Annotated in this window: 188 protein-coding genes, 1 tRNA gene, 3 other RNA genes, 4 pseudogenes and 1 riboswitch (1 of these 197 cut by a window edge); of the genes and pseudogenes, 86 read left to right on the top strand and 110 right to left on the bottom strand. The window is 66.4% G+C overall.

The window, feature by feature from the left end:
- From XcodCFBP4690_RS03525 to XcodCFBP4690_RS03505, 4 genes are all read right to left on the bottom strand, one after another.
- Positions 1–310, bottom strand: the 5' portion of a protein-coding gene (locus tag XcodCFBP4690_RS03525; protein ID WP_104539657.1) for an HD domain-containing protein. 296 nt of this gene lie to the left of the window's left edge; the window shows 310 of its 606 coding nt (coding positions 1–310); its start codon is at positions 308–310; the stop codon falls past the left edge of the window.
- 47 nt (positions 311–357) lie between these two features.
- Positions 358–960 carry an RNA 2',3'-cyclic phosphodiesterase gene (gene thpR, locus XcodCFBP4690_RS03520; protein ID WP_104539656.1) on the bottom strand — a complete coding sequence of 201 codons (603 nt, stop codon included), beginning with the start codon at positions 958–960 and terminating at the stop codon, positions 358–360.
- A 264-nt stretch (positions 961–1,224) separates the two neighbouring features.
- Positions 1,225–1,680: a PA2169 family four-helix-bundle protein gene (locus XcodCFBP4690_RS03515; protein ID WP_064509153.1), complete on the bottom strand. Its 456-nt coding sequence runs from the start codon at positions 1,678–1,680 to the stop codon at positions 1,225–1,227.
- Between the two features lie 733 nt (positions 1,681–2,413).
- On the bottom strand, positions 2,414–3,622 hold the full coding sequence (locus XcodCFBP4690_RS03505; protein WP_146091829.1) for an MFS transporter: 1,209 nt from the start codon (positions 3,620–3,622) through the stop codon (positions 2,414–2,416).
- A gap of 220 nt (positions 3,623–3,842) precedes the next feature.
- On the opposite strand from XcodCFBP4690_RS03505, the gene XcodCFBP4690_RS03500 reads away from it, so the two are divergent.
- Positions 3,843–4,958 (top strand): alkene reductase, encoded by a 1,116-nt coding sequence (locus tag XcodCFBP4690_RS03500; RefSeq protein ID WP_146091833.1) that lies wholly within the window; start codon positions 3,843–3,845, stop codon positions 4,956–4,958.
- A gap of 254 nt (positions 4,959–5,212) precedes the next feature.
- Positions 5,213–6,004 (top strand): hypothetical protein, encoded by a 792-nt coding sequence (locus tag XcodCFBP4690_RS23010; RefSeq protein ID WP_244183569.1) that lies wholly within the window; start codon positions 5,213–5,215, stop codon positions 6,002–6,004.
- Between the two features lie 4 nt (positions 6,005–6,008).
- Here XcodCFBP4690_RS23010 and XcodCFBP4690_RS03490 read toward each other — a convergent pair.
- Together XcodCFBP4690_RS03490 and XcodCFBP4690_RS03485 are read right to left on the bottom strand one after the other, a co-directional pair.
- A non-coding RNA gene (locus XcodCFBP4690_RS03490) (sX9 sRNA) lies at positions 6,009–6,084 on the bottom strand.
- 294 nt (positions 6,085–6,378) lie between these two features.
- Positions 6,379–6,714 carry a zinc ribbon domain-containing protein YjdM gene (locus XcodCFBP4690_RS03485; protein WP_104539653.1) on the bottom strand — a complete coding sequence of 112 codons (336 nt, stop codon included), beginning with the start codon at positions 6,712–6,714 and terminating at the stop codon, positions 6,379–6,381.
- Positions 6,715–6,876: 162 nt separating this feature from the next.
- On the opposite strand from XcodCFBP4690_RS03485, the gene XcodCFBP4690_RS03480 reads away from it, so the two are divergent.
- The 4 genes from XcodCFBP4690_RS03480 to XcodCFBP4690_RS03465 all read left to right on the top strand — a co-directional run bounded on the left by XcodCFBP4690_RS03480 (position 6,877) and on the right by XcodCFBP4690_RS03465 (position 10,631).
- Entirely contained in the window at positions 6,877–7,878 is a 1,002-nt protein-coding gene (locus XcodCFBP4690_RS03480; protein ID WP_104539710.1) for a cation diffusion facilitator family transporter, read from the top strand.
- Positions 7,879–8,254: 376 nt separating this feature from the next.
- Positions 8,255–8,728, top strand: a complete 474-nt coding sequence (locus tag XcodCFBP4690_RS03475) for an FKBP-type peptidyl-prolyl cis-trans isomerase (protein WP_104539652.1) — start codon at positions 8,255–8,257, stop codon at positions 8,726–8,728.
- A 151-nt stretch (positions 8,729–8,879) separates the two neighbouring features.
- On the top strand, positions 8,880–10,256 hold the full coding sequence (locus XcodCFBP4690_RS03470) for an Hsp70 family protein (protein WP_104539651.1): 1,377 nt from the start codon (positions 8,880–8,882) through the stop codon (positions 10,254–10,256).
- Positions 10,257–10,445: 189 nt separating this feature from the next.
- A complete protein-coding gene (locus XcodCFBP4690_RS03465; RefSeq protein ID WP_029221706.1) occupies positions 10,446–10,631 on the top strand; it encodes a hypothetical protein in 186 nt (61 codons plus the stop codon).
- A 134-nt stretch (positions 10,632–10,765) separates the two neighbouring features.
- Here XcodCFBP4690_RS03465 and XcodCFBP4690_RS03460 read toward each other — a convergent pair whose 3' ends face one another.
- From XcodCFBP4690_RS03460 to XcodCFBP4690_RS03450, 3 genes are read right to left on the bottom strand one after another with little or no spacing between them, the layout of a single operon-like run.
- The gene (locus XcodCFBP4690_RS03460) at positions 10,766–11,650 is read right to left on the bottom strand and encodes a DUF4097 family beta strand repeat-containing protein (protein ID WP_104539650.1); all 885 of its coding nucleotides are present in this window, start codon (positions 11,648–11,650) and stop codon (positions 10,766–10,768) included.
- Positions 11,651–11,661: 11 nt separating this feature from the next.
- Positions 11,662–12,183, bottom strand: a complete 522-nt coding sequence (locus tag XcodCFBP4690_RS03455) for a hypothetical protein (RefSeq protein ID WP_104539649.1) — start codon at positions 12,181–12,183, stop codon at positions 11,662–11,664.
- Positions 12,180–12,770, bottom strand: coding sequence for an RNA polymerase sigma factor (locus XcodCFBP4690_RS03450; RefSeq protein ID WP_104539648.1), 591 nt, complete (start codon positions 12,768–12,770; stop codon positions 12,180–12,182). The genes XcodCFBP4690_RS03455 and XcodCFBP4690_RS03450 overlap by 4 nt, the downstream gene beginning before the upstream one ends.
- Before the next feature lie 879 nt (positions 12,771–13,649).
- Here XcodCFBP4690_RS03450 and XcodCFBP4690_RS03440 point away from each other — a divergent pair.
- Positions 13,650–14,243 carry a mechanosensitive ion channel family protein gene (locus XcodCFBP4690_RS03440; RefSeq protein WP_146091832.1) on the top strand — a complete coding sequence of 198 codons (594 nt, stop codon included), beginning with the start codon at positions 13,650–13,652 and terminating at the stop codon, positions 14,241–14,243.
- Between the two features lie 146 nt (positions 14,244–14,389).
- Here the strand turns inward: XcodCFBP4690_RS03440 and XcodCFBP4690_RS03435 are convergent, their stop codons facing one another.
- On the bottom strand, positions 14,390–14,656 hold the full coding sequence (locus tag XcodCFBP4690_RS03435; protein ID WP_104539707.1) for a DksA/TraR family C4-type zinc finger protein: 267 nt from the start codon (positions 14,654–14,656) through the stop codon (positions 14,390–14,392).
- Between the two features lie 130 nt (positions 14,657–14,786).
- Between XcodCFBP4690_RS03435 and XcodCFBP4690_RS03430 the strand changes: the two genes are divergently transcribed.
- Positions 14,787–15,041 carry a DUF2789 domain-containing protein gene (locus XcodCFBP4690_RS03430; protein ID WP_104539647.1) on the top strand — a complete coding sequence of 85 codons (255 nt, stop codon included), beginning with the start codon at positions 14,787–14,789 and terminating at the stop codon, positions 15,039–15,041.
- Positions 15,042–15,199: 158 nt separating this feature from the next.
- Here the strand turns inward: XcodCFBP4690_RS03430 and XcodCFBP4690_RS03425 are convergent, their stop codons facing one another.
- Positions 15,200–15,373 (bottom strand): DUF1328 domain-containing protein, encoded by a 174-nt coding sequence (locus XcodCFBP4690_RS03425; RefSeq protein WP_104539646.1) that lies wholly within the window; start codon positions 15,371–15,373, stop codon positions 15,200–15,202.
- A 408-nt stretch (positions 15,374–15,781) separates the two neighbouring features.
- Between XcodCFBP4690_RS03425 and XcodCFBP4690_RS03420 the strand changes: the two genes are divergently transcribed.
- The 3 genes from XcodCFBP4690_RS03420 to XcodCFBP4690_RS03410 all read left to right on the top strand — a co-directional run bounded on the left by XcodCFBP4690_RS03420 (position 15,782) and on the right by XcodCFBP4690_RS03410 (position 18,858).
- Positions 15,782–16,309, top strand: a complete 528-nt coding sequence (locus tag XcodCFBP4690_RS03420; protein ID WP_146091827.1) for a M48 metallopeptidase family protein — start codon at positions 15,782–15,784, stop codon at positions 16,307–16,309.
- A 35-nt stretch (positions 16,310–16,344) separates the two neighbouring features.
- Positions 16,345–17,601 carry a 2OG-Fe(II) oxygenase gene (locus XcodCFBP4690_RS22335; RefSeq protein WP_146091826.1) on the top strand — a complete coding sequence of 419 codons (1,257 nt, stop codon included), beginning with the start codon at positions 16,345–16,347 and terminating at the stop codon, positions 17,599–17,601.
- A gap of 156 nt (positions 17,602–17,757) precedes the next feature.
- Complete coding sequence (locus XcodCFBP4690_RS03410) at positions 17,758–18,858, top strand: Glu/Leu/Phe/Val dehydrogenase dimerization domain-containing protein (RefSeq protein WP_104539645.1); 1,101 nt, start codon at positions 17,758–17,760, stop codon at positions 18,856–18,858.
- Positions 18,859–18,956: 98 nt separating this feature from the next.
- On the opposite strand, the gene XcodCFBP4690_RS03405 is transcribed toward XcodCFBP4690_RS03410, so the two are convergent.
- Positions 18,957–21,797 (bottom strand): autotransporter serine protease, encoded by a 2,841-nt coding sequence (locus tag XcodCFBP4690_RS03405; RefSeq protein ID WP_104539644.1) that lies wholly within the window; start codon positions 21,795–21,797, stop codon positions 18,957–18,959.
- 157 nt (positions 21,798–21,954) lie between these two features.
- Here XcodCFBP4690_RS03405 and XcodCFBP4690_RS03400 point away from each other — a divergent pair, with 157 nt between their 5' ends.
- From XcodCFBP4690_RS03400 to pdeM, 11 genes are all read left to right on the top strand, one after another.
- On the top strand, positions 21,955–23,130 hold the full coding sequence (locus tag XcodCFBP4690_RS03400) for a thiolase family protein (protein WP_104539643.1): 1,176 nt from the start codon (positions 21,955–21,957) through the stop codon (positions 23,128–23,130).
- Between the two features lie 122 nt (positions 23,131–23,252).
- A complete protein-coding gene (locus tag XcodCFBP4690_RS03395) occupies positions 23,253–23,594 on the top strand; it encodes a hypothetical protein (protein ID WP_029221720.1) in 342 nt (113 codons plus the stop codon).
- Positions 23,595–23,821: 227 nt separating this feature from the next.
- Entirely contained in the window at positions 23,822–24,148 is a 327-nt protein-coding gene (locus tag XcodCFBP4690_RS03390) for an XAC1346 family secretion chaperone (protein WP_104539642.1), read from the top strand.
- A gap of 248 nt (positions 24,149–24,396) precedes the next feature.
- Entirely contained in the window at positions 24,397–26,106 is a 1,710-nt protein-coding gene (locus XcodCFBP4690_RS03385; protein ID WP_104539641.1) for a diguanylate cyclase, read from the top strand.
- 97 nt (positions 26,107–26,203) lie between these two features.
- Complete coding sequence (locus XcodCFBP4690_RS03380) at positions 26,204–26,800, top strand: bactofilin family protein (protein WP_104539640.1); 597 nt, start codon at positions 26,204–26,206, stop codon at positions 26,798–26,800.
- Positions 26,797–27,162, top strand: a complete 366-nt coding sequence (locus tag XcodCFBP4690_RS03375; RefSeq protein WP_104539639.1) for a hypothetical protein — start codon at positions 26,797–26,799, stop codon at positions 27,160–27,162. The genes XcodCFBP4690_RS03380 and XcodCFBP4690_RS03375 overlap by 4 nt, the downstream gene beginning before the upstream one ends.
- 608 nt (positions 27,163–27,770) lie before the next feature.
- Positions 27,771–28,781: a ligase-associated DNA damage response exonuclease gene (locus XcodCFBP4690_RS03370; RefSeq protein ID WP_104539638.1), complete on the top strand. Its 1,011-nt coding sequence runs from the start codon at positions 27,771–27,773 to the stop codon at positions 28,779–28,781.
- The gene (locus XcodCFBP4690_RS03365) at positions 28,778–29,011 is read left to right on the top strand and encodes a hypothetical protein (protein WP_104539637.1); all 234 of its coding nucleotides are present in this window, start codon (positions 28,778–28,780) and stop codon (positions 29,009–29,011) included. Before XcodCFBP4690_RS03370 ends, XcodCFBP4690_RS03365 begins: the two co-directional genes overlap by 4 nt.
- Entirely contained in the window at positions 29,008–30,612 is a 1,605-nt protein-coding gene (locus XcodCFBP4690_RS03360) for an ATP-dependent DNA ligase (protein WP_104539636.1), read from the top strand. The genes XcodCFBP4690_RS03365 and XcodCFBP4690_RS03360 overlap by 4 nt, the downstream gene beginning before the upstream one ends.
- Positions 30,609–33,110: a ligase-associated DNA damage response DEXH box helicase gene (locus tag XcodCFBP4690_RS03355; RefSeq protein WP_104539635.1), complete on the top strand. Its 2,502-nt coding sequence runs from the start codon at positions 30,609–30,611 to the stop codon at positions 33,108–33,110. Before XcodCFBP4690_RS03360 ends, XcodCFBP4690_RS03355 begins: the two co-directional genes overlap by 4 nt.
- Positions 33,100–33,750 (top strand): ligase-associated DNA damage response endonuclease PdeM, encoded by a 651-nt coding sequence (pdeM, locus tag XcodCFBP4690_RS03350; protein ID WP_104539634.1) that lies wholly within the window; start codon positions 33,100–33,102, stop codon positions 33,748–33,750. The genes XcodCFBP4690_RS03355 and pdeM overlap by 11 nt, the downstream gene beginning before the upstream one ends.
- Positions 33,751–33,881: 131 nt before the next feature.
- Here the strand turns inward: pdeM and XcodCFBP4690_RS23005 are convergent, their stop codons facing one another.
- The 14 genes and pseudogenes from XcodCFBP4690_RS23005 to rlmD all read right to left on the bottom strand — a co-directional run bounded on the left by XcodCFBP4690_RS23005 (position 33,882) and on the right by rlmD (position 46,697).
- Complete coding sequence (locus tag XcodCFBP4690_RS23005) at positions 33,882–34,037, bottom strand: hypothetical protein (protein ID WP_244183568.1); 156 nt, start codon at positions 34,035–34,037, stop codon at positions 33,882–33,884.
- Positions 34,038–34,040: 3 nt separating this feature from the next.
- A pseudogene (locus XcodCFBP4690_RS23320) lies at positions 34,041–34,190 on the bottom strand (XVIPCD domain-containing protein); the annotation flags it as partial.
- A 1,177-nt stretch (positions 34,191–35,367) separates the two neighbouring features.
- Positions 35,368–35,997 (bottom strand): hypothetical protein, encoded by a 630-nt coding sequence (locus XcodCFBP4690_RS22995; protein ID WP_104539704.1) that lies wholly within the window; start codon positions 35,995–35,997, stop codon positions 35,368–35,370.
- Between the two features lie 86 nt (positions 35,998–36,083).
- A pseudogene (locus tag XcodCFBP4690_RS03335) lies at positions 36,084–36,323 on the bottom strand (SymE family type I addiction module toxin); the annotation flags it as partial.
- Positions 36,324–36,377: 54 nt separating this feature from the next.
- The gene (locus XcodCFBP4690_RS03330; RefSeq protein WP_104539632.1) at positions 36,378–37,646 is read right to left on the bottom strand and encodes an FAD-dependent oxidoreductase; all 1,269 of its coding nucleotides are present in this window, start codon (positions 37,644–37,646) and stop codon (positions 36,378–36,380) included.
- Positions 37,647–37,740: 94 nt separating this feature from the next.
- Positions 37,741–37,947, bottom strand: coding sequence for a transcription antiterminator/RNA stability regulator CspE (gene cspE / locus XcodCFBP4690_RS03325; protein ID WP_104539631.1), 207 nt, complete (start codon positions 37,945–37,947; stop codon positions 37,741–37,743).
- An 87-nt stretch (positions 37,948–38,034) separates the two neighbouring features.
- Entirely contained in the window at positions 38,035–38,787 is a 753-nt protein-coding gene (locus XcodCFBP4690_RS03320; RefSeq protein ID WP_104539630.1) for an S-methyl-5'-thioinosine phosphorylase, read from the bottom strand.
- A gap of 357 nt (positions 38,788–39,144) precedes the next feature.
- Complete coding sequence (locus XcodCFBP4690_RS03315) at positions 39,145–39,699, bottom strand: hypoxanthine-guanine phosphoribosyltransferase (RefSeq protein ID WP_104539629.1); 555 nt, start codon at positions 39,697–39,699, stop codon at positions 39,145–39,147.
- On the bottom strand, positions 39,699–40,700 hold the full coding sequence (gene nagZ, locus XcodCFBP4690_RS03310) for a beta-N-acetylhexosaminidase (RefSeq protein WP_104539628.1): 1,002 nt from the start codon (positions 40,698–40,700) through the stop codon (positions 39,699–39,701). The genes XcodCFBP4690_RS03315 and nagZ overlap by 1 nt, the downstream gene beginning before the upstream one ends.
- Positions 40,701–41,101: 401 nt before the next feature.
- Complete coding sequence (locus XcodCFBP4690_RS03305) at positions 41,102–42,679, bottom strand: cryptochrome/photolyase family protein (protein ID WP_104539627.1); 1,578 nt, start codon at positions 42,677–42,679, stop codon at positions 41,102–41,104.
- A gap of 145 nt (positions 42,680–42,824) precedes the next feature.
- Positions 42,825–43,865, bottom strand: a complete 1,041-nt coding sequence (locus tag XcodCFBP4690_RS03300; protein ID WP_410049680.1) for an NAD(P)/FAD-dependent oxidoreductase — start codon at positions 43,863–43,865, stop codon at positions 42,825–42,827.
- Between the two features lie 15 nt (positions 43,866–43,880).
- Positions 43,881–44,564: a DsbA family oxidoreductase gene (locus XcodCFBP4690_RS03295; protein ID WP_104539625.1), complete on the bottom strand. Its 684-nt coding sequence runs from the start codon at positions 44,562–44,564 to the stop codon at positions 43,881–43,883.
- A 108-nt stretch (positions 44,565–44,672) separates the two neighbouring features.
- Positions 44,673–45,188 carry a CYTH domain-containing protein gene (locus XcodCFBP4690_RS03290; protein ID WP_104539624.1) on the bottom strand — a complete coding sequence of 172 codons (516 nt, stop codon included), beginning with the start codon at positions 45,186–45,188 and terminating at the stop codon, positions 44,673–44,675.
- A 174-nt stretch (positions 45,189–45,362) separates the two neighbouring features.
- Positions 45,363–46,697, bottom strand: coding sequence for a 23S rRNA (uracil(1939)-C(5))-methyltransferase RlmD (gene rlmD / locus XcodCFBP4690_RS03285; RefSeq protein ID WP_104539623.1), 1,335 nt, complete (start codon positions 46,695–46,697; stop codon positions 45,363–45,365).
- A gap of 158 nt (positions 46,698–46,855) precedes the next feature.
- Between rlmD and XcodCFBP4690_RS03280 the strand changes: the two genes are divergently transcribed.
- Entirely contained in the window at positions 46,856–47,578 is a 723-nt protein-coding gene (locus tag XcodCFBP4690_RS03280) for a response regulator (RefSeq protein ID WP_104539622.1), read from the top strand.
- Positions 47,579–47,685: 107 nt separating this feature from the next.
- Here the strand turns inward: XcodCFBP4690_RS03280 and recO are convergent, their stop codons facing one another.
- The 9 genes from recO to rpoE form a co-directional block, all read right to left on the bottom strand.
- Positions 47,686–48,408, bottom strand: coding sequence for a DNA repair protein RecO (gene recO / locus XcodCFBP4690_RS03275; protein WP_104539621.1), 723 nt, complete (start codon positions 48,406–48,408; stop codon positions 47,686–47,688).
- Between the two features lie 232 nt (positions 48,409–48,640).
- Positions 48,641–49,537 (bottom strand): GTPase Era, encoded by an 897-nt coding sequence (gene era, locus XcodCFBP4690_RS03270; protein WP_104539620.1) that lies wholly within the window; start codon positions 49,535–49,537, stop codon positions 48,641–48,643.
- Positions 49,534–50,214, bottom strand: a complete 681-nt coding sequence (rnc, locus tag XcodCFBP4690_RS03265; RefSeq protein ID WP_104539619.1) for a ribonuclease III — start codon at positions 50,212–50,214, stop codon at positions 49,534–49,536. Before rnc ends, era begins: the two co-directional genes overlap by 4 nt.
- Positions 50,204–50,611: a DUF4845 domain-containing protein gene (locus XcodCFBP4690_RS03260; RefSeq protein ID WP_104539618.1), complete on the bottom strand. Its 408-nt coding sequence runs from the start codon at positions 50,609–50,611 to the stop codon at positions 50,204–50,206. The genes rnc and XcodCFBP4690_RS03260 overlap by 11 nt, the downstream gene beginning before the upstream one ends.
- Complete coding sequence (lepB, locus tag XcodCFBP4690_RS03255; RefSeq protein WP_104539617.1) at positions 50,612–51,412, bottom strand: signal peptidase I; 801 nt, start codon at positions 51,410–51,412, stop codon at positions 50,612–50,614. It lies immediately after the preceding gene.
- Between the two features lie 104 nt (positions 51,413–51,516).
- Positions 51,517–53,307, bottom strand: a complete 1,791-nt coding sequence (gene lepA / locus XcodCFBP4690_RS03250; RefSeq protein ID WP_167394459.1) for a translation elongation factor 4 — start codon at positions 53,305–53,307, stop codon at positions 51,517–51,519.
- Positions 53,308–53,497: 190 nt separating this feature from the next.
- Complete coding sequence (locus XcodCFBP4690_RS03245) at positions 53,498–55,075, bottom strand: DegQ family serine endoprotease (protein WP_104539615.1); 1,578 nt, start codon at positions 55,073–55,075, stop codon at positions 53,498–53,500.
- Positions 55,076–55,184: 109 nt separating this feature from the next.
- A complete protein-coding gene (locus XcodCFBP4690_RS03240; RefSeq protein ID WP_104539614.1) occupies positions 55,185–56,054 on the bottom strand; it encodes a sigma-E factor negative regulatory protein in 870 nt (289 codons plus the stop codon).
- A complete protein-coding gene (rpoE, locus tag XcodCFBP4690_RS03235) occupies positions 56,051–56,671 on the bottom strand; it encodes an RNA polymerase sigma factor RpoE (RefSeq protein ID WP_104539613.1) in 621 nt (206 codons plus the stop codon). Before rpoE ends, XcodCFBP4690_RS03240 begins: the two co-directional genes overlap by 4 nt.
- Positions 56,672–56,906: 235 nt before the next feature.
- Between rpoE and XcodCFBP4690_RS03230 the strand changes: the two genes are divergently transcribed.
- Entirely contained in the window at positions 56,907–58,988 is a 2,082-nt protein-coding gene (locus XcodCFBP4690_RS03230; RefSeq protein WP_104539612.1) for a 3-hydroxyacyl-CoA dehydrogenase NAD-binding domain-containing protein, read from the top strand.
- Between the two features lie 190 nt (positions 58,989–59,178).
- Here XcodCFBP4690_RS03230 and XcodCFBP4690_RS03225 read toward each other — a convergent pair whose 3' ends face one another.
- From XcodCFBP4690_RS03225 to XcodCFBP4690_RS03200, 6 genes are all read right to left on the bottom strand, one after another.
- The gene (locus XcodCFBP4690_RS03225; RefSeq protein WP_104539611.1) at positions 59,179–60,159 is read right to left on the bottom strand and encodes a cation diffusion facilitator family transporter; all 981 of its coding nucleotides are present in this window, start codon (positions 60,157–60,159) and stop codon (positions 59,179–59,181) included.
- Between the two features lie 558 nt (positions 60,160–60,717).
- A complete protein-coding gene (gene mmsB, locus XcodCFBP4690_RS03220) occupies positions 60,718–61,620 on the bottom strand; it encodes a 3-hydroxyisobutyrate dehydrogenase (protein WP_208622682.1) in 903 nt (300 codons plus the stop codon).
- A gap of 126 nt (positions 61,621–61,746) precedes the next feature.
- The gene (locus XcodCFBP4690_RS03215; protein ID WP_146091823.1) at positions 61,747–62,919 is read right to left on the bottom strand and encodes an enoyl-CoA hydratase/isomerase family protein; all 1,173 of its coding nucleotides are present in this window, start codon (positions 62,917–62,919) and stop codon (positions 61,747–61,749) included.
- A complete protein-coding gene (locus XcodCFBP4690_RS03210) occupies positions 62,919–63,716 on the bottom strand; it encodes an enoyl-CoA hydratase (RefSeq protein WP_104539609.1) in 798 nt (265 codons plus the stop codon). Before XcodCFBP4690_RS03210 ends, XcodCFBP4690_RS03215 begins: the two co-directional genes overlap by 1 nt.
- The gene (locus tag XcodCFBP4690_RS03205; RefSeq protein ID WP_104539608.1) at positions 63,713–64,894 is read right to left on the bottom strand and encodes an acyl-CoA dehydrogenase family protein; all 1,182 of its coding nucleotides are present in this window, start codon (positions 64,892–64,894) and stop codon (positions 63,713–63,715) included. The genes XcodCFBP4690_RS03210 and XcodCFBP4690_RS03205 overlap by 4 nt, the downstream gene beginning before the upstream one ends.
- Positions 64,895–64,904: 10 nt before the next feature.
- The gene (locus XcodCFBP4690_RS03200; protein WP_104539607.1) at positions 64,905–66,410 is read right to left on the bottom strand and encodes a CoA-acylating methylmalonate-semialdehyde dehydrogenase; all 1,506 of its coding nucleotides are present in this window, start codon (positions 66,408–66,410) and stop codon (positions 64,905–64,907) included.
- Between the two features lie 135 nt (positions 66,411–66,545).
- Here XcodCFBP4690_RS03200 and XcodCFBP4690_RS03195 point away from each other — a divergent pair, with 135 nt between their 5' ends.
- The 4 genes from XcodCFBP4690_RS03195 (at position 66,546) to galA (ending at position 75,049) form a co-directional block, all read left to right on the top strand.
- Positions 66,546–67,934: a helix-turn-helix domain-containing protein gene (locus tag XcodCFBP4690_RS03195; RefSeq protein ID WP_104539606.1), complete on the top strand. Its 1,389-nt coding sequence runs from the start codon at positions 66,546–66,548 to the stop codon at positions 67,932–67,934.
- A 357-nt stretch (positions 67,935–68,291) separates the two neighbouring features.
- Complete coding sequence (locus XcodCFBP4690_RS03190) at positions 68,292–70,985, top strand: TonB-dependent receptor (RefSeq protein ID WP_104539605.1); 2,694 nt, start codon at positions 68,292–68,294, stop codon at positions 70,983–70,985.
- Between the two features lie 297 nt (positions 70,986–71,282).
- The gene (locus tag XcodCFBP4690_RS03185; protein WP_104539702.1) at positions 71,283–72,485 is read left to right on the top strand and encodes a glycoside hydrolase family 53 protein; all 1,203 of its coding nucleotides are present in this window, start codon (positions 71,283–71,285) and stop codon (positions 72,483–72,485) included.
- Entirely contained in the window at positions 72,482–75,049 is a 2,568-nt protein-coding gene (gene galA / locus XcodCFBP4690_RS03180) for a beta-galactosidase GalA (protein WP_104539604.1), read from the top strand. The genes XcodCFBP4690_RS03185 and galA overlap by 4 nt, the downstream gene beginning before the upstream one ends.
- Positions 75,050–75,286: 237 nt before the next feature.
- Here galA and XcodCFBP4690_RS03175 read toward each other — a convergent pair whose 3' ends face one another.
- Positions 75,287–77,215, bottom strand: coding sequence for an alpha-L-fucosidase (locus XcodCFBP4690_RS03175; RefSeq protein WP_104539603.1), 1,929 nt, complete (start codon positions 77,213–77,215; stop codon positions 75,287–75,289).
- 735 nt (positions 77,216–77,950) lie between these two features.
- Complete coding sequence (locus XcodCFBP4690_RS03170) at positions 77,951–78,262, bottom strand: hypothetical protein (RefSeq protein WP_104539602.1); 312 nt, start codon at positions 78,260–78,262, stop codon at positions 77,951–77,953.
- Between the two features lie 308 nt (positions 78,263–78,570).
- Here XcodCFBP4690_RS03170 and XcodCFBP4690_RS03165 point away from each other — a divergent pair, with 308 nt between their 5' ends.
- The gene (locus XcodCFBP4690_RS03165) at positions 78,571–80,832 is read left to right on the top strand and encodes a methyl-accepting chemotaxis protein (RefSeq protein WP_104539601.1); all 2,262 of its coding nucleotides are present in this window, start codon (positions 78,571–78,573) and stop codon (positions 80,830–80,832) included.
- A gap of 649 nt (positions 80,833–81,481) precedes the next feature.
- Positions 81,482–82,219 (top strand): annotated as a pseudogene (locus XcodCFBP4690_RS23380) (energy transducer TonB); the annotation flags it as partial.
- Positions 82,220–82,250: 31 nt separating this feature from the next.
- Here the strand turns inward: XcodCFBP4690_RS23380 and XcodCFBP4690_RS03155 are convergent.
- The 4 genes from XcodCFBP4690_RS03155 to XcodCFBP4690_RS03140 all read right to left on the bottom strand — a co-directional run bounded on the left by XcodCFBP4690_RS03155 (position 82,251) and on the right by XcodCFBP4690_RS03140 (position 87,441).
- Positions 82,251–83,393, bottom strand: coding sequence for a cytochrome-c peroxidase (locus XcodCFBP4690_RS03155; RefSeq protein WP_244183566.1), 1,143 nt, complete (start codon positions 83,391–83,393; stop codon positions 82,251–82,253).
- A 36-nt stretch (positions 83,394–83,429) separates the two neighbouring features.
- On the bottom strand, positions 83,430–85,910 hold the full coding sequence (locus tag XcodCFBP4690_RS03150; protein WP_146091821.1) for a TonB-dependent receptor: 2,481 nt from the start codon (positions 85,908–85,910) through the stop codon (positions 83,430–83,432).
- Between the two features lie 69 nt (positions 85,911–85,979).
- A complete protein-coding gene (locus XcodCFBP4690_RS03145) occupies positions 85,980–86,957 on the bottom strand; it encodes a FecR domain-containing protein (protein WP_104539598.1) in 978 nt (325 codons plus the stop codon).
- Positions 86,947–87,441 carry a sigma-70 family RNA polymerase sigma factor gene (locus XcodCFBP4690_RS03140; protein WP_104539597.1) on the bottom strand — a complete coding sequence of 165 codons (495 nt, stop codon included), beginning with the start codon at positions 87,439–87,441 and terminating at the stop codon, positions 86,947–86,949. The genes XcodCFBP4690_RS03145 and XcodCFBP4690_RS03140 overlap by 11 nt, the downstream gene beginning before the upstream one ends.
- Before the next feature lie 479 nt (positions 87,442–87,920).
- Between XcodCFBP4690_RS03140 and mutS the strand changes: the two genes are divergently transcribed.
- The 4 genes from mutS to XcodCFBP4690_RS03120 all read left to right on the top strand — a co-directional run bounded on the left by mutS (position 87,921) and on the right by XcodCFBP4690_RS03120 (position 94,134).
- Positions 87,921–90,476: a DNA mismatch repair protein MutS gene (gene mutS / locus XcodCFBP4690_RS03135; RefSeq protein WP_410049642.1), complete on the top strand. Its 2,556-nt coding sequence runs from the start codon at positions 87,921–87,923 to the stop codon at positions 90,474–90,476.
- 330 nt (positions 90,477–90,806) lie between these two features.
- Complete coding sequence (locus XcodCFBP4690_RS03130) at positions 90,807–91,418, top strand: DUF937 domain-containing protein (protein WP_104539595.1); 612 nt, start codon at positions 90,807–90,809, stop codon at positions 91,416–91,418.
- 336 nt (positions 91,419–91,754) lie between these two features.
- Complete coding sequence (katG, locus tag XcodCFBP4690_RS03125) at positions 91,755–94,001, top strand: catalase/peroxidase HPI (RefSeq protein WP_104539594.1); 2,247 nt, start codon at positions 91,755–91,757, stop codon at positions 93,999–94,001.
- 61 nt (positions 94,002–94,062) lie between these two features.
- A non-coding RNA gene (locus tag XcodCFBP4690_RS03120) (sX9 sRNA) lies at positions 94,063–94,134 on the top strand.
- A 106-nt stretch (positions 94,135–94,240) separates the two neighbouring features.
- Here XcodCFBP4690_RS03120 and XcodCFBP4690_RS03115 read toward each other — a convergent pair.
- Positions 94,241–94,648: an RNA-binding S4 domain-containing protein gene (locus tag XcodCFBP4690_RS03115; protein WP_104539593.1), complete on the bottom strand. Its 408-nt coding sequence runs from the start codon at positions 94,646–94,648 to the stop codon at positions 94,241–94,243.
- 543 nt (positions 94,649–95,191) lie between these two features.
- Between XcodCFBP4690_RS03115 and XcodCFBP4690_RS03110 the strand changes: the two genes are divergently transcribed.
- A complete protein-coding gene (locus tag XcodCFBP4690_RS03110; RefSeq protein WP_104539592.1) occupies positions 95,192–96,664 on the top strand; it encodes an MATE family efflux transporter in 1,473 nt (490 codons plus the stop codon).
- A 182-nt stretch (positions 96,665–96,846) separates the two neighbouring features.
- On the opposite strand, the gene rplS is transcribed toward XcodCFBP4690_RS03110, so the two are convergent.
- The 7 genes from rplS to ffh all read right to left on the bottom strand — a co-directional run bounded on the left by rplS (position 96,847) and on the right by ffh (position 102,692).
- A complete protein-coding gene (gene rplS, locus XcodCFBP4690_RS03105) occupies positions 96,847–97,254 on the bottom strand; it encodes a 50S ribosomal protein L19 (RefSeq protein WP_005989873.1) in 408 nt (135 codons plus the stop codon).
- A 144-nt stretch (positions 97,255–97,398) separates the two neighbouring features.
- On the bottom strand, positions 97,399–98,172 hold the full coding sequence (gene trmD, locus XcodCFBP4690_RS03100) for a tRNA (guanosine(37)-N1)-methyltransferase TrmD (RefSeq protein WP_104539591.1): 774 nt from the start codon (positions 98,170–98,172) through the stop codon (positions 97,399–97,401).
- A gap of 56 nt (positions 98,173–98,228) precedes the next feature.
- A complete protein-coding gene (gene rimM / locus XcodCFBP4690_RS03095) occupies positions 98,229–98,741 on the bottom strand; it encodes a ribosome maturation factor RimM (protein ID WP_104539590.1) in 513 nt (170 codons plus the stop codon).
- 43 nt (positions 98,742–98,784) lie between these two features.
- Positions 98,785–99,045: a 30S ribosomal protein S16 gene (rpsP, locus tag XcodCFBP4690_RS03090; protein ID WP_029220601.1), complete on the bottom strand. Its 261-nt coding sequence runs from the start codon at positions 99,043–99,045 to the stop codon at positions 98,785–98,787.
- Positions 99,046–99,154: 109 nt separating this feature from the next.
- Complete coding sequence (locus XcodCFBP4690_RS03085) at positions 99,155–99,952, bottom strand: aminotransferase class IV family protein (RefSeq protein WP_104539589.1); 798 nt, start codon at positions 99,950–99,952, stop codon at positions 99,155–99,157.
- Positions 99,943–101,013 carry an NAD(P)H-dependent flavin oxidoreductase gene (locus XcodCFBP4690_RS03080; protein WP_104539588.1) on the bottom strand — a complete coding sequence of 357 codons (1,071 nt, stop codon included), beginning with the start codon at positions 101,011–101,013 and terminating at the stop codon, positions 99,943–99,945. The genes XcodCFBP4690_RS03085 and XcodCFBP4690_RS03080 overlap by 10 nt, the downstream gene beginning before the upstream one ends.
- Positions 101,014–101,315: 302 nt before the next feature.
- Entirely contained in the window at positions 101,316–102,692 is a 1,377-nt protein-coding gene (gene ffh / locus XcodCFBP4690_RS03075; RefSeq protein ID WP_104539587.1) for a signal recognition particle protein, read from the bottom strand.
- A 443-nt stretch (positions 102,693–103,135) separates the two neighbouring features.
- Between ffh and XcodCFBP4690_RS03065 the strand changes: the two genes are divergently transcribed.
- The gene (locus XcodCFBP4690_RS03065) at positions 103,136–103,927 is read left to right on the top strand and encodes a cytochrome C assembly family protein (RefSeq protein WP_104539585.1); all 792 of its coding nucleotides are present in this window, start codon (positions 103,136–103,138) and stop codon (positions 103,925–103,927) included.
- A 47-nt stretch (positions 103,928–103,974) separates the two neighbouring features.
- Here XcodCFBP4690_RS03065 and XcodCFBP4690_RS03060 read toward each other — a convergent pair whose 3' ends face one another.
- Positions 103,975–105,024 (bottom strand): aldose epimerase family protein, encoded by a 1,050-nt coding sequence (locus XcodCFBP4690_RS03060; RefSeq protein ID WP_104539584.1) that lies wholly within the window; start codon positions 105,022–105,024, stop codon positions 103,975–103,977.
- A gap of 242 nt (positions 105,025–105,266) precedes the next feature.
- Here XcodCFBP4690_RS03060 and XcodCFBP4690_RS03055 point away from each other — a divergent pair, with 242 nt between their 5' ends.
- Both XcodCFBP4690_RS03055 and XcodCFBP4690_RS03045 read left to right on the top strand, forming a co-directional pair.
- A complete protein-coding gene (locus tag XcodCFBP4690_RS03055) occupies positions 105,267–106,850 on the top strand; it encodes an alpha-N-arabinofuranosidase (protein ID WP_167394453.1) in 1,584 nt (527 codons plus the stop codon).
- A gap of 388 nt (positions 106,851–107,238) precedes the next feature.
- Positions 107,239–108,588 (top strand): glycoside hydrolase family 16 protein, encoded by a 1,350-nt coding sequence (locus tag XcodCFBP4690_RS03045; RefSeq protein WP_104539582.1) that lies wholly within the window; start codon positions 107,239–107,241, stop codon positions 108,586–108,588.
- A 116-nt stretch (positions 108,589–108,704) separates the two neighbouring features.
- On the opposite strand, the gene XcodCFBP4690_RS03040 is transcribed toward XcodCFBP4690_RS03045, so the two are convergent.
- Both XcodCFBP4690_RS03040 and XcodCFBP4690_RS03035 read right to left on the bottom strand, forming a co-directional pair.
- Positions 108,705–109,073 (bottom strand): response regulator, encoded by a 369-nt coding sequence (locus XcodCFBP4690_RS03040; RefSeq protein ID WP_104539581.1) that lies wholly within the window; start codon positions 109,071–109,073, stop codon positions 108,705–108,707.
- A complete protein-coding gene (locus XcodCFBP4690_RS03035; protein WP_104539580.1) occupies positions 109,066–110,229 on the bottom strand; it encodes a PAS domain S-box protein in 1,164 nt (387 codons plus the stop codon). The genes XcodCFBP4690_RS03040 and XcodCFBP4690_RS03035 overlap by 8 nt, the downstream gene beginning before the upstream one ends.
- 157 nt (positions 110,230–110,386) lie before the next feature.
- On the opposite strand from XcodCFBP4690_RS03035, the gene XcodCFBP4690_RS03030 reads away from it, so the two are divergent.
- The 6 genes from XcodCFBP4690_RS03030 to trxC all read left to right on the top strand — a co-directional run bounded on the left by XcodCFBP4690_RS03030 (position 110,387) and on the right by trxC (position 117,388).
- The gene (locus XcodCFBP4690_RS03030) at positions 110,387–113,554 is read left to right on the top strand and encodes a response regulator (protein WP_104539579.1); all 3,168 of its coding nucleotides are present in this window, start codon (positions 110,387–110,389) and stop codon (positions 113,552–113,554) included.
- Positions 113,527–114,375 carry a CheR family methyltransferase gene (locus tag XcodCFBP4690_RS03025; protein ID WP_208622679.1) on the top strand — a complete coding sequence of 283 codons (849 nt, stop codon included), beginning with the start codon at positions 113,527–113,529 and terminating at the stop codon, positions 114,373–114,375. The genes XcodCFBP4690_RS03030 and XcodCFBP4690_RS03025 overlap by 28 nt, the downstream gene beginning before the upstream one ends.
- The gene (locus XcodCFBP4690_RS03020) at positions 114,372–114,956 is read left to right on the top strand and encodes a chemotaxis protein CheB (RefSeq protein WP_104539578.1); all 585 of its coding nucleotides are present in this window, start codon (positions 114,372–114,374) and stop codon (positions 114,954–114,956) included. The genes XcodCFBP4690_RS03025 and XcodCFBP4690_RS03020 overlap by 4 nt, the downstream gene beginning before the upstream one ends.
- Positions 114,953–116,077, top strand: coding sequence for a hybrid sensor histidine kinase/response regulator (locus XcodCFBP4690_RS03015; RefSeq protein WP_104539577.1), 1,125 nt, complete (start codon positions 114,953–114,955; stop codon positions 116,075–116,077). Before XcodCFBP4690_RS03020 ends, XcodCFBP4690_RS03015 begins: the two co-directional genes overlap by 4 nt.
- A gap of 359 nt (positions 116,078–116,436) precedes the next feature.
- Positions 116,437–116,802, top strand: a complete 366-nt coding sequence (locus XcodCFBP4690_RS03010; protein WP_104539576.1) for a DUF1428 domain-containing protein — start codon at positions 116,437–116,439, stop codon at positions 116,800–116,802.
- Between the two features lie 139 nt (positions 116,803–116,941).
- On the top strand, positions 116,942–117,388 hold the full coding sequence (gene trxC, locus XcodCFBP4690_RS03005; protein ID WP_104539575.1) for a thioredoxin TrxC: 447 nt from the start codon (positions 116,942–116,944) through the stop codon (positions 117,386–117,388).
- Between the two features lie 94 nt (positions 117,389–117,482).
- Here the strand turns inward: trxC and XcodCFBP4690_RS03000 are convergent, their stop codons facing one another.
- Positions 117,483–119,849, bottom strand: a complete 2,367-nt coding sequence (locus XcodCFBP4690_RS03000) for a TonB-dependent receptor (protein ID WP_104539574.1) — start codon at positions 119,847–119,849, stop codon at positions 117,483–117,485.
- Between the two features lie 280 nt (positions 119,850–120,129).
- Here XcodCFBP4690_RS03000 and XcodCFBP4690_RS02995 point away from each other — a divergent pair, with 280 nt between their 5' ends.
- Positions 120,130–121,779, top strand: a complete 1,650-nt coding sequence (locus XcodCFBP4690_RS02995; protein ID WP_104539698.1) for a glycoside hydrolase family 43 protein — start codon at positions 120,130–120,132, stop codon at positions 121,777–121,779.
- A gap of 502 nt (positions 121,780–122,281) precedes the next feature.
- Here the strand turns inward: XcodCFBP4690_RS02995 and XcodCFBP4690_RS02985 are convergent.
- The 6 genes from XcodCFBP4690_RS02985 to XcodCFBP4690_RS02960 are packed head-to-tail and all read right to left on the bottom strand — an operon-like array spanning position 122,282 to position 127,698.
- Positions 122,282–124,237: a response regulator gene (locus tag XcodCFBP4690_RS02985; protein WP_104539572.1), complete on the bottom strand. Its 1,956-nt coding sequence runs from the start codon at positions 124,235–124,237 to the stop codon at positions 122,282–122,284.
- The gene (locus tag XcodCFBP4690_RS02980; RefSeq protein ID WP_104539571.1) at positions 124,227–125,102 is read right to left on the bottom strand and encodes a sensor histidine kinase; all 876 of its coding nucleotides are present in this window, start codon (positions 125,100–125,102) and stop codon (positions 124,227–124,229) included. Before XcodCFBP4690_RS02980 ends, XcodCFBP4690_RS02985 begins: the two co-directional genes overlap by 11 nt.
- A complete protein-coding gene (locus XcodCFBP4690_RS02975; RefSeq protein ID WP_104539570.1) occupies positions 125,099–126,109 on the bottom strand; it encodes an ATP-binding protein in 1,011 nt (336 codons plus the stop codon). Before XcodCFBP4690_RS02975 ends, XcodCFBP4690_RS02980 begins: the two co-directional genes overlap by 4 nt.
- A complete protein-coding gene (locus XcodCFBP4690_RS02970; protein ID WP_064509612.1) occupies positions 126,100–126,495 on the bottom strand; it encodes an ATP-binding protein in 396 nt (131 codons plus the stop codon). The genes XcodCFBP4690_RS02975 and XcodCFBP4690_RS02970 overlap by 10 nt, the downstream gene beginning before the upstream one ends.
- A complete protein-coding gene (locus XcodCFBP4690_RS02965; RefSeq protein WP_064509613.1) occupies positions 126,492–126,854 on the bottom strand; it encodes an STAS domain-containing protein in 363 nt (120 codons plus the stop codon). The genes XcodCFBP4690_RS02970 and XcodCFBP4690_RS02965 overlap by 4 nt, the downstream gene beginning before the upstream one ends.
- 1 nt (position 126,855) lies before the next feature.
- Positions 126,856–127,698, bottom strand: a complete 843-nt coding sequence (locus XcodCFBP4690_RS02960; RefSeq protein ID WP_104539569.1) for an STAS domain-containing protein — start codon at positions 127,696–127,698, stop codon at positions 126,856–126,858.
- A gap of 686 nt (positions 127,699–128,384) precedes the next feature.
- Here XcodCFBP4690_RS02960 and XcodCFBP4690_RS02955 point away from each other — a divergent pair.
- Positions 128,385–129,485: an NADH:flavin oxidoreductase/NADH oxidase gene (locus XcodCFBP4690_RS02955; RefSeq protein WP_104539568.1), complete on the top strand. Its 1,101-nt coding sequence runs from the start codon at positions 128,385–128,387 to the stop codon at positions 129,483–129,485.
- Positions 129,486–129,701: 216 nt separating this feature from the next.
- Here the strand turns inward: XcodCFBP4690_RS02955 and XcodCFBP4690_RS02950 are convergent, their stop codons facing one another.
- From XcodCFBP4690_RS02950 to XcodCFBP4690_RS22315, 4 genes are all read right to left on the bottom strand, one after another.
- On the bottom strand, positions 129,702–132,026 hold the full coding sequence (locus XcodCFBP4690_RS02950) for a tetratricopeptide repeat protein (RefSeq protein ID WP_104539567.1): 2,325 nt from the start codon (positions 132,024–132,026) through the stop codon (positions 129,702–129,704).
- A gap of 21 nt (positions 132,027–132,047) precedes the next feature.
- Positions 132,048–133,916 carry an ATP-binding protein gene (locus XcodCFBP4690_RS02945; protein WP_104539566.1) on the bottom strand — a complete coding sequence of 623 codons (1,869 nt, stop codon included), beginning with the start codon at positions 133,914–133,916 and terminating at the stop codon, positions 132,048–132,050.
- A 210-nt stretch (positions 133,917–134,126) separates the two neighbouring features.
- Positions 134,127–135,482 (bottom strand): helix-turn-helix transcriptional regulator, encoded by a 1,356-nt coding sequence (locus XcodCFBP4690_RS02940; RefSeq protein ID WP_208622681.1) that lies wholly within the window; start codon positions 135,480–135,482, stop codon positions 134,127–134,129.
- A 281-nt stretch (positions 135,483–135,763) separates the two neighbouring features.
- Positions 135,764–135,967 (bottom strand): hypothetical protein, encoded by a 204-nt coding sequence (locus XcodCFBP4690_RS22315; protein ID WP_146091819.1) that lies wholly within the window; start codon positions 135,965–135,967, stop codon positions 135,764–135,766.
- 437 nt (positions 135,968–136,404) lie between these two features.
- Here XcodCFBP4690_RS22315 and XcodCFBP4690_RS02935 point away from each other — a divergent pair, with 437 nt between their 5' ends.
- The 3 genes from XcodCFBP4690_RS02935 (at position 136,405) to XcodCFBP4690_RS02925 (ending at position 138,434) form a co-directional block, all read left to right on the top strand.
- On the top strand, positions 136,405–137,193 hold the full coding sequence (locus XcodCFBP4690_RS02935; RefSeq protein WP_104539697.1) for a winged helix-turn-helix transcriptional regulator: 789 nt from the start codon (positions 136,405–136,407) through the stop codon (positions 137,191–137,193).
- Between the two features lie 108 nt (positions 137,194–137,301).
- Positions 137,302–137,616 (top strand): DUF1153 domain-containing protein, encoded by a 315-nt coding sequence (locus XcodCFBP4690_RS02930; protein WP_063571424.1) that lies wholly within the window; start codon positions 137,302–137,304, stop codon positions 137,614–137,616.
- A complete protein-coding gene (locus XcodCFBP4690_RS02925) occupies positions 137,616–138,434 on the top strand; it encodes an IS3 family transposase (protein WP_167394452.1) in 819 nt (272 codons plus the stop codon). Before XcodCFBP4690_RS02930 ends, XcodCFBP4690_RS02925 begins: the two co-directional genes overlap by 1 nt.
- Positions 138,435–138,858: 424 nt before the next feature.
- Here XcodCFBP4690_RS02925 and XcodCFBP4690_RS02920 read toward each other — a convergent pair whose 3' ends face one another.
- Both XcodCFBP4690_RS02920 and radA read right to left on the bottom strand, forming a co-directional pair.
- Positions 138,859–139,242: a DUF805 domain-containing protein gene (locus tag XcodCFBP4690_RS02920; RefSeq protein WP_104539563.1), complete on the bottom strand. Its 384-nt coding sequence runs from the start codon at positions 139,240–139,242 to the stop codon at positions 138,859–138,861.
- Positions 139,243–139,472: 230 nt separating this feature from the next.
- Positions 139,473–140,864 carry a DNA repair protein RadA gene (radA, locus tag XcodCFBP4690_RS02915; RefSeq protein ID WP_104539562.1) on the bottom strand — a complete coding sequence of 464 codons (1,392 nt, stop codon included), beginning with the start codon at positions 140,862–140,864 and terminating at the stop codon, positions 139,473–139,475.
- A gap of 348 nt (positions 140,865–141,212) precedes the next feature.
- Between radA and XcodCFBP4690_RS02910 the strand changes: the two genes are divergently transcribed.
- A complete protein-coding gene (locus tag XcodCFBP4690_RS02910) occupies positions 141,213–141,797 on the top strand; it encodes a hypothetical protein (RefSeq protein ID WP_146091818.1) in 585 nt (194 codons plus the stop codon).
- Between the two features lie 196 nt (positions 141,798–141,993).
- Here the strand turns inward: XcodCFBP4690_RS02910 and XcodCFBP4690_RS02905 are convergent, their stop codons facing one another.
- The 11 genes and pseudogenes from XcodCFBP4690_RS02905 to murJ all read right to left on the bottom strand — a co-directional run bounded on the left by XcodCFBP4690_RS02905 (position 141,994) and on the right by murJ (position 155,979).
- Entirely contained in the window at positions 141,994–143,874 is a 1,881-nt protein-coding gene (locus XcodCFBP4690_RS02905) for a M61 family metallopeptidase (RefSeq protein WP_167394451.1), read from the bottom strand.
- Between the two features lie 154 nt (positions 143,875–144,028).
- Entirely contained in the window at positions 144,029–144,364 is a 336-nt protein-coding gene (gene cyoD, locus XcodCFBP4690_RS02900) for a cytochrome o ubiquinol oxidase subunit IV (protein WP_104539560.1), read from the bottom strand.
- Positions 144,364–144,996, bottom strand: a complete 633-nt coding sequence (cyoC, locus tag XcodCFBP4690_RS02895; protein WP_208622678.1) for a cytochrome o ubiquinol oxidase subunit III — start codon at positions 144,994–144,996, stop codon at positions 144,364–144,366. Before cyoC ends, cyoD begins: the two co-directional genes overlap by 1 nt.
- Positions 144,993–146,993 carry a cytochrome o ubiquinol oxidase subunit I gene (cyoB, locus tag XcodCFBP4690_RS02890; RefSeq protein ID WP_104539559.1) on the bottom strand — a complete coding sequence of 667 codons (2,001 nt, stop codon included), beginning with the start codon at positions 146,991–146,993 and terminating at the stop codon, positions 144,993–144,995. Before cyoB ends, cyoC begins: the two co-directional genes overlap by 4 nt.
- A complete protein-coding gene (gene cyoA, locus XcodCFBP4690_RS02885) occupies positions 146,993–147,928 on the bottom strand; it encodes a ubiquinol oxidase subunit II (RefSeq protein WP_104539558.1) in 936 nt (311 codons plus the stop codon). Before cyoA ends, cyoB begins: the two co-directional genes overlap by 1 nt.
- A gap of 356 nt (positions 147,929–148,284) precedes the next feature.
- A tRNA-Thr gene (locus XcodCFBP4690_RS02880) sits at positions 148,285–148,360 on the bottom strand.
- A gap of 85 nt (positions 148,361–148,445) precedes the next feature.
- Complete coding sequence (ispH, locus tag XcodCFBP4690_RS02875; protein WP_104539694.1) at positions 148,446–149,396, bottom strand: 4-hydroxy-3-methylbut-2-enyl diphosphate reductase; 951 nt, start codon at positions 149,394–149,396, stop codon at positions 148,446–148,448.
- Between the two features lie 137 nt (positions 149,397–149,533).
- A complete protein-coding gene (gene lspA, locus XcodCFBP4690_RS02870; RefSeq protein ID WP_104539557.1) occupies positions 149,534–150,037 on the bottom strand; it encodes a signal peptidase II in 504 nt (167 codons plus the stop codon).
- A 145-nt stretch (positions 150,038–150,182) separates the two neighbouring features.
- The gene (gene ileS / locus XcodCFBP4690_RS02865) at positions 150,183–153,014 is read right to left on the bottom strand and encodes an isoleucine--tRNA ligase (RefSeq protein WP_104539556.1); all 2,832 of its coding nucleotides are present in this window, start codon (positions 153,012–153,014) and stop codon (positions 150,183–150,185) included.
- Between the two features lie 234 nt (positions 153,015–153,248).
- Positions 153,249–154,166 (bottom strand): annotated as a pseudogene (locus XcodCFBP4690_RS02860) (bifunctional riboflavin kinase/FAD synthetase); the annotation flags it as partial.
- 208 nt (positions 154,167–154,374) lie between these two features.
- A complete protein-coding gene (gene murJ, locus XcodCFBP4690_RS02855; RefSeq protein ID WP_104539554.1) occupies positions 154,375–155,979 on the bottom strand; it encodes a murein biosynthesis integral membrane protein MurJ in 1,605 nt (534 codons plus the stop codon).
- Between the two features lie 116 nt (positions 155,980–156,095).
- Between murJ and rpsT the strand changes: the two genes are divergently transcribed.
- Positions 156,096–156,365 (top strand): 30S ribosomal protein S20, encoded by a 270-nt coding sequence (gene rpsT / locus XcodCFBP4690_RS02850; RefSeq protein WP_003484323.1) that lies wholly within the window; start codon positions 156,096–156,098, stop codon positions 156,363–156,365.
- A 91-nt stretch (positions 156,366–156,456) separates the two neighbouring features.
- Here rpsT and obgE read toward each other — a convergent pair whose 3' ends face one another.
- The 3 genes from obgE to rplU form a co-directional block, all read right to left on the bottom strand.
- A complete protein-coding gene (obgE, locus tag XcodCFBP4690_RS02845; RefSeq protein ID WP_104539553.1) occupies positions 156,457–157,509 on the bottom strand; it encodes a GTPase ObgE in 1,053 nt (350 codons plus the stop codon).
- A gap of 232 nt (positions 157,510–157,741) precedes the next feature.
- The gene (gene rpmA / locus XcodCFBP4690_RS02840) at positions 157,742–158,002 is read right to left on the bottom strand and encodes a 50S ribosomal protein L27 (RefSeq protein WP_003484326.1); all 261 of its coding nucleotides are present in this window, start codon (positions 158,000–158,002) and stop codon (positions 157,742–157,744) included.
- A 12-nt stretch (positions 158,003–158,014) separates the two neighbouring features.
- Positions 158,015–158,335: a 50S ribosomal protein L21 gene (gene rplU, locus XcodCFBP4690_RS02835; RefSeq protein WP_104539552.1), complete on the bottom strand. Its 321-nt coding sequence runs from the start codon at positions 158,333–158,335 to the stop codon at positions 158,015–158,017.
- 291 nt (positions 158,336–158,626) lie between these two features.
- Here rplU and uvrA point away from each other — a divergent pair, with 291 nt between their 5' ends.
- On the top strand, positions 158,627–161,593 hold the full coding sequence (uvrA, locus tag XcodCFBP4690_RS02830) for an excinuclease ABC subunit UvrA (RefSeq protein ID WP_104539551.1): 2,967 nt from the start codon (positions 158,627–158,629) through the stop codon (positions 161,591–161,593).
- Complete coding sequence (locus tag XcodCFBP4690_RS02825) at positions 161,593–161,997, top strand: acyl-CoA thioesterase (protein WP_064509628.1); 405 nt, start codon at positions 161,593–161,595, stop codon at positions 161,995–161,997. The genes uvrA and XcodCFBP4690_RS02825 overlap by 1 nt, the downstream gene beginning before the upstream one ends.
- Before the next feature lie 225 nt (positions 161,998–162,222).
- On the opposite strand, the gene XcodCFBP4690_RS02820 is transcribed toward XcodCFBP4690_RS02825, so the two are convergent.
- Positions 162,223–162,630, bottom strand: coding sequence for a copper chaperone PCu(A)C (locus tag XcodCFBP4690_RS02820; RefSeq protein WP_410049641.1), 408 nt, complete (start codon positions 162,628–162,630; stop codon positions 162,223–162,225).
- 86 nt (positions 162,631–162,716) lie between these two features.
- On the opposite strand from XcodCFBP4690_RS02820, the gene XcodCFBP4690_RS02815 reads away from it, so the two are divergent.
- The 4 genes from XcodCFBP4690_RS02815 (at position 162,717) to XcodCFBP4690_RS02800 (ending at position 166,513) form a co-directional block, all read left to right on the top strand.
- Positions 162,717–163,487 carry an enoyl-CoA hydratase/isomerase family protein gene (locus XcodCFBP4690_RS02815; RefSeq protein ID WP_104539549.1) on the top strand — a complete coding sequence of 257 codons (771 nt, stop codon included), beginning with the start codon at positions 162,717–162,719 and terminating at the stop codon, positions 163,485–163,487.
- Positions 163,488–163,558: 71 nt separating this feature from the next.
- The gene (tesB, locus tag XcodCFBP4690_RS02810; RefSeq protein WP_104539548.1) at positions 163,559–164,464 is read left to right on the top strand and encodes an acyl-CoA thioesterase II; all 906 of its coding nucleotides are present in this window, start codon (positions 163,559–163,561) and stop codon (positions 164,462–164,464) included.
- 223 nt (positions 164,465–164,687) lie between these two features.
- Positions 164,688–165,200: a putative signal transducing protein gene (locus tag XcodCFBP4690_RS02805; RefSeq protein ID WP_104539547.1), complete on the top strand. Its 513-nt coding sequence runs from the start codon at positions 164,688–164,690 to the stop codon at positions 165,198–165,200.
- Positions 165,201–165,319: 119 nt separating this feature from the next.
- Positions 165,320–166,513 carry an RNA polymerase sigma factor gene (locus XcodCFBP4690_RS02800; protein WP_104539546.1) on the top strand — a complete coding sequence of 398 codons (1,194 nt, stop codon included), beginning with the start codon at positions 165,320–165,322 and terminating at the stop codon, positions 166,511–166,513.
- 235 nt (positions 166,514–166,748) lie between these two features.
- Here XcodCFBP4690_RS02800 and XcodCFBP4690_RS02795 read toward each other — a convergent pair whose 3' ends face one another.
- Positions 166,749–167,339, bottom strand: a complete 591-nt coding sequence (locus XcodCFBP4690_RS02795) for an EF-hand domain-containing protein (protein WP_104539693.1) — start codon at positions 167,337–167,339, stop codon at positions 166,749–166,751.
- 40 nt (positions 167,340–167,379) lie between these two features.
- Between XcodCFBP4690_RS02795 and XcodCFBP4690_RS02790 the strand changes: the two genes are divergently transcribed.
- From XcodCFBP4690_RS02790 to XcodCFBP4690_RS22990, 4 genes are all read left to right on the top strand, one after another.
- On the top strand, positions 167,380–168,294 hold the full coding sequence (locus XcodCFBP4690_RS02790) for an arginyltransferase (RefSeq protein WP_146091817.1): 915 nt from the start codon (positions 167,380–167,382) through the stop codon (positions 168,292–168,294).
- Entirely contained in the window at positions 168,248–169,576 is a 1,329-nt protein-coding gene (locus tag XcodCFBP4690_RS02785; protein WP_104539545.1) for an endonuclease/exonuclease/phosphatase family protein, read from the top strand. Before XcodCFBP4690_RS02790 ends, XcodCFBP4690_RS02785 begins: the two co-directional genes overlap by 47 nt.
- A 262-nt stretch (positions 169,577–169,838) precedes the next feature.
- A complete protein-coding gene (locus XcodCFBP4690_RS02780; RefSeq protein WP_208622677.1) occupies positions 169,839–170,453 on the top strand; it encodes a hypothetical protein in 615 nt (204 codons plus the stop codon).
- A gap of 140 nt (positions 170,454–170,593) precedes the next feature.
- The gene (locus XcodCFBP4690_RS22990; RefSeq protein ID WP_244183565.1) at positions 170,594–171,529 is read left to right on the top strand and encodes an XVIPCD domain-containing protein; all 936 of its coding nucleotides are present in this window, start codon (positions 170,594–170,596) and stop codon (positions 171,527–171,529) included.
- A gap of 127 nt (positions 171,530–171,656) precedes the next feature.
- On the opposite strand, the gene purT is transcribed toward XcodCFBP4690_RS22990, so the two are convergent.
- The gene (gene purT / locus XcodCFBP4690_RS02770; protein WP_104539544.1) at positions 171,657–172,859 is read right to left on the bottom strand and encodes a formate-dependent phosphoribosylglycinamide formyltransferase; all 1,203 of its coding nucleotides are present in this window, start codon (positions 172,857–172,859) and stop codon (positions 171,657–171,659) included.
- A gap of 126 nt (positions 172,860–172,985) precedes the next feature.
- Between purT and XcodCFBP4690_RS02765 the strand changes: the two genes are divergently transcribed.
- From XcodCFBP4690_RS02765 to XcodCFBP4690_RS02750, 4 genes are all read left to right on the top strand, one after another.
- Positions 172,986–173,852: an SPFH domain-containing protein gene (locus XcodCFBP4690_RS02765; protein ID WP_104539543.1), complete on the top strand. Its 867-nt coding sequence runs from the start codon at positions 172,986–172,988 to the stop codon at positions 173,850–173,852.
- A 9-nt stretch (positions 173,853–173,861) separates the two neighbouring features.
- The gene (locus XcodCFBP4690_RS02760; protein ID WP_104539542.1) at positions 173,862–174,146 is read left to right on the top strand and encodes a hypothetical protein; all 285 of its coding nucleotides are present in this window, start codon (positions 173,862–173,864) and stop codon (positions 174,144–174,146) included.
- The gene (locus XcodCFBP4690_RS02755; protein ID WP_029219408.1) at positions 174,143–174,322 is read left to right on the top strand and encodes a type II toxin-antitoxin system antitoxin; all 180 of its coding nucleotides are present in this window, start codon (positions 174,143–174,145) and stop codon (positions 174,320–174,322) included. The genes XcodCFBP4690_RS02760 and XcodCFBP4690_RS02755 overlap by 4 nt, the downstream gene beginning before the upstream one ends.
- Before the next feature lie 302 nt (positions 174,323–174,624).
- Positions 174,625–175,422, top strand: coding sequence for a M15 family metallopeptidase (locus XcodCFBP4690_RS02750; RefSeq protein ID WP_104539541.1), 798 nt, complete (start codon positions 174,625–174,627; stop codon positions 175,420–175,422).
- Positions 175,423–175,456: 34 nt separating this feature from the next.
- Here XcodCFBP4690_RS02750 and XcodCFBP4690_RS02745 read toward each other — a convergent pair whose 3' ends face one another.
- From XcodCFBP4690_RS02745 to XcodCFBP4690_RS02725, 5 genes are all read right to left on the bottom strand, one after another.
- Entirely contained in the window at positions 175,457–176,131 is a 675-nt protein-coding gene (locus XcodCFBP4690_RS02745) for a DNA-3-methyladenine glycosylase family protein (RefSeq protein ID WP_104539540.1), read from the bottom strand.
- Between the two features lies 1 nt (position 176,132).
- On the bottom strand, positions 176,133–176,504 hold the full coding sequence (locus XcodCFBP4690_RS02740; protein WP_104539539.1) for a DUF423 domain-containing protein: 372 nt from the start codon (positions 176,502–176,504) through the stop codon (positions 176,133–176,135).
- Between the two features lie 98 nt (positions 176,505–176,602).
- Positions 176,603–177,772 carry a polyketide cyclase gene (locus tag XcodCFBP4690_RS02735; protein ID WP_104539538.1) on the bottom strand — a complete coding sequence of 390 codons (1,170 nt, stop codon included), beginning with the start codon at positions 177,770–177,772 and terminating at the stop codon, positions 176,603–176,605.
- A 411-nt stretch (positions 177,773–178,183) separates the two neighbouring features.
- Complete coding sequence (locus XcodCFBP4690_RS02730; protein WP_104539537.1) at positions 178,184–178,825, bottom strand: response regulator; 642 nt, start codon at positions 178,823–178,825, stop codon at positions 178,184–178,186.
- A complete protein-coding gene (locus XcodCFBP4690_RS02725) occupies positions 178,825–180,018 on the bottom strand; it encodes a sensor histidine kinase (RefSeq protein WP_104539536.1) in 1,194 nt (397 codons plus the stop codon). The genes XcodCFBP4690_RS02730 and XcodCFBP4690_RS02725 overlap by 1 nt, the downstream gene beginning before the upstream one ends.
- Before the next feature lie 264 nt (positions 180,019–180,282).
- Between XcodCFBP4690_RS02725 and XcodCFBP4690_RS02715 the strand changes: the two genes are divergently transcribed.
- The 5 genes from XcodCFBP4690_RS02715 (at position 180,283) to XcodCFBP4690_RS02695 (ending at position 183,380) form a co-directional block, all read left to right on the top strand.
- Positions 180,283–180,879, top strand: a complete 597-nt coding sequence (locus XcodCFBP4690_RS02715) for a GNAT family N-acetyltransferase (protein ID WP_104539535.1) — start codon at positions 180,283–180,285, stop codon at positions 180,877–180,879.
- A gap of 3 nt (positions 180,880–180,882) precedes the next feature.
- Entirely contained in the window at positions 180,883–181,626 is a 744-nt protein-coding gene (gene minC / locus XcodCFBP4690_RS02710) for a septum site-determining protein MinC (protein ID WP_104539534.1), read from the top strand.
- Positions 181,627–181,661: 35 nt separating this feature from the next.
- Positions 181,662–182,471: a septum site-determining protein MinD gene (gene minD / locus XcodCFBP4690_RS02705; RefSeq protein ID WP_104539533.1), complete on the top strand. Its 810-nt coding sequence runs from the start codon at positions 181,662–181,664 to the stop codon at positions 182,469–182,471.
- Between the two features lie 2 nt (positions 182,472–182,473).
- Positions 182,474–182,731, top strand: coding sequence for a cell division topological specificity factor MinE (gene minE / locus XcodCFBP4690_RS02700; protein WP_104539532.1), 258 nt, complete (start codon positions 182,474–182,476; stop codon positions 182,729–182,731).
- A gap of 157 nt (positions 182,732–182,888) precedes the next feature.
- Positions 182,889–183,380 (top strand): hypothetical protein, encoded by a 492-nt coding sequence (locus XcodCFBP4690_RS02695; protein WP_104539531.1) that lies wholly within the window; start codon positions 182,889–182,891, stop codon positions 183,378–183,380.
- 55 nt (positions 183,381–183,435) lie between these two features.
- On the opposite strand, the gene XcodCFBP4690_RS02690 is transcribed toward XcodCFBP4690_RS02695, so the two are convergent.
- Positions 183,436–184,737 (bottom strand): sensor histidine kinase, encoded by a 1,302-nt coding sequence (locus tag XcodCFBP4690_RS02690; RefSeq protein WP_104539530.1) that lies wholly within the window; start codon positions 184,735–184,737, stop codon positions 183,436–183,438.
- On the bottom strand, positions 184,730–185,446 hold the full coding sequence (locus XcodCFBP4690_RS02685) for a response regulator transcription factor (protein WP_104539529.1): 717 nt from the start codon (positions 185,444–185,446) through the stop codon (positions 184,730–184,732). The genes XcodCFBP4690_RS02690 and XcodCFBP4690_RS02685 overlap by 8 nt, the downstream gene beginning before the upstream one ends.
- A gap of 158 nt (positions 185,447–185,604) precedes the next feature.
- On the opposite strand from XcodCFBP4690_RS02685, the gene XcodCFBP4690_RS02680 reads away from it, so the two are divergent.
- The 5 genes from XcodCFBP4690_RS02680 to XcodCFBP4690_RS02655 all read left to right on the top strand — a co-directional run bounded on the left by XcodCFBP4690_RS02680 (position 185,605) and on the right by XcodCFBP4690_RS02655 (position 194,193).
- Positions 185,605–187,338, top strand: a complete 1,734-nt coding sequence (locus XcodCFBP4690_RS02680) for an ArnT family glycosyltransferase (RefSeq protein WP_146091816.1) — start codon at positions 185,605–185,607, stop codon at positions 187,336–187,338.
- Positions 187,339–187,437: 99 nt separating this feature from the next.
- A complete protein-coding gene (locus XcodCFBP4690_RS02675) occupies positions 187,438–188,202 on the top strand; it encodes a phosphatase PAP2 family protein (protein ID WP_104539528.1) in 765 nt (254 codons plus the stop codon).
- Positions 188,199–189,863: a phosphoethanolamine transferase gene (locus tag XcodCFBP4690_RS02670; RefSeq protein ID WP_104539527.1), complete on the top strand. Its 1,665-nt coding sequence runs from the start codon at positions 188,199–188,201 to the stop codon at positions 189,861–189,863. Before XcodCFBP4690_RS02675 ends, XcodCFBP4690_RS02670 begins: the two co-directional genes overlap by 4 nt.
- Positions 189,864–190,104: 241 nt before the next feature.
- Positions 190,105–192,126, top strand: coding sequence for a M2 family metallopeptidase (locus XcodCFBP4690_RS02660; protein ID WP_104539525.1), 2,022 nt, complete (start codon positions 190,105–190,107; stop codon positions 192,124–192,126).
- A gap of 132 nt (positions 192,127–192,258) precedes the next feature.
- Positions 192,259–194,193, top strand: a complete 1,935-nt coding sequence (locus tag XcodCFBP4690_RS02655; protein ID WP_104539524.1) for an XVIPCD domain-containing protein — start codon at positions 192,259–192,261, stop codon at positions 194,191–194,193.
- A 269-nt stretch (positions 194,194–194,462) separates the two neighbouring features.
- On the opposite strand, the gene XcodCFBP4690_RS02650 is transcribed toward XcodCFBP4690_RS02655, so the two are convergent.
- Both XcodCFBP4690_RS02650 and XcodCFBP4690_RS02645 read right to left on the bottom strand, forming a co-directional pair.
- Entirely contained in the window at positions 194,463–194,867 is a 405-nt protein-coding gene (locus XcodCFBP4690_RS02650; RefSeq protein WP_104539523.1) for a hypothetical protein, read from the bottom strand.
- A 16-nt stretch (positions 194,868–194,883) separates the two neighbouring features.
- Positions 194,884–196,137 (bottom strand): multidrug effflux MFS transporter, encoded by a 1,254-nt coding sequence (locus XcodCFBP4690_RS02645; RefSeq protein ID WP_104539522.1) that lies wholly within the window; start codon positions 196,135–196,137, stop codon positions 194,884–194,886.
- A 264-nt stretch (positions 196,138–196,401) separates the two neighbouring features.
- A riboswitch (glycine riboswitch) is annotated at positions 196,402–196,516 on the top strand.
- 90 nt (positions 196,517–196,606) lie between these two features.
- Here XcodCFBP4690_RS02645 and gcvP point away from each other — a divergent pair.
- The 4 genes from gcvP (at position 196,607) to XcodCFBP4690_RS02620 (ending at position 205,030) form a co-directional block, all read left to right on the top strand.
- On the top strand, positions 196,607–199,543 hold the full coding sequence (gcvP, locus tag XcodCFBP4690_RS02640) for an aminomethyl-transferring glycine dehydrogenase (protein WP_208622676.1): 2,937 nt from the start codon (positions 196,607–196,609) through the stop codon (positions 199,541–199,543).
- Positions 199,544–200,143: 600 nt separating this feature from the next.
- Positions 200,144–201,730: a carboxylesterase/lipase family protein gene (locus XcodCFBP4690_RS02630; protein ID WP_104539687.1), complete on the top strand. Its 1,587-nt coding sequence runs from the start codon at positions 200,144–200,146 to the stop codon at positions 201,728–201,730.
- Positions 201,731–201,866: 136 nt separating this feature from the next.
- A complete protein-coding gene (locus XcodCFBP4690_RS02625) occupies positions 201,867–202,721 on the top strand; it encodes an aldo/keto reductase (RefSeq protein ID WP_104539520.1) in 855 nt (284 codons plus the stop codon).
- A 206-nt stretch (positions 202,722–202,927) separates the two neighbouring features.
- Complete coding sequence (locus XcodCFBP4690_RS02620; protein WP_104539519.1) at positions 202,928–205,030, top strand: catalase; 2,103 nt, start codon at positions 202,928–202,930, stop codon at positions 205,028–205,030.
- A gap of 650 nt (positions 205,031–205,680) precedes the next feature.
- Here XcodCFBP4690_RS02620 and XcodCFBP4690_RS02610 read toward each other — a convergent pair.
- The 5 genes from XcodCFBP4690_RS02610 to XcodCFBP4690_RS02590 form a co-directional block, all read right to left on the bottom strand.
- On the bottom strand, positions 205,681–206,406 hold the full coding sequence (locus XcodCFBP4690_RS02610; protein WP_104539517.1) for an AraC family transcriptional regulator: 726 nt from the start codon (positions 206,404–206,406) through the stop codon (positions 205,681–205,683).
- Positions 206,407–206,537: 131 nt separating this feature from the next.
- The gene (locus XcodCFBP4690_RS02605) at positions 206,538–207,023 is read right to left on the bottom strand and encodes a hypothetical protein (protein ID WP_104539516.1); all 486 of its coding nucleotides are present in this window, start codon (positions 207,021–207,023) and stop codon (positions 206,538–206,540) included.
- Positions 207,024–207,408: 385 nt separating this feature from the next.
- Positions 207,409–209,550 (bottom strand): prolyl oligopeptidase family serine peptidase, encoded by a 2,142-nt coding sequence (locus XcodCFBP4690_RS02600; RefSeq protein ID WP_341871607.1) that lies wholly within the window; start codon positions 209,548–209,550, stop codon positions 207,409–207,411.
- Between the two features lie 109 nt (positions 209,551–209,659).
- A complete protein-coding gene (locus XcodCFBP4690_RS02595; RefSeq protein ID WP_104539515.1) occupies positions 209,660–210,502 on the bottom strand; it encodes a transporter in 843 nt (280 codons plus the stop codon).
- Between the two features lie 520 nt (positions 210,503–211,022).
- Positions 211,023–212,993 carry an OPT family oligopeptide transporter gene (locus XcodCFBP4690_RS02590; RefSeq protein WP_104539514.1) on the bottom strand — a complete coding sequence of 657 codons (1,971 nt, stop codon included), beginning with the start codon at positions 212,991–212,993 and terminating at the stop codon, positions 211,023–211,025.
- 165 nt (positions 212,994–213,158) lie between these two features.
- Here XcodCFBP4690_RS02590 and XcodCFBP4690_RS02585 point away from each other — a divergent pair, with 165 nt between their 5' ends.
- Entirely contained in the window at positions 213,159–213,875 is a 717-nt protein-coding gene (locus XcodCFBP4690_RS02585; protein WP_244183564.1) for a DUF3757 domain-containing protein, read from the top strand.
- Positions 213,876–213,893: 18 nt separating this feature from the next.
- On the opposite strand, the gene XcodCFBP4690_RS02580 is transcribed toward XcodCFBP4690_RS02585, so the two are convergent.
- On the bottom strand, positions 213,894–214,712 hold the full coding sequence (locus tag XcodCFBP4690_RS02580) for an HDOD domain-containing protein (RefSeq protein ID WP_104539512.1): 819 nt from the start codon (positions 214,710–214,712) through the stop codon (positions 213,894–213,896).
- Positions 214,713–215,499: 787 nt separating this feature from the next.
- On the opposite strand from XcodCFBP4690_RS02580, the gene XcodCFBP4690_RS02575 reads away from it, so the two are divergent.
- Positions 215,500–215,575, top strand: a non-coding RNA gene (locus XcodCFBP4690_RS02575) — sX9 sRNA.
- Positions 215,576–215,579: 4 nt separating this feature from the next.
- On the opposite strand, the gene XcodCFBP4690_RS02570 is transcribed toward XcodCFBP4690_RS02575, so the two are convergent.
- The 4 genes from XcodCFBP4690_RS02570 to lexA form a co-directional block, all read right to left on the bottom strand.
- On the bottom strand, positions 215,580–218,828 hold the full coding sequence (locus XcodCFBP4690_RS02570) for an error-prone DNA polymerase (protein ID WP_167394449.1): 3,249 nt from the start codon (positions 218,826–218,828) through the stop codon (positions 215,580–215,582).
- Positions 218,829–219,000: 172 nt separating this feature from the next.
- Positions 219,001–220,419: a Y-family DNA polymerase gene (locus XcodCFBP4690_RS02565; RefSeq protein WP_104539511.1), complete on the bottom strand. Its 1,419-nt coding sequence runs from the start codon at positions 220,417–220,419 to the stop codon at positions 219,001–219,003.
- 7 nt (positions 220,420–220,426) lie between these two features.
- Positions 220,427–221,077: a translesion DNA synthesis-associated protein ImuA gene (gene imuA / locus XcodCFBP4690_RS02560; protein WP_167394448.1), complete on the bottom strand. Its 651-nt coding sequence runs from the start codon at positions 221,075–221,077 to the stop codon at positions 220,427–220,429.
- A 1-nt stretch (position 221,078) separates the two neighbouring features.
- A complete protein-coding gene (lexA, locus tag XcodCFBP4690_RS02555; protein WP_104539510.1) occupies positions 221,079–221,684 on the bottom strand; it encodes a transcriptional repressor LexA in 606 nt (201 codons plus the stop codon).
- Between the two features lie 149 nt (positions 221,685–221,833).
- Here lexA and XcodCFBP4690_RS02550 point away from each other — a divergent pair, with 149 nt between their 5' ends.
- Both XcodCFBP4690_RS02550 and XcodCFBP4690_RS02545 read left to right on the top strand, forming a co-directional pair.
- Positions 221,834–222,055 (top strand): AbrB/MazE/SpoVT family DNA-binding domain-containing protein, encoded by a 222-nt coding sequence (locus tag XcodCFBP4690_RS02550; RefSeq protein WP_104539509.1) that lies wholly within the window; start codon positions 221,834–221,836, stop codon positions 222,053–222,055.
- A gap of 9 nt (positions 222,056–222,064) precedes the next feature.
- Positions 222,065–222,490 carry a type II toxin-antitoxin system death-on-curing family toxin gene (locus tag XcodCFBP4690_RS02545; RefSeq protein ID WP_104539508.1) on the top strand — a complete coding sequence of 142 codons (426 nt, stop codon included), beginning with the start codon at positions 222,065–222,067 and terminating at the stop codon, positions 222,488–222,490.
- An 83-nt stretch (positions 222,491–222,573) separates the two neighbouring features.
- Here the strand turns inward: XcodCFBP4690_RS02545 and XcodCFBP4690_RS02540 are convergent, their stop codons facing one another.
- The 3 genes from XcodCFBP4690_RS02540 to XcodCFBP4690_RS02530 all read right to left on the bottom strand — a co-directional run bounded on the left by XcodCFBP4690_RS02540 (position 222,574) and on the right by XcodCFBP4690_RS02530 (position 225,299).
- The gene (locus XcodCFBP4690_RS02540; RefSeq protein WP_104539507.1) at positions 222,574–223,092 is read right to left on the bottom strand and encodes a DUF6496 domain-containing protein; all 519 of its coding nucleotides are present in this window, start codon (positions 223,090–223,092) and stop codon (positions 222,574–222,576) included.
- Between the two features lie 285 nt (positions 223,093–223,377).
- Positions 223,378–223,971, bottom strand: coding sequence for a GIY-YIG nuclease family protein (locus tag XcodCFBP4690_RS02535; RefSeq protein ID WP_104539506.1), 594 nt, complete (start codon positions 223,969–223,971; stop codon positions 223,378–223,380).
- Positions 223,968–225,299: a DUF763 domain-containing protein gene (locus XcodCFBP4690_RS02530; protein ID WP_104539505.1), complete on the bottom strand. Its 1,332-nt coding sequence runs from the start codon at positions 225,297–225,299 to the stop codon at positions 223,968–223,970. The genes XcodCFBP4690_RS02535 and XcodCFBP4690_RS02530 overlap by 4 nt, the downstream gene beginning before the upstream one ends.
- Before the next feature lie 284 nt (positions 225,300–225,583).
- On the opposite strand from XcodCFBP4690_RS02530, the gene XcodCFBP4690_RS02525 reads away from it, so the two are divergent.
- Genes XcodCFBP4690_RS02525 through XcodCFBP4690_RS02515 form a run of 3 tightly spaced genes read left to right on the top strand, consistent with a single transcriptional unit; the run spans position 225,584 to position 229,514 of the window.
- Positions 225,584–226,159: a (2Fe-2S)-binding protein gene (locus XcodCFBP4690_RS02525; protein ID WP_104539504.1), complete on the top strand. Its 576-nt coding sequence runs from the start codon at positions 225,584–225,586 to the stop codon at positions 226,157–226,159.
- Positions 226,132–227,220: an FAD binding domain-containing protein gene (locus XcodCFBP4690_RS02520; RefSeq protein ID WP_167394458.1), complete on the top strand. Its 1,089-nt coding sequence runs from the start codon at positions 226,132–226,134 to the stop codon at positions 227,218–227,220. The genes XcodCFBP4690_RS02525 and XcodCFBP4690_RS02520 overlap by 28 nt, the downstream gene beginning before the upstream one ends.
- A complete protein-coding gene (locus XcodCFBP4690_RS02515) occupies positions 227,217–229,514 on the top strand; it encodes a xanthine dehydrogenase family protein molybdopterin-binding subunit (RefSeq protein WP_104539502.1) in 2,298 nt (765 codons plus the stop codon). Before XcodCFBP4690_RS02520 ends, XcodCFBP4690_RS02515 begins: the two co-directional genes overlap by 4 nt.
- Positions 229,515–229,927: the final 413 nt, after the last annotated feature.

Here is a 229,927-nt window from a genome sequence, read left to right as displayed (position 1 = left end):
TCAGTGCCTGCACGCGCGCGAGGTCCACTTCGGCCTGTGGCCACCAGCGCGGGATGCACTCCAGTGCCCAGGCCGCCGATTGCGCTTCGTTGTCGCTGCGCCCGGGGTGGTACACCGCATCGTGGAACAGCACCGCCAGCCAGACTTCGACCGGCCGCTGCCAGCCCGGCCCGGTAGCGACCTCGGCATAGTGCTGCAGCAGTGCGCGCACGTGGCCGAAGTGATGATAGGCGCGCGCAGGCGTGGCATAGGCCTGCTCCAGTGCGGCCAGGTGGTCTGCATGCAACGGCAGCGGTGTGGTGATGTCCATGCACGCAGGCTAGCGCGTACGCGCCGGTCTGCCCATGGCGCGACGGTTCAGTGCAGCGACCAGCGCCCTTCGATCTGGTAGCGCGACTGTCCCAGGAAACTGCGCACCAATGCGAATTCGCGCACTGTCCAGGCCAGTGCCTGGCAACGTCGCTGCGGCAGTGCCTGATTGCAATACAGCAGGGTCATGTGCGGCGTGTACTGCCCATCGCCGGCAATGCCCACATGCGCCAGCTGCCGCCCCAGTGCTCCCTGCAACTCGTACAGCCCGCGCACCCGCTCTTCGCCGCGCAACACGCAGGGCAATTGCGAACGTCGCCCACCGAAGGTGCCAACGCGGTCGAACTCCACATCGAAGGCCGGCAGCGCGATGCGTTCGGCGGCCTGGCTGGCCCGGCTGACCAGCGACGGCGGCAATCCGCCCGCGTAATCGCCCAGGTGATGCAAGGTCACGTGCAGCCGCTCGCGCCCCAGCAGCTTTCCATCCACCAGCCCTGCCTGCAGCAACCCATTGGCGATGTCGGTTGCGCGGTCTGCGGTGTGCGCATCTGCCATCACCGCAAAGAACAGCCGCTCGGTGGTCTTCTCCTCGCCCAGGCCCAGCGACAACTGCGCCTCGGCCGATGACAGATAGAGAAACTGCTGTTTCATGAGGGTGTCCACGACCGCCTGCGCGGGCCTGGCTGAAGAAGGGCGGCGGATACTAGCAGACCCGGTGCCTGCCGAATACGCCGCATCCGCATGCATCTGTGTGGAACACGCCACACTCGTGGAACAGCACATGGTGAAGAACGCAGCGCGACCACGTTACACACCGCACAAAAAGAAACGGGCAGCTTGCGCCACCCGTCTCCCGCCTGTATCGATTCATCCCGGAACTGCATCGAGGTGATGCACTACGGGTCTGCAGCCACGTCAGGCCGCGTTCTTCATCGCGTGCTTGCGGTTGCGCATCACGTCATGGCAGGCACGCACTTCCGGCAGCAAACGCAGTGCGGCGTCGCGTGCGGCAGCCGGGGTGTCCTGGTCGGCGATGGTTTCATCGAATGCCTTCAGCAGACGATCTTCGGACTCTTCCAGTTCGGCCACGTAGCCGTACTTGGTATCGCCCAGCGTTGCACGGACCTTGCCGTAGAACTGCTGCATGCTGCCGACCATGGTGCCATGCTTCTCCGGCGTACCACCCACCGATGCCACTACGCTGCTCAGATTGCTGACGATGTCGCTCTTGACGCCGGCAATACGGCGGAACAGCGTCGCAAGTTCGGCATCGCCCACCTTGGCAGCGGCTTCTTCGTAGAAGTCCTTGCCGTCGCGGGAAATGGCGATGAGGTCGTTGAGGCTGTGCTCGGTCTTGCTCTGGATGCTCATGTGTCGCTCCTGGTTGCATGGGCCGCGCGGCGCGGTGATGCGTTGCGCTGGCTTTCGGGATGGCGCAATCGATGCGTTGATTGCGGTGCCTTGGCGTTGTGTACGGCTCCATGCTGGCGATGCCCGCATAATCGGCATGTGAGCGAGACGACCTGCGTCCTCACACCGTCGTGCGGCCGATGAATCGCGATTCATCGATGCCAATACCGCATCAACGCGCCTTCGGTTGTCGGCTGGCCCACATGTTGTCGATCAGATTCGGGTATGGGCGCCCAGCCTCCTCTGCTCGCCGCCTGGCCGCGGCCTTCTGCGCTTCGGTCAACGGCGTGGACGCCTTGCGCCCGGGGCTTGGACGCTTCCATGGCGGTGGAGTGAAGTCGGTCATGACGGTTCGGTCCGCTTGCTGGCAAGCACGCAGTCTCGATGGCGTGTCGTGAGGTGACCGTGGATGAGACATGGCCGCGCACGACAGCGGCATCGGTGTTGGCAGGATCTGGACAACCGGCACCGGCACGACCTGCACCGGTGCAGTCGGCACGGCGCTGTGCGCGCGTCTGAACTCAGCGGGCGCATGGCCGCCCTGGCCGGTGACTGGCACCGCTGCAGTAACAACGCAGGCAACAGCAAATCACCGCGCCCGGCAGACATCGCCTGCACGCACGCGCGATGTTCGAACACAGCGATATCAGAGACGTCGTGTTACCCGCCAGGGGTGAACCGACACCGGTTCACCTCAATAGCTGGCCAGCGCGCTGCGCTGACGCTGCTCCTGCCACACCGCTGCCGCATAGATCAGCAGGCCACCCAGCGCTGTGGCAGCGCCCACATAACCGGTGGACGTCCAGCCCCAGCCCGCGGTGATGGCCATGCCGCCCAGCCACGGCCCCAGCGCATTGGCGGTATTGAACGCCGCGTGGTTGGACGCCGCCGCCAGGGTCTGCGCTTCGGCGGCCACATCCATCAGGCGGGTCTGCAATGCAGGCGCCAGGGCGCCCATGGTGCCCACCGCGACGATGGAGACGAATACCCACAGCCCCGAATGCGCGGCCAACGGAAACGTCAGCATCACCACGATCGACCACCCCAGCAGCACCGGCACCGCGCGAAACTGCAGGCGATCGAACAGCCAACCGCCCAGGATGCTGCCAAGCACGCCGCCCACGCCGAAGGCCGCCATCGCCAGGGGGATGCGCGCCGGCTCCACGCCGGTCACTGCCGTCAGCGTTGGCGCCAGATAACTGAAGACGCAGAACATGCCGGAAAACCCCACCGCACCGATCCCCAGCGCCAACCACACCTGCGGCCGGTTGAACGCACGCAGTTCGCGCAGCGGCTGCTGGCGGGGCTCGTCCGGCGCGGGCGGCAACAAGGCAGCCACCGCCGCGACCGTGCCCAATGCGATCACCGACACCGACGCGTACGCCCAGCGCCAGCTGACGATCTGCCCCAGCCAGGTCGCCAGCGGATTGCCCACCAGCAACGCCACGCTCAAGCCCAGCAGCACGCGTCCCACCGCCGTTGCGCGCTGATTGGGCGGGCTGATCGATGCGGCCACCAACGAGGCGACGCCGAAATACGCGCCATGCGGCAGTCCAGCGATGAAGCGGCATAGCAACATCGTGTGATAGCTCGGCGCCAACGCGCTGGCGAGGTTGCCGAGCGCGTAGAACACCATCAGCAGCAGCAACAAGGTGCGCCGTGGCCAACGCGCGCCCAGGATCGCCAGCAATGGCGCACCGACCACCACGCCGAGCGCGTAGGCACTAATGACATGGCCTACCTGCGGCTCGCTGATCTGCAGGCCCCGCGCAATCTGCGTCATCAGGCCCATCGTGGAAAATTCGCTGATGCCGATCGCAAAGCCGCCCATCGCCAGCGCCAGCAGGATCAGCACGTAATCGCGCCGAGGCACGCGCGGGGCGGAAGGATCGATATCGGACATGCCCGACTCCAGATTGACGGGGCGGCTTATTATTGTGCAATGCAGCAACACAGGAAAGGCCGGTGTTCCGGGCGATTCAGCCCACGCTCCTTGTCCGTCAAGGTTTCGCTCGCCTCAGTGCGCCAGGAGACGCTGTGTCCCATCGGCGTCGCTCGAATCCGCTTGGGTCCGCCACCATCGCTGTGGAGCACCGCGATCGGCGCGGTGCCGCGCCTTGCGTGTGGTCCAACTCGACTGGTTGCTGATGTCCACATCCACTGATTCCCCACTGTTTTCCCCGGTGCGCCTGGGCGCGCTGGATCTTGCCAACCGCGTAATCATGGCGCCGCTGACGCGTAACCGCGCCGGCGCCGGGCAGGTGCCGTCGCCACTGGCCGCCGAATACTACGGCCAGCGCGCCACCGCCGGCCTGATCGTCGCCGAGGGCACCCAGATCAGCCCGCTCGGCCAGGGCTACCTGGACACGCCGGGCATCCACAGCACCGAACAGGTTGCTGGCTGGCGCGCTGTCACCGATGAAGTGCATCGCCGTGGCGGCAAGATCGTGTTGCAGCTCTGGCATGTCGGCCGCGTCTCGCACACCAGCGTGCTGCCGCCGGGCGAAGTGCCGGTCGCGCCCAGCGCGATCCGTGCAGAGGGCAAGACCTACACCAAGAACGGCTTCGAGGATGTTTCCGAGCCGCGCGCACTGGCGCTGGACGAAATCCCCGCGCTGATCGAGGACTACCGCATCGCCGCGCGCAATGCGATCGAGGCCGGTTTCGATGGCGTGGAAGTGCATGCGGCCAACGGCTACCTGCTCGACCAGTTCCTGCGCGATGGCTCCAACCAGCGCACCGATGCCTACGGCGGCGATATCGAAAACCGCACCCGCCTGCTCGCCGAAGTGGTGCAGGCCATTGCCGACGAGATCGGTGCCGAGCGCACCGGCGTGCGCCTGTCGCCGGTCACCCCGGTGTACGGCGCACACGACTCCGACCCGCAGCCGCTGTTCGAACGTGCAGTGGAGCGGCTGAACCTGATCGGCGGCTTGGCATTCGTGCACGTGATCGAGGGGGCAACCGGCGGCGCACGCGACAACATCGCCTTCGACTACGCTGCACTGCGCGCAAAGTTCGATGGCGCCTGGATTGCCAACAACGGCTACGACCGTGCGATGTCCGAGCGTGCCCTCAGCAGCGGCTATGCCGATGCCATCGCCTATGGCCGTCCGTTCATTGCCAACCCGGATCTGGTGCGTCGCCTGCGCGAACACGCCCCGCTGGCCGAGGTGGATCAATCCACCCTCTATGGCGGCGGCGCCAAGGGCTATACCGACTACCCGGCGCTACCGTAAGCAAGCATCACGCCGGCATGCCCGCTCGTCGTTGCCCTGCGGCGGCGATCGGGCTGCGCCTGTGACCGCCCACGCGCACTGCCGGAATTCCTGCAAGCCGCACGCTGCATGTCGGGCGTCGCCTCCGGGACACGGCGGCGACGCCTCGGGGGCAGCGGCGACGGCGTGACGATCTGCCGCCGCTGCGCTGGCGTTTGCAAGCGCAACGCAGCCGGCACATGATGCAGCTATCTCATTGGCCAAGGATGTGCATGATGCGTACGCCCACCGCGACTGTGCTTGGCATCGCGTTGTCCTGCTGTTGCGCGCTCGCTGCATCCGCAGAGCCCGCGCGCCCCGCCGCGCCCGATGCCAGTTGCCTGGATGCGCGCCAGGTCTCGGAGTTCCATCAAGCCGATGCGCGCACGCTGGCGGTGGCCGAACGCGATGGTCGCCTGTTCCGCCTGCAGCTGGCGCAGGACTGCCCGCAGCTCGGCGCACAGGCCGATGCGAACCTGCTCGCACCACACGGTTGGGCCTGCAACGGGGCGCCGGCATACGCCAGCGCCGGACAGCAGCGCTGCGCCGTTGCCCAGGTTGCTGCGATCGATGCACGCGACTTCGCCGACCTGGCGCGTCGCCGCAATCATGGCGAGGTGCCGACCCTGGAAGGCGTGAGCGTGCGCGAGGCACGGCGGCGCAACTTCGCCGGCTCATCCAGCTACTGCTTTCATCCCAGCCTGCTGCGTGCCTGGTCGGAGGATGCGCAGGGGCTGGTGGTGGAAGTCTCCCCGCGCCATCCCGGCACGCATCGCCACTACCGGGTGGAGCTGATGGACAGTTGCAACGAACTGAGCGGCGCCCCGCCGATCCGCTTCGTGTCCGGCATGGGCTTGAACGCGATCTGCGGCAATCCCGGCGACAAGGTCGACGTGCTGGACGAGATCGGCATTGCCGGCGCAAGCGCCGGTGCCGGCCACGAGGGAGACCTGGGCACGACGCGTGGCGGCCGGCTCTCACGCATGCGCCAGAGCTGCCTGGTGGCAGCGGTGTACCCGCGCGACTGAGCGCGGCTACCACACCGCGGCGAGCGATCGTCAGGTGGATGCGGATGGCGCGAAGGAGCCGGAGTGTACGCGTGCTACATGCCGTACCGGGCACCGGCCGCGCCCGCCTGGCGGTGAGCACGGTAGTTTCGTAGCTGCTCCAAGTATCGGCATACGTTCTTGGCTGGGCGGGCCTGGCGCGTTGCGCATGGCATCTGATCTTGCGGCACGTCCTGTGTGCAGTTCGCCGCGCCAGTGCGGCGCCCCGCGGCGCGGATCACTGCGCGCCGCGATCAACGCGATCGACTGGGTGCACGGAAGCCGCAGCGCGCATGCCAGTCCCGACCAAGCACCTCACATGCGCGACTGGACGCCGTCATGCCACCAGCAAGCGGTCAAGCCTTGCGCAGGAAGCAGGTCTTCAGTACCAGTCCCTTGATCTTTTCCGAGTTGCCCTCGATATGCTCGGCATCGTCTTCGACCAGGCGGATATTGCGGATCACCGTGCCCTGCTTGAGCGGAATCGACGAGCCCTTGACCTTGAGATCCTTGATCACCGTCACCGTGTCGCCGGCCTGCAGCGCATTGCCGTTGCTGTCGCGTACCACGGTGGCGCTTGCGGCAGGCTCCCCCTCACTCCACTCGAAACCGCAGTCCGCGCAGACCGACAGCGCACCGTCGGCATAGGTGTTGTCCTGGCCGCATTGCGGGCAGGCGGAAACGGTAGACATGCGAGTCCTTGATCGAAGCGGGCGTGGATTGTAGCTGCCAGCGCTGCGATCACGTAGCGGGCACGGCTGCAGCGCGATAGTGCGGCGCTTGCCGAAGACTGCAGGCCGCCTGTGTCCCACCCCTCAGACCCCTCCGCACAAGCCGCATCCTCGCGCGCCGGCCTGCCCGATGCCGCGGCAACGGCCGCAGGGACGAGCGTTAGGCCGGAAAACACCAAGGGCTCGCATCTGGTGGTCTACGTCGCACTGGCCGGCAACCTGGCCATTGCGGTGGCCAAGTTCATCGCTGCCGGCATCTCCGGCAGCTCGGCCATGCTCAGCGAGGGCGTGCATTCGCTGGTGGACACCGTCAACGAAGTGCTGCTGCTTCATGGCCTGCGTCGTGCGGCGCGCGCGCCCACACCTACCCATCCGTTCGGCTACGGGCGCGAGCTGTACTTCTGGAGCTTCATCGTGGCGCTGCTGGTGTTTGCGATGGGCGCCGGCGTATCGCTGTACGAAGGCATCGTGCATCTACGCCATCCCGAGCCAGCCAAGAATCACCTGATCGCCTACGGCGTGCTCGGCGTGTCCATCGTGTTCGAAGGCATCTCCTGGGTGGTGGCATTGCGCGAGTTCCGCGCCAAGAAGGGCCGCATGGGTTACTTCGAGGCGTTTCGCAAGAGCAAGGACCCCAGCACCTTCACCGTGCTGCTGGAAGACAGCGCCGCACTGATCGGCTTGTTCATGGCCCTGCTCGGCCTTGCCGGCGCACACCTATTGGACATGCCGCAGCTCGACGGCATTGCCTCGATCGGCATCGCAGGCGTGCTCGCCTTCACCGCCTTCCTGCTGGCACGCGAAACCAAGGGCTTGCTGATCGGCGAACCTGCGCATGCGCATGTCAGCGCGTCACTGTTGCGCATTGCTGCCAGCGACCCGGACGTACGCGCCGCCAATGGCGTGCTGACCATGCAGATGGGTCCCAACCAGGTGGTGGCCGCGCTGAGTGCCGAATTCGAGGATACCCGCAGCACGCCGGAAATCGAAGCCTGCGTCGCACGTATCGAAGCGGCGGCCAAGCGCCAGCATCCGGAGATCACCGCCTTGTTCGTCAAGCCGCAGACGCCGGAAACCTGGCGCGCGCGACGCACCCAGATCGAACGTGGCGCGCAGGCAGACTGAGCGCCATCCACACGCATGCAATGTAAAACTGGCAGGCGCGCTTGCGCGTTTCTGCAGAATCTGCAGGATCCACGTTGCCTGTTGTGGGCGTGGCATCGAGTCGCACCAGCGCGCCGGATCGCAGCCGGCACGCGACGCCATGCGTGATGACCACTCACGCCGGTACACCTGTCTGTCTTGCGCGCACGGCGCATGTGCAGCGCCGTTCGGCAGTGCCGCCGACAGGCGCGTTTCCACCAACCTGATCCTCGGCCCAATAGCCCCTCCGGCAGCGGTTGCATGATGCAGCCCGATTGCCTACGGTGTGCCTGCGGCATCTCTTCGCATCGTGAATCCGCCGATGCACTCCCCTTGATCCCCCTCATGGAGGTTTCCAATGGAAATCAGCCAGGGTCGCGTTGCGACCATCCATTACACCCTTTCCGACGACAGCGGCCAGGTACTGGACCGTTCCACCCCGGACACGCCGCTGAGCTACCTGCATGGTGCCGGCAATATCGTCCCTGGCCTGGAGCAGGCCCTGGACGGCAGGCAGGTCGGCGATACCCTCACTGCCGATGTCGCCCCGGAACAAGGCTATGGCCCACGCCACGAGCAGCTGGTCCAGCACGTGCCGCGCGATGCCTTCCCGACCGATGTGGACGTGGTGCCGGGCGTCCAGTTCGAGGCACGCACCCAACAGGGGCCGGTGCTGGTCACCGTGACCGAGGTCGGTCCCAAGCAGGTCACCGTGGACGGCAACCACCCGCTCGCCGGGCAGACCCTGCATTTCGCAGTGGAAGTGGTGCAAGTGCGCGAAGCCACCACCGAGGAGTTGAACCAGGGCCACGTCGACGACATCGCCGCCTGAGGCCAGCTTCCGCCTGCCTTGAGGCACATGGCAGTGTCGCCCCGTGTATCGTCCAGGCACGTTGTCCAGGCACGTCGTCCAGGCACACCGGCCTGGACGGCAGCTGCAGCCGCCGTAGTAAAGTGCGCGGCCCGTTCCCAGGCAGCTGCACATGAAACTCGGCATCGACTTCGGTACCAGCAACTCCGCCGCCGCGGCAATCGTCGATGGCAAGGTGGAGCCGGTGCGCTTCGGCGAGGCCTTGCAGTTCCGCACCACGGTGTACTTTCCCGAGACCATGCGCGACCCGGAGGATTTCAGCCTGACGCCGGCGCTGGAGTACGAGATGGAGCGCCTGATCGATTCCGCGCGTCGCGACGCCACCGCCGCCGGGCGCTCCTCCAATGCCGACAGCCTTCGCCGCGACGCGTTGCGTATCGTGCGTCGCCAATGGATGGAGCAGCAGGTGCGCGAGCCGCGGAGTTCGGCCGCATTGCTGCAGAACGCGGTCTACGGCGACGAGGCGCTGGACGCCTACTTTCTCGAAGGCGAAGGCAATCTGGTGCAGAGCCCCAAATCGATGCTGGGCTATAACCTGCACCCGCGTGCGCGCCAGACCATTACCGGCATCGCCACGCACGTGCTGGAACATATCCGCCTCACCGCCTCGCGTCAGTTCGACATCAATATCCGCGAAGCCGTGCTCGGTCGTCCGGTGCAGTTTCGCAGTTCGATCGGCGATGCCGGCAACGCGCAGGCGCTGGAGATCCTGCAGACCGCCGCCATTGCCGCCGGTTTCGACAGCGTGGAGTTTCTCGAAGAACCCGCTGCGGCGGCAATGCATTACCACGTCAGCCACAACAGCCGCCACGACACCGTGGTGGTGGATATCGGCGGCGGCACCACCGATATCGCGCATGCCAGCGTCGGCGGCAGCGCCGCACCGCAGGTGCATCGCGCCTGGGGCATCGCGCGCGGCGGCACCGATATCGATCTGGCGCTCAGCCTTGCAAGCTACATGCCGCTGTTCGGCCGCGGCAGCACCCGCGTGCCGGCGCACCATTACGTGGAAGCGGCGATGGTGCAGGACATGACGCGCCAGCGCGAATTCCGCCTGCACGACTACCGGGACGCCCCGGCCCCGTTCGATACGCGCCTGAAAGCGCTGCAGGACACCGGCAATACCGCGCGCCTGTACCGCAACGTGGAGGCCTGCAAGATCGCGCTCAGCGAAACCGACCAGCACCACACGGCGCTGGATTTCATCGAACGCGGACTACAGGTGGACGTCCAGGCCGATGCGCTCGTTGCGTCCGCTTCCAGCTACCTACGCGAGCTGGAAGCGCTGCTGGCACAGGTCCGTGCCGACATGGCCGCGCCGCCGGCCACCGTGTTCCTAACCGGCGGCATGTCGCGCGCCGGCTATCTGCGCGACGCGGTGGCGGCCGCTTTCCCGGAGTCGCGCATGGTGCAGGGCGATCCATCGTTCGGAGTCGTGCAAGGCCTGGCCTGGGCTGCGGCAGGCGGCGCCCGTCCATCGGACGGTTAACACAAGTCGCAGGTCAGCTCGTATAATGCACGGTTGCTGCCTGACGCCCCGCCGTCATGCCTGCAAGGCACGCCCGCCGTGCCGCCGCGATTGCGCACCGAACGCGATCGCACTTCTCGACACCGCTTCACGCGCGCGCCACCCTTGCCGCACGCGGTGTCATTGCACTTCCCCGCTACAGGAGGCCACATGGCACGTCCCGCGACCAAGCAGAAATCCCAGCCCAGCATCGCTCGCAGCGAAGGCAAGTCGCAGCCGCTCAGTCGTGAGCGTATCGCTGCCGACATCGCCGCGTTCCGCAAGACCGGCGGCCGGATCGAAGTGCTCACCACCAACTTCGGCCCCGCGCGCAACGATGGCGACAAGATCGGCTGAGCGGCAAACCACTGCCGTCAGCGCCCGCCTTGCGGCGAGCAGACCGGCAGTTGCCTGCAAGGGTTGCCTTGAAGTGTTTCACCGACGTGCCACCGCAAGGTGGCACGTTTGTTTTCAGGCCAGGGTGCCGTCGCTCAATTGCCGTAGTCGATGCGCACCGAGCCCGAGTGCGACTCCAGCTTGATGTCGCCATTGCCGCCCCCCAGCGTGGTGCGCAGGCGCTTGCCGGGGCCATACTCGGGGCGCTCGACCTTGCCGACCACCGAGCGGATATCGCCGCTGAACACGTCCACGTCCAGCGCTGCCGACACATTGCGCGGCACGCCCAGCGTGATCGTGCCGCTGACGCTTTCTGCAGAAATGCTGCCGCCCGGCGCCAGCCCGGCCACTGTCAATGCGGTCGCGCCCGACACGCTTTCGGCGCGCAATTGCGACACCTGGCCGGCGCCGATGCGGATCTGCCCGGACACCGATTCGACCGACACCACGCCGCTTGCGCCGGCCTGTGCGTCGATCCCTCCGCTGACCGTCCCCAGGGTCACCCGCGCACTGTTCACCGTGCTGCGCAGCTGCCCGCTGACCGTTTCCAGTTGCGTTTCCCTGGCGCGCCCGCTGGCGACCACATCGCCACTGACCGACTTGAGCTGCAGGGTCGCCAGGTCGACCTGATCCACGTCGACCGACGCACTGACCGCATCCACCTGCAACAAGGCGCCGCGCGGCACGCGCAACTCCAGCTGCGCTCCCTGGCCGTTGCGGCCGTGGCGCGGGTAGATCACCTCGAACTGCAGCCGGTTCGAGCTTGCATCCACATCCAGCCGCTGGCCCTCTCCCAAGGTCCCGGTCAGCGTCACTTCGTCGCGGTCCCAGCCGCGCACGCGGATCTTGCCGGCAATGTTTTCCAGTTCCACGCGCCCTCCGCGTGCCAACGGATGACTCTGATTCACGGCGGTCTGCGCCGCCGCCGGCGCAGCGCAGAACGCGGCCAACAGCAGCAGGGAAACGGTGGCGTAGCGCATGGGCATGCTCCTCAGCTCGGGAAGGACGCCTCGCCCTGCGAGGCGAGACGGGTCAACTGCAGCCGCTTGGCGTAGGTACGCTGCAACTGCGACAACAAAAACGCCGACCGCGGGCTCTGCGCGATGGCGGCATGAATACTGCGGGCGCTGCGATCCAGCTCGTCCAGTGCCGGCCGCAGCGCTGCCGGCGCCTGCTGCAGCGGAAATTCCGCCATGGCCTGCTGGTATTGCCCAGCCATCGCCTGCGCCTGCAGCACCAGCGCCGGCTGTGCGGGCGGCGGCGCCGGCCGGTGGATGCCGGGCACGACTGCGATCAAGGCCACCGCCGCGGCCAGGGCGACGCCCAGCGCAGGCATTGCCCAGCCCCGCCTGCGCTGCGGCCGCAGCGCTGCGGCGCCGGGCTGCGGCCCCAACGCGGGGGCGATGCGCTCCCACACCTGCGCAGGTGGCAGGCGCTGCTGCGGCAAAGCCTGCAGGCGCGCGCGCAATGCAGCGTCCGCGGCCTGGTTGTGGTCATGCGGATCAGGGGTCATGCGGGTTCTCCCAACCGCGCGCGCAGCAGGCCGCGCGCACGATGCAGTTGTGCCTTGGAACTGCCGACCGCCATCTGCAGCTGGTCGGCAATCTCCTGGTGTTTCCAGCCTTCGATATCGTGCAGCACCAGCACTGCACGGGCGCGCGGCGGCAGGGTTTCCAGCGCCCGTTCCAGATCCATGCGGGTCGACTGGCACCGCGCAGCGTCGGGCACCGCCGCCAGGATGTCGCCATCGGCATCGTCGACGACGGGGTTGCCGGAGGCCGCGTGCGCACGCAGCTCCATCAGCGCGGTATTGACGGCCAAACGGTGCAGCCAGGTGCCCAGCGCACTCTGGAAACGGAACTGCGGCAGGGCCTTCCACGCGGCGATGAAGGTCTCCTGCAACACGTCGTCGGCGCGCGCGGCGTTGCCGCCACACAGCCGCCAGACCAGCGCATACAACCGCGGCGAATGCCGGCGATAGATCGCCTCGTAAGCCGCGCGCTCTCCTGCCGCCGCCGCACGCGCCAAGGCTGCGTCGTCGCGGTCGACAGGGGTGGCGCCAGGCGGTGGTCGGTCGATGGGCACGGAGGTGTCGAGCATAGCCAGTTGGATGTGCCTGACGGCGCAAAGGTTTAAACCTCGGCAGATTTTTTTGCACCCGCGCCTCAGGTGCACAGTGCCGCTGCAGGATTGGAGTGGTGTTGCATCGATCCCGTGCCCGCCCCGCCGCACCCGCTGGAGCGCCATGCAGATTGCGCTCTAAACCTTTTCGGCGGTCGGCGCATCCAAGTCTGCAACGGCGCTACTGCGCCGCGTGCTGACTGCCGCTTTCCCTGCTGGCAGCGCCTGGTCCACGCTGGAGATCGTCATGTCGCACCTGCTCGGTCTGGTTCTGGCCTTGTGCTCCCCCAGCCACTGCACATCTGCCCTGCTCCTGGATGCGGTACAGCTCACGCTGACATCCACCCGGGTTGAACTGTGCCTGCGGCGCACAGCATTGCCGCAGCCCTCCTGCATTGGCGCGGAGGGTCCAGCTGCATGGATGCCGGTCCGTTCCGTCGAGCAGACCTGGCAGCGCTTGGTCAGGCTGGCCGACCCAGGCCGGCGCCGTCAGCGATGACCCGCAAGGCCGATCGTCGCGCTTCCCTGTCGCCAGCGCACATCGCGGCGTGATCGCCGACATGGCCGCGGTGCAGGCGAGATCCCCACATCGACGCTGCATGCGGCGACCGCGCCGGGGTTGAAGAACCAGGCACACGGACTGTTGGCCCATACGTACCGTGCGCACATGGACAAACCGGCGAACAACGCTACGTTGCAAGCTCACCTGGGCATATTGGTCACGCACGTTGCAACGCCACGAGTCCGCCGATATCGGCAGACATCTCGCCAAGCCGGGCGAGCGCGCATCACCCCGTGCTCCTGGCGATCGAATCTCGCGCGTTACAATGGGCGCCTGTTCCGCTTTGCCATGCAGTGATGTCCGCGTCCGATGCCTTGCCCGCCATGATCCGCAGCCTGCTGCCACACTGGAACCCGCAATGGCTGGCGGTCGCGGTGCCAACGATCAAGATCGTCCTGATCCTCGCGGTCGCCGCATTGACCCGGTTGCTGTTGCGCCAGCTGCTGCGGCGCATCTGCACCCATTACAACGTCCCGGCGGAGATCACGATCGGTATCCGCCGTGTCGGCAGCTTCGTCATTTCGTTCAGCGCGGTCCTGATTGCGCTGCACGTGCTCGGCGTCTCGACCGCCGTGCTGTGGACGGCCTTCACCAGCTTCGCAGCCGTTGGCGCGGTCGCGTTCTTCGCCGCGTGGAGCGTGCTGTCCAACATCTTCTGCACGTTCCTGATCATCACCACCCGCCCATTCCGGCTGCACGACCATATCGAATTGCTCGAAGGGGGCGACAAGCCGGGCCTGAAGGGACGCGTGATCGATATCAACGTGATCTACACGACGCTGGAAGAAACCGGCGACCATGCCGGCAGCGTGCTGCAGGTGCCCAACAGCCTATTCTTCCAGCGCACCACGCGTCGCTGGCGCGAGAGCAGCGGCCTCAACGCGGGCTGACACCTGGGCGACTAGCGCGGCGGGCACGCCACGCGGCCAAGCGTGCCCGCCGCATGCCTTGGTCGCAGGCACTCGCCCTGCTTGGCCTGCTCAACACATGCGACAGGACATGCAGTCTGCAAGCCGACGGACAGGCACCAGCCTGGTCAGCGCAGCTGACTGTCCTTGCTGCCACGGCGGTTGAAGCCGCTCTGCGCACCGTGCTCCCGGTCGTGGACTTCCTGGCAGCTCACGCACAGATGCACGCCCGGCACGGCCTTGCGGCGCGCCTCGGGGATCGGTGCGTCGCAGTCCTCGCAGTGGCTCAGGCTCGGCCCCTGGTGCAACTGGCTCCGCGCGCGCTTGATTGCATCCTCGACGGTGGCATCGATCTGGTCCTGCACCGCCCCATCACCCGCCCATCCGGTCGCCATGGTGGTTTCACCCTTGCTGGTCAGGCTATCGATATGGTCATTGGCGCAGGCAAATCCAAGCCGCGTGTGCACAGTGCCCTCAAACTAGGTGCTCTAACATCCGGTCATCCGCACCTACGAGGGATCTGCAATGGAACAACCCGTCCACCCGTTCTCGGAACTGTTCGCCCAGCTTGGCCTGCCGTCGGACGAGGCGAGTATTCGCCATTTCATCGCCGAGCACTCGCCGCTGCCGGGCGAGATGCGCCTGGAGGAGGCGCCGTTCTGGACACCGGCACAGGCGCAGTTGTTGCGTGAAGAGCGTCTCGACGATGCCGACTGGATCGTGACCATCGACCAGCTCAACATCGCGCTGCATACCACGGCCGACAACACCGGCGTCTGACGGCAGGTCGGAGCACAGCCTGTGGCTACCGACTACGGTTGCGGCCGCCTGCGGCACCGCGGCCGGACAGGCAGGTGTAAAAAAAAGAGCGGCCCTTGGCCGCTCTCTGGCTGCATGGGACTCGTCGAGAGAGGCCTTGGCAACAAATGCGAGCCGCCTCAGGTCACCTTCCTGGCGATCGTCATCCCCAGCACGAACAGCACGATGGCGATGATGATGCCGGCCCAGAACAGGAACTTGGCAATCCCCATCGCGGCGCCCGCCATTCCACCAAATCCGAGCGCACCGGCGATCAGTCCGATGATGGCGAAGATAATGGCCCACTTGATCATGTTGTTGTCTCCTGGTTCGACACAGTGCAATCGTGTGTCTGCGGCACAGCGCCGCAAAACATGCGCTGCACGCTACCCATCCGGATGTGCCGCGTTCGTGAATCCGCATGACACACGCTGGCACACGTCCGTCACCCCGGTCTGACGCAGCAGTACGAGCCCGCCTGCGCGTCGCCACATCACTGCAACCGTGCTGCCGTTCCACACTGATCCGATAGCGCCCGCTTTTGACCCTGCGCTGCGCTGACGAATGACGCTCCACGCACAAGCCGACCGCCTGCCACCTCACGAGGTCTTTTGCAGCCGTCATGGCCGCCTCCACAGCCCATATTCCCGGCGTCGCTTTGGGGGTCCACTGCTGGCGCGGCGCCAGCGCAACAGTCGCCAGCCCTGCCCGCATCGGCGATCATGCGGTTCTCGCCGCACCCGATCGCCATGGACACTCTTCGCTATCTCGCCGGTTACCCACCCGCTGTCCTGGATCAGGTGCGCGAACTGATCGCGCAGGACAAGCTTGCCGCAGTACTGGCACGGCGCTACCCCGAGCGGCACACCATCCGCACCGATCGCCACCTGTACGACTACGTCAAGGCCATGAAGGAGCGCTACATGCGCTCCTCGCCGACCTTGCACAAGGCCGTCTACGACAATCACCTGCAGGTAGTGAAGCACGCATTGGGCACGCACACCGCAATCTCGCGCGTCCACGGCAGCCGGCTCAAGGCCAGCCGCGAGATCCGTATCGCCGCGGTGTTTCGCGACGCGCCCGAACCCTTCCTGCACATGATCGTGGCCCACGAGCTGGCGCACCTGAAAGAGGCCGATCACAACAAGGCCTTCTACCAACTGTGCAACCACATGCGTCCGGATTACCACCAGCTGGAATTCGACCTGCGCCTGTACCTGACCCACCTGGCACTTCAGGCAGGCAACTGATCGCGCAGCACGGAGCCAGGGCTTAGGATGCACTCATGCATGCCCCCTCACTCGACAGCCTTCTGCTTGCCGCACAAAGCCGACAACCTGCGGCCATGAATGCCCTGGCACAGGCACTGATACGCAGCGGCCAGGCAGAGGAGTCCCTTGCCTGGTATCTGCGCAGTGCAGCCACTGGCGATGCCACCGCGCAGATCGAGGCAGGCCGCCTGCTGGCGTACGGCATCGGCTGCACGGTGGATGTCGCGCAGGCGCGGACGCATTGGCAAACTGCCGAACGCGGCGGCGCCGTGGCAGCGGGGTATCTGCTGGCGACGCTGGCGGTAGGCACTAGCCCGGTGGAGCTGGAAGCACGGGAACTGGCGCGCCTGCACGCGGCAGCGGCGGCTGGCTATCCACCGGCCCTGCGTGCGCTGGCGATCCAGCATGGCCGGATCGATGATCCACAGCAGCAACAGCGCTGCGTCGGCCTGCTGGAACACGCCGCATCGCTCGGGGACGTGCCTGCGGCGGTCCTGCTTGCCGAGCGCCTGGCGCGCGGCGAAGGCGTGCCTCGGCAGCCGGATGCCGCAGCCCACCTGCTGCTGCAGCTGCAGCCGCTGGGCATTGCGGCGCTTCCCGATCTGGACATCGCGCCTCCCGAAACCGCCGATGGCAGCGAAGCCAGCAGGTTACGTTTCACCCCGCACCGCTTGCCGACATCGCGCCACCAGCGGCCGATGATCGAGGAACACTCGGCCGTGCTGTCGGCCGACGAGTGCCGGTTGTTGATCCTGCTGGCACGCCCGCATCTACGCGCCTCCCAGGTGCTGGACCCCAATGATGCGAGCGCGCACCACACACCGGTTCGCACCAGCCGCGGCGCCACGCTCGATCCGGTTCTGGAAGATTTTGCCGCGCGTGCGGCGCAGGCACGGCTGGCCGCGTGCGCCCGGCTGCCACTGACCCACGCCGAACCGCTGTCGGTGCTGTGCTATGCACCCGGCGAGCACTATCGCGCACATCGCGACTACCTGCCGGCAGGCAAGGTGGCGGCCGATCGCCCCGCTGCCGGCAATCGTCTGCGCACTGCCTGCGTCTATCTCAATGCGGTCGAAGCGGGCGGCCAGACCGATTTTCCGATCGCAGGGATCCGCGTACAGCCGCGTGCCGGCTCGGTGGTGTGCTTCGACAATCTCCACCCCGACGGCCGCCCCGATCCGGATTCGCTCCACGCCGGCCTGCCAGTTGCGGCCGGGAGCAAGTGGTTGGGGACGCTGTGGTTTCGGCAGCAGCGCTATCGGGATTGGTGAACAGATTCATATACAACCCCCTGTCGACGTGGTTTAAAATGTTGCAGCGCGACGTGACCGGACTGGATCTGCAAACGTTGCGTTTTTTGTTTCCCATTGCACGGGTGCAGACCCGGCCTCAGGGAAGGCACATCACGCAGCCCCGCGGAGCCTTCGATGCTTTTCGAAACCCTCGACACCACCGGCCACGAGCAGGTGATCTTCTGTCACAACCGCGACGCCGGCCTGAAAGCGATCATCGCGCTGCACAGCACGCGGCTCGGGCCCGCGCTGGGCGGCGTGCGCATGCGCCCCTACCCCGACAGCGAGGCGGCGCTTGACGACGCGCTGCGGCTGAGCCGCACCATGACCTACAAGAACGCGCTGGCCGGCCTGAATGTCGGCGGCGGCAAGGCGGTGATCATCGGCGAACCCAAGACCGACAAGAGCGAGGCGCTGTTCCGCGCATTCGGCCGGTTCGTGGACACCCTTGGCGGGCGCTACATCACCTCAGAAGACGTCGGCACCGACGTCAACGACATGGAGCAGATCTACCTGGAGAGCGAGTACGTCACCGGCGTGCACCAGGTGCACCGCGGCTCCGGCGACCCTGCTCCCTTCACCGCCTATGGCGCGCTGCAGGCGCTGATGGCCTCGCTCAACCGCAAGCTCGGCCATGAGGAAGTGGGCAAGGCCAGCATCGCGATCCAGGGCCTGGGCCACATCGGCATGGAATTGGTGAAACTGCTCAAGGAACGTGGCGCGAAACTGTATGTGGCCGACCTGAACCAGGCACTGGTCGACCGCGCCGTCGCCGAATACGGCGCCGAGGCCGTGCGCCCGGACGAGATCCATCAGGTGGCGGCCGACGTGTTCGCTCCCTGCGCACTGGAGGGGGCCATCAACGAACAGACCCTGCCGCAACTCAAGGCCAGGATCATCTGCGGCACCGCCAATAATCAGCTTGCCAGCGCCGTCATCGGCGAGGAACTGCACCGGCGCGGCATCCTGTACGCGCCCGATTACGTGGTCAATGCCGGCGGGGTGATGAATGTCTCGCTGGAGATCGACGGCTACAACCGCGAACGCGCCATGCGCCTGATCCGCAGCATCTACCACAACCTGGAAAAGGTCTTCGACCTGTCGGCGCAGCAGGACATCTCGCCGCAGGTGGCGGCCGATCGGATCGCCGAAACCCGCATCGAGGCGATCAGCAAACTCAAGCTGCCGCTGGGTCGTACCGCGCCGCGCTTCCTGCACAAACTACGCGGCGAGTAACTGGAAACAGACGGATCGGGCGCAACGAGCAGCGCAGTCTGTGATTGCCGCTGAAAACGCCGCGCCCGGGCATCGCGCCCGGGCGTCATGGGCGCCGATCAGAAATCGGCGCTGTACTTCAGGCTCAGCGCGCGATCGTCGCCGCGCTCGCCCACCCGCTGGTCGTAACCGAAACGCAGCTGGCTCTGCTGCCCCAGCGGCGTGGACGCGGCAATCCCGAACAGCCCGCCCGAACGCGCCGGCTGCATGTCACGCAACGGCGCCCAAGCATCCACACCGATGAAGCTGGCATCCAGCATCAGGCCCTGGCTGCTCAACGCCTGCTGCCATTCGGCATAACCACCGAGTTGCAGGCCACGCCAGCGGTAGGCCGATCGCACGCCTGTCAGCACCTGGGTGCGCGATGAGGTACTTGCATCGGCACGCAGACCGAAGCCGTCGCCACCGCTTTCGCGGAAGCCTTCGCTGCGCAGGCGCACATGGTCCAGCCCGATGTATGGCGTCAGCGAGGCGGCTGCATATCCCCAGCGGTAGCCGGCTTCCAGGTTGCTGCTGAGATAACTGCCGCTGTAATCGCTGAAGGCGCTGCTGCGGTCTTCGCCCAATTGCAGATTCCGTTCGATCTGCCTGTTGACGTTGCCAAACCCCAGCTGCCCGAGCGTATAGGCCGACCCCAGCGTGGTGCCCCAATACAGCTGTGCCTGCACCTGCCGATCGCGGCCACGTGCACCGTCCAGGTCGCCCAGGCTATTGGAGCGCGTTTCGCCGAACGCAAAACCGGTGACTGCGCCCGATGCCAGACGCAGGTCATTGCCCATCATCCAGCCGGAGGTGGCGAATCCGGTAGTGGTCACTCCGCCCTCGCCCGGGCCGCCCAGCGCGCGCTGCCAGGTGCCGAGCAGGCGCGGCTGCTGCGACAGGCCATCGAAATGCGAGGCCAGCGCACGCCGCCCCAGATCGATGGTGTCGAAGGTCATTGCCGCCGATGCCGCATGCGCACGCCCCGACAGGCTGCGCAGCGAGTCCGCTGCGGTCTTGGCATCGGGTGATTGCTGCAACGCCGCCGCTGCACGAATGAAGCTGCCGCTGATCACGCCACTGCCTTGCAGCTGTTGCGCATCCACCTGCTGAAACGCCTGCTCCACCCGAACGGCAGACTCCATCGCTGCCGTCCCCACTGCACCGAGCGAGGTGGCGACCGCAGTGACATCCATGCGCTGCAGCGACACGAACGCGGTGTTGGCGTCGTAGCTCAGCGTGGCGTTGAGGAAGGTCACGGCCGGGCCGCTGCTGGTCGTCGCAAACGTGCCCTGCAAACCGTTGGTCGCCTGCAACACCGGATAGGTGGTGTTGTTGACGACATAGCTGCGCCGGCCAAGCAGTTGCAGATCACCGGCGATGCTCGCGGTGCCGCTCACGCTCAGGCGATCGCCGACAGTCAGTGCCAGGCGCCCATTGCCGTCCTGGGTGTAGTTGCCGTTGACCGAGAGCACTGCGCTGTCGACCTGCAGCGTGCCGGCATTGTCCACCCGTCCGCCGATCCTGCCAGCGCCGATCAGGCTCGCTCCATTGGCGATACCCACCCGTGCACTCTGCAGGCTGGCGGTCTGCAAGGTGCCGCCAAGTACCTGCGTGTCGCCGGTGAAGGTATTGGCCGCGCTGCCCAATACCAGCGTGCCGCTCCCACGCTTGATCAGGCCACCGGTGCCACTGATGTCGTTGGCCCAAGTCGAACGCAAGGTGTTCACGTTGACGTCCACCGTGCCCCAGTCGAACCGTGCCGGCCCCAGGACCGCCTTGCCCACATTGAGCAGGCCGTTGCCGAACACCGGATCGACACCTGCTGCGCCCAGATCGGTGGCCGTTCCCAGCAGCGTCTGGCGCACCAGATCGTTGTTGAAATACGGAAATGCCTGCCATACCAGCGCCGCTGCGCCGGAGACCAGCGGTGCGGCAAACGAGGTACCGCTGCCATAGAAATAACGGATGTTGCTGGCGGTGGCATCGGGGTCGATGAACATCGATGTCCCCGGCGCCACCAGGCAATAGCGCATCGCCACGCCGCAGGCGTTGGAGTAGGAGGCCAGCTGGGTGGGATTGGCGGTATCCAGCGCGCCGACGACCAGCCAGCCGCGCTCCAGGTCCGCTGCCGGCAAGGTGCCGTTGGGGCCCGGCTGACTCGGCAGCGCCGCAGTGTCGGAAGGCTGGGCACGCGCCTCGTTGCCCGCGGCAAATACCACCAGACCGTCGTTACCGGTGACGAAGGACCGATATTCCTGCGCGATCTGATTGGTGACCGATGCGTCGTTCCAGTACAGACCGCCCCAGGAATTATTCATGATGCGCACGCCGGCACCGATCAGGTCCGCATGCACCGGCCCCAACCCGAGCGGGCCATCCACCTCATTGCCTTGGCCGCTGCCATCATCCACCGGCGCCCGGTCATTGATGATGCGCGCAGACACCAGACCCGCTCCGGGCGCGATGCCGCCCGGCCATTGGGCCACCGCGCGTCCGGCAGCGAGCTCGGCGACGATGGTGCCATGCCCGACCACGTCGCCCACGGCAACGTTGTTGGTTCGCGGATCGACATAGATGAAGCTGTTGCTCACGCGCCCCTGCAACGCCGGATGAGTGGTGTTGATGCCGCTGTCGATGACCCCGATGCGATAGCCCGCACCGGTGAAGCCCAAGGCCTGCGCCGCACGTGCATTGGTCAGTGCCAGATGCGCATCGATCGCAGGCTCCGGCGCCGGCGCAGTGGCCGGCGGTGGCGGAGACGTAGGTGGCGGCGGCGGTGGAGGCGATGTCGGCGGCGGTGCGACCGGCGGCGTCGGACGGATGCCGCCCCCGCCACCACCCCCACCGCCGCCGCACGCGGTCAACGCCACGGCCAACGCCGAAGCCAGGACAGTCCTGGCGACATCCCCTTTTTTCATGCTCGCTCTCCCCCAATCCCATTCCATGGAACGGGCCCAACCCGGGCCCGACTATCCATTTTTATACTGTATGCCATGCACGTGCTCCAGCGCGGCGTGCGCTGGCGCGATCCGGCCATGAGGCAGATAATCGTTTCACTTTAAACGGTATCCACTCATGTCCGACATCGTCATCGTTGCTGCAAAACGCACCGCCATCGGCTCGTTCCTCGGCCAATTCAACGGAGTGCCGGCACCTGCCCTCGCCGCCGCCGCGATCGAAGGCGCGCTGGCGCAGTCCGGGGTCGCGCCGGCCGATGTCTCCGAGGTCATCGTCGGCTGCGTGCTGCCGGCCAATCTCGGCCAGGCGCCGGCGCGGCAGGCCGCCATCGCTGCCGGCATTCCGACCTCGACCGGCGCCACCACCATCAACAAGGTGTGCGGCTCGGGCATGAAGGCGATCATGTTCGGCCACGACCTGATCAAGGCCGGCTCGGCCAGCATCGTGGTCGCCGGCGGCATGGAGTCGATGAGCAACGCACCGCATCTGCTACCCAATTCGCGCACCGGCAATCGCTACGGCAATTTCCAGGCCGTGGACCACATGGCCTGGGATGGCCTGACCAACCCGTATGACGGCCAGGCCATGGGCGTGTTCGGCGAAGCCACTGCCGAAAAGTTCGGTTTCAGCCGCGCCGATCAGGATGCGTTCGCGATCGCCTCGGTCGAACGTGCACAGGCCGCGCAGCACAGCGGCGCATTCGCCGAAGAAATCGTTCCGTTCACGGTGACCACGCGCAAGGGCGAGACCATCGTCGATCGCGATGAGCAGCCCGGCAAATCCGATGTCGCCAAGATCCCGACCTTGAAGCCGGCCTTCAAGAAGGACGGGACCGTGACCGCGGCCAGTTCGTCGAGCATCTCCGACGGCGCCGCGATCACCGTGCTGATGAGTGCCGAGGACGCACAACGCCGTGGCGTGACCCCGCTGGCGCGCATCGTCGGCCATGTCACCCACTCGCAGGCGCCCGAATGGTTCACTACCGCGCCGGTGGCGGCCATCCAGTCGCTACTCGGCAAGATCGGCTGGCAACTGGACCAGGTGGACCTGTTCGAAATCAACGAAGCCTTCGCCGTGGTGGCGATGGCGCCGATCAAGGAACTGGGGATTTCGCACGACAAGGTCAACGTGCATGGCGGTGCCTGCGCGCTGGGCCACCCGATCGGTGCATCCGGTGCGCGATTGGTGGTGACATTGGTGAATGCGTTGCGCACGCGCGCAGGCAAGCGCGGGATCGCGACGCTGTGCATCGGTGGCGGCGAAGCGACCGCCATCGCTATCGAATTGATTTAACAGCCTTTAACGGCGATTTTGCAAAACTGAATGCGCGTGCGCTTGACACCCGTCTTGTGGCCGTCATCATGTCGGGGGCGCGCAATAGCGCGTTGCCTAATCTAACGACGAGGATTGAAACAATGACCATCAACAAGCTGCTGATCGCAATGGCTCTGGGCCTGGCCCTGACCGCTTGCTCGAAGCCGGAACAGGCTCAGGACGCTGCTGCTTCGGCTAACGAAGCTGCTGCCGACGCTCAGACCGCTGCCGACCAGGCTGCTGCCTCGGGCTCGCAGTCGGCTGACGCCGCTCAGGCTGCTGCCACCACCGCCGCTGCTTCGGCCGACACCGCTGCCGACGCTGCCCAGGCTGCTTCCGGCGCCGCGACCGACGCTGCTGCCGAGCAGGCTGCCGACGCTGCCAAGACGGCTGAAAACACCGCCGAAGCTGCTAAGGACACCGCTGAAGAAGCCAAGAAGTAATCACTTCTTCGCTTTAAGCGCGTTCGGAGAAAGCCGCTGGTTTCCAGCGGCTTTTTCTTTGCCTGTCATCCGGCTGGTCCTTTGCTGATCGATGGGGATGCGGCCTTGCGTCGCCACCGATTCTCCTGTGTGTCCTGCATTGGGGAGCAGGCTGCACCTTGACGCAGGCTGCATCGGCCCCTGCATAAGCTCGGCTCTCCACTACCGGAACAGGAACAGGACCACCTATGAAGACGATCCGCATGCTGTCGTTGAGCGCCATCGCTGCCCTCACGCTCGCCGCCTGCCAGGGACCTGACGCCGAGCAGGCGCGCCGCGACGCTGCCTCTGCCGCCAAGCACGCCGCAGCGGCCACCGAGCAGGCCGCCGACCGCGCGGCGATCCAGGCCAAGGAGGCCACTGCCGATGCCCGCGTTGCCGCCAACGAGCTGGCGGCCGATGCCAGCCGCGCCACCGCCAATGCCGCCGACGCTACCGCCGACAAGACCCGCGAGCTGGCCAACAAGGCCGAGCAGAATGCCGACAAGCACGACGCCGAGCATTCCCAGCACTGAGAGCAACCGACGCGGCTTGCACTCAGGCGCAAGGGTGCAGCCAGTGCCCGAAGGCGGGTGTGGGTATCGCCCGGGCACAGCCGTCAACCAGCCACCCACGCCTGACGAAGGACGGCTCGCCACGAGGCGCCAGCCACGTCCATCACCCTGCATCACTTCGTTTGCGCGCCGGCAATTTCGTGCCGGCGCGCACGTCTCCAGCCGGCATCGCGCTCGTGTTGTCGAGGCTGGCACGCTAGCATTCGGACATGCCCTCTTCCTTTACCTCGCGCCGCCGCAACCAGCTGGCGCTGGCCTTCTCTGCGCTGATCTTCATCGCCATCGGCGTTGGCATCTTCGTCGGCGCACGCCGCTCGCTGGCCGATGCCGCCCTGGTGTCGCATACGCATGAAGTGATCGGCCGGGTCGACGAAATCCAGGCGCGCTTGCTCGATGCCGAATCGGCGCAGCGCGGCTTCCTGCTCACCGGCAACGACGCCTACCTGCTGGATTACCAGACCAGCGTCGAGCGCCTGCCGATCCTGCTCGCCAACCTGCGCCGGCTGATCGCCGACAACCCGGCGCAGGAGCAGCATCTGGACCAGTTGCAAGCGCTGGTGCAGGCGCGTCTGCAGCAGATCCAGCAGGTGCTGGATGTCTACGCGCAGAGCGGCCTGGAACCGGCACGTGCGAGCATCCGGCAGACCGCGTTCCGCACCACCAGCGCCATCCGCGAACAGGCACTGACCATGGTGCAGCGCGAACAGGAACTGCTGGCGCAACGCGCCGAAAGCAGCCGACAGAGCGCCACCTTGCTGCTGGTGCTGGCATTGGCCGGCATCCCGTTCGGGCTGTTGGTGGTCGGCGCGGTGTATGCCTTGCTGATGCGCGAATTGCGCCATCGGGCGCAGGCCGAACGTCTGGCTGCGCAGGCCAATCGCGAGCTTGGCGACAGCGTGGGCGCGCTGCAGCGCAGTACCGCCGATCTCAACCTGCTCAGCCGCTATACCGGGCTGCTGCAGAGCTGCATCAGTGCCGAAGAAGCATTGGTGGTCACCAGCCGCACCCTTGCCAGCCTGCTGCCCGGCGTTGCCGGAAGCGTGTATCTGCTGCGCGCCTCGCAGGATCGCGCCGAGGCGATCAGCCATTGGGGCGAACCGCTGGTGCAAAGCGCTCCGCATCTGTTGCCGGAAGAGTGCTGGGCCTTGCGCCGCGGCCAGCCGCACATCGTCGAGGACCTGCGCCGGGATGCGGTGTGCGCGCACATCGAGTCGCCTGACCCCGACGTGTCCATCAGTACCGCGTGCCTGCCGATGTCGGCGCAGGGCACCCAACTCGGTTTCCTGTTTCTGTCCTCGCCTGGCCCGGGTCCGATGCCGCGACTGGAAATCGCCGAGGCGGCCGCCGAGCAGCTGTCGCTGGCGTTGAGCAATCTGCGCCTGCGCGAGTCGCTGCGCCGGCAGTCGATCCGCGATGCGCTGACCGGGCTGTACAACCGTCGCTACCTGGAAGAATCGCTCAGCCATGAACTTGCGCGCTGCGCACGCCGCGGCCTGCCGCTGTCGGTGCTGATGCTGGATGTCGATCACTTCAAGCAGTTCAACGACAGCCAGGGACATGCCGGCGGCGACCTGCTGCTGGCCGCAGTGGGCGAGCTGCTGCTGACCCGCCTGCGCGCCGAGGACGTGGCCTGCCGCTACGGCGGCGAGGAATTCACCGTGATCCTGCCCGAGGCCGATGGCGACGAAGCCATGCGCGTGGCCGAGCAGATCCGCGGCCATATCGCAGCGCTGGCGGTCAGCGACGGCCAACGTGCGCTGCCGCGGGTGACCGCCTCCATCGGGGTGGCCAGCTTCCCGGCCGATGGCGAACTGGGCGCCAGCCTGATCCAGAAGGCCGATGCGGCGCTGTACGCGGCCAAGCACCGGGGACGCAACCGGGTCGAGCGCCATGGCGCGGGAATGCCTGCGCTGGACTGAGCAGGCACCGCGTCGATCCTAGATTGCGCGCGTCGTCACAAAAAAGATCGATTGACGCGGCGATAGTCGGCCCAGACCCCCGAAGCGAGGCAATCCGATGTCGATGTGGCGCGATCAAGGTCCCAACAAGAAAGACGGCGTTCCCCCTGCCCCCGAGGTTGCGGCCGCCGATGGACGGCTGTTCACCGCAGACGCCAGCCCTGCCCCGCCCGTGCCCACCGCCGCTACACCCGGCGTGACGCCCGCCGCCACACCGTCGCCGCGACAAAGCGAGGCCAAGGAATCGCTGATCGCCGCCGACATCAGCATCGAGGGCAAGATCGAAGGCGCCGGCCATGTGCGTCTGGCTGGCCGCTTCAAGGGCGATGTCAACGTCAAGGGCGACCTCACTATCGAACGCGGCGCCAAGCTCAACGGCGGGGTACGCGCCAACAAAGTCATCATCGCCGGCGAGTTGGAAGGCAATATCGAATCGGCCGCGCAGGTGGAGTTGCAGACCTCCGGCGTGCTGGTCGGCGACGTCAAGGCCGGCAGCCTCACCGTGGCGTCGGGCGCGCGGATGCGCGGCCAGGCGGATTTCGGCTGGGGCGAGGATGCGGCCAAGCCGGGCGCTGGCGGCAAGGCCAACGGCAGTGGCGGCAGTGCCGCTGTCGACACCAGCGGCGGCGGCGACAGCGACAGCGACGCCACATGAGTGCAGCCCGCCCGGGCACGCCCGGCGCTACCCGCAGCTGCCCGCATTGCAAGGCCACGATCCTGGAAAGCGCCAGCGTCTGCCCGGCCTGCAAGCACCACCTGCGCTTCGACTCGGCGGCTGCGCAGCACGCGCAGCCGGCGCCGATCGTGCCGCTCAAGGTCGACGGCACCATTCGCCATCCTGCCGATGGCGATCCGTGGGAATACACGGTGGTGGTGATCGTGCGCAATGGAAAGGGCGAGGAGATCCGCCGCCAGGTCGTGGATGTGGGCGCGATGCTGGGCGGCGAAGAACGCGGCTTCACCCTGGCGGTGGAAGCGACAGCGGTGCGTTCGCCTGGGCGGCGTACGCGGCATTGACGCGAACCGGTGCGGAAGCTGCTACCGGCTCAATCGCTCGGCAGCGCGGATGCGCTGGAAACAGCCGGGAGCTGCCTCGTCAGCGGCGCAGTGACCGGGTTTCGATTCCCTGGCGTGCGAGCTGATCGTCCCGCTGCCAGATGCAGGCAACGCCCGTCGGTCGGCCACGCTCTGCTGTTTGCTTGTCGCTTCCTGCTTGCCTGCTGCCTGTCATCGCCGTTGCCATTGCAGCGGTTGTCCGCTGCCTGGTGGTCGCTGCGTGTGGCGTCATTCGGTGCCAGCGCAAGGCTTGCCAGTCCGTGCAATCGGTCATGACGCCGCTCGATGTGACAACGCGACCGATGCTCAGCCCACCCAGGACCTCGACCAACGTGGTCTAGCGGCTCGTGTACCGATTGCCTGATCGCATCATCCCTCTGCGCGGCGCGCTACAGGTAACGAGGTGTACGGCCTGGCTGGCATCGCGCGCTCTGGGCCGCGGCAAAGAGAGCAAGGATAACGTCTGATGGCAATGCGCTCGGCGCGGGCGGCGATGCCTGGCACGTTGCATCCACCTGCATCCATTCCCATTCTCAGGATCTGCACATCGGCTTGGCCAGAGTTGGGCCATGCATAACGGCAACGACAAACGCGGCGATCTGGTGGTGCTGGGGCCCGAAGGGCTGTATTGCCCGCAGGGCGACTTCCACATCGACCCGTGGCGGCCGGTGCCGCGCGCGGTGATCACCCATGGGCATGGCGACCACGCGCGCAGCGGCATGGGCGAGTACCACTGCACGCGCGAAAGCCTGCCGATCCTGCAGTGGCGGCTTGGCGAACAGGCCTATCACACGCACGCCGATGGGGAAGCGTTTACGTTGGGACGTGCCCGCGTGTCGCTGCATCCGGCCGGGCACGTGCTGGGCTCGGCGCAGGTCCGCATCGAAGTGGATGGCAAGGTCTGGGTGGCCTCCGGCGACTACAAGCGCCAGCACGATCCCACCTGCAAGCCGTTCGAGGTGGTGCCATGCGACACCTTCATCACCGAAGCGACCTTCGGCCTGCCGGTGTATCGCTGGCCGGACACCGCGGCCGTTGCCGCCGACATCGTCGCCTGGCGCCACGAATGCGCCGGGCGCGGCGAGGCCGCCATCCTGTACTGCTACGCGCTGGGCAAGGCGCAGCGCGTGCTGGCCGAACTGCGCGCCTGGGACACGCAACCGGCGTTGCTGCATGGCGCGATCGCCACTGGCGTGGAGGTGTATCGCCAGGCCGGCATTGCGATGCTGGACACTCAACCAGTCAGCGAGCATGCGCGCGGTGCCGACTATGCCGGCCAGCTGGTGCTGGCACCGCCCTCGGCCGCGGGCAGCACCTGGATCCGCCGTTTCCGGCATGCACAGCAGGGATTCGCCTCGGGCTGGATGCGCATCCGCGGCAATCGTCGTCGCCGCAATTACGACCGCGGCTTCGTGGTGTCCGACCACGCCGACTGGCCGGACCTGTTGCGCAGCATCGAAGACACCGGCGCTCGTCGCGTGATCGCCACCCATGGCAATACCGATGCGCTGATCCAGCACCTGCGCGAGCGCGGCGTGGCCGCCGAGGCCTTCCGCACCGATTTTGGAGCCGAGGAATGAACCCGCTCCCCGCACGCCGGTATACGCGCGCACGTCCGCGCATCCGCCTGAGCGGCGCGCTGGCGTTCCGCCGGCATGCGCTGGCATTTCGCGTGCATCGCAGCGCGCCGGCCGCCGTCATCGGTCCACCCCGGCCGCAGCGTCGCCCACGCACGCTGGCTGCATTCACACGCCGCGCACTGGAGCTGCGCGCGGCCAACCGACACGCAATGGCACAGGCGCTGCCGTGAAGCGGTTTGCTGCGCTGTACCGCACCCTGGACCGCAGTACCGGCACGCTCGACAAGCGTGCCGCGCTGGTCGCCTATTTTCGCGACGCCGCCCCGCTGGATGCGGCCTGGGCGTTGTACCTGCTGGCCGGCGGCAAGGTCGCCAGCAGCCGCATGCGCATTGCCAGCAGCGGCGAGCTGCGCGAATGGATCACCGACACCGCCGGGATCGCCGACTGGCTGGTGGCCGACAGCTACGACCACGTGGGCGATCTGGCCGAAACGCTGGCATTGCTGCTCGACGACCCGGCCACCGAAGCGGCCGATCTGCCGCTGGCCGACTGGATCGAACAGCGGCTGTTGCCGATCGCCAACCAGGATGTGGACGTGCGCAAGGCGTGCATCGTGCAGGCCTGGCGCAGCCTGGCCTTCGACGAGCGCCTGGTGTTCAACAAGCTGCTGACTGGCGCCCTGCGCGTGGGCGTCTCGCAGCGCCTGGTGCAACAGGCGCTGGCTGAGTTGTCGGGCGTGGACATCGCCCGCATCGCCCAACGCATGCTGGGCAGCTGGCGCCCGCATCCCACCTACCTGGCCGAGCTGTTGACCAGCGAAGAGCTGCCCGGCGACCGCCAGCAGCCCTACCCGTTCTTCCTCGCCTCGCCGCTGGAGGCGGATGTGGACACGCTGGGCGCCATCGACGACTGGCTGCTGGAATGGAAATGGGATGGCATCCGCCTGCAGCTGATCCGGCGCGCTGGCGAAGCCGCCTTGTGGTCGCGCGGCGAAGAACGCCTGGATGGCCGTTTCCCGGAGATCGAGCAGGCGGCGTTGCAGTTGCCCGACGGCACCGTCATCGATGGCGAGCTGCTGGCCTGGCAGCCCGAGCAGCCGTTGCCGATGGCGTTCACTGCCTTGCAGACGCGCATCCAGCGGCTCAAGCCTGGGCCCAAGACCCTGGCGGCCGCGCCTGCGCGTGTGGTTGCCTACGACTTGCTGGAACTGGATGGCACGGATCTGCGCGAACGCCCCCTGCAGGAGCGGCGCGCGCTGCTGGACACGCTGCTTGCCACGCTTGGCGACCCACGCATCGTGGCCTCACCGCTGGTCCAGGCCGGCGATTGGCAGGCCGCCGCGCAGCTGCGCGTGCAGGCGCGCGAACGCGGCGTGGAAGGCCTGATGCTCAAGCGCGCCACCTCGGTCTACCAGGCCGGGCGACGCCGCGGCGACTGGTGGAAGTGGAAGATCGACCCGCTCACCATCGATGCAGTGCTGCTGTACGCGCAGGCCGGCCATGGCCGGCGCAGCACGCTGTATACCGACTACACCTTCGGGCTGTGGCATGCCGGCCAGCTGGTGCCGATCGCCAAGGCCTATTCGGGCCTGGACGATGCCGAGATCCTGCAACTGGACCGCTGGATCCGCGCCAATACCACCGAACGTTTCGGGCCGGTGCGTGCGGTGAGCCCGCATCACGTGTTCGAGCTGGGCTTTGAGGCGGTGAACCGTAGCGCACGCCACAAGTCGGGTATTGCGGTGCGCTTCCCGCGCATTCTGCGTTGGCGGCACGACAAGCCGTATGCCGAGGCAGACCACCTGAGCAGTCTGCAGGCACTGGCGCGGTGACGGCACCGCAGCACGCACGCGGCACCCCATTGCAGCAATGGCGCGCCTGGTTCGCGCAGCGCGGCTGGGCACCATTGGCGTTCCAGCGCGATGTCTGGAAGCGCTATCTCGACGGCGAGTCCGGCTTGCTGCATACGCCTACTGGCAGCGGCAAGACGTTGGCGGCCTTCGGCGGTCCACTGCTGGAAGCGCTGGCCGCGCGCGGACGCAAACCGGTGGCACCATCCGCCAGACCCGCAGCCAGTGCGCGCCGGCAGCAACAACGCACGCTACAGGTGCTCTGGATCACGCCACTGCGTGCACTGGCCGCCGACACCGCGCGTGCGCTGCGCGAACCGGTAGATGCCTTGGGGTTGGACTGGCAGGTAGGCCTGCGTACCGGCGATGCCAGCGCGCGCGACAAGCGCCTGGCGCGCAGCGGCAAGCTCGATGTGCTGGTCACCACACCCGAGTCGCTCGCCCTGCTGCTGTCGTACCCGGACACCGCGCCGCAGCTGTCGGCGTTGCGTTGCGTGATCGTGGACGAGTGGCACGAGCTGCTGGGCAACAAGCGCGGCGTGCTGCTGCAGTTGTGCCTGGCGCGCCTGCGCGGCTGGGCGCCGACCCTGCGCATCTGGGGTCTGTCGGCCACCTTGGGCAACCTGGCGCAGGCGCGCGACGTGCTGCTGCCGCATCTGCCCGGTGCCGCACTGGTATCCGGCGTCAGGCCACGCGCCATGACGCTGGAAACGCTGTTGCCCGACAGCGGCGAGCGCTTTCCATGGGCAGGGCATCTGGGTCTGGCGCAACTGGCGCGCGTCTTGCAGAAGATCATGGAGCACGGGACCAGCCTGGTGTTCACCAATACCCGTGCGCAGGCGGAGCTCTGGCATCAGGCCTTGAGCGCCGTGTGGCCGGACGATCTGGCCACGCTGGCGCTGCACCACGGCTCGCTGGACCCGAGCCTGCGCGCAGCGGCCGAGCAAGGGCTGCGCGATGGCAGCTTGCGCTGCGTGGTGGCCACCTCCAGCCTGGATCTGGGTGTGGATTTTCCGGCGGTGGATCAGGTGCTGCAGGTCGGCAGCCCCAAGGGCATTGCGCGCTTGCTGCAACGCGCCGGCCGCGCGCGCCATCGCCCCGGCGAATCCGGCCACGTGGTGTGTGTGCCCTCGCACGCGCTGGAACTGGTGGAGTACGCCGCCGCACGCCGCGCGATTGCCCACGGCCACATCGAAGCGCGGCCGCCGCCGCGATTGTCGCTGGACGTGCTGGCGCAACATTGCGTCACCCTCGCACTCGGCGGAGGTTTCGATGCCGATGCCTTGTTCGCGCAGGTGCGCGGCACCGATGCGTTTGCCGCACTGGACCCAGCCACCTGGACTGCAGTGCTGGACTTCATCGTGCAGGGCGGTAGCGCGTTGGCGCACTACCCGGATTTCCACAAGGTGGTCCGCGACGACGAGGGAATCTACCGCGTCACCGACCGGCGCGTTGCGCTGCGCCATCGGCTGTCCATCGGCACGATCACCAGCGATGGCAGCGTGCGCGTGCAGTTCCTGCGCGGTGGTCGGCTGGGCGCGGTGGAAGAACAGTTCGTCGGCCGCCTGCGTCGCGGCGACCGCTTCCAGTTCGCCGGCCGGTTGCTGGAACTGGTGCGCCTGGAAGACATGACCGCCTACGTGCGCGTGGCAAAAGGCGGCAGCGGCGTGGTGCCCAAGTGGATGGGCGGGCGCATGCCGTTGTCCTCTGCATTGGGGCGCGAAGTGGAAGCGCTGTTCGCCGCCCCCGGCGACGCGCCGGAGATGCAGGTGCTGGCGCCGCTGTTGCAGCTGCAGGCGTCGCTCTCGTCGCTGCCCGGCCCCGATCACCTGCTGGTGGAAAGCATCAAGGCGCGCGATGGCCGGCACGTGTTCGTGTATCCGTTCGCCGGCCGCCAGGTCAACGAAGGCCTGGCGGCCCTGCTGGCTGCACGCTGGGGCCGTCGCCAGCGCAATACCTTCAGCTTCGCCGCCAACGATTACGGCTTCGTGCTCTCGCCAGCGCAGGATGTGGACATCGATCCAGGCCTGTTGCAGGCACTGCTATCGCCGCTTGGCCTGTTCGACGATCTGCGCGACAGCCTCAACCTGGGCGAGCTGGCACGCCGCCAGTTCCGCGAGATCGCACGCGTGGCCGGCCTGTTGTCGCCATCGTTGCCCGGCCGCGCACCGCGCAGCCTGCGCCAGTTGCAGGCCTCCAGCGGATTGCTCTACGACGTGCTGCAGCGCTTCGACCCCGACCATCTGCTGCTGGCGCAAGCCGAGCGCGAAGTGTTCGAAGGACAACTGGAACTGGCGCGCCTGGCGCATGCGCTGGAGGACTGCGCCCGGCGCGAACTGCGCCTGTGCACGCCACGCAGCCTCACCCCGTTGTCGTTTCCGCTGTGGGCTGAGCGCGTGCGTGGCCAGCTGAGTACCGAAGACTGGAAGGCGCGCGTATTGCGCGCCGCCGAACAACTGGGGCGTAAGCATGGGCGATAGCGTGCAGCTGCAGCTGCAGCTGGGCGGCGAAACCGTGGAATTGCTCGGCGAACGTGCGCTGTACCGGCCGGCGCGGCGCGCCTTGCTGATTGCCGACCTGCACCTGGGCAAGGCCGATGTGTTCCGGCGTGCCGGCATCGGGCTGCCGGCAGGCGGCACCGCGCACGATCTGGACCGGCTGGATGCCTTGCTTGGGCAACGCGAGGTGGACGCGCTGTGGATTCTGGGCGACCTGCTGCATGGACCGGCACCGCGTGCGGCCTGGCATCGGCGCTGGAGCGCCTGGCGCGAACGGCACTGCAGCCTGCGCGTGATCGCGATCCGCGGCAATCACGATCGCGCCCTGGCGGGTGCGGACCTGCATATCGAAGCGGCCGGCGAACAGGTCGAGGACGGCCCGTTCGTGCTGCGCCACGATCCGTTGCCGCACCCCACCGGTCATGTGCTGTGCGGGCATCTGCATCCGCTGGCGGCACTGCCCGGGCTGTCGCGGCGCTGGCCGGCGTTCTGGTTGCGCCAGAACGTCACCATCCTGCCGGCGTTTTCGCAGTTCACCGCCGGCGTGGTACCGACCCTGGTCCAGGGCGAGCGTCTGGTCGCCTGCGTGGAAGGCGATGCAGTGGCCTTGCCGGTGCGGTGAACCGGCGCTGCGGCGGCTACGCCGTTGCACGGTCGACGGATCGCCGACTGTGCCTGTCACGCGTGCCGCCGGCCCATCGGCGTCGGCAGTCTCGCTTAGGAAGGCCAGGCCTTGCCGTGCTGCGTTGAACCTCAGCGCGTCATCGACGCAGCCGCCTGGGTAACGGCTTGCTGCGACTGCTCCAGCGCCTGCTGCTGTTCGCGCGCCTGGGCCTGGGTCTGGCTGATCATCTGCAAACGATCGAACGACTGCGTCTCTGGCGTCTGCACCGCTTCCACGGTTGGCATATAGGCGCGTTGGTGCGCCGGATCATTGAGGGCGCCCTGCACGACGAAGGCCCTCTCGCCACCGGCAAGATCGGCTGTTGGGCTGTTGAGCACAACGTGATCCACCCGCGACAATCCTTCTTCTTTTGCAAGCGCAAGCAGGCTGGCGGTCATCCGCTGGCTCGATGCATCCCACTGCCTGCCGTGCTGGGCATCGAGATTTTGCCCCCCCCTCCTTGATCTGTTGGTAGAGTGAGTGATCCGCATGACCGGGGTCTGACGGAAGACGCTGGGCTGGTGGCCCTGGCGATTGCGGATCGCGCTGCCGCAGCTCCTGTTCCAGTTCGCGTGCGGTGATGGGCGAGACGTGCAAGTGCGTATTCTTGCTGTGCTGGAACAGGCCGGGCGTCGGTGGCTGCGTGCTGCTGTCCAGGTAAGGCATAGGGCGGGTATCGCTACCCAGGTCGATGCCGTTGCGCTCCAGTATCTCTTCCTTCAGCCCAAGGCGCTGCATGTCCAGAATCATCGGCTGTTCTGGCTCGCCGGGCTTTGTTTTGTTGTAGTGTCGTTCGTATATCGAGGCGGTGCTGACCACCCAAGGACCATAATGGTTTGTGTAGTCGGACTGCCCCGCATGACCGATACGGGTGTCCTTGACCGATTTGTCGAAGTAATTCACTCCCATTGCCTCGACATTACTTGCCGTGGGCGACAACGTCAGGTCGCTATTGAACGTCAGGTTTGCCTTGGGCGTATAGACGCTTGAATAGCCGCTGCGCGTGACGAAATCTCTGGCCCGACCATCCGCAAATAGGTACACATCTTCAAGCGTAGGATTAGGATTACGACTCTTGACCGCGCTCACGATAGCGTTCCATCCGGCTATTTCGGCCGTTGCTTCATCCGTACGGTTACTGGCCAGCACTTTCCCGCCAGCAGTAGTGTAATCGTGCGTGCTACGGGCAATTTTTATTGCCTCTGTTGTGAACTTTTCCCGCGCAAGCGCGGCAGTTGAACTATAAAGGCTATGCTGAATTTCATGCCCCAGGACGAAGGTCAAATCGCCTGCTGCTGCATGCCTACCGTTGGCATCGTTTACCAGCGCCGCAAGCGGCAGGTGAATTTTCTGATCGCGTGGATCATAGATGCCTCCCGCATGCGGGTCGTTCAACGGCGCGAAGCCTTTCAGCACTTTTTTTCTGCACCGCCTCGTTGATCTGGCGGGTCAACTCGGGCGAATCGTTCAGGACCCGGTTGAAGTTGTCCAGATGCTCGCGTGTGACACCTGGTTGCTGACCAAATGACGCCACCACTGCACTTGCTTCTTGGCTCAACGTGTCCGCTCCTTGGACTAGCGAATTTGAACCCACTCGACGCACTGATGCGTGGTGCGCGCTAAAGGTTCGTCAGCTTCGCCACGCGGGAAGAGCTCCACGTGCATGCCTGGGCGTTGAAAAATATCGCTCATCCATCGTCCTTCCTCGACACGATTGCGCCGTCGCGAAAACCCCATTTTCTCGAGATGCGCCGCAAATGCCTCGAAGTCGATCTGGCAGATATCCGACATAGACGGAGACGCTTCTGGCGGATTAGGCAGGAACAGGAACTCGAACCATGCGCCCTTTACTTCGGTTTTGTTGACACCAAACCCGTAGTTCCAGCCTCGGGTCAGCACTCCGCTGGCACCGAATCGCCCGGAACCATCATCGCGATGCTGTACCGACTGGCCCATTGCTCGAGACACATGGTCGACAGTGAACGATTCAATGCTGGCACTTGTGCGAATCAGCTCCAGTACCCGCTCCAATGCTTCCTGCGCGGTACGTGGTCCACCTTTGGAAGGATCTGCAGGTATGTGATCGGATGAGGAACTCATGGCAGATGTCTCCGTGACGGTTGCCGGGGCTGGGGTGGCCGCCGTGTGGGCGCAAGCGCCCAGGGCTAGGGTGACGAGCAATGCGTAGAGGGCGCGCGCGATCATGTAGCGTCCGTGGTGCGCTGGTGTGGCTGCGACGCTAGTGGCATCCCGTGCGCAGGTCAATCGCAAGGGGTCTCGCAGACGCAGCATCATCGCCGCACGCTGCGCGGCTTGGCCGGCAGCTCCATCGGCGGCAACACATCCATCAACAACTGACCTTCACTGGCGGCGATGCGTAGCCTGGTGCCGATGGCAAAGCCCAGTTGTTCCAGCCATGGGCCGCTGAGGCGAACGTGGCGCACATGCTGGTCGCCGTCGTGGTCGTGCGCGCCGGGGTAATGGGTGTAGCTGACGGTGCATTGGCGCGCGCGGCGGGCGCGGCGGGGCGCGCACGCGCGCGAGTGGGCCGTGCGCTGGCAGATACCGTGGGCGGGTCTACACAGCTAGCGCGCCGCTGCCTCGACGCCTTGGCCGATCGGCCGCGCGCAGGGCTGCGACAACGCCTCCACGAATTCCGGCGCCAACGCCAGCTTGCCGAACCAGCCATGCTGGGTGCCGCTCAGCACGCGCAACATATGCCCGCGCCCGCCCGGCACGCGGCCCATCGGTTGCAGCAACAGATCGCGCCCGTAGGCCCACACATCGCGCTCGGATTGAAACAGCGGCGTCAGCCAGCGGCTCCAGCGGTGATAGATCGCCACATGCGCCTGGCGTTGCCGCTGGTAGCGCAGCAAGGCCTCGTCCAGATCGGTGCCCGCGCGCAGCGCGTCGCGCAGCGCCAGCGCATCCAGCAGCGCCATGTTCACTCCCTGCCCCAGCTGCGGACTCATCGCATGTGCGGCATCGCCTGCCAATACGAAACGACCACGGTGCCAGCGCGTCATCACCGCATCGCGGTAGCTGGCGCGTGCCAGCGCGGTGTGGACCTGCACCGTCTGCAGGCGCGCAATCGCATCGGGCCACATCTGCGCCACTTCCTCGCGCCAGGCATCGATGCCGCGTTGTTCCCATGCGGCGAAATCGCTGCACGGCAGGCTCCAGAAAAAGCTCAGGCGCGGGGTATCGTCGCCCGGCCGCGTGCCGACCGGCAGCAACCCGATCATCTTGCGTGCACCGATGTAGCGCTGACGCAGCTCGTCGACGAACGGCCAGTCCTCGCGCGGAAGCAGGCACCACAACGCCCCCCACGGATACACCCGGTCCAGCCGCGTGCCTTGCACCTGCGCACGCAATGTCGATGCCGAACCATCGGCGGCAATGATCAGATCGTAGGGACCATGCCACTGCCCACGCTGGCCCTGCACGCGCGTGCCGTCATGGTCGATGGCGGTGATCTGCGTATCGGTGTGCAGCTGCGCGTACTCGGGCCAGGCATCGCGCAACAGCGAGAACAACGCTCCGCGCTGCATGCCCAGCCCCATCAACCGCGGGTCCAGATCGCGGTACTGCATGTCCATCACTGCGCGACCGCAGGGCGTTTCGCCGTAGAGCCGCCGCACCGGCGCCCCATGCGCCAAGGCTTGCGACAACAGGCCCATCTTCCACAGCACCTGCAGGCCGCTGGGCTGCAACAGGAAGCCGGCGCCAACCGGCCCGGGTGCCGCAGCGCGTTCGAAGACATCCAATTGGTGGCCGTCGGCGCCCAGCAGCACCGCCAAGGCCTGACCGGCCGTTCCATAGCCCACTACCGCAATCCGCAATGTCCGTTGCATCGTTCCCGACTCTGCTCTTCTCTTGCCGCCCCGCAGGCCGGCGCAAAAAAAACCCCGCCGTGGCGGGGTTCTTCAACCGCACAATCGAGTCAGCTTACTCGATCGGCGTGATGTTCGAAGCCTGGGCACCCTTGGGGCCCTGGGTCACGTCATAGCTGACGCGCTGGCCTTCCTGCAGGCTGCGGAAGCCCTTGGAGTTGATCGCGGAGAAGTGCGCGAAGACATCGGCGCTGCCGTCCTCCGGTGAGATGAAGCCAAATCCCTTGGCGTCGTTGAACCACTTGACGGTACCGTTCGGCATGGTGATGCGAGACCTTTGCAATAATTAATGGGTGGTGTACGGCAGTGCGTACGCGCCGAGTATGCAAAGCTTATGCCCCGATGACAATCACCCGCGTGCAAGTTCGCCGATCAGTTCCGGCAGCCCCGACGAGGCCGCATCCACGTTGGCCAGCACCTCCGCCATGGTGATTTCCTGGGCGTCGCCACAGCCGGCCGCCCAGTTGGCCACGATCGCCAGACACGCATATTCCAGGCCTTTTTCGTGCGCCAGCCCGGCTTCCGGCATGCCGGTCATGCCGACCAGGTCGCAGCCGTCGCGGCGCATGCGGGCGATCTCTGCAATCGTTTCCAAACGCGGTCCCTGCGTTGCGCCGTAGCAACCGTCGGCAACCAGCGTGACGCCGGTCACCTTGGCGGCGGCGATGACCTTGCTGCGGAACATCGGCGAATACGGGTGGCCGAAATCCACGTGCTGTACCTCGCTGCCCGGCTCTTCGCAGAAGGTGGAAATGCGGCCCCAGGTGTAGTCGATCAGTTGGTCGGGGCACGCCAGCACGCGCGGACCGAACTGCTCGGTGATGCCGCCCACCGTGTTGAGCGCGAGCACGCGCGAGGCACCGATTTGCTGCAGCGCAGCGATGTTTGCGCGGTAGTTGACCTTGTGCGGCGGCAGCGAATGCCCCTCGCCGTGCCGGGCCAGGAACGCCACGCGATGGCCAAGCAACATGCCAACCCGGATCGGCCCGGACGGTGCGCCGTACGGGGTGTCGAGCTCATGCGTCTGCACGTCGTCGAGCTGCGCAAGCTTGTAGACACCGGTGCCGCCGATGACGGCCAGGGCGATGGAATTGGGGGACATGGGCGACCTCTGCTACGGGTTGACGTGGATGCGCGCGGCGCGCGCCGGATTGCCCGCGCGGTGGCGGGCCAGGACGAACGACGCCGACCAGGCCGTCGGTGTCGCTATTGAACATGCGGGACTGCGATCTGCGCGCTCCCAGCCTCGGCGTGCGCGGCGTTGGACATCGTCCGCGCGGCTTGGTGCCTCGCGCGCAGCCGGCACGCTCGGCCGCGCCGCATGGACCTGGGGCGGATCACAGGACATAGCCGGCAGCCGGCGACTGCGGACGGCGCGCTTGGAACCAGAGCCTACGAGCGGTACATGCCGTACCGAGCACCGGCCACGCCGCCTGGCGGCTGCGCAGCCTGTCAGCCGCTACTGCTTCATCGCATAGATGGCAGGAATGCCGCGCAGTTGCTCGTTGACGTCCATGCCGAAGCCGAACACATAGCGGTCGGGCACTTCCACGCCGACGTAGTCGGCGGTCACGCCAGCCACGCAGCGGTCGTGACGCTTGACGGTCAGCACCGCAACGCGCACATCGGTGGCGCCCTGCTCCAGGCACCACTGGCGCACGCCCTGCAGCGTATAGCCCTCGTCGAGGATGTCGTCGACCAGGATCACCCGGCGACCGAACAATGCGGTGGCCGGGCGGTGCTTCCACACCAGCTCGCCGCCGACGGTTTCGCCGCGGTAGCGGGTGGCGTGCAGGTAATCGAACTGCAGGTCCTGGCCGCGCGCGCCCAGCTCCAGCGCAAGCTGTCCGGAGAACGGCAGCGCACCGTGCATGATGGTGAGGTACACCGGCACTTCGCCGGCATAGTCGCGCGCGATGGCGTCGGCGATGGTAGAGACGGCCGCGTCGATGGCGGGGCGATCGACCAACAGATCGGCTTGGGCCAGGGCCTGGGAAATGGTGAGCGTGGACATCAGGCGAGTGTTCCGAAAGGGGCAGAAGGAGTGTTGAAGGAAGCGTCGGTGCCAGCCAGCAGGCCGTCCCAGCCGAGCGCGCCGCGCCCGATCAGGCCGATCAGCGCGGCGGTATTGAGGTGGCGGCCCTGCACGGCCTGCAGCGACTCGGGCACCAGTTCCGGATGGCAGACCAGCACCACATCGCAGCCGGCATCCAGATGCGCATGCACGCGCCCTTCCACGCCGCCGGCGCTGAACGAGGCGGCCATGCCGATGTCGTCGGAGAACACCACGCCGCGAAAGCCCAGTTGCCCGCGCAGGATCTGCTCGATCCAGCGCGACGAATAGCCGGCCGGTTCCGGTGCCACCTGCGGATAGACCACGTGCGCCATCATCACCGCGTCGGCGCCGGCCTCGATGCCGGCCACGAACGGCAGCAGGTCTTCGGCCTGCAGCACCTCCAGCGGACGCGGGTCGCTGGCGTGATCCACATGGGTATCCTCAAGCACCGTGCCATGGCCGGGGAAGTGCTTGAGCGTGGCCGCCATGCCGGCACCATGCAGGGCCTGCACATAGGCACGGGTGAAGGTGGCCACCACCTGCGGATCGTCGCTGAAGGCGCGATCGCCGACGGCGCGATTGCCGCGGCCCAGATCCACCACCGGCGCAAAACTCAGGTCCACGCCGCTGGCGCGAACTTCGCTGGCCATCAGCTGCGCATGCGCGCGGGCCGCGGCCAACGCGCCGTCCGGGTCCTGCGCGTACTGCACGCCGAAACTCTGCAACGGCGCCAACGCACTGAAGCCTTCGCGAAACCGCTGTACACGGCCGCCTTCCTGGTCCACGCAGATCAGCACCGGGCGCGGCGCGGCGGCACGGATGGAGGCAGACAATTCGGCCACTTGCGTGCGCGAGGCGAAATTGCGCTTGAACAGCACCACGCCGGCGACCGCATCGTGCTGCAGCCAGTCGCGTTCCTGTGCGCTGAGTTCGGTACCGGCAACGCCGATCAAAAGCATGTTGGGGGACTCCCGGGCCAGGCGCCACAGGGGCGCAGCGCGGCATTGTCGCAGATGCGCGTGGCAGCGTCAGATTGCGCATTCAGGCAAGGGCTGGCGTACCCACGCCAGGGCGTCCCTGCGCCACGGCACCCATCGCCGGTGCGCTGTCCCCGAACGCGGGAGGAATCCTGGCCGACCCGCGTTTGCAGCAATAATGCCGGCCTGCGTCTTCCAGCATGGGAAGGCATGGGTGATTCACGATGCCCGCGCTGTCTGGCGCGTCCCTCCCGTTGCCACGGCGGATCCGTGGCGTGGTGCCGGGGCGTGCATCACCGCTGCGCGGCCCAGGCTGCCGGTGGGTAGGGCTGTCTGCAACAGCGACGCATGCGGCACGCATGCGCGCCGCCGCCCTGGTCGGTTCAGAGGTGCTCCAGGTTCTCCCGCCAATGCGCGGCTTGGGCCTGGATGCCTTCCAGCGCCTCGGGAGCCATAGTGTCGAGCTGTCGATACGGCATCGCCAGCCGCTCGTTGGCGCCCAGCAACGGGCGCTGCCGCGCCAGGAAATCCCAGTACAGCGCGTTATAGGGGCAGGCCCGTGCGCCGACCCGCGCCTTGCGCTGGTAGCGGCAGCCGCCGCAGTAATCGCTCATGCGGTCGATATAGGCCGCGCCGCTGATATAGGGCTTGCTGCCGAGCAGGCCGCCATCGGCGAACTGGCTCATGCCCACCGTGTTGGGCAGCTCCACCCACTCGAAGGCATCGATATACACGCCCAGATACCAGCGATGCAGCGCCTGCGGGTCCAGCCCCGCCAGCAGCGCGAAATTGCCGATCACCATCAGCCGCTGGATATGGTGCGCATGCGCATTGGTCAGCGAATTGCCCACCGCATCGGCCAGGCAGCGCATGCCGATCTGCCCATCCCAGAACCAGTGCGGCAACGGCAGGTGCTGATCCAGGTAATTGGTCTGCGCGTACCCAGGCATCTGCGACCAGTAGACGCCACGCACGTATTCGCGCCAGCCCAGAACCTGCCGGATGAAGCCTTCCACCGAGGCCAGCGGTGCCCGCCCCTGGCGCCAGGCGGCTTCGGCGCGCGCGATCACTTCGGCCGGGTGCAGCATCTTGACGTTGAGCGCGAACGACAGCAGCGAATGGAACAGCCGCGGGCTATGCGTGCTCATCGCATCTTCGTAGCGACCAAAATCCGGCAAAGCGCGTTCGATGAAGGCATCCAGGTGCTGCAACGCTTCGGCGCGATCCAGTGGCCACGGCAGCGCCTGGGCGTTGGGCGTGCCGAAACTGCGTACGCCAACCGCTTCGATGCTGCGCCACAGCTGGCTGTGATCGTGTGCGCTGCGCCAGTCCTGCGGCGCAGGCGGATCGCCTGGCCACGGCTCACGATTAGCGTGATCGAAGTTCCAGCGCCCGCCTTCCGGTTGCCCGGCGGCATCGAGCAGGATGCGATGGCGTCGGCGCATCTGCCGATAGAACACTTCCATGCGCCACGGACTACCCGCGCGGAAGCACGCAGCCACCTCGTCACGCGTGGTCAGAAAATGCTCGCTATCGACCCTGCGCGTGACGAACGCCTGCGCGGCACTCCACTGCTGCAAGGCCTGATCCAGCCGCCATTCGTCCGGTGCCTGATACTCCAGTTGCTGCGCGCGGTAATGCGCCATCAGCGCGTCCAGGTTGGCCGGAATCGATTGCCGGTTGCTGGCGGTGTCGATTGCCACGTAGCGCACCCGGTGGCCGGCCTGTCGCAGCGCGGCGGCGAACGCGCGCATCGCGGCGAAGATCGCCAGGATCTTCTGCGCATGGTGCAGCACGTAGTCGGTTTCGGCGCGCACCTCCATCAACACATAGACCACGCCAGGGTCGTGCGTGGCGAACCAGCTGTGCTGCGGGTTGAGCTGATCGCCCAGGATCAGGCGCAACGTGTGGGCAGGCGTTTGCGCCGTGTTACCGATCGAAGGGATTTCGGGCGGCGTCATCAACGTCGGTTCAACGCAGCCGAGGCGAGCACTGCCGATTGCGCAGCGCGCAGCAGCGTTGCCGAGAGCATGCCGGGCGATGCTGCCACGCGCGTGGCTTGCAGGCAGTGCTGCATCGATACCAACGCTGCGGCACGCCAACGCATCACTGCGCCGTGCAATCTGTTGCCGCGATGCCGGCCACCTCGCGTGCCAGGGCGGTTCCACTGAGCCAGGCGCCTTCGACCTTGCCGCCTGCCAGCCAGTCGCCACACAGGCCGAGCCCGAGGCTGGCATCCCAGGCACAGCCGGTCTGCAATGGCGGATCGGTACTGGCCGCCACCCAGCGATATGCCTCGCAGGCCAGCGGTGGCGGCAGGCCCAGCGCCGCCAGTTTGGGCAACAGGCTGGCGATCACCTGCGCGGGCGTGGCATCGCCATGCACCTGACTCCACATCGCCGTGGCATGCAGCAGCCAGGTCTCGGCACCTGCACGCGCGGGTTTGCTGGAATCGCGCGCCACCCAGCGCAACGGGCCGGCGTTGACGAACAAGCCGTCGTAGCCCGGATCGATGGGCGCAGCGAACCGCAGCATGACGGCCCAGGCCGGCAACATCTGCGCGCTGCGGGCAACGCGCAGCAGCGCGGGTGCGCGATCGGCCAGCAACCTGGCCGCATCGGCAGCCGGCACTGCCAGCAGCAGCGCATCGACCGCCTGCGTTGCGACCGCGGTCGCAGCGCCGAGGTCGACCACCCATCCCGCACTGCTGCGCTCGAGCGCATGCACGCTCGCCCGCGTGCGCACCTGCAGGCCGGCTGCCAGCGCGCGTGCGGGTGCGGCCATGTCGGGAGTTCCGACAAACCGCGCCAATGCACTTTGCGAGTGGCGCATCACCGCGCCATCCCAGCTGGCGACCCGTGCCGGCCAGCGTGCGGCCACGCCGTCGGCGATCCATCGCTCGACCACGGCCGCGAAGCCCGGATCGCGCGCGGTGAAGTATTGCGCGCCGTCGTCGCACTGCCAGCCCTGTCCGGTGCGGGTATGCATGCGTCCGCCAACCACATCGGCGCCTTCGTACACCGTTACGTCAATGCCTGTTTTCTGCAGTGCATCGGCGCAAGCCAGCCCGGCCAGGCCGGCACCAATGATCGCCACGCGCGTTGGGCGGCGTGGCGGCATCATCGGATCAACGCCTTGCGCAGACATGCTGCCATCGGCAGGTCACACCGCGCAGCCATCCGGCCCGCAGGCATCGGCGCCACCGACCGGCACCGATTCGGCGGCCAGCTGCAACAGCGCCTGGGCAAAACTCTCCGGCGGCTGCGCGCCTTGGATCAGGCTGCGCCCGTCGATCACGAAACTGGGCACCGCACGGATGCCCAGCGCGCCGGCCTGCGCCAACTGCGCCTGCACTTCCACCATGCCTTCATCGGAGTCCAGCATCGCCTGCACGCGCGCGGCCGCCAGACCGCCGGCCTCGCCGGCACGTACCAGGGTTTCGGTCGCCGCAACGTTGCGGCCTTCGGCAAAATGCGCATGGAACAGCGCTTCCATCACCGCGCCGACATCGCCTTCGTGGGTGGCCAGCCACAGCAGCCGATGCGCACGCAGGGTGCTGACCTGCACCTGGCCCCGTCCGAAGTCGAATGGCAGGCCTTCGGCGCGCGCCGTGGCCTGGGTTTGCGCAAGCATCTGATCCACGCGTGCGGTGCCGCCGAACTTGCGTGCCAGGGCATCGCGCAACGGCACCGGTGCTGCGCCGGCCTCCGGGTCCAGTTCGAACGCGTGGTAATGGATGTCCAGCGCCGGCGCCTTGTCGCCAAGCGCGGCAATCGCCTGCTCAAAGCGGCGCTTGCCGATCCAGCACCAGGGGCAGACCACGTCGGACCAGATATCGATGCGCATGAGCGGGGATTGGGCAGTGGGGATTGGCAGAGCATAAGCCCCAACACGCGGATTGGGGATTGGAGATTAGCAACGCATGGCCCAGGGCCGACGCATCACCCTTGCTCTTTACGAATCCCCAATCCCCAATCCCGACTCCCGCCACTGCTTGAACGGATGCGATGCCAGCGCCAGATTGTAGTAACGCGTGTCGTCGGTCACTTCCGTGCCGATCCACTCGGGCCTGGCAAAGGCTTCGTCGGCGCTGGCGAGCTCGATCTCGGCCACCACCAGCCCGGCGTTGTCGCCGAGAAATTCATCCACTTCCCATACATGGCCCTGGTATTCGACCAGATGCCGGCGCTTGTCGATCAGCCCGCCGACGCACAGCTCCAGCAACGCGCGCGCATCGGCGACGGGAATCGGGTACTCGAACTCCTGGCGCGTATGCCCCACCTCACGCGACTTCAGATTCAAGAACGCGCCCTCGCCCTGCACCCGTACACGCACCGACGCATGTTGCCCCCCGCTACGCAACGCTGCCTGGTCGTTGATGTAGCCCTGCGCCATCGGGATCACCGCATGCGCGGCAGCGCGCCAGCCATCGCCGGTGACGAGAAACTTGCGTTCGATTTCTAGGGGCATGGGATTGGGGATTCGGAATTGGGGATTGGTTAAAGCAACGCACTGCATGCCTGTGGGGTTCTTGCCAAGACCCCGCAGTACCAGGGGCAATGCTTCGATCTGACGCTTGGGTAGAGCGTTTAGCGAAAGGACATCACGACTCGCCGTTGCGAATCCCCAATTCCCAATCCCCAATCACCGCTTCTCAAACACCGCGATACTTTCCACATGTGCGGTATGCGGGAACATGTCCATCGCCCCTGCCGACACCAGGGTGAATCCTTGTTCGTTGACCAGGTAGCCGGCGTCGCGCGCCAGCGAGCCCGGGTGGCAGCTGACGTAGACGATGCGCTGGAAGCGCTTCAATGGCAGCTGTTGCAGCACTTCCAGTGCGCCCGAGCGCGGCGGATCGAGCAGCAGCTTGTCGAAGCCCTGCTTCATCCAGGGCGCATTGCGTTGGTCCTGGGTGAGATCGGCGGCGTGGAACTGCGCGTTGACCAGGCCATTGCGCTGCGCATTTTCCCTGGCGCGCGCCACCAGCCCGGCATCGCCTTCCACGCCCACCACCTCGCGCACCGTGCGCGCCAGCGGCAGGGTGAAGTTGCCCAGGCCGCAGAACAGGTCCAGCACCCGGTCTTCGGCGGTGGCATCCAGCAGCGCCAGTGCGTGCGCGATCATCTTTTGGTTGAGCGAGGCATTGACCTGGATGAAGTCCAGCGGCCGGAACGCCAGCTCGACATCCCATTGCGGCAGGCGGAACGCCAACGGCACCTCACGCGGCCACAGCGGGTGCACACTGTCCACACCACCGGGCTGCAGGAAGATCGCAAAACCGTGCGCCTGTGCAAACTCCACCCAGGCCTGCTGATCGCGCTCGCTGAGCGGCTGCATGTGGCGGATGGTCAGCGCCACTGCCTGGTCACCGGCGATGAACTCGATCTGCGGGATGTCGCGCTTGCCGTCCATGCTTTCGATCAGCGCCGCCAGCAACGGGATCTTCTCGCCGATCTGCGGAATCACCGTGTAGCACACCGACAGGTCGGCCACGAAACGCGGGTCCAGCTCGCGGAAGCCGACCAGGGTCTTGTCCTTCTTCTCCACCCGCCGGACCGAAAACCGCCCCTTGCGCCGGTACCCCCAGCTGTCGCCCACCAGGGCAGGCAATACGGTCTGCGGGGTGACATGCCCGATCCGTTCGAGGTTGTCGGTGAGCACCCGCTGCTTGGCGACGATCTGCTGCGATTCTTCCAGGTGCTGCAGCACGCAACCGGCGCAGATGCCGAAGTGCGGGCAACGCGGAGCCACCCGCTGCGGCGAGGCTTCCAGGACCTCGATCGTCCTGGCTTCGTCGAAATGGCGGCTGCGCGCAGTGGGTTCGGCACGTACCAGCTCGCCCGGCAAGGCGCCGCTGATGAAGGTGACCTTGCCACCCTCGCCATCGCGACGGGCCACTCCGCGGCCGTCGTGGCTGAGGTCGGTGATGGCGGTCTGGAAAGGAGTACGGTCGAGGCGATTGCGGGTTCTGGCCACGTGGCGACAGGCTGCGGGCAAAAAGGGTGCGTATTGTCGCAGATGCGATCGACGGAGGCCGCTCCACGCGGCACGGCAATTGTCGTGCCACCCAAACACAGGCAAACTTCACCTGCGCGCGGCAGCTCAGGCCGCGGCACCGCTGACAAGGAGGCAGCATGAATATGGCGACACGTCAGGAACCCCATCCACGCCTGCTGTTGGTGGAGGACGACTCGATCAGCCGTGGCTTCCTGCAGGCCGCACTGGAAGGCCTGCCGGCCCAGGTGGATTGGGCCGATTCGCTGTCTTCGGCGCTGGACCGCGCGCGCGAACGTCGCCACGATCTTTGGCTGATCGACGTCAATCTGCCCGATGGCACCGGCAGCGGCCTGCTGCGGGCGCTACGCCTGCTGCACCCGGACGTCCCCGCACTGGCGCACACCGCCGACGGCACCGTGGCGATGCAGCAAGGCCTGCAGTCCGATGGCTTCCTGGAAATGCTGGTCAAACCGCTGACCACCGAACGCCTGCTGCAGGCCGTGCGTCGTGGCTTGGCGCGCGGCCGCTACAGCGTGGCACCGGTCGGGGTGGTGGACATTGCCGCCAGCGACTGGGACGAGGCCGCGGCACTGAGCGCACTCAATGGCCAACAGCATCACCTCAATGCCTTGCGCGAGTTGTTCCTGGCGGAATTGCCGGGCACCCGCGACGCAGTGACCTCGGCGCTGAACGTCAGCGACGAGCAGGCCCTGCGCAATCACCTGCACCGGCTGCAGGCCAGTTGCGGATTCGTCGGCGCCGCGCGGCTCGCTGGAGCGGTGCGCCTGCTGCGTGGCGATCCGCAGTCGCGCACTGCGCAGACCCAGTTCCATGCGGCGGTAGCCGCGTTGCTGCACTGATCCACACCCATCGCTTCGCCGCGCCCTAAGGTTCGGCGCCGGGTGAAGGGCATCCACGATCTGCTTGAATGGCACGCGCCGCACTGCACTCGCAGCTGCGCTGCCGGTCAGCGACGCCGCGCCAGATCCTCGAGCATTTCCCAGGATTTCAGGCCGCGTCCGTTCAGATGATGCAGCAGCACGCTGCGCATGCTGCGGCGCAGGCCGGGCATGTCCTCGCTGGCCGGCATGCGGTCTTCACCCAGGGCAAGCAACCCCGCACCGGTGACGGTCTCGCGCCGATCCTGTGCCAGACGTTCGCTCAATACCCGCATCGCGCCCTCCTGCGGGTCGAGTCGATAGCGCGCCGCCGGGTCGATCGGTTGTCCGTCGCTGTCGTGTTGCAGATCGAAGGCAAACCCCAGCCCCTCCAGCACATCGCGCTCGAACCGGCGCAGCCCCCACGCCAGCGACAACTCCGATGCCAGATGCGCCCGTGCCTGCGCATAGCACGCATACAACTCCGGAACCGCGTCGTTGCGCGGCGCCAGGCGCAGCAGCAGTTCGCAGATATAGAACCCGGCCAGCATGCGTTCGCCGACCAATCGCGGGGCAGTATCCAGCGCTTCGGCCTGGCGCAGCTGCGCGAGCTCACCGCGCTGCACGGCACTGAACTGGATCAGTTGCAGCGGCTGCAGCGCCGCACGCAGCGCTTGTTTGCGCGCCCCCTGAACACCGCGCGCCAGCAATCCCACCCGCCCGTGCTGCTCGGTCAGCACCTCGACCAGCAAGCTGGTCTCGCGCCAGGCCCGCACATGCAGGACGAAGCCGTGTTCGTGCTCGATCAGCATGGGAGGGAAAGCCGGGACTGGGGACCCGGGACCCGGGACCCGGGAAAAGCGCGGGATCGGCCGTCGACATGCGACGCGGCTCGGCGATCAGGGGCCGAGCCAATGCCGTCAGCACAGCACGCGAATCTGAAAAATGCGAAAAAACGTCTTCCCGGCAGCATGCCGACCAACTGCCTGCCCCAGCTTTTCCCGGGTCCCCGGTCCCGGGTTCCGGGTCCCGGCCCTCCCGGCCTCATTCGTATCCGAACGCCTTCAACGCAGCTTCATCGTCCGACCAGCCTTCGCGCACGCGGACCCAGGTTTCCAGGAACACCTTCGCACCGAACAGCCGCTCCATCTGCAGACGCGCCTTGCCGCCGATTTCCTTCAGGCGGGTACCGCCCTTGCCGATCACGATTGCCTTCTGGCCTTCGCGCTCGACCCAGATCACCGCACCAATGCGCAGCAGCGCGCCGTCCTCGGCGAAACGTTCGATCTCCACCGTGGTGGCATACGGCAGCTCTTCGCCGAGCTGGCGCATCAGCTGCTCGCGGACCAATTCGCCGGCCAGGAAACGCTGGCTGCGGTCGGTGATTTCGTCCTCGCCGAACATCGGCTCGGCCTCGGGCACCAGCTTGAGCAGGTCGCCCACCAGCGCTTCCAGGCCCTTGCGCTTGAGCGCGGAAACCGGATGCACCGCCGCGAAGGTGCGCCCCTCGCTGACCTGGGCCAGGAACGGGAACAATGCGGTCTTGTCCTTGAGCCGGTCCACCTTGTTGACGACCAGCACCACGGGCACATTGGCATCGCTGAGCACGCGGAATGCCAGGGTGTCCTCTTCGTCCCAGCGGCCGGCTTCGATCACCAGCACCGCGGCATCCACGCCTTCGAGCGAGCCACGTGCGGCACGGTTCATCACCCGGTTCATCGCGCGCTTCTGCTCGCGGTGCAGCCCGGGCGTGTCGACCAGCATCAGCTGCCCTTCGGGGAAGGTGGCTATGCCCAGCAAGCGATGCCGGGTGGTCTGCGGCCGGTTGGAGACGATGCTGACCTTGGCGCCCACCAGGGCGTTGGTCAGGGTGGACTTGCCGACATTCGGCCGGCCGATCACGGCAACGCTGCCGCTACGGTGGGGAGTGGTTTCGCTCACGTGTTGACATCCAGTTGTGCGATGACGGTAGCCGCCGCCTGCTGCTCGGCAAGACGACGCGACGTGCCCTGGCCTTCGGCGCGGGCGACGGGATGCTCCAGGATGCAGGCGACGTGGAACTGCTTGGCATGCTCGTCGCCGCTTTCGCTGATCAGCGCGTAGGTGGGCAACGGCAACTGCCGCGCCTGCAACCATTCCTGCAGCCGGGTCTTGGGATCTTTTTCCGCCTTGCCGACCGGCAGCGCCGCCAGCGAGGGCTCGAACCACGGCAGCACCACCGCGCGGCAGCGCTCGAACCCGCAGTCCAGATAGATGGCCGCGACGATCGCCTCGACTGCATCGGCCAGGATCGAATCGCGGCGATGACCACCGGACTTGAGTTCGCCCGGCCCCAGTGTCAGCCGTTCGCCCAGGCTGAGCGTGCGCCCGATCACCGCCAGCGCACCTTCGCGCACCAGCTCGGCGCGCGCGCGCGTCAGTGCACCTTCGTCGGCCTTGGGCCAGCGCTGGTACAGCGCCTCGGCGATCAACAGATTGACGATGCCATCGCCAAGGAACTCCAACCGCTCGTTGTGCGGCGTCCCGGCGCTGCGATGGCGCAGCGCCTGGGCGAGCAGATCCGGATCGGCGAACGCATGCCCGATCGGATCACCGCGCTGGAAGGTTCTATTCGACACTGCGCCCTTTCATGTCCTGGGACGTGTCGAACTTGCCCACGATATCCAGATTGCCGATCAATTCACGGCGCACTTCGTAGTTGACCTTCATGCGCCAGCCGCCATCCACGCGCTCGAACTTCACGTCTTCCTTTTTGACGTTTTCCGAGTAGTTGATGTACAGGCGGCGAAAGAACAGGTCCTGCAACTTGGACGGATCCATATTGGCACTGCCCGGCTCATTGGCCAGACCCTTCATCGCCGTCCGCACGGAGTAGTACTCCTGGTACATCGGAAACAGCTTCATCCCGATGTACAGGCCGAACCCCACCACCGCCAGCACCACCACGAACGACGTCAACGTCATACCGCTTTGCTTACGCTTCATTGTGCTTCCCCTGGCACGCCGTGCGTGCATTTACTGGATTCCAGTCCCGATCCGCGATGGATCGAAACTCCCCTTGCAGAACCACCCTTCGCAATTGAGCCAGATCAGGAACGCCTTGCCGCGCAGATTGGCCTCCGGCAGAAAGTGCGTCTGGGTCCAGAACCGGCTGTCCTCGCTATTGTCGCGATTGTCCCCCATCACGAAATAGCTGTCTGCCGGCACCGTCCAGTCGCCCTGGCCGGCCGGCATGTTGCGGTCCACCCATTCCAGCACGGTATGGGTGCGGCCTGGCAGGTCTTCCACCAGCAACGTGGTGCCGGTCATCTCCGCGCCCTTGCCCTTGCCGATGTACTCGCCCTTGACCGTGTAACGCATGGGCTTGTCGTTGATGTACAGGGTGTCGCCATGGAAGCCGATCTTGTCGCCCGGCAGGCCCACCACGCGCTTGATCCAGTTCTGGTCCGGCGCATGCGGCGGCTTGAACACCACCACGTCGCCGCGCTTGGGCTCGCCGGTGGGAATGAACTTGGTATTGGTGATCGGCAGACGGAAACCGTAGGCGAACTTGTTGACCAGGATGAAATCGCCGATCAGCAGGTTGGGCATCATCGAACTGGACGGAATCTTGTACGGCTCGGCCACGAAGCTGCGCAGGATCAGCACCACCGCCAGCACCGGGAAGAAGGCGCGCGAGTAGTCGACGATCGCCGGCTCGCTGTCCAGCAACCCGGCGCGTGCAGCGCGGCGCTTGGCCAGGAACAGCTTGTCCAGCAACCAGATGAAGCCGCTGCCCAGGGTCAGCACAACCAGGACGATTTCAAACCATTTCATTGGTGTTCCTTCGGAACGGGATTCGGGATTGGAGATTGGGGATTCGCAAAAACTCAGGGCTGGTGCGTCGCTGCCAATCCCCAATTACGAATCCCGAATCCCTGCTACTTATCCATCTGCAGCACGGCCAGGAAGGCTTCCTGCGGAATCTCCACGCGGCCGACCTGCTTCATGCGCTTCTTGCCTTCCTTCTGCTTTTCCAGCAGCTTTTTCTTGCGCGAGACGTCGCCACCATAGCACTTGGCCAACACGTTCTTGCGCATCGCCTTGACCGTGGAGCGCGAGATGATCTGCGAGCCGATCGCGGCCTGGATCGCCACGTCGAACATCTGCCGCGGGATCAGGTCCTTCATCTTTTCGCACAGCTCGCGGCCGCGCCGGTCGGCGTGGCTGCGGTGCACGATCAACGACAACGCATCGACCTTGTCGCCGTTGATCAGCACGTCCACGCGCACGAACGGGCCGGCATCGAAGCGCACGAAGTGGTAATCCAGCGAGGCATAGCCACGGCTGACGGACTTGAGCTTGTCGAAGAAATCCAGCACCACCTCGGCCATCGGCAGCTCGTAGCTGATCTGCACCTGGCTGCCCAGGTAATTGATGCCGATCTGGGTGCCGCGCTTTTCTTCGCACAGCTTGATGATGTTGCCGATGTACTCCTCGGGCGTGAGCACGTTGGCGCGGATGATCGGCTCGCGGATCTCGTCCACCAGGTTCAACTGCGGCAGCTTGGCCGGGTTGTCCATGTTGATGACCGAGCCATCGGTCTTGAGCACCTCGTACACCACCGTCGGCGCCGTGCTGATCAGGTCCAGGTTGTATTCGCGCTCCAGCCGCTCCTGCACGATTTCCATGTGCAGCATGCCCAAAAAGCCGCAGCGGAAGCCGAAGCCCATCGCCTCGGAGCTTTCCGGCTCGAAGCGCAGCGCCGCGTCGTTCAGGCGCAGCTTGTCCAGCGCTTCGCGCAGGTCCGGATAGTCCTCGGCATCGACCGGGAACAGGCCGGCGAACACGCGCGGCTGCATTTCCTGGAAACCGGGCAAGGCATGCGGGGCGGGATCGCCGGCCAGGGTCAGGGTGTCGCCGACCGGCGCACCGTGCACGTCCTTGATCGAGGCATTGATCCAGCCCACTTCGCCGGCGCCCAGTGCGGCCAGCTCCTTGCGCTTGGGCGTGAACACGCCGACCTTGTCCACCAGATGGGTGCGACCGGTGGACATCACCAGGATCTTGCTGCCCGGTTTGATCTCGCCCTGCATCACGCGCACCAGCGACACCACGCCCAGGTAGTTATCGAACCAGGAATCGATGATCAGCGCCTGCAGCTTGTCGGTGTCGCGCGGCTTGGGCGGCGGAATGCGATGCACGATTGCTTCCAGCACCAGATCGATGTTCAGGCCGGTCTTGGCGCTGACCGCCACCGCATCTTCGGCATCGATGCCGATCACCGCTTCGATCTCGGCCTTGGCGCGGTCGACATCGGCGGTGGGCAGGTCGATCTTGTTGAGCACCGGCACCACTTCCAGGCCCTGCTCCACTGCCGTGTAGCAGTTGGCCACCGACTGCGCCTCCACGCCCTGCGCCGCATCCACCACCAGCAGCGCGCCCTCGCAGGCGGCCAGCGAGCGGCTGACTTCATAGGAGAAGTCCACATGCCCGGGGGTGTCGATGAAGTTCAGGTGGTAGGTCTGCCCGTCCTTGGCCGTGTACGGCAAAGACACCGACTGCGCCTTGATGGTGATGCCGCGTTCGCGCTCGATCGGATTGGAGTCCAGCACCTGGGCCTCCATCTCGCGCGCCTGCAGGCCGCCACACAGCTGGATGATCCGGTCGGCCAGGGTGGATTTACCGTGGTCGACATGAGCAATGATGGAGAAATTGCGGATGTTCCGCATTGAATCAGAGGACATTGAGGTGGGCGCCGGCGCAGCCGTCGTCAGGGTAACGCAGCATTATCGCATGCTTTGGAGCCGGGATTAGGGAGTCGGGATTGGGGATTGGAAACGGCAGAGCAGGAGCAGGCATCCCCGAGCGGGGGCCTGCTCCTGCCAATCCCGAATCACCAATAACGCATCCTGGCCGCCCTCATCCGCCGGCCTTCAGGGCCACATAGCTCGTCGCCTTGCCATCGGTGACCAGCAACATGACCACATCGCCCTTCTTGTAGCTGGACAGGGCGCGGTTGAGTTCGGCGACACTGCCGACCTTGGTGCGGCCGACGCGGGCGATGACCAGGCCCGGCGACAGCGGTGGCTGGGTGCTGCGCGCGGCCGCGCCGGTGACTGCGGCAATCCGCACGCCCTCGCCCGCGTCCAGGCCCAGGCGGCCACGTTCGGCGGCAGTCAGGTCGGCCACCTGCAGGCCCAGCAAGGCCACGCTGGCCGGGGCCTCCGGCTTGGCGTCCTCGGCGGCGGTACGCGGCGCGGCGCTGTCGCTGCCGTCCTGCAACGGCGCCAGGGTCACGCTGACCTGGCGCGGCTTGCCGTCGCGCAGCACGTCCAGGGCGACCTTGGTGCCGGGAGCCATCAGGCCGATCATCGGCGGCAGATCGCTGGCCACCTCGATCGGCTTGCCGTTGACCGCACGGATCACGTCGCCCACCTCGATGCCCGCCTTCGCAGCCGGGCTGCCGGCGGGAATGTCGTTGACCAGCGCGCCGCGGGTATCCGGCAGGCCCAGGCCCTGCGCCTTGAGCGAATCGATCGGGCCCACCGCCACGCCCAGCATGCCGCGGCTGACCCGTCCGGTGGCCTTGATCTGCTCGGCGGCACTGAAGGCCAGGTCGATCGGGATCGCAAAACTGATCCCCATGTAGCCGCCCGACGCGGAGAAGATCTGCGAATTGATGCCGACCACCTCGCCACGGGTGTTGAGCAACGGGCCGCCCGAATTGCCCTGGTTGATCGCCACGTCGGTCTGGATGAAGGGCACGTAGCGCTGATCGGCATACGGATTACTGCGGCCGGTGGCACTGACGATGCCGGCGGTGACCGAGTGGTCCAGGCCGAACGGCGAGCCGATCGCCACCACCCACTGGCCCGGCTTGAGCGTATTGGAATCGCCCAGGCGCACGCTCGGCAGGCCCTTGGCCTCGATCTTCAACAGCGCCACGTCGAACTGCTCGTCGCTGCCCACCACCTTGGCCTTGAACTCGCGGCGGTCGGTCAGCTTGACGGTGACTTCGCTGGCGCCGTCGACCACGTGGTGATTGGTCAGCACATAGCCGTCGGCGGAAATGATGAAGCCCGAGCCCATCGACTTGCCGGCGATGCCGCCATCGTCATCGCCACCACCCGGCCCCTGCCGCGGTGCGCCGGGCATCTGGAAATCCGGCCCGAAAAAGCGCTTGAAGAACTCCGGCATCTGCTCGTCGTCGGGCATGCCGCCCTGACCACCGCGCCCGCCACGCGCCGAACGCGCCATCGCATCCTTGCGGGTGATGGTGGTTTCGATATTGACCACGCCCGGGCCGACCTGCTCGACCAGATTGGTGAAATCCGGCAGACCCGCCACCAGCTGCGGCGCCGGGGTGGTGCTGCGGTTGGCGGCGATCGGTGCACTGGCCTTGGCTGCGGGCGCCGGTGCGGTTTGCTGGGCACAGGCGGCCAGCGGCAGGGTCATGGCGAGCAGGCCGAACATCTGGGTACGGATGCGGTGATTCATCGAGTTGCCTCCGATGGCAGGGCGACAGGAACCGGAACCCGTGCAGCGACACGGGTCCGACAAGGTAACGGGAGGGAGGGCGCCGAGTGGATGAAGATCGGCCGCCGGATCAGTGTTGCGGGCCCTGCGCCGACGACGGCGGGCTCGGTGCCGGAGCCCGGGCCGCCTGCGGCGCTGGTTCGAACGGGTAGAACGCCGGGCCCTGGCGGCTCTGGCTGAAACTGGCATTGAGCGGGCTGTCGCCAACGCCAGACAGCGCCGCGCGCGGCCAGGGACGCGCCTGCAAGGTGGTATCCGGATGTGTGAACGGGTTGGACGACACCGCCGGGCTCGCCGCGGCCGGAGTGGCGGCCGCGACCATCTGCGCCGGCGCCTGCTGCTGGCGAGCCGCCGCGCTGCGTGCGACCTGCTGATTGCGGGTAGCGGCACCACGACGCGTGGAAGCCAGCGCAGCGGCCGGCACTGCCGCAACCAGCGCGCCGCCGTCGCCGGGGTTGGCCGGATCGGGAGCTGCAGGCGCCTTCGGCGCGATGGGCGGCCGGGCTGCGGCAGGCAGCTCGGCAACCGTGGCATACACCGGCACCTCGGTCACCGGCGGGGCCGGATCCGGCAAGCGCTCGCGCGCCATGAACATGGCGATCGCCGCGACCGAGGCGGCAATCGCCGCGCCGCCGCCCCAGCGCCAGCGTGCGGCCGCGCGCGGCGCCTGCTGTGGCACAGGTGCAGGCTCATCGGCGAGCGCGCTGCGGACCCGCGCCGCGAAATCCAGCGGGGCCGGCGCACTGGCCGCGCCGCGCAGCACGTCGCCGCACAGCTGCCAACGCTCGTGGCAACCGGCCAGCTCTTCGTCGTGGGCCAGCCGGCGCAACAGGAAACGCGATTCGTCGGCACTCAGCTCGCCGTCGACCAGCGCGGACAACTGCTGCCGGTAGTGGCGTTCGAACTTGTCGGTGGTGGAGATGTCGGGGTTATGGCTCATACACGGTGTCGCTCACGGGTAGCGCTTTCGGTCTCCAGCAGAGGCCGCAGCTCGATGTCGATGGCCTCGCGCGCCCGGAAGATGCGCGAGCGCACCGTTCCGATCGGGCAATCCATCTTTCGCGCGATTTCCTCGTAGCTCAGCCCTTCCACCTCGCGCAGGGTGATGGCCGACCGAAGTTCTTCCGGCAGGGCTTGGACCGCGCGCATCACCGTTTGTTCCAACTCCTGTCGCATCAGTTCACGCTCCGGGGTATCGGTGTCGCGCAACCGGGTGGCCCCATCGAACTGCTCGGCATCGCTGATCTCGATGTCGTCGGTGGGCGGCCGGCGGTTGTGCGCAACCAGATGGTTCTTGGCAGTGTTGACGGCAATGCGGTGCAGCCACGTATAGAACTGGGCGTCGCCGCGGAAACTGTTGATAGCGCGATACGCGCGCACGAACGTGTCCTGGGCCACATCCTGGCATTCGCTCCAGTCGGCGATGTAGCGCCCGATCAGGGCGACGATCCTGTGCTGGTATTTGCGCACCAGCACATCGAACGCCGCACTCTCGCCGCGCTGCACACGCCGGACCAGTTCCAGGTCCAGCTCCTGAGGTGTATCGACTTCGGCCATGCTGGGCCGCACTCCTGTCAGCCCACCGAAGTCGGGCAATGAGACCGCCGTTGAAGAGGAAAGTTCATACCGATCCCTACGATCGTCACGCATCCGGGAGGCGGTGCCGATGCGCTGCCAGCGACGCCGCGCCCAAGCGCGCGCCGTCCCTGTCGTCAGGTATGGGTATTTGACGTGAAGGAAACAACCTCTGGATGATAACGGCCTTTCCTTATATCGCCGGACGGCCAACCGCATGCTTCCAGGTTTCGACGGGCTCCGATTCAGCCACTGGCAGGCCGACCTGCGCGAGGACGGCGTGCTCGTGCTCAGCCTCGATCGCCAGGGCGCAGCGGTCAACGCATTTTCGCAGGAGGTGCTGCTCGAGCTGGGCGCACTGGTGGAACGGCTGGCGCTGGACCCGCCCAAGGGCGTGGTGCTGCGCTCGGCCAAGGCCAACGGCTTCATTGCCGGTGCCGACCTCAAGGAATTCCAGGACTTCGACCGCAAGGGCACGGTCAACGACGCGATCCATCGCGGCCAGCAGGTGTTCCAGAAGCTGGCCGAACTGCCCTGCCCCACGGTGGCGGCCATCCATGGCTTCTGCATGGGCGGCGGTACCGAAATCGCGCTGGCCTGCCGTTACCGGGCGGCCTCCGACGACGGCAGCACCCGCATCGGCCTGCCGGAAACCAAGCTCGGCATCTTTCCCGGCTGGGGCGGCAGCGCCCGCTTGCCGCGACTGATCGGCGCGCCTGCGGCGATGGACCTGATGCTGACCGGCCGCACCGTCTCGGCCAAGGCCGCGCGCGCGATGGGCCTGGTGGACAAGGTCGCGGCACCGGCCGTGCTGGTCGACGTGGCCGCTGCGCTGGCGCTGGCCGGCACCACGCGTCCGCTCAAGCAACGCGCCACCGCCTGGGCCACCAACACCCTGCTTGCGCGCAAGCTGCTGGCGCCACAGATGCGCAAGCAGGTCGCGCGCAAGGCGCGCAAGGAGCATTACCCGGCGCCTTACGCGTTGATCGATGTCTGGGAACGTGCCGGTGGCAGCGGCATCCAGGCGCGCCTGGCTGCCGAGCGCAAGGCGGTGGTCAAGCTCGCCAGCACCCCGGCCGCACGCAACCTGATCCGTATCTTCTTCCTCACCGAGCGGCTGAAGGCGCTGGGCAGCAAGGATGCCAGCGGCACGGCAGCGGCTCCGATCCGCCACGTGCATGTGATCGGCGCCGGCGTGATGGGCGGCGATATCGCAGCGTGGGCCGCCTACAAGGGCTTCGAGGTCACGCTGCAGGATCGCGAGCAGCGCTTCATCGACACCGCGCTGGGCCGTGGCGGCGAGCTGTTCGCCAAGCGGGTCAAGGACGAGGCCAAGCGCCCGGCGGTGGCTGCACGCCTGCGTGGCGATCTGGCCGGTGCAGGCGTGGCGCAGGCAGACCTGGTGATCGAAGCGATCATCGAGAACCCGCAGGCCAAGCGCGAGCTGTATCAGTCGATCGAACCGCAGCTCAAGCCCGATGCGGTGCTGACCACCAACACCTCGTCGATCCCGTTGAGCGAGTTGCGCGGCCACCTGTTGCGCCCGGCCCAGTTCGCCGGCCTGCATTACTTCAACCCGGTGGCGATGATGCCGCTGGTGGAGATCGTGCAGCATGACGGGCTGGATCCAGCCAACGTGGCGCGCCTGGCGGCGTTCTGCAAGGCGCTGGACAAGTTTCCGGTGCCGGTGGCCGGCACACCCGGGTTCCTGGTCAACCGCGTGCTGTTTCCGTACCTGCTGGAAGCGGCCACCGCGTATGCCGAAGGCATTCCCGGCCCGGTGCTGGACAAGGCCGCAGTCAAGTTCGGGATGCCGATGGGGCCGATCGAACTGATCGACACCGTGGGCCTGGACGTGGCTGCCGGCGTCGGTGCGGAACTGGCGCCATTCCTGCACCTGCCGATTCCAGCCGCCCTGGCGACCGTGGAAGCCGGCAAGCGCGGCAAGAAGGATGGACAGGGGTTGTACAAATGGGAGAACGGACGTGCGATCAAACCTGAGGTGGCCAGCGGCTACGCCGTGCCGGCCGACCTGGAAGACCGCCTGATCCTGCCACTGCTCAACGAAGCGGTGGCCTGCCTGCACGACGGCGTGGTGGCCGATGCCGACCTGCTCGATGCCGGCGTGATCTTCGGTACCGGCTTCGCCCCGTTCCGCGGCGGCCCGATCCAGCACATCCGCAGTGCCGGCGCCGACGCGTTGCTGGCGCGCCTGCAGGCGCTGCATGCCCGCTACGGCGAACGTTTCGCTCCGCGCCCGGGCTGGGACTCGCCGGTGTTGCGCGAGCCGGTGGCGTGAGGCCGAGCTGACCTGAGTAGCAGGCCCTGATACGCAAGAAGCCGCCCATGGCGGCTTCTTGCGTTTGCGCTCATCAATCGGCGGACACGCTGCTGCGCCATGCCGCGATACGAGTTCGATGCAGATGTCCGGGGACGCTTCAAGCGTTGCGGCAGAGTCCACGCACCGCCCTCTCGAGCATCGCAACGCCTCAGTGGTGGTGATGATCTCCATGCGCATGCGAGTGCCCATGCCGGTGTCCAGCATGCCCAGCGTGCCCGTGCTGCTGGCCGCTGGCTGGGGTACCGCAGGGGTCGGTACCGCAATCGCCGCTTTCCACCTGCAGGGTTACGTGATCGATATCGAAGCGTTCGTGCAGGAGCGCGGCGAGTGCGTCGCGCAGCTGGTCGCGGTCGACGGACTCGCCCACCACCACGTGTGCGGTGAGTGCGGGCGTGCTGGAGGCCAGTGCCCAGACATGCAGGTCGTGCACATCGTCCACGCCCGGATAGCCGGCCAGGGCCTGTCGTACCTGCGCCAGGTCGATGCCCTTGGGCACACCTTCCAGCAAGACGTTGATTGCTTCGCGCAGCAGCACCCAGGTGCGCGGCAGCACCCACAGGCCGATCAGCACCGCAAGCACCGGGTCGATCCAGTGCCAGCCGGTCCAGCGGATCAGCAAGGCACCGATGATCACCGCCACCGAGCCGAGCATGTCGCTCCAGACTTCCAGGTAGGCGCCCTTGACGTTGAGGCTTTCGCCGCTGCCGGCATGCAGCAGCTTCATCGCGATCAGGTTGATCACCAGGCCCAGCCCGGCGATCAGCAGCATGCCGTTGGAGGAAATGTCCTGCGGGGCGCGAAAGCGTTGCACGGCTTCCCACAGGATGTAGGCGCCCACGACGAACAGCAGTGCACCATTGACCAGCGCTCCCAGCGCCTCCAGGCGCACATAGCCGTAGGTACGGCGTGCGTCGGCCGGGCGCCGGCTCAGCCGCACGGCAAGCAAGGCGATCATCAGGCCGAGCGTGTCGGTGGCCATGTGCGCGGCATCGGACAGCAAGGCCAGACTGTTGGACACAAACGCGCCGATGACTTCGGCCACCAGGAAGGTGGCCGTCAGGCCGAGCGCCCACCATAGCGGTGCTTCGTGGCGGATTTCGCTGGGGGCGTGGTTGTGGTCGTGTCCCATGCTGTGCGGCCTCGTGCAGTGCGCGCACACAGTAGGCGCGTGGGCATGCGGAGACTATTACACCTGTGCGTGATGAAATCACATCACATGAGCACGGCGCTGCGCCGTATTGCCCGAGCCGGGCAGCCAATTGAAGCGGCTGACACAAGCGCTCGAACACCGTCGCAATGGTGGCACGCACTGACCCCACTGCCTTCATTGGCGAGTGGAAGGATGTCGTTGAGGCAGTCCGATTGCTTGGGTGGAAGAGGCTGACCAGACCGCGCTTCGTCAGACACCGCGCTACACGCACTGCTTACAAGCATGCATACCGACCATCCCGACAGGCCCTTGCCCGCCTACCGTCGCGGGACCTTAGGCGGCATGGATGCCGCATAAGAGCCTACAGGGACGTACTTGCGGCGCGTCCCGCGATGGTGGGCGGGCAAGGGCCTTGCAGCCAGGCCGCAGATCATCGCTCTGCCCGCTACGCCCTCCTGTTCAATCACACGACGCAGGCAAGTTACAACGCCGGCGAGGTCCACTTGCCGGTGGACGCAGTGGTCTTGTAAGCCGCTCTCACACCTTGGCGACCAGCTTGACCACGCTGGAGAAATCCAACGCGCCGTTGCCGGCCTGGCTGTTCATCGCATACAGATTGCGCGCCAGCTCGCCCAGCGGGATCGAGACACCTGCCTGCACTGCCGATTCGGCCACCAGCCCCAGGTCCTTGAGCATCAGATCGTTGCCGAAGCCGCCGCTGTAGCCGCGCGAAGCCGGTGCGTTGGGCAGCGCGCCCGGCCAGGGATTGCAGACCTCGGTGGCCCAGCTGCGGCCGGTGCTGACCGCCATCATCTGCGACAGCACCGCCGGGTCCAGGCCCTGCGCCACGCCCAGCGCCAGCGCCTCGCCGGTGGCGGCCATGATCACGCCCAACGCCATGTTGTTGCACAGCTTGGCGACCTGGCCGGCGCCGTTGTCGCCGACGTGGAAGATGTTCTTGCCCATCGCCTGCAGCACGGGGCGCGCACGCTCCAGCGCCCCGGCGGCTCCACCGACGATGAAGGTCAGCGTGCCGGCCGCCGCACCGGCAGTGCCGCCGGAGACCGGGGCGTCCAGCATCGCCAACCCGCGTGCGTGGGCGGCGTCGGCCACCTTGCGCGTGGACACCGGTGCAATGGTGCTGCAGTCGATGACCAGCGCGCCGTCTGGAATCTGCGCCAGGATGCCGTCGTCGCCCAAGTACAGGCCCTCCACATGGCGGCTGGCAGGCAGCATCGAAATGACGATCTCGGCGTCGGCCAGGGTGTCGTGCGCCGAGCCAGCCGGGTGCGCGCCGGCGGCTGCAGCAGTGTCCAGCGCGGCAGGCACCAGGTCGAACACACGCAACTGGTGCCCGGCCTTGATCAGGTTGGCGGCCATCGGACCACCCATGTTGCCCAGGCCGATAAAGGCGATCTTGCTCATCGTGTCGATCTCCAGGGTGGAGCGTTCATCAGAAGAAGAAACATAGTGCATCCTGGCCGGCAGCGACCTTGCGACTGCACGGCCGCGGGGCGCGGCGGCGCGCAAGCGCGCCCGCCTGCACGGCGCCGCATATCGCCATGCCTAGCGCGTGCCCAGGTCGGCCAGCGGATGCTGCGCCGCCGGCCATGGGGCATCGAAGAAGGTTGCTGCCCACGCCGCATCGGCTTCGCCCAGCGATGCCGGTTGCCAGCGCGGCTGGCGATCCTTGTCGATCAGCAGCGCGCGGATGCCTTCGGCGAAATCGCCATGCGCGGCAGCATGCAACGCCACCACATACTCGGTACGGAACGTGTCGGCCAGCGTGGTGGTGCCAGGATGACGTTGCAGTTCCCAGGCCAGACGTGCCGACCCCGGCGCACCGGCGGCCAAAGTGCTGCGCGCAGCCTGCAGCCAGGCGTCTTCGCTCTGCAGGGCGTCGATGGCCGCGACGACCTGTTCCAGCGTGTCGCCGGACACCAGTTGCGCGATCAACCCCGCATGCAGTTGCAGCGGGCCCGGCTCCAGCGGCTGTGCAATGCCCTGCAGGAAGGCGCCCAGTTGCGCGCGGTCCTCCTGCGCATCGCCGCTCCACGCATGCGCGCTGAGCGCTTCCAGCACTGCCGGATACTGCGCATGCTCCAGCCGCACGTCGGCCAGCCCGGCATGGATGGCATCGCTGGCAGTGAGTGGGGCCCCGGTCAACGCCAGGAACAGGCCGGCGCCGTCCGGCACGCGCCGCAGCAGCCAGCTGCCGCCCACATCCGGGAACAGGCCAACGGTGATTTCAGGCATGGCCAGGCGCGAGCGCTCGGTGACCACGCGATGGCTGGCGCCGGACATCAGCCCTATCCCGCCGCCCATCACGATGCCATGACCCCAGCACAGTAGCGGCTTGGGATAGGTGTGGATGCGGTGATCCAGCCGATATTCTTCTTCGAAGAAGGCGACGGCGTGCGCATTGTCCTGCGGCCTGGCGCGTCGCTGGGCAGCGTCGGGCACCGCCTCGCGATGCGCGCGCATGCTCTGGTGGAGCCCATGCAGATCGCCACCGGCACACAAGGCCTTGTCGCCGGCGCCACGCAACACCACGCAGGCGATCTGCGCATCGTCGGCCCAGGCCCGCAGCTGCGCATCCAGCAGCCGTGTCATCTCCAGCGACAGCCCGTTGAGGGTCTTGGGCGCGTTCAAGGTGGCGATGCCGATGCGGTGCCCGTCGGCGCAGTTGCGCTGTTCGAACAGCACCGGCGCATCGTCGCGTGCGCTGCTGTCCGGCATCAGGAGGCGCTCCAGCGCGGCGCGCGCTTTTCCAGGAACGCGGCAACGCCTTCGGCCTGGTCGGCCTGCTCGAACAGATCCACGAAGGCCTCGCGTTCGGCCACCAGGGCTGCGGCGTGGGTGCCGGTGCGGGTGGCCTGCACCAAGCGCTTGCAGGCCGCAACGCTGACCGGGCTCTGCTTGCCGACGCGCTGCGCCCAGGCGATCGCCAACGCGCGCGACTCGCCCTGGCCGACGACCTCTTCCACCAATCCGATGCGCTGCGCGGTGGCGGCATCGATGCGTTCGCCGAGCAGGATCATGCGCTTGGCCCAACCCTCGCCGACCAAGCGCGGCAGGTTCTGCGTACCGCCTGCGCATGGCAGCAGGCCGACGCTGGCTTCCGGGAGGGCCAGCTGTGCGTGCTGCTCGGCAATGCGCAGATCGCAGGCCAGTGCGCATTCCAGCCCGCCGCCCATCGCATAGCCGTTGATGGCGGCAATCGACACGCCGCGGAACGCGCTCAAGGCCTCGAAGGCTTCGCCGAAGCGCCGTGCCGCTTCGCGTGCCACGGCATGATCGCCGCTGGCAAACTGCTTGAGGTCGGCACCGGCGCTGAAGAACTTCTCGCCTTCGCCGGTGATCACCAGCGCGTACACGCTGCGGTCGGTATCCAGGGCATGCACCAGCTCGCGCAAGGCCGGTAGGCTCTGTACGGTCCAGGTATTGGCCGGCGGGTTGCTCAGCGTGACGATGGCCACATGGCCATCGCGTTCGACCTGCAGGCCGGTGTGCACGCGCCCTTCCCACTCGCTCATCGCAGTTCCTCCTCGCCGTTGAGCAGATGACGCGCCACGATCATGCGCATCACTTCGTTGGTGCCTTCCAGGATGCGATGCACGCGGCTGTCGCGCAGCAATCGCTCGATCGGGTACTCGCGGATATAGCCATACCCGCCGTGAATCTGCAGTGCCTCATCGCAGATGGCAAAGCCGGCGTCGGTGGCGAAGCGCTTGGCCATCGCGCACCACACCGTTGCGTCATGGCTGCCGGCATCGAGCTTGCGCGCAGCGGTGTGCACCATCTGCCGCGCGGCCACCAGCTGGGTGGCCATGTCGGCGAGCTTGAACTGCAAGGCCTGGAAATCGGCCAGTTTCTTGCCGAACTGGCGGCGCTCGCCCATGTAGCGGCGCGCGGCATCCAGCGCGCCCTGCGCGGCGCCCAGCGAGCAGGCGGCGATATTGATGCGGCCGCCATCCAGTGCCTTCATCGCCATCTTGAAGCCTTCGCCTTCCTTGCCGAGCAGGTTGGTGGCGGGAATGCGCACATCGGCGAAGGTCACCCCGCGCGTGGGCTGGCTGTTCCAGCCCATCTTCTCTTCCTTGCGGCCGTAGCTGATGCCGGGCGCATCGGCAGGCACCACGAAGGCGCTGATGCCACGCGCGCCGTCCTCGCCGGTGCGCGCCATCACCACCAGCACATCGGTGGCGCCGGCGCCGGAAATGAAGGCCTTGCTGCCGTTGAGCACGTAGCTGTCGCCATCGCGCTGCGCACGCGTCTTCAGCGAGGCCGCATCCGAACCGCTGCCCGGTTCGGTCAGGCAGTACGAGCCCAGCTTGGCACCGCTGGTCATCGCCTCGCCCCACTGTGCGCGCACCGCGTCGCTGCCGTAGCTGGCGATCAACCAGGTGGCCATGTTGTGGATGCTGATGAAGGCCGAGGTGGAGGGATCGACCGTCGCCAGTTCCTCGAACACCACTGCCGCATCGAGCCGACGCATGCCCAGGCCGCCCACGCCCTCGTCGGTGTACAGGCCGCAGAAGCCCAGTTCGGCGGCCTTGGCGATGGCCTCGCGCGGGAAGTGCCCTTCCGCGTCCCACTGCGCGGCGTGCGGGGCGAGTTCCTTGTCGGCGAAGTCGCGCGCGGCGGCACGGAAGGCTTCCTGCTCGTCGTTCAGATCGGTCGCGTTGGGGTGGAGCTGGATGGCTGCATTCATGGCGATCGGCTCACTTGAGGGAGATAGTGGTGTTGACGCCATGGCTCAGCGTCTGGTCGTCGAACCAACGCGCGGTCACCGTCTTGGTCTGGGTGTAGAACATCACCACCTGCTTGCCGTACGGGCCGAGGTCGCCGAGCTTGGAGGCGCGCGAGCCGGTGAAGGAAAACAGCGGCACCGGCACCGGGATCGGCACGTTGATGCCGACCTGGCCCACGTCGATGTCTTCCTGGAAACGCCGCGCGGCCGCGCCGGACTGGGTGAACAGCGCGGTGCCATTGCCGTTGGGATTGGCGTTGACCAGCGCAATGGCCTCGTCCAGCGTCTCGGCGCCCAGGATCACCAGCACCGGCCCGAAGATTTCTTCGTCGTAGATGCGCATACCCGGCCTGACCCCGGAAAAGATCGTCGGGCCGACGAAGTTGCCCTGCTCGAACCCCGGCACCTGCGGCGCGCGCCCGTCCAGTTCCAGCGTGGCACCCTGCTCCACGCCCGAGGCGATCAACGCCTCCACGCGCTCGCGCGCGGCGCAGGAAATCAGCGGGCCGACATCGGTGCCAGCGGCGTTGCCCGCGCCGAGCTTCAGCTGCCTGGCCTTGTCCACCAGCTGCGGAATCCACTGCCGCGCCTCGCCGACCAGCACCAGAGTGGAGGCGGCCATGCAGCGCTGGCCGGCCGCACCGAAAGCGGCACCAACCATCGCATTGAGCGTCTGCTCCTGGTTGGCGTCCGGCAGCACCACGGCATGGTTCTTGGCGCCCATCATGCATTGCACGCGCTTGCCGGCCAGCGAGGCGCGGCGGTACACATGCGTGCCCACCTTAGTGGAGCCGACGAACGACAAGGCCTTGATATCGGGGTGATCGCACAGCGCATTGACCACCGCTTCGCCGCCGTGCACCACGTTGAGCACGCCCTTGGGAATGCCCGCCTCCAGCGCCAGTTCCACCAGCCGCATGGTCACCATCGGGTCCTGCTCGGAGGGCTTGAGCACGAAGGTGTTGCCAGTGGCAATCGCCATCGGGAACATCCACAGCGGAATCATCGCCGGGAAGTTGAACGGGGTGATGCCGGCGCACACGCCCAGCGGCTGCAGCAAGGTGTAGGTGTCCACGCCGGTGGCGACGTTGTTGGCCAGCTCGCCCAGTTGCAGGTTGCCGATCGCCGCGGCGTGCTCCACCACCTCCAGTCCGCGGAACACATCGCCCTCGGCATCGGCCAGGGTCTTGCCCTGCTCTGCGCTGAGCAGCGCGGCCAGCTCGGGCATGTGCTCGCGGATCAGCTGCTGGTACTTCAGAAAGATGCGCGCGCGGGTGCCGATCGGCGTCTTGCGCCAGCCGACGAAGGCCCGGCTGGCTGCGGCAACGGCGGCATCGACCTCGGCGACGGTGGCGAACGGCACCTGCGCCAGCACCGACTGGTCGGCCGGGTTGACCACGTCCTGCCACTGGTCGCTGGCCGAGACCACCATTTCACCATCGATCAACAGGGATACGCGGGGGACGGATTCGCTCATCACGGGGCTCGCTCATAGGGGGCATCGGGCCACGCCGGCCCAGTACTTCGCATTGTTCGCACCCGGCCCGGGCATTCCCAGCCATGGATTGCTTAATCGCGCTAAGCTTCCTACAAACTTTTGCGAAGTTTGCGAATGCCCCAATCCCTCACCTCCTTGCGGCATCAGCTCGGCCTGCGCCTGCAGCGGCTGCGCCAGCGCCACGGCCTGACCCAGGCCGAGCTGGCGCGCCGGCTGGGCCTGTCGCCCAGCTATCTGAACCAGATCGAGCGCAACCAGCGGCCGCTGACCCTGGCGATCCAGCAGCGCCTCAAGGCCACGCTGGGCGAGCTGGACGGCCTGCACGACCTGGACGACCCGGCTGCCCTGGTCGAGCCGCTGGACGATGCGCTGCGCAGCCTGGGCCACACCTTGTCGCCGCCCGAGCTGCGTGCGCTTACCGGCAACCTGCCTCAGGTAGCGCAGGCCTTGCTGGACCTGCAGCGCGCCCACCAGCATCTGCTGGAGCGCAATGCCGCGCTGGAAGTACAGGTTGGCGTGGGGCATGCGGCAATGCCGTCGCTGTCGCCCGGCGAGCAGGTGCGCGATTACTTCAACCGCGCGCACAACTACCTGCCCGAACTGGACGAGCGCGCCGAAGCCCTGCACGCCGAGCTCGGCGCGACCACCGACAGCCTGCCGCTGCGGCTGCGTCAACGCCTGGCCGACCGCCATGGCCTGCTGGTGCAGGAATCGCCCGATCTGCACCACGACAAGCGGCATGTGGATGCGCAGGCGCGCGTGCTGTGGCTGCCGGCGCACCTGCGCCCCGGCCAGCAGGCGTTCCAACTGGCCGCGCAACTGGCCTTGCTGGAATGCGCCCCGCTACTGGAGGCGCGCATCGCCGATGCCGGCTTCGCCGATGCCGAGCGCATCGCGCTATCGCGGATCGGGTTGTCCAACTATTTCGCCGGCGCGCTGGTGATGCCGTACAGCGATTTCCTGCACAGTGCGCAAGCCTCGCGCTACGACATCGAATGGCTGGCGGATCGTTTCGGCGTGGGTTTCGAAGCGGTCTGCCATCGCTTGAGCACCCTGCAGCGGCGCGGCGCGGTGGGCTTGCCGATCTTCTTCATGCGGGTGGACCGCGCCGGCAACGTCTCCAAGCGCCACTCGGCCACCGACTTCCATTTTTCCCACGTCGGCGGCGCCTGCCCGCTGTGGATCGTGTACGAAGCCTTCAACCAGCCCGACCGCATCCTCACCCAGATCGCGCGCATGCCCGACGGGCGGCGCTATTTCTGGCTGGCACGCCAGGTCAGCAGCGGGCCGCCAGGCTACGGCCGCCCGCGCAAGACCTTTGCGCTGGCGATGGGCTGCGACCTGCGGCATGCCGACCAACTGGTCTATGCGCGCGGCTGGGACCTGGGCGCGGTGGACGATGCGGTGCCGATCGGGCCGGGCTGCCTGACCTGCGAGCGCAGCGATTGCGTGCAGCGTGCATTTCCGGCGCTGCCCCGGCTTCCGGCCAGTGCGCGCCGATAAGGAGACCAGGGCACACTGCCGCGACCTGGGGCAACCATTGATCGTCGCTGGCCTCACCGACGCGGGAGTGTGACGAAGAATACACTAACGCTGCAATGCAGCATTCCAAGCCGAGATAGCTCTCGCAAAATGCTTCATTGGAATGGAATGACTCACGCTTCTACCCTGAAGCGGACACATGCAGGACAGGGGGATGCCAGTGCGCTCATCCAGCGTACCGGCGTTACACGAACACACCGCAACACGCATTACCGCCTCACGCCACGCCCGCCCATTCGCGCCAGGCCCACCCCGGCGCCGGCAGGCCGCCGCAGCCAACACCTTATTCGGTCACTTTGTCCTGGGAGGGATCAACCGATGCCTGTTCACCATACCGCTCGCTCGGCCAGCCGGCCTGCGCGCCGCACCCCGGTCCGCGACGTGCTCTGCACCACCATCGCCTGCGTGCTGGCCACCGCCTTCAGCGCGCACGCGCAGGACACCGCACCGGCGGCACCGCCGGCCAGCGACACCAGCAGCGCCGCCAGCAATGGCCAGGCGCCGGTGACGCTGGACAACATCACCGTCATCGGCCAGCGCGCCAGCCTGAATCAGGCCGTGCAGGCCAAGCAGATGTCCGATCACGTCATGGAAGTGATCTCTGCGGACAACATGGGACAGATGCCCAACGTCACCGTGGCCGAGGCGCTGGTGCGCCTGCCCGGCGTCAACGGCACCCGCGACCGCGGCAACGAGAGCCTGGCCACCGTGCGTGGCCTGGGCCCGCGCATGACCATGGGCACCGTCAACGGACGCGAGATCGCCTCCTCCGAGCCCAACCGGGCGGTGCGCTGGGAAGTGTTTCCCACCGAGATCGTCTCCACCGTCAAGGTCTACAAGACCCAGTCGGCCGACCTGGTGGCCGGCGGCCTTGCCGCCACCGTGGACATCTCCACCATCAGCCCGCTGAACTACACCGGCCCGGGCTTCGTCGGCACCGCCGGCCCGGTGTTCTACGACCACGCCAAGGACGTGGATGGCTACACGCCGTGGGGCAGCCGCTTCGGTGCCAGCTGGGTGCACAAGCTCAACGACAACCTGGCGGTGGCCTTCGGCGCCACCTACCAGAAGCAGAAGAACGCCAGCTCCTCGATCGGCAGCTGGGGCTACACCGATGCGACCACCTCGCGCGACGTCAACGGCGATGGCACTCCGGATCCCACGCCGTGGGGCGCGGCCGACCAGCTCAAACTGATCGACCAGACCCGCACCGGCGCGATGGGCACGGTGCAGTGGCGCTCGGGCAATTTCGAATTGAAGTTCGACGGCTTGTACTCGCGCATCGAGATCGACGAAGACCAGCTGCAGAACTGGTTCAACGGCCTGGCCTTCAGCACCTTCTCCGGCGCGACCAACCCGTACACCACGCCGGGCTCGTCCTACACCATTGTCGATGGCGACGTGGTGGCCGGCACCCTGGCCAACTCCAACCTGCAGGTCGACCACGTGGTCAGCCACTACAACGAGGTCAAGACGCTCACCGCCGGCGGCTTGAACGCCAAGTGGAGCGGCGATGTGTGGACCCTGGGCAGCGACCTGTCGTTCTCGCAGGCCAAGCGCGACAACACCTGGCAGGCGGTGCGCTTTGGCAGCAACCCGGACACGGTGTCGTTCGATTTCCGCCGCAGCGTGACACCGACCATCAGCACCAGCTCGGACACGCCCGAGTGGGGCATCAACGGCCAGACCGAACCGCAGGCGCTGCGCGACAAGATCGCCGCGCTGGCGCTCAACGCCAGCCGCCCGGTCGATGCAGGCCCGTTCACCTCGCTGGAATTCGGCGCACGCGCGGCGCGGCGCGAAAAGCAGAACCGCCACTTCATCGGCAACCAATCCGGCTTCGACCAGCCGATTTCGGCGTACCAGGACCTGATCTACCCGGTCACCATGCCGGACTTGAACGTGCCCACGCTGACCGGCGGCAACATGGCCGAAATCGCGCGGATCGGGTTCGGCGGCTTCGACCCGGCCGCGCTCAACGAGCAGATGCTGGACCACTGGAACGTCAAGGAAGACGTGCGCGAGGCCTTCGCCAAGGCGGTCTTCAGCTCGCAGCTGTTCGGCACCGATGTCACCGGCAATGTGGGCGTGCGCCTGGTCAACACCAGGACCGATAGCCAGGGCTTCGATTCGGTCGGCGGCAATGTGCAGCCCAGCAGCGCCAGCAAGGAATACACCGACGTGCTGCCCAGCGCCACGCTCAACTTCCTGATCGACGATCAACGCATCCTGCGCTTGTCCGCGGCCAAGGTCATCGCGCGTCCGCCGCTGGACGAACTGCGCACCGGCCGTCGCCTGGACGACCCCACCGTCACCGTCGGCCAGCTCACCGGCAGCGGCGGCAACCCCCAGCTGGATCCGTTCGAGGCCACCCAGCTCGACGTGTCCTACGAGTGGTATTTCCACAAGGAAGCGCTGGCGGCATTGGCGGTGTACCGCAAGGAAGTGGATTCGAGCATCGGCTACCGTACCGACCGCGAAGTGATCAACGGCCTGGACTACCTGGTCAGCGCACCGTTCAATGGCGGCGGCGGCCATATCAACGGCGTGGAGCTCACCTTCCAGACCCCGTTCTTCTTCATCCCGCACCTGGAGAACTTCGGCGTCTACTCCAACTTCTCGCTGGTCGACTCCAACCTCAAGGAGTTCTCGCCGGAAGACAACCCGCTGCCGCTGAGCGGACTGGCACGCAAGACCGGCACCTTCGACCTGTGGTACAGCAACGGCACCTTCGAAGCGCGCGTGGGCTACAAGTACCACAGCCCCTACACGGTGGTGTACGGCTGGAATGCCGCGCGGCTGGCACGCCTGCAGAGCGAAGGCACGGTGGATCTGAGCCTGAACTGGCAGTACAGCAAGCAGCTGGGCTTCCGCTTCCAGGCCGGCAACCTCACCAACGAGCCGCTGCGCGCCTACACCGACAACAAGCCCAACCGTCTGGCCAACCAGGACGACGGCGGCTATCAACTGTTCGGGCGCCGCTACCAGCTGGAAGCGACCTACCGGTTCTAGGACTACGGGGCAACGCGCGGCGGGCTATCGCAGCCACGCAGGAACCGCACGCACGCGTGTGCATGCCTGGATCGTGCAGGCCGGTTCCGTGCAGCGGCTGGCGACCTAGCGCCTGCACCGCGGTGCGTCCGCTCCGACTACATCGCCGGCGCATATCGCGCCGGCAGCAGGCGGACGCAGCCGGCACGCAGACGCGAACTGCAACCCAGGTTTCGATTCCGCGTACCGCCTGCGCTGCACGGCGGCCACATGCAGCATGCTGTCGGCCGCTCCATGTTCGATCTGTCGAGGAATTGCATGCGCTCTACACGCCGTCTCTGGATGCCAACGCTGCTGGCGTTGGCGCTGTCTGTCTCCGCACACGCCGCCCAGCCCCCCGCCACGCTGTATCTCGGCGCGGACTTGTCCTACGTCAACGAGATGGAGGAATGCGGCGTGCAATACCGCGAGAACGGCGTGGTGAAGGATCCGTTCGAACTGTTCCATGCGCACGGCGCCAATCTGGTGCGGGTGCGGCTGTGGAACGATGCGCGCTGGACCAAGTACAGCGACCTGTCCGACGTCAAGAAGACCATTGCCCGCGCGCGCGCGCAGGGCATGCAGGTGCTGCTGGACCTGCACTATTCCGACGATTGGGCCGATGGCGAAAAACAGCTGATTCCCAAGGCCTGGGCCAGCATCACCGATACCGACGAGCTGGCGCGCACCCTCTACGGGTTCACCTACGACACCCTCAGCGCGCTCGACCGCGCCGGGCTGATGCCCGAGCTGGTGCAGGTGGGCAACGAAAGCAATTCCGACCTGATGGCCAGCCAGCCATGGGACAAGAAACGTCCGATCGACTGGCAGCGCAACGCCAAACTGTTCAACGCCGGCATCAAGGCGGTACGCGACATGAGTGCACGCTCGGCGATAAAACCGCGGGTGATGCTGCATATCGCCCAGCCGGAAAACGTGGAGCCATGGTTCGCTGCCGCTGCCAAGGCCGGCGTCACCGACTTCGACCTGATCGGCATCAGCTACTACCGCAAGTGGTCCACCCAATCGATGGCGCAGCTGGGCAAGACCATCAAGCGCCTGCGCAGCCGCTACGATGCCGACGTGGTGGTGGTGGAAACCGCCTACCCGTGGACGCTGGCATCCGGCGACACTTCGCACAACCTGCTGGGTGAAGACTCTCTGATTGCCGGCTATCCGGCCACGCCGCAGGGCCAGTCCAGGTACATGATCGATCTCACCCAGCTGGTGATCGATACCGGCGGTGCCGGCGTCGTGTATTGGGAGCCGGCCTGGACCAGCAGCAGCTGCAAAACGCGCTGGGGCACCGGTTCGTCATGGGAGAACGCCAGCTTCTTCGACTTCCAGCACGGCAACGAGGTGTTGCCGGCCATCGACTTCATGCAGCATCCCTACACCGGCGCGCCAGCGTCATACCGCCCCGCCACCGCGGCGCCTGCGCCTGCGCCCGCCGCCGAAGCCGGCAACAGGAGCCAACCATGACCGGCATCAACCGACGCGAACTGCTGCGCGGCATGCTGGCCAGCGGCGTGAGCGCGGCGCTGCCATTGGGCGCCGCGGGCGCTCTGGTTCCGGGTGGTGCCTTCGCTACGCCCGCTGCCGCGAAGGACACGGCATCGGTCGGCCCATTGGGCGATACCGCGCTGGCGCCACGCGAGTGCCTGCTATTGGATTTCGGCTGGCGCTTCCATCTGGGCCACGCCAGCGATGCGTCACGCGATTTCGACTTCGGCACGTTCCAGCGCAGCTTCGCCAAGGCCGGCAAGGACACCGCCACCGCTGCGCAGGCGGTCTTCGACGACAGCGGCTGGCAACAGGTGGACCTGCCGCACGATTGGGCCGTGACCCTGCCGTTCCGGCCGGAGCCGATCTCGGCCACGATGACCGAAGAAGACCCGGCAGCGGCGCATGGCTACAAGGCTCTGGGGACGAGCTTTCCGGAAAACAGCGTGGGCTGGTACCGGCGCACGCTGCAGATTCCGGCCAGTGATCTGGGCAAACGCATCTGCCTGGTATTCGACGGTGTGTTCCGCGATTGCATCGTGTTCTGCAATGGCCACATTGTCGGCCGCAATGCCAGCGGGTATTGCGGCTTCGAGGTCGACCTCAGCGAGGTGCTCGACTACGGCAAGCCCAATGTCATCGCCGTGCGCGTGGATGCCACCCTGGGCGAAGGCTGGTTCTACGAGGGCGCCGGCATCTACCGCCATCTGTGGCTGCAAAAGACCGATCCGCTGCACGTGCCGCAGCACGGCGTGTTCGTGCGTAGCGGCATCGAGGGCGGCAACGCCACCGCGCAGGTCTCCACTGAAGTACGCAACGACGGCACAACGCCACGCCAGTGCGTTGTGCAGGCGCGCATCACCGCACCGGATGGACGCACCGTTGCCCAGGCGGCCAGCGCAACCATCACGGTTGCGCCGGGCCAGGTGCAGGTAGTCGAACAGACCCTGCCGCTCGGCCAGGCCGCGCTGTGGTCGATCGACACCCCGCAGCTCTACAGCCTGACCACCAGCGTGCACAGCAACGGCAAGGCAACCGATGCGCTGGTCACGCCGTTTGGCGTGCGCAGCATCGCCTTCGACGCACAGCGCGGCTTTCTGCTGAACGGCGCCCCGCTCAAGCTGCACGGCACCAACAATCACCAGGATCATGCCGGCGTCGGCACCGCCATTCCGGATGCGCTGCACGAATGGCGCCTTCGCCAACTCAAGTCGATGGGCTGCAACGCCTACCGCAGCTCGCACAACCCGGCCACCCCCGAACTACTCGCGCTATGCGACCGCTTGGGCATGTTCGTCATCGAAGAAACCCGACGCATGTCCACCGACCCGGAGGCGATGGGCGAGCTGGAAACCATGGTGCGGCGCGGCCGCAATCATCCCAGCGTGATCCTGTGGTCGCTCGGCAACGAAGAGCCGCAGCAGGTCACCGAGCGCGGCGCGCGCATCGTGTCGCGCATGCAGCAGCGCGTGCGCCAGCTCGACCCCACCCGCCCGACCACCTTCGCCATGGACAAGGGCTTTGGCGACGGCGTTGGCCAGGTGGTGGACGTGGTCGGCTTCAACTACCGCACCAGCCAGATGGACGGCTTCCACGCGCAATATCCAAACATTCCGATCTACGGCAGCGAAACCGGCAGCACCGTGTCGGTCCGCGGCAACTATCGGCGCGACGACAAACGCGGCTACACGCGCGCCTACGACCTGGATCACCCCTGGTGGGCCAGCACCGCCGAAGCGTGGTGGAGCTATGTCGCCCAACGCCCCTATATCGCCGGCGGCTTCATCTGGACCGGCTTCGACTACCGCGGCGAACCCACCCCGTACAACCGCTGGCCCAATGTAGCCTCGCAATTCGGCGTGCTCGACAGCTGCGGCTTTCCCAAGGACAACTACTGGTACTACCGGGCGCAGTGGACCAGCGAACCAGTGCTGCACCTGTTCCCGCACTGGAACTGGGAGGGTCTGCTGCAGCCGGACGACAATAGCCATGTCGCGGTCTGGTGCCATAGCAATCTCGAAGCGGTGGAACTGCTGGTCAACGGCGTCAGCCAGGGCCTGCAGCAGGTGCCGGCCTATGGGCATGTCGAGTGGCGCGTGGCCTATGCGCCCGGCGCGATCGAAGCGCGCGGCTATCGCGGCGGCAAGCTGGTGCTGAGCGAGCGCCGCGAAACCGCCGGCGCCGCAGCCGCCATTCGCCTGAGCTGCGATCGCAATGGGCTGCACGCCGATGCCGAAGATGTGGCCGTGGTAAAGGTGGAAATCGTCGATGCGCAAGGGCACATGGTGCCGACCGCCGACAATCAGGTGCAGTTCGCCGTGCGCGGCCCCGCACGCCTGATCGGCGTGGGCAACGGCGACCCCAGCAGCCACGAAGACGACAAGGCGCCGCAACGCAAGGCGTTCAATGGGCTGTGCGCGGCGCTGCTGCAGACCACGCGCACGGCCGGCACGCTGGTCGTGGAAGCAAGCGCGCCGGGGCTGACCACTGCGCGGCTGGCGTTGCGCAGTAGCCAGGCAAAAGCGCGGCCGTCGGTGACCTGATCGGCAGGACAGCGCGGCAGATGCCGCGCGTGTCGCCGGCCCGAGGTGTCTCGGGCCGGCACCTGGCCGGGTGCACTTCGTCGCGCGCATCCGCCAAGGCCACTCTTCAAGACCCCCCTGGATGCCCGGGCGGATGAAGCAGTTCTTCGAGGCGCTCAGGTATTGCCGGGTTCGTGATGCCGCACCGCCCAGCCATGCACGGCCACCGCCGTACATGCCGAGGAGCACCAGCTGCTGTCAGCGCAAGCGCGAGAACGCACCGATCCCGGCAATCGCCAGCCGCTCGGCGGGCACCGCCGTTTCGGCGAACGACAGCCGCAGGTAACGGATCTGGCGGATCTCGGGGAAATTCAGGCGCTGGGTCGAAAGCGCATAGGCGATGTTGGCCAGCTCGCCGGCGCCGGCCGGCTGCCAGCGTTGACCATCTTCGCTGGTTTCGGCGCGATAGCCCTTCGGTGGCGCGGCACCGTTCATCACCGTGCGCGAGGGCGTGAGGCTGAAGCCAGCGACCTGACGCAGCACACCCACGTCGATGGTCACCTGCGCAGGGCGGCCCGGGGTGGGAGCGGGCACGATCCAGATCGTGCTGGCATCGTCGTCGAGCAACGTCTCCGCCCCCGGCGCGCTGGCCCCGACGATGCGCCAGCCGGCGCTGGACAGCACGTCCGGCGCGTTCGCCGTCGGCCGCGCGACCGGCACCGGCGCCACCGCGCGGAACAGCGCGAACTCGCTGATCGCCGGGCACACCGGCGCCTCCAGCACGACCAGGCGCACCCGGCGCGCGGTCAGCGGGCGATCCAGGCGCACGATCCGCTGCGCGCCGATGCATTGCGCTTCGGCCAGCCGCCGCCATTGCCCATCGACCTCGGCCTCGACCGCGAAACGGGTGACGCGCACGCCCAGCGGCAGATATTCGCGCAGCCGGATCAAGTCGAAGGCGTGTGCCGCCGACAATTCCAGCGTCAGCGTCGGCGTGGTGACCTCATCCGGCGTGGACCAGTAGCTGTCCGGCTGGCGATCGAGCACGCGCGCCGGCTCGAACCCCGCACCGCGCGACGCAGTGGCGCTGGCCTTGGCGCCCTTGGCCAGGTCGACGGCGAAGCTGCCGCGGATCGCATCGCCGAAACTCTGCAGCACTGCCACGTCGTGGTCGGGAATACGACCGCGTCGGTCCGGCGGAAGATTGAGGTTCATGTTGGTGCCGCGCGCCACGGATGTGTCGAAATAGCGCACCAGGTTTTCCGGGCTGCGTACCTTGCCGTCTTCGTCGGCGTGGTAGAACCAGCCCGGGCGGATCGAGGTATTGGTTTCTGCCGGCCACCACAGTGGCGCCCCGCGCACGCCGGAGTTGCCGTTTTCCTGGGTGTACGGAGCATTGGGCATGGTCGGCCAGCTCGGATCGCCAGCGATGCCGTCCTCGTTGCCGCCCCAGCGGATATCGGCACCGAGCGGGTCGAACGTGCAGGCCATCGGCTGGTGCTGGTGAACCAGCGCGATCATCCGTGGCCAGTCGTAGTAGGCAGGCGCATCGATCTTGCGCGACTCGCGCGCACCACCGTAGTAGCCGTCGCCTCCATTGGCACCGTCGAACCAGAACTCGAACAGCTCGCCATAACCGGTGCAGAGCTCGACGATCTGCTTGCGGAAGTAGTCGAGATAGCCGGGGCGGCCATATTCGGCGTGGTTGCGATCCCAGGGGGAGAGGTAGATGCCGAACGCCAGGCCGGCGCGGCGGCACGCCGCCGCCATTTCGCCGACGATGTCGCCCTTGCCGTTCTTGTAGGGCGAATTGCGAATGCAATGTTCGGTCAAGCGTGTCGGCCAGAGGCAGAATCCATCGTGATGCTTGGCGGTGAAGATCAACCCTTTCAGATTGCCGGCCTTGGCAGCGGCGACGATCTGGTCGGCAGAGAAATCGCTGGGATCGAACCTGCGCGGGTCTTCGTCCCCGTAGCCCCATTCCTTGTCGGTGAAGGTGTTCATCGCAAAATGCACGAAAGCGTATTGCTCCCACCGATGCCACCGCAGCTGTCGTGCGCTGGGCACGGCGCCCCACGGCGCCGGCCCGTTCGCACGCGGCGCAGCCATCACCCGGGTGGGGTAGGCGCCAACACTTGCGGCAACGGCCACGACACCGGTGGCAAGGAAAGTACGACGATCGATCATTGGCGCCTCCAACTCTGCACGAGCTCGGATCTTAGCTTTTCCAACGGCGTGAGGGGTTTTCGCCGACGCCACCCACGATGCGGATTTCCTGCAAATGCTGGCTTGAACGAGTCAGCCAGCATCTGCAGTCCGCTGATGGACAGGAAGGTGACGTGCGGATGCTGCCGATCGGTCTTGGCAATGGCAACGACGCCAGTGGTGAACGCCATAGGCCAGCATCGCCACGTCATCGACGGTCAGCAAATGGCGTGCCGCCCCGTTGGCAGCGGCAACGCGGTGTCGCTGTCAGCGTCCGTGTCCGCCTGGCTGCTACGCAGCTGGCGTCGACGAGCATGCGAAGCCGCCGCGATCGTTCGCGGGGCGACGCTTGGTTGCGCTACGTAGACCTCGCTTCGCCAAATCCGGTGCACGCTTCTGCCCCGAACAAGCAACCGGCTCGCATCGGAGACATCGGCTCTTGCACGCAGATCGACGCGTGCGGCGCAGCTATCCAGCGCTGCGTCGCCTTCTTCATCACAGCACCAATCGCCAAGCCGCAACGCTCGCCATGACAGCAACGCCATCGGCAAGCAGGGCAGGATCCGCGGGACGTCTCTCATAGGACATCGGGTATCAGACAGGGCTAGCAGATGCTCCCGCCTTCGAACAAACCGGATGGAAAGTCATCCCGGCAACTGGCGGCCAACGCCTGCTCCGTGTCGCGCAAGGCGATGCCGCCTGCCAGTACGCTCGTGATCACCCTGACGTATCGTCAGGCGATGGATTCAGATCGCGCGGGAAATAACGGCGAAACTTCTCTTCCCACGCCTGGAATTGCTCCAACGTATAGCCATCCATCGGCCGTTCCACCTGGGCGGCCGCCTTGTTCTGCGCCACGTAGGCGATGCGCTGGGACGACAGTTCATCCCACGCCTTTCTGAGCGCGGCAGGATCGGGATGCGAGACCAGCATCGCCTCCAGCAAGGTGGCCTGCGCAACGCGCGCAGCCAGCAGGTCGCTGAGCGCATCGGTGACGGCCTGCATCCATTCGTGGTTGTGGGTCTCCATGCGCGCATGCCGGACGTCGGTGGGGGCAACGACTCTAACGCGGCCGCCGACACGATCATGTGCACTGACGGCTGAGTTCGCTGCCATCGCAGGCTGTCGCCTCTGCAGTCTGCAGGCCCGCCCAGAACGTCCGCCAGTCGGGTATTTCCCGACCTTTTGACAACGGCGACGCGGACTTAAATCTGTTCGGATCGAAAGATCAAGTTTCCAAAATGCCCGTCGTTATCCACGGTGCCGACCCGATCCTCATGCGATCTTCACACGACTGGTCTGACCGGCGCCTTCCAACCTGGACTCGGGACTGCCGCATGACCGCCTTACTGCAACGCTACTCCGTCGGCCGCCGTCTTGGCGCCGCATTCGCCTTGTTGATCCTGCTGTCGGGCCTGCTGGTTGCCATCGGCCTGAGTTCGATGGCCAGTGCCAAGAAGCAGCTGGACTTCATCGTGCTGGACCGCATGGCCAAAATCCAGATGGGCAACGGGATGCTGGATGCCAACTCGTCGATCATGATCGCGCTGGGCACCTACGCCATGGCAACCAGTGCCGAGCTCGACAGCCAGGCCCTGGAGACGATCAAGACCCAGCGCCAGCGCTACAAGGAGTTGCGCGCAAAGCTCGATACGCTTCCAAGCTCCGAGGAAGGCCGCAAGATTCGCGCCGAGCTGGACGCGCTGCGTGCGGTCTCCGGCAAGATCAATGACGACGTGATGGCGCTGGCCGCAGCCGACGACAATACGCCCGCGCAGATCTTGCTTGGCGAAAAGGCCCGCCCTGCCAATGTTGCCTGGCAGGACAAGATCCGCGAGCTGGTGAGCCGGCAGGAGCAGCAGAGCCAGCAGGCCTATGCTGAAACCGTGCAATCGATGCACCGTGCCAAATTGTTGTTGCTGATCGGCGGGATTGCCGTGGTCACGATCAGCGGCCTGCTGGCCTGGCTGATCACCCGCAGCCTCACTCATCCATTGGCCCGCGCCACCAAAGCCGCCGAAGCGATCGCCAACGGCCAGCTGGACAACCAGGTGCAGACCGACGCACAGGACGAAACCGGTCGCCTGTTGCGCGCCATGAGCGGAATGCAGGCCCAGTTGCAGTCCCTGTTGCGCGCGCAAGGCGAAATGGCCAAGCGTCACGACGAAGGGCAGATCAGTTTCCGTATCGATGCCAATGCGTTTCCCGGCGATTACGGTCGCATGGCGCAGGACACCAATACGCTGGTGGCCTCGCACCTGGCGGTGCAGACCACGCTTGCGCGCATCATGGGCCGCTACGCGATTGGCGACCTGAGCGAAAGCATGGCGGCCTTGCCCGGCGAAAAGGCCGTGCTCACCCAGACCATGGACGAGGTCAAGGCCAACCTGTCGGCGATGAACGCAGAAATCAAGCAGCTGGCCGTGTCTGCAGCCAACGGCGACTTCAGTGCGCGTGGCGATGCCGATCGCTTCCAGTACGACTTCCACGTCATGGTCGATAGCCTCAACCAGCTGATGGCCACCGCCGATGGCAATCTGCAATCGCTGTCCGCGCTGTTGCAGTCCATCGCCGCCGGCGACCTCACCGCACGCATGAGTGGCGATTTCCGCGGTGTGTTCGCGCAGATGCGCGACGACGCCAATGCCACTGCCACGCAACTGGCCGAGATCGTCGGGCGCATCCAGCAGTCGGCGGTGTCGATCAATTCGGCCGCCAGCGAAATCGCCGCCGGAAACCAGGACCTGTCGCAGCGCACCGAACAGCAGGCCGCCAACCTGGAAGAAACCGCGGCGTCGATGGAAGAGCTCACCTCCACCGTCAGGCAGAACGCAGAACACGCGCGCCAGGCCAACCAGCTGGCGATCGGTGCGGCCAGTGTCGCCTCGCAAGGCGGCGAGATCGTGGGCAAGGTCGTGGGCACCATGACCGGTATCGAAGCCTCGTCCAGGAAGATCGCCGACATCATCAGCGTCATCGACGGCATCTCGTTCCAGACCAACATCCTGGCGCTGAATGCCGCGGTGGAAGCCGCGCGCGCCGGCGAACAAGGCCGCGGTTTTGCCGTGGTTGCCAGCGAGGTGCGCACCCTCGCCCAGCGTTCCACCGCCGCGGCCAAGGAAATCAAGAGCCTCATCGACGACTCGGTCCAGCGCGTGGCCGAGGGCTCCACGCTGGTGCACACTGCCGGCACCACCATGGCCGAGATCGTGGCCAGCGTGCAGCGGGTCACCGACATCATGGGCGAGATTTCCGCCGCCTCGCAGGAGCAGTCGGCCGGCATCGAGCAGGTCAACCTCACCGTCACCCAGATGGACGAGACCACCCAGCAGAATGCCGCACTGGTGGAAGAGGCCACCGCCGCCGCCCGCTCGATGGAAGAACAGGCCGTGCAGCTCAGGCAGGCGGTATCGATCTTCAAGATCGAAGCCGAACGTCCATCGGTCCTGCATGCAGTCGCGCCCACCGTGGTGCCTGCCAAGAGCAAGCCGGCCAGCCCGCCCAAGCGCGAAACCGCCGCGGCACCGGCCAAGCGCCCGGCCAGGCAGGCAGCGGTCGCCAGCGTATCGAGCGGCAGCCCCGATTGGCAGGAGTTCTAGACCTGGGACCATCCGACCGCAAGGCCGGCTGCGCAGGCAGCCGGCCTTGCGCCGTCATGGCATCAGGCGCGCGCGAGGCGATCGCGCAGGAGCGCCTGCCTTCGAGCCTCCGTCGAACGAGGAAACAGCGATCGGCGGCTGGCGTGGCAGCAGCCAGTAGCCGGCATCACCGCCGACAGCATCGACCATGGCTCTTGGTGCACTCGCATTCGATGCAGTGGCATGGTGTCTCCCGATCCAGTGCGGTGTGTCGACGGTGGTCTTTGCATTGCAGGTGCCTGCCAGCGCTCGCCACTGCTGCGCGCCTGCCACAGGCTCGAATGTCGTCCGTCGCCTGTCGAATGCCGTGTCGCATTTCCGCGCGAGCGGGCGTTGGCATTGCACGCTGGGCAGTCCGCCCTCCCGGAAAGGATCGATCGCTGCGCGGGCGCAGGCGAGGTAGAGCGCAAAACGGCATGCATCCGGGACGAGCGTGCGATCGCCACGCGCCAGGCGCCGCCGTGCGCTTGCGCGACCATCGGTGGCCGCAGCGCTGTGCTGTTGGGAATCGTCCCGCGTGCGCTGCCCGTGACCTCGTTTGGTCGACCGCGCTGGCAGCACCGACCCGGCCAAGGTGTAAAATATAACGACTCTCATTTACATCCACGTCATGCCCTGCGTCACCCGTCACTCCATCCGCGCCATGGCTCGGTCGGACCCTCATCTCTGGACACGTGTTGCCGCAGCGACTGCCACGGTCGTGATCCATGCACTGGTCGCCTGGCTTGTGTTCGATGTGCGCCGCTTCGAGGCCGACCTTGCGCCGCCGCAGGACGTCCGACTACGCCTCACCCTGCTGCCCGCGGCGGCTCCGCCGACACCCGTCGCACCGCGACTCGCTCCAGAACAGGTGATGCCGCTACAGGCGCACCGTGCGCCCGCCGTCCGGTCTCGCCCGCAGCTACCTCCGGTCGAGCATCCAACACGCGATCCGCTGCCCGCTGCGTTCCCCAGCGTTGACCTCCCACCGCCATCAACCGCAATCACCCAGCAGGTCCCCGCATCCGACGGCCAGGACAATGCCACCTCGGCAACGGCCGCCCCGGCCCCGCCCCCTGCACCACCGGCACCTGCCGCTGGAATGAGCGACCCTGGTTGGGAAGGGCGCGTCCTGGAGCGCCTGCAGCGTTTCCGTCGCTACCCCAGCGCCGCCAGAGCGCATCGTCAGGAGGGGGTGGTCTTTGTGCGTGCCATGGTCGACCGTCAGGGCCGGGTCGTCGCCGCACGCGTGCAGCTGGGGAGCGGCTACCTGGCGCTGGACGACGAAGCGCTTGGCACGTTTGCAAGGGCGCAGCCGCTTCCTCGGCCGCCCCACACCTTGCCCGACCCGTGGAGCTCGAGGTGCCGGTGGAATTTTTCCTGCAGTAGCCCGCCGCCGGTCAAAGCGTTTCCAGGAACGCCACGATGGCATCGCGCTCTTCCTTCTGCAGGCCAAGAGGAACCAGCAGGGGATCGGGTCGAGGAAAGAGCGGATCGCCGCGCTGCTGCTCCCTGGGCCTCGGCCTTGGCATGCCCGCGTTGTAGGCGGTAACGACACTGCGCAGATCGGTGAATCCGCCGGTGTGCATATAAGGGCCGGTCTTGCCCACCTGGCGCAACGACGGGGTGCGGAACGTTCCGCTGTCACGAGGATCCCCGCTGACCTCGTAGCGGCCCAGATCCTGGCGCGCGCGCCCGTAGAAATGCAGCCCGAGATTGTGGAAGCGATCGTCGGCGAGCGTCGGGCCGCTATGGCAGTTCATGCAGCGGGCCCGCGTTCTGAAAAGATGCAGCCCCCACAGCTGCTGATCCGTCAACAGCTCGCGCCGCCCCTGCAGAAAGCGATCGTAGCGACTGGCACGCGGCACCAGGCTGCGTTCGAATGCCGCCAGTGCCCGGGCGATGTCCTGCCCGGTGATGCGTGATGTGCCAAACACGCGTCGGAATCGGCCGGGGTAGTCCACGCTGCGGTTGAGCCGCTCCACCAGGCCGGCGGACGAGAACGCCATTTCCCTGCCATCTTCGATGGGGTGGAGCGCCTGCTCCTCCAGCGACGGCGCACGTCCATCCCAGAACAACGACGCTGCAAATCCCGCCATGGCCACACTCGGTGCGTTGCGTCGTCCCTGCTGGCGATCGTGGCCGAACGATACGCGACGCCCATCACCCCACCCGAATTGCGGATCGTGGCAACTCGCGCACGCGATCTGCCCCGAGCGCGACAAGCGCGGGTCTTCGAACAGCTGTCGGCCAAGCTCGATCTTCTGCGCGGTTGCCGGATTGTCGAAGGGCTCCGGGGCTTTCGTGGGCAGGGGCGCCAGCTCTCGCCAGGTTGCGCCTTCGGAAATGTAAGGCCTCGGCCACGATGCCTGCGGGCCGGCATAGGCCTGGCGCAGGCAAGCCATGTCAATGCCGGGCGATGACAACGCCAGCATCGCCTCGCAGTGCCGGACTGCGGGCGTGGACGCTGTCTCGGGCACCGCGTCGCCTGCGATACACCATGCCACCAGCACCAGCCAGTAGCGTCTGGCAGCGCCTGCCACCTCAAAGGCCCCAACGCATCGGTCAATTCCTCACCATCAAAACCGATAGCCCGCTTCGAGCCAGTAGCTGCGCCCCTGCTCGAAGTAGGACGACGACGACGTCGTTCCAGCGATCTTGTTGATGCGATTGAGCACGTTCATGGCTTCCACGCGCACATACAGGTGCTGTTGGGCAGGCAGGCGCAGGCTGTATTCCAGTGTCGTGTCCACGGTGAAGGCGCGCGGGTAGCGCACGTCGCGATAGACCGGATAGACCTCGCCGCCCACCTCCTCGCTTCCTTGCTGCACGATGTCGCGAAACCCATCGCGGTAGCGCAGGAAATTGCTCCAGACCAGTGCGCCGGGCCCGAGGTCCAGGTGCGATTGCGTTGACAGGCGGACGGTCCATTTCCGCGCGAAGTCGGTCGCCGGAAGGTCGTAGAGCCAGACGCGGCTTCCCTTGTACAGCACCAGCTGATCGCTCTGCTCGCTCCAGCTGGTCTGGTACGTACTGTAGTTGCGCCGAATATCTGTGTAGTCGAAGGCGAACTGCAGCTGAGTCCGACTCGGTCCCCAGTTCACGCTGTTTTCGGGGGTTACGCTCAGGGTGTAGACGTCGCTTCGGCTACGTCCGTTGTTCACGTATTCGTAGACATTGCTGGTGAATGCACCGGATGCGTCGTCGCTTCGTACCGATTGCCGCAGCACCTCGTCGCGGTTGTCGCGATTGACGTACTTCAGGCTCAGGTCCAGTCCACCCCAACGCTGGTCCAGCCCCACCGTCCATTCGTTGGTATAGGGAATGTCGACATCGCTCAGACGATTGGTCGAAGCGGCGGACGTGCCCTGCAGGCTTTCCCATGCGGTGCGTGCACTGGTGCGGGTCTTGACCAGGGTCAGGCGTTCGCGGCCCTCCCGCAACAGATACGTAAAGAAATTGCGCCCGTAGTAGCGGTTGAGCCCAGCGGTCAGCAGGGTGCGCTTGTTGTCGAACACATCCCACGAGGCAGCCAGGCGTGGGGAGAACGTCGTCCTGTCCCAGATGCTGTCCTGATCCAGACGTATCCCGCTGCGTATGCTCACCGGACCCAGGCGCGCGTCGTCCTGCAACCACGCCCCATAGGCCTGGCCACTGACCTTGAACTCCCCTGCCTGGTAGGTCGTCTGCCGCCGGAAGTATTGCCCGCGCCCGGCGACGACGGTCCCGGATACGGAGGTCAGCACCGGCGACAGCGAACAGCTTTCCGTATCCACCGTGCCGTTGCTGCTGGTGCAGCTGGTAGTGGCGTACGGCTGCAGGTAGCTGTAATGGTCGTTGAGGCGCTCGTAATTCGCCTCCCGGTGCTGCAACGACATGCCCAGCTGCAGCGTGTGCTCGCTGGCGCCCCAGGCCAGCGGCTCGCGGTCGAACTGCGCCTGGTAGCCCACCTTGCGGTCATGCTGGTCGATATTCCCCCAGCTGCCCTCTCGACTGCTGTTGTTCACTCCCCAATCGAATTCCCGCGACCGATTGGCATCGCTGGCGCTCTCCTCTCCTGCGGCATAGCCACGGAGGGGGATGTCCGAACGTGTCTGCGTGACGGTACCAATCAGCCCGATGCCGCCCGCGGTTCGCCCTTCCAGCCGCACGCCCAGCTTGAACTTGTCGAACTCCGGCTGGAAGTCGCTGCTCGCCGACTGCTCGAAGTCCTGTTCCTGTCCCTCGGGGACGATGATGTCGTTCCACACCGAGCGCGCCATGCGGAACCACACCTTGCCGTGCAGCTGCTCGCCTGCCCTGCGGGTCTGGGCATCCACTACCCCGCCGGTGAAATTGCCGTAGGCGGCGGGTACATTGCTGTCGTAGACGGTCACGCCTTCGAGCAGATCGGTGTCGACCGCGATGCCCTGCGACTGGCTGGGCACATCGGCATAGTGGTCAGGATTGTTGAAGACCGGATCGATGTCGTTGTTGAAACTGATGCCATCGATCAGGAACAGGTTCTGGTAGAACGGCGCACCATTGATGCTGAAATCTGCCGGACGAATCTCGCCGGCATTGCGCGAACTCCTGGCGGTATCGCTGAACTGCACCGAGGGATTGATCCGCAACAGCGTGGCCAGATCGCTCTCGCCGCGCGGGGCCGCATCGAGATAGGCCTGGTCCAGCGCCATTCCTTCCGAGTAGGGGAAGGTGCGCTGCGCTCCGATGCGCAGAGGCGCCAGCGGGACGACACCGCTGCCTGCGGCAGGCGCCCGCAGCAGCGTGTAGCTTCCATTGGAGCGCGCAAGCAGACGCAGCCCCGAGCCCGCCAGCAGGCGCTCCAGGCCTTCGCGATCGGTCACGCGGCCCTGTAGCGCGGGCGCGGTGAGTCCATCGGTCAAGGCAGGATCGAAGGCCAAGGCGATCCCTCGTTCAGCGGCAAACGCGGTGAGCGTCGCTCCCAGCGGACCGGCCGGCAATCGTGCCGGCGTTGCCTGGGCGAAGGCTGGACTTGAGGTGGCCGCCAGGGCCAGGGCCAGAAGACGGATGCGCACAGGGCGGCAAAGACGACGCATGAAGACGCTCAACGGTGGGGGTTCTTCCACTTGCCCCGCGAAACCGGAAAAAGTGTCACCCCGATGGGCTCAGGACGGGACGATCGTCGTCCACCAGCCGTGGGCGCGGCGCTCGATGGCCAGGCCATGGGCCTGGGCGATCATGTCGAGCGCCTGGTCGGTCCGCGCCAGCGGGAAGACACCCGAGACCTGCAACGCTGCCACCCGCAGGTCGCAGCGCAGCACGCCACGGCGATACCGGCCAAGCTCCTGGATCACCTCCCCGAGTGGCTGGGCATCGATCGCCAGCACGCCGCGTGTCCATCCGGCCAACCGCTCCGTTGGTGCGGGGGCACGGTCACAGCGATTGCGGTCGAACCACACCGCGGCTCCCGCATCGACCCGGTGGAACGAAGGCACCCGCCCTCCCAGCTCGACGCGCACCGCGCCGTCGAAGACGGCCAGATGCGTGCGGTGGTCTTCGACACGGACCGTGAAGCGCGTGCCCAGCGCCTGCATGCATCCATGCGCAGTGGCAACCTGGAACGGCCGCGATGCAGGCAGGCTGTCAGGCGCGGTGGCGATCAGCACCTGACCGCGCTGCAGACGCAGCAGCCGGTGGGTTGTCCCGTACGCGACCTCCAGCGCGGTCTGGGTATCGAGGTCGACCCGGGTTCCATCGGCGAGCTGCCGGTGCAGGCGCTCCCCCGTGCCTGTCCGCAGATGGAGATTCCCGTTCGATCGCTCCCACAGCTGCCAGGCAAGCCACCCGCCGGGCACGGCGATTGCGCAGGCACCGAGGTGCTTCAGGGCCAGGCGCCGCCCCGGATAACGCGGACGTTCCAGGACAGGACGGGCCACACGCGGCGGGATCGTCTTCAGCGTCCCCAGAAGTTCCTCGACCCGTTGCCAGGCCCGGGCATGATCGGGGTGCTGTCGCTGCCAGCGCTCGCACGCTGCCCGGTCTTCCGCTCCGCCATGCTCGCTCAGGCGCATGGCCCAGTCGGCGGCCTGTTCGAGCACGCGGGGATCGAGCGGAACGGTGCGCCCGGCGGGATCAGGGCGCATGGGTCAGGCACGCAAGCCAGGCGCGCTTCATGTGGCGCTTGACGGTACTCAGCGACAGCTCGAGCGCGTGGCCGATCTCCGCATAACCGAGCCCTTCGCACTGTGCCAGCAGGAAGACCTGGCGCACCGGCACCGGCAATCCAGCGAGCATCGCGTCGATCAGGCACAGCGCCTCGCAGACCAGCGCGCGCTCCTCTTCGGAGGGCACGCTTGTCTCGGGGAGCGCGGCCAGGCTGTCCAGGTAGGCCCGCTCCAGCGACTGCCGGCGATACCAGTTGGCCATGAGTCCCTTGGCCACGGTGGTCAGGAAGGCACGCGGCTCGTTGAGTGCTCCGAGGTCTCGCCGGCCGACCAGGCGGGCGAAGGCGTCCTGGGTCAGATCTTGCGCAACCTCTTTGCATCCGACCCGGCCGCCAACCCAGCGCTGCAACCACGGCTGATGATTGCGGTAGAGCAAGGCGAGCTCGGAGTGGTCGACGGCCATGAGAAACCCCTGGAAGCGAGGGCGGCTTCGAACGACATGGCTGACCCAAAGATGAGAGTGATTCTCAATTTTGACATGCCGTGCAGGGCCTGGCTACCGTCGATGGGCGGCGGGCAGGCGCGGATACGGTGTCGAAATGGCCTTGCCGATGTGCATGCCGTCGGGGCCAACGGGCGACGGCACGACGGCAGCGCACGGATTCGCCGGTGAGTGCGCTTAAACTTGCGTGCGCGCCGACCCGGGGCAGCGGCCGATCCCGTTGCAGACACCTGTGCCATCCCGGCCCCGTACGTGTCGTCGCAGCATCGACCTCACCCCTGTTCAGAGGGTCGTCGCGACAGGCTCGCGCCGAACATCGCGCCACCTGGCCGCATCCGACCCTGATCGACCGCCACATCCCGGAAGAAGATTTCTTGCAAAACACCGACACAAAAGAAAAAACCAGGAACACCGGTGGGGCTGTAGAGCACACCCCGCTGATGAAGCAGTTCTTCGCCGCCAAGTCGGACTACCCCGACCTACTGCTGTTCTTCCGCATGGGCGATTTCTACGAGCTGTTCTACGACGACGCGCGCAAGGCCGCGCGCCTGTTGGATATCACGCTGACCCAGCGAGGCAGCTCCGGCGGTGCACCGATCCCGATGGCCGGCGTGCCGGTGCACGCCTACGAAGGCTATCTGGCGCGGCTGGTGGCCTTGGGCGAGTCGGTGGCGATCTGCGAGCAGATCGGCGATCCGGCGCTGGCCAAGGGCCTGGTCGAGCGCAAGGTCGTACGCATCGTCACCCCCGGCACGGTCACCGACGAAGCGCTGCTGGACGAGCGCCGCGACACCCTGCTGATGGCGATCGCGCGCAGCAAACAGGGCTATGGCCTGGCCTGGGCGGATCTGGCCGGTGGCCGCTTCCTGGTCAACGAAGTAGACAGCGTCGATGCGCTGGAGGCGGAAATCGCCCGCCTGGAGCCGGCCGAGCTGCTGGTACCGGACGAAGACAACTGGCCGGAGTTCCTGCGCAGCCGCACCGGCGCGCGGCGCCGGCCGCCGTGGTTGTTCGATGCCGACAGCGGCCGGCGTCAGCTGCTGGCGTTCTTCAAGCTGCACGACCTGTCCGGCTTCGGCATCGACGACAAGCCCTGCGCCACCGCCGCTGCCGGCGCGCTGCTCGGCTATGTGGAGGAAACCCAGAAACAACGCCTGCCGCACCTGACCTCGATCGCGATGGAAGTGGCTGGCGAAGCGATCGCGATGAATGCCGCCACGCGTCGGCATCTGGAGCTGGACACGCGCGTGGATGGCGACACCCGCAATACCTTGCTCGGGGTGCTGGACAGCACGGTCACGCCGATGGGTGGGCGCCTGCTACGGCGTTGGCTGCATCGCCCGCTGCGCCTGCGCAATGTGCTGGTGCAGCGCCATCACGCAGTGGCAAGCCTGATCGATTCCGGCGCCGATGCGGATGTGCGCGAGGCCTTCCGCGCGCTCGGCGATCTGGAACGCATCCTCACCCGCGTGGCGCTGCGCTCGGCGCGACCGCGCGATTTCTCCACCCTGCGCGATGGCCTGGCATTGCTGCCGAAGGTGCGCGCCCTCCTGGCGCCGCTGGATTCGCCGCGCCTGCAGGCCCTGTTCGTCGAACTCGGCGAGCACGATGCCACTGCGCATCTGCTGGTCAGCGCAGTGGCCGAACAGCCACCGCTCAAGCTCAGCGATGGCGGCGTCATCGCACCCGGTTACGACGCCGAGCTGGACGAACTGCGCCGGCTGTCCACCAACGCCGACCAGTTCCTGATCGACCTGGAGCAACGCGAGCGTGCCAGCAGCGGCATCGCCACGCTCAAGGTCGGCTACAACCGCGTGCACGGCTATTACATCGAGATCAGCAAGGGCCAGGCCGACAAGGCGCCACTGCATTACAGCCGCCGCCAGACCCTGACCAATGCCGAGCGCTACATCACCGAAGAGTTGAAGAGTTTCGAAGACAAGGTGCTCTCGGCGCGCGAGCGCTCGCTGTCGCGCGAAAAACTGCTCTACGAAGGCCTGCTCGATGCGCTGGGCAGCGAACTGGAAGGCCTCAAGCGCTGCGCCGGCGCCCTGAGCGAACTGGATGTACTGGCCGCCTTCGCCGAGCGCGCGCAGGCACTGGACTGGTCGCAGCCGGAACTGGACGACGCGCCCTGCCTGCGCATCGAACGCGGCCGCCACCCGGTGGTGGAAGCGGTGCGCGAGCAACCCTTCGAACCCAACGATCTGGAGTTGCACAGCGAGCGCCGCATGCTGGTGATCACCGGCCCGAACATGGGCGGTAAATCGACCTATATGCGGCAGAACGCGTTGATCGTGCTGCTGGCGCATATCGGCAGCTTCGTGCCGGCCAGCCGCGCGGTGATCGGGCCGATCGACCGCATCCTCACCCGCATCGGTGCCGGCGACGACCTGGCGCGCGGGCAATCCACCTTCATGGTGGAGATGGCCGAGACCAGCTACATCCTGCACCACGCCACGCCGCAGTCGCTGGTGCTGATGGACGAGATCGGCCGCGGCACCTCCACCTACGACGGGCTGGCACTGGCAGACGCGGTCGCGCGCCATCTGGCGCACAGCAATCGCTGCTACACCTTGTTCGCCACGCATTATTTCGAGCTCACCGCGTTGGCCGACGAATCCCACGCCGGCGGCGCCAGCGGCATCGCCAACGTGCACCTGGACGCCGTCGAACACGGCGAGCGGCTGGTGTTCATGCATGCGGTCAAGGATGGCCCGGCCAATCGCAGCTTCGGTCTGCAGGTCGCCGCGCTGGCCGGCCTGCCCAAGGCGGCGGTGACCCAGGCGCGCCGCCGGCTGGCCGAACTGGAGCAGCGCGGGGGCGAAAGCCATAGCGCGCAGATGGCACCGGCGGCACTGGATGCACCGCAGCAGTTCGGGCTGTTCACCGCGCCGTCCTCCGCGGCCCAGGAAGCGCTGCAGGCGCTGGACCCGGACGAGCTCACGCCCAAGCAGGCGCTGGAAGCGCTGTATCGGTTGAAGGCGCTGCTCTGACAGCGGTGCCAGGACCGCACGGCGATCCTGGTAGCGTCGCGCCGTCGGGAACGTGGGAAGTTAGCTCCGGCACGTAGCCACGGCATCGTGCCGCTTCGCACTTAGGCAGGACGTATCCGCCACCGGACACTCCTCGCACGCGGCCGGCGCTGCCCAGCCTGCGGCCAAGCGCGCCGCTCCACCCCGGGGCCCGTGCCCCGGCGCGGTACCACGATGCGATCGACCCGGGCAGCGGTGTCGCCAAGCGACACCAGGCAGCGCTCCGCCAATTGCCCTGGACGCCGGACGGGAGCACCCTGCCGTAACGCTCGCTCACAGGAAACGATGCCGATGACCACGTCCGACTCGCTCACCGCGCAACTGCTCGCGCAGCTACAGGGCCCGCACCTGCAACAACTGGCTGGGCGCCTGGGCATCGCGCCCGACCAGGCGCAATCGGCGGTGCGGACCGCGCTGCCGCTGTTGATGGGCGCCCTGGGCCGCAACAGCCAGCAGGCCGGTGGCAGCGATGCCTTGCTGGGTGCACTGCAGCGCGACCATGCCGGCAGCCCCGACATCGGCAGCCTGGTCGGCTCGCTGCTGGGCGGTACCGCCAGCGGCGCGCAGGCCAACGGCGCCGGCATCGTCGGCCATGTGTTCGGAGCCAAGGCAGCGCAGGCGGCCGCCGGCCTGAGCCAGGCCACCGGCCTGGAATCCGGCAAAGCCAGTCAATTGCTGCAACTGCTCGCCCCCATCGTGATGGCGTACCTGGCCAAGCGCTTCGTCGGCGGCGGTGCGGCGGCCGGCAGCCAGCTGGGGCCCGCGCTGGCGCAGGAACAGCAGTACGTCAACAGCGGCGGCGCGGGCGGCCTGCTGAGCCGCGTGCTGGATCAGGACGGCGACGGGCAGCTCGGTCTGGGCGATGTCATGCAGCTGGGCGGACGTCTGTTCGGCAAACGTTGAGCGCTCTGCCGCTCCGGCACCGGCGTGCTATCCATAGCAACGCGCTATCGATACGTTTGAATCATTCGAATTCAATAAGCGATCAGCGCTCTTTATGGTGTCTCCACGCTTCCAGAAGATGTGTCCGCTCGATGCAGCCCCTCAGCCCATTTCGACCTCCCCACTGTTCCGGCGGCTGCAGCCACCCGCTAGCATCGGCAGGACCCGTGGAGCTCCCCGCGCTCGCTGTTTCATCGATGACCATGCACTGAGCCTTGCCCGCCACTTCGATCCCCCAGCACGTGCCGGCCGTTCGGCACGCCGCTCCCCAAGTGCCCACGCACACAGGTAACCGCCATGACAACCGAAGCAAAGTGCCCGTTCAACCACGCCGTCGTCGGGACCGGAACCACCAACCGCGACTGGTGGCCGAACCAGCTGCGCGTGGATCTGCTGAGCCAGCATTCGAGCAAGTCCAATCCGCTGGGCGAGACCTTCAACTACGCCGAGGCGTTCAAGCGCATAGATCTGCAGGCGCTCAAGCAGGACCTGCGCGCATTGATGACCGATTCGCAGGACTGGTGGCCGGCCGACTTCGGCCATTACGGCCCGTTGTTCGTGCGCATGGCCTGGCATAGCGCAGGCACCTACCGCATCGGCGACGGGCGCGGCGGCGGCGGCCGTGGGCAGCAGCGTTTCGCGCCGCTCAACAGCTGGCCGGACAACGTCAGCCTGGACAAGGCGCGCCGGCTGCTGTGGCCGATCAAGCAGAAGTATGGCCAGGCCATCTCCTGGGCCGACCTGATGATCCTCACCGGCAACGTCGCGCTGGAATCGATGGGCTTCAAGACCTTCGGCTTCGCCGGCGGCCGCGAAGACACCTGGGAACCGGACCAGGATCTGTACTGGGGCCGGGAGACCAAATGGCTGGGCGGCGACGACCGCTATTCGCGCGGCTCGCCCGGCGTGGACGAAGCGCACGGCGTGCTGGTGAAGGACGACGACAGCGAAGTACCGCACACCCGCGATCTGGAGAACCCGCTGGCCGCCGTGCAGATGGGCCTGATCTACGTCAACCCGGAAGGCCCGGACGGCAAGCCGGACCCGGTGGCCGCCGCGCGCGACATCCGCGACACCTTCGCGCGCATGGCCATGAACGACGAAGAGACCGTGGCGCTGATCGCCGGTGGCCACACCTTCGGCAAGACCCACGGCGCCGGCCCGGCCGACAACGTCGGTGCCGAGCCCGAAGCCGGCGAGCTGGAAAGCCAGGGCCTGGGCTGGCACAACCGCTACGGCAGCGGCAAGGGCGCCGACACCATCACCAGCGGCCTGGAAGTGACCTGGACCACCACGCCCGCGCAGTGGAGCAACGACTTCTTCGACCACCTGTTCACCTTCGAGTGGGAACTGAGCAAGAGCCCGGCCGGCGCACATCAGTGGGTGGCCAAGAACGCAGACGCCATCATTCCCGATGCGCACGATGCCTCCCGGAAGCATCGCCCGACCATGCTGACCACCGATCTGGCGCTGCGCTTCGACCCGGCATACGAGGCGATCTCGCGCCGCTTCCATCAGCACCCGGAGCAGTTCGCCGATGCCTTCGCGCGCGCCTGGTTCAAGCTCACCCACCGCGACATGGGCCCGCGCTCGCGTTATCTTGGCCCAGACGTGCCGTCAGAGGAGTTGCTGTGGCAGGACCCGGTGCCGGCGGTCGACCACCCATTGGTCGATGCACAGGACGCTGCGGCCCTCAAGCAGACCATCCTGGCCTCGGGCCTGAGCGTGGCGCAGCTGGTCTCGACCGCCTGGGCCTCGGCGTCCACCTTCCGCGGCTCGGACAAGCGTGGCGGCGCCAACGGTGCACGCATCCGCCTGGCGCCTCAAAAAGACTGGCAGGCCAACCAGCCCGAGCAGCTGGCCACCGTGCTGGCCACGCTCGAGCGCATCCAGGCCGACTTCAATACCGCGCAGTCGGATGGAAAGAAGATTTCGCTGGCCGACCTGATCGTGCTGGCCGGTAACGCGGCGGTGGAGCAGGCTGCGCAGGCAGCGGGCCAGCAGGTGACCGTGCCGTTCGCCCCCGGCCGCACCGACGCCTCGCAGGAACAGACCGATGTCGAATCGTTCGCCGTGCTGGAACCGGTGGCCGATGGCTTCCGCAACTTCGCCAAGCGCCGTTACGCGGTGCCGGCCGAAGCGCTGCTCATCGACAAGGCACAGCTGCTGACCCTGACCGCGCCGGAGCTGACTGTACTGGTCGGCGGCCTGCGCGTATTGGGGGCGAACGCCGATGGCTCCCCGCATGGCGTGTTCACCAGCCGGCCCGGCGTGCTGAGCAACGACTTCTTCGCCAACCTGCTGGACATGCGGACCGAGTGGAAAGCCACCTCCGACACCAAGGAGCTGTACGAAGGCCGCGACCGCAGCACCGGCGAACAGCGCTGGACCGGCACGCGGGTGGACCTGGTGTTCGGCTCCAACTCCATCCTGCGCGCAGTCGCCGAGGTCTATGCCAGCGCCGATGCGCAGGAAAAGTTCGTGCAGGACTTCGTCGCCGCCTGGACCAAGGTGATGCAGCTGGACCGTTTCGATCTGGCCTAAGAGCAGCTAGCAAAACGACTGCGCGGCCGCCAGGCGGGCGCGGTCGGTGCTCGGAATCGGCATGTACCACTCGTACACTGCGGTTCCTCCGCGCCGTCCGCACCCACCTGACGACCGCTAAGTTTTGTTAGCCGCTGTAAGTCGCTGGATCGTTCGTCGATCCGGGCCGCACGGCTGCTGCGATACACACGCCCCGGGCCACCGGGGCGTCTTGCTTGCATTCGATTCGGCCGCCAGGACTACAAGGCGTCGATATCGCCCAAGGCATTGATCAACCGGCGTGCGCGCTTGTCGGGCTTGCTCTCCGGCGCCCGGTAGCCGGTGCGCTCGGCGGCGCGCTGCAACCGCCACTGCGCCCGCGCCTCACGCGATGGCTCGCCCTCCACGTACAAGGCCTGCGCCACCGGCGCCGGCCCGCGGACATCGCTGAGCCCGGCCACCGTGATCTCGAAGATTTCGCCACCACGGTCGATGCGCAGTCGCTCGCCGCGGCGCAGGCTGCGCGAGGGCTTGGGGCGCTGGCCGCCCACGTCCACCTTGCCGGTGTCCACCGCGTTCTTGGCCAGGCTGCGTGTCTTGAAAAAGCGTGCGGCCCACAGCCACACATCCAGCCTGACCGTCGTGCCCTGTTCCAGCTCCGGATTCATGCGCCGTGTTGTCTCGCTCTGTCAGGTAACCGATGTTTGGGCAGCCATCGGGAACTCAAGCTGGGCGGTCGATGCGGTCGTGGTGGTCGGGGACCCAGGGCGATGGTCGGCACTGCCCCCATCCGCCCTGCGGGCACCTTCCCCCGCAAGCGGGGGAAGAAAGCGCGAAGCGCCGGATGAGGGAACGCCCGGCCATGCCCATCGCCGACCGAACAAGTACCCGCCAACGCGCCCTTCTCCCGCCCGCGGGAGAAGGTGGCGCGCAGCGCCGGATGAGGGAACGCCCACCCATGCCCATCGCCGACCGAACAAGCACCCGCCAACGCTCCCTTCTCCCGCCCGCAGGAGAAGGTGGCGCGAAGCGCCGAATGAGGGACACGGCCCTCGACCGAAAGAGTCAGCGCACCGTCTCCGAAGGCTGCATCGCTACTGTCGAATATGGAACCTGCCTCGAAACAAGATACGCAGCGCAAAGCGGATGACTGCATTGGCTCTCATCCAGCAATGCTAGTGTGCGCAACTTCTGCGCGACGATGCCAAGCGATGCCCAACTCCGCTGTCCTGACCGAAGGCCCGATCGGCAAGAACCTACTGTTGTTCGCGTTGCCGATCATGGCCGGCAATATCGCCCAGTCGCTCAACGGCTCGGTCAACGCGATCTGGATCGGCCGCTATCTTGGCGAGGAAGCGCTGACCGCCGCTGCCAACGCCAACAGCATCATGTTCTTCCTGATCGGTTCGGTGTTCGGCATCGGCATGGCATCCACCATCCTGATCGGCCAGGCCATGGGCGCGCGCGACATCGCCCAGGCGCGCAAGGTGATGGGCACCAGCGCGAGTTTCTTCGGCGGGCTGTCGGCCGTGATCGCCATCCTCGGCTGGTTCCTGGCACCGCATCTGCTCACCGCGATGGGCACGCCGGCCGCTTCGCAACAACTGGCCGAAGCGTATCTGCGGGTGATCTTTCTGGCGATGCCCACGCTGTATCTGTTCGCGTTTCTGTCCGCAGCCCTGCGCGGCACCGGCGATGCGCGCACGCCGTTCCGTTTCCTGCTGCTGTCGGTGCTGCTGGATATCGTGTTCAACCCGCTGCTGCTGTTCGGCATCGGGCCGTTTCCGGCGCTGGGCATCGCCGGTGCGGCCTGGGCCACGCTGATCGCGCAGGTGGGGGCGCTGGTCGGGCTGCTGGTGTATCTGCGCCGGAAGCGCCACATCCTGTGGCTGGGGCGGCGTGACCTGCACCTGTTCCGCATCGACCCCGCCATCCTGCGTGCGCTCATCGTCAAGGGCGTGCCGATGGGGCTGCAGATGGTGATGATCTCGCTGGCGATGATCGCGATGCTGTCGTTGGTCAACGGCTTCGGCACCGACACCGCTGCCGCCTATGGCGCGGCGCTGCAGCTGTGGAATTACGTGCAGATGCCGGCGATGGCGGTCGGCGCAGCCTGCTCGTCGATGGCCGCGCAGAACGTGGGCGCCGGCCTGTGGGCGCGCGTGGACGCCACCGCCCGCACCGGGATCGCCGCCAACTTCCTGATGACCGGCCTGCTGATCGCACCACTGATCCTGTTCGACCGCTGGACCCTGGCGCTGTTCCTGCCCGAGGGCAGCGCCACCCTGGAGATCGCGCGCCATCTCAACCACATCGCCATCTGGTCGTTCCTGCTGTTCGGAGTGAGCTTTGTGGTATCGGGCGTGGTACGCGCCACCGGTGCGGTGATCCCACCGCTGTTGATCCTGGCGTTTTCGCTATGGGGCGTGCGGGTACCGCTGGCCAATGCGCTGTTGCCGCACCTGGGCGCCGATGCGGTGTGGTGGAGCTTCCCCATCAGTTCCACCTGCTCGATGCTGCTGTCGCTGGCGTATTACCGCTGGGGCGGCTGGCGAACGGCACGCATGCTGGCGACGCCGGCCAATCCTTCCGAGCTGGCCGCCGCAGCGGAAGTGCCCGCTCATCCGGCCTCGCCGGTGGCGGATACGGCGCCGATGCAGGCGCCGCCGCAACCGCCGCGTTGATCATGCCTGCGACCGCAGGCATGCCCCCCGCTACACGGTGCCGGGCAGCTTCCCAGTACAACGCTGCATCGACACGCCCGGTGCGAATTGGGTACGACGTTCGCTGAGCCACAAACGCAAACGGCCGCCCCCAGGGCGGCCGTCTGGCAGCTGCAGGCACGAGGACCTGGCAGCGATATGGCTTACTCGGCCTTGGCAGCCGCTTGGCGAGCGGCCTTGGCCTGCGCAGCGGCAGCCAGATCTTCCTTGATGCGGGCAGCCTTGCCTTCCAGGCCACGCAGGTAGTACAGCTTGCCGGCGCGGACCTTACCGCGGCGCTTCACTTCGACCGAGTCAATGATGGCGCTGTGGGTCTGGAACACACGCTCGACGCCGAAACCGTGCGAGATCTTGCGCACGGTGAAAGCGGAGTTCAGGCCGGCATTCTTGGTACCGATCACCACGCCCTCATAGGCCTGCACGCGCTCGCGGTTGCCTTCCTTCACCTTGACGTTCACCACAACGGTGTCGCCCTGGTTGAATTCCGGCAGCTTGCGCTGGATCTGGGCGGCTTCGAAGTCAGCCAGGATGGTTTTGTTGAGTTTGCTCATGGTGGGCACCGCGTGTCTGGTGATATTGGACCGGCAGTCGCCGCACGGCGATTGCTCGAGGTTCGTAGGAGGGCCAGACGCAAGGCTGGCCAGCAAGCCGCATATTGTACCCCAATCGAATCTTCAAGGGCTAGGGGTGCGCCCTTATTTCTTGTCGCCGGGCTTGTCGTCGCCCGGGTCGAGTTCGCGGCGAAACTCTTCCAGCAACCGACGATCGTGCTTGTCCAGTCCGGCCTCGTCCAGCAGGTCCGGGCGACGCAGCCAGGTCCGGCCCAGCGACTGCTGCCGCCGCCAGCGCGCGATGGCGCCGTGGTTGCCCGAGCGCAGCACCTCGGGAACGTCACCCCAGGCGTGGGTCGCCGGATGGCTGTAGTGGGGGCAGTCCAGCAGGCCCTGCGGCCCTTCGAAACTGTCCTGGGCGGCGGATTCGGCGTCGTTCAACACGCCGTCCTGCAACCGCGTCACCACGTCCACCAGCACCGCCGCGCCCAGCTCGCCACCGGACAGCACGTAGTCGCCGATGGAGATTTCCATGTCCACCGCCTGATCGAGGAAGCGCTCGTCCACGCCCTCGTAGCGGCCGCACAACAGCACCATGCGCGGCAACTGCGCCAGCTCGCGGGCGAGCGCTTGGGTGAGCGGCCGCCCCTGCGGGCTGAGGTAGATCACCGGTGCCGGGCGCGCGTCAGCGGCTTGCGCCGCTTCCAGGCAGGCCCGCAACGGCTCGATCAGCATCACCATGCCCGGGCCGCCGCCGAACGGACGGTCGTCCACCCGGCGGTAGTTGCCCTGCGCATGATCGCGCGGATTCCAGCCCTGCAGTTCCAGCAATCCGCGCTCCTGCGCCCGCCCGACCACGCCGAACGCCGCGCATTGCGCGATGAACTCGGGAAACAGGCTGATGACGTCGATGCGCACTGGCAGGGATTCGGGAATCGGGAATGGGAAGGCAAGAGCGAAGCGGATGGCTTCGCTCAGAAATCCGGGTCCCAGTCGACCACGATCCGGTTGGCCTCGAAATCCACCGACTTGACGTAGTCCGGCAACACGAACGGAATCATCCGCTCGCGATCGCCGCGCACCACCACCACGTCGTTGGAGCCGGTGGAGAACAGATGCGAGACCGTGCCGAGGCTGACGCCTTCGACGGTTTCCACCTGCAGGCCTTCCAGATCCACCCAGTAATACTCATCGGGCTTGGGCGGCGGCAACGCACTGCGGGGAACGAAGATCTCGGTCCCGTGCATGGCTTCGACGGTGTCGCGGTCGCTGATATCGGGGAACACCGCAATCAGATTCTTGCCCTGATCGCGTCCACGCACACCGCTGAGCACCGATTCCTGGCCGGACGGCGAGCGCACGATCCACGGCTGATACCGGAAGATCGCCGTGCGCGGCTCGGTCCAGGATTCGAGCTTGAGCTCGCCCTTGACACCAAAAGCGCCGACTATCCTGCCTAACAGGATGCGGCGCTCGGTCGGCTTCATCTGTGTCGACTCTGGGCCGGGCAGCGAGGCCCGGCCCTCAAGATCAGGCCGCAGCGGCCTGGGACTTGGACGCTTCGCGATACAGGTTGCGCACCTTGTCGGTCAGCTGTGCACCGTTGCCAACCCAATGATCGACACGGGCGATATCGAGCACGATGCGCGGTTCGGCGCCCTGCGCAACCGGGTTGTAGTAACCCAGACGCTCGATGTTGCGGCCGTCGCGCGCGCTGCGCACGTCGGTCACGATGATGTGGTAGAACGGACGCTTCTTGGCGCCGCCGCGGGTCAGTCGAATCTTGACCATGGTGTCGTTTTCCTCAGTTGCCCAGTCGCCAGAGTGGCGCGGTAAGCCGGCGATTATAGCCGGCCGCGCCAGCGAAGCCAAGCCACGACGCGCAGCTGCGGCAGATCGCTCAGATCGCTTGCCAGGCACGGGTTTGCAGGGCCCGCTCCAGCAGCGGCAGCTGCGCCGCATGCGGTGCCCAGCGGGCCGGCCCGAGCGCAACGATGGCCTGCTGCCCGCGCGCATTGCAGGCGAATGCGCCATCGAAACGCTCCAGCTCGCCCAGCTCCACCGGCCGGCTCACCTGGGCGATGCCCAGCGCCGTCAGTCCCGCCTGCAGCAGCTGTTGCCGGGTGCCCCGCAGCGCCGGCCCCTGCGGCCAGACCACGCCTCCGCGCTGCCAGAATCCCAGGTTCCAGAACGCCCCCTCCAGCACCCTGCCCTGCCGATCGTGCAGCACCACATCGTCATGGCCGGCCTGCATGGCCAGCCGGCGCAGGTGCAGCAGCGGAAAGGTGCCGACATGCTTGAGGTCAGGCCGTTCGCGCACGTACTCGGCGAGCTGCGCGCGCAGGCCGGCCTCGGGCATGTCGGCAGGTGGCGACAGCGCGACCATCACCTCCAGCGCAACCTCGCGCAAGGGGTTGCGAAAATCGTAATCGGGCGCGAACACGGTGACGCGCAGGCTGGCATCGGCCATCGCCGACGCGGCCAGCGCGGCACGCAGGTGCGCGCGCAGTTGCTGAGGTTCCAGCGCCTGGCCGAACAGCGCGCGGCTACCCTCCTGCAGGCGCTGCAGGTGCAGATCCAGCCCCAGCGTGGCGCCGTTGCGGACCTGCAACGTGGTGAAGTGGCCGTAGTTGATCAGCGCCACGGCGCCGAGTTGCTGCGCGCTGGCCGGTGCGCCGTTGCAGAAGATCAGCGACATAACAGGGCCTGCGCCCGCTCCCACCACTGCGTGACCAGGTCGCCGGCCGGTTGCGCGGGCGCCATCCAGGCCGACTGCCCGGCCCAGGCCTGCATCGCATCCAGGCGGTTATCGCGCGCGGCGGCCTGGCGCATCGGTGCAGTCAGCGCGCGCTGCACCGGATACGGTGCCGGCGGCGGTGCATCCGCCGCGCTGGCGGCCCGCACGTAAGGCGTTGCCAGCGCGCGGCCGAGTCGCCCGGAAAATGCGCGGGTGGGCTGGGTCTGCTCGGGTTCGGACGTGACCAGCGCGTCGGCCCAGGCGTCGGGCAGTGCCGCTTCGGGCGTGCGCAGCAGGCCGGTGCCGATCTGCACGGCACTGGCGCCGAGCAACAGCGCCGCGGCGATCCCACGCGCATCGGCGATGCCGCCGGCGGCGATGACCGGGACGTCCAGGTGGTCGACCAGGCGCGGCAACAACGCAAACAAGCCGGTCATCTGGCGCTCGGCCTGGCCGGCATCGAACGCGCCGCGATGGCCGCCGGCTTCCGCGCCCTGCGCAACCACCGCATCGGCGCCGGCATCCTGTGCCGCGCGCGCCTCCTGAAGGGTCGTGGCGCAGGCGAACCAGGCGATGCCGGACGCCTTCAGTCGCGCCACCTGATCGGGACGGAACACGCCCATGATCGAGGAGGCCACCGTCGGGCGCGCGGCGAGCAAGGCCTCGAACTGCGCATCGAAGTCGGCCGGCGCAGCGTCGCCAGCCGATTCGGGCACCGACGGCCCCCATTGCGCGAGAAACGCACGCAGACGCGCCTCGGCTTTCGCATCGCGCGCGGGCGCCGGATCGGGAATCCACAGATTGACCTGCGCAGGGCCTGCACTCACCTCACGGAAGGCGGCCATCCACGCCACGATGTCCTGCGGCTGCGACAACACCGCCCCCATCGCCCCCATGCCGCCGGCATTGGCAACCGCCGCCGACAACGGCACCGGGCAGGCGCCAGCCATTGGACTGAGCAGGATCGGCAGGCGCAGGCCGAAGCGCTGCTGAAAGGCATCCACGTTCGGATATCTGCTCATTGACACCATCGACAACCATGAGATGGCGCATGGTACCTGCGATGGTCAATATGCGATGACGATGCAGACGCGTGCGGCCAGCGGGTATCGCCAAGCGCGCCGTGACGCAACTGTCAGCACATCCGGATCGGCGGCGATGGCCGGCCTCGGCCTGCCGCCCCCACCAGGACATCCACCTCACGCAACACCCGGTTGCGATGGCTGACTGCCTGCGTGCCGCAAGCGAGCGAATGAGCAGCGGAAGAAACGCTGGCCGTGCGCCCCCTGCACGCTCACGCACCGCGCGCGGCGCCGATGCGCACTCAGCGGAACGGCATGCCGCCGCGGCCACCCATCGCACCCATCATGCCCTTCATGTTGCGCATCAGGCCCTTCATGCCGCCGCCGGCCAGCTTGCCCATCATCTTTTCCATCTGCTGGTACTGCTTCATCAGCTTGTTGACGTCGGCCGGCTGCATGCCCGAGCCGCGTGCGATGCGGGCGCGGCGCGAGCCGTTGAGCAACGCCGGGTTGCGGCGTTCCTTCTTGGTCATCGAGTTGATGATGGCGATCATGCGCGGCACTTCCTTGCCGGTGACCTGCTGCTTGACGTTATCCGGGATCTGGCCCATGCCCGGCAGCTTGTCCATCAGCCCATGGATGCCGCCCATGCTCTGCATCTGCTCGAGCTGTTCCTTCATGTCGTTGAGGTCGAACTTCTTGCCCTTGGCGACCTTGGCGGCGAGCTTGGCGGCTTTCTCCTGGTCGACGCTGTGCTCGACCTGCTCCACCAGCGACAGCACATCACCCATGTCCAGGATGCGGCTGGCAACGCGGTCCGGATGGAACACGTCCAGGCCGTCGGTCTTTTCGCCGGTACCGACGAACTTGATCGGCTTGCCAGTGATGTAGCGCACGCTCAGCGCGGCGCCGCCGCGGGCATCGCCATCGGTCTTGGTCAGCACCACGCCGGTCAGCGGCAGCGCCTCGCCGAACGCCTTGGCGGTGTTGGCCGCGTCCTGGCCGGTCATCGCATCGACCACGAACAGGGTCTCGGTGGGATTGACCGCAGCGTGCAGCGCCTTGATCTCGTCCATCATCGCCTGATCGATCGCCAGGCGGCCGGCGGTATCGACCAGCAGCACGTCGACGAAGGACTTGCGCGCGTCGCTGATGGCCGCGCGCACGATGTCGACCGGCTTCTGCGACGCATCGGAGGCGAAGAACAGCACGCCGACCTGTTCGGCCAGGGTCTTGAGCTGCTCGATCGCGGCCGGGCGGTAGACGTCGGCCGAGACCACCATGACCTTCTTCTTGCGCTTTTCCTTCAGGTGCTTGGCGAGCTTGCCCACGGTGGTGGTCTTGCCCGCGCCCTGCAGGCCGGCCATCAGCACGATGGCCGGAGCCGGCACGTTGAGATTGAGATCGCTGGCGGCCGCGCCCATCACCGCGGTGAGTTCGTCGCGCACCACCTTGATCAGGGCCTGGCCCGGAGTCAGCGACTTGAGCACTTCCTGGCCCACTGCGCGCACCTTGATGCGCTCGATCAGCGCCTGCACCACCGGCAGCGCGACGTCGGCCTCCAGCAGCGCGATGCGCACTTCGCGGGTCGCTTCGCGGATGTTCTCCTCGGTCAGGCGGCCGCGGCCGCGCAGGCGCTCCATGGTGCCGGAGAGACGTTGGGTAAGGGACTCGAACATGCGCAAGGGACCGCGAAGGGGAAACGGGCGTCGATTATAGCGGCACCGGCCAACGCCCCGCCCCAACCGACCCGACGCGCGCCTGGCGACACCGTTCCGGCGGAGCAGCCCCGCGAACGCGAGGCAGTGCGCAGCCCCGCACTCCGAGGCCTGCGAAGAAGCAAGAGCAGCACAACCAGACCAGCACGTCCCGCACGTCCCACCCGCGCGCTACCGGTGCGGGCCCGGTGTCATTCAGTGCCTTGCTACACCTCACTCGCCCGGGCGCCCCCCTTCCCTGCGTGCCACCACTCCCCTGCCACCCCCAAACCCACACACCCCGCGGCCACCCGCTTTTCCCGATTCCCGATTCCCGATTCCCGATTCCCGATTCCCGATTCCCGATTCCCGAATCCCGAATCCCGAATCCCGAATCCCAGCCCCCAGTATGCGAAACTTCCACGATGACAATCGTTCTCATCGCGTTCGCCTTGTACCTGCTGGCTGCGGCCCTGCTCACCCGCGCGGTGATGCGCGATGGCAACCAGTCGCCTGCGCGCTGGCTGGCGCCGGCGCTGGCAGCGGTGGCGCTGCATGCCGGCTACCACGTGCTGGTGGCGTTGCGTACCGCCGGCGGGCCGGACATGCATTTTTTTGCGGCGCTGTCGCTGACCGGGCTGGGCATGGCCGGGCTGACCGCGGTGTTCGGCGGGCGCGGCAGGACCGCGGCGGTGGGCGTGGTGGTGTTCCCGTTGTCGGCGATCCTGCTGGCCTGTTACCACGCCTATGGTCACGAGCCCAGCGCGGACCTGGGCTGGCGGCTGGAGCTGCATGCGTGGATGGCCCTGCTGGCCTACGCCACCCTGGGCATCGCCGCGTTGCTGGCGATCATGTTGTGGCTGCAGGAGCGCGCACTACGGCGACGCGACTTCCACACCTGGCTGCGTGCGCTCCCGCCGCTGACCGAGCTGGAAACGCTGCTGTTCCGCACGATCACGGTCGGCTTCGTGTTGCTGAGCCTGACCCTGCTGACCGGCCTGCTGTTCGTGCAGGACTTCCTGGCGCAGCGCCTGCTGCACAAGACCGTGCTCAGCATCCTGTCGTGGGTCGTGTTCGGCGCGCTGCTGATCGGCCGCTGGCGTAACGGCTGGCGCGGCACCAAGGCGGTGCACTGGACGCTGACCGCGATGGCGCTGCTGGTGCTGTCGTTCTTCGGCAGCAAGTTCGTGATCGAACTGGTGCTGGGCCCGCGCTGATTGCGATGACGTCGGGTGACCGACGGTCACCGGCGCCGACGCAGCCTCTATCCATCCAATGCAGCGCTGACCACCTCCCAAGGCTGCTGCGGGCCCGGGTGGGCGAAGCGATAGGCGATGCGGCGGCGATAGACCTGGCCGGGTCGCAGGATGGTCGAGGGGAACTGCGGGCGATTGGGCGCATCCGGGTAGTCCTGCGGCTCCAGGCAGATGCCGCGTCCGAGCCCGGGGTGATGCGCATCCAGATGCTGCCCTTCGTAGAGCTGTACGGCCGGCGCATCGCTGCTGATGCGCATCGCCACGCCGCTGTGCGGCGAATACATCTCGGCCACGCAGTCCGCATCGGCCGCCAGCACCAGACACTGGTCGTAGCCCTTGCCCAGCACGATCTGCGGATGCGCCGGGTCGATCCGCTCGGCCAGCGCGGCAGGCGTGCGGAAGTCGAACGGCGTGCCGGCCACCGCGGCGATCTCCCCGGTCGGGATCGATTCGGCATCCACCGGCAGATAGCGGTCGGCCGGCACCCGCAACACCTGCGATGCGGCACGCAGCTGCGGGTCGCCGGACAGGTTGAAATAGGGGTGGTGGGTCAGGTTCACCGGCGTGGCGGCATCGCAGCGCGCCTCGAAGTCCAGCTGCAGCGTATCGCCATGCAGGGCCAGCCGTGCACGCACCTGCAGGTTGCCGGGATAGCCTTCTTCGCCATCGGGCGAATCGTAGCCAAGCAGCACCTGGTCGGCGGTTTGCTCCAGCACGCTCCAGACCCGCCGGCCGAAACCACGCAGGCCGCCGTGCAGCTGGTTGCGCCCCTCGTTGGCGGCCAGCACATGGGTGAGGCCATCGAGCGTGTAACGCGCACCGGCAATGCGGTTGCCGAAGCGGCCGACCAGGATGTTGAAGCTGTCGCCATCGGCGGCGTAGGCAGGCAGATCCGGCAGGTTCAGCACCAGCGGCACCACGCCCTGTGCGGTGGTCAGATGCAGCGTGTGCAGGATGCCGCCATAGGTCAGCACTTCGGCCGTCAACCCGGCATCGCTGCGCAGGGTCAACGCATGGACCTCGGTTCCGTCTGGCAACTGCCCGAACACTCGCTGCATGGATCGCCCCGCACTGTTGGAAGCCCGCGAGCATAGCCGCCTGGCGCCGTCGCCGGCCATGCGCTTGCGCACATCCTGGCCGGCCTGCCACTGCCGCCGGCACGCACCAGCGCGCGCACGCGGCAGGGCTCGCCTTCCCCTCATCCAACGCGGCGACAGACGGCCACGCACGCATTACCCTACCGCTACGCCTGCGACGCCGGCGCACGCCCTCGCCTACCGATCCCAGTAGCGCCCAGCCGATGCAGTGGATTTCCCTCGCGTTGCAGACTTCACGCAGCAGGCTGCTGCCCGTCATGGTTGCGACTGCCGTGGCGATCACCGCCTTGGCGGCCCCTGCGGCCGAAGTCAAGGTGACCGGCACGCTGCGCGTGGACCAGCCTGGCGCACAGGTGTCGCGCCAGGTGTTCGGGCAATTCGCCGAACACCTGGGCACCGGCATCTATGGCGGGGTGTGGGTGGGCGAGGAGTCGCCGATTCCCAATACGCGCGGCTATCGCAACGACGTGCTTGCGGCGTTGAAGGCCATCGCGGTACCCAATATCCGCTGGCCGGGTGGCTGTTTTGCCGACGAATACCACTGGCGCGACGGCGTGGGTGCACCGGCGAAGCGCCCGATCCGCGTCAACACCCACTGGGGCGGCGTGGAGGAATCCAACCGGTTCGGCACCCACGAGTTCATGGACTTCACCGAACTGCTCGGCACCCAGGCGTACATCGCCGGCAACGTGGGCAATGCGGCGCCGGACGAGATCGCGCAGTGGAGCGAGTACATGACCGCCCCCACCCGCTCCAGCCTGGCCAGCGAGCGCCGCACCAATGGCCGCGATGCGCCCTGGCAGGTGCCCTACTTCGGCGTGGGCAACGAGCTGTGGGGCTGCGGCGGCAACATGCGGGTGGAATACGCGGCCGACGTGTACCGGCGCTACCAGACCTTCGTCAAGGCGCCAGCCAACCAGAAGATCCTCAAGATCGCCCCCGGCCCGAACAACGACGACTACCACTGGACCGAGGTGATGATGCGCGAGGCCGGCACCTTGATGGATGGCCTGAGCCTGCACTACTACACCGTGCCCGGCGGCTGGCCGCCGCGCGCCTCGTCCACCGATTTCGACGAGGCCGCGTGGATCGACACGCTCTCGCGCACCCTGGTGATGGACGAACTGATCACCAAGCACAGCGCCATCATGGACAAGTACGATCCGGCCAAGAAAGTGGCGCTGGTGGTGGACGAATGGGGCACCTGGTACGCCGGCCTGCCCGGTGCGAACCCGGGATTCCTGCATCAGCAGAACAGCCTGCGCGATGCCTTGGTGGCGGCGCTGAATATCGACATCTTCAGCGCGCATGCCGAGCGCGTACGCATGGCCAACATCGCGCAGATGGTCAACGTGCTGCAGGCGATGATCCTCACCGACGGCGACAAGATGGTGCTGACGCCGACCTACCACGTGTTCGCACTGTACAAACCCTACCAGGACGCCACCCAGCTGCCGCTCGAGCTGCGCACGCCCGAGTATCGCCATGGCAGCGTGCACGTGCCGGCGGTGCACGGCTCGGCCGTCAAGGCCAGGGATGGGCATGTGTATGTGGCGCTGACCAACCTGGATGCAACAAGCGCGGCTGACGTCAGCGTGGAGGTGCGGGGGCTGTCCGCACGCCGTGTCGAGGGACAGATTCTCACCGCCCCCGCGATCACCGCGCACAACACGTTCGCGCAGCCGCACGCGGTGGAACCAGCAGCGTTCAAGCAGGCACGCCTGCAAGGCAAGACGCTGGCGGTGGCGCTACCTGCGCGCTCGGTGGTGATGCTCAGGCTTGAGTGAACCGCCAGCGGCGGACGGGCGATCGGTACGCTGGCGCCGCGGGACGCGATACTGGGGATGGCTATCTTGCGCCGATCGCATGGTCGCCCACCACCCAGGACGCACGGGCGATTCGACTCGCATGCAACGCATGGCGAGGGGTGCCTGCCCAGTTGCACCGGCGATCCACGCCGACGCAGTAACGGCAGTTTCCGTCAGGCATCGCTGCCGGCTGCTGCCACGCAACATGCGGCCGCCATCGTTTGCGACCGGCGTCATATCAATGATTGATTATTCCGGAATGAACACCACGAAAATGAAACACGCCGGAAATTTGCTTTGACACTGAAGTACCGGCTCCGCAGCGTCGCCTCTCCACGGGCCCCGGCCCGCGCTTGGAGAAGCACGCATGAAAGCCTTGGGCAGTGTGGCGATGCAGGTAGCGGTTGTGCTCGGCGTGGCGTTGGCGCCCGGCGCACACGCGCAAACCCTGGTGTGGGAAGAGAACTTCAACGGGCCGTCCATCGACGGCAGCAAGTGGACCTACGATGTGGGCACCGGTTGCCAGATCGGCTTGTGCGGATGGGGCAACGGCGAGATGCAGTACTACACCAGCCGCCCCGAGAACGCGCGCATCGACAACGGCCGGCTGGTGATCGAAGCCAGACGCGAGGCCTTCCAGGGCATGCCGTTCACCTCGGCGCGGCTCAAGACCGAAGGCCGCATGCACTTCAAGTACGGCACGCTGGAAGCACGGATCAAGACACCGGCAGTCGGCAATGGGCTGTGGCCGGCGTACTGGATGCTGGGCACCATCGGCGTGTGGCCCGGCCGTGGCGAGATCGACCTGATGGAAGCCGGCATGGCCGCAGCGATCGCCAACGGCACCGCCAATCGCCGTATCGGTGCGGCCGTGCACTGGGACTACAACGGCTCGCAAGCCGACTACGACACCAGCTACACCCACCCGGTGAACCTGCACAACGACTTCCATGTGTACCGGCTGACCTGGGACCCGCAGTTCCTGCGCGTGTCGATCGATGGGCAGCAATATTTCGAATTTGCCATCTCCAATATCGAAGGCGCATCGCTGCACGAATTCCACCAGCAGCATTATCTGCTGCTCAATCTGGCCGTCGGCGGAACCTATACCGGCGTGACCTCGCCGGCGGCCGTCACCGCACCACTGCCCGGCAAGATGGAGGTCGACTACATCCGCCTGTACCAGAACCCCGGATCGCAGCTGTACGTGGGCACGCAACATGCCGTCCCCGCCGGACGCTTCGGTGTGTTCACCGAGCAGAGCGATACCAGCGCGCGGCTGACCTTCGGGCAGGATGCCGAGCTGTATCTGTGGAACAACCTCAGCCCGATCGCGCAGGCACCGTTCGAGGGCGGCAGCGTGATGGCCTATCGCGCCAACGCCGGCGCCTGGTTCGGGCTGGGCATCCAGAGCGATTACCGCAATCTGGCCGCCTACGCCGGTGGCACGCTCAAGCTGCACCTGAAGACGACCACACCATCCACGTTCAAGGTCGGCATCAATACCAGTTTTGGCGATAGCTGGGTGGATTTCGTGGCCGGTGGCAACCAGTACGGACTGGTGCGCGATGGGGCCTGGCACGAGGTGAGCATTCCCTTCAGCGCGTTCTACGATCTGGACCTGCAGGCGGTGAAGCAGCCCTTCATGCTGGTGGCCGACCCGCCGGCAGCGCCGGTGGAGATCGCCATCGACAAGGTGTATTACCAGAGCCGCTGAGCGCGGCGATGCAAGGGCAGCCAGCGCTCAGCGCTGGCTGCACGCACCGTTCGAAACCAGGGTGACCCGCTGCCGGGACCGGACGCAGCCGCTCAAGGCGCAGCGGCAGGCGGCGCTCAGGCGCTGGCGGCCACGCCCTTCAGCATGTCGATGAGCTGGCGCAGGCGATACGGCTTGGGCAGGAAATCGACCCGCGCCGGCAGCGGCGGCAGCTGCGCCTTGGCAAAGCCCGAGGCCAGGATCACGCGCGCCTGCGGCAGCAGCTGCGCCACCTGCTCGCTCAATTCGATGCCCGACATGCCGTTGGGCATGCGGATGTCGCTGAACACCACGTCGTAAGGGCCGCCCTCGCGCAGCATGCGCAACGCGCCATGGCCATCGTCGGCGGTGTCGACGCTGATGCCGGCATCGCGCAGCGCTTCGCCGATCAACTCGCGCAGTTCTTCTTGATCTTCCACCATCAGCAGGCGCAGGGGTTCAGTCATGCTCGGCCTCCTCGATGGCCGGGAGAAACAGGGTGACAGTGGTGCCGCGTCCTGGTGCGGTCTCGATCTGCGCAAAACCGCCGGACTGGGATGCAAAACCGAATACCTGGCTCAATCCGAGGCCGGAGCCCTTGCCAACATCCTTGGTGGTGAAAAACGGTTCGCTGGCGCGCTGCGCCACGTGCACCGACATGCCCGGGGCGTCGTCGCGCACCGCAATGCCGACATAGCGACGCACGGCGCCATGCGGGTCCGATGGCGCAGCGCGCTGCTGCACGGCGGTGCTCAAGGTGATCGCGCCACCGTTTGGCATCGCATCGCAACTGTTGAACACCAGGTTGAGCAGTGCCGATTCGAGCTGACTGGGGTCAACGCACACGTCCGGCAATGCATCGGGCAGCTGCAACGTCAGGCCAATTCCGGCCGGACAGGCGCGGCGCAGCAGCTCCAGCGCACGCGTCACTACCGCGTTGACGGCGTGGCGTTCCGGTGCCAGCCGTTGACCGCGCGCAAAGCAAAGCAGTTGTCGCGTCAGCAAGGTGCCGCGATCGGCCGCCGTCTGCGCCGCTTCAACCAGCATGCGGGTGCGCACATCATCGCCGGCGCGCAAGGCGATCAGATCCAGGCTGGTCACCATCACCGTCAGCAGGTTGTTGAAATCGTGCGCCATGCCCAGCGTCAACCGGCCCAGCGCTTCCATCTTCTGCGACTGCAGCAGTGCATGCTGCGCCTGTTGCAGTAGTCGCTGCGCTTCGTGGCGGTCGGTGACATCGCGGGTGATCTCGGCAAAGCCGACCAGCACGCCGAATTCCAGCACCGGCTCGATCACCACGCTGGCCCAGAAACGACTGCCGTCCTTGCGCAGGCGCCACCCCTCGGTGGCCAGGCGCCCCTGCTGGCGGGCAAGCTCGAGATTGTGCATGGGCTCGTTGCGCTGCACATCGTCGGGCAGGTAGAAACGCGAGAAATGCACGCCGAGCACCTCATCGGCGCGATAGCCCTTGATGCGCTCGCCACCGGGATTCCAGCTGCGCACATTTCCCGCGACATCGAGCATGTAAATGGCGTAGTCGGAAACGCTCTGCACCAACAGCTGGCACTGCCGGCTGTCGTGAGACAGCGGCCCTGCGTTGTCGATGGCGGTCTGGGCATCCATCTGGCGATGTTTTCCCGGAAAAGCGCGCGACCATAGTGACGTGCGCGTGAAGGTTGCGTGCAAGCCGTCGCAGCCGCAAAAGCGTCAAAAACCCGGCGATTTGCGCGTGAAACTTATCGGCTACCATGACCGCCCGCCCAGTTTCGGTCAGCGCCTCATGCAGAACATCTCGACCACACGCGACCGCTGGATCTGGGCGTGCGCGGGGGCCCTGATGGCCGGAACATTGGGCGCAGAGCTGGTGACGCCGCTGGGCTACGCGGTGTGGCTGACCTATTTCATGGCCGTTGGCGTCACCGTGTTCCAGAACCGCCCGCAGGTGCCCATCGTGGTCGGCGTACTGTCGTGCATGCTGCTGGCAACCGGCTTTCACCTGGCGCCGCCCAGCACCAACTCGAGTTTCTCTTCGATCAATCGCAGCATCGGCGGTGTGTCGTTCCTGGCGATGGCGCTGGTGGTGACGCAGGCGATCCGGGCGCGGCGCCAGGCCGAGGTGGCGCTATGGTTGCAGCAGGCCGAAAACACCGTGGAAGCCAGCCTGCGCGGCGACCAGAATCCACAGGACCTGGCCGATGCCGCGGTGCGCGCCCTGTGCGAGACACTGGATGCGCAGGTCGGTGCGTTGTATCGCATCGAGGGTGATCGCCTGCGCCTGACTGGCGGTGCCGCACTGCCGGTGGACATGCCGGCCACTCTGCCGAGCAATGCCGGCCAATGGGGCGAGGTATTGCAACGGGCGGCGGTGCGCCGGGTGCGCGGCGTGGACGCCGGGCACCTGCAGATCGCCTCCGGCCTGGGCCAGAGCGCCTGCCAGGAACTGTTGCTGGCGCCGGTCACCGCCGATGGGCGGGTGATCGGCCTGCTGGAGCTGGGCCGTGTCAGCGATGCGCGGCCGGCAGCCACGCACGAGGAAGACCTGCTGGCGCGCTGCGGCGAAAACATCGGCCTGGCCCTGCGCACCGCGCTGCTGCGCGCGCAGTTGGTGGCCCTGCTGGAAGAAACCCAGCGCCAGAGCGAGGAACTGCAGACGCAGCAGGAAGAACTGCGCGTTGCCAACGAAGAACTGGAAGAACAGAGCCGCAGCCTGCAGCAGTCGCAGAGCGATCTGGAGCAGCAGCAGGCCGAGCTGGAACAGACCAACGTGCAGCTGGAAGAGCGCACCCAGGCGCTGGAAGCGCAGAAGCAGGCCTTGCTGGTGGCGCAGAACCAGCTGGTGCGCAATGGCAACGAATTGGCGACCGCATCGCGCTACAAGTCCGAGTTCCTGGCCAATATGTCGCACGAACTGCGCACGCCGCTCAACAGCGCGCTGATCCTGGCCAAGCTGCTGGCCGACAACAAGGACGGCACGCTCAGCGCCGAACAGGTGAAATACGCGCAGGCGATCCTGTCCTCCAACAACGACCTGCTGGCGCTGATCAACGACATCCTGGATCTGTCCAAGATCGAGGCCGGGCACGTGGAGCTGGCCGATGAGACCGTGGACACCGGCAGCATCGTGCAGCGGCTGCGCGACACCTTCGAACCGCTGGCGCGGCAGAAGGGCCTGACGCTGGAGATCCAAGCCGAGGTCGGCGCCCCCAGCCAGCTGGTGGTCGACAATCAGCGCCTGCAGCAAATCCTCAAGAACCTGCTGGCCAACGCGGTCAAGTTCACCGAGCACGGCAAGGTGCGTCTTTCGATCCAGGCGCATACGCCCGGGCGGGTGCTGTTCAAGGTGGAAGACACCGGCATCGGCATTGCGCGCGAGCAGACCGAGGTGATCTTCGAAGCGTTCCGGCAGGCCGATGGCAGCACACGGCGGCGCTATGGCGGCACCGGCTTGGGGCTATCGATCTCGCGCGATCTGGCGCAACGCATGGGCGGCAGCATCCGCGTGGACAGCGAGCCGGGACGTGGCAGCTGCTTCACGCTGGACCTGCCCACCGACGGTGCACCTGCCGAGGGTGTCGTCCTCGCCCACACCGACCTTGCTGCCACTGCATCGACATCGGCAGCCGAGTCTGCGCAACTCACGCATGCTGGGGTGGCCACTGCCGCACGGCGCGGCGTTGTCAACGGCGTCACGTCCACGCCACCGTTGCCGATTCCCGCCGCCGGCGCCGCGCCGCTGCAGCCTGCGCTGGACGATCGCGAGCAACGGCTACGGCCCGGCCGCCTGATCCTGGCGGTGGAAGACGACACCCGTTTTGCGCAGGCGCTGGTCGATCTGGCGCATGAACTGGACTTCGACTGCGTGGTGGCGCCCAACGCCGAGGAGGCGCTGCGCCTGGCCGCCGACCTGCGCCCCAGCGGCATCCTGCTGGACATCGGCCTGCCGGATGCCTCCGGCCTGAGCGTGCTCGAACGCCTCAAGCGCGATCCGGCCACCCGGCATATCCCGGTACACGTGGTATCGGCGCTGGAACGCAGCCAGATTGCGCTGGAACTTGGCGCGGTGGGCTATCTGATCAAGCCGGCCACGCGCGAGTTGCTGGCCGGCGCGATCCGCCAGCTGGAAGAAACCAATGCACGCGCAGTGCGACGCCTGCTGATCGTCGAAGACGACAGCGCCTTGCGTGCCAACCTGCAGCTGCTGCTGGCGCGCGACCAACTGGAGATCGTGGCCGTGGGCACGATTGCCGAAGCGATGGAGCAACTGGCCGGCTCCACCTTCGACTGCATGGTCACCGACCTGGCGTTGCCGGACGGTAGCGGCTACGACCTGCTCGAACGCATGGCCGGCAACGATGCGGTGGCCTTCCCACCGGTGATCGTCTACACCGGCCGCGCACTGACGCGCGATGAAGAGCAGCAACTGCGTCGTTACTCCAAGAGCATCATCATCAAGGGCGTGCGTTCGCCCGAGCGCCTGCTCGACGAAGTGACGCTGTTCCTGCACAGCGTGGAAGCCTCGCTGCCCAGCGACCAGCAACGCCTGCTGCGCGAAGCGCGTCGCCGCGATGCGGTGCTCGACGGCGCCACCGTGCTGCTGGCCGAAGACGATGTGCGCAACATCTTCGCGCTGTCCAGCGTGCTCGAACCGCTGGGCGTGACGCTGGAAATCGCCCGCAACGGACGCGAGGCGCTGGAACGGCTGGCCGTCCGCGAGGTGGACCTGGTACTGATGGACATCATGATGCCCGAGATGGATGGCCTGACCGCGATGCGCGAAATCCGCGCCAATCGGCAATGGCAGGATCTGCCCATCATCGCGCTGACCGCCAAGGCCATGGCCGACGACCGCGAGCGTTGCCTGGAAGCCGGCGCCAACGACTACATCGCCAAGCCCATCGACGTGGACAAGCTGGTGTCGCTGTGCCGCGTCTGGTGCTCGCGGCAATGAACCCGGTGGAACTGTTCGACCTGGAATTGCGGGTGCTGCTGGAGGCGGTCTACCAGCGCTATCACTACGATTTCCGCGATTACGCGGTGTCCTCGCTGCGGCGGCGCATGCGCCATGCGATGGCGCGTTTCGAGTGCGCGCGCGTGGCCGACCTGCAGCACCGCCTGCTGCACGAGCCGGACACCTTCGCGCAGGCGATGCAGTTCTTCACGGTGCAGGTGTCGGAGATGTTCCGCGATCCGGCGTATTTCCGCGTGCTGCGCGAGCATGCGTTGCCGGTGTTGCGCACCTACCCTTCGATCAAGCTGTGGGTGGCCGGCTGCAGTACCGGCGAGGAGGTGTGGTCGCTGGCGATCCTGCTGCACGAAGAAGGCCTGCTGGAAAAAGCGGTGATCTACGCCACCGACATCAATCCCGAGGCGCTCGGCATGGCCGAGGCTGGTGCCTACGGCATCGACCGCATTGCGCAGTTCAGCCGCAACTACCTAGAGGCCGGCGGCCTGGGTTCGCTTTCGGATTACTACACCACCGCCTACGACGGTGCGGTGTTCGACCGCCGCCTGAAGCGCAACATCGTATTCGCCGATCACAGCCTGGCCACCGACACAGTGTTTTCGGAAGTGCACCTGGTGTCGTGCCGCAATGTGCTGATCTATTTCAACCGCAGCCTGCAGGACCGCGCGGTGGGCCTGTTCTTCGAGGCACTGGTGCACCGCGGGTTCCTGGGCCTGGGCAGCAAGGAATCGCTGCAGTTCGGCGCGCATGCGCAGGCGTTCGAAACCTGCGCGCGCGAACAACGCCTGTATCGGAAGGCCGCATGAGCGCCCTGCCCACACACCCGCGCTTCGATGCGATGGTGATCGGCGCGTCGGCCGGCGGGGTCACGGCGCTGCAGGCGCTGTTGTCCAGCCTGCCGGCGGCCCTGCCGATGCCGGTGCTGGTGGTGCTGCACCTGCCGCGCGACCGCGCCAGCCATGTGGCCGAACTGATGGATGCGCGCTGCGCGCTGCCGGTGCGCGAGGCCGAAGACAAGCAGCCGTTGCTGGCCGGCACCGTCACCATCGCGCCACCCGATTACCACCTGCTGGTGGAAAGCCGCACCAGCCTGGCGCTGTCGATGGATGCGCCGGTGCTGTTCTCGCGCCCGGCGATCGACCCGCTGTTCGAGTCGGCCGCCGACGTGTTTGCCGAGCGCCTGCTGGCGATCCTGCTCACCGGCGCCAGCAGCGACGGCAGCGCCGGCGTGGCGGCGGTGCGCGCCGCCGGCGGCACGGCCTGGATCCAGCTGCCCGACGATGCAGCCTCCCCCTTGATGCCCGCCTCCGCGCTTGCCCACGCCGGCGCCGATGCGGTGCTGACCCTGCAGGCGATCTGCAGCGAACTGGAAACCTTTCGCCCATGAACCTCACCGCGACCGGCCCTGATGCGCCCGGCGATGAACCCGCCAAGATCCTGATCGTGGACGATGTGCCGCAGAATCTGGTGGCGATGGAAGCGCTGCTGCAGCGCGACGGCATCCAAGTGCTGTGCGCCGCATCCGGTGCGCAGGCGCTGGAGCTGCTGCTCGAACACGACGTGGCGCTGGCCCTGCTCGATGTGCACATGCCGGAAATGGACGGATTCTCGCTGGCCGAACTCATGCGCGGCTCGCAGCGCACCCGGCATGTACCGATCATTTTCCTGACCGCGTCGCCGAACGATCCGATGCGCGCCTTCCAGGGCTACGAGACCGGTGCGGTGGATTTCCTGCACAAGCCCATCGAGCCGCACGTGATCCTGAGCAAGGTCAACGTGTTCATCGAGTTGTACCAGCAGCGGCGCTTGCTCAAGGCACGCAACGCCTCGCTGGAACGCGCGCTCATGCTCAACGAAACCATGATGGCGGTGCTCACCCACGACCTGCGCACGCCGCTGTCGGTGATTTTGTTGTGCGCCGACAAGCTCGGCCTGGACGTGGCGGCCGATGGCTCGGCGGCCCGCACGCTCGAGCACCTGGAAAACAGCGCGCGGCGCATGGCGCGCATGGTCGAGCAGTTGCTGGATTTCTCGCGCCTGCGCACCGATGGGTTGCCGATGCAGTTCGGCCCCTGCAATTTCGGCGAGGTGGCGCATGGCGTGGTCGGTGAGGTGGCGCAGGCCAACCCGCAGACCACCATCGATTTGCGCACCGAGGGCGACCTGCACGGCGATGGCGATGGCGACCGGCTGGCCCAGGTGGTCTCCAACCTGGTCGGCAACGCCGTGCTGCACGGCGGCCAGCACCCGGTGCAGGTGCATCTGGACGGGCGCGAGGCCGACACGCTGCGGCTGTCGGTACGCAATGCCGGACATATCCCCGACAGCCTGATGCCGCGCCTGTTCGAGCCGTTCAAGGCCAGCTTCCATGCCAGCCAGGGGCTGGGGCTGGGGTTGTTCATTGCCGACCAGTTCGTCAAGGCGCATGGCGGCACCTTGCAGGCGCGCAACGAAGACGGCGAGGTGGTCTTCGAAGCCCGGCTGCGTCGCCACAACCTGGCGGCCTGACCGCCGCACTGCAGGTCTGGCGCCCGCGGCAGGCAACAGCGGGCTCCGGCCCCTCCCTGCGGGGGCGGCCCGCCTGTTGTCCCGCCCGAGGAGCGGAATCCGGGCGCGGCCATCGGTCAGACCGAGCCAGCGCGAGCCATCGGCAGTCGTTCGAGCGGGCCCGACCGGCGCCGTGTAGGGCGCACCCCACGTGACAGCCAACTCAAGCAGTGCTCACTGGCTGCCAGCACCGTATGCTCAAGCGGCAAGCGCGCTGGATGCACGCTCCTGTCCCCCACTGCTTCCCACGTTCTTGGTCGCACCAACATCCCTTGATCATCCTCGGGTGCACGCCGTGCGCCCGGTCTACGGAGGTGGTTATGTCGTATATCGATGGGTTTGTGCTGGCCGTGCCCACGGCCAACAAGGACGCGTTCATTGCGCACGCCCGCATGGGCGATGCGGTCATCATGGAATACGGCGCGCTGCGCGTGGTGGAGTGCTGGGGCGATGATGTGCAACGGGGGCAATGGACCAACTTCTATCGCGCGGTCGAGGCCACCGAGGACGAGACGGTGGTGTTTTCCTGGATCGAATGGCCGGACAAGGCCACCCGCGACGAGGGCATGCGCAAGATGATGGACGACCCGCGCATGGACCCGTCGGCCAACCCGATGCCGTTCAACGGCAAACGGATGATCTATGGCGGCTTCGTTCCGACCGTGGTGCTGGGGCAGTCGGCCTGAGCCTGCAGCGTGCGCTCGCCGTGCATCTCGCAGTGCACGGTGTTCGCGCGTGGTGATCGCTACACTGGCAGCCTGCCGCCGCGTTCGCCGCCCAGGCGCGAGCTGGCGAACGCCCTGCGTGACCAACGGAGACCCCTGCATGACCGACGCCCCGCTGCTGATTGCCTGTCCGAGCTGCGCGTCGATGAACCGCATCGCGCGGGCGCGCCTGCGCGATGCGCCCAACTGCGGCCACTGCCACCGCCCGCTGTTTCTCGGCGCGCCGGTGGCCTTGTCGATTGTGGATTTCGACAAGCACGCCGTGCGCAGCGAGCTGCCGCTGGTGGTGGATTTCTGGGCGCCGTGGTGCGGGCCATGCCTGAGCATGGCGCCGCAATTCGCCGCTGCCGCGGCAACGCTGGAGCCGCAGGTGCGGCTGGCCAAGGTGGACACCGACCTGCATCCGGCCCTGGGCACGCGCTTTGGCATTCGCAGCATCCCCACCTTGCTGGTGATCCGCGCCGGGCACGAGATCGGCCGGCATTCCGGTGCGGTGAGCAGCGCGCAGATCGTCAGCTGGGTACGCTCGGTCCTGAGCCAGGGCTGAGACGACAACGCCAGCGGCGCATCCATGCCGCTGGCCTGGCTGGGTCAGCAGACAGGGCCGCGACAGCTGCGCCGCGGCCCTGTCTGCGCTGGCGTTACTGCCAGTTGACGTTGACCGACACACCCACGATGCGCGGCTCGTTATAGACCGCCGCCATGTAGTTTTCGATCACACCCTTGACGTTCTTTTCGTTGGTGATGTTGCGCGCGAATGCCGCCACTTCCCACGCACCGTAACCGCCGGTATAGCCCAGCTTGAGGCCGCCTTCGAAATTGCCGTCGGCGCGGAACTCGGTGGAGTCGTACAGCACGAAGCTGGTCTGGCCCTGCCTGTTCCAGTCGGTGGACACGAAGAACGCACCATCGTTGCCCACCGGGATGTCGTAGCGCGCGGCCAGGTTGAGGTTGTACTTGGGCGCATTGGGCAACGGGTTGCCGTCGATCTGCGCAAAGGTATTGGCACCCACGCGGATGGTCGGGTCGTTGACCGTGCACACCACCACGCCATTGAGTGCGCAGGCCTGTGCATAGACACGCTTGTCGTGGATTTCGCTATGCAGCAGGCTCAGGCCGGCGGTGAGCGACAGATTGGAGATCGGACGCCAGTCCAGGTCCGCTTCCAGGCCGTAGGCCTTGGCCTTGTCGGCGTTGAACAGCACGCCGTTGCCGTCCGAATCGTTGCCGTTGAGCTGGATGTCATCGACGGTGTAGGTGAAGCCGCTGACGTTCAGACGCAGGCGATTGTCGAACAGGCTGCTCTTGATGCCGGCTTCCCAGGACAGGATGGTTTCCGAATCGGCAGTGGTGAAGTCCGAATTGAACACCGCGCTGCGGCCCTGGATGGTGGGGCCGCGGAAGCCGCGCGCCACGCGGGCATACACGCTCAACTCCGGGTTGAACGCGTACATGGCGCTCAGGTCCCAGCTGGGCTGGGTGTCGGACAGGCGCACGTCGCGCCGGCCGCGGTAGGTCACCACGCCGGCGGCGGTGTCGGCGCTCTTGAGCAGGCGGGTCTGCTTGGTGTCCTTGGTCTGGCGGATGCCGGCGGTCAGCGTCAGTGCGTCGGTGGCCTTGTAGCTGAGCTGGCCGAAGCCGGCCCACGAGGTGTTGGTGTTGCGCAGGCGCACCCAGTTGTTGGGATTGCGCGCGGCGGTCTGCAGGAAATAGGCGCGCTGATAGAAATCGGTGGTGTCGCGGCCGTCGAAATAGAACGCGCCCAGCTGCCATTGCAGCGCATCGTCGCCTTCGCTGGCCAGTCGCAGTTCCTGGGTGTACTGGTCCAGGTCGCGGATCTGGCCCATCGACTGGCCGAAGCCGTTCGGCACGCCATTGACCGGGAAGTTGGCCGCCGCGCCGCCATCGGTGTCGCCACGGCTGTAGCCGGAGGTGGTTTCGTAGGCGGTGATCGAGGTCAGCGACACGCCGCCGAAATCGTAGATCGCCTTGATCGAGCCGCCGTCGGTTTGGTACGCCTGCGGGTTGTCGTGCGCTTCGTCGTAGGCCACGCGATCGCGCGGCACGTCCACCTTGTCGCTGCCGCGGGTGACCGCATTGCGCAGGAACAGCGTGGAGGTACCGTCGTAATCGCGTGTATGCACCGAGCCCAGCAACGAGAACGCGTCGTTGGGCTTCAGCAGCACCTGCAGGCGCGCGTTGCGGTCGTTGTAGCCGCCCATCGCGTCCTTGCGCGGGGTGCGCGTGCCATCGGCGCTGCTGCCGGCGAAGGTGTTGTCCACCCAGTCGTCGCGGTGCTGGTACAACGCCGAGACGCGGAACGAAAGCACATCGTTGATCGGGCCGCCGAAGCCGCCATCCAGCGACACGGTGTTGTAGCTGCCGTAGCTGGCGTCGAGACGGCCGGTATAGGTATCGCTGGGCTTGACGGTGTCGAACTTGACGATGCCGGCGGTGGTGTTGCGGCCGAACAGGGTGCCCTGCGGGCCGCGCAACACTTCCACCTGGTCCACGTCGTAGACCGGGTTGGACTTGAGCACCACGTGCTCCAGCACCACGTCGTCCTGGATGATGGACACCGGCTGCGAGGCGCCCAGATAGAAGTCGATGTTGCCCAGGCCGCGGATGTAGAAGCGCGGGAAGATGCGCCCGGTGGTGGTCTCGGCGTAGAAGCCCGGCACGCGGCCGGACAGCGCCAGCAAGGTGTCCTCGCCACCGGCGGTGTACTGGCGCATGGCCGCGCCCTGCACCACCCCCACCGACACCGGCACCTCCTGCAGGTTCTGCTCGCGGTGCTCGGCGGTGACGGTCACCGTATCCAGCGCGGTCGGGCTGCCCTCGCCCTGGGTCACCGGCGCCTGCTGCGCGGAAGCGGCGGCCGCCATCGAGGCCAGCAGCAGGCCGGCGCAGGCGCGTGCCAGCGGCGTGCGCTGCAACGCGGTGCGGCAGCGCGCGGGGTGCAGGGTGGCGGGCGTCAGCGACGGCGAGACAGGCGAGTACAACGACATGCGGGTGGGTCCTTGGATGAGTGACGCGAGAATGAGTCCGTTCGGCATGGGCATGCCGGAAGGGGGCGCAGCATGGCGCCGCGCGCACGATATGTCAGCAATGTTGCAGCGAAGTGGCAGCCGCGACCGTCCTGGTCCACCGGCTGTGGTGCAGGCAGTCATGCTGGTGTGCCATGGCGCATCGTCGCCACCAGCCCTGCCACGAAGTGGCATGCTGCCGTGGGGCTGGCGCCGGGCCAGCGCGACGAATGGGGAAGCGGTCTTGAAACGCATCGGATGGATGTTGGGGATGCTGGCCAGCGTGAGCTGCCAGCTGGCATATGCCGGCAGCGCGCTGGTCACCCGCGTGGACTACCAAGGCGATGACGGCGGGCCGCTGCCCACCGAAGCCCAGTACCGCAACCCGGTGCTGGCCGGCTTTTATCCCGACCCGTCTGCGATCCGGGTCGGCGATGACTTCTACCTGGTCAACTCCACGTTCGGCTACTTTCCAGGCCTGCCGGTGTTCAAGAGCAGCGACCTGGTGCACTGGACCCAGATCGGCAACGCGATCGATCGGCCGGACCAGGTCGATTACGGCCGCGACGAACTGACCCGCGGCCTGTTCGCCGCCAGCATCAGCCACCACGACGGCACCTTCTACATCGCCAACACCTGTTTCTATTGCGATGGCGGCAACTTCCTGATCACCGCCAAGGACCCGGCCGGGCCTTGGTCGGATCCGGTGTGGCTGGATGCCAAGGGCATCGACCCCTCGCTGTTCTTCGACGACGACGGCAGCGCTTGGCTGGTCAACAACGACGTGCCCGCCGGCAAGCTGCGCTACGACGGCCACCGCGCGATCTGGTTGCAGCGGCTGGATCTGGTCAGCATGAAACTGACCGGCACGCGCCAGGTGCTCGTGGATTCCGGTTTCAAGCCAGCGACCAATCCCGAACACATCGAAGGCCCGCACCTGTTCCGCCGCGACGGCTATTACTACCTCACCGCGGCCGAAGGCGGCACCGGCGAACAGCACGCGCAGATGATCTACCGCAGCCGCCAGATCAACGGTCCATACGAGCCCTGGAGCGGCAATCCGGTACTCACCCAACGCGACCTGGACCCCAGCCGCAGCGCACCGATCACCTCGGCCGGGCATGCGCAGTTCGTCGAGCTCAAGGACGGCTCGTGGTGGGCGGTGTTTCTGGCCACCCGCCCCTACCGGGGCAACCAGTACAACCTGGGCCGCGAAACCTTCCTCCAGCCTGTGACCTGGCGCGACGGCTGGCCGGTGGTGCTGCCGCACGGGAGCGCCGTGCCGGCGGTGACCACGCGCCCGACGCTGCCGAAGGGCACGCAGACCATCCCCACCAGCGGGCCGATGCAGTGGAGCGAGCGTTTCCAGGATGCGCGGATACCGATGCAGTGGATGACCATCCATCCGCCGACCCAGCCGTGGTACCTGCCTGGCCCGCAGGGCTTGCGCATCACGCCCTCGAAGGTGGCGCTGGGCGATCTCGGCCGTGGCCAGCCGGCCTACCTGGGGCACCGCCTGCAGCATCACCACGCCACCGTGGTTGCGCAGGTGGATGGCAGCGCGTTGACATCCGGCGAGCAGGCCGGCCTGGCGATCGTAGCCAAGGAAAGCCACTTCCTGGCGGCGATGCTGACACGCGATGCTGCTGGCGCCGCAGTGGTGCTGTATCGCCGCGCAGGGCTGCAGGATCCAGGCATCGGCACGGAGCTGGCGCGCGCGCCCCTGCCCGACGCAACGCAACCGGTGCAGCTGCGCTTCGCGCTGGATGCCGCGCGACTGCATGTGGATTACGCCATCGGCACCGGCCAGTGGCAGACCTTGTTGGAACAGGGCGACGCCAGCATGCTGAGCACCGACACCGCCGGCGGGTTCCTGGGCGCCACGTTCGGGCCGTACGCGTATTCGCGCTGAGCGCAGCCGCGCTATGGATGCGAGTCTTGGGGCTGGGGCTGACGCGCGCGATTGGGGATTGGGGATTGGGGATTGGGGATTGGGGATTGGGGATTGGGGATTGGGGATTGGGGATTGGATCAGGATGATCGCAAACCGGCCATGCCGGTGTGCCCCGAGAAATGCGATGCGCTCGCAACGTACGCGTGCGAGCGCATCGCCCCGCGCGGCGACGACCTTGGCCACACCCGCGGCGCGGAACCACGCCGCTGTAGCGCGCCTCTCCACGCACGACCTCGCTGCGCGCGCACGCAGGAAACACCCTCAGCAGGCGTCACGCGGCATCTCACGCCCGCTGATGATCGAAGCCTCACGCACCACCGATGCCGAAGCACGCATCGCCTTCCAGCGCCACTGCCGCGCACCGCGCCAAGCGCCACCCTCTCGCGCCTGTGCCACGCGTCCGGCCTGGCGGTTGCAGCCGATCGCAGCCTGCCATCGCTGCGGCCGGGCGCGCCGGCCGCTACGCGCGCGCCAGCGCGCTGCTGTCTAGCATCTGGCCGACGGTATTGAGCAGGTCGTTGAGGCTGAAGGGCTTGGGCAACAGGGCCATGCCCTCGGCCAGGAACTCCTGCCGGGTGATCGCGTTTTCTGCGTAGCCGGTGATGAACAGGATCGGCAGCCCAGGCCGCAGCACCCGCGCCAGGTCGGCCATGTCGCGCCCGTTCATGCCCGGCAGGCCGACATCCGACACCACCAAATCGATCGGCACCTCGGTGCGCAGATGGGTCAGCGCGCCGTTGGCGTCTTCGGCTTCGAGCACCAGGTAGCCGGCATCGGTGAGTACCTCGCTCACCATCATGCGCACCACGTCGGTGTCGTCCACCAGCAGGATGCGCGCATTGTGCGTGCGCGGCGTGCTCGGTGCCGGCGGCGGTGGCAGCTCGCTGGCGGTCAGCCCGCGCGGCAGCAGCAGCGTCACCGTGGTGCCCTCGCCCACCTGGCTGGAGATGCGCGCGGTGCCACCGGACTGACGCGCAAACCCGTAGGTCATCGACAGCCCCAGGCCGGTGCCTTCGCCGATGGGCTTGGTGGTGAAGAACGGCTCGAACACCTGGTTGAGGATGGCCGGTGCGATCCCGCTGCCATTGTCGATCACCTTCACCGCCACGTACTCGCCGTCGTCCAGCTCCGGGTCGTCGTGCGCGGTATGCGCGGTGGTCTGCACGCGGATGCTGCCCTGGCCCTGCAACGCATCGCGGGCGTTGATCACCAGGTTGAGCACCACGTTTTCCAGCTGGTTGGCATCGGCCACCGCCACCAGCGTCGCGTCGGCCAGTTCCAGTTCCAGCACGATGTTTTCGCCGATCGAGCGGCGCAGCATGTCTTCCAGCGAGCGCACGCGCAGGTTCACGTCGAAGGGCTGGGCATCCAGCGATTGCTTGCGCGCGAAGGCGAGCATGCGCTGGGTCAGCGCTGCGGCACGATGCGCCGAACCGGTGGCGACTTCGGCCAGCCGTGGCACCCGCTCGATGCGGTTGGATTCCACTGCCAGCTGGATCATGTCCAGGCCGGAGATGATGCTGGTCAGCAGGTTGTTGAAGTCGTGCGCGATGCCGCCGGTGAGCTTGCCCAGCGCTTCCATCTTCTGCGCCTGCAGCAGCTGGATTTCGGTGCGTTGGCGCTCGGCGATCTGGTGCGCCAGTTCGGTGGTGGCAGTGTCCAGTTCCTGGCGCTGCTCGCGCTCGCGCAGGCGCTGCTCGGTCACGTCCTCGACCATCAGCAGGCCCAGATCCGGCTCGCGATATGGCGACACCCGCCATTCGGTTTCGCGTGCACGGCCATCGCGCAGCAAGGTCAGAGCGCCGCTCCAGCGTTCGCGTTGCCGCAGCGCAGTGGTCAGCGCCTGCACGGTCGCGGACTGGTCCAGCCCGGCGGCCTGGATCGCCTCGGCCGGGCTGGCGCTGCCGATCAGGCGTTGGAATGCCGCATTGACCTCATGCGTATGCAGCTGCGCATCGACCACCGCGATCGGTGCGCCGATGTGTTCGAATATCTCGCGAAAACGCGCCTCGCTGGCCCGCAGCTCCTCTTCGGCATGGCGCGCGCGCAGCAAGGTGCGCAGCGTGGCGACCAGCACGTTCGGGTCCACCGGATGGATCATGTACGCGTCGGCGCCGGCATCGAGCCCGGTGATCATGTCGCCGGTGGCGATCGAGGCGGCCGAGACGTGCACCACCGGCAGCAACGCGGTGCGCGGATCGGCGCGCAGCGTGCGCACGATATCGAAACCGCTCATGTCCGGCAGGTTGACATCCAGCACCACCGCCGCGAACGACTGCGCGGCCAGCTTGGCCAGGCCATCGGCGCCGGTGCCGACTTCCTCGACCACGAAGCGGTGGTGCTCCAGCACGCGCCGCACCGAATAGCGCGTCACCGCATTGTCGTCCACGACCAGGATGTGGTGCTTACTGCCCAAGTGCCTTCTCCGCTGCCAGCGTCACCGGCAGCACCACGAAAAATTCCGACCCCTGCCCCACCACGCTGTTGATGCCGACCCGTCCGCCCAGCAGTTCGGCGAAGCGCTTGCAGATCGACAGGCCCAGCCCGGTGCCGGTCAGGCGCTTCTGCAACGGCGAGTCCACCTGTACAAAATCCTCGAACAAGGCCTCGTGAAGCTCCGGCGCGATGCCGATGCCGGTGTCCTGCACGCTGAAGCGCACATGGTGCTCGTCTTCCAGCTGCGCCAGCACGCGCACATGGCCTTGCGGGGTGAACTTGAGCGCGTTGGAAATGAAGTTGCGCAGGATCTGCGCCAGCTTCTTGTCGTCGGTGTACAGCATCGGCAGCACCGGCGGATCTTCGAAGATCAAGGTGGTGCTGCCCACATCGGTAAGCGGGCGGAACATGCCGCGCAGGGCGGCGAACAGGTCCATCAGGTCGAACCAGCCCGGCGAGATGGTGATGCGCCCGGCTTCGATCTTGGCCAGGTCCAGCAAATCGTCCACCATCTCGCTCAGTTCGCGCGTGGAGGCGCTGACAAAGCGCACCTGCTTGAGCTGCTCGTCGTTGAGCGGCCCGTCCATGCCGTCCTCCAGCAACCGGGTGATGCTCAGGATCGAGCCCAGCGGGGTGCGGAACTCATGGCTCATGTACGACAGGAAGCGGCTCTTGAGCTCGGACACATCGCGCAGCTGCTCGGCCTGCTGGTCGAGCTCGGCGTACAGCGCGAGCACGCCCTGGTTGGTTTCTTCCAGCTCCTCGCGCAGGGCCTGGTTCTGCTGGCGCAGGGTCTCCAGTTCGGCCAGCGGATCGCTGGCCGGTGCCGCATCGGGTGGGTTCATTGCAGGCCTCCCAGGCGCATGACGAAGACGCAGGCATCGTCGCGGCCGCGCGCGTAATCGCGCGCCAGCACCGCGGCAACGATGCGTGGATGGCGCGACAGCACGCCTGGATGATCGCGCAGGTTCCAGCGCGATTGCAGGCCGTCGCTGTGCATCACCAGCAGCTTGCCGGCGGCCTGTGGAAAGTCGAAGGATTGCGCCTTGCGAAACTGCACGCCGACGATGCCCGGATGCGACGGCATGCCGCGCACGCCGTCGCCATCGCACAGCGTCGCGGCGATGTTGCCCACCCCGGCAAAGCGCACCCGGCCGGTTTCACCGTCGAACTGCATCACTGCCGCGGCGCCTCCACGGGTGCCGGACATGGCGGCATGCAACCGTGCAAGACGCGCGCCGGGCTCGCCGCTGGCCACCGCGGCGGCGCGGGCGCCCGCTTCGGCGGCATCGGCCGCGCCCGCTCCGTGGCCCAGGCCATCGATCACGGTGGCGGTGAGGCACTGCGCATCGACCTCCAAGTGCCAGGCGTCGCCGCAGACGGTTTCGCTGTGCAACGGCAGGCGGATCGCACCATAGGGCAGGTCTGCCGCCGTCTCCTGCGTGGCGTACACGCGCGCCAGTACCACCGCACCGGTCGCATCCGAATAGGCATCCAGCAACGCGGCATGCCGCTGCACGGTGCCCAATCCGTTACCGGGCGTGCTGCCGGTGGAATAGCCATCGGGCAGGCAGTCGGCAAGGACGAAGCCGGGGCCGTGATCGAGCGAGCACAATTCCACGCCAGGGCCATCGCGGCCGGCCACGCTGCACAGCTGCATCTGACCGCCACCGGCATGGTTGAGCAGGTTGGTGCACAGCTCGGTGGCCACCAGTGCCACGCGCCCGCAGGCGTCTTCGTCGAATCCGCAGGCCTGGGCCAGCGCCACCGCATCGCGGCGCACCTGGCCCACCTGGGTGGACTCCTCGACGCGGATCACCTGGGTGAGCGCGCCGGCAACCGTCACTTCCATTTGGTGATGGTGATACGGGTGCCCTTGCCGGCTGCACTATCGAGCACGAAATCGTCCACCAGTCGCCGGCTGCCGGACAGGCCCAGCCCCAAACCGCTGCCGGAGGTCCAGCCGTCGGTGAGCGCCAGATCCAGGTCGGCAATGCCGGGGCCTTCGTCGCGAAAGGTCAGCTGCACGCCCTTGCGGATGCCGCTTTCGACCAGCGCCCAGTCCATGTCGCCGCCACCACCGTAGATCACGGTGTTGCGCGCCAGTTCGCTGGCCGCGGTGACCAGCTTGGTCTGGTCGACCAGCCGCAGCCCGCATTGCACCACCAGCTTGCGCACGGTCTGCCGTGCCAGCACCACGTCCTGTTCGGTGCGGACCGGTTGCGAACCGGCGCTCATGACTGCGGGTCGGGTTGCTGCAGCAGGCGCATGCCGCGTTCGACATCGAGCGCCGTGCGCACCGACGGCAGGGTCAGCCCCAGTTCGACCAGGGTGATCGCCACCGCCGGCTGCATGCCCACCACCACGGTCCGCGCGCCCATCAGCGCGGCCAGACCGGAAATGGTGCTGATCATGCGACCGATGAACGAATCGACGATGTCCAGCGCGGAGATATCGATCAGCACGCCGCGCGCGGAAGTGGCGCTGATCTTTTCCGACAGGTCTTCCTGCAGCTGCAGCGCCAGCTGATCGTGCATGTCCACCTGGATGGTGACCAGCAGCAGGTGACCCATGCGCAGGATCGGGATGCGTTCCATGTCAGTCTGCCTTGCTCACGGTCAGACCGGTGCGCTTGAGCGCCAGCGCCAGCGCATCGGCCAGGTTGGCCTTGGTCACGATGCCCTGCAGGTCCAGCCCCAGGTGCACGATGGTCTGGGCGATCTGCGGGCGCACGCCACTGATGATGGCATCGGCGCCCATCAGACGGATCGCGGTGACGGTCTTGAGCAGGTGCTGCGCCACCAGGGTGTCCACGGTGGGCACGCCGGTGATATCGATGATGGCGATCTCCGAACCGGTATCGACGATACGCTGCAACAGCGACTCCATCACCACCTGGGTGCGCTGCGAATCCAGCGTACCGATCATCGGCAGCGCCAGCACGCCTTCCCACAGCTTCACCACCGGCGTGGACAGCTCCAGCATCTCTTCCTGCTGGCGCACGATGATGTCTTCGCGGGTCTTCTGAAACGTCCTGACGGTGTACAGGCCCAGGCGGTCGAGCAGTTCGGACAGGGCCCACAGCTGCTGGCCCAGTTCGTCCGGATCACTGGCGTATTCGCGCTGGACCAGCGTAAACAGCACGCGCTTGAGCGAGAAGATGAAGTTGGCGGTTTCCTGCGAATCGAAGCCGCGCGTGGCGCGGTCGCGTGAGAGGGTCTCCAGGAAGCGGCGGACCTCGCTCCATTCGGCGCTGTCCAGGCTGCTGCCATCCTCCTTCAACGCCGCCACCAGCAGACTCAGGAATTGTGCGCTCTGGGTTTCCAGCTCCTGCCGGGAAAGGCGCGCATCGTTGCCAACGCCGGATGCGAGCCAGGCGGCCAACAAGGCCGGCTCCTGGCTACGAATCACGTCGATCGAGCGCTGCTGCAGTGCCACCATGAGATCACCCGCCAAATAAAGTAAAGAGAGGCTGGGCATGCGGGCTGGACTGCGCCCGGATCGACGCGGCGCCCCCACGCCGAAGCGCAGCAGAGTAAAGCAATTCAGTTTCTGCAACCAGCGACCCAACCTGTCGCGGTCAGCGGCGCTGGCCTGGGCAGTTTGACATTGCCGCGACGGCGGCGAACGTGCGCCGGCCCACGCCTGCGGACAAGCGCCACATCGGCCGCCCTGGACGCCCGTCAGCGATCGGGCGTATGCAGGCGGCGGGCTATGCAGGCGCTGGAAACGCACCGCACCCGGCTGGCTCCAGGGCACGCTCCGCGTCGGGGGCACCTCGCAAGACCAGGGTTCTGGCCGGCCCATTACCTTGCGAGCGTCCGGCCTCGAAAGATGGCCAGGCCGCTGTCTGGTGCCACCAGCTTGCAGATGCGTGCCGGCGCAGTGGCGCCGGTGGCGTGGCCGCCCACGCCGCATGTGGTGCACCCGGTGCGGCGTCGATCGGCATTGCGGCGACACAGCGTTGCAACGGCCGCCGTCCGCCCGCAGCAACCCTCTGCGCAGGCATGGTGTGGCCGGGCGCGCAGTCGGCAGCGGCTGCAACGCGGTGTGCCAATGGCGCGGGTGTCGCGCGGCCGCACGACATGGTCTGATCGCGCCCTCGCTCTCTCAGACCAAAGTCCCCCATGTCATCGTTGTTTTCGCCGTACCAGCTGAAGGATGTCACGCTCCGCAATCGCATCGCGATTCCTCCCATGTGCCAGTACACCGCCGTTAACGGCCTGAGCAACGACTGGCATCAGGTGCATTACGCCGCACTGGCGCCCGGCGGCGCCGGGCTGGTGATCGTGGAGGCGACCGGCGTCTCGCCGGAAGGACGCATCACCCCGGGATGCCTTGGCCTGTGGAACGACGCGCAGGCCGAAGGGCTGGCGCGCATCGCCGCCTCCATCCGCGCCGCCGGCGCGGTGCCGGGCATCCAGATCGGCCATGCCGGGCGCAAGGCCAGTGCCAACCGTCCCTGGGAAGGCGACGACCATATTGCTGCCGACGATGCGCGCGGCTGGGACACCGTGTCGCCATCGGCAGTCGCCTTCGGTGGCGGCCTGTCCAAGCTGCCGCGCGAAATGACGCAGGACGATATCGCCCGCGTGCGTGGCGATTTTGTCGCCGCCGCGCAGCGCGCACGCGATGCCGGCTTTCAGTGGCTGGAACTGCACTTCGCACACGGCTATCTGGCGCAGAGCTTCTTCTCGGTGCACGCCAATCTGCGCCAGGACCGCTATGGCGGCGATGCCGACGGACGCGCGCGCTTCCTGCTGGAGACGCTGCAGGCGGTGCGTGCGATCTGGCCCGAACATCTGCGGCTCACCGCCCGCTTCGGCGTCATCGAATTCGACGGCCGCGACGAGCAAACGCTGGCCGAAGCGATCGACCTGACGCGCGCATTCAAGCGCAGCGGCCTGGACCTGTTGAATGTCAGCATCGGCTTCAGCACGCCGACTGCGCAGATTCCCTGGGGCCCTGCGCTGCTGGCCCCAATCGCCGCGCAGGTAAGCCGCGAGGCGCAGCTGCCGGTGGCCTCGTCCTGGAATATCGACGACCCGCACGAAGCCAACCGCGTGGTCGCCGACGGTCAGATGGAACTGGTGATGGTCGGCCGCGCGCATCTGGCCAACCCGCATTGGCCCTATCAGGCCGCACTGGCACTGGGCGAAGAACGTCCGTCCTGGCAACTGCCGGCGTCGTATGCACACTGGCTGGAGCGCTACGGCGCGCGTCACTGATGGCCAGGCCGGCAGGGTTGCCGCTCGCTGCGACAACCCTGGGCAAGGCCAACGCGTTGCAGCACTGGCCGGAACAGCGCACGGCGTCGCCAAGCCGGCGGCAAAGGCGTGACCACGCAGTGCGGGCTGACGACAACGTCAGTCCGCCACCTCAGACGCTTCGATCGCACGTCACCGCCCTGGCCGCTCGAGCTGCACGCGTCCCCGGAGCACGGTTTACAACCCGTAACGCTCCACCGCGTCCAGATGCGGGCGTGGATCCTGGTCGCAGGCCTCGGCCAGCCGCAGCCAGCACATCGGGTGCGACCAGCGCGAGGTGGTGCAGCGCAGGACGCGGTGCAACTCCTGCGGCGACACGTTTTCCGGAAGCGCCACGGTGAACAGCACCCCCGGCAGGCCCGAGGTCGCATCGTCCGGGTCGAAGGTGTCCGGCCGATCCGGATCCATGACACGGTAGTCGCCGCGACTGTGCACCCACATCTTCCAGCCGCGCGATTCCATGTCCGCGCGCATCGCCTCGATGACCTCGTCGCCCGGATGCACGCCATCCACCAGCCAGCTACTGCCGTAGCCACCGGTCTCCAGCACATGCACTTGCGCATAGGTGGGCACGAAACGCTCGCGTTCGGCCTCGTCCTCCGGTGCCGGATACAGCAGCTCGGCATCGAACACCACCCAGTCACCGACATGCTGGCGCCGGTGCGCAGGCGCATTCTCGATGATGCGTGCGGTCACCGGGCCGGTGCGGCGTGCGTAATAGTCGGCCGCCTCGCCATCGTCCACGCAACGCACGATCACCCAGCCCCAGTCTTCCTCGACAACCCCGCTGGTGCTGCTCAGTTCCATGCCGATCGCCGCCGCCGAGGCACGCACCGCATCCCAGTCCTGCGCGGCGCTGGCGGCGGTCATATGGTCCCAGTGCGCCGAGCGTGGCTCGTCCATCACCGCGATCAAGTGACGGTAGACCTGGGCAGCTTCGGCAAAACGTCCGGTGTCCAGATACATGCGCGCCAGCAACCCGCGCGCGCCATGCGAGCCGGGCGACAGCTCCAGCAAGGCCGTGCACGCCTGTTCCAGCGCCGGCCAGTCGGCCAGCCGCTGGGCCAGTTGCGCCTCGCACCACAGCGCGGCCACCGGCACCTGCGGGCGATACAGCTGCGCCAGCTTGCGCACCCCGGCGTCGTCGCCGCGGCCCAGCAGCAGATTCATCAGCCGGAAGGTCGGGCTGGTTTCGCGGTCGGCGTGCCGCTGCACGAAGTCCCACAGCAACGCGATCGCCTGCTCGTCCGCCGCGCAGGCGCTCAAGGCTGACGCCGCGGTATCGACCAGCTCCGCATCGTCGGGCCGCTCGGCCACGGCCTGCAGCAACCATTGCGCCTCCCGCTCGGGATTGCGCACCGCCTCCTGGCCCTGCGCGTTCAACCACTCCAGCAGCTGATCGGCCGGCACCGGTGCCGCCTCGCCGGTGGCCGCCGGCTCGACACGGGCGGCCCAACGGTCCAGTGCCTGGGTGGCGCCGCGGTCCTGCCGCAACTTGGGCAGGTGCGCACGGGCGAGCGCCAGATGTCGGCGTGCCGTCCACACCGCACCGCGTTGCAGGGCAAGATCGATCGCAAGTTCCGCCGCCTCGATCAGGATGCGATGCGCACCGACCTGCGCGTAATGATCGAGCATCAGCTGCACGCGGCTGCCCAGGTCCCAGGTATTGCGCTCGGGCGCACGCGTCACCAGCACCGCCACCGCGCGCAACCAGTGCAGGCGGTAGCGCGGCGCCACCTCGCGCCAGGGCAGCAAGGCGTCCAGGGCCTCGTCGTCGCGATTGAGCATTGCCAGCGCGCGCGCCTTCTGCAGACGACGCGGCTGACTGCAATTGGCCCACTCCGCACCCTCGCGCGCCGCCTCGCGCTCACGTTGTTCGATCAATGCCAGCGCCTGCTCGGCGCGTCCCAGCGACAGCAGGATCGAGATCCGCATGTCCGGCACGCCGTCGTAGATCTGGCCACCGTGGGCAACGATGGTCTGCGACTGCTGGTCCAGATAGCTCAGCGCCGCATCCCCACGCCCGTCGTCGAGCAGGGCATCGGCTTTTTCGCAGCTCAGGCACTGGTAGCACGACCAGCTCGGGTCGATGCGGCCCAAGGTTTCGTCGCAGACCTCGATGCGCTCTTGCACCCAACCCGGGCCATCGATGTTGGCGTAGCACGCCGCCAGATCCTGGGTGACGCAGACCGATTGCGGGCATTCCACCGCATCGGCGCGGTGCGCCCGCTCGAACAGCGCCACCGCATCGCCGAGCGCACGTTCTCCCTCGCACAGGTTGCCGACCCGGTTGCGCATCTCCCAATGGCCGACGAACACTTCCAGCCACGGATTGGCCAGCGTCTTGCCCAGCGCACGCGCCTCGGGCAGCAAGGCTTCGGCACGTTCGATCTGCAGATCGCAAATATGGTCGGTCAGGCGCGTCAGCAGCTGCGCGTTCTGCGGCTGCCCGGCTTCGCCCAGGTCGTCCTGCAGTTTTTCCACCCAGTTCCAGATTTCCATCGCACGTCCTTCGGTGCGCGCTCAGCGCGCCAGCAGTTGACTCACGGCCGCGGCAAGATCGCCGAAGGCCTTGTTGAGATCGGGCCCGCCCGACTCGGGGCCCCCTGGCTGCGGCGGCGCACGCCCCTGCGCTGCCACGATCACTTTCAGTGAGCGCAGCAAGCGCGCAGCGATGGCGGCCTGCGGGTTGCCATCGCGCTGGGCGGCCAGCAAGGCCTGCAGCGCCGGATTGTCCAGATTGAGATACAGCCGCTGGGTCTGCCGCGCCTCGATGCGCGCGGTGAACTGCCGCGCCAGCCGCAACGCGGCCGTCGACACCCGCTTGTCGTTTTCGTCCTGTTCCAGCCGGCGCTTGAGCTCTGCCTCGCGATCGGGCACCACCACCAGCGGCAATTCCGTAGGACTGAAACGTGCCGGCACCAGCGCTTCGCCATCGCCCAGGTGCTGCTCCAGCCATGCCAGTTCATCGGCCGGCAGGCGATCCAGATGGAACAACTGACGGTTGCCGTGCTCGGTTCCCAGCTCGACCAGGCGCACCCCCTTGGCCTGCGCCCAGCGGCGCAGGAACGGCACCACCGCATAGCGGTTGCCATAGGCCACCGGCACGCCCATGGCGCGGAACAGCATCTCTTCGAAGCCGCTGTCGCTGTCCAGGATCACGTGCACGGCACCACGCGCCGGCAACTGCTGCGCCGGCAGGTCGCCCTGCGAGGTCGGCACCCGCACATGTTCCAGCAGCAAGTCGAACAGGCGCTCGTCGCACAGTGCAGCGCCCAGCAAGGCCTCGTTATGCCGCAGCAGGATGCGACGCCACGCCTCCGGCTGCTGCCGCGCCACATCCGCCAGCCCCTGCACCAGGGCCTCGGACAGCGCATGCTGCACCGAGCTGTAGACCGCATCGCGCTGCAGATCCTCGCGGCTTGCCGTCGGCGTCAGGCGATTGGATTCGATCACCCCGCCGATGAAACCGGCCCACGGCGGCAGCAATTCGCGCGCGTTGTCGTCCAGCAGCATGCCGCGCAAGAACACCGACAGATTGCGGTTATCGCTGGTGCCGTAGGTGGCACCGTCCTGCACCCACAGCAGGCCCACCGCGTCGCTCCCCTCGTCCGCACGGACCGGCATGCAGCACAACGGCTCGAAGTTGCGCTCGAAGCGCGCAGCGAACTCGCGCTGTCGGCGCCAGGCCTGCACCGGATGCAGCGGCACCGTATCGTGCGTGCGCCACGGCGGCGGCTCGGGATTGATCGGCTGCATGTTGGCACCGACCCAGATCGGCTCGCGCAACAAGGCGCAATAGCTCGCCAGGATCTCGTGCAGGCGTCCGTCCTGTGCCAATGCCAGGTATTGGTCGTGCAACTCCAGCACCACCTCGGTACCCACCTGCCCACGCGCCGGTATCGGGCTCACCGTGTATTGCTCGGCATTGCTGGAGATGTAGCAATGGCCCAGGGTCGGCGTCTGGTAGGAGGTGGTGCGCACGGTGACACGGCGTGCCAGCACGAAGGCCGACAGGAAGCCCAGCCCGAACATGCCGATCAGCCCGCTGTCTTCGTGCCCGCCCTGGCGTAGCCCGCGGGTATAGCCCACGCCCACGGTAGCCAGGTAATCATGGATTTCCTGCTGGGTGAGCCCGGCACCCGTATCGACGATGCGCACGATCCCTTGCGCCGGATCGGCCTGCACGTGGATGCGCGATTCACCCTGCCACTGCGGCTGTTCCAGCCGGCGCCGCAGGATCGAGTCGTGCGCGTTCTGCACCAGTTCGCGTAACGCGACCACCGGCGTGGAATACAGATGCTTGCTCAGAACCGACATCAATCCATTGAGGTCGACGCCGGCACGGCGGATCTGTGAGGCGTCCGTCGCCTCGGAGATGGGATCTTGCATGATCGTCGTCGTTTCCCTGGCGGCCACGCCCGTCCTCGGACGCGCCTCCTGCGTGGCAGTGCGAGCCGGCAAGGATAGCCGCAAGCCATCGTGCACGCACGTCTCACCTGGGCTCCTGCCCTCGCCTGCGTACCAACGACGGCGCCTGCACGGGATGCAGGAAACGCGATGCGCACGGCCAGGCGCTGCCGCCCGGCCGTGCGCGGCCGGCTAGCGTTGCAAGGTCTCCATCGGCGCTTCATTGAAATGCTGGCGATACCCCTTGGCGAGCGCTGAACGACTGCCAACGCCCCAGCGGCTGGCCGCCTGCAGCACGCTGCCGCAACCGCCATCGGCCAGCAGCTCGTCGCGGATGCTCTGCATGCGATACCGCCGCAGGACCTGGGTCGGCGACAGCCCGGTGGCCGACTTGAATGCCTGCTGCAATGCCCGCCCGGTCACCCCGATCTGCGCGGCCACTTCGTTGATCGACAGGTCCGAGCGGTGCGCATTGGCGATCATGTAGCTGTAGGCACGGCGGTACTTGGCCGGCAGGCGCGCGGAGATGTCGTCGCTGACATGCGCCGGCGTGCCGCTTTCGAGCAGGCGCGGCGCCTGCACTTCGCTGCGCAGGCATTGCACCGCACCCAGCGCGTAGCGGTTGTACAGCAGCAAGGCCTGTTCGGTACGCCCCAGCGCCTGGCTGATCTTGGCCTGGCAATACTCGAACTCCAGATTCCAGCGCGGCGCGTGATGCCGGCCGGCACCGGCCAGGGCGCGCTCGGCCAGGTCGGCTCGGCCTACCGCCAGGGCGGCCAGCGCCAATTCCACCTGCGCGTCCTGCCGCGCGCATGGGGGGAACCCGTTGGCTGCAGCCGGCAGGGCGTCGATCTGTGCGTCGAATCCGAAGGTGTCGCCACCGGCGATCCGCAGCAAGTTGCGGACATGCCGCATCCGCTGCGCGAGCACCGGCATGCTTTCGGACAGATCGGCGATGCAGGCCCGCAGCTCGCTCGGTTCGAAGGCATGCGCGGTGTCTTCCTGGCGCAGCGTGGCCTGCCAGAACACGTGGTCGCTCATGCGGTCGGCGCGGCGGATACGCAGCTGCGCGATCATGTCCAGACGCAGCGCCGTGACGATCCGCAGCCAGTCGGATGCGCCGCTTTCCAGTTCGGACAGCACTTCGTGGGCACGCTCTAGCGTCTGCAGGGCCAGGCTGCTCTGGCCAAGATGGAAATGCGTCAGCGCCTTGCCGAGCAAGCCTTCGCCGCCCAGACAGGCCGGCGTATCGCGGTCCATCGCAAGCTGCGCAAAGCAGTTCAACGCGGCGCTCAGCCGGCGCTGGCTCAGCATCAGCCAGGCGGTATTGCGGCACGACAGCAGTCGCAGCTGGCGCTGATGCCCACGCATCGCCTTCAAGGCATGCCGATAAGCGTCTTCGGCTTCTTCTTGATACTCCAGGATCAACAACGCATCGCCGCTGGCACCGAGCAGGCCGACTTCATCGTCGGTTCCTTCGGGCGTTCCCTGGCCGTCACGGCGTTGTTGAAGATGTTGCAGACCTTGCGGCCAGGCACCAACCAGCATCCTGCTTGTATAGGTAGGAAGACGATCTGCGTAAGACAACGCGGAGATCGCTGCGAAGTAGGTGGAAAGGATCATGCCGGGCTCTCTCGTAGGGGGATGAGCAAAAGACAACATCGCGCCGGTCTCGCTGGCGCAAACGATTGTATGCAGGGGATCCAATGGAATTTCTCACTCGGAAGCGCTGCAAAAATCAAAAAATCTCACTCTGTCTTCCTGCACGTCGGCCACGCATTTTTGACTATGCAGAACTCCTTCGCGCACGCCGACGCCGATGTCTAGCGCTAGACATCGCCCACCATTCGAGCGGGTATTGAATAAGGAACAGTGCGCGGCGCTGCGCGGTGTTTGTCCAACGTCTGCCAACGCGCCGCTTCGGTGCGGATTTCGCCGCGTTGGCGCTCCGGCTGCGTGGTGCGGTCAGCGCCGATCGCGGAACACGACGACGACACCGTCGGCTCCGGATCGAGGCAAGAGAATTTCTTCATGCGGGCGATCAGCTATTCCATACAGGCGACAAGATCATCCGAATCGCAATACGTTGGTCTAGACCTTTATCCGCCAATCCGGCTTCGCTCGATCCCCCGCTCCAAAACCGGAGCCGTCATCCGAAAAGCCTCGATAGACACTGAAATCCGTTATTCCCGTTCGGCCCATGCCCTGGCCGTAAGAGCTGTTGCACGCGTAGATGAGCGCAGGTTAAAGCGCACCTACTCAAACCCGAAGAAAAGTGCGCAGCAGTGAAACTTTTTGCCTTCGGAATGGTACATACCATTCGTCCGACCTCGGTCCGACACCCCCCTTGGCAGCCGGATGGTTTGGCGATGCACCTTTCTATAGATGTGGGTTTCACGTTGACGCCTGCGGTCCGTCGCCGGCATCCCACGCACGACTGGTACGTGTGCCGCCACGGGAAGGCTGGCTGATGCACGGCAACCCTCCCCTCGGTAAGCAAGGATCGGCTTTCCTGTTGACGCAGGACGCGCGTCTGGCCTCGCAGGTCAATGCGAGCCTTGCTCCGTTGGGTCCACAGATCGCGGTGTTTTCCGACGAACTCGAGCTGCTGCGTTCCCTGCGGCATTCGCCCTGTGAGCTACTGATCTTCGATGCGACCTGTGTTGCCTCGGACGACAGCTCGGTGCTGGCCTGGCAGCGCTGCCATAGCGGCCACCCCACTCCATTGATCGTGCTTGGACGCTTCGACAGTCCCAACGAGATCCTGGCCTGGTATCGCGCCGGCGCCCAGGAAGTATTAGCGCTCCCATTCAATTCCCACGAGTTGCAGGTTCGCTCGGCCCTGGCCATCTCGCCAGTGGCCCATACCTGCCAGGAATCGCAACATCTCAGCGTCGGCCCGTATCACCTGATCCGCGAAGAAAACACCGTCTACCTGCACGGCAAGCCGATCGTGCTCACAGCGCGGGAATTTTCGATCGCCTGGCTGCTGTTCTCCAGCCCCGGCGTCTGTTTCCGCCGCTGCCAGTTGGCCAAGGCCGTCTGGGGCAGCCATACCGAATTCACCGACCGCACGATGGAACAGCACATCTATAAGCTGCGCAAGAAATTGCAGCTGTGCAACAACAGCGGGGCGGTCCGCATCAGGACCGTGTATTCGCACGGCTACAAGCTGGAACTCGCCTCGCAGGACAAGGACCCGCTGATGCCGGGCAAGAGCAATAGCCCAAGTTCTGCCCATCACTCGGCCGCCTGCTAGCGAAGCGTTCACCACCAGGCAAGGGCCATGCGTCGACGCCTGCTTGCCATCTGTGTAATGACCCACTGAAATCCTGCTCAGGTGTTACTTTCCTAAGGGAGCACCCCCATGAGCATCGTGATGGAAGAAGAGATCAAGCGCTGGACCGCTCGCCGGAAGTCGGCGTTGGTCCTTGAAGTGATTCAAGGTAAGACCTCGATATCGGAAGCCAGTCGTCAGTTCGACCTTCCGCCCTCGGAGATCGAGGGCTGGGTCGAGGATGCGAAGCGCGGCATGGAGAATGCCCTGCGCGCTAAGCCGGAAGACGTCCGCGAGCAGTACGAGCGGCAGCTGAAGGACCTCCAGGAAGCCTACGGCGAGGCCATGCTGGAGCTGCGCGCACGAAAAAAATTGAGCTCCCTGCTGGGCAAGGACGAGACCTGATGGTCTCCCTTCAGCAGGGATTGCTTGCCGATGGCTTCGAGGTCTCCATGGTCAAGCTATGCCGCTGGTTTGGTGTGGCGAGGCGGACGGTCTATTACCGGCCGACCAAGGCACCACCGAAGATCCAGGAGGCGATCGCCGCGCCGGTGAAAGCCCTTATTGAAACGGAGCCGTCGTTCGGCTATCGGACCGTCGCCGGCCTGCTTGGCATGAACAAGAACACAGTCCAGCGCATCTTCCAGCTCAAGGGCTGGCAGGTGCGCAAACGGCCGATTGGCCAGCGTCCACGTATCCAGGCACTGCCGTCGGTCGCCACTCGGCCGGACGAGCGCTGGTCGACGGATCTGTGCCGGGTCTGGGGCGGAAAGGACGGCTGGCTCAGCTTGGCGTTGGTCATCGATTGCCATACCCGCGAACTTCTTGGCTGGCATCTGTCGCGCAGTGGCAAGGCCAGCACGACCGCCGGTGCGCTGGAGCAAGCCTTGATCAGTCGCTTCGGCACGCTGGGAAGGGTCACTGCGCCGTTCTTGCTTCGATCCGACAACGGCCTGGTCTTTACCAGTCGCAAGTACACCAGCCTGGTGCGTAGCTACGGCCTGCAACAGGAGTTCATCACGCCGCATTGCCCGCAGCAGAACGGCATGATCGAGCGGGTCATCCGCACCCTGAAGGAGCAGTGCGTGCACCGGCATCGCTTCGAAAGCCTGACCCATGCGATGCGCACGATCGGCGACTGGATCCACTTCTACAACCATCAGCGACCCCATCAGGCGCTGAAGATGAAAACACCCGCTGAGGCGTATGCGTTAGCGGCCTGACCTGTGCAGGAAGTGGTGGGTCGTTACATCTGCACTGAGCGGCGACGTAGAAATCTGGTGTGCCTACGTTCGGAGCCACCGCGGCTGCGGGCATCCGGATCGCCCGAGGCCGATCACAACTGACAGCGACAAACTCGTCTGTACGGTCTCGCCATCGCGCTGGCGAAGAATCGTTCCGGCTGCGATCCGCTACGCAACGGCGCCAGGCCGCTGCAGAACCGGCGTGCTGCGCCTCAAGATGCGTTACTGCGCTGCACTCGACAAACAGCTGCAACGCAGGAAACTGCAGCAGTGCCATCGACCGTGCGCCAGCCCGATGGGGTTGCATTGCATCGCACCCGCTGTCGCCAGCCATCGCATAAACGACAATGGCGCAGGGAATCCCCGCGCCATTGCTTGAATCAAACTCGGTATGTAGCGCAGATTACTTCGGGCTCTCGCCATATTGGTTCTGGCCCGGCGTTCCCTCCAGGCACATGAAGACCAGCACGATAAGGCCGCCGACGTAGGGCACGAAGCTGATCAGATAGTACCAGCCGGACTTGTTCTGATCGTGCAGGCGGCGAACCGTCACTGCGATGCTCGGAACGATCAGCGCCAGCACGACGATAACGATCACCGCACCCACCAACCATGCCAGCGGACCGGGGCCGCCATCGTTTCCCATCACCGCTACTGCGATGGCAAACAGGGTGCCCAACACGGCCAGGACGATCACCTGCAACAGCATGAACATCCAGTATTCCTTGCGACGCGAGCGACCTTGAAAGTCGGCATAGCGCTTGAGCGGCAACAACATCCATTCCATCGTGATTCTCCAGTTCGAGCAGTCAGCGGTCTTTGTGATCCGGTGCACAGTGCAACGGGCCGCGCATGGTGCCATAGCCTCTGTCTGGTGAAAACGGTTTCTTCATATCCAAATGCAGTTGCGAGCGACCAGCCGACAAACGGTCGCGGGCACTGGGCCGGGCACCCGGCTATGCCAGGCACGACCTGCCTGGCGACATCCGCGGCTCGCCCCGCCGATCGGCGACGTTCCTAGTCCGCCGCCGCTTCCAGCGCCTGGCTCAGCCGCTCCACCGCGATGATCTCCATGCCCTTGATGCTGGCCGTCTTCGGCGCATTGGCCCTGGGCACGATCGCGCGCTTGAAACCGTGGGTAGCGGCCTCCTTCAAGCGGTCCTCGCCATTGGGCACCGGGCGAATTTCACCGGACAACCCTACTTCGCCGAAGGCGATGGTCTTCTCGGACAATGGCCGGTCGCGCAACGAGGACAGCACCGCCAGCAGCACCGGCAGGTCGGCTGCGGTCTCCTGGACGCGAATGCCGCCGACCACGTTGACGAACACGTCCTGGTCGCCGACCACGATGCCGCCATGCCGATGCAGCACCGCCAGCAGCATCGCCAGCCGGTTCTGCTCCAGCCCCACCGCCACCCGGCGAGGATTGGACAATGGCGAGGCATCCACCAGCGCCTGCACCTCCACCATCAACGGCCGGGTGCCTTCGCGGGTCACCATCACGCAACTGCCCGGCTGCTGGGTGCTGCCTCCGGACAGGAAGATCGCCGAAGGATTGGAGACCTCCTTGAGCCCCTTCTCGCCCATCGCGAACACGCCCAGCTCGTTGACCGCGCCGAAGCGGTTCTTGAACGCACGCAGCAGGCGGAACCGGCTCCCGCTCTCGCCTTCGAAGTACAGCACCGCATCGACCATGTGTTCGAGCACACGCGGACCGGCGATGCCGCCCTCCTTGGTGACATGGCCCACCAGGAACACCGCCGTGCCGGTTTCCTTGGCGAACCGCACCAGCCGCGCCGCGCTCTCGCGCACCTGGCTTACCGACCCCGGCGCTGCAGTCAGCGACTCGGTCCACAGCGTCTGCACCGAATCGGCCACGATCAGCTTCGGCCGCGCCACGCTTGCATGCTGAAGGATGTGTTCGATGCCGGTTTCGGCCAGCGCATTCAAGCCTTCCAGCGGCAGATCCAGGCGCACCGCGCGCCCGGCCACCTGGGCCAGCGACTCTTCGCCAGTGACATAGAGCACCGGCAGCGCGCCCGCCATGCTGGCCAGCGCCTGCAACAGCAGGGTCGACTTGCCGATTCCGGGGTCGCCGCCGATCAACACGACCGCCCCTTCGACCAGGCCGCCGCCCAACACCCGGTCGAACTCGCCGATGCCGGTGGACACGCGCGCCTGCTCGGTCTGCTGCACATCCTTGAGCGCCATGATTTTGGGCGCTTCGGCCTTGCCGGCCCACCCACTACGCCGCGACGCCGCCGGCGAGGCCTTGCCGCCAGGGGCCGCGCTTTCCAGCACGATTTCGCTGAGCGTATTCCACACCCCGCACTCAGTGCATTGCCCCTGCCACTTGGTGTATTCGGCGCCGCACTCGCCGCAGACATAGGCCGTCTTCGCCTTCGCCATTTCGCTGTTGCCTGTTTCCGGAAGCTGCCAGCATAGTGGCTGGCCGTCTCAAAAGACGCGATTGCGTCGCCGTGCACAAGCGTAATGCCTGCCTGCGCCGCCACGCGCAGCACCTGCAGCGCGTCAGAGATTGGCCATCGCCGCGCAGGCGGTTCGCTGACACCACAGACCAGCGCCACGCGAACCCGCGCACTGCATGTCTGCACTCAAGCACGTGGGCGGCCTCGTGAAGCGATGCAGCCGGCGGTCATCGCAGCGCGACGCAGCCAGACACTTTTCGCGACTTCTGCGGCTTGTCGACGAGCTCGCGCATGCGGCTGGACACGCCTTGCACCGCTTGTGGTCGCCATGGGCGTTTCACATCTCCCTGCCTGCATCGCTTGTAGCGTCGTTGCCGAGATCGGCCGCGCACTCGTGGATTGGCGGCATCGCGCATGGGAGGGTCGGTCCTGTTCGCTGCAGGTTGGCAAGACACTGCAAGGCACGCAATCAACGGACGAGGTCATCATGAAACTTCTCATCATCGTGCTGTTCGGATTATTCGGACTTGCCCATGCGGGCACGGCGCGCGCCGACGGCTGCGGCGGCAATCTCATCGATCACAAGCCTGTGAGCATCGCTGGCGAACGAGTGGGCGAACTGCAGCTGTACTACAACAGCGGCAATGGCAGGAATTGCGCGGTTTTCGCGCATCTTGGCTCCACGCGTGGGAAGCCGCTGTTCACCAGCGTGGAGGTCTACGTCTGCAAACCCAACCGCACCAATTGCGGTGTGTGGCAATGGGATCCGTGGTGGGATCGCGACGATGGAACCTATGCCTACCAGGCAGGCCCGGTGCGCATCGACGGACGCGACAAATGCGTGCAGGCAATGGGATATCTGGACTACAAGGGACAAACGGCAGTTGCCGTGTCCGGAGTGCATTGTCGCTAGCGCAGTGCCCGCAGCCGCAAACGATGCGTGCAACGGTGGTGTCGTCGTGGACAACCGCTATCCAAGCGAGGCGCAGATACCACGGCGAGCATCTATGGGCGGCGCGCTCGCACCGCCTGCTTGAGTGAATCGCCCGTGGGCTCGGCGACGCAAGACGCGACACCGAGCCCACGGATGGCGAGGCGAGGCGCCGCGCTCAGCGCGCCTTATACAGCTCGCTCAAACGATCCGGCTTGCCGGCGACACGCTCCAAGTGCGGGTACAACAGACCGCCGTGGTAGTCGATGCGAACGGTGTCGTAGCGGTCGCCGCGCTTGACCAGCAGTTCGATCGGCGTCGTCGTGCCCTTGGCCGCCTTGATGGCATCCTTGATCACCTCACCGCTGAACGCGCGGCCGTTGACCGCAACGATCGTGTTGCCGCTGATCAAGCCGGCATTGAATGCCGGGCTGTCCCACAACACCTCGTTGATCTCCCCGGACCCTTCCAGCGACAGCCCCAGCGAGTAGGTCAGGCTGACGTCGTTTTCGTTACTCTCGTAGGTCTTGGTGACCAGGTTCGGTTGGTCGGTGTAGACCAGCTTCCAGCCATTGGCCTCGATGCCGCCGTTCAACGAGCCATGCCCGTCCATGCGGCTGCGCAACAGGCTGGCCCAGTCGTAGGCCGCCACGCCGTTGAGAGTGGCGACGATATCGTCGAAGGTGTACGGATTGACGTCCCAGTCGCCGTTGTTCATGCCGAAGAAGGCCTTGCCGAAGTCGTCGATCGAACGCTTGTTGTTGGTCAGTTCGCGCAGCTTGCTATCCACTTCCAGCCACATCATCTGGCCGCCGGAATAATAGTCTTCGGCCATCTGATAGCTGCGGTAGGCCCTGGGCCGGCGCATCGACATGGTGGGATCGTTGGTGGTGTCCTGCACCGTGCGCCACGCCATGCCCGGGCGACCCCGCTCATACTGGGCGGCAACGCCGGCCAGCATGTCGCGCGCCTGGTCCTGCGTCCACAGGCCCGAACGCGCCGCCATCACTTCGCCCCAGAACTGGGTCTGGCCTTCGTACAGCCACAGCAGGCTGTCGCCCATCGGCACGTTGAAGTTGGGCGTAGCCAGGTCCGCGCCACGGCGGTACTTGCCGTTCCAGGAGTGGTTGTATTCGTGCGCGAGCAGGTCGCGCATGGTCCAGCTCTTGTCCCACTCGGTGAAGTAATTGGTCGGGCCGCTGTTCTCGCTGGAACGGTGATGCTCCAGGCCGATGCCGCCCAGCTTCTTGGTCAGCGCCAGCAGGAATTGGTAATGATCGAAATGCCGCGCACCGTACAGCTTGTCCATCTGCTGCACCAGCGCCGCATGCGCCTTGATCTGCTCGGGCTTGGCCTCCAGCGCCTTGGCCTCGTCGGCAAACACGTTGAGGTAGACCGGCTGCTTGCCGCTGCTCAGCTCCACCCGCTTGTAGTACTTGCCGGCGAACATCGGCGAGTCGACCAGGTCGTCGAAGTCGATCGGCTTGAAGGTGACCGTGTCGCCCACGCGGCGATCTGTTTCCAGCGCGGTGGCATAGCTCCAGCCAGCCGGCAGGGTGACGCTGGCCTGGGCCTTGATGTTGCGCGCGAAATACCCGGCCGGATAGAGCGCCGTGGTGTTCCACTGCAGGTTGAGCATTTCCGGGGTCATCATCACCCGGCCCTGGTTGCTCGCCTGCGGCGAAAGGAACTTGAATTCGGCCGTCAGCTCGGTGGCGCCCTGCGGCACATCCACCTTGAACGCGTAGACGTCGAATTGGTCGCGCGTCCATGGCACCACCTTGCCGTCGACCTTGACCACCAGCCCGGCAAGCTTGTCGATCGGACCGGTCGGCGAATGGTTGCCGGGAATCCACTGCGGGTACAGCAGCGTCATCGGGCCCGGCTTGGCCGGCATGCTGGTCTTGACCTTGAAGATGCGGTGGGCCAGGTCGGTGGCATCGACGTCGATCTTCAGCGTGCCCTCGAACGGCACGTCCTGCGGCGGCGCGGTTTGCGCCGCAGCGGGCAAGGACAACGCTGCCAGCAGCGACACGGACAACAAGGTGGGCATCTTCATTGCAACTCCGCAGGTGACCTGGACTAGGCAAGCCCACGATGCTAAGCGCCAACCAGGCGTTACCCGTATGCCATTGGTCATGCCACAAGCCATTGGCGGGCAAAAAAAAGCCGCCAATGACTGGCGGCTTTCTTCGATCCGGCCCGCGGCCGTCTCAATGCATCATGTTGACGTTCATGTTGTGCAGCACCCACAGCGAGCCGACGATCACGATGCCGATGATCAGCAACGAGAACAGGCCGACCTGTACGTTGGAGCGCTGCTCCGGCGAGCGGTCCATGTGCAGGAAGTACACCATGTGCACCAGCATCTGCACCGCCGCCATGATCGAGATCACCACGACGGTGACGCCCTTGGAGAACGCGCCACTCATCACCATCGCAAACGGGATGACGGTCAGGATCACGGCCATGACGAAGCCGATCAGGTAGGACTTCAAGCCACCGGCGTGCGCATCGGCGGCATTTTCGGTGTGGTGATGATTGGCCATTACAGCGCTCCCAGCAGGTAGACGACGGTGAACACACCGATCCAGATGATGTCCAGGAAGTGCCAGAACAGGCTCAGGCACGCCAGGCGGGTGCTGTTGCGCGCGATCAGGCCATGCTTGGAGATCTGGATCACCAGCACCGCCATCCACAGCAGGCCCGACGCCACGTGCAGGCCGTGGGTACCCACCAGGGTGAAGAATGCCGACAGGAACGCACTGCGACCCGGGCCAGCGCCTTCATGGATCAGGTGGTTGAACTCCCAGATTTCCATGCACAGGAAGCCGATACCCAGCAGCGCGGTGACCGCCAGCCAGCCGTACAGGCCGCCCATCTTGCGCTTGTGCGCGGCGATCATCGCGAAGCCGAAGCTCAGGCTGCTGAACAACAGCAGGAAGGTTTCCACCAGCACGAACTTCAGATCGAACAGTTCCTTGGCGGTCGGTCCATCCACCGTGGCGCCGGAGAGCACCGCATAGGTGGCGAACAGGCCGGCGAACAGCAGGCAGTCGCTCATCAGGTAGACCCAGAACCCGAAGACGGTGTTGCCACCGGCGTCGTGATGCTCGTGGTCGTGATCGTGGCCGCCCGCGTGGGCGGCGTGGTCAAGCGTGGTCGAAGAAGCCATGGTCATACCACCTTCGCGGCCTGCGCCGCCTGTTGCTGTTCGAGCAGGGCAAAGCGTGCATTCTCGATGCGCTCCACTTCTTCGGCCGGCACCCAGTAATCGATGTCGTTATCGAAGGTGCGTGCGATGAAGCTGCCGATCATGCCCACCAGGCCAACGATGGCCAGCCACCAGATGTGCCAAGTCAGACCGAAGCCCAGTAGCACGCTGAACGCCCCCATGTAGACGCCGGCGCCGGTATTGCGCGGCATGTGGATCGGCTCGTACTTGGACGGCCGCACCCAGCCCTTGCCGTTCTGCTTGTCGGCCCAGAACTGATCGCGATCGTCGATGTGCGGCAGCACGGCGAAGTTGTAGAACGGCGGCGGCGAGGAGGTGGCCCACTCCAGCGTACGACCGTCCCACGGATCGCCGGTGTAGTCCATGTGCTGCTTGCGCTTCCACACGCTGTAACCGATCTGCACCAGGTTCAGGAAGATGCCCAGGCCGATGATCGCAGCGCCCACCGCGGCGACGTACAGCCACGGCGCCCACTCGGGGTGGTTGTAGGTGTTCATGCGGCGGGTCATGCCCATGAAGCCGAGCACATACAGCGGCATGAAGGCGATGAAGAAGCCGATGATCCAGCACCAGAACGAGGCCTTGCCCAGCTTCTCGTTGAGCTTGAAACCGAACGCCTTCGGGAACCAGTAGGTCAGGCCCGCCAGGTAACCGAACACCACGCCGCCGATGATGACGTTATGGAAGTGCGCGATCAGGAACAGGCTGTTGTGCAGCACGAAGTCCACGGCCGGAATCGCCAGCATCACGCCGGTCATGCCACCGATGGTGAAGGTGATGATGAAGCCGATCGTCCACAGCACCGGCGAGGTCATGTGCACGCGACCGCGGAACATGGTGAACAGCCAGTTGAAGATCTTCACGCCGGTCGGGATCGAGATGATCATCGTCGTGATGCCGAAGAAGGCATTGACGTTGGCACCCGAGCCCATGGTGAAGAAGTGGTGCAACCACACCACGAACGACAGCACGCCGATGCACGAGGTGGCGTAGACCATCGAGGTGTAGCCGAACAGGCGCTTGCGGCTATAGGTCGCAATCAACTCGGAGAAGATGCCGAACGCCGGCAGGATCAGGATGTAGACCTCCGGATGGCCCCAGATCCAGATCAGGTTGACGTACATCATGGCGTTGCCGCCACCGTCGTTGGTGAAGAAGTGCGTGCCCAGGTAACGGTCGGCACCCAGCAGCGCCAGCGCCACGGTCAGGATCGGGAACGCGGCGATGATCAGGATGTTGGTGATCAGCGCGGTCCAGGTGAAGATCGGCATGCGCATCAGGGTCATACCCGGCGCGCGCATCCGCATGATCGTCACGAAGAAGTTCACGCCGGTCAGCAAGGTCCCCAATCCGGAGATCTGCAACGCCCAGATGTAGTAATCGACACCGACCCCCGGACTGTATTCCAGCCCCGACAACGGCGGGTACGCCAGCCAACCGGTCTGCGCGAACTCACCGACGCCCAGCGAGATGTTGATCAGCGCCGCGCCGGCCACGAACAGCCAGAAGCTCAGCGAGTTCAGGAACGGGAACGCCACGTCGCGCGCGCCGATCTGCAGCGGCACGATCAGGTTCAACAGGCCAGTCATGAACGGCATGGCCATGAAGAAGATCATGATCACGCCATGCGCGGTGAAGATCTGGTCGTAGTGATGCGGCGGCAGCACGCCTTCGCCGCCATTACCGGCCAGCGCCTGCTGGGTGCGCATCATTGCCGCATCGGCGAAGCCGCGCAGCAGCATGACCAGCGCCACGATGATGTACATCACGCCGATACGCTTGTGATCCACCGAGGTGAACCACTCCTTCCAGAGATAGCCCCACAGCTTGTACTTGGTGAGGGCGCCCGCGATGAGCAGGCCGAGCAGGCCGGCACCACCCAGCGCGACCATGATGATCGGCTCGTGGTACGGAACCGCCTCGATCGTAAGTTTGCCTAACATCACTTGTCTCCAGAAGTGCACATGGCAACCGGCTCAGTGCCCGATGCCTGATGGTCGCCGTGGCCCTTGTTGTGGCCCGGACCATTCATGTATTTGTCGACCAGCGAGCGGAACATCCCTTCCTGCACCGACGAGTAGTAGGTGACCGGGTACTGTTCCTTGTCGTTGCGATTGGCGGCCAGCACCTGGTATTCGGCGGCGTTGAGCGCGGTCGGCGAGGCCTTGACCTTGGCCACCCACGCGTCGAAGCCGGCCTGATCGAGCGCATGCGCCTTGAAGCTCATCTTCGAGAAGCCGTGACCGCTGTAGTTGGTGGACAGGCCGAAGTATTCGCCCGGCTCGTCGGCCACCAGATGCAGCTTGGTTTCCATGCCCGCCATCGCGTAGATCATGGTGCCCAGATGCGGAATGAAGAACGAGTTCATCACCGTGTCGGAGGTGATCTTGAAGTTCAGCGGCGTGCGTACCGGGAACGCGATCTCGTTGACCGTGGCAATGTTCTGGTCGGGGTAGATGAACATCCACTTCCAGTCCAGCGACACCGCTTCGATGGTGATCGGCTTGACGTCCGAATCCAGTGGCCGGTACGGATCCAGCGCATGCGACGAGCGCCAGGTCAGCACTGCCAGCACCAGGATGATCACGCACGGAATCGACCACACCACCACTTCGATCGCGGTGGAGTGCGACCAGTCCGGCTCATAGCGGGCCTTGGTGTTGGAGGCGCGATATTTCCACGCGAACGCAATCGTCATCACGATCACCGGGATGACCACGATCAGCATCAGCACCACCGAGGTGATCAGCAGTTGCTTCTCGTCGTGGCCGATCTGGCCTTTCGGATTGAGGATGGCCGAGTTGCAGCCTGCCAGCAGCAGGAACGGCAACATCAGGCCTGGACGAAGTAAACGCCCGAGATGTTTCAGCGGAATCATCGGTCGATCCAAGTGCGAAGGAACGCCAGCCTCGTTCGTCGTATCGGCAAGGAACATTTCCGACCGAGCCCTTCCTGGTGAAGGCGGGCCCGCGCAGACCGAAGACACGGGTTAGCGCGCCAATTTTAGTCTTTGCTGCACCTGCACGAAACCCATTGGCAATGATCTGCCGCAATAAATGCGCGCAAATTTGTGCGACATGTTGTCGCAGCGCAGCGAAACGCCATAGCGCGCCCCGACGCGCGCCGACAACGACACGGAGAGTGGTGTACGCGACTGCAGCGACCTGCGTGGACTGCCCACACGCCAGGCCAAACGCAACTGGGCCGGCCAGAGGCCGACCCAGTGCGAAGTGATGGTGCCGGAAATAGGAATCGAACCTACGACCTACGCATTACGAATGCGCCGCTCTACCAACTGAGCTATTCCGGCGAGCCGCCAATTGTAGGAGCGCGGCCAGCCCGCGGTCAATCGCCGGCATGCTCGACGCCGGCCGTCGACCGATGCGCGCCCTGCCTCAGCCGACCAGGCGCAGCCGCAATTCCTTGGGCAGCGCGAACACCATCGATTCAGGCTCGCCTTCCAGTTCGGAGACGCCCGCCGCGCCGAGCTCGCGCAGCCGCGCCAGCACGCCATCGACCAGCACCTGCGGCGCCGAGGCGCCGGCGGTCAGACCGATGTGCTGCTTGCCGACGATCCAGGCCGGATCGATCTCGCTGGCGTTGTCGATCAGGTAAGACTCCACCCCGTCGCGCCGGGCCAGCTCGCTCAAGCGGTTGGAATTGGAGCTGTTGGGCGAGCCCACCACCAGCACCAGATCGCACTGCCGGGCAAGATCGCGCACCGCATCCTGGCGGTTCTGGGTGGCGTAGCAGATATCGTCGTGGCGCGGCCCCTGTATCGCCGGGTAGCGCGCACGCAGGGCCTCGATGATGCCCATGGTGTCGTCCACCGAGAGCGTGGTCTGGGTGGTATAGGCAAGATTGTCCGGCTGATCGATCTGCAGCGTGGCGACCTGCTCGATGTCCTCCACCAGGTAGATCCTGCCCGCGCCGCGCTCGCGGTTCCATTGGCCCATGGTGCCCTCCACTTCCGGATGGCCGGCATGGCCGATCAGCACCACGTCGCGGCCGGCCCGGCAATGCCGCGCCACCTCGAAATGCACCTTGGTCACCAATGGGCAGGTGGCGTCGAACACCTTCAGCCCACGCCGCTCTGCTTCCTGGCGCACGGCCTGCGAGACGCCGTGCGCACTGAAGATCACCGTGGCCGCGTCCGGCACTTCGTCCAGTTCCTCGACGAAGATGGCGCCGCGCTCCTTGAGATCGTCGACCACGAAGCGGTTGTGCACCACTTCGTGCCGCACATAGATCGGCGCGCCCAGCGTCTCGATCGCACGCTTGACGATCTCGATCGCACGGTCGACACCGGCGCAGAAACCGCGGGGATTGGCGAGCAGGACGTCCATACGCTTGTTCTCTTCGACAGCCCGGCCAGGGTGGCCGGACATTTCAGGGGGGCATCTGCCGAGCACGCGGCGCCGCGCCTTGGGCGGGTGCGGCGACCGTCCTTGCGGGACGGACGCACGACGGCTTGGGACCGGGATTATCCCGCTTTTCGGCTGCGCTTGCCGTCGAACAGACCGAACACTGCGATCCCGATGGCGCCCCCCACGATCGCCGAATCGGCGATATTGAAGGCCGGCCAGGTGTGGCTGCCGATGTACCACTGGATGAAGTCGACCACGTGGCCGTGCATCAGGCGGTCGATCACGTTACCGATCGCCCCGCCGATCACCAGCGCGTACGGCAGCGCGCTGCGCCAGTCTCCACGTGCGGTGCGCGACAGCCAGAATGCCAGCAGACCGCTGATACCCACCGCCAGGGCAGTGAAGAACCACAGCTGCCAGCCACCGGCATCGCTCAGAAAACTGAAGGCTGCGCCGGTGTTGTAGGTGCGGTACCAGTTCCAAAAACCCTCGATGACCGGCACCGGGGTGTATTCAGGCAGCCTGGACAGCACCCAGGCCTTGCTCCACTGATCCAGCCCGACGACGGCAAGGGACAGCAGCAGCCAGATCAGGGCGGAGGGTTTGGGTCTTGCGGTCATTGAATCACCTTAGCTGTTGCTACTCCCGGGTTCGGAAGAAGCTGCCCAACGGGCAAATCGGCAAGCGGCGCCGGATGTGCCGGTATGGCCCTCATCCGGCGCTGCGCGCCACCTTCTCCCGCTTGCGGGAGAGAGAATCAAGACATCAGAACCAGCGACGGTCCTCGCCAGGGCCTTCGATGTTGCTGACGCAGCGGCTGCACAGCTCCGGATGCCGCGGGTCGCTGCCCACGCTGGCCTGGTGGTGCCAGCAGCGCACGCACTTGGCCTTGGCGGTTGGCTGCGCACTGACGAAGATGTCGTCGGTGCTGGCCGCGGTCACGGTCACATCGCCACTGATGAACAGGAAGCGCAGTTCCTGGCTCAGCGGCTGCCAACGCGCGGCGGTTTGCGCATCGGCGGCCACGGTGATTTCCGCTTCCAGTGCCGCGCCGATGGCGCCGTTGGCACGCATCGGTTCCAGCACCTTGGCGACCTGCTCGCGCAGGGCCAGCAACTTCTCGACATCGGCACTGGTCAACGCCGCATCGGCCGGCAGCGGCGCCAGGCCGTCGTACCAGGTGGCGAACAGCACGTTGCCGGCATGCTCGCCCGGCAGATAGGCCCATAGCTCGTCGGCGGTAAAGCTCAGCACCGGCGCGACCCAGCGCACGAACGCCTCGGCCACGTGATACATCGCGCTCTGCGCCGAACGGCGGCCGCGCGAATCCTCGGCCATCGTGTACAGACGGTCCTTGGTGACATCCAGGTACAGCGAGCCCAGGTCCACGCTGCAGAAATTCAGCAGCGCCTGCACGATCTCGGCGAAGTCGTAGCGCGCATAGGCGGCGACGATCCTTTCCTGCAACTCGTGCGCGCGGTGCACGATCCAGCGGTCCAGCAGCACCATGTCCTCCAGCGCCACCAGATGCTGCCGTGGATCGAAGCCATGCAGGTTGCCGAGCAAAAAGCGAGCGGTATTGCGCAGGCGGCGGTAGGCGTCTGCATTGCGCTTGAGGATCTCCTGCGACAGCGACATCTCGTTGCTGTAGTCGGCCGAGGCGATCCACAGGCGCAGGATGTCCGCCCCCAGGGTCTTCATGATGTCCTGCGGCTCGATGCCGTTGCCCAGCGACTTGGACATCTTGCGGCCGTGCTCGTCCACGGTGAAACCGTGAGTCAGGCATTGCTTGTACGGCGCCGCCTTGTCCATCGCCACGCCGGTCAGCAGCGAGGACTGGAACCAGCCGCGGTGCTGGTCCGAGCCTTCCAGGTACAGGTCGGCCGGCTTGGGCAGGCCACGGTCCACCAGCACGGCCTCATGGGTCACGCCGGAATCGAACCAGACATCCAGGATGTCGGTGATCTTGTCGTAGTCGGCGGCCTCCTCGCCCAGCAGTTCGGCCGCATCCAGCGTGTACCACACGTCCACACCGCCCCGCTCCACCCGATCGGCCACCTGACGCAGCAGCTCGGTGCTGCGCGGATGCGGTTCGCCGGTTTCGCGGTGCACGAACAACGCGATCGGCACGCCCCAGGTGCGCTGGCGCGAGATGGTCCAGTCCGGGCGACCTTCCACCATGCCGGCGATGCGCGCCTGGCCCCAGGACGGATACCAGGTCACGCCTTCGATGGCCTTGAGCGCGTCGGCACGCAGGCCCGCCTTCTCCATCGAGAAGAACCACTGCGGCGTGGCGCGAAAGGCGATCGGCGTCTTGTGGCGCCAGCAGTGCGGGTAGCTGTGCTCCATCTTGCTGGCCGCCAGCAGCACGCCGGTGTCGCGCAGGGATTCGATGATGACGTCGTTGGCCTTCCAGATATGCAGCCCGGCCAGCACGGTGTCGCCCAGCGGCGGCGTCGACGGCAGGTACACGCCGCGGCCGTCCACCGGATTGATCTGCGCGGCGCCATAGCGCTCCAGCAGGCCGTACTGCCTGGACACCTGGTAGTCCTCCTGGCCATGGCCAGGCGCGGTGTGCACGGCGCCGGTACCGTCCTCGGCCGACACGTGGTCGCCCAGCAGCAGCGGGATCTCGCGCTCGGCATAGAACGGGTGCGCCAGCAGCATCTGCTCCAGCGCCGCACCCTTGGCATGGCCATGCACCACGACCTCGTCCACGCCGTAGCGGGCCAGCGTCTTAGCCGCCAGCGCTTCGGCCACCACCAGCCAGCGCGGCTGGCCGCGGTCGGCCGGGCCTTCGACCAGCACGTAGTCCAGCTCCGCACCCAGGCTCACCGCCAGCGAGGCCGGCAGCGTCCACGGCGTGGTGGTCCAGATCGGCACAGCCACGCTCATACCGGCCGGCAGGCTGGCGCCGAAAGCAGCAGCCACAGCCGCCGGGTCACGGGCCGGATAGGCGATATCCACCGTCGGCGACAGCTTGTCGGCGTATTCGATCTCGGCCTCGGCCAGCGCCGAACCGCAGTCGAAGCACCAGTGCACCGGCTTCACGCCACGGGTGAGGTGGCCGTTGTCGACGATCTTTGCCAGCGCACGGATCTCGTTGGCCTCGAAGCGGAAATCCAGCGTCTTGTACGGGTTGTCCCAGTCGCCGATCACGCCCAGGCGCTTGAAGTCGCGGCGCTGCAGATCGATCTGCTCGGTCGCGTATTCGCGGCACTTCTGGCGGAACTGCGCGGCATCGAGCTTGACGCCGACCTTGCCGTACTTCTTTTCGATGGCGATCTCGATCGGCAGGCCGTGGCAGTCCCAGCCCGGGATAAACGGCGCGTCGAAGCCAGCCAAATACTTGGACTTGACGATGATGTCCTTGAGGATCTTGTTGACCGCATGGCCGAGGTGGATCTGGCCGTTGGCATACGGCGGGCCATCGTGCAGCACGAACAGCGGGCGCCCGGCCGCGTTGGCGCGCAGCTGCGCATACAGCCCCTCGCGCTCCCAGCGGTCCAGCATCGCCGGCTCGCGCTTGGGCAGGTCGCCGCGCATCGGAAATTCCGTCGCAGGCAGATGAAGAGTGGCTTTGTAGTCTTGGGTCACAGGAATCTACCGTTGCGCTGGATTGCTTGATAAGTCCGCACATGGATGTGCGGGCTCTTGCGAGGGACTCGCATCATAGGCGGGCTGTTGCGAGGAGCCCGCATGGATTTCGCCTGCAGCAGGAGCCGCAGTACCTTGCGCGCGACTGCTTTCGGTCCCCACGGACACATCGGGAACCCGCTGCGCGCCACTAATACGTCCAGCGCCCGCCAGCATTGGCGACGGACTGCGCTGAAGCACCGCGCGCGCCTGTTCGGCATCGCGATGCATCTGCACGGTCAGCGCCTGAAGGCCATCGAACTTTTCCTCGTCGCGCAGCTTGGCGACGAATTCGACCTCCAGGTGCCGGCCGTACAAGTCGCCCTGAAAATCGAACAGGTGCGCCTCCAGCAGCGGCTCCACGCCAGCCACGGTCGGCCGTGTGCCAAAGCTGGACACCGATGGCCATGGCTGCGCGGCCACGCCATGCACCCAGGTCGCATAGATGCCCGACAGCGCAGGCGTGCGCGAAAACCGCAGGTTCGCGGTGGGGTACCCCAGCGTGCGCCCCAGCTGCTTGCCGCGCACCACCCGTCCTCCGATGGCATACGGGCGGCCGAGCAGATCGGCGGCATGCGCAAACTCGCCCGCCACCAACAACTCACGGATGCGTGTGGCGGAAATGCGCTCGCCATGCAGATGCACCGGCGCGATCTCCCCGGCCTCAAATCCGTGCTGTTCGCTCAGGCTGCGCAGCAGGGCGATGTCGCCGCCACGGCGATGGCCGAAACGGAACTCCGGGCCGATCCACACCTCGCGGGCGCAGAGCCGGCCAACCAGCGCCAGGCGCACGAAGTTCTCGGCACTCATCGCAGACAAGCGGCCATCGAAACGAATCAGGCCCACGCTGTCGGCGCCGAAGCCGAGCAAGCCTTCGATCTTGGCGCGTGCAAGGGTCAGCCGCGGCGGCGGTGCGGCCGGGGCGAAGAACTCGCGCGGCAATGGCTCGAAGCTCAACGCCACCGCCGGCACGCCGAGCGCGCACGCACGATCAACCGCGTGCTGCACCAATGCCCGATGCCCCAGGTGCAGGCCATCGAAGGCGCCGATGCAGACCACGCTTCCGTGCGGGAACAGCGTCCCGCCCTCGACGTCTCTAAACAGCCTGCTCATTCCTCGATCCAAACAGATGCCGGCCTGCGGCCGACCCTCACTGATGCATAACTTGTAAGTATAGCCGTGCCTGTCAACCCGCATGATCCGCATCGATCACGCAAGCGCTCAGCGACACCAGGCCAAGCCCGCCGCCGGTACGGCCTACCCCCATCCGCCCTTCGGGCACCTTCCCCCGCACGCGGGGGAAGGGACCCGACATCCAGACTCAGCTCTCGCGCAGGTGGCGCGGCCGCAGACCCAGCGCCAGCTGCGCTGCCAGGTAGGTCAGCCCGCCACTGCCGACCAGCACCGCCAGCCAGCCGATCCGCTGCCACTTGTCCATGCCGGTGAACGACGGCAGCCACCACAGCAGGCCCAACAGCACCACGACCATTGCCGCACACGCCAGCAGCAGGCGCAGCGCATAGCCGCTCCAGCCCGGCCGGCGCTGATACACCCCGGACTTGCCCAGCCAGTACCACAACAGCCCCAGGTTGAGATAACTCGACAGCGCACTGGCGATGCCCAGCGCCAGGTGCAGCCCGGGCTGCTTGCCCAGCGCCTGCATCACGCCCTGCGCCTTGAGCTCGGGCGGCACCATGAGGTGATACAGCACCGCCAGGAATGCAAAGTTGAACACCATATTGGCCACCAGCGCCGCCACGCCGGCGCGCACCGGGGTGCGGGTGTCCTGGCGCGCATAGAAGGCCGGCAGCACCACCTTGAGCATGGCGTAGGCCGGCAGACCGAAGCTCAGCCCGTACACCGACAACGCCGTCATGCGGGTGTCGAAGGCGGTGAACTTGTGATACTGGAACAGCGTTGCCACCATCGGCTCGGCCAGCAACAACAATCCCAGCATCGCCGGCATTGCGATCAGCAACGTGGTCCGGAAGCCCCAGTCCAGCGCACTGGAAAACGCGGCGCGGTCGGTCTTGACGTGATGGCGCGCCAGCGCCGGCAGGATCACCGTGCCCAGCGCCACGCCAAAGACACCCAGCGGCAATTCCAGGAACCGGTCGGCCAGCGACAACCACGACTGCGAGCCGTCGGTCAGCTTGGCGGCGATCACGGTGTCCAGCAGCAGGTTGATCTGCGCCACCGAGGAGCCGAACAGGGTCGGCACCATCAAGGTCAGCACCTTGCGCACACCCGGATGTCGCCAACCCCAGCGTGGCAGGGTCAACAGATTGATGCCTTTCAGCGAAGGCAGCTGAAACAACAACTGCAGCATGCCCGCCGCCAGCACCGCCCAGCCGAGCGCGAGGATCTGCCTTTCCGGTGTCCCGCCCAGCCGCGGGGCCAGCCACACCGCCCCGGCGATCATGCACAGGTTGAGGATCACCGGGGTCAGCGCCGGCATGGCGAACTTCTGGAAGCTGTTCAGCGCCCCGCCCGCCAGCGCGGTCAGTGAGACAAACAACAGGAACGGGAAGGTCAGACGGAACAGGTCCACCAGCAGGCCGTGCTTGGCCGGGTCGGTGTCCACCCCGCTGGAGAACAACGTGGCCAGCTGCGGGGCGAAGATCAGCGCCAGCGCGGTGACCAGCAGCAGCACTCCGCCGAGGGTACCGGCCACGCGCGCCATCAGCTCGCGCAGATCGGCATGCGGCCGGGTTTCCTTGACCTCGGTGAACACCGGCACGAAGGCGGTGGCGAAGGAGCCTTCGGCAAATAGCCGCCGCAGGAAATTGGGAACCCGGAAGGCCACCCAAAACGCGTCGGTCACCGCATTGCTGCCGAAGGTGGTGGTGATGACCTGGTCGCGCACCAGCCCCAACACCCGCGACACCATGGTCATACTGCTGAACGAGAGCAGGCTCCTCACCATGCGGGGTGTGCTCATGGACGACCCCTCTTGACAACTGACTTGACGTACATATCTGGGTCCATCATACTTTCGCGCTTGCTTTTTCCACCATACCGATTTTTCAGGAACCCACCACCGTGGCCAATATCAAGTCCGCCAAGAAGCGCGCCAAGCAGACCATTGTGCGCAATGAGCGCAACACCGGTCAGCGCTCGATGCTGCGCACCGCCGTCAAGAAGGTGATCAAGGCCCTTGACGCCAACGATGCTGCAGGCGCCGAAGCTGCTTTCGCCGTTGCACAGCCGATCCTCGACCGTTTCAGCGCCCGTGGCCTGATTCACAAGAACAAGGCTGCCCGTCACAAGAGCCGCCTGACCGCGCGCATCAAGGCCATCAAGGCCGCGTAAGCGATCAGCTGCGACGTCGCCGGAAGCCTGGCTTCCGGTGGCACAGAAAAACCCGGCCTCGGCCGGGTTTTTTGTGTGTGCGTGTGCGCACTCAACCTGCATTGCGTGCCTCGAGCTCGTCCTCGCGCTGACGATCGAAGAACGCCATCACGTCCTTCATGATCGGGAAGGTGCCGTCGCGACCGAGCGCCGAGACCAGATACCAGGGCGCCGTCCAGCCCAGCTCGGCCACGATGGCCTCGGCAGCGGCACGCGCCTCGTCTTCGAACATCAGGTCGGCCTTGTTGAGCACCAGCCAGCGCGGCTTCTTCAGCAACTCCGGATCATGCCGTTCGAGCTCACGCTCAAGCGTGCGCACCTGGTCGGCCGGCGACACACCGTCCACGCCGCCATCCATCGGAGCCATATCCACCAGATGCAGCAGCAGGCGGGTGCGCTGCAGGTGGCGCAGGAACTGCGTGCCCAGACCAGCGCCATCGGCGGCGCCCTCGATCAGGCCCGGCACGTCGGCAATCACGAAGCTGCGGTAGGCCTCGACGCTGACCACGCCCAGATTCGGATACAGCGTAGTAAAAGGATAGTCGGCCACCTTTGGCGTCGCCGAGGACACGGCGCGAATCAATGTGCTCTTGCCGGCGTTAGGGAAGCCCAGCAGGCCCACATCGGCCAGCAGCTTGAGTTCCAGCTTCAGCAGCCGCTCTTCGCCCTCTTCGCCGGTGGTGGCCTGGCGCGGCGCGCGGTTGACCGAGCTCTTGAAATGCATGTTGCCCAGGCCGCCCTTACCCCCCTTGGCCACCAACAGGCGGTCGCCGTGCCGGGTCAGGTCGCCGATCACTTCGTCGGTCTGCACGTTGATCACCACGGTGCCGACCGGCACCACGATGACGCGATCCTCGCCGCCCTTGCCATAGGCCTGGCGACCCATGCCGTTCTCGCCGCGCTGCGCCTTGAAGGTACGCTCATGGCGGAAGTCGACCAGGGTATTGACGTTCTCGTCGGCCACGATCCACACGCTGCCACCGGCCCCTCCATCGCCACCGTCCGGCCCGCCCAGCGGGATGAATTTCTCGCGGCGAAAGCCGACACAGCCATTGCCGCCATTACCGGCGGTGACCAGGATTTCTGCTTCGTCGACTAACTTCATGAGATTTGGGATTCGTTATTTGGGATTGGTGACAACGCGGCAGCATACGCATGGCGAGCCCGTCAGCAAGGAAGGATGGGGACGCCAGGATGCCGCAGGATCCGCTCCTGCGAATCCCCAATCCCGAATCCCCACTCCCAGCCGTCAAACGAAAAACCCCGCAAAAGCGGGGCTTTCCGTCTCGTCCGCCGGGCAGCGATGCCTGACGGAGTGGCCTGCATGGAGCGGGCGATTACGCCTCGGCGACCACGCTGACGGTACGACGCTTCTTCGGGCCCTTGGTGGAGAACTCCACCTTGCCGTCGACCAGCGCAAACAGCGTGTGGTCACGACCCAGGCCGACGCCGGCGCCCGGATGGAACTGGGTGCCGCGCTGACGCACGATGATGTTGCCGGCATCGATGGCCTGGCCACCGAAGATCTTCACGCCCAGGTACTTCGGGTTGGAATCGCGACCGTTGCGCGAGGAACCTACGCCCTTTTTATGTGCCATGACTGGTTCTCCTTACTTCTTGTCGCCACCGGCAATGCCGGTGATCTCGATTTCGGTGTAGTGCTGACGGTGCCCCTGACGCTTCATGTGGTGCTTGCGGCGACGGAACTTGATGATGCGCACCTTATCGGCGCGGCCATGGGCCACGACCTTGGCGGTGACCGAGGCGCCCTTCAGCGCATCGCCCAGCTTGATGCCATCGCTATCGCCCAGCATCAGGATGGTGTCGAACGTGATCTCGTTGCCTGCTTCGACTTCGAGCTTTTCCACGCGGAGCGTTTCGCCCTGCGCGACGCGGTATTGCTTACCGCCGGTTACCAGAACTGCGTACATGACCAGGTGTTCCTCTGTAGTTATTATGGTCGCCTGCCTTGCCCATGGGGCAGACAGGAGCGGGATTGTACTGACCCGGCGGGTTTGGAGTCAACCTGCAGGCAGTCTGGCCTCGGCAGGCCCGGATCGGGCCGTGGAACGCATCATCCGGCCGCCACAACCGCCCCGGCAGACTGGCATTGAGGCAATTTGCCCTCACCTAGGTCGGCGGGTAGGCTGATCGACTGCCACTCATTCCTGCTGAGCACGCTCGCACCACCGCCGGTTCGCCGGCCCGACATCGGATCCCCCATGGCGATGGATTTCATCCGCATCCGCGGCGCGCGGACGCACAACCTCAAGAACATCGACCTCGACCTGCCCCGCGACAAACTGATCGTGATCACCGGCCTGTCCGGCTCGGGCAAGTCGTCGCTGGCGTTCGACACCATCTATGCAGAAGGCCAGCGCCGCTACGTCGAGTCGCTGTCGGCGTATGCGCGCCAGTTCCTCAGCGTGATGGAAAAGCCGGATCTGGACCACATCGAAGGCTTGTCGCCGGCGATTTCGATCGAACAGAAGTCCACCTCGCACAACCCGCGCTCCACCGTGGGCACGATCACCGAGATCTACGACTACCTGCGCCTGCTGTACGCACGCGTGGGTCAGCCGCGCTGCCCGGATCACGGCTTCCCCCTGGAGGCGCAGACCGTCAGCCAGATGGTCGATCACATGCTCACCCAGGACCAGGAGCAGCGTTACATGCTGCTGGCGCCGGTGATCCGCGACCGCAAGGGCGAGCATGCGCAGGTGTTCGAACAGCTGCGTGCGCAGGGCTTCGTGCGCGTGCGCGTGGACGGCGAGCTGTACGAAATCGATGCGGTGCCGGCATTGGCACTGCGCCAGAAGCACACCATCGAGGCGGTGATCGACCGCTTCCGCCCGCGCGAAGACATCAAGCAGCGGCTGGCGGAAAGTTTCGAGACCGCGCTCAAGCTGGGCGAAGGCATGGTGGCGGTGCAGTCGCTGGACGACCCGGCCGCAGCCCCGCACCTGTTTTCGTCCAAGTACAGCTGCCCGGTGTGCGATTACTCGCTGCCGGAGCTGGAACCGCGCCTGTTTTCGTTCAACGCACCAGTGGGCGCCTGCCCGAGCTGCGATGGCCTGGGCGTGGCCGAATTCTTCGACCCGGACCGGGTGGTGGTGCATCCGGAGCTGTCGTTGTCGGCCGGCGCCGTGCGCGGCTGGGACCGGCGCAATGCCTACTACTTCCAGCTGATCGCCTCGCTGGCCAAGCACTACAAGTTCGACGTGGATGCGGTGTGGAACACGCTACCGGCCAAGGTGCGCCAGGCGGTGCTGTTCGGCAGCGGCGATGAGGTGATCAACTTCACCTACTTCACCGATGCGGGCGGGCGCACCACGCGCAAGCACCGCTTCGAAGGCATCCTGCCGAACCTGGAACGGCGCTATCGCGAAACCGAGTCGCCGGCCGTGCGCGAGGAACTGACCAAGTACGTCAGCCAGCAGCCCTGCCCGGCCTGCAACGGCACGCGTTTGAATCGCGCTGCACGCAACGTCTTTGTGGCCGATCGCCCACTGCCCGAGCTGGTGGTGCTGCCGGTCAACGAGGCGCTGAGCTTTTTCCGCGGTCTGTCGCTGCCGGGCTGGCGTGGCGAGATCGCGGCCAAGATCGTCAAGGAAATTGCCGAGCGGCTGGGCTTCTTGGTCGACGTGGGCCTGGATTACCTCACCCTGGAGCGCAAGGCCGACACCTTGTCCGGTGGTGAAGCACAGCGCATCCGTCTGGCCAGCCAGATCGGTGCCGGCCTGGTCGGGGTGATGTACGTGCTGGACGAACCCTCGATCGGCCTGCACCAGCGCGACAACGAGCGCCTGCTCGGCACGCTGACGCGGTTGCGCGATCTGGGCAACACCGTGATCGTGGTCGAGCACGACGAAGACGCGATCCGCCTGGCCGACCATGTGCTGGATATCGGTCCCGGTGCCGGCGTGCACGGCGGCGAAATCTGCGCACAAGGCACGCTGCAGGACATCCTGGAATCGCCGCGCTCGTTGACCGGCCAATACCTGTCGGGCAAGCGCCGCATCGAGATCCCCAAGCAGCGCCACAAGCCCAACCCGAAGATGATGCTGCATCTGCGCGGAGCGACTGGCAACAACCTCAAGAATGTCGACCTGGATATCCCGGCAGGCCTGTTGACCTGCATCACCGGCGTGTCCGGCTCGGGTAAATCGACGCTGATCAACGATACGTTGTTCACGCTGGCCGCCAACGAGATCAACGGTGCCTCGCACGTGGTGGCGCCACATCGCGAAGTCGAAAATCTTGATCTGTTCGACAAGGTGGTGGACATCGACCAGTCGCCGATCGGTCGCACGCCACGTTCAAACCCGGCCACCTACACCGGCATGTTCACCCCGTTGCGCGAGTTGTTTGCGCAGGTGCCCGAGGCGCGCGCGCGCGGCTACTCGCCGGGGCGTTTCAGCTTCAATGTGCGCGGCGGCCGCTGCGAGGCCTGCCAAGGCGACGGCATGATCAAGGTGGAGATGCACTTCCTGCCCGACGTCTACGTGCCCTGCGATGTCTGCCATGGCAAGCGCTATAACCGCGAGACGCTGGAGATCCGGTACAAGGGCTTCAACATCAGCGATGTGCTGCAGATGACCGTGGAAGATGCGCTGCACCTGTTCGAGCCGGTGCCGTCGATCGCGCGCAAGCTGGAAACCCTGGTCGATGTGGGTCTGAGCTACATCAAGCTGGGCCAGAGCGCGACCACGCTCTCCGGCGGTGAAGCGCAGCGCGTCAAGCTGTCCAAGGAACTTTCGCGTCGCGATACCGGACGCACCTTGTACATCCTGGACGAGCCGACCACCGGCCTGCACTTCCACGATATCGAAGCCTTGCTCGGCGTGTTGCACAAGCTGCGCGACGAAGGCAACACGGTAGTGGTGATCGAACACAATCTGGACGTGATCAAGACCGCCGACTGGATCGTGGACCTCGGCCCGGAAGGTGGCCACCGTGGCGGCACCATCCTGGTGTGCGGCACCCCGGAAGAGGTGGCCGCCGAACCGTCGTCCTACACCGGGCAGTTCCTGGCCAAGATGCTGCCATCGGTGAAGGCGCGCGAGACGCGCCCTGCCGCGACGGCCAACAAGCCCGATGCGCGCCCGCCGCGCAAGGTCAAACCGGAGAAGGTGGTCAAGGCCGCCAAATCCGCCACCAAGAAGACTGCGAAGAAGAAGGCAAGCTGATGAGCGAACACAAGGTTCTGGCACGCATCCCGATCAGCGTGCGCTGGCGCGACATGGACAGCATGGGCCACGTCAACAACGCCAAGTACATTTCCTACCTGGAAGAGGCGCGCGTGCGCTGGATGCTGGGCGTGCAAGGCGTATCGATGACCGATCGCATCGCCCCGGTGGTGGCCGCCACCAACGTCAACTACAAGCAACCGCTGATCTGGCCAAACGACATCACCGTGGAGCTGTTCGTCGAGCGCCTGGGCACCAGCAGCGTGACCATCGGCCACCGCATCTTCGATCAGAAGGACGACAGCAAGCTGTATTCGGATGGCAATGTCGTGGTGGTGTGGATCGACACGCAGACCGGCAAGAGCGCTGCACTCCCGGACGCGGTACGCATCGCCAGCAGCTGAGCCGACACCGCGCGGCCCACGTGCTGGATCGTGACAACGACGGCGGCTCTCGGGGGAGCCGCCGTTTTTTATGCCGTTTCAATGGCGTTGCCACCGGCATTGCACGTCGGCGTCATGCCCAGCCGCATCATCTTGGTTCGCCCGTCCATGGCTGCGCTGGCCAGGCGCGCAGACACCGCAAGCGCCCACTGCCCGGGAACGGCACGCAGTGCCGACGCTGCGACCTTACGACCCCGGCGCGCGCTTGCGGGCCTGAAGCGTGGCCTTGATCTGGCGACCATCCTGCAAGGTGAACGTCACCGGCACCTGCGCGCCGTCCTGCAAGGGCGCGCGGGCCTCCATCAGCATCAGGTGCAGGCCACCCGGCGCCAATGGCACCGCCCCACCGGCCGGCAACGCCAGCTCGGGCACCGCGCGCATGCGGCTGACGCCATTGCTTTGCGTGGTTTCGTGCAGGGACACATCGGCAAACGCGCTGCTGCTGACCGCGGTGACCTTCAGCGGCTGCGCGCAGCCGTTGTGGAACTGCCCGAAGCCGGCCGCCATCCCCATGCCACCGGGCGGCGGAATGCGGATCCAGCCCTGGCTGAACTCCGGCAGGCACTGCGCTGCGACACCCGCACTGCCCAGCATTACCACCGCACCGAGCAGCACACGCGCACGCAGGTGCCGCCTGCTTCGACTGCCGTCTATCATGACCCGACCTCCAGGAGCCCCGAATGAGCATCCAGATCTTAGACCATGGCCGAGTTCGCGAAATCCGTCTGGCGCGCCCGCCGGTCAACGCGCTGGACAGTGCCCTGTGCCAGGCCCTGAGCGCTGCGGTGCAGCAGGCCGGCGACGAGGCCGACGGCATCGTGCTGTCGGGCAGCGAGCGGATCTTCTCCGGCGGCATGGATGTGCCGCAGCTGCTGGCGCATGGCACCGACCGTGCCGCATTGCTGGCCAGCTGGACGGCGTTCTTCCAGGCCGCGCAGGCGCTGGCAAACAGCCGCATTCCGGTAGTGGCGGCGATCGGCGGGCATGCGCCGGCCGGCGGCTGCGTTTTGGCACTGTGCTGCGATTACCGGGTGATGGCGCGCAGTGCCGACACCGCCAAACCGTATGCGATCGGCTTGAACGAAGTGCAGGTCGGCCTGGCCGCACCGGAAGGCATCCAGCGGCTGTTGCGCCGCGTGGTCGGCGCGCACCGCGCCGAGCGCCTGCTGATTGCCGGGCAGCTGCTGCCGGCCGAACAGGCGGTACAGATCGGCCTGGTGGATGAGTTGGTCGATGGCGAGCTGGTTACCGCGCGCGCAGTGGCCTGGCTGCACGAACTGCAGCAGCTGCCGCGTCAGCCGATGCTGGCCACGCGTGCGGTGGCCCGCGCCGACCTGCGCGCGGCCCTGGCCCCGGAACTGATCCAGCTGGAGCGCTTCGTCGATGGCTGGTACGCGCCGGACGCCCAGGCTGCACTGCAGGGCCTGGTGGCGCGCCTGCAGAAGGCCTGAGCCAGCCGCGGCACGGTGCCCCTCGGGCGGCCCGGTATAATCGCCATCCTTCGCACGCCCAGGCCAGCCTCTTGTCCGCCAATGCCGAACCCGTGGTCTCCGAACTGATCAGCCTGCTGTCGCTGGAGCGCCTGGAAGACAACCTGTTCCGCGGCCAGAGCCGCGACATCGGCACCAAGTACGTGTTCGGCGGCCAGGTGTTGGGTCAGGCGCTGTCGGCAGCGCAGGCCACGGTGGAAAACGGCCGCCAGGCGCATTCGCTGCATGCCTATTTCCTGCGTGCCGGCAATATCGATCACCCCATCGTCTACGACGTCGATCGCACCCGTGATGGCGGCAGCTTTTCGGTACGGCGCGTCACTGCGATCCAGCACGGCAAGGTGATCTTCTTCTGCGCGGCCTCGTTCCAGGAGCGCGAAGACGGCGCCGAACATCAATCGGTAATGCCGGTGGTGCCGCCGCCGGAAGACATCGAACCGGCCGCCCCACTGGCACCGGAGGTGTTGGCGAGCCTGCCGGCCAAAGTGCAACGCTGGCTCTCGCGCGGCGGGCCGTTCGAGTTTCGTCATGTGTTTCCGCGCGACGAACTCAAGCCGCCCAAGCGCCCTCCCTTCCAGCAGATGTGGCTGCGCCTGACCGACCCCATCGGCGACGACGTCGGCCTGCACCAGGCACTGCTGGCCTATGCCTCGGACTTCCAATTACTGGGCACCTCGACGTTTCCGCACGGCATCAGTTATTACACGCCGAACGTGCAGATGGCCTCGCTGGATCATGCGCTGTGGTTCCATCGCCCGTTCCGCACCGACGACTGGCTGCTGTACTCGCTGGACAGCCCCACCGCGCAAGGCTCGCGTGGACTGGCACGCGGGCAGTTCTTCACCCGCGACGGCGTATTGGTTGCCAGCACCACCCAGGAAGGCCTGATCCGTGTGGTACCCGACGGCAGCGCGAGCGCAGTGCCGGCCAAGGAGTAGCGCGCAGCGGCGTGGCCAGGGTGCGCTTGTCGGTGCTCCCAGGGCACAGCGCCCCGGTCGTGTGCGCCGCAGTCCACCGCCACGCACGCCGCAGAGGCTGCAAACTGGCATGCTCCCCTGCCATGCGATGCGAGCAGCTGACGGCAGCCGCACCCGACTGCTTCATCTTGAACCGGCACCTCAGCGGTGCCATCTGATCCGGACCCAACGGCGTTTTCCCACCATGCGCAAGATCTTCAGCAGTCAACGTATCGAAACCGCCGAGGGCGTCGCCAATCTGTTGCGCGATGCGGGAATCGAAATCCGCATCAGCAATGGCCGCTCCTACCAGAGCAAGCGCGGCGGCCAGTTCAGCTATCTGGAGCAAAGCAACGCGCAGGCGCAGCCCACCGTGTGGATCGTGCATGCCAACGACCAGCCGCGTGCGCGCGATCTGCTGCGCGACGCGCGCCTGCTCGACACCACCCGCCGCGACCTGCCGAACGTGGAGTACACCTTCCGCGACGGCGAGAACGGCTCCAGTGCCAGCGCGCGCAGTTGGGCCTGGCGGATCCGCCTGGTCCTGCTGTTGGTAATCGGCGCCGTGGCGATGGTGGTGGTGCTGCGTCATCGCAGTGCACCGACACAATTGGCACCAGCGGCGCAGCCGGCATCGCAACAGCCGCCGGCGCATGACGCCGCCCAACCGGCAGCAGAAGACGACGAAGTGCGCGTGCGGATCCAGCCGGCGCGCTGAGCGCGGCCGGCGAGAGGGCAACGTAACCAGCCGACGGTGCGCCGGGCCCCGGCGTCGTCGGTTCGGTCACATCCATTGCCGGCATGCGTCATGCTGGCAACAGGACATGGAGTGCGCCGATGACTGCCGACACACTGGATCTGATGTTGCAACGCGAACTGCCCAGCGCTGCAGCCGGCTGCCAGCAGGCCTATGGCCGCATCGTCAGCGCCTGCCAGAACACGGTAACCGCCATCGCACTGGCCATCACGCGCGATATCGCCGCCAGCGAGGACATCGCCCAGGAAGCCTTCCTGCGCGCCTGGCAGCGGCTGGCGCAACTGCATCAGCCCGCCAGCTTCCTGCCGTGGCTGCGCCAGATCACCCGCAACCTGGCGCGTGACTGGCTGCGTGCGAATCGCCACCGCGCGCTCAGCGGCGAAGCGGCCGACCTGGCGATCGCCATGGCCGCCGATCCGGCACCCTCGCCCGCCGACCATCTGTTGCAGGCCGAGGAAGAGATCGCCGCATTCGACATGATTTCCGCGCTACCGGAAGAAAGCCGCGAGACGCTGCTGCTGTATTACCGCGAAGGCCAGAGCTCGCAACAGGTTGCGTCGCTGCTGGGCCTGAGCGACGCGGCGGTGCGCAAGCGGCTGTCGCGCGCACGTGCCAGCGTGCGCAATGAACTGTTGAAACGGTTCGGCGAATTCGCACGTGGTAGCGCACCAGGCGTTGCCTTCGCCACCGCAGTGACCTCGGCAACCCTGCTTGCGGCACCATGCACCGCAAGCGCGGCGATCGCGCTGGGCGGTCTCGGTGGCGCGGGCAAGCTGGGCATGAGCGCAGTGACTGGCTCGGTGCTCGGCGGGGGTGGGTCCGCTGGCGCGCTCAGCATCTGGCTCGGCATGCCGGCACTGTTCGCAACCGGCGCCGTGCTGGTTGCCGGATTCGGCACGTACTGGTCGTGCTGGTACCTGCTGCGCTTTGCACAGACTGACCTTGAGGCAGCCGCCATTGGCCGCTTCATGCGCATGACCACGCTGACGTCGGTGCTGGTGGTCGGCGGCACGCTCCTGCTTAAAAAGCTGGATGCCGGTGCGTGGCCATCGCTGCTGGTGCTCTGCACCGGCATGGCGGTGCTCAGCTATCAATCCATCCGGGTACTGCCACGTGTCATGCGCCCCATGCTGGAACGCGATGCGCGCAGACGCGGCGCCACACAGGCACCGCTGCTGTACCGCTGCATGTTCAGTCCGGGTGCAATGCTGGCGAGCGTGGCGGCAGTCATGCTGCCGATCGTGCGTCACTACATGCAGCTGGGAATGCTTTGAGGCCGGCGTGGCGTCACCGCTACACCGCCAATGACAGCCCACTGCAGGCAACGAGAACGGCCCCCTGCTCGCGCAGGAGGCCGTTGGTCGATCGACGCCTTGTTGCGTATTGCTGTTGCTGTTGCGTATCGCGTATTGCTGTTGCTGTTGCGTATTGCTGTTGCTGTTGCCTGCAGCGACCGACACGCGTCACGCGCCGGCCGCTGCATCATTCACATTGATGCGCGCTACGCGCTCAGTTGGCGGCAGCGGGCCTGGGCGGCATCGGATGCTTGCCGTGATCGCCATGCTCGCCCGGACCACGCGGGCCGTGCTCGCCGCGCAGCTTCGAGGCCGCATCGAACTCGGCCTTGCTCAGCTTGCCGTCCTTGTCGGTATCGGCCTTGGCAAACCACGCATCGCGATGCTGCTGCATGCGCAGCTCACGGTCGGCACGGTCGATGAAGCCATCCTTGTTGACGTCCATCTGCTCGAAGCGTGCAGCGAATTTCGGATCGGCCTTGGCCTCCTCGCGGCTGATGCGCCCGTCCTTATTGGTGTCGAACTTGGCCAGCCACTCACCGCGACCTTCGCGGCCCGGGCCACGATGGCGCGGACGCTCATCACGCGAGAGCTTGCCGTCCTTGTTGGCGTCCAGCGTGTCGAACTGCGCAGCCAGCTTCGGGTTGGCGGCCGCTTCGCTGCGGTCGATCACGCCATCGCCATTGCTGTCGAGCTTGGCAGGACGCGGCGAATCGCCGGATGCCGGCGGGGTGGCGGCGACGACTGCGCCGGTCGACAGCGCGGCCAGCATGGCCAGGGCAAGAAAGGGTTTGCGGGACGTCATGGGAAACTCCTGATCTGTGGGAACCACACGCGGCACCTGCATGGGCCGCATCGCGTGGGTGGCGCATCCGGATCCACCGTGCGCTGCCACCAACATCCACATCAACGAGCCGCCGGCGCATACGTTGACGCGCGCACGGGCCGCATTCATCCGGCGGACAGTCGCCGCTGTTGCGACGCGCAGGCGCTATCCTGCGCGCATGGCCATCCACGCCGACACCCACGACGACCTGCGCCTCTTCCAGACCGGCGAGCATCCCTGTGGCTACTGGTCGGACCGCCAGGCGCGCGACCTGGTGCTGGACCCACACGATCCGCGCCTGGGAACGATCTACCCGCAGGCCCTGGCATGGGGATTCCGCCGCTCCGGCGACCTGGTCTACCGCCCGCATTGCGAACGCTGCCGCGCCTGCGTGCCGGTGCGCATCGCGGTGGACGCGTTCCATCCCGATCGCAGCCAACGCCGTTGCCTGGCGCGCAACCAGGACCTGGTGGTGCGCGTGGTCGCCGCCGAACGTACCGACGAACAACTTGCGCTGTACCGGCGCTATCTCAAGCACCGGCATCCCGGCGGCGGCATGGACGAGCATGGCGCTACCGAGTTCGACCAGTTCCTGATCGGCGGCTGGTCGCACGGGCGCTTTCTGGAAATCCGCCAGGCACCTGTCGCGCACGGCCAGGGGGACTTGCTTGCCGTGGCGGTCACCGATGTCACCGAACATGCCTTGTCGGCCGTGTACACGTTCTATGCGCCCGAGGCGACTGCACGCAGCCTGGGGACGTTCGCGATCCTGCAGCAGATCCAGTGGGCACAGCGCGAGCGACGCGCGCATGTCTATCTGGGCTACTGGATCGATGGCCACGCCAAGATGAACTACAAGCGCCGCTTCAATGCACTGGAGGCCTACGATGGCCGCCACTGGCGAGGCCTGCCCGCCAGCACGCCAGCCCCGTGAGCTGCCAAACGGCGACATCGGCCTGTCGCATCGGCCATGCGAGAATTCCGCGATGATCAAACCTCTCCTGCTGCTCGCGCTCACCGCGCTGTGCGCCGCCTGCACCCATCGCATGCCATCCACCACCACCGCATCCGACCCCTCGCCTGCCAAGCCTATTGCAGCGCCACTGCGCATCGCCACCTACAACACCTCGCTGTATTCCGACGAAGCGGGCGGCCTGATCGCCGAACTGCAGGGCGAGAGCGCACATGCGCGCAAGATCGCCGCAGTGCTGCAGCGCGTGCGCCCGGATCTGGTGCTGCTCAACGAATTCGATTTCGATCCGGACCACCGCGCCGCCGATCTGTTCCAGCAGCGCTACCTGCAGGTGGCACAGCCGGGGGGCGGCGAGCCGCTGCGTTATCCGTATCGGTATCTGGCGCCGGTCAACACTGGTGTTCCGAGCGGGCTGGATCTGGACAACAGCGGCAGTGTCGGCGGCAATGGCCGCAACCGCGGCAACGATGCCTGGGGCTTTGGCCTGCATCCAGGCCAGTACGGCATGCTGGTCCTGTCGCGGTATCCGATCGATGCGCAGGCCGTGCGCAGTTTTCAGCTGCTGAAGTGGAGCACGCTGCCGGGCGCACTGCGTCCGATCGATCCGACCACGCGGGCCCCGTTTTATAGCGACGCGGTCTGGGCGCAGCTGCGGCTGTCGTCCAAGTCGCACTGGGACGTGCCGGTACGCACGCCGCTGGGCGTGGTGCACGCACTGGTGTCGCACCCCACCCCACCTGTGTTCGATGGCGCGGAAAAACGCAACGCCGCGCGCAACCACGATGAGCTCGCACTGTGGCGTGCGTACCTGGACAACGCGGCCGACAGCCGGCGCTGGCTGTGCGACGACAAGGGAGCCTGCGGCGGCCTGCCCACCGATGCGCGCTTCGTCATCCTGGGCGATCTGAACAACGACCCGATCGATGGCGCCGGCCGCCATGAGGCGATCCGTGCGCTGATCGATCACCCGCGCGTTCTCCAGTACCCCACCCCACGCAGCGCCGGCGGCCCAGAAAAGACCGCCGAATACGCCGCGCACGGCGTCGCGCATACCGGCGACCCGCACCAGGTCACCGGCGACTTCGGCCCGCAGGCCGGCACCATGCGTCTGGACTACGTGCTGCCGTCGCGCCAGTTCACCCTGGCTGGCAGCGGCATCTTCTGGCCCGCCAGCAGCGACCCGGAAGCGGCAATCGCCGATGGCAGCGACCATCACGCGGTGTGGGTGGATGTGGCTTGGTAGCTAAGCAATCGTACCGAGGCCTTGGAATGGCATGCTCTGGGTATGGCGTCGACGGCGGCGTATAACACCAAGGCTATACGCAAAAAAGGGAAGATTTAACCACCCCCCGGGTCCTAACGCCGTGTCGAGGGGAGCAGATGACTTCCGGAAGTACCTGGGGCAGTGATCGACAAGCCCCCCCGGGGCGGCCCGTTGAATTTGGGTGGTCCGGATTCAGTAGACAGGCTTACACTTCCTCGCAGACAGGTAGCAAGGAAGTTGAATGAGACTGTATTTCCACCATGCGCGCTGTTTCTTTGTTACTTTTTTTCTGCCGTTCGCACTCGCCTGCCTGGCGAGCGCTTGCAGTGCAAGCAAGCCACCGTCTTCTGAAAAAGAAGAGCTTCTGCTCAGCCGGCCATTTCCGGTGGATGCGACCGACGCCCATGTTCGCTTCGAATTTGAAGCAACACCGAAGAATGTGAATCTTACTCAATCTTATATTGTCGGATTAAATCTAAGTCGTAAAGGACCCATCGACCCAGTCACAACACTAAACAACAGCGATTCATCGGTAAGATATGCCCTCAAAGTAAACGCTTGTAAATGGGAGGCAGGGAATTGCAATAAAATATTTACAGAGGACAACTTCCAAGCCTGGCTGAGAAAAGAGCCTAGCAAGGCAAAATTTTTTGGCTGGCGCGCAGGAAACGACGACATCAAATATATCGATTCCGGGGCACACGATTCCGATTCGAGTAACTGGATCGTCTGCAACCTCCACTTGAAGAGCTATGGCCGGTACCGTGTCGATATTTCATCAGCAGCAGGCAATCCGACCCTGAATATTCCTGACGCAGAAATCACCATACAGAAAAAACTAACATCCTCTAAATAATGTAAATCTGACGGAGAGTTCGTTATGGAGAAGCAGCACTATACAGTGACGGTCGTTATAGCAGCTCCCAGCACTCCCTTATACGACGACGGTCAGCAGAAAAAAAAGATGGTGCACCTGTCACGTCCGGTCCCGGCCACATGTTTTTCGTGACCAGCGATGGTAAGCACGCAACAAGCTATGGATTTGCCCCGACCACTCACGGACAGATCAATGGCCCCGGTAGAATCTACAACTCTGATGCGGATGAGTATCACAAACCGGCCTATTCCAGAACGATGGAAATAAGCAATGAACAATACGATAAGCTACAACAGTTCGGCCAAGAACCGGAAAAACTAGGCTTTGACAAGGAATACAAAGACGTACGCAACAACTGTGTCGATTTCACTTGGGCCGCACTCAATCATGCCAGACTCCATAGGAACAAGAGCATCGATGTAAACGGTTTGCTTGGCCCTGCTGGAGCCGGGCAGTTGCTTCCGGACGTCCACATTCCTTTGCCAATAGAAGGATCAGGAAAAGACGCCTACCGCCCTCTACGCAACATCCATGGCGTGGAAAGCATTGAAGCTCCTTTTCCTGACAGCCCGTTGAATAAGGAAATCCGCAACCCGCTTCCAGCGCAAAGGTCGTTGCCGCAACATATTCTCAGCGATGAGCAGCATATGCCATCACTGAGAGATCCCACGCATCCGGGACACCCTCTGTTTGCACAGGCACGGGATCACGTACACACGCTGGATCGCGAACATGGACGGGCAACGGACGTGCGTAGCGACAATTTGGCCGGGTGCCTCGCAGTGCAATCCTGCAGGATGGGAATGGAACGGATCGATGAGGTTCGTCTGAGCAACGACGCGTCGCGCGCATTCGCGGTGCAGAACAATCCCAATTCTTCTGGATTGCACGACCAGTTGCGCACCCACGTCGAGATTGTCGCCGCACTCAACACACCGCTTGAGCAGAGTAGTCAGGCCTGGACTCAGGCTGCGGCAGAACGCATGCAGGCAGAGCAGCAACGAAACCTGCAACAGGAGCAAACGCAAGCACCATCAGCTCGTGTCATGAGCTGACGGGGGCAAAACGCGCCGCGAGTTCGTTCCACTATCGTCTAGCCGGCGCCTGACTTTTCAGAGCCTGCAACCAAAAATACACGGTACAGCGATCCTGCCACTGCACCACTGCAAGTTGGCCGAAAACTCAGGCGATCAGTTGAATCTTTAATGCCGCAGCGGCCACGCGCGCCTTCTCGCGTGCGTCATCGATGCTGCGGGCACGGGCAAGCGTCACGCCGACGCGGCGGTGACCATCCACCCGTGGCTTGCCGAACAAACGCAGTGCGGTGTCCGGGTCGCGCAGTGCATCGGCCACGTTGTCGAACACCGGCACGCCGTTGCCATGCGCCAACAGCGCGCAGGAGGCCGACGGGCCGCTCTGGCGGATCACCCCGCCATCCTCCGCACCGACCGGCAGGCCAAGAATGGCGCGGGCATGCAATGCGAACTCGCTCAGGTCCTGGGAGACCAGCGTGACCAGCCCGGTGTCGTGCGGGCGCGGCGACACTTCGCTGAACCACACTTCGTCGCCTTTGACGAACAGCTCCACGCCGAACAGGCCCCAGCCGCCGAGGTCGTCGGTGATGGCTTTTGCGATCTGTTGCGAGCGACGCAATGCGGCTTCCGACATCGGCTGCGGCTGCCAGCTCTCGCGGTAATCGCCGTCCTGCTGCCAGTGGCCGATGGGGTCGCAGTACGAGGTGCCGCCGGCATGCCGCACGGTGAGCAGAGTGATCTCGTAATCGAAATCGATGAAGCCTTCGACGATGCAGCGGCCGGCACCGGCGCGCCCACCGGTCTGCGCGTACTCCCACGCCGCATCGATATCGGCCTCGCTGCGCAGCGTGCTCTGGCCCTTGCCGGAGGAGGACATCACCGGCTTGACCACGCAGGGCAGGCCAACGGCGGCGATCGCCTCGCGGTATTGCGCGGCGGTGTCGACGAAGCGGTACGGCGAGGTCGGCAGACCCAGCGTCTCGGCAGCCAGCCGGCGGATGCCTTCGCGGTCCATGGTCAGGCGTGCGGCGCGCGCGGTGGGAATCACCTTCTGGCCCTGTTCGCGTTCCAGCGCCACCAGGGTCTCGGTGTGGATGGCCTCGATCTCCGGCACGATCAGCTGCGGCCGCTCGCTGGCGATCAGCGCGCGCAGCGCCGCGGGGTCGAGCATGTCCAGCACGTGCGAGCGATGCGCCACCTGCATCGCCGGCGCGTCCGCATAGCGGTCGGCAGCGATCACCTCCACGCCGAAGCGCTGCAGCTCGATCGCCACTTCCTTGCCCAGTTCGCCCGAGCCCAACAGCAGCACGCGGGTGGCGGAAGGCGACAGCGGAGTGCCGAGGGTGGTCATGGGGCGTTATCCAGATCGAGGGGCGGCCATTTTAGCGGGCCGATGCCCCGACCGTCGGTCGGAAACCTGGTTAAAACTTGATATCAATTTGATATCTTTCATCCAGACCACAAGGACGCCCCAGCCATGAAAGAGAAGTCGCTCGGTTCTTTTCCCGGCATTCCAGTGATCGCTACCAGTGTCGTCGTGCTGCTGCTGGCTGCCACGGTGCTGATCGCCGCCGTCGCGGGATCTCTGCCGCCACTGGCCATGCTGCCGGCCATTCTGGTCGCTGCCGGCAATGTGTTCGTCCTGGCCGGCCTGTACACGCTGGAGCCGAACCAGGCGGCGGTTCTGAGCCTGTTCGGCAAGTACGTCGGCACGGTCAAGGACCAGGGAATGCGCTGGAACAGCCCCTTCTACTCCAAGCGCCGGGTCAGTCAGCGCGTGCGCAATTTCGAAAGCGGACGGCTCAAGGTCAACGAGCTGGATGGCAGCCCGATCGAGATCGCCGCGGTGATCGTGTGGCAGGTGCTGGACGCCTCCGAGGCGGTATACAACGTGGACGACTACGAAAGCTTCGTGCACATCCAGTCCGAAGCGGCATTGCGCGCAATGGCCACCAGCTACCCGTACGACCAGCACGAAGAGGGCCAGATCTCCCTGCGCAGCCACCCGGCCGAAATCAGCGAACAGCTCAAGCGGCACCTGGACGAACGCCTGACCCAGGCGGGCGTGGACGTGATCGAAGCACGCATCAGCCATCTGGCCTATGCACCGGAAATCGCCCAGGCCATGCTGCAGCGACAACAGGCGAATGCCGTGATCGCCGCGCGCACGCGCATCGTGGCCGGCGCGGTGGGCATGGTCGAAATGGCGCTGGCCGAGCTGCAGAAGAACGGCGTGGTGCAGCTGGACGAAGAGCGCAAGGCGCATATGGTCAGCAACCTGCTCACGGTGCTGTGTTCTGATCGCGGGACCCAGCCGGTGGTCAACGCCGGCTCGCTGTATTGAGGTGATGCAATGAATGTGATGGTGCCGCTGGTGGTTGCGCTTTCCGGATTGCCCGCGTTGGCGATCGCCGCCTCGATCGGGGCGAACGACGACGACCGCGCGCGCGGACTGGGCCTGCGCTGGGCATTGATCAGCCTGGTGATCCTGGTCGGGGCTGCGTGCCTGTACTGGGCGGGCGACAACCGCGCCGGCATCTATGCGGTGGTGATCGGCATGCTCATCGGCGTCAACACGCTGATCGTGTCGATGGTCATGCACCTGCGCCGCCACGGCAGCCGCGGGAGCGGCGAATGAGCGAAAAGAAGGCCTATCCGCTGCGCATCAACGCCGATGTCCTGGCCGCCGCGCAACGCTGGGCCGACGACGAACTGCGCAGCCTCAACGCGCAGATCGAATACGTGCTGCGCGATGCGCTGCGCAAGGCCGGCCGGCTACCGAAACCGCGCGACGAACCGGAACGCGATGCGTGAGCGTTCATCGGTCCATCGGCGTGCGGGAGCGGCAACCCTGACCATGGCCCTGACTATCGGCACGCCGGCCGCCGTCTCGGCCACCGGATCGGGACAGGCCGGGCGTCGAAGCGGCGCCTTTACCCGCGCGATGCACCGCCCTGCCCACAACCGGGGCCCATCGCCATGACTCCGGCGATCGGAATCGCGCGCGCCTTGTCGGCATCGTCGCCACCACGCGCGACCGGCAGCTCGCCGGTCGGAAATGCCCGCCGGGTCCGCAACGTCTGGCCGCGCATCACCGTTCGCCCTACCCTGTCGCGATGCGCCCGACCCTGACCCTGCTGCTCAACACCACCGCCATCGAACTGCTGCCTGCCGCGCTAATGTACGCGCGCAGCAACGCCGACGCCCGCGTACTGGCGCAGGCCGACTGGCTGCTGCGGCGCAAGCGCGACGGACGTTATCTGGCCGCGCAGTTGCCATGGGGGATCATGCCGTTGATTCCGCACCTACCGCGCGAGCCCGGTCTGGACGAAGCGCTGGACCGGCTGCAGGCTGCCGCGACGGGCCCCGTGCGGTCCAGCGGCGCAGCGCTGGCGATCGATGGACTGCAGCGACGCCTGGCGCAGCTGGGGCTGGCCGCGGACGACTACGTGCGACAGACCGGCCTGTCCCTGATCGCGGAGCCGGCCACGCTGCAGTTCGCCGGACACGACCGCTTCGGGCGGCCATTGTGGTTGAGCGACGGCGCGGCGCGTGCGTGGCGCCTGATGCGTGCGGCAGCACTGCGCGCGGACATCGTGCTGGACGCCATCTCCGGCTATCGCAGCCACGACTACCAGTTGGGCATCTTCGAGCGAAAGTTCGCGCGCGGACTATCGTTGCAGCAGATTCTGGCAGTCAACGCAGCCCCCGGTTTCAGCGAGCACCACAGCGGCGACGCGCTGGATATCGGCACCCCCGGCGAACTGCCGGCCGAAGAGTCGTTCGAGGCTACCGCAGCGTTTGCGTGGCTGAGCCGATATGCTCCGGATTTTGGCTATCGCCTGAGCTACCCGCGCCACAACCCGCATGGCATCGTCTACGAGCCGTGGCATTGGCGCTGGCACGCGGTGTGAGGCATGCGGAGCTCGCGTCGCGCTCCATGCCTGATCACTCCTGCGAACGCGGTGTCGGCACCTTGGCCGCGACGCTGAAGTCGGCGATCTTCCAGAGATAAAACGCGGCGTAGCTGCGGTACGGGCCCCAGCGTTCGCCGCGTTCGGCCAATGCCTTGGGGGCAGGCATCTGTTCATGCCTGTCCACGCGCTGGGCACCCCTGCGCACGCCCAGGTCGTCGATGGGCAGCAGGTCCGGGCGGCCCAGGCGGAACATCAGCATCATTTCCACCGTCCAGCGGCCGATGCCGCGGATCGGTACCAGCGTCTGCACAATGGCTTCGTCGGGCATGAAGGCCATGCTGCGCAGCGAAGGAATCTCACCGGCCAGTTCGCGCTGCGCCAGGTCGCGGAGCGCCAACGCCTTGTTGCCGGACACACCGCAGGCGCGCAACGCGGCATCGTCCACGCGCGCCAGCGTGCCGGCATGCAACCGGCTCGCGCCGATGGCCACTTCCACCCGTGCCACGATGGTGGATGCGGCCTTGCCGCTGAGCTGCTGGAACAGGATCGCGCGCGCCAACGCATCCACCGGGTCGAACGGTTTGCGCCAGCCCGGCTGCGGGGCGATGGGGCCGATGCGCTTCATCCACGCTCCCAGCGCGCGATCGCGCCGGACCAGATGCGCAAAGGCGGCCTCCACATCGAACCCACGCGCATGCCGCGGCATTTCAACGTCTCAACGCGCCAATGGCCAGCATCACCCAGCCCAGCATCAGGCTGACCCCGCCCACCGGTGCCAGGCCGGTCGGCCAGTGCAGCAATGCGCCGCCGACCAGGCTGCCGGCGAACAGCAGCGTGCCGAGCAGCAGCAGGTACAAGCCAACCCGCCCGAGCACGCGCGTTTCGGCAGCGCCCAGCACGGTCAGTACCGCGCCATGGCCGAACGCATACAGCGACGCCACCTGCAGCCGCGACTGCACCAGCGCATCGGCCACGCCATGCGAGGCGTAAGCCGACAACCCGACGGCCACGGCGGCCAGCAGGCCGCCGCAGAACGCCAGCAGCGAGGGGTGTTTCTTACGACGGTCGAGCAAGGACATGCAGGCAACTTCCCCGGCAGCGCCGTAGCGCCAAAAAAAAAGCGCGCCGCAGGACTGCGGCGCGCTTTGGTCTGGATCAGGTCATCGCGGTAAGACGATTACTTGATGGCCCAGTAGACATCGTAGGTACCGTCCTGGGTGAACGACTTGTCCACGCCGCCCTTCCAGGCTTCGTACGGACGCTCGGTCACATCCATGCCGCTGGTGGCGGCCCAGGCGCGCAGCGAGTTGCGTACCGCATCCAGGCCCGCCATGTGACCCGCATAGGTGGCAAACGCCGAACGGTGCGCCGGAGTGCGCTGGTACTTCACCGGTGCCTCGGACGGGATGTTGAGCTTCAGCTCTTCGCCAGTGGCAGCGACCGGAGTCGCATCGACCGGAGCAGCGGCTGCCGCGTCATCCTTCTTGGCGTCGGTCTTGGCGGTGTCGGTCTTCGGCGCGCCACCGGCACGCTTGCGGACCGGCTGCACGACGTCGAAGGCGTACTTGTCGGTGGCGAAGTCGGTGGTGACGATACGGACCGGGCCAGCAGCTTCCAGACCATTGGCGTCCATCACGCGCTTTATCCACTCCTGGTTGTCCTTGATCGACTTCTTGATGGTCTCGTTATCGCGGTCGATGTTGCCCGCGGTGACGACCAGCAGGTCTTCGGCCGGCACGTCGACGATCTTGAGATCGCTCAACACCGGCTTGCCATCCAGCTGCGCGCGGTAGTCGAAGTTCGGCACGGTGGCCAGTGCGGTGGCCAGACGCGACAGACCCAGCTTCAGGTCGTCGCCAACGTGGCGGCTGACATACAGGCCGGCATAGCGACCGAACAGGTTCCAGCCGTACTTGACGCTGTAGTCCTGCGTGATCTTGACGTTCCTGTTGTTCTTGCCAGTCGGTGCCAGGGTGAAGTTGGTGACCTTGTCGTAGCCCTTGGTGGGATCTTCGATCGCGATCTCGACACGCTCGTTCTTGACGGTGTTGGTGATTTCCCAGCTGCCGTTGCCGATGTAGCCTTCGGTGGAGCTGTACTCGACACGTGCACCCTTGCCCTCTTCCGGGCCGGCCAGCTTCAGCTGGATCTTCGGGTCGCGCAGCACAAGCGGGTTCCAATCCTTGAAACGACGGAAGCTGTTCACAGTGTCGTAAACGATCGTCATTCGGCGGTTGGTCTCAACACTCTCGGACATCTGCCGTTCCGAGGGCAACACCAGGCCCACCACGACAAACAAGCCAGCCACGATCCCCAAGGCGATCAGGAACTCGATAATACGGGTCATTCAGGAGGTCTCCGGGGCCGATCCCACGGCCGGGTTGAGTGAAGCGAAGCCACCATCCTAGCAGGCTTCGGCAAAGATGTTCAGTTGTGCGACGGGTAGCGCGGTCTTGCGGTGTCATTTGGCGCGTGCAGGGCCGCGCTGGAGCTGCGCAATCCCAGCCGTTGCAAGGGTTTGCGCCAATCGCGCGCAGCCATCATGCACATCCCACGCTGCCTGCGTGTGATGCCGCCAGGGCACGATGCCCGATCGGACCGATGCGGGCTGTCGCCAACCCGCCACCGATGCAATCCGCAGGCAAGCCGGCGCCACTGCACGTGCCGCCGGGACAAGGTGAGCGGGCGCCGCCTGCAAGCCGCAGGCTGGCGCGCCCGCGAACGCCCGGCGCGCTGCGCTGGGCGAGGCATCCCGCCATCACACCAACTGCAGCTCGAACGCCTTCAGCACCGCGCGGGTGCGGTCGCGTACGCCAAGTTTGGACAGAATGTTGGACACGTGATTTTTGATGGTGCCCTCGGCTACGCCCAGCGAATTGGCGATCTCCTTGTTGGAAAAGCCGCTGGCCATCAGGCGCAGGATCTCGGTCTCGCGGTCGGTGAGCGGATCGGGCCGGTCCAGGCTGACGAACTCGTTGCGCATGTGTTCCAGGCCCGAAAGCAGGCGCTGGGTCACTGCCGGCTGCACCAGCGAGCCGCCCTCGGCCACGGTGCGGATGGCGCCGACCAGCTGTTCCAGCGAGACGTCCTTGAGCAGGTAGCCCTTGGCGCCGGCCTTGAGCCCGGCCAGCACCAGTTGGTCGTCGTCGAAGGTGGTCAGGATGATGGTCGGCGGCAGCGTGCCGTTGCGCGAGAGCATCTGCAGCGCTTCCAGGCCGGACATCACCGGCATGCGCATATCCATCAGCACCACGTCCGGCTGGATCTGCGGGATCTGCTCCACCGCCTGCTTTCCGTCCGAGGCCTCGGCCACCACCTCGATGCCGTTGTCCAGCGCCAACAGCGAGCGGATCCCCTGGCGCACCAGGGTTTGGTCGTCGACCAGGCACACACGGATCATCAGAACACTCCTTGGGTCACGGCCGCAGGCATCAGTGCCGGCGCGCCTGGAACGGAGATGCGCAGGCCGAAGCCGTCACCTCGCCGGGTTTGGATTTCCAGCTGCCCGCCATACTGGCTGAGCCGCTCGCGCATGCCGCGCAAGCCGTTGCCGGGCGCCACCGCATCGGCACCATGGCCATCGTCGCGGGCATCGATCAGCACCGTCCCCGCGTCGCGCCGCACCTGGATCCACAGGTTACGCGCGCCGGCGTGGCGCACCGCATTGGTGATGATCTCCTGGGTGCACCGCAGCAGCACATGGGCGCGCTCGGGGTCGTCCAGGGTTAGCGGCTGGGCGATGTCCAGGTGGATGTCCAGCGACGGCACCTGGGTCACCAGCGGCCGCAGCGCCGCTTCCAGGTCGATCGCGCCGCTATCGCGCAGCTGGCTGACCGCTTCGCGCACGTCGGTGAGCAGCAGCTTGGCCAGGGTATGCGCCTGGCGCACATGCTCCTGGGCCTGGCCTTCGGTGATGTGGCCGGCCACTTCCAGGTTGAGGCTGAGCGCGGTCAGGTGGTGCCCGAGCAGGTCGTGCAGCTCGCGCGAGATGCGGGTGCGTTCGTTGATGCGCGCGCTTTCGGCCAGCAGTGCACGGGTGGCGCGCAGTTCGGCGTTGAGCCGGCGCTGTTCCTCGCGGGCCTCGGCCTGCTGGCGGGCCACTAGGCTGGTGACGAAGATGAACATCGAAAAGCCGCCGTAGAGCAGCGACTGCATCAGCGCGCCGGAGACCGGAAACCCCAGCAACAGGTGGTAGACCGGAAGCACGGCCAGCTGGCTCAGCACCAGCCAGACCACGCCAACGCGCAGCGGCAACAACCAGGGGATCACACCGGCCGCCACCATCATCAGGATGCTGCCGAGCCCGGTCCGGGTGAGATAGCTCACCGCAAGCGCGCAGACCGTGAGCAACAGCAGGATCAGCCGGTCGTACCAGTGGGCATGGCCGCCGCTGCTCAGGCCACGCGTCAACCAGAAATAGCTGGCCCCGAAGCCGACGAAGAACGCCGACATCAAGGCCGCCTCCATCACGCTGCGGTGGTCGCCATCCTCGGCAGGTGCCCAGTAGATGAACACCAAGGGCATGGCGATCATCGCCCAGGTGAACAGGCCGGCGAAGCGCAGGACGCGCGTATGGCTGAGGTATCCCAACATGTCCGCATCTTAGGCCCAAGCGCCGCCGCTGCCCTCTTGCCGGAAGTCATGCATGCGCCGGCCAGCGCTTGCGGACCAGCGATCGGGTCGGCGGCGTAGCGGCGCGGCATGCGTCGGCGGCACGCGTCGGGCGCTGCGCATTGGCCCCTTGCGCGGGCGCGCGGCCAGCGGCGGGCACGCCCCGGGTCGCCGCTTCAGGCCACGCATGTAATAATCCGACGCAGATCCGATTTCGGGTCGAGAGCGTTACCCCACGGAGTCCCAATGTCGATCGTCATCCGCGACGTGCGCGAGCACGAGCTCGATTCCGTCCTGGCCCTGAACAACAATGCCGGACTGGCGATCCTGCCGCTGGATTCAACCAAGCTGCAACGGTTCTACGCCCAGGCCGAATATTTCCGCGTCGCCGAGCGCGACGGCAACCTGGCCGGGTTCCTGGTCGGGTTCGGCAGCGGCAGTGCCCATGACAGCAGCAATTTCGCCTGGTTCCGGGACCGTCATCCGGAATTCTTCTATATCGACCGCATCGTGGTCGCCAGCCGCCGGCGCGGCGGCGGCGTCGGGCGGGCGTTCTACGCCGACGTGCAGAGCTATACCGAGCTGCGTTACCCGCAGCTGGCCTGCGAGGTGTTCCTGGACCATGGCGCCGATGCGGCGCTGCTGTTCCATGGCAGCTTCGGCTTCCGCGAGGTGGGCCAGAACACCATGCCGGACGTGGACGTGCGCGCCAGCATGCTGATGAAGGACATGTGCAGCTATCCATGGGTCAAGGAAACCTATGGCGGCAAGCTGCCCGAAGACCTGCCGTGGGTGGGCCGGCCGCGCCATGCCGCCACCGCCAATCCATCGACGGGGAGCTGAGGCGTGTCGAGTGTGAATGTGGATTTTGAACAGGCCGGCGAGCTGAAGATCGGCCAGGTGGGCATCGCCAACCTGCGCGTGCGCACCCTGGATGTGCCGCGGCTGGTGCAGGAAATGCGCGAGCGCGTGACCCGCGCGCCCAAGCTGTTCGGGCGGGCGGCGGTGATCCTGGATTTCGGCGGGCTGTCCCAGGTGCCGGACATGGCCACCGCCAAGGCGCTGCTGGATGGCCTGCGCGATGCCGGCGTGCTGCCGGTGGCGCTGGCCTACGGCACCAGCGAGATCGACCTGCTGTCGCAGCAGCTCGGCCTGCCGTTGCTGGCCAAGTTCCGTGCCCAGTACGAGCCCACTGCGGTCAGCCCACCGCCTCCACCGCCCCCTGCGCGCGCCGAGCCGGCGCCGCCGGCCGCGCGCCCGGCGCCTGGCCGCATGCAACGTACCGCGGTGCGCTCGGGCCAGCAGCTGTATGCGGAGAATTGCGACCTGACTGTGCTCAATACGGTCGGTGCCGGAGCGGAGGTCATCGCCGACGGCAGCATCCATATCTACGGTACCCTGCGTGGCCGCGCTTTGGCCGGCGCGCAGGGCAACCCGGACGCGCGCATCTTCTGCCGCGATTTCCACGCCGAACTGGTCGCCATCGCTGGCCACTACAAGGTGCTGGACGATGTTCCCATGGACCTGCGTGGCAAGGCCGTCCAGGTCTGGCTGGAGCAGGATCAGATCAAGATCGCTGCGCTTGATTGACGCGGCCCAACCACAGAAACATTCGGAGAAATCCTTTGGCTGAAATCATCGTAGTCACCTCCGGCAAGGGCGGCGTCGGCAAGACCACCACCAGCGCGAGCCTGGCCTGCGGGCTGGCGCGGCGCGGCAAGAAGGTCGCCGTCATCGACTTCGACGTCGGTCTGCGCAACCTGGACCTGATCATGGGCTGCGAGCGGCGCGTGGTGTACGACTTCGTCAACGTCGTGCACGGCGAAGCCACGCTCAAGCAGTCGCTGATCAAGGACAAGCGCTTCGAGAACCTGTACGTGCTGGCCGCCTCGCAGACCCGCGACAAGGACGCACTGACCCAGGACGGCGTGGAGAAGGTGCTCAAGGACCTGGCCGCCGACGGCTTCGACTACATCGTCTGCGACTCGCCGGCCGGCATCGAGAAAGGCGCGTTCCTGGCGATGTACTTCGCCGACCGCGCGGTGGTGGTGGTGAACCCGGAAGTGTCCTCGGTGCGCGATTCCGACCGCATCATCGGCCTGCTCGACTCCAAGACCCGCAAGGCCGAGGAAGGCAAGAACGTGCCGGCCTTCCTGCTGCTGACCCGCTACAGCCCGGGCCGCGTGGAAGGCGGCGAGATGCTCAGCATCACCGACGTGGAAGAAGTGCTGGGCCTGAAGGCGATCGGCGTGATTCCCGAATCCGGCGACGTGCTCAACGCCTCCAACAAGGGCGAGCCGGTGATCCTGGATGCCGAGTCCCCGGCCGGCCAGGCGTATGACGACGCAGTCGCCCGCATCATGGGCGAGGAGCGCCCGATGCGATTCACATCCGTGGAGAAGAAGGGCTTCTTCAGCAAGCTGTTCGGAGGGTAAGCATGGGCCTGCTCGATTTTCTCAAGAGCAAGAAGAACACCGCCGAGACGGCCAAGAACCGCCTGCAGATCATCATTGCGCAGGAGCGCAGCCACCGCGGCGGGCCGGATTATCTGCCGCTGATGCAGCGCGAATTGCTGGAAGTGATCAAGAAGTACGTCAACATCGACGCCGATGCGGTGCGGGTTGATCTGGTCAAGGACGGCGAGCACGACGTGCTGGATATCTCGGTCGCCTTGCCGGAAGACGGCGACAAGTAAGCCTGGTCATGGATGCCGGCACGCCGTCCGTGCTCGCTGGCACGCCGCACGGTGGCGTGATGCGACATCCTTCCAGCGGCACCGTGCCTGCACGGTGCCGTTTCGGTTTCCGCCCATCGTGCGCCCTTGCGGCGCTCCCGACCGCGAGCCATTGCGTATGACCCCTCACCCCGCGACGGCGCCCGAGGCATCCGGCGTGCTGTGTATGGCCGATATCGGCCTGGATGCACCGGCTGCCCTGCTCGCACGCTACGGCCTGCGCCTGCATCGCGTGGCGACCGGCGCGCCGATACCGGGCAGTTTCTGGGGCGAACCGGAGGCCGGCATCATCGGCTGCGATGTGTATGTGCGCGACGACACGCCAGTGCATTCGATGTTGCACGAGGCCGGGCATCTGATCGTGCTGCCGGCCGACAGGCGCGCAGCGGTGCATACCGACGCCACCGATTCGGTGGATGAGGAGGATGCCACCTGTTACCTGCAGATCCTGCTGGCCGCGCAATTGCCCGGCGTGGGCAGCGCACGGCTGATGGCCGACATGGATGCCTGGGGATACACCTACCGCCTGGGCTCCACCCGCGCCTGGTTCGAGCAGGATGCGGAAAATGCGCGCAGCTGGCTAGAGGCGCGCGGCTTGTTGCCGGCCTAGGAGCGGCGCCGTCAGCACCCCTCTGACGACTGCTCGCTACGTTCTGGTAGCCGCGCTAGGTCGCCTTCGATTCGGTCGTGGCGATCGCAGCGGACAGGTCCAGCGTCGCCACGGTGCCCTGCCCGGCATCGGATTCCAGCTGCAGGTGCCAGCCCAGGTGCTCGCAGAGCCGGCCGATCAGTTCCAGGCCGATGCCGTTGCCCTGCCGTGCGTTGCCGCGCGCCAGGCGCGCGTAGATGGCGCTGATTTCCTCCGGAGTCATTCCATGCCCCGGGTCGGCGATGCGCACCACGCCCGGCGCGGACAGCCGGACGCGGATGACGCCGCGGTCGCTGTTCTCGATCGCGTTGCGCAGCAGGTTGCCGATGGCGGTCTGCACGATGGCCATCGGCGCGGTCAGGCTGCACGACGGGAGCGGGTCGATGACCACCTGCAGATCCTTGTCGGCACACAGATGCGCATGGTCGGCGACGATCTCCGGCAGCAGTTGATCCAGCCGCACGGCATCGCCGCTGCGTACCAGCCGCCCCGGATCCTTCGCAAGCACCAGCAGCAAGGTGATCAGCTGCTCCACCGAGGCGCTGGTCTGCGCGATGCGGGTGAGCTGGTGGCGCACCGCCGGCGGCGTGCCCGGCTGTTCCAGCGCCAGCTCCACCGCATTGCCGATCACCGCGATCGGGGTGCGCAGCTCGTGGCTGGCGCTGTCGATGAAGGCGCGTTCGCGATCGACGAACTGGCTGTTGCGTTCCAGATAATCGTTGAGCGCATCGGCGATGACGTAGAGCTCGGCACTGCCCTGCGCGCCCACGGTGATCTGTTGCGCGCGTCGTTCCGGGCGCAATGCGCCGATGTCGCGGGCCAGCTCCACCAGCGGGTGCACCAGCCGCGCCATCGCGTAGGCGCCCATCAGCAAGGTGATGCCGATCAACGCGACGCCGGCCGCCAGCATCCAGCGGGTGAGAAATTTTTCCAGCGCCTCGAAATCGGTGATGTCCAGCACCAGCGCCAGGCGGCCGGCCTGCGGCGTGTCGCGCACCATCACCGCGCTCTGGCGGCCGGCGATCTCCAGCTCGTCGTGCAGGCCGGGGTGCAGCGTGCGCAGCACCGGCGGCACGCCGGCCGCGCCATCGATGCGATACAGCCGCAAGGTGTCCGAGTCCTGCCAGTGGTAGTCCGGATTGCGCGCGCTGCGCTCCAGGATGCTGTCCAGTTCGGAATTCAGCAGCGAGCGCCACACGCCGTGCTCGGCACGCTCATGCAGATACTGCGCGGTGCCGAACACCGCCAACGTCATCAGCAAGGTGTAGCCGAACAGCCACAGCATGACGCGCCGGCCCAGCGGGCGCGGCCTAGCCATCGAGGCACGCGTTGCCTGCCGCTTCGCCAGCGGCGTCCAGCGCCGCCAGGCGATAGCCGAGCCGCGGCAGGGTATGGATCAGCTTCTGCGCGAACGGACCGTCCACGCTGCGGCGCAGTTCGTAGATATGCGAGCGCAGCATGTCGCCATCGGGCGGGTCGTCGCCCCACAGCGCCTGTTCCAGGCGTTGCCGGGTGACCGCTGCCGGGCTGGCCTGCATCAGCACTTCCAGCAGCTTGCGGCAGGCCGGATACAGATGCAGCGCCTGGCCCGCACGGGTGGCTTCCAGGGTCGCCAGGTCCAGCCGCAGATCGGCCACCTGCAATACCTTGCCGCGGCGCCGACCATGCGCACGGGCGAGCAAGGCGTCGATGCGCACTTCCAGCTCGGGCAGCGCGAACGGCTTGGTCAGGTAATCGTCGGCCCCGGCGCGAAAGCCGGCGATCTTGTCGGGCAATTCATCGCGCGCGGTGAGCATGATCACCGGCAGCTCGGAATGATGCTGCTCGCGCAGGCGGCGCAACACCTCCGGGCCATCCATGCGCGGCATCATCCAGTCCAGCACCAGCACGTCGTAGTGCTGGGTGGTGGCCAGATGCAGGCCGGTGATGCCATCGGGCGCCGCGTCCAGGGTGTGCCCGCGGGCTTCGAAATAATCGAACAGGTTGGCAACCATGTTGCGGTTGTCTTCGATGACCAGCAGCCGCATGCGCGCGATTCCAGAACGGTCCGACAGGGACGCTGTGCGCATCCTACCCGAGGCCAGCCGAACCCGACCGCCCCGGGGCTCCGCGCGCGCGCCGGCAAGATGCCCGACAAATTTCCGACAGGGTTGCCAGCTATCGTTTCGCCCCTTCTAATCGGGGCGTGCGCGTGTCGCCAGCCACCTCTGCCTCCCTGCCCCACCGCCCTGCGCTGCTGGTGGCATTGCTGCTGATCATCGTCAGCCTGCTGGCCGGCCTGGGGCTGCGCCAGCCCAATCCGCCGGACGAGCCGCGCTTCGTGCTGGCGGCACGCACCATGGTCGAGAGCGGCCAGTGGTTGCTGCCGCACCGTGGCAGCGAGCTGTACGCGGAAAAGCCGCCGGTGTTCATGTGGCTGCAGGCGGCGACCTATGAGCTGGTACCGCACTGGCCGGTGGCGTTCCTGCTGCCCTCGCTGCTGGCCGCACTGCTCACGCTGTGGCTGACCTGGGATCTGACACGCCGGCTGTGGAACCGGCGCGTAGCTGGCGATGCGGTGCTGGCCCTGTTCGCGGTGCTGCAGTTCGGCCTGATGGCCAAGCGCGCGCAGATCGACATGGTGCTGGTGGCGCTGACCACGCTGGCATTGTGGGGAATGCTGCGGCATCTGCTGCGCGGGCCGGATTGGTGCGCGTGGACGCTGGGGCTGTTCGCCGCCGGCGTCGGCACGGTCACCAAGGGCGTGGGCTTCCTGCCGCTGCTGCTGTTGCTGCCATGGATGGCGCTGCCGCGCAGGCACTGGAGCGTGCTGCCCGCGCGTGCGCAGGCCGGCCGCACCTGGTTGCTGGTGTTGCCGGCATTCGTGGCCGGCACTGCGGTGTGGCTGGGGCCGTTGGGCATCGCGCTGCTGCACAGCCAGGACCCGCAGTTGCACGCCTACGCGCACGAGTTGCTGTTCAAGCAGACCGGCACCCGCTACGCGCACGCCTGGCATCACGTCAAACCGGCCTGGTACTACCTGCAGGTGATCGCCACCTTGTGGCTGCCCGGCTGCCTGTTGCTGCCCTGGCTGTTGCCGGCATGGTGGCGCCGGTTGCGCCGTGGCGATCCGCGCCATGTGCTGCTACTGGCGTGGAGCGTGCTGGTCCTGCTGTTCTTCAGCGCCAGCCCGGGCAAGCGCGAGGTCTATATCTTTCCGATGCTGCCTGCGCTGTGCATGGCGGCGGCGCCGTTGCTGCCCGGGCTGCTGCGCAGGCGCGGCGTGCGCGCGGTGCTGACCGGCTACGTGGTGGTGCTGGCGCTTGCCGGGCTGGTGCTGGGCGGCGCGATCGCGCTGCATCTGCCCTGGGCGGAAACCACCGCCTTGAAGCGCGGGATGGAACTTGCCTCGCTGCGGTCGGTGGGATTCTGGCTGCTCGGCCTGGGCGTGATCGGTGCCGGCACAGTGGCCTGGTCGCGCGGCAAACGCGCCGGGACGGCGGTGGTGGCGATGACCGCCGCGCTGTGGATGGTGCAGGGCCTGGGCCTGATGCCGGCGCTGGATCCGTACAGTTCTTCTGCACGGCTGATGCAACGCGTGGGGCAACGCATCGGGCCCGATGCCGAACTGGGCATGCTGGCCTGGCGCGAGCAGAACCTGCTGCAGGCCGACCGGCCGGTGACCAATTTCGGCTTCAAGGCGAGTTGGCAGGCGCAGTGGGCCAAGGCCGGCCCGTGGCTGGCGCAAGCGCCGGAAAAACGCTGGCTGTTCGTGCTCGATCAGGCGGTACCGGCCTGCATCGATCCGGCGCAGCGTATCGATATCGGCGAATCCAACCGCAATCGCTGGCAGCTGATTCCGGGCACGGCGTGGCATGCCGGTTGCAGGGGCAATACGTCCGACACCGAACAAACCGGCGGCGACAGCGACGCAGACTGAACGCCAGGTGTTGGGTTAACGCCTGAGCAACTCTGGTCCGACCGCTCTCCGACATCTGGGTTTCGAAGATGCCGGGCATTGACACAGGCCCACGCTTCGATGACCACGCTTCCGGTTTTTTCGCCTGCCCTGGCACGCACCGCCACCATTGCGCACACGCGCTTTCTTGCCCGCCATCTCTGGATGCCGCTGGCAGGCGTGCTGGTGGCCAGTGCCTTGCTGATGGGCGCCGGTGGCGACCAATGGGTGGCCGATGCGTTGTATCGGCTGGAAGGCGGGCATTGGCTGCTCAAGGACCATTGGTTCACCAGCGGCGTGGTGCATCGTGTCGGCAAATGGTTGAGTACGGCAGCTGGCGTCAGCGTGGTGATCCTGGCTGTGGCAGCGTGGTGCAAGCCGCGCCTGCGCGTACTGCGCTGGCCACTCACGTATCTGGGCGCCTCGGTTGCACTGTCGACCTCGCTGGTCTCGCTGCTCAAGTCGTGGACCGCAATGGATTGCCCCTGGGACCTGAGCCGCTATGGCGGCACGCAAGCGATGATTGGGCTGTTCGAATCACGCAATGGCCTGGCTGCGTCAGGTTGCTTTCCTGCAGGTCACGCGAGTGCCGGTTATGCGTGGGTGGCGCTGTATTTCTGTGCGCTGTCTCTCCGTCCTGCATGGCGCTTGCCAGGCTTGTTCATAGGTCTGGCAGCAGGTCTCACTTTCGGTATTGCGCAACAGCTGCGCGGCGCGCATTTTCTGTCGCACGACCTGTGGTCGCTGGCGGTGTGCTGGCTCACCGCGCTCATCTTGTACGGCGTGATGCTGGCTCGGCCACGCGGCGTGCTTGATTCGATGTTGCCATCGGGGGATGCAGCATGAGTACCTGGCTACCGGAACCGCGCGGGCGGATCAGCTCGCATACGCTGACGTGGAGCATGCGCCCCACGGTGTCCACCGAAACACTGATCCTGCTGTCGAGCCTGTTCTTTGCGCTGGTGTGCAACCAGTTGTTCTGGCGTACGGCGATGGCCACGCATCCGGGCAGTCTTGGATTTGCGCTTTCGTTGATGGCGTTGCTGGTCGCAGCAAATGCGCTGCTGCTGGGGATACTGGTCTGGCGCTGGAACGCCAAACCACTGCTGACGTTGCTGCTGTTCACCACCGCATTGGCCGCGCACTACATGGACAGCTACAATGTCTATCTGGATGCGGACATGCTGCGCAACGTGCTGCATACCGACCACAAGGAATCGCGCGAGCTGCTCACACCAGGCCTGATCTTTCCGCTGCTGTGCTACTTCCTGATTCCGACCGTGCTGCTGTGGCGCATCCGCCTGCGCGCGCGCAGCATCGGCAAGTCGCTGCTGTGGCGGGGCGGCTTCCTGCTGGCGGTGGCCGTGGTGGGTGCAGGCGGTGCGATGCTGTCGTTCCAGGACATCTCGGCCCTGATGCGCAATCACCGCGAGGTGCGCTACTTGGCCACGCCGATCAACTACATCGTCGCGCTGCGCCAGAACCTGAAGTCCGACTCGCCGATCAAGCACGCCCCCAAGCAACCTGTCGAACACGATGCCATGGCCACCCCGCGCGCGGCAGGCAGCCGCCCGCGCCTGTTGCTGGTGGTGCTGGGCGAAACCGCGCGCGCGCAGAACTGGGGCCTCAACGGCTATGCGCGGCAGACCACGCCGGAGCTGGCGCAGGCCGGGGTGATCAATTTTCCGGACATGCATTCCTGCGGCACCAGCACCGAGGTCTCGGTGCCCTGCATGTTCTCGCCGTTCGGCCGCCGCGACTACAACGAAGACAGGATCCGTGGTCACCAGTCGCTGCTGCATGTGCTCGAGCACGCCGGCATTTCGACCTTGTGGCGCGACAACCAATCCGGTTGCAAGGGCGTCTGCGATGGCCTGCAACTGCAGAAACTCGATGACGCCACCACGCCGGGGCTGTGCGCCGATGGCCGCTGCATGGACGAAATCCTGCTCGGCGACCTGGCCGCGCAGGTGCGCGCCAAGCCCGGCGATCGGGTGGTGGTGCTGCATCAACTCGGTAGCCACGGCCCCAGTTATTTCGAACGCTACCCAGCGCAGTTCGAACGCTACAAGCCGGTCTGCAAGACCGCCGACCTGGGCAGCTGCAGCCGCCAGGACATCGTCAACGCCTACGACAATTCCATCAGCTATACCGACCATTTCCTCGCCCAGGCCATCCACACCCTGCGCGGCCTGCCCGACTACGACACCGCCATGATCTATCTGTCCGATCACGGCGAATCGCTGGGCGAAAAGGGCCTGTACCTGCACGGCGTGCCGTACGCCATTGCGCCGAAAGAGCAGACCCACGTGCCGATGGTGATGTGGTTCTCGCCGGAATTCGCGCGCGACCGTGGCCTTGACGAGACCTGCCTGCGCCACCGCGCCGGCCAGTACACCGACCAGGACGCGCTGTTCCCCTCGGTGCTGGGCCTGATGCAGGTCAGGACCAGCATCTATGCACGCGAGCGCGATGTGTTCGCGCAATGCACGACGAAGTCCGGCTGACAATGGACAATGCGTACCGCCAGCGTGCCGGAGCTATCAGGGACGCAGACATGCCGCTTGCGGGCGGCGGCAGTCCGCCCCCGGGATTGCGCAGCGCTGCGGACTGCGACTTTCCGAACCGGACCTGCATCGCGACGACGCGCTTGCCGGATCGCCGCTACCGCGATGAAACGGTCGTACCGCTTGCCCTGACGCCTGGCGCGCTCTAGCCTTTGGCCGGACTTCACCGCAAGGACCACCCGTGAATCCTCGTCTGCTGTTGCTGGCACTGGCTGTCGCCGCCGGCACCGTACCGCTATCGGCCTGCCGTCGGGATGCGGCACCGCCAAGCACCCCCACCGCGACCAAGCCCGCGCCTGCCGAAAGCGCCGACGCCTTCGTGGCGCGCATCAATGCCGAGTACAAGGCGGCGTATCCGGAGGTCACCGCCGCGCAGTGGCTGTCCTCGACCCACATCAGCAGCGATTCGCAGTTGCTGGCAGCCAAGGCCAACGAGCGTTCGCTGGCACAGCTGGATCGCTGGATCGAACAATCCAAGCAGTATGCCGGCACGCCGATGTCGGCCGACAGCGCACGCGCCCTGCAACTGCTCAAGCTGATGAGCGCCCTGCCCGCGCCGCGCGATGCGGCCAAACTGGCCGAACTCACCCGCATCGCGGCCAAGATGGAAGGCGACTACGGCGCCGGCAGCTACTGCGTGGGCGATGGCGAGCAGCGCCGTTGCCGCCAGCTCAGCGAGCTGGAACAAGTGCTGGCAAGCAGCCGCGACTACAACGAACAACTCGATGCCTGGCAGGGCTGGCATGCCACCGCGCAGCCGATGCGCAAGGACTACCAGCGCTTCGTCGAGCTGGCCAACGAAGGCGCGCGCGGCCTGGGCTTTGCCGATGTCGGGGTGATGTGGCGCAGCGGCTACGACATGCCGCCGGAGCGACTGGCGAGCGAAACGGATCGATTGTGGGAACAGGTCAAACCGCTGTACGCGCAGCTGCAGTGCTACGCGCGCGGCAAGCTGGACACCCAGTACGGCAAGGACAAGGGAGAGCTGCCCGGTGGCCTGCTGCCTGCGCACCTGATGGGCAATATGTGGCAGCAGGACTGGAGCAATCTCTGGGACCTGCTGCAGCCCTACCCGGGCGCCGGCGATCTGGACATCACGTCCGCCCTGGAAAAACAGTACCAGGGCAATCTGAGCGCGGTGCTGGCACGCAACACCGGGGGCGATGGCGGTACCGCCGCACGCTTCAACGCCGAGCGCGAGGCGCAGCTGCGCACCGCCAGGCAGATGACCGAGCGCGCGCAGGAGTTCTACACCTCGCTGGGCATGCCCAAGCTGCCGGAGACCTATTGGCAGCGCTCGCAGTTCATCAAGCCGCTGGACCGCGACGTGGTCTGCCACGCCAGCGCCTGGGACATGAACATGGGTGGCGAACCGGGCCAGAACACCGGCGCGGACGTGCGCACCAAGATGTGCATCAAGCCCACCGAGGAAGACTTCACCACCATCTACCACGAGCTCGGCCATATCTATTACGACCTGGCCTACAACCCGTTGCCGCCGCTGTTCCAGAACGGCGCCAACGACGGCTTCCACGAAGCGATCGGCGACACCATCGTGCTGGCGATGACGCCGAAGTATCTGCAGTCGATCGGCATGGTGGGCGAGCAGCAAGCCGGCCGCGAAGCGCTGATCAACTCGCAGATGCGCATGGCCTTGAGCAAGGTGGCGTTCCTGCCGTTCGGTTTGATGATCGACCGCTGGCGCTGGGGCGTGTTCGACGGCTCGATCACGCCCCAGCGCTACAACCAGGCCTGGTGGGAACTCAAAGCCAGATACCAGGGCGTGGCGCCGGCCAGCGCGCGCGGCGAGGAATTCTTCGATCCCGGCGCCAAATACCATGTGCCTGGCAATACGCCCTACACGCGGTATTTCCTTGCGCACATCCTGCAATTCCAGTTCTACAGGGGCCTGTGCCAGGCGGCCGGCCACCAGGGCCCGCTGTACGAGTGCAGCTTCTACGGCAACAAGGACGCCGGGCAGAAATTCTGGTCGATGCTGCAACGCGGCTCCAGCCAGCCATGGCAGACCACGCTGAAGGAACTCACCGGCAGCGACACGCTCGATGCCGGCCCGATGCTGGAGTACTTCGCGCCGATGAACGAATGGCTCAAGCAGCAGAATCAGGGGCAGATGTGCGGGTGGCAGCCGGCGCTGGCGCCTGCTGGCGCGAGCAACGCGCCTGCACCTGCAGCGCCGCGCTGAAGCGTCGCTCTGGCTGCGGCATGCGGCAGCCGCGACATCCGGTTGCCGCATAACATTCCTTTGATAAACGCCTGAAAGCCCGGCGATATACTGCGCGCCCGCTGCACAGGCGCAGCATGCAGGAAGCATCCCATGAGCAACGCCTCCACCGGCCCTGACGCGCGCGACGCAGATCGCAACACGCAGTTCATCGACGATGCGAACAATCGCGCGTTCGACCCGACCTACAGCAGCTCCAACAGCGAATACGCCGCGACGTTGGGAAGCGGCACCGTCTCGGTCACCCCGGCAGAGCAGTCGGCCAAGTATTCGCAGACCAGCGAGCAGAGCATTGGCAGTCCGACGCAGCCGCTGGGCGCAACCAGCCTGCGTCACGGCGGCTCGCTGAGCGCAGGCATTGTCAGCGATGCCGACGCAAAGACCACCACCTTCAGCCTTGAGGCCGACGCGCAGACCGGCCAGCAACAAAGCCTGCAATCCAGGCTCGGCGACAGCAAGCTGAGCGTCGAGGCCGGCGCCAGTGCAGGGCAGCGCATGCGCTACGTCCTGACGCTGCCCGGGGTCGATCAACCGCTGGAGGCCGCCAGGCAGGTCAATCCACTGCAGCCAGAGAGCCTTCCGATCGGCGCACGCGCGGTGATGGACACCCAGACGTTCGTGCAGCGCGAATCCTCGGCGAGCCTGCGCTCGCTGAGCACGCAGAGCGAGATCACCGAAGCCAGCGGCCGCAGCTACATGATCGAGCGCGTCGACGAGCGCCACGTGCGCGTGGTGACCGGGCCGAACGCGGCCATCGAGGCGGTGAATGCGCTTGGCGTCAAGGCGGGACCGGCGCAGGCCCTGCTCGGGCGCGCCGACTCCCTGGGACAGTCGCAGGTCAACAGCGCGCAGTTCGACCTGGCCGATCCGCGTGCACGCGCGGCCATTGACGCGTTCGTGCGTGAGGGCAGGATTGCCCCGGGCGTGCCCGGCGTCGATGAAATGCAGACGCTGGAGCGGGTCAATTTCAGCTCGCAGCAGCGTCTGCAGCTGGAACTGGGCCCACTCAGCGCCGATGTCGCCGGCAACCGCAACGAAGGCAGCCAGGTGCGCATCAGCACGCCGGGCCAGGACGGCTACACCGTGGTGCAACAGCTGCGCTATGGCGACAACGTGCCGCTGACGATCGTGCGCCTGTACGACGGCAACGATGCCGAGCGCACGGAGCAGCGCAGCTACCGTTTCGAGATCGATGGCGACGTGGCCGCGCCGGGCCTGCTGCAGCGCCTGGGCGGACGCAACGAGGCCAGCGAGGAAAAGGCGATCGCGCAGACCCTCAACAGCGCGTTGAGCGGCGAGATGACGGGTGCCGGCGCGATTGCGCCGGGCCAGAAAACCACGCTGGAGTTCAGCGAGGTGCAGATGCAGGCCTTGCTGGAGCAGACTCGCGCCAGCGCCAACGCCAGCAGGATCGGCGGCAGCGCGCTGACCTCGCTGGTCGGCGACCGCGATGCCCCGGCGCAGTCGCCCGAGCAGTTCGCGATCGCGATGGCCCGCAACCTGGGTGGATCGCCTTATGCGTTTGCCGAACGGCTGCAGCACATCGCCGACGGCGCGGACGGAAGCTACGACGGCCAGCTGCAGCGTGTCGATGCCAGCGTACTGCCGCGATCGGCAGATGCCGCCCCGGCGCTTCCGGACCCGCGCGATGCAGCGCACCCGGATCACGCCCTGCTGCAGCAATGCACCGCGGCAGTGGAGCGCCTGCAAGCGGCGCCCGGCCCCGCGGCCGGGATGGATGGCGAACGCCTGGCCTTGGGGTCGGTGGTGGCCGCACGCGAAAATGGCTTGCAACGCGTGGATCACGTGCTGCTCGGCAACGATGCTGCGCGTGGTTTCGTGGTGCAGGGAGCGCTCGACTCGCCAGCCCACCTGCGCGGCAGTTTCGATGCCAAGGCCCTGCAGGAAGCGCCGCTGGAAGCAAGCCTGCAACGCCTGCAGGCGCTGGACCCCGGCTTGGAGCGCGATGCCGTTGCACAGTCACAGCAGACACAGCAGGAAACGCAACGTCAGGCACCGGCACGCTGAGACAGCGCGCCAGGTCGTCGCACTGACGTCCCGGATCGGAAGAGTTCGATCGCAGGTGCGGCCAACCACTGGGTTGGCCGCGTGCACTGGCGGCAGCGATCGGCGGCTGGCTGGCCGATGATGTCGCGCGACACACCCGCAAGGCAGGACCCGGGCGCCAGACCTGAGGATCCCCTGCCGCTGGCCCTGGCAGCAGGTGCAGCAAGCCGGTGATCGGCCCCAACCGCCGCGCACTCGACGCGCCCGCGACGGCAGGCGGCGAGAGTGGCTCAATTGAGCTTGGCGCCCCCCTGCAAGCGCTCGCTTAAGCGGGTCTTGAACTGCTCGAACTCCATGCCGTCGGCCTGGGCTTCGGCATGCGCGGCGTCCTTGAGCTCGTCCGAATAGGTCAGCCGCACCGGCGTGCCCTGGCGTTCGTGCAGTTCGGCCGCGCGCATGATCAAGGCCAGCACCTGCGCGGCGCTGGTGCTCTCGCCGGCGATGCGCCCGTCCATGCCCAACACCCATTCGCCGTCGCGGCGAACGATGCCGGCCAGCAGGGTGCGCTGCTGGTCGCGCAGTTCGGCGTGCGGCTCGATCGGAGAGACCGGCGCGGGATTGGCGGCGGCCTGGTTGCGCTGGCGCTCGGCGGCGCGTTTGCGGGCATCGCGACGCAACTTGGAATCGGTGGACATGCAGGCTCCTGTCGGGTCAAAGGTGGTCGGCCGGTTCCAGTGGGACCGCCTCGGTCGCCTGGCGGTGACGCAGGCGGCGGCCGCTGCGGCGCTCCCAGCGCCAGAATAGCCAGCCCAGCAGGAAAAAACCGGTCATGCCGATCGCCAGATGCCGCGGGTGTTCACTCAGCAGCGGCGACAGCACCCCGGCCACCAGCGTATTGGTCATCAGCTGGGTGAAGGCCTGCAGCGAGGACGCCAGGCCGCGCTGGTGCGGGTACATGTCCAGCACTGCCAGCGCCAGGATCGGGAAGATCAACGCCATGCCCACGCCGGCCAGGAAGATCGGCAGCACCGCCCATGGCAGGGCGATCTGCGCCACGGTCATGGTGTAGCCAAGGTTGGCCAGCGCGGCCACGCCGCAACAGATGAAGCCGATGCGGATCTGCCGCACCGGCTGCATGCGCCCGGCCATGCGCCCGGACAGGAACGAGCCCAGCGTCATGCCGCCGATGGTGGGGATGAACAGCCAGGCGAAGTCGCCCTCGCCCAGACCCAGGTGCTGCATGATCAGCACCGGGGCCGAGGCGATGTACAGGAAGATGCCGGCGAAATTGAACGCGCCGGCCGCGGCCAGCCGCTGGAAACGCGGGTTGAAGCCGATCCGCACGTAGTCCTGCAGCAGGCGCTTGAACTGCAGCGGGGTACGCGCCTGCACCGGGTGGGTTTCCGGCAGCCAGACCAGGGTGGCCACCAGCAGCACCAGCCCGAATGCCACCAGGAACCAGAAGATCAGCGGCCAGCCGGCGCCGCTGAGCAGGATCCAGCCGCCGATGATGGGCGCGATGGCCGGCGCGATGCCGAAGATCATCGACACCTGGCTCATCAGCCGCTGCGCATCCGGGCCATGGAACAGGTCGCGGATCACCGCGCGGCCGACGATCATGCCCACGCCCGCCGACAGGCCCTGCAGCGCGCGGAACGCCAGCAGCGTGGGCAGGTCCTGCGACAGCGCGCAGCCGATCGAGCCGGCGATGAACAGCACCAGCCCGCCCAGGATCACCCGCTTGCGGCCCCAGGCGTCGGACAGCGGCCCGTGCGCGATGCTCATCGCCCCGTAGGCCAGCAGGTAGACGCTGATCGTTTGCTGGATCGCCACCTGGTCCACCGCCAGGCTGCGGCTGAGCCGCGAGAACGCCGGGAAGATGGTGTCGATGGAAAACGGGCCGAACATCGCCAGCCCGGCCAGCAGCAGCGCCATGCGTCGGGTGGAAGGCGTGGTGGGGGTCATGCAGGGATCCGAAACGTGGTGCATCGGGGGACGCACGCCGGCACCTGCCTGTCGCAGTGCCGGGATGAGCACAAGGACGCCGATGATAGGCGCTTGCGTTGCCAAGGTTAAGCAAACGCGAGTGCGTACCCACCGGGGCGCCCCTGCCGGCCCGCCCCACGGCGCGCAGCCACGCTATAATCGGCCGGCAACACGGTGGGAGAAGCGGCACTGCCGCTGCCGAAGGCGCAACAGCCCGTAATCGCTCAGGCCCGATACCATCTTCAACACAACTCTGGAGAGACCGGCCGATGCCGGCGCCGAAGGGGCACGGAACGCAGGCAGGCACTACGCCAGGCCGCATTCCTAAACTCTCAGGCAAAAGGACAGAGGGGCGCGAGGAAGACCGCCACTGCGGCAGGTGATGGCGCGCCCATGCGCGTCATGCCGGTCGCGGTGCTTCCGACCTTTCGCATGCCCTCTGCCCCGGATGCCCGCCATGTCCCACACTCCGTTTTCCCTGCGCGACCTCGAACACCACAGCGCGTTCGTCGAACGCCACATCGGCCCCAACGACGCAGAAATCGCGCAGATGCTGGAGGTGGTCGGCCACGCCTCGCTGGATGCAATGACCGATGCCATCGTGCCGGGCAACATCAAGTCGCCGGCCGCACTTGCGCTGCCCGAGGCGATCGCCGAAGAAGAGGCGCTGGCCAAGATCCGCGCCATCGCCCGCAAGAACCAGGTGCAACGCAGCTTCATCGGCCAGGGCTATTACGGCACCCACACGCCGAAGGTGATCCTGCGCAACATCCTGGAAAACCCGGCCTGGTACACCGCCTACACGCCGTACCAGGCGGAAATCTCGCAAGGCCGCATGGAAGCGCTGATCAACTTCCAGACCCTGTGCGCGGATCTGACCGGCATGCAGATCGCCAACGCCTCGCTGCTGGACGAAGCCACCGCCGCGGCCGAGGCGATGACGCTGGCCAAGCGCTCGGCCAAGTCCAGATCCGACACCTTCTTCGTGCACGACGGCGTGCACCCGCAGACGCTTGAACTGCTGCGCACCCGCGCCGAGCCGCTGGGCATCGTGCTGCGCGTCGGCACGCCGGAAGAAGCGCTGCAGGCCGAGTGCTTCGGCGTGCTGCTGCAGTATCCGGACAGCTTCGGTCACATCGGCGACCACGCCGCGCTGGCCGAGGCCGTGCACGCGCAAGGCGGCCTGGTGGCCGTGGCCACCGATCTGCTGGCACTGACCCTGATCGCCGCACCGGGCGAATGGGGCGCGGACATCGTGGTCGGCAATTCGCAGCGCTTTGGCGTGCCGTTTGGTTTCGGCGGCCCGCATGCGGCCTTCATGGCCTGCCGCGATGCCTACAAGCGCTCGATGCCGGGCCGGCTGATCGGGGTGTCGATCGATGCCGCCGGCAACCCGGCGTATCGCCTCACCTTGCAGACGCGCGAACAGCATATCCGCCGCGAAAAGGCCACCTCCAACATCTGCACCGCGCAGGTGCTGCTGGCGGTGATGGCCTCGATGTACGCGGTCTACCACGGCCCCGAGGGCCTGACCCGCATCGCGCGCCGCACCCATCGCCTGGCCGCGATCCTGGCTGCCGCCCTGCGCAGCGCCGGCGTCGACGTGGGCGAGCAGTTCTTCGACACCCTGCACGTCAAGGCGATCGATGCCGAGGCCATCCATGCCCGTGCGCGTGCGGCCGGCATCAACCTGCGCGCCATCGACAGCGAGGCAGTGGGCATCAGCCTGGACGAAACCACCACGCGTGCCGACGTGGTCGCGCTGGCCGCGTTGTTCGGCGCCACTGCAGAAGTGGACGCACTCGATGCCACCACCGCCGATGCGTTGCCGCAGGGCCTGCTGCGCACCAGCGCGTTCCTGACACACGCTGTGTTCAACACCCACCACAGCGAACACGAATTGCTGCGCTACATGCGCTCGCTGGCCGACAAGGACCTGGCGATGGATCGCACCATGATCCCGCTGGGCAGCTGCACCATGAAGCTCAACGCCACCGCCGAAATGATCCCGGTGACCTGGCCCGAATTCGGCGCGATCCATCCGCTGGCCCCGGCCGAGCAGTCGGCCGGCTATGCACAGCTGATCGACGAACTGGAAGCGATGCTGGTCGAGTGCACCGGCTATGACGCGGTGAGCCTGCAGCCCAATTCCGGTGCGCAGGGCGAATACGCCGGCCTGCTGGCGATCCGCGCCTATCACCGTGCCCGCGGGCAAGCGCATCGCGATATCTGCCTGATCCCCGAATCGGCGCACGGCACCAACCCGGCCTCGGCGCAGATGTGCGGCATGACCGTGGTGGTGACCAAGTGCGATGCCAACGGCAACGTGGACGTGGATGACATCCGCGCCAAGGCGGAAAAGTATTCCGATCGCCTGGCCGCACTGATGATCACCTACCCGTCCACCCACGGCGTGTTCGAAGAAGACGTGGTGGCGATCTGCGAAGCGGTGCATGCGCATGGCGGCCAGGTCTATACCGATGGCGCCAACATGAACGCGCTGGTCGGTGTGGCCAAGCCCGGCAAGTGGGGCTCGGACGTCTCGCACCTCAACCTGCACAAGACCTTCTGCATTCCGCATGGCGGCGGCGGCCCGGGCGTGGGCCCGTGTGCGGTCAAATCGCACCTGGCCCCGTATCTCCCGAAGACGCTTCCTATTGCCGGCGTCCGTGCCGGCGAGAATCAAACAGCTGCCATCCATGGCAGCGGATTCAACGGCGGCGAAGGCGACGTCGGCATGGTCAGCGCTGCCAGTTACGGCTCGGCCTCGATCCTGCCGATCAGCTGGATGTACGTGACCATGATGGGCAGCGCCGGTCTGCGCAAGGCCACGCAAGTGGCATTGCTCAACGCCAACTACATCGCCAAGCGCCTGGCACCGCACTACAAGACGCTGTACACGGGCCGCAATGGCCTGGTCGCGCACGAGTGCATCCTCGACGTGCGCCCGCTGGAAAAGACCAGCGGCGTCGGCGCCGAGGATATCGCCAAGCGGCTGATCGACTTCGGCTTCCACGCGCCGACCTTGAGCTTCCCGGTGGCCGGCACCTTGATGGTGGAGCCCACCGAAAGCGAATCGCTGCACGAGCTGGACCGCTTCATCGACGCGATGATCCAGATCCGCGAAGAGATCCGCGCCATCGAAGACGGCCGCCTGGACCGCGAGGACAATCCGCTCAAGCACGCCCCGCACACTGCCACCCAGGTGTCGGCCAGCGAGTGGAGCCACGCCTACCCGCGCGAACTGGCCGCCTTCCCGCTGCCCAGCCTCAAGCAGCAGAAGTACTGGCCGCCGGTGGCACGCGTGGACAATGTCTACGGCGACAAGAACGTGATGTGCGCGTGCATCCCGGTGGATGCGTACAAGGACGATGTGGTGGCGTAACTCCGCGCCATTGCAGTCCTGTCGTCACACCCGGCCGTGTCCGTTGCGGCCGGGTGTGACGGCGAGCATGGAGCAAGCATGTTGCCGGTGATGGCGGCCATCGTCAGGCCGCATATGGCGCTAGCGCTGGCGACATCCGCGCCGGCGTCGTACGCCCCACGCGAGCATCACCGCCACACCTACCAGGACGATGGCCAGAATAGGCCAAAGCACCAGCTCGGCCAGCAGTCCGCAGCCGCCTTCGCTACAGTCGAACTGGCCGCTCAAGGCCCACCAATAAGCCAGGTGAAAAGCGAACAGGGCGCAAACCCCGCAGATCCCTGACCACAAGAGGATTTGCTTCAATCGTGTCATGCCGACCGTCCCTGCACGCGCTGCCATCCAGGCCGGACGTATAGCACAGGCTATCGGCGGCAGCGCAAGCAGCGCAGGCCCGCGTCCACGCATTGAATCGCGCTCACATGCATCGCCGCGCCATCGCTCGTTGACTCCTCCTCAGCATGCACTTGCGATGCTGGCAGGCATCGACACAGGATGAGCCGCGCAGTGATCAAGCTCGATATGACCAGACGCCTGTGCACGCTGAGCTGCCTGCTGCTGATGGCTTGCAGCATCTCCGGCTGCGCACCACGTCGTCCTGGCGAAGTGCCGGCACTGGTCCATGCACCCGATGCGCGTACCGAGGTGGTACAGACACAGGCCGGACCGGTGCGCGGTGTTGCCAGTGCACTGGGCCGGGCGTTTTTGGGCGTGCCGTTTGCGGCGCCGCCGGTGGGCGCGCTGCGCTTCCGCGCGCCGCAGCCGGTGGCGGCGTGGACGCAGGTGCGCGATGCCACGCAGGCCGGTCCGGCCTGCCTGCCGCGCTATCGTTTCGGCCAGAAGCATGTCTCCGAAGACTGCCTCACGCTCAACCTCTATGCCCCACCCGGCCCGGCGCCCGCGCATCCGCGCGCAGTGATGGTGTGGATCTACGGCGGCGCCCTGCAGTTGGGTAGCAATGTCGATTACGACCTGAGCGCATTGGCGGCGCGCCAGGATGTGATCGTGGTGGCGCCCAACTACCGGCTGGGCGTGTTCGGGTTCCTTGCGCACCCGGCGCTGCGTGGCGAAGGCGAAGGCGCCTATGCCCTGCTCGATCAGCAGGCGGCATTGCGCTGGGTGCAGCGCAATATCGGTGCCTTTGGCGGCGATCCGCACAACGTCACCGTATTCGGCGAATCGGCCGGTGCGTGGAGCATCTGTTACCAGTTGGTGTCGCCAGGAGCGAGGGACCTGTTCCAGCGTGCCATCCTGCAAAGCGGCAGCTGCCTGGCTGCCGATTCCAGCATCGCGCGCAACGCAGCCGAAGACGGCGGCACGCGCATGGCGCAAACGCTGGGGTGCGCCGGCGGTGCGGATGCGGCGGCGTGCCTGCGCGCGCTACCGGCCGATGCAATCGCCGATGCCAGGCCGCAACGGCGTGGCCTGACCGGCCGCGATGCCTGGGCACCGATGAGCGGCGGCGATGTGCTGCCTGTGCCGCCTGCTGCCGCCATCGCCAGCGCGCAACAGATGCAGGTGCCCGTCATGCTCGGCACCAATCGCGACGAAGGGCGGCTGTTCGCGCAGCTGCTGTCTTACATCGGCGGGCTCAATCTGCGCAGCGGCTATGCCTCCCGCGTGGAACGCATGCACCCCGACTCCAGCCATGTGATGGCGCAATACGCGGACATCGCCGCGCAGTCGCGCTGGAATGCATACGCCGACATCGTCACCGATGGCGGCTTCGCCTGCCCCAGCCGCCGGCTGGGACAGGCATTGCGCGCGCAGGCGCCGGTGTATGCATATGAATTCGATGATGCGCATGCGCCCTACGGCCTGCTCCGCCTGCCGTTCTCGCCGCCGCTGGGCGCGTATCACGCCTCCGAGCTGGTGTACCTGTTCCAGCGCCCGTGGGTGCTGAGCGGCACACCGCGGTTCACCGCCGCGCAGCAGGCGTTTTCCACGACCCTGCAGGATTATTGGGGTGCGTTCGCGCGTACCGGCGACCCGAATGGCGATGCTCGTCCGCCGTGGCCGCGCTTCGATGGCGAGACCCCGTTGGTGCTGTCGCCGCAAGGAATCGGGCCGGCTGCGGATTTCGTGCAGCGTCACCGCTGTGCATTCTGGGATGCGCACGCGGACGCGCCCTCACCGGCACTGCCGTGATCTTCGCATCAGGATCAGCCGCACGTAACACGCCATGGGCAACCCTGTCCGTGCCGCCAGGGAGTTCGCACGGTTTGGTCTGTGTCTCATCCGGGCTGTCATTCGTGCATCGCATTCACCGTTACAGGAGCATCCCATGACCACAGCCACGTCATCCCCCTGCCCCACCGTGCAACTACGCAACGGGCGGCAGGCTCCGGCACTGGGCCTGGGTTCCTGGAATCTGGGCCAGGGCCGGCATCCGCCGCAGCAGGAGATCGAAGCCTTGCAGGCCGGCCAGCAGCTGGGCATGCGCCTGATCGATACCGCCGAGATGTATGGAAATGGCCGCTCCGAGCAATTGATCGGCCAGGCCATCGATACCGCGCAGCCGCCGTACCTGGTGTCCAAGGTGCTGCCGAGCAACGCCAGCGCACGCGGTATCGCGCGGGCCTGCGAGGCCAGCCTGCAACGGCTGGGCGTGCGCAGCCTGGATCTCTACCTGTTGCACTGGCGGGGTGGCAGCGATTTGGCCGAGGTGGTGGACGCCTTCGAAGCGCTGCGCGACGCTGGCAAGATCCGCGACTGGGGCGTGTCGAATTTCGACGTCGACGACATGGAGGAGCTATGGGCCGTCGATGGCGGAGCGCGTTGCCTGGTCAACCAGGTGCTGTATCACGCCGGCAGTCGTGGGATCGAATTCGACCTGTTGCCGTGGTGCGCGGAGCAGGCGGTGACCGTGATGGCGTATTCGCCACTGGGAAGCCGTGCCTTGTTGGATCATCCGGTGCTGCACGCCATCGGCAAGCGGCGCGGTGTGGCCGCGACCGCCATCGCACTGGCCTGGGCAATCCGCAGCGGCAAGGTGATTGCCATCCCGGAATCCGGCACGCCCGAGCATGTGCGTGCAAATGCAGCGGCTTGCAGCCTGCATCTGCAGGCGCAGGATCTCGAAGAGCTGGATCGCGCATTTCCTCCTCCTACCCGCAAACAGGCGCTGGACCTGTTGTAAGCCAGTTGACCGCATCATGTTCGGAGCTGTTGCGACGGCGCCACGCTGGCATGTGATGCCTTCAACGTGCAGTAGCGCACGCTTTGCACCGCTGCAAAGTGCACGCGCGTGAGTATTCGTTCGCATGCAGACACGCGCAATTAACGGCGGCACTCCCAGGCTCGATGAAATAGCTCGCCTCTCAAGCCCGCCAACGTGGAGTCCCCATGGCCAAGTCCCCCAAATCCGTACAGCCGACTGCTGTCGGCAATTCCGCAGCTGCGCACGACGTGCGCGGCACCGGCGACGAATTGCACCAGAAAGCAGGCGGTACGCATCCGCAGCTGACCACCAACCAGGGCATTCCCGTTGGCGACAACCAGAACTCGCTGCGCGCCACTGCGCGCGGGCCGACGTTGCTGGAAGATTTCATCCTGCGCGAGAAGATCACCCATTTCGATCACGAGCGTATCCCCGAGCGCATCGTGCATGCGCGCGGCAGTGCCGCCCATGGCTACTTCGAGTTGACCAAGTCGTTGAGCCAGTACACCACCGCCAAGATCTTTACCGAGGTGGGCGAGAAGACGCCGTTGTTCACGCGCTTTTCCACAGTGGCAGGCGGCGCGGGCTCGGTGGATACGCCGCGCGATGTGCGCGGCTTTGCGGTGAAGTTCTATACCAAGGAAGGCAATTGGGATCTGGTGGGCAACAACATCCCGGTGTTCTTCATCCAGGACGCGATGAAGTTCCCCGACCTGATCCATGCGGTGAAGATGGAACCGGATCGCGGTTTCCCGCAGGCGGCCAGCGCGCACGACACGTTCTGGGATTTCATTTCGCTGTCGCCCGAATCCATGCACATGATCATGTGGGCGATGAGCGACCGCACCATTCCGCGTTCGCTGCGCATGATCGAAGGCTTCGGCATCCACAGCTTCCGCTTCCTCAACGAGAAGGGTGAAAGCACGTTCGTCAAATTCCATTGGCGGCCCAAGCTCGGCCTGCAGTCCACCATCTGGGACGAGGCGGTGAAGATTGCTGGCGCCGACCCGGACTTCCAGCGCCGCGACCTGTTCGAAGCCATCCAGAACGGCGACTTCCCGGAATGGGAATTGGGCGTGCAGCTCTTCACCGAGGCGGAGGCCGACGCGTTTCCGTTCGATCATCTGGATTCCACCAAGGTCATCCCGGAAGAATTGGTGCCGCTGCAGATTGTCGGGCGCATGGTGCTGGACCGTTGGCCGGACAATTTCTTTGCGGAAACCGAGCAGGTCGCGTACTGCCCGGCCAACATCGTGCCCGGCATCGACTTCAGCAACGACCCGTTGCTGCAAGGCCGTCTGTTCTCGTATCTGGATACACAGTTGAGCCGCCTGGGCGGGCCGAACTTCCATCAGATTCCGATCAACGCGCCCAAGTGCCCATTCGCCAACAACCAGCGCGATGGACATATGCAGATGGGCGTGCCGAAGGGTCGGGTGGCCTACGAGCCGAGCTCGTTGCAAGCCGATGCACCGCGCGAGGCGCTGCGTGGATTTCCCAGCCACGCCACGCCGGCCGAGAATGGCGCAAAGGGCCGCGTGCGCGCGGAGAGCTTTGCCGACCATTACAGCCAGGCGCGGCTGTTCTTCCGCAGCCAGACAGCGCCGGAACAGGCGCATATCGCTTCGGCCCTGGTGTTCGAGCTGTCCAAGGTGGAAACCGCGCACGTGCGTGAGGCCATCGTCGGCCACCTGCGACACATCGATGAAAGCCTGGCCAAGCGCGTGGCCGACGGCATGGGCATGACCCGCCTGCCGCCTGCCCCGCCTGCCGCTGTCGCGCCCACCGACATGCCGTTATCGCCAGCCCTGCAGCTGATCGGCAAGATGAAGGACACCTTGCAGGGCCGCACCGTGGGCATCCTGATCCACGACGGTTCCGATGCCGCCGCGATCAAGGCCGTGCGCAAGGCGGCCGAGGCCGCAGGTGCCACGGTCAAGATCGTCGCGCCCAAGCTCGGTGGTGCCAAGCTCAGCGATGGCAAGCAACTGGCGGCCGACGGACAGCTGGCCGGTACGCCATCGATCGTGTTCGATGCGGTGGCGGTGCTGTTGTCCTCGGAAGCGGCGAAACAGCTGACCAACGAATCGGCCGCACTGGACTTCGTCAGCAATGCCTGGGCGCATCTGAAAGCCATTGCCTTCGACGACGGCGCGCAGCTGCTGCTCAAGGCAGGCAATGTCGGCAAGGACGCAGGCATCGTGCCGGCCGCCGACACCAAGGCCTTCATCGCTGCGGCCAAGACCCGCCAGTGGGCGCGCGAGCCGAAGGTGCGCATGCTGCCGTAACCGCATCCGCAAAGGTGCTGCAAACTTGGGCGCGACCGACTGTCATGTCGTTTCGCGCCCATTGCGTTTCATTCGCACCTTATCAATATCCTGTTTTTGCGAGGACACAGCGCACACGACGCGCTCAGCGTTTGAGCGCTATCGATATGCCGCCATGACTGACTCGGAAATCTTGCTCGCCGTGGAGTGATTGCGTGGATCGCGCGCGAAGAGATCGGTTGTGGAGCGGATATCTGCGACCAGGCTGCAGGGCCCTTGCCCGCCCACCATCGCAGGACACGCTGCAAGTACGTCCATGTAAGCTCTTTGGCGGCATCCATGCCGCCAAAGGTCCCGCGACGGTGGGCGGGCAAGGACCAATCGCGATAGTCGGTGTCCAAGGCTGCAAGCCATGCCGGACGTACGCCTGATCGGCTAGGTATCGCTCCGCGACTCGGACCAGCACGCCAACGCGTCGCACGAGACTGCCGGCTTTTTTACCAAGCGACCGACCAACGTCCTGGCGCGGTGTCCTCGCCGCTTGCGGGACCGTTGGCGGCATGGATGCCGCCACCGAGCCTCCATGGACGGATTCACGGCGTGTCCCGCACGTGGTGAGGACGCTGCGCCCTCGACTACCCGAGCCTTTGACTAAATCTTGTCAGCCGCTTTCAGCCGTTTTCGGCAGGAAACTGTGCAGCATTCGCCAGCGCGCGATACTCGCGCGGGGTCATGCCCACTGCCAGCTTGAATTGCCGTGCAAATGCGCTCTGGTCGCTGAAGCCGCAGGCGTGGCCGATCTCGGTCAGGCTCTTGTCGCCGTGCAGCAGATGCATGGCCATCTGCAGGCGCAACTTGGCCAGCACCTGCTGCGGGGTGAGCTGGAAGACCTTGCGGAACGAACGCTGCAGCTTGGACATCGAGAACCCGGTGATCTCCACCAGCGCCTGCATGCGCACGTTCTGCGCGTAGTTGGCGTTGAGGTAGGCCAGCGCCAGCCGCAGCTTTTCGTACTGCGATTCGTGCCCGTCCTGAGGGCCAAGATCGCGCGAGATGCCGATGATGCCCTGCACCTTGCCCTCCACCAGCAGGGGACGCTTGCAGGTCAGGCACCAGCCCGGCTCGCGGTTGGCGAACAGATGCAGTTCCAGCAGGTTGTCGATCACCTCGCCAGCCAGCACCTGCTCGTCCTGATTGGCGTAGTTGGCGCCCAGCCCGCTCGGGTAGACCTCGGCAACGCGCTTGCCGATCAGCTCCTTGCGCGATTTCAGCCCCAGCCGCCGCAGCATGGTCTGGTTGACGTGGGTGTAGCGACCCTCGCGATCCTTGACGAAGAACAGCACGTCCGGCACGGCATCGAACAACGCTTCCAGATCGGCAGGATCGATGCTCTTCATGCAGGACGGTGGGCTCGTGACCAGGAAAGGCGCGGCAATCGGACGGCGACGCCGCACTCCCTGCGAACACCATCAACGTGTGCGTGACGATACGCCGCACGGACCGCACGGACCGCGCGGCCTGCAGGCGCTCAGCGCGGGTCTTCGGCCACGGTGGCCGTGGCGGCAGCGGGGCCGGCCTTGGCGCTGTCGAGCGAGGCACTGGTGGCACCCATACGATCGGCCGGCGTGCGCCGTGCCGCCCAGCCCTGCACGACTGCCGCGCCAGCCTGCGAGCCCACCTGCACACGCAGGCGCGCGCCGGCGGTGGCTGCGACGAATTCGATCTCGCAATCGCCAGCCGCCATGCAGCTGTCGGCAGCCAGCGGGTCGACCGGCTGCCAGCCCTGTTCGGCGATCGCCTGCGAGAACGCGCGGTAGCTCATGCCCGACTTCAGCGACGCCGGCAGCGGCACCAGCAACTCGCTGTTGGCCGCATCGTTGGTCGTGCCGGCCACAGGTGTCGCCGCGACCTGGGTATGTGCAGCCGCGGCCGCTGCAGGCCGCGGTACGGCGCTCCAGGCAGGGCTGAACATCAAGGCGAGCGCCAACATGGCGGGGCGGGCAAACGTGCGCATACGCGACATCCTTGCGATCCTGGCAGGGATTGGAGAAGTTAAGGAAGCGCTATTTTGGCACGTCCACATGACGTGCGGGAGATGACGCCGCTGGCCGATCAGCTGCCATTGCGTCGGCGGCGCCCCACAAGCGAACTCATCCTCCTGCATTGCGCGCAAGGCATGCGCGGAGCAGGCACGGCGCTTGCACGCTCCCGATGACGACGCAGCGCTGCGCCGATTGCAGCGCAGCAATGGCCCCGGCGCGCCGGGGTCCGGATTGCGGTGCGCGATGCGCGGTGCGGACAGCACGCCGGAACGTCGCTGCAGATCGATCCACATTGCCCGTAACGGCCGACCATCATCCCGGCACGCCGCTGCGCGCGACATGCCGGGATGGCACAGCTTACTGGCCGATATGCCGCTTCAACCAGCCATTGACGGTGTCGTGCCACAGGATGCTGTTGTCCGGCTTGAGCACCCAGTGGTTCTCGTCCGGGAAGTACAGGAACTTGGATTCGATGCCCTTGCGCTGCAGCGCGGTGAATGCGGCCAGGCCCTGCTCGACCGGGATGCGGAAATCCTGCTGGCCGTGGATCACCAGCATCGGCACCTTCCACTTGTCCACGTGCAGCACCGGGTTGAACTTCTCGTAGCCGGTCGGGTTCTGCCACGGCGTGCCGCCGTTCTCCCATTCGCTGAACCACAATTCCTCGGTGGCGTAGCCCATGGTGCGGTTGTCGAACACGCCGTCATGGTCGACCAGGCACTTCCACGGTTGATTCCAGTTGCCTGCCATCCAGTAGACCATGTAGCCGCCATAGCTGGCGCCCAATGCACACGCCTTGTCGCCGTCGAGGAAGCCATATTGCTTCTGCGCGGCCGCCCAGCCCTTCTGCAGGTCTTCCAGCGGGCGGTCGCCCCAATGCTGGCTGATCGCGTCGGTGAAGTCCTGGCCATAGCCGGTGGAGCCATGGAAGTCGATCATCACCACTGCATAGCCCTGGCCGGCGTAGGTCTGCGGATTCCAGCGATTGCTCCAGCCGTTGCCGAAACTGCCCTGCGGGCCGCCGTGGATCAGGAACGCCACCGGATAGGTCTTGCCTTCCTGGTAGTTGTACGGCTTGACCACATAGCCATACACGGTGTCGTTGTTCCAGCCCTTGAACTTGAACTGTTCGTAGTCGCCGAACTGTACGTCGGGCAGCTGCTCGGCGGCGCTCTGGGTGATGGCACGCACCCCCTGGCCTTGCGCATCGCTGACGAAGATCTGGTCACCGCTCTTGAGCGAGCTGCGGGTAAACGCCAGCGTGCTGCCGGCCAGCGTCGGCGCATGCACGCTGCCCTCGCCCACCAGCTTGGTCACCTCGCCGCTGGCGATATCGATCTTGAACAGCGGATGCTCGCCGAGGTCGTCGGCACTGGTGTAGAGGCTGGCGCCGTCTTCGCTCAGCACGATCTCGCCGGCCGAGCGATCCCACTTGGGCGCAATCTCGCGGGTCTTGCCGCTGGCCACGTCCATCGCCATCAGGCCGAAGCGGTCGGCCTCGAAACCGGGGCGCTTCATGGCGCGGTAGTACAGCGTCCTGCCATCGGCGCTGAACACCGGGCCGGCGTCCCAGGCCGGGTTGGACGCAGTCAAATTGACCGGAGCGGACTTGCCGCTGGCATCCAGGCGGTACAGGTCGAAGTTGGTCTGCCAGGATTCGTCGTTGCCGGTGGGCTTGGCGCCGGCCTTGGCATTCCTGCCCGCTTCCGGGCCATGCGGCTGCGGGATGCGCACGCTGGCCACTACGCTGGCGCCATCGGGTGACCAGGCGTAGTCGTCGTTGCCACCGAACGGCTTGGACGGCGCGTCGCCGGCCAGGGTGGCGCTGATCGCCGACGCCCCGGCCACGGCCTTGGCGCCGGCGGCGGGCAGGTCGGCCACGAACAAGGTATTGCGGCGGCCATCGTTCCAGGTGTCCCAATGGCGCACGAACAGCTGGTCGTAGACCACGCCGCTGGCCTTGCTGTTCTTGCGCTCGCCCAACTTCTTCTTGGTGCAGCCCAGGTCCGAACCGCAGTCCTGGAACACGCCGGCACTGAAGGCGATGCGCTTGCCGTCGGGCGAGAGCTTGTAGCTGTCCACGTCCACCGCAAAGGCGGTGAGCTGCTGCGGCGTGCCGCCGGCCAGCGCTTGCGCGTACAGCTGCTGGCTGCCGGACTTGCTGCCGAGGAAATACACCGTCTTGCCGTCGGGCGACAACGCCGGGCTGTTGACGTTCCATCCGTCCGGGGTGAGCCGCTTGGGCGGCGCCAGATCGCGGGTGCGCAGGTTGCGCACCCACAGGCTGGTGGCGGGCTTGCCATTGCCGGTCTTGGCCTGGCGTTTGGCGAACACGACCACGCTGCCGTCGGGGCTGAGCGTGGGCGAGGACACCCGGTCCAGCGCCACCATGTCGCGCACATCGAAGCCGCGCGCGGCGGCGAGGTGCGGCAAGGCGGCCAACAGGCACAGGGGCAATACGGCGTGACGCAGCTTCATCGGCGATTCCTGCAACGGCAAAACGTCGATGGTAGGCGTTGCTGCGGCGCACGTGCAAAGGCCTGCGCTCATGCACGCGGCGTATCGCCTGCACCTTGCCGACTCGATGTGGCAGGGGCCGCTGAGCGATTCAGAACCGGTGCGACAGCCCCACGTAGACCTGGGTGTCGGGGGTGCGGTCGTTGAGGCCGAAGTTGGCGCCCACGTCCAGCTGCAGCAGCGGATTCAGCAGATAGATGGCCGCGATATCGGCCGACGCCTGTTCGACGGTCTGCGCAGGGTCGCGATTGATCGAGGACCACAGCTCCACCGCCATCGAGAATCGGGGCGTCAGCGGCCGCGCCAGGTTGATCAGGTTGATGATCGCCACATGCTTGCCGCTGCCATCGCTGTCGGCCAGCCAGTCGACCTCAGGACCGAAGGTCAATGAGAAGCTGTTGGGCAAGGCGAAATTGATCGGCAATGCAACGCCCCCTTCCCATTCGTCATTGCCCAGGCCGGTGCGCGCGGTGGGCGCCTTGACGAATGGCAGTACCGCGACAGTGGCGGTATCGCTTTCGTAGAAGCGCGCCTTCATGCGCAGATAGATGTCGCCACCGCCGCTCAGACTGCTGCGCTCGCCGGTTGCACGATCGGTGCTTTTGACCTGCAGCTGCGGGGCCCAGTTGAGCTGCAGATCGATACGCTCGCTGATGCCGACCTTGAGCGTGGGATTGGTGAAGTACGCCGTTTCCGTGCGCGTGCCGGGCTGGGTATCGCGGATGTAGTTGCCGATATCGGTCTCCAGCTGCCAGGCGCCGGCTGGCACCGTGCAGGTGGCATTGGCCTTGGTCGGGCGGTCGGTGCACAGCGCGGCCTCGGTGGCGTCCTGCGCCTGGGCCTGAAAGACAAGACTGCCCAGCAGGCCGGCGATAGCGAGGGCGAGCAATGGGCGGCGGGTTGCGGTGGAAGCGCGTGAAGCGAGGGTTTGCATGACGGTGATCCAGGGTGAACCGCTGGAAGATCGAACGATCGGCCAGGGTTGAATGAGTAGGAAAATAAGCTGTATCGCGGCGCAAGGCAGCGCCGCTGCCGTGATGGGCAAACGGCGTACGCGCAGGCCAGGGTTGCATCGCGTCGTGCATGTCGCCGGCATCGCCGCGCGCACATCGGTGTGCGATGGGAATGCGCGATAGACAAACGAAGCGGTACTAGCGACAACGACGGCCTGCGTCGGGTTGTGTCATCGGGTCGGTCGAAGCATGCAGCCCCCTTGGCGCACCATGCGTGCGAGAGACGGCACGATACGGAGTAGGGGCATAAAGTCGCTATCCGCAGCGGCGGTGCCTGGCGTAAAGCCGGCGCAAAGTGGCGTTATGGGGCGTTCGACCCACGCTGCGGCAGACATCGATATCGCAGCGGCGCAGAGGCCGCCATGTCCGGCCCATGCGCCTGCATGGGGTGCCACATCGAGATGGCGCATGCAATCGGCATGCGCCATTTCCAACGCAGGCTCAGGCCGCCTTTTCGCCGCGCTTGCCCACGCGATACAGCAGCCAGCCGACCAGCGCCAGGATGGCCAGGCCGAACCACTGGTTGAGTTGCAGCGTCGCCGGCAATGCCAGCACATCGGCGCGGCTGGACAGCACGATCGGCACGGCAATGGCGATGCCCATCAGCGCTTCGCCGGTGATCAGGCCCGCCGCGAACAGCACGCCGGGGCGATGCACGCGATCGCGGCCGTCTTCATCGTCGGCGCGGATGTTGTGGAAGCGCTCGACCAGATGCGCGATCAGCCCCCCCAGGAAGATCGGTACCATCAGCTCCAGCGGCAGGTAGATACCGATGGCCGCTGCCAACACCGGCACGCGGAAACGTTTGCCGGTGGCCTTCAACCATTCGTCCAGCGCGATGATGGCCGCCCCCACCACCGCACCGATGGCGATCATGCTCCACGGCAGCTGGCCGCCGAACAGGCCCTTGGCCACAGAGGCCATCAGCGTGGCCTGCGGCGCGCCCAGCGAGTTGGGATGCTGCGGCGTGGCCGGGCCGATGCCGTAGGCCTGGGCCAGCAGGTTCAGCACCGGCGCCATGATCAATGCGCACGAAAACGCACCGATGCCCAACATCAGCTGCTGCTTCCACGGCGTGGCACCGACCAGGTAACCGGCCTTAAGATCCTGCAGGTTGTCGCCGCCCACCGCCGCCGCGCAGCACACCACCGCGCCGATCATGATCGCGGCCACCGCGCCCAGCGGCGCGGTACCGATGCCCACCGGCACCAATCCGCTCTTGCCCAACAGCAGCACCAGCACCGCCGAGGCGAACAGGATGGTGGAGATGGTGATGCCGGAGACCGGGTTGTTCGACGAGCCGATCAGCCCCGCCAGGTAGCCCGACACCGACACGAACAAAAAGCCGGCCACGATCATGATGATGGTCATCGGGATCGATACATGCCACTGCTGCACGATGGCCTGGTACAAGCCCAGCAGCGGCAAGGTGCACAGCACCAGCGCCACCAGCATCCACTTCATCGGCAGGTCGCGCTCGGTCTCGGCCACCACGCCGCCACCGCCCTTGCGCGCGGCGGCAAAGCCGCTCTTGACGCCGGACAACAGCGACTTGCGCAGCGAGAACAGCGTCCACACGCCGCCGATCAACATCGCGCCCACGCCCAGGTAGCGGATCTTCGCGCCCCAGATGCCGAACGCGGCATCGGCTGCCGGCGCACCGGCCAGGCTCTGCGCCAGTGCCGGATCGCTGCCCATGAAGAACTGCTGGTAGAGCGGAATGGCGATGTGCCAGGACAGGATCGAGCCGGACAGCACCACGATGCCTACATTGAGGCCGACGATATAGCCCACGCCCAGCAGCGCTGGCGACAGGTTGGTGCCGATATAGCCCACCAGCCGGCTGCTGCCCAGGTAGGTGGCCTGCGCCCAGGTATCGGGGATCACGCGCAGGCCGCTGGCCGCACCCAGTTTGACCAGCGCGCCGATGGCACCGGACACCGCCAGGATCTTCAGGCCCGGGCCGGGATTTTCGCCGGCCTTGAGCACCTCGGCCGCGGCCTTGCCCTCGGGGAACGGCAGCGGGTCTTCGACGATCATCGAGCGCCGCAGCGGCACCGAGAACAGCACGCCCAGCAGCCCGCCCATGCCGGCAATGCCCAGCACCCACCAGTACTTGAAGTCCGGCCAGTAGCCCATGATCACCAGCGCCGGGATGGTGAAGATCACCCCGGCGGCGATCGACGACCCGGCCGAGGCGCCGGTCTGGACGATGTTGTTCTCCAGGATGGTGCCGCCGCCGAGCAGGCGCAGCACGCCCATCGACACCACGGCCGCCGGAATGGCGGTAGCGATGGTCAAACCGGCGAACAGGCCGAGATAGGCGTTGGCAGCCGAAAGCACCACCGCCAGCACGATGGCCAGCACGACGGCGCGGAAGGTGAGCTGGCGCGGTTGCGCGTCGTGGCGCATTGGGCATTCCCCTGTAGGCAAAAAATCCGCACCACGCTAGCGCCTGCGCCCAGCTGAGTCCAGCTGCGGCGCGGCGTGACAGTGTGCACGCTATGGCGTGTGGCGCACAGGCATCGACAGCGATGCCTTGCGTGGCGCAATGCAGACGCGAACAGGCGGCAGCCCGTGTGGATCGGTGCGCCCGTGGCGCCGCCGGTTCGCACACCGCGCCAGTCGGGACGCGGCGCTCGCTATCGTCGTGCACAGCAGCGCGTCGACACGAGCCTGTGCGCCCCGCTCCGGCCGATACGGCGTGCGCTGACCGCCAAGGTCGCTTTCATCGGCCATCCATTGCACACCGCGGCCGCGTGCCCGAAGGTCCGACACATGATCCGTCCACTGACACCGTTGATTCTGGCCGGCATGCTGCTGCCGCCTGCCGCAGCCAGTGCATCCGGCAAGCAGCCTGCCCAGGACCTGGCACGATGCCCGGCGCCTGAAACGGTGCACTACCAGGCTGGGCGCTATCGCGCCCCTGTCCGGCTCAACGTCGGCTCCGGGAACGGCGTGTGGGCCAGTACGCTGAAACCCAACGCGGGCAGCCCACGGCATCTGTCATCGGCGCTCTACTACGGCACCCTCGCCGCTGCGGCGCCCAGCACCGGGGTGCTGGTCAATTGCAGCTACACGTTGCGCGCCGGCACGCAGGTGGATCTGGCCTACTTCGACCGTCTAACGCCGCAGACGCAACGCAATCTGATCGTCACCCTGCAGGACCCATCCCGCTGGCAGCTCGATGAAGAAACACCGGCCCCCGGGCGGGAGCAATTCTATGCCTGTCCGCGGGGCGGGGAGATCCGGAGCGCGGTCGACTGCGCGTTCGAGCCGCTGCGCCTGGAGTGACGCAGCGGCAGGCACTGTTCAGTGCAGCAGTTCGGCGAACGCGCGATCGGCCTCGATGACATCCGGCAGCGCGGTGAACAGCGCCTCCAGGTCCACGCCATCCATCAGCGGCCCACGCACCGCTTCCAGCGCCGCCGGGGTGGCGCCGCCATGGGCGTGCAGCGCGTCGGAAACCTGCGCTGCCTGGGCGACCAGCAGCGGCATCCGTGCTCCATCCGGCGCGGCCGCGGGGCGCACCTGGTAGGCAATGGCGTCCTGGATCACGCTCGGCAACTGCCAGCGGCGCGCCAGCTCGGCACCTACCTCCGGATAGCCGAAGCCAAGTTGCAGGGTTTCTTCGGCGGCATGGCCGGCGGACGAGGTCTCGTGGTTGATGCGGCTGGCGTACTCCGGCGCGCCGGACTGGATCAGCAGCTCGCCGATGTTGTGCATCATGCCGCAGGTGAAGGCGGTCTCCGGATCGAGCCCGTGCTGGCGCGCCAGCAGGCGGCAGATGCCGGCCACTTCGAAACTGTGGCGCCAGAATGCCTTGAGGTCGAAACCCGGGCCGGCACGGAAGGCGCCGGTCATCGCCGAGGCCAGCACCAGCGTGCGCAACGTATTGAAGCCCAGGCGCATGGCGGCATCTTCCACGCTGGTGGAATCGCGCAGGCCATGGAAGCGCGCCGAATTGGCCAGCCGCAGCACCTTGGCGGCGATCACCGGATCGCGCTCGATGGTGTGCGCCAGCGTATCGATATTGGTGTCCGGATCGTCGAACTGACGGATCAGGTCCTGCGCCACCTTGGGCACGGTGGGCAAGGTGTGCAACTGGTCGAACAACGCCTCCAACTTCATGATCGCCTCGTGGGTGAAGGGACAGGCCGCGCGGTGCGCGGGAGTGCATGGTGTAGCACAGACCGGTTGGTTCCCGGTGACTCGCGCGTGGTCGGATTCACCTGCGCGTGAGGCCGCTGGGCACGACCCAGGCATTGTCCGGCAGACGTACCGGGATACCCCCGCCTTGGCGAGCCCGGCCATCCATGGAAAGCCGGAAGCCTATCGGCGCCGGCGCCCGATGATGGCGCGGCAGGTGACTGGCGGCAATGCCGCGACGAAGCACCCACGCGCGGAACGCCCGCGTTATCCGGGTGCGCGAGTGCGGGTGGTCGCCCTTACCCGTGATCGGGCGTGCATGCGCAGGGCCAGTTGGGCCGATGCCGGTGCGGCTGCGATCGGCGGCAATGTCGCAATGCAACGCGCCGGCACGGAACGTCCACGCAGCCTGACCGATGGCCGAGGCGAAGTGATCGTACTGCCCGGACCCGGGGCGACGCGTACCCGGGCTGGCAGGAACACGCCGGCCTTTTTGGGGATACGGGCGGCACCTGCCGATTCGAAGCACGGGCCTGGCCGTGGTGTCGGTGATCGGGAATGGAGCAGCCCAAGGGCTTGTGCAGCTGCCGTCAGGTGGATACGCACGGCACATATTCACCGCGGCGGTCAGCCGTGTCGCATGCAGACTTGGAGGGCGCAGGCGACGTCGGCCTCGGCGCACACGCAGCAATCGTGTTGGTCGTCGTTAGAGCAGCTGGCAAAACGACTGCGCGGGCGCCAGGCGGGCGCGGTCGGTGCTCGGTGCGGCATGTACCACTCGTACACTGCGGTTCCTCCGCGCCGTCCGCATCCACCTGACGACCGCTCGCTACGTTTTGTTAGCCGCTCTTAGTGGAAATCGCGCGAAGGCAGCTGCATCTGGCCGAGCAATTGACTGAGGTCGTACAGATCGCCGGCGATCAGGTGCTCCACGCCGTCCACACGCTCCCAGCGGCCGCGCACCGCGAGCAGGCGCGATTCCAGCAGTGCGCGGCGGCGGCGCAACGCCAGGTGCGCCCAGACGATGACGTTGATCATGCCGTGTTCGTCTTCCAGGGTGACGAAGATGGTGCCCTTGGCGGTGGCCGGACGCTGGCGCTGGGTGACCAGCCCGGCCACGTGTACGCCGCTGCCGTGGCGGCGGCCCTGCAGCTCGCGCAGGCCCAGGATGCGCCGCTGCAGCATCTGCGGGCGCAGCAGCGCCATCGGGTGCTGGCGCAGGCTCAAGCCCACCGTGCGGTAATCGGCCAGGATCTCCTCGCCGGCGCGCGGCGCCTCGAAATGCACCGGGCGTTCGGCCGGGCTGCCCGGCAGCAATGGCCGCCGCGCTTCCACCCCGGCCATGGCCCAGCGCGCGGCGTTGCGGTTGCCCACCATCGACTGCAGCGCGCCGGCTTCGGCCAGTGCCAGGCGCGCCTTTTCGTCGAGTGCGGCGCGCAGGCACAGGTCGCCGATATCGGCGAAGGCGCGTTGCGCGCGTGCTGCGACGATGCGTATGGCCGCCTCTTTCGACAAGCCGCTGACCTGGCGCATGCCCAGGCGGATCGCCGGTTGCTCGCCGGGATCGGCATCGCTGCGCCACGGCCGCCCGCTGACCAGGCTGTTGTCCCAGTCGCTGTGCAGCACATCCACCGGCAACACCTCCACCGGCTGGCGCTCCGGGCTGCCGCGGCGCGCATCCTGCACGATCTGGCTGGCCGAATAGAAGCCCATCGGCTGCGCATTGAGCAGGCCGCAGGCAAACGCCGCCGGCTCGTGACGCTTGAGCCAGCAGCTGGCATAGACGAGCTTGGCGAACGAGGCGGCATGGCTCTGCGGAAACCCGTAGGAGCCGAAACCCTTGATCTGTTCGAAGATCTGGTCGATGAAGGTGGAAGCGTAGCCTTTGCGTTCCATCAGGGCACGTATGCGCACGCGATGCGATTCCATGTCGCCGCCGCGCCGCCAGGCTGCCATCGAGCGGCGTAGATTGTCGGCCTCATCAGGCTCGTAGCCTGCATGGATCACCAGTTCCATCACCTGCTCCTGAAACAGGGGGATTCCCAGGGTTGGCCCGAGAATCTTCTCCACGCCTTCGGAGGGATAACTGATCAGGCTGCTGTCTTTGCGACGTTGCAGATACGGGTGCACCATGTCGCCCTGGATCGGACCTGGCCGCACGATCGCCACCTCGATCACCAGATCGTAGAACACGGCAGGCTTGAGACGCGGCAGCATCGCCATCTGAGCGCGCGATTCGATCTGGAACACACCCACCGTATCGGCACGCTGGATCATCTTGTAGGTCGGCGCATCCTCATCGGGCAGCGTGGCCAGTGTGTAATCGCGACCACGGTGGCCGCTTACCAGATCCAGCGTCTTGCGGATGCAGGTGAGCATGCCCAGGGCCAGGCAATCGACCTTGAGCAGCTTCATGGTTTCCAGATCGTCCTTGTCCCACTGGATGATGGTGCGATCAGCCATGGCCGCGTTCTCCACCGGCACCAGCAACGACAGCGGTTCGTCGGAGATGACGAACCCGCCGACATGCTGGGACAGATGGCGCGGGTGATCGCGCAAGTGCTCGGTCACTTTAAGGATCTTGTCGATCAGCGGGTTGGCCGGATCGAAGCCGGCTTCTTCGATGCGCTGCTGCATCGGCGTATCGCCATTGCCCCAGCCATAGCAATTGGCCAGCAAGGCGATCTGGTCCGGCGGCAAGCTGAAGGCCTTGGCCACGTCGCGTACGGCGCTTTTTCCGCGGTAGCAGATCACCGTGGCTGCCAGCGCGGCGCGCTCACGGCCATACTTGTTGTAGACGTACTGCAGCACTTCCTCGCGGCGTTCGTGCTCGAAATCCACGTCGATATCCGGCGGCTCGTTGCGCGCCTTGGACAGGAAGCGCGAGATCAACAATCGTGTCTTGATCGGATCTACCGAGGTGATGCCGAGCGCATAGCAGACTGCCGAATTTGCTGAAGACCCACGGCCCTGACACAGGATTTTCTTGGACCGGGCAAACTGCACCACATCCTGTACGGTGAGAAAAAATGCCTCGTACTTCTTGTAGGCGATCAGCTCCAGTTCTTTTTCGATGTCATCACGTATTTTTCTTGGCACCCCATCAGGCCAGCGCTCCCGGATGCCGGCCTCGGTGAGCTGACGCAAATAACTGGCAGGCGTATGCCCTTCAGGCACCAGCTCCCTGGGATAGGTGTACTCGAGCTTGGAAATATCGAACGTGCAGCGCTGCGCCAATGTCACGCTGGCCTGCAGCAAGGCCGGCGGATAGATGTTGCCCAGCGCGCGCCGGGTGCGCAGATGCCGCTCGCCATTGCGGAACAGGTACGCGCCGCACTCGGCCAGCGGCAGGGTGTGGCGGATGGCGGTCAGGGTGTCCTGCACGATGCGCTCGCGGCGTTGCGCCATATGCACATCGCCACTGGCCAATGCGGTCATGCCCAGGCGCTGGGCCAGCAGTTGCAGCGCCTGCAGGCGCGCGGCGTCGTCCTGTTCGCGATGCAGCTCCACCGCCAGGAACGCACGCTCGCCGAATACCTGCTGCAACCACGCGCCCTGCTCGGCCTGCGGCTGCACACCGGGCAACCACAACGCGAATACGCCCGGCACCCCGGCGCGGAACTGTGCCTCCACCTCGGCACGCCCCAACCGATAGGCGCCTTTGCCTGCCGCGCGCCGCGCAGTGGTGATCAGCGCACACAGCTGCGGATAGCCTTGCGCATGTTCCACCAGCAGCACGAAGCGAGTGCCATCGACCAGCGTGAATTCGCTGCCGACGATCAACCGCACTCCGGTGGCGCGCGATGCTTCCAGGCCGCGCACGATGCCGGCCAGCGAGCATTCGTCGGTGACCGCCAGCGCGCTGTAGCCGCAGTGCTGCGCGCGGGAAAACAACTGCTCGGCACTGGACGCACCACGCAAAAACGAAAAGTCCGACAGGCAATGCAGCTCGGCATATGCAGGCAGGCCATCGGCATCCTGGGTCTGGGCGATGTCATCGTTGGCCGCGCGCAGCCGTGCGGCCACGTTCCAGGCACGCGGCATGCGCCCGCCGGGCGTCTCGCGGTCCACCCCATCGACGGCGTCATCCCAACTCATGGCCGAACGTCTTCGACAGCGCGCTTTGCCACAAGCACGTCTGCATGCGCGGCAAAGCGCTGCACAGACCCTGCTGCGGACAGCCTGCAGCGCTGGCAGCGACTGCCTGGATCATCGCCGCCATCAGCAGTCGGCAAGGACGTGCCCGCAGACCGCACGCGCATGCACCCGATCACGCAAACCACCCATGCAGCATCCACCCTTCCACGCGGCCGGGCGCGGCAAACACCCAGGCGCGCCGGCCGCGCGCGGTTTCCACCACGTAGTAGTCGCGCCGTGCCTCGTCGTCGTCCCACCAACCGCTTTCCAGGCGCTCCGGGCCGGACACGATGCGCAGTTGCGGATCGTGCAGCGGCACCGGTTGCGGCAGCAGCCAGGTAGGCCGCGGCGGACGCGCCGGCGCGGTGGCGTCGTGCACCGCATCGCCGATGGCGCGGCGCCAAGCACGCTCCGGGCGCGGATCGTCGGCGGGCAACACGCGGTACACCGCCTCGTCGCCCAGCCGCGCACGCAGCCGCTCGCGCAGCTGCGGCCAGTCCACCGACTGCTGTGCGCGTTGATCGAACAGGTCGCGCATGGCCGGCACGAACGGCGGCAGCTGCTTGGCCAGCAGGCGCATCGCCACCACTGGCCGCGGAATCTCCACCCGTTCCAGCCGGTTACGGGCCAGCTCGAACAACAGCGTGGGCGCACGCTCAGGCGTGAGCAGGCCGATCTCGACGTCGGTGGCGCCTTCTTCGTGCTCCAGCCGCAGCAGGAAACGCTGCACGCCACCATCGCGGATCGACAGATAGGTGCATAGGTCGCCGATCAACCGGCGCAGCGGGAACAGCAAGGCCGGGTGCGTTTCCACCTCGTAGCCCAGCTCCACGCGCTGGTCGAAATGGTCCGGCGGCGCATAGCAGTCCAGCGGGTCATCGGCATCGCCGTAGAGACGGTCCAGATGTTCCAGCAGGCCGGCCCCGAAACGCCGGCGCAGGCCATCGCGCGGCAGCGCACGGACTGCGGCGAGCGTGCGCAGGCCCATGTGCTGCAGGCGCTCGCCGGCATCGCCCGGCAAGGCCGCGCGGCGCACCGGCACGGTGTCCAGCGTGCGGTGCAAGGCCGGCAGTTCGGTCACCACCATGCCATCGCGCAGGCCGGCCAGCACCCGCGCCGCGCGCGGCGTGGGCGCCAGCGCAAGCCGGTGCTGGAAGCCCAACGCCTGCAGTTCGTCGCGCAAGCGGCGCTCGAAGCGTGGCCAGGGGCCGAACAAGCGGAAGCTGGCTGCCGCTTCCAGCACGATAGCGCGCGACCACTGCTGGCTCACCAGCGAGCTATGCCGGTATGCCCAGGCCGCAAGAAACCGCTGCGTGCGCGCTTCGTTCTGCGCGTCGTAATCGATGGTGCGCACCTGCGTCATCAGCGCATGCGCCGCCGACAACCGCATGCCCGCCTTCAAGCCGGCCGCGGCGGCCGCGGCATTGACCGAATGCAGGCTGCGCAGCTGCGCCGGCCCCTGCACCAGCACCAGCGGCGCCTGCGGTTCTTCCATGCGCCGCAGGACAGCGTCCAGCGCCAGCTGTGGCAGCAATAGGCAGGCCCACAACATGCGCGCCTCAATGCGCCAGCCGCAGCGGCTGCGAGGGCACCTGCCCGCCGCGGCACTTGCGCACCTGCCAGGCATCGCGCTCGGGCAGGAATTCCAGCCGCAGCGCCGCCGGCGATGCATTGACCGCGTGCCGGCGGTCGCGCAACGCGAACGCGCAGCAGTTGCCGCTGTCGGCTGCCACCTGCAGGCGCCGCAGCGCACGGGCATCGCCGGTCTTCGGCCAACCCAGCACCGCCGCACAGGCCCCGCTGCGCAGGCATTGCTCGAACGCCCACAGCGCTTCGCGCGGCTCGGCCTGCACCACCTCCAGCTGTTGCAGCACCACCCCACCCGCCTGCCAGGCCGGCGCATACGGAATGAACGGCGGCGCCACCAGCACCACCCGGCTGCCGGCACCGGTCATGCGCGCCAGCGTGGGCAGCAGCAAGGCGATCTCGCCGATGCCATGGGCGGGCAGCAACAGTTCGGTCAGCGCGCGCCGCGGCCAGCCACCATCGGGCAGCACCGCATCCAGCCCGGCATGCCCGGTGGCTTCGCCGCCGCCGACGGTGGCCGTGCCGTGGCCGGCCCGCCATACCGTGCGCGCCGCCAGCAACGCATCCAGCGGCATCGCCACCGCCGCATTGCCGTACTGTCGCAGTTGCACCGGCTCGCTCATCTCAACCCTGCCGGATCAGGCCGCAGTAGAGCCCTTCGATCGCGAAGTCGGCATCGGCCGGCACCACGATCGGCGCATGCGCGCGGTTGCGCGGCAGCAGGCGGATACGCTCTGCGCCACGCTCCAGCCGCTTGATGGTGATTTCGCCATCCACCCGCGCCACCACGATCTGCCCATCGCGCGCCTCGTTGCTGCGGTGCACGCCGACCAGGTCGCCGTCCAGGATGCCGTCGTCGATCATCGAATCGCCCTGCACCTTGAGCAGGTAATCCGGCCGCAGCGAAAACAGCGCGCGGTCCAGCCACAGTTGCCGGTCCAGGCCGATATCCGCGCCGATCGGCACGCCGGCCGCCACCCGCCCCAGCACCGGCAACGCCAGCAAGGCATCGCGCCCGTCACTGCCCGGCACGCGGATACCGCGCTTCTGATTGGGCCGCAGTTCGATCAAGCCGGCCTCGGCCAGCGCCTGCACATGCTTCTGCGCCGCGGTGCGCGAGGCGAACCCGAACGCCTGCGCGATCTCGGCCAGGCTGGGAGAGACCCCTGCCATGGCTTGCTCCTGCAGAAACGCCAGCACGGCGGCACGTTGGGGGGTGAGCGGTGGCATCGGGGCGCGGCAACTGGATGGGACAAGGTGTACATTTGTACACCGATCGGTCGCAGCAGGCGAGATTGGCTTGCTGAGCCGCTTCAGCACGCCACTTGCGAGTAGTCGAGGCGCAAGTTATAACTCAAGTACTAACGCGAGATGCCGCCATGAAACTCAAAATCACTGCCATCGGCAATTCCTCAGGGGTCATCCTGCCCAAGGAACTGCTTGCCCGCCTGCGGCTTGGCAAAGGCGATGAACTCTATGCACTGGAGACGCCAGACGGCATCAAGCTGACCGCCTTCGACCCGACGCTGGCGGCGCAGATGGATGTGGCCGAGCAGGTGATGCGTGAGCGTCGCACGTTGCTGCACAAGTTGGCGCAGTAGCCCGCAGCCATGATCATCTGGATCGAACGGCCCCTGCTGATGGCCATCCATGACCGCCAGCTGGCAGAGCATGGTGGCGGCAGCGGCGTGCGCGACGATGCCCTGCTCGACTCGGCACTGGCCAGACCCAGGCAATTGCTGTCCTACGGCGACCCGCCACCGGATCTGGCGGCACTTGCGGCCAGCCTGGCCTATGGTCTGGCGCGCAATCACCCGTTTGTCGACGGCAACAAACGCACCGCCGCCGTCGCTTGCGAAACCTTCATCGTGCTCAACGGCGCAAGCCTGGTAGCAGACGACCTGGAACTCTACGGGTTCTACATCGGGCTGGCCGACGGCTCGCTGGACGAGGCGGCCTGCGCGGCGTGGTTGCGGCCCCGCCTGCAAGTACGGCACCCGCAGCGCGTCAACGAATCAACGCCCGACTACGGCTGAAGCGCACTGACCGATGCGCACCGTGTGGGGCATTGCACGAACGCCGTGCCTGGCCGACGCACGCAACCTGATCGATCGCAGCGCTAGCTCTTGCTGCCCTGGCCGGTACGCTGGCGTGTTGCCGCCGCCTTCTTCGCCGCTGCCTTGCGCACGGCCGGGCCTTTGGTTTTCGCGGCTTTCTTCGCAGCTGCCGAGCGGTCGCTGGCGCTGCGCTTGCTGGCTGCGTGCCTGGTCTGTGCCGACAATGCCTGCTTGCCCACCGTTTGGCTGGCCGTGGTCTTCCTGCTTGCGGTCTTCAGCGCTTTCTTTGCACACGCTGCGCGCGTCGGCGAGGTCGGCGTGTCGGATTGGGCTGCAGCGCTGTCATGTGCGGCTTTCTTCCTGGTGGCCTTGGATGCGGTGTTGGAAGGCGGCGCGTCCACGCCATCACGGCGCGCCTTGGACAAGCCGATCGCGATCGCCTGCTGGGTGTTCTTGACCCCGTGCGTCCCCTTGCGCACGCGTTCGACTTCTTCCTTGACGTATTCGCCGGCCTGCGTGCTGGCCGACTTTCCTTCGCGCTTGCCCTTGGCGGCGGCGCGGCGTGTCTTGGCGTCTGGCATGGGAGCGTCCAGTGCGGGAGTCGTTGCACGGTGTAACAAGCGCGGCGTCAATGCGAGGTGGGTAACGTGCCTGTCCAGTATGGAAATCTCATCGTCTGCTGCTGGCACCACCCCAGCGCGTGGTTGGGATGCGCATCTTCAACGCGCGTTGGAAGCTGACATCGCCGCAGTCAGCCTTTCCCCGCCGGCAACGGCTCACCCTGCGCATTGAAGTCTGCATGGCAGCACCTGCCTGGAAACTGCAACCCTGCCCGCCTGCACTGCGTCACCGGCTCGCCGACCCGCTCACCGCGCTCCGCAATACCACGCCCAGATCCGCTCGGGCAGATGCGGCTGCAGCGGCAGATCCATGGCGCGGTAGCCATCGAGCACATCGCGCAGCGCGCGTTGGGCCGGTGTCGGCCCCAGCAGGCCATCCAGTTCGTCCGGACTCAGCTGCACGGCCGACCAGTCGTACAACCGATCGATGCGCTGCGCCATCGCCGCGTGCAACCAGTCGCGCACTACGAACACGCGGTAGCCGTGGGCCTGCAAACCACCCACTGCCAGTTCCAGCGCCTCACTCACCCCACGGAACCACTCGGTTTGCCCACCGGCCGCGATGCGGATCGCCATCGGCGCCGGTGCATTGTGCGCACGCAAGGGCCGACGCAGTTGCAGCTCCAGATCGCGCGCATCGCGCTCGCGTTCGGTTTCCACCAGCAGCCCGCGTTCGAGATCGAAGAACTCGAACCAGCGCGGGTGCAGGCTGCCGATGCGTGCCAATGGGTCGCGCGAAAAGCCGATCTTGCAATGGTCTTCCCATTGGCACGGAAACACGTAGGTAAAGCAGCGGCCATCGGTCGCCACCGTCGCGCCACGGCCCTTGCGCGCCGTCATCGCTGCCCTGCACGCGTACGCGCTGACGGCGATGATGCAGCCGGATCCGGCGCCGGCTCCCAGCCGAATACGCTGCGCCCGCCATAACGGTGCGCATCGCGCCGTTCCTGCGCGATGTACTCATCGACCGAGGGGCCGTGTGCGGTGGCTTCGAGCCGGCGCGCCTGTGCGTCCAGCCGCGCAATCGCCTGCAGGCGTTCGTCATTGCCCAGCCGGGCCTGTTGCATCGCCTGCTTGAGCACGCCGATGGTGTGGTCGAGCACGCGCGTGGGCACCGGGAACGGCTGCCGGTCCTTGCCGCCATGGGCCAGCGAAAAACGCGCCGGGTCGCTGAACCGGCAGGGCGTCCCGTGCATCACCTCGGCCACCATCGCCAGCGAGCGCAATGTGCGTGCGCCCACACCGGGCACCTGCAACAAGGCAGTGAAATCGCGCGGGCCAGCCTCTGCTGCGGCGGCCAGGCTGGCATGCAGGCGCCGCGCAATCACCGTCTCGCTGCGCACCTCATGATGGTCGGGCATGCACAGATGCGGTTGCTGCGCCGGGTCCCAGGCGTGGCCGGCGAACAGATCGCCGGTGACCGGGGCCGGGGCGACAACCGCCGATGCAGGCGCTGCTGCATCGGCGATGCGTTGCCACTGGCGTGCCAACCGGTCCGGTGCGGTGCTGCGCAACAGCTCCACTTGCGCATCGCGCGAGGCAGCGGCGCGATGGTCGGTCAGATTGAAGATAGCGCCCTGGTGCCTCCCGTCGATGGCCGCATGCGGTGCATCGACAAAGCTGCTCAAACCTTCCGACAGCCAGTGATAGCGGCGCGCCTGCTTGCGCTGCGTCTGCATGCCCTGCTGCACCACCACCCAGCGGCCATCGTCGCTGACGATGAAACCGTGCAGATACAGGTCGAATCCATCCTGTACCGCTGCGCTGTCCACCTTGGCCACCAGGCGGCTGGCCTGCGCCAGTGCCGCGCCGTCGATGCCCACCGCATCGCCTACCGCCAGCAACTCGGCGGGCGTGGCACGCGAATGCCGGCCGCGTCCGCCGCAGACATGGATCCCGAGCTCGCCGGCCAACGGCGTCAGGCCGCGCTTGAGCGCACCGATCACGCTGGTGGTGATGCCCGAGGAATGCCAGTCCATGCCCATCACCGCGCCGAACGACTGGAACCAGTACGGATGCGCAAGCCGCCGCAACAATTCGTCGCGCCCGTAGCTGTGCACGATCGCCTCGCACATCACCGTGCCCAGCCGCGTCATGCGCTCGCCCAGCCAGTGCGGAACACGTCCGCCATGCAACGGAAGATCCGCACTGCCGCCGCGCCGGCTCATTGCTGCCACCGTGTTCTCATCGTGCAAGGATACCGGCGCGCGGTCGCAGCAGCCGGGACACCGGCACATGCCGCAGCAGCGTCGCTGACGAATTCAGCTCCCGGACCATCGCGTGTTGCGCATCCCTACAATGCCTGTCCGCGCAAGCGTGCCACCGTCACAGTACGGCACGCTGCCTGCAGCATCGCGTGGCAAACATCGCTTCGGTGTCGGTGCGGTCACTCTGTCTTGACTACGGCGCGCCCAAGGTGGTGGCCCTCCTCAGCCATCGCCACGGGGTTCGCATGAATGCCACGCCCGCCACCGCCCATGACAAGGCATCGGCACCCGCCACATCCGCGCCGACCTATCCGGTCAATCTGCGCATCAACGGCCAGCCCTATCACTTGCAGCTCGAAGCCTGGGTGAGCCTGCTCGACCTGTTGCGCGACCGGCTCGATCTCACCGGCACCAAGAAAGGCTGCGATCACGGCCAATGCGGCGCCTGCACGGTGCTGGTGAACGGGCGCCGCATCAATAGCTGCCTGACGCTGGCCGTGATGCAGGACGGTGCCGACATCACCACCGTCGAAGGTCTTGCCGACGGCGAGCGACTGCATCCGTTGCAACGCGCCTTCATCGAACGCGATGCCTTCCAGTGCGGCTACTGCACGCCGGGCCAGTTGTGCTCCGCTGCCGGCCTGCTCAACGAAGGCAAGGCGCATACCCGCGACCAGGTGCGCGAATTGATGAGCGGCAACCTGTGCCGCTGCGGCGCCTATCCGCAGATCACCGACGCGGTGATGGATGTGCTCGATGCATCCGGCCAGGCAAGCCAGAGCACCAGCAAGACCTGGGAACCAGGGACGGTGCCGGCATGATCCCACTCAGCTATGCGCGCGCAGACAGCATCGACGCCGCGCTCACCGCCATCACCCCGCGCGCCGACGAGGCACACCCCGTGCCGTCGCAAGCGCCGGTCCGTCTGATCGCCGGCGGCACCAATCTCACCGACCTGATGAAACTGCAGCTGATGCGGCCCAGCCGCCTGGTCGACATCAATCGCCTGCCGCTGGACAGCATCACCGTCCAGCCCGATGGCGGCCTGCGCCTGGGTGCACTCGCGCGCAACGCCGATACCGCCTATCACCCGGAAGTGGAAACACGTTACCCGTTATTGAGTGCGGCCATCCTGGCCGGCGCCTCGGCGCAGATCCGCAACATGGCCAGCAATGGCGGCAACCTGCTGCAGCGCACCCGCTGCCTGTATTTCTACGACAGCGCCACGCCCTGCAACAAGCGCGCACCCGGCAGCGGTTGCTCGGCCATCGGCGGGCTCACCACCTACAACGCCATCCTGGGCACCAGCGCGCACTGCATCGCCACCCATCCATCGGACATGTGCGTGGCACTGGCTGCACTGGATGCGGTGGTGCATGTGCAAGGCCCAACCGGCGAACGCGATATCGCATTTGCCGATTTCCACCGCCTGCCCGGCGACCACCCGGAGCTGGACAGCACGCTGGCGCCGGACGAATTGATCGTGCATATCGACCTGCCCGAGGCGCAGCGTTTCGTCGCGCACAGCGCCTACCTGAAAATCCGCGAGCGCCTGTCGTATGCGTTTGCGCTGGTCTCGGTCGCCGCCGCGCTGGATCTGGCCGAGGACGGCAGCATCGGCGAGGTGCGCGTTGCCCTGGGGGGCGTGGCGCACAAGCCCTGGCGCAAGCCGGAGGCCGAAGCACAGCTGGTGGGCCTGCCCGCCAACGCAGACAGTTTCGCGCGCCTGGCCGACGCGTTGCTGCAGGGTGCGCAGCCGCAGGGCGCCAACGCCTTCAAGCTGCCGTTGGCACGTCGCACCATCGTGCGCGCGCTCGAGGTCGCGCGCGAGGGCAGCATCGACAACCGCGGGCGCCCCCATGCGCTGGAGGAATCGCCATGAACGCACGCAGCTCCGATCTATCCAACACCGAATTGACGCCACCGGTCGCCGATCGAGGCACCGGCTTCCGCCCCACGGGCACTGGCGTGCCGCGCATCGATGGACGCGCAAAAGTCACCGGCCAGGCACGCTATGCCGCCGAATGGCCGGTGCCGGACCTGGCCTATGGCGTGGTGGTCAGCAGCAGCATTGCGAAGGGAACCATCGTCGGCTTCGACTTGGCAGCCGCACGCGCGGTCCCCGGCGTGCTGGAGATCGTCACCCACGAGAATCGCCCGCATATGCGCGGCATGGATCTGTTCTACAAGGACATGACCGCACCGCCCGGCTCGCCGTTCCGGCCGCTGTACGACAACGTCATTCTCTATAGCGGCCAGCCCGTCGCGCTGGTGGTGGCCGACACGTTCGAGGCGGCGCGGCATGCCGCGCAGCTGGTGCAGGTGGAGTACGCGCAGGAACCGCATCAAACCGATTTGATGACACAGCTGGACCGTGCGCACAAACCCAAGGGCATGCGTGCCGGCTTCACGCCGCCGCCCAAGGACAAGGGTAAGCCGGACACGGCCTTTGCCGATGCCGCCTGCCAGGTGCAGGCCGATTACTACAGCGGTGTGGAGCACCACAATCCGATGGAGCTGTTCGCCTCCACCGTGATCCGCGAAGACGACGGCCACTTCACCATCTACGACAAGACCCAGGGCTCGCAGAACAGCCGCTGGTATGTCTCGCATGTGTTCGGCCTGAGCAAGCGCAAGGTGACCGTGCGCAATCCGTACGTGGGCGGCGCGTTCGGCTCCGGGCTGCGCCCGCAATACCAGCTGGCGCTGGCGGTGATGGCGTCCATCCTGCTGGATCGCTCAGTGCGCGTGGTGCTCACCCGCCAGCAGATGTTCACCTTCGGCCACCGCCCGGAAACCGTGCAGCGGCTCAAGCTCGGCGCCGATCGCGACGGCACGCTGCGTGCGATCTGGCACGAGGCCATCGCCGAAACCTCGCGCATCGAAGACTACGTCGAAGTGGTGGTCAACTGGAGCGGGCAGCTGTATGCCTGCGACAATGTGCACCTGGGCTACAACCTGGTCAGCCTAGACCAGTACAGCCCGATGGACATGCGCGCCCCCGGCGCTACCCATGGCATGCACGCGCTGGAAGTGGCGATGGACGAACTGTCCTACGAAGTGGGCATCGATCCGCTGGCGCTGCGGCTGAAGAACTACGCCGAGGTCAACCCGGCCGACGACACGCCGTTTTCCAGCAAGGCCTTGCGCGAGTGCTACCAGCAAGGCGCCGAGCGCTTCGGCTGGTCGCAGCGCCCCCTGCAGACACGCGCGCGCAAGGAAGGCCGTGAATGGGTCGGCTGGGGCATGGCCACCGGGCAATGGGATGCGATGCAGATGTTCGCGCGTGCGCATGCCGTGCTGCATGCCGACGGGCGCCTGGTGGTGAGCAGCGCCGCCAGCGATATCGGCACCGGCACCTATACGGTGATGGCGATGATCGCCGCCGAAGCACTCGGCCTGCCGCTGGAACAGGTCACCTTCCAGCTTGGCGATTCCACCTTGCCGGTTGCTCCCATCGAGGGCGGCTCATCGCATGTGAGCACGGTCGGCTCGGCCGTGGATGGCGTCTGCCGCAAATTGCAGACCCAGCTATTGCGGCTGGCGCAGGCGCTGCCCGATTCGCGCTTCGCACGTACCAAGCTGGACGATGTGGTGTTCGCCGATGGCAGCATCGCCTTGCGCGCGGACTCCAGCAGTGCCATCGCCTTGCCGGAACTGATGCGGGCCGCAGGAAAGGAGCAGATCGACGACAAGTTCCTGCTGCTGCCCAATGTGCTCAAGCAACGCAAATACACCCGCGCCACGCACGGGGCGGTGTTCGTCGAAGTGCGGGTGGACGAGGAACTGGGCACGGTGCGGGTCACGCGCGTGGTCAGTGCGATCGCCGCCGGACGCATCCTCAACCCCACCACCGCGCGCAGCCAGATCATCGGTGGCGTGGTGTGGGGCATCGGCCAGGCCCTGCACGAGCACACCCAGGCCGATCACCGCTTCGGCCGCTTCATGAATCACGATCTTGCCCAGTATCACGTGTCCGCCAATGCCGACATCCATGACATCGAGGTGATCTTCGCCGACGAAGACGACCGCGTGGTCAGCAGCCTGGGCGCAAAGGGCGTGGGCGAGATCGGCCAGGTGGGCGTGTCTGCGGCCATCTGCAATGCCATCTTCCACGCCACCGGCAAGCGCATCCGCAGCACGCCGATGACGCCGGAGAAGATCATGGCCGACTGAACAATGCCAGGCACCCGGTACGCCTGACGCCCGACGGCGTCAGGCGCACGAGCCACTACAAATACCGATTGAGCCCTCTCCACAGTCGACGACCGTAAACTTCCGGTGAACTCATCTGTACATGCGCTCTTTGTGCGCGGGACACCCCATTCCGTCAAATGGGTATGGCCGTTGACGGAAGGCTGAAACTTGCTGACCAGATACCTCTGGCAAAGACACTCGGGCAATCGCTTATTGGCCCAGGAACTGGTCACTCAGCGAGCAGCCCCGAATTGTTCCCAGGTGAGTCCGGGGATATGGACATAGGTAGGGCGGGCAAGCTCACCCCTAGCTGTGTAAACCCACCACGTTGTTCAGTGGAATGTGGATGCGGGAGATGGGGGGGCGTTTTCCGAGACTGGCATGGGGCCGAT

Source organism: Xanthomonas codiaei (genome assembly GCF_002939785.1).
GTDB lineage: Bacteria > Pseudomonadota > Gammaproteobacteria > Xanthomonadales > Xanthomonadaceae > Xanthomonas > Xanthomonas codiaei.
This window is presented reverse-complemented; position numbering and strand designations above follow the sequence as displayed.

Excerpts from the sequence above, each read along its gene's own strand:
- thpR (WP_104539656.1), bottom strand. The coding sequence starts at position 960 with ATGAAACAGCAGTTTCTCTATCTGTCATCGGCCGAGGCGCAGTTGTCG.
- XcodCFBP4690_RS03515 (WP_064509153.1), bottom strand. The coding sequence starts at position 1,680 with ATGAGCATCCAGAGCAAGACCGAGCACAGCCTCAACGACCTCATCGCC.
- XcodCFBP4690_RS03505 (WP_146091829.1), bottom strand. The coding sequence starts at position 3,622 with ATGTCCGATATCGATCCTTCCGCCCCGCGCGTGCCTCGGCGCGATTAC.
- XcodCFBP4690_RS23010 (WP_244183569.1), top strand. The coding sequence starts at position 5,213 with ATGCGTACGCCCACCGCGACTGTGCTTGGCATCGCGTTGTCCTGCTGT.
- XcodCFBP4690_RS03485 (WP_104539653.1), bottom strand. The coding sequence starts at position 6,714 with ATGTCTACCGTTTCCGCCTGCCCGCAATGCGGCCAGGACAACACCTAT.
- XcodCFBP4690_RS03475 (WP_104539652.1), top strand. The coding sequence starts at position 8,255 with ATGGAAATCAGCCAGGGTCGCGTTGCGACCATCCATTACACCCTTTCC.
- XcodCFBP4690_RS03470 (WP_104539651.1), top strand. The coding sequence starts at position 8,880 with ATGAAACTCGGCATCGACTTCGGTACCAGCAACTCCGCCGCCGCGGCA.
- XcodCFBP4690_RS03465 (WP_029221706.1), top strand. The coding sequence starts at position 10,446 with ATGGCACGTCCCGCGACCAAGCAGAAATCCCAGCCCAGCATCGCTCGC.
- XcodCFBP4690_RS03460 (WP_104539650.1), bottom strand. The coding sequence starts at position 11,650 with ATGCGCTACGCCACCGTTTCCCTGCTGCTGTTGGCCGCGTTCTGCGCT.
- XcodCFBP4690_RS03455 (WP_104539649.1), bottom strand. The coding sequence starts at position 12,183 with ATGACCCCTGATCCGCATGACCACAACCAGGCCGCGGACGCTGCATTG.
- XcodCFBP4690_RS03450 (WP_104539648.1), bottom strand. The coding sequence starts at position 12,770 with ATGCTCGACACCTCCGTGCCCATCGACCGACCACCGCCTGGCGCCACC.
- XcodCFBP4690_RS03440 (WP_146091832.1), top strand. The coding sequence starts at position 13,650 with ATGTCCGCGTCCGATGCCTTGCCCGCCATGATCCGCAGCCTGCTGCCA.
- XcodCFBP4690_RS03435 (WP_104539707.1), bottom strand. The coding sequence starts at position 14,656 with ATGGCGACCGGATGGGCGGGTGATGGGGCGGTGCAGGACCAGATCGAT.
- XcodCFBP4690_RS03430 (WP_104539647.1), top strand. The coding sequence starts at position 14,787 with ATGGAACAACCCGTCCACCCGTTCTCGGAACTGTTCGCCCAGCTTGGC.
- XcodCFBP4690_RS03425 (WP_104539646.1), bottom strand. The coding sequence starts at position 15,373 with ATGATCAAGTGGGCCATTATCTTCGCCATCATCGGACTGATCGCCGGT.
- XcodCFBP4690_RS03420 (WP_146091827.1), top strand. The coding sequence starts at position 15,782 with ATGCGGTTCTCGCCGCACCCGATCGCCATGGACACTCTTCGCTATCTC.
- XcodCFBP4690_RS22335 (WP_146091826.1), top strand. The coding sequence starts at position 16,345 with ATGCATGCCCCCTCACTCGACAGCCTTCTGCTTGCCGCACAAAGCCGA.
- XcodCFBP4690_RS03410 (WP_104539645.1), top strand. The coding sequence starts at position 17,758 with ATGCTTTTCGAAACCCTCGACACCACCGGCCACGAGCAGGTGATCTTC.
- XcodCFBP4690_RS03405 (WP_104539644.1), bottom strand. The coding sequence starts at position 21,797 with ATGAAAAAAGGGGATGTCGCCAGGACTGTCCTGGCTTCGGCGTTGGCC.
- XcodCFBP4690_RS03400 (WP_104539643.1), top strand. The coding sequence starts at position 21,955 with ATGTCCGACATCGTCATCGTTGCTGCAAAACGCACCGCCATCGGCTCG.
- XcodCFBP4690_RS03395 (WP_029221720.1), top strand. The coding sequence starts at position 23,253 with ATGACCATCAACAAGCTGCTGATCGCAATGGCTCTGGGCCTGGCCCTG.
- XcodCFBP4690_RS03390 (WP_104539642.1), top strand. The coding sequence starts at position 23,822 with ATGAAGACGATCCGCATGCTGTCGTTGAGCGCCATCGCTGCCCTCACG.
- XcodCFBP4690_RS03385 (WP_104539641.1), top strand. The coding sequence starts at position 24,397 with ATGCCCTCTTCCTTTACCTCGCGCCGCCGCAACCAGCTGGCGCTGGCC.
- XcodCFBP4690_RS03380 (WP_104539640.1), top strand. The coding sequence starts at position 26,204 with ATGTCGATGTGGCGCGATCAAGGTCCCAACAAGAAAGACGGCGTTCCC.
- XcodCFBP4690_RS03375 (WP_104539639.1), top strand. The coding sequence starts at position 26,797 with ATGAGTGCAGCCCGCCCGGGCACGCCCGGCGCTACCCGCAGCTGCCCG.
- XcodCFBP4690_RS03370 (WP_104539638.1), top strand. The coding sequence starts at position 27,771 with ATGCATAACGGCAACGACAAACGCGGCGATCTGGTGGTGCTGGGGCCC.
- XcodCFBP4690_RS03365 (WP_104539637.1), top strand. The coding sequence starts at position 28,778 with ATGAACCCGCTCCCCGCACGCCGGTATACGCGCGCACGTCCGCGCATC.
- pdeM (WP_104539634.1), top strand. The coding sequence starts at position 33,100 with ATGGGCGATAGCGTGCAGCTGCAGCTGCAGCTGGGCGGCGAAACCGTG.
- XcodCFBP4690_RS23005 (WP_244183568.1), bottom strand. The coding sequence starts at position 34,037 with ATGCCAACCGTGGAAGCGGTGCAGACGCCAGAGACGCAGTCGTTCGAT.
- XcodCFBP4690_RS22995 (WP_104539704.1), bottom strand. The coding sequence starts at position 35,997 with ATGATCGCGCGCGCCCTCTACGCATTGCTCGTCACCCTAGCCCTGGGC.
- XcodCFBP4690_RS03330 (WP_104539632.1), bottom strand. The coding sequence starts at position 37,646 with ATGCAACGGACATTGCGGATTGCGGTAGTGGGCTATGGAACGGCCGGT.
- cspE (WP_104539631.1), bottom strand. The coding sequence starts at position 37,947 with ATGCCGAACGGTACCGTCAAGTGGTTCAACGACGCCAAGGGATTTGGC.
- XcodCFBP4690_RS03320 (WP_104539630.1), bottom strand. The coding sequence starts at position 38,787 with ATGTCCCCCAATTCCATCGCCCTGGCCGTCATCGGCGGCACCGGTGTC.
- XcodCFBP4690_RS03315 (WP_104539629.1), bottom strand. The coding sequence starts at position 39,699 with ATGTCCACGCTCACCATTTCCCAGGCCCTGGCCCAAGCCGATCTGTTG.
- nagZ (WP_104539628.1), bottom strand. The coding sequence starts at position 40,700 with ATGCTTTTGATCGGCGTTGCCGGTACCGAACTCAGCGCACAGGAACGC.
- XcodCFBP4690_RS03305 (WP_104539627.1), bottom strand. The coding sequence starts at position 42,679 with ATGACGCCGCCCGAAATCCCTTCGATCGGTAACACGGCGCAAACGCCT.
- XcodCFBP4690_RS03300 (WP_410049680.1), bottom strand. The coding sequence starts at position 43,865 with ATGTCTGCGCAAGGCGTTGATCCGATGATGCCGCCACGCCGCCCAACG.
- XcodCFBP4690_RS03295 (WP_104539625.1), bottom strand. The coding sequence starts at position 44,564 with ATGCGCATCGATATCTGGTCCGACGTGGTCTGCCCCTGGTGCTGGATC.
- XcodCFBP4690_RS03290 (WP_104539624.1), bottom strand. The coding sequence starts at position 45,188 with ATGCCCCTAGAAATCGAACGCAAGTTTCTCGTCACCGGCGATGGCTGG.
- XcodCFBP4690_RS03280 (WP_104539622.1), top strand. The coding sequence starts at position 46,856 with ATGAATATGGCGACACGTCAGGAACCCCATCCACGCCTGCTGTTGGTG.
- recO (WP_104539621.1), bottom strand. The coding sequence starts at position 48,408 with ATGCTGATCGAGCACGAACACGGCTTCGTCCTGCATGTGCGGGCCTGG.
- XcodCFBP4690_RS03260 (WP_104539618.1), bottom strand. The coding sequence starts at position 50,611 with ATGCACGCACGGCGTGCCAGGGGAAGCACAATGAAGCGTAAGCAAAGC.
- lepB (WP_104539617.1), bottom strand. The coding sequence starts at position 51,412 with ATGAAATGGTTTGAAATCGTCCTGGTTGTGCTGACCCTGGGCAGCGGC.
- lepA (WP_167394459.1), bottom strand. The coding sequence starts at position 53,307 with ATGCGGAACATCCGCAATTTCTCCATCATTGCTCATGTCGACCACGGT.
- XcodCFBP4690_RS03245 (WP_104539615.1), bottom strand. The coding sequence starts at position 55,075 with ATGAATCACCGCATCCGTACCCAGATGTTCGGCCTGCTCGCCATGACC.
- XcodCFBP4690_RS03240 (WP_104539614.1), bottom strand. The coding sequence starts at position 56,054 with ATGAGCCATAACCCCGACATCTCCACCACCGACAAGTTCGAACGCCAC.
- rpoE (WP_104539613.1), bottom strand. The coding sequence starts at position 56,671 with ATGGCCGAAGTCGATACACCTCAGGAGCTGGACCTGGAACTGGTCCGG.
- XcodCFBP4690_RS03230 (WP_104539612.1), top strand. The coding sequence starts at position 56,907 with ATGCTTCCAGGTTTCGACGGGCTCCGATTCAGCCACTGGCAGGCCGAC.
- XcodCFBP4690_RS03225 (WP_104539611.1), bottom strand. The coding sequence starts at position 60,159 with ATGGGACACGACCACAACCACGCCCCCAGCGAAATCCGCCACGAAGCA.
- XcodCFBP4690_RS03215 (WP_146091823.1), bottom strand. The coding sequence starts at position 62,919 with ATGCCGGACAGCAGCGCACGCGACGATGCGCCGGTGCTGTTCGAACAG.
- XcodCFBP4690_RS03210 (WP_104539609.1), bottom strand. The coding sequence starts at position 63,716 with ATGAGCGAGTGGGAAGGGCGCGTGCACACCGGCCTGCAGGTCGAACGC.
- XcodCFBP4690_RS03205 (WP_104539608.1), bottom strand. The coding sequence starts at position 64,894 with ATGAATGCAGCCATCCAGCTCCACCCCAACGCGACCGATCTGAACGAC.
- XcodCFBP4690_RS03200 (WP_104539607.1), bottom strand. The coding sequence starts at position 66,410 with ATGAGCGAATCCGTCCCCCGCGTATCCCTGTTGATCGATGGTGAAATG.
- XcodCFBP4690_RS03195 (WP_104539606.1), top strand. The coding sequence starts at position 66,546 with ATGCCCCAATCCCTCACCTCCTTGCGGCATCAGCTCGGCCTGCGCCTG.
- XcodCFBP4690_RS03190 (WP_104539605.1), top strand. The coding sequence starts at position 68,292 with ATGCCTGTTCACCATACCGCTCGCTCGGCCAGCCGGCCTGCGCGCCGC.
- XcodCFBP4690_RS03185 (WP_104539702.1), top strand. The coding sequence starts at position 71,283 with ATGCGCTCTACACGCCGTCTCTGGATGCCAACGCTGCTGGCGTTGGCG.
- galA (WP_104539604.1), top strand. The coding sequence starts at position 72,482 with ATGACCGGCATCAACCGACGCGAACTGCTGCGCGGCATGCTGGCCAGC.
- XcodCFBP4690_RS03175 (WP_104539603.1), bottom strand. The coding sequence starts at position 77,215 with ATGATCGATCGTCGTACTTTCCTTGCCACCGGTGTCGTGGCCGTTGCC.
- XcodCFBP4690_RS03170 (WP_104539602.1), bottom strand. The coding sequence starts at position 78,262 with ATGGAGACCCACAACCACGAATGGATGCAGGCCGTCACCGATGCGCTC.
- XcodCFBP4690_RS03165 (WP_104539601.1), top strand. The coding sequence starts at position 78,571 with ATGACCGCCTTACTGCAACGCTACTCCGTCGGCCGCCGTCTTGGCGCC.
- XcodCFBP4690_RS03150 (WP_146091821.1), bottom strand. The coding sequence starts at position 85,910 with ATGCGTCGTCTTTGCCGCCCTGTGCGCATCCGTCTTCTGGCCCTGGCC.
- XcodCFBP4690_RS03145 (WP_104539598.1), bottom strand. The coding sequence starts at position 86,957 with ATGCGCCCTGATCCCGCCGGGCGCACCGTTCCGCTCGATCCCCGCGTG.
- XcodCFBP4690_RS03140 (WP_104539597.1), bottom strand. The coding sequence starts at position 87,441 with ATGGCCGTCGACCACTCCGAGCTCGCCTTGCTCTACCGCAATCATCAG.
- mutS (WP_410049642.1), top strand. The coding sequence starts at position 87,921 with ATGAAGCAGTTCTTCGCCGCCAAGTCGGACTACCCCGACCTACTGCTG.
- XcodCFBP4690_RS03130 (WP_104539595.1), top strand. The coding sequence starts at position 90,807 with ATGACCACGTCCGACTCGCTCACCGCGCAACTGCTCGCGCAGCTACAG.
- katG (WP_104539594.1), top strand. The coding sequence starts at position 91,755 with ATGACAACCGAAGCAAAGTGCCCGTTCAACCACGCCGTCGTCGGGACC.
- XcodCFBP4690_RS03115 (WP_104539593.1), bottom strand. The coding sequence starts at position 94,648 with ATGAATCCGGAGCTGGAACAGGGCACGACGGTCAGGCTGGATGTGTGG.
- XcodCFBP4690_RS03110 (WP_104539592.1), top strand. The coding sequence starts at position 95,192 with ATGCCCAACTCCGCTGTCCTGACCGAAGGCCCGATCGGCAAGAACCTA.
- rplS (WP_005989873.1), bottom strand. The coding sequence starts at position 97,254 with ATGAGCAAACTCAACAAAACCATCCTGGCTGACTTCGAAGCCGCCCAG.
- rimM (WP_104539590.1), bottom strand. The coding sequence starts at position 98,741 with ATGAAGCCGACCGAGCGCCGCATCCTGTTAGGCAGGATAGTCGGCGCT.
- rpsP (WP_029220601.1), bottom strand. The coding sequence starts at position 99,045 with ATGGTCAAGATTCGACTGACCCGCGGCGGCGCCAAGAAGCGTCCGTTC.
- XcodCFBP4690_RS03085 (WP_104539589.1), bottom strand. The coding sequence starts at position 99,952 with ATGTCGCTGATCTTCTGCAACGGCGCACCGGCCAGCGCGCAGCAACTC.
- XcodCFBP4690_RS03080 (WP_104539588.1), bottom strand. The coding sequence starts at position 101,013 with ATGAGCAGATATCCGAACGTGGATGCCTTTCAGCAGCGCTTCGGCCTG.
- ffh (WP_104539587.1), bottom strand. The coding sequence starts at position 102,692 with ATGTTCGAGTCCCTTACCCAACGTCTCTCCGGCACCATGGAGCGCCTG.
- XcodCFBP4690_RS03065 (WP_104539585.1), top strand. The coding sequence starts at position 103,136 with ATGACAATCGTTCTCATCGCGTTCGCCTTGTACCTGCTGGCTGCGGCC.
- XcodCFBP4690_RS03060 (WP_104539584.1), bottom strand. The coding sequence starts at position 105,024 with ATGCAGCGAGTGTTCGGGCAGTTGCCAGACGGAACCGAGGTCCATGCG.
- XcodCFBP4690_RS03055 (WP_167394453.1), top strand. The coding sequence starts at position 105,267 with ATGCAGTGGATTTCCCTCGCGTTGCAGACTTCACGCAGCAGGCTGCTG.
- XcodCFBP4690_RS03045 (WP_104539582.1), top strand. The coding sequence starts at position 107,239 with ATGAAAGCCTTGGGCAGTGTGGCGATGCAGGTAGCGGTTGTGCTCGGC.
- XcodCFBP4690_RS03040 (WP_104539581.1), bottom strand. The coding sequence starts at position 109,073 with ATGACTGAACCCCTGCGCCTGCTGATGGTGGAAGATCAAGAAGAACTG.
- XcodCFBP4690_RS03035 (WP_104539580.1), bottom strand. The coding sequence starts at position 110,229 with ATGGATGCCCAGACCGCCATCGACAACGCAGGGCCGCTGTCTCACGAC.
- XcodCFBP4690_RS03030 (WP_104539579.1), top strand. The coding sequence starts at position 110,387 with ATGCAGAACATCTCGACCACACGCGACCGCTGGATCTGGGCGTGCGCG.
- XcodCFBP4690_RS03020 (WP_104539578.1), top strand. The coding sequence starts at position 114,372 with ATGAGCGCCCTGCCCACACACCCGCGCTTCGATGCGATGGTGATCGGC.
- XcodCFBP4690_RS03015 (WP_104539577.1), top strand. The coding sequence starts at position 114,953 with ATGAACCTCACCGCGACCGGCCCTGATGCGCCCGGCGATGAACCCGCC.
- XcodCFBP4690_RS03010 (WP_104539576.1), top strand. The coding sequence starts at position 116,437 with ATGTCGTATATCGATGGGTTTGTGCTGGCCGTGCCCACGGCCAACAAG.
- trxC (WP_104539575.1), top strand. The coding sequence starts at position 116,942 with ATGACCGACGCCCCGCTGCTGATTGCCTGTCCGAGCTGCGCGTCGATG.
- XcodCFBP4690_RS03000 (WP_104539574.1), bottom strand. The coding sequence starts at position 119,849 with ATGTCGTTGTACTCGCCTGTCTCGCCGTCGCTGACGCCCGCCACCCTG.
- XcodCFBP4690_RS02995 (WP_104539698.1), top strand. The coding sequence starts at position 120,130 with ATGTTGGGGATGCTGGCCAGCGTGAGCTGCCAGCTGGCATATGCCGGC.
- XcodCFBP4690_RS02980 (WP_104539571.1), bottom strand. The coding sequence starts at position 125,102 with ATGAACCCACCCGATGCGGCACCGGCCAGCGATCCGCTGGCCGAACTG.
- XcodCFBP4690_RS02975 (WP_104539570.1), bottom strand. The coding sequence starts at position 126,109 with ATGGAAGTGACGGTTGCCGGCGCGCTCACCCAGGTGATCCGCGTCGAG.
- XcodCFBP4690_RS02970 (WP_064509612.1), bottom strand. The coding sequence starts at position 126,495 with ATGAGCGCCGGTTCGCAACCGGTCCGCACCGAACAGGACGTGGTGCTG.
- XcodCFBP4690_RS02965 (WP_064509613.1), bottom strand. The coding sequence starts at position 126,854 with ATGGAACGCATCCCGATCCTGCGCATGGGTCACCTGCTGCTGGTCACC.
- XcodCFBP4690_RS02960 (WP_104539569.1), bottom strand. The coding sequence starts at position 127,698 with ATGGTGGCACTGCAGCAGCGCTCGATCGACGTGATTCGTAGCCAGGAG.
- XcodCFBP4690_RS02955 (WP_104539568.1), top strand. The coding sequence starts at position 128,385 with ATGTCATCGTTGTTTTCGCCGTACCAGCTGAAGGATGTCACGCTCCGC.
- XcodCFBP4690_RS02950 (WP_104539567.1), bottom strand. The coding sequence starts at position 132,026 with ATGGAAATCTGGAACTGGGTGGAAAAACTGCAGGACGACCTGGGCGAA.
- XcodCFBP4690_RS02945 (WP_104539566.1), bottom strand. The coding sequence starts at position 133,916 with ATGCAAGATCCCATCTCCGAGGCGACGGACGCCTCACAGATCCGCCGT.
- XcodCFBP4690_RS02940 (WP_208622681.1), bottom strand. The coding sequence starts at position 135,482 with ATGCTGGTTGGTGCCTGGCCGCAAGGTCTGCAACATCTTCAACAACGC.
- XcodCFBP4690_RS22315 (WP_146091819.1), bottom strand. The coding sequence starts at position 135,967 with ATGAAGAAATTCTCTTGCCTCGATCCGGAGCCGACGGTGTCGTCGTCG.
- XcodCFBP4690_RS02935 (WP_104539697.1), top strand. The coding sequence starts at position 136,405 with ATGCACGGCAACCCTCCCCTCGGTAAGCAAGGATCGGCTTTCCTGTTG.
- XcodCFBP4690_RS02930 (WP_063571424.1), top strand. The coding sequence starts at position 137,302 with ATGAGCATCGTGATGGAAGAAGAGATCAAGCGCTGGACCGCTCGCCGG.
- XcodCFBP4690_RS02925 (WP_167394452.1), top strand. The coding sequence starts at position 137,616 with ATGGTCTCCCTTCAGCAGGGATTGCTTGCCGATGGCTTCGAGGTCTCC.
- XcodCFBP4690_RS02920 (WP_104539563.1), bottom strand. The coding sequence starts at position 139,242 with ATGGAATGGATGTTGTTGCCGCTCAAGCGCTATGCCGACTTTCAAGGT.
- radA (WP_104539562.1), bottom strand. The coding sequence starts at position 140,864 with ATGGCGAAGGCGAAGACGGCCTATGTCTGCGGCGAGTGCGGCGCCGAA.
- XcodCFBP4690_RS02910 (WP_146091818.1), top strand. The coding sequence starts at position 141,213 with ATGGGCGTTTCACATCTCCCTGCCTGCATCGCTTGTAGCGTCGTTGCC.
- XcodCFBP4690_RS02905 (WP_167394451.1), bottom strand. The coding sequence starts at position 143,874 with ATGAAGATGCCCACCTTGTTGTCCGTGTCGCTGCTGGCAGCGTTGTCC.
- cyoD (WP_104539560.1), bottom strand. The coding sequence starts at position 144,364 with ATGGCCAATCATCACCACACCGAAAATGCCGCCGATGCGCACGCCGGT.
- cyoC (WP_208622678.1), bottom strand. The coding sequence starts at position 144,996 with ATGACCATGGCTTCTTCGACCACGCTTGACCACGCCGCCCACGCGGGC.
- cyoB (WP_104539559.1), bottom strand. The coding sequence starts at position 146,993 with ATGTTAGGCAAACTTACGATCGAGGCGGTTCCGTACCACGAGCCGATC.
- cyoA (WP_104539558.1), bottom strand. The coding sequence starts at position 147,928 with ATGATTCCGCTGAAACATCTCGGGCGTTTACTTCGTCCAGGCCTGATG.
- ispH (WP_104539694.1), bottom strand. The coding sequence starts at position 149,396 with ATGGACGTCCTGCTCGCCAATCCCCGCGGTTTCTGCGCCGGTGTCGAC.
- lspA (WP_104539557.1), bottom strand. The coding sequence starts at position 150,037 with ATGACCGCAAGACCCAAACCCTCCGCCCTGATCTGGCTGCTGCTGTCC.
- murJ (WP_104539554.1), bottom strand. The coding sequence starts at position 155,979 with ATGGTGAGGAGCCTGCTCTCGTTCAGCAGTATGACCATGGTGTCGCGG.
- obgE (WP_104539553.1), bottom strand. The coding sequence starts at position 157,509 with ATGAAGTTAGTCGACGAAGCAGAAATCCTGGTCACCGCCGGTAATGGC.
- rpmA (WP_003484326.1), bottom strand. The coding sequence starts at position 158,002 with ATGGCACATAAAAAGGGCGTAGGTTCCTCGCGCAACGGTCGCGATTCC.
- rplU (WP_104539552.1), bottom strand. The coding sequence starts at position 158,335 with ATGTACGCAGTTCTGGTAACCGGCGGTAAGCAATACCGCGTCGCGCAG.
- uvrA (WP_104539551.1), top strand. The coding sequence starts at position 158,627 with ATGGCGATGGATTTCATCCGCATCCGCGGCGCGCGGACGCACAACCTC.
- XcodCFBP4690_RS02825 (WP_064509628.1), top strand. The coding sequence starts at position 161,593 with ATGAGCGAACACAAGGTTCTGGCACGCATCCCGATCAGCGTGCGCTGG.
- XcodCFBP4690_RS02820 (WP_410049641.1), bottom strand. The coding sequence starts at position 162,630 with ATGCTGGGCAGTGCGGGTGTCGCAGCGCAGTGCCTGCCGGAGTTCAGC.
- XcodCFBP4690_RS02815 (WP_104539549.1), top strand. The coding sequence starts at position 162,717 with ATGAGCATCCAGATCTTAGACCATGGCCGAGTTCGCGAAATCCGTCTG.
- XcodCFBP4690_RS02805 (WP_104539547.1), top strand. The coding sequence starts at position 164,688 with ATGCGCAAGATCTTCAGCAGTCAACGTATCGAAACCGCCGAGGGCGTC.
- XcodCFBP4690_RS02800 (WP_104539546.1), top strand. The coding sequence starts at position 165,320 with ATGACTGCCGACACACTGGATCTGATGTTGCAACGCGAACTGCCCAGC.
- XcodCFBP4690_RS02795 (WP_104539693.1), bottom strand. The coding sequence starts at position 167,339 with ATGACGTCCCGCAAACCCTTTCTTGCCCTGGCCATGCTGGCCGCGCTG.
- XcodCFBP4690_RS02790 (WP_146091817.1), top strand. The coding sequence starts at position 167,380 with ATGGGCCGCATCGCGTGGGTGGCGCATCCGGATCCACCGTGCGCTGCC.
- XcodCFBP4690_RS02785 (WP_104539545.1), top strand. The coding sequence starts at position 168,248 with ATGGCCGCCACTGGCGAGGCCTGCCCGCCAGCACGCCAGCCCCGTGAG.
- XcodCFBP4690_RS02780 (WP_208622677.1), top strand. The coding sequence starts at position 169,839 with ATGAGACTGTATTTCCACCATGCGCGCTGTTTCTTTGTTACTTTTTTT.
- XcodCFBP4690_RS22990 (WP_244183565.1), top strand. The coding sequence starts at position 170,594 with ATGTTTTTCGTGACCAGCGATGGTAAGCACGCAACAAGCTATGGATTT.
- purT (WP_104539544.1), bottom strand. The coding sequence starts at position 172,859 with ATGACCACCCTCGGCACTCCGCTGTCGCCTTCCGCCACCCGCGTGCTG.
- XcodCFBP4690_RS02765 (WP_104539543.1), top strand. The coding sequence starts at position 172,986 with ATGAAAGAGAAGTCGCTCGGTTCTTTTCCCGGCATTCCAGTGATCGCT.
- XcodCFBP4690_RS02760 (WP_104539542.1), top strand. The coding sequence starts at position 173,862 with ATGAATGTGATGGTGCCGCTGGTGGTTGCGCTTTCCGGATTGCCCGCG.
- XcodCFBP4690_RS02755 (WP_029219408.1), top strand. The coding sequence starts at position 174,143 with ATGAGCGAAAAGAAGGCCTATCCGCTGCGCATCAACGCCGATGTCCTG.
- XcodCFBP4690_RS02750 (WP_104539541.1), top strand. The coding sequence starts at position 174,625 with ATGCGCCCGACCCTGACCCTGCTGCTCAACACCACCGCCATCGAACTG.
- XcodCFBP4690_RS02745 (WP_104539540.1), bottom strand. The coding sequence starts at position 176,131 with ATGCCGCGGCATGCGCGTGGGTTCGATGTGGAGGCCGCCTTTGCGCAT.
- XcodCFBP4690_RS02740 (WP_104539539.1), bottom strand. The coding sequence starts at position 176,504 with ATGTCCTTGCTCGACCGTCGTAAGAAACACCCCTCGCTGCTGGCGTTC.
- XcodCFBP4690_RS02735 (WP_104539538.1), bottom strand. The coding sequence starts at position 177,772 with ATGACCCGTATTATCGAGTTCCTGATCGCCTTGGGGATCGTGGCTGGC.
- XcodCFBP4690_RS02730 (WP_104539537.1), bottom strand. The coding sequence starts at position 178,825 with ATGATCCGTGTGTGCCTGGTCGACGACCAAACCCTGGTGCGCCAGGGG.
- XcodCFBP4690_RS02725 (WP_104539536.1), bottom strand. The coding sequence starts at position 180,018 with ATGTTGGGATACCTCAGCCATACGCGCGTCCTGCGCTTCGCCGGCCTG.
- XcodCFBP4690_RS02715 (WP_104539535.1), top strand. The coding sequence starts at position 180,283 with ATGTCGATCGTCATCCGCGACGTGCGCGAGCACGAGCTCGATTCCGTC.
- minE (WP_104539532.1), top strand. The coding sequence starts at position 182,474 with ATGGGCCTGCTCGATTTTCTCAAGAGCAAGAAGAACACCGCCGAGACG.
- XcodCFBP4690_RS02695 (WP_104539531.1), top strand. The coding sequence starts at position 182,889 with ATGACCCCTCACCCCGCGACGGCGCCCGAGGCATCCGGCGTGCTGTGT.
- XcodCFBP4690_RS02690 (WP_104539530.1), bottom strand. The coding sequence starts at position 184,737 with ATGGCTAGGCCGCGCCCGCTGGGCCGGCGCGTCATGCTGTGGCTGTTC.
- XcodCFBP4690_RS02685 (WP_104539529.1), bottom strand. The coding sequence starts at position 185,446 with ATGCGGCTGCTGGTCATCGAAGACAACCGCAACATGGTTGCCAACCTG.
- XcodCFBP4690_RS02675 (WP_104539528.1), top strand. The coding sequence starts at position 187,438 with ATGACCACGCTTCCGGTTTTTTCGCCTGCCCTGGCACGCACCGCCACC.
- XcodCFBP4690_RS02670 (WP_104539527.1), top strand. The coding sequence starts at position 188,199 with ATGAGTACCTGGCTACCGGAACCGCGCGGGCGGATCAGCTCGCATACG.
- XcodCFBP4690_RS02655 (WP_104539524.1), top strand. The coding sequence starts at position 192,259 with ATGAGCAACGCCTCCACCGGCCCTGACGCGCGCGACGCAGATCGCAAC.
- XcodCFBP4690_RS02650 (WP_104539523.1), bottom strand. The coding sequence starts at position 194,867 with ATGTCCACCGATTCCAAGTTGCGTCGCGATGCCCGCAAACGCGCCGCC.
- XcodCFBP4690_RS02645 (WP_104539522.1), bottom strand. The coding sequence starts at position 196,137 with ATGACCCCCACCACGCCTTCCACCCGACGCATGGCGCTGCTGCTGGCC.
- gcvP (WP_208622676.1), top strand. The coding sequence starts at position 196,607 with ATGCCCGCCATGTCCCACACTCCGTTTTCCCTGCGCGACCTCGAACAC.
- XcodCFBP4690_RS02630 (WP_104539687.1), top strand. The coding sequence starts at position 200,144 with ATGGCTTGCAGCATCTCCGGCTGCGCACCACGTCGTCCTGGCGAAGTG.
- XcodCFBP4690_RS02625 (WP_104539520.1), top strand. The coding sequence starts at position 201,867 with ATGACCACAGCCACGTCATCCCCCTGCCCCACCGTGCAACTACGCAAC.
- XcodCFBP4690_RS02620 (WP_104539519.1), top strand. The coding sequence starts at position 202,928 with ATGGCCAAGTCCCCCAAATCCGTACAGCCGACTGCTGTCGGCAATTCC.
- XcodCFBP4690_RS02610 (WP_104539517.1), bottom strand. The coding sequence starts at position 206,406 with ATGAAGAGCATCGATCCTGCCGATCTGGAAGCGTTGTTCGATGCCGTG.
- XcodCFBP4690_RS02605 (WP_104539516.1), bottom strand. The coding sequence starts at position 207,023 with ATGCGCACGTTTGCCCGCCCCGCCATGTTGGCGCTCGCCTTGATGTTC.
- XcodCFBP4690_RS02595 (WP_104539515.1), bottom strand. The coding sequence starts at position 210,502 with ATGCAAACCCTCGCTTCACGCGCTTCCACCGCAACCCGCCGCCCATTG.
- XcodCFBP4690_RS02590 (WP_104539514.1), bottom strand. The coding sequence starts at position 212,993 with ATGCGCCACGACGCGCAACCGCGCCAGCTCACCTTCCGCGCCGTCGTG.
- XcodCFBP4690_RS02580 (WP_104539512.1), bottom strand. The coding sequence starts at position 214,712 with ATGAAGTTGGAGGCGTTGTTCGACCAGTTGCACACCTTGCCCACCGTG.
- XcodCFBP4690_RS02570 (WP_167394449.1), bottom strand. The coding sequence starts at position 218,828 with ATGAGTTGGGATGACGCCGTCGATGGGGTGGACCGCGAGACGCCCGGC.
- XcodCFBP4690_RS02565 (WP_104539511.1), bottom strand. The coding sequence starts at position 220,419 with ATGTTGTGGGCCTGCCTATTGCTGCCACAGCTGGCGCTGGACGCTGTC.
- imuA (WP_167394448.1), bottom strand. The coding sequence starts at position 221,077 with ATGAGCGAGCCGGTGCAACTGCGACAGTACGGCAATGCGGCGGTGGCG.
- lexA (WP_104539510.1), bottom strand. The coding sequence starts at position 221,684 with ATGCCACCGCTCACCCCCCAACGTGCCGCCGTGCTGGCGTTTCTGCAG.
- XcodCFBP4690_RS02550 (WP_104539509.1), top strand. The coding sequence starts at position 221,834 with ATGAAACTCAAAATCACTGCCATCGGCAATTCCTCAGGGGTCATCCTG.
- XcodCFBP4690_RS02545 (WP_104539508.1), top strand. The coding sequence starts at position 222,065 with ATGATCATCTGGATCGAACGGCCCCTGCTGATGGCCATCCATGACCGC.
- XcodCFBP4690_RS02540 (WP_104539507.1), bottom strand. The coding sequence starts at position 223,092 with ATGCCAGACGCCAAGACACGCCGCGCCGCCGCCAAGGGCAAGCGCGAA.
- XcodCFBP4690_RS02535 (WP_104539506.1), bottom strand. The coding sequence starts at position 223,971 with ATGACGGCGCGCAAGGGCCGTGGCGCGACGGTGGCGACCGATGGCCGC.
- XcodCFBP4690_RS02530 (WP_104539505.1), bottom strand. The coding sequence starts at position 225,299 with ATGAGCCGGCGCGGCGGCAGTGCGGATCTTCCGTTGCATGGCGGACGT.
- XcodCFBP4690_RS02525 (WP_104539504.1), top strand. The coding sequence starts at position 225,584 with ATGAATGCCACGCCCGCCACCGCCCATGACAAGGCATCGGCACCCGCC.
- XcodCFBP4690_RS02515 (WP_104539502.1), top strand. The coding sequence starts at position 227,217 with ATGAACGCACGCAGCTCCGATCTATCCAACACCGAATTGACGCCACCG.